Here is a 230686-nt window from a genome sequence, read left to right on the forward strand (position 1 = left end):
TTGTCTCCTAACGGAAGAGCGAATCTCTGGCCAAACACAATAAAAAACAGCAGGAAACCGTAAAGAAAATAAGTTTTTCTTAATCTTTTCGGATCTTCCGGTAACATTGTACATTTCCTTTCCTTGAACCTAACTGTGGGTTATGCATCGATTATTTAACAGTTCATCCCATCTCGATATGCTTCTTGTTTTTGAGTAATATTCATCGATTAACTTGTAACCATTGTTTGTAACCTCATAATTCAATTCGACATTATTCATCAGTTTTAATATATATTCAACAAACTCTTCACTATCATCCGTTACAAATAAGCCCTTATTCTCTCCATAAAATATTCCTTCAGCTCCGATGGTAGTGGCTACAACCGGAATCCCTATCGACATGGCTTCAATGACCTTGGTTTTAATTCCTGTCCCAAATAATAACGGAGCAACAAACACAGCCGCATCTTGAATGGCTTCAAAGATGTTTTTCATTTCTCCGGTTACAATAATGTCTTTCTGTCGTGCCAATTCAGAAATTTCGGGAGCAGGAGATTTTCCTATGATATAAAATTTTGCATTGGGACTATGCATTTTTACTTTAGGCCAGATCTTGTTGTAAAATAAAGAACAGCGGAAATGTTATGAGGAATATCCATTTTTCCGACAAAGACAATTTTATTCTTGTCAATGCTTCGCTTATCCATTCTGTTCTTCGTTTCAAACACCATCGGTATCCCCATACAAACGGGGTGTGTGGTTAGAAGCTGGAACTCCTTTGCCTCTTTTGGAGAAGTAAAAATGAGCTTATCAAATACTTCGGCAACTTCAACTTCATACTTAACTAACAAATAAGATTCAAATTTTAGCAGCAATGATTGAAAATATTTCATGTTGAACAGCGGCCTAATGACCTTAGGCAGTTTATAGGCGAAACTACCCAATAGCGAAGGCGTATACTTGATCCATTGCAGCTGTCTTTTGTAGCGAAGTGATAAGAGATCATCGTAGCTCATAATTGTCTGTGATTCACATTGAACAATATACTCCGCAAGCCGTACCATATCGTAAAATATAAAATCCGGCTTTTCATGTTCAATAATCTTTTTGATTCTATGATGTGTAGATCTGCTGTAATAAACAGCTACTTGAATAGGCCATTTCCTTCTTATAAAGGAATGAATCACGACATTGTATATTTTCTCAAAGAAATGGGGTGGATCTAATTCAATAACCTTGGAAATAAAATCGGGCTTCTCATTTAGATGTTTTTTTTCATCTACAAAAGATAAGTTGACAATGGAGCAATCCGGGTATATTTCCTTAATTTGCTCACAATATTGAGAGAGTATATTTTTCCTCCCGTCTGTTTTAGGAAACGGGAGTCTATTCGTGATAAATAATATTTTATTCATATCATTTTCATCCTTCTGCTAATGCACTAAAATGCATGTTTTGAACCAAACAAAACAAAAATCGTTTTAAGAATGATCTTGATATCAAATAAAATCGAACGCTCCCGAATGTATTTCAAATCAAGCTCCACCATTTCCTTAAACCCGATATTGCTCCTTCCGCTCACTTGCCATAACCCGGTACAACCAGGTGTAACAAGCAATCTTTGTTTATCATAGGTCGTATATTCCTCCACTTCTCTCGGAAGGGGAGGTCTGGGTCCGACAAGACTCATTTCACCTTTCAATACATTCCATAATTGAGGCAGTTCATCGATACTTGTCTTTCTTATAAATTTTCCAACCCATGTAACTCTGGGATCATCCTTCATCTTAAACATGGCACCGCTAACTTCGTTTTGACTTAATAGGTCGGTTAACATCTCTTCCGCGTTATTTACCATAGAACGAAATTTATACATAACAAATTTTTTGCCGTTTTTGCCGATTCGAACCTGCTTAAAAAACACAGGCCCTTTCCAATCATCCAATTTGATCCATATGCTTATCAGAATAAAAAGAGGTAGAAGAAGTATGAGTCCAATCGATGATAAGACGACATCCATTACTCTTTTGACAAAAAGATATAATGCCAGATCCCTGGTAATAGCATCACTTAGTTGTGCCGTCTTATGTTGACTTCTTTCTACAGCCACTTCTAAATCAGAAGAACTCATAAAACCGACTCCTTTTTACCCAACAAAAGTATTTTTCGATTTAGAATCTCTTCGAGGGCATTTAGCAATGGCATTCTTAATTCCTTATTCATTAATGCAAAATCTAAAGTGGTCAAAATAAAACCCAATTTTTCGCCAACATCGTAGCGAATGCCTTCAAAATGATAGGCATATACCTTCTGCATCGTATTCAGCTTCTGAATCGCATCCGTCAGCTGGATTTCTCCGCCTGCGCCAATCTTTTGTTCCGCCAAAATATTAAAGATTTCCGGCGTCAATATGTATCTCCCCATGATCGCAAGGTTCGAGGGAGCCTTCCCCTTCGCCGGCTTCTCTACAAAATTTTTCACTTGATACAATCGCCCTTCGCGTTCCAACGGATCAATAATGCCATAACGGCTGGTTTCCTCTTGGGATACCGGCTGCACTCCAATCACAGAGCTTCCGGTTTGGTTATATTGATCAATCAACTGCTCCAGGCAAGGAGGGGCCGAATGGACAATATCATCGCCCAGCAGTACAGCAAACGGTTCGTCGCCGATAAATTTCCTTGCGCACCATACCGCATGTCCTAAACCCTTGGCCTCTTTTTGACGAATATAATGAATATCTACAATCTTCGAAGAATGCTGCACTTCTTTCAGCAGCTCCAGCTTTCCCTTCTCCAAAAGATTTTGTTCCAATTCAAAGGCGTTATCAAAATGATCCTCAATCGCTCGTTTTCCCTTGCCGGTTACAATGATAATATCTTCAATACCTGATTGAACTGCTTCTTCAACAATGTACTGGATCGTAGGCTTATCCACGATGGGGAGCATTTCCTTTGGCATCGCCTTGGTGGCCGGCAAGAAACGGGTACCCAATCCGGCAGCAGGAATGATAGCTTTTCTTACTTTTTTCATCTCTTTTACCTCCCGAATAATAATCTATTTTTATCTAGTAATTAAGAATACAACCCATGCTGCCAATATAAAATTGCAAGCTATGTCGTTTTACATTAAGAAAACAACATAGCTTGCAGTTTTATGTATACAGGGCATCTAACCCCTCCTCACATCACACCCTCGACGATATACGTCTAAGGCGGCGAACCGCCCACAGCATGACCGAGTGCCTACAGTGATATAGGTGCAGTAGACATTACCTATAGATTCTTCTAAGCCTAGTTACTTTTTATCGTTCGGACCATAGTAGTAATAGTAAGGACTTTCGTTCTTGTTACGATCCTTGTTGTTCAGAACGACGCCTAATATCTTCGCATTCACATGGTTTAACCGGTCTATTGCTTTACGTGCCGTATCCCGCTTGACTTTTCCGCTATTGAGTACGAACACCACCCCATCGCATTTGGTAGACAACACCTGAGCATCCGTTACCGCAAGCGTAGGCGGCGCATCGAACAGAATGATATCGAACATCTCTTTAAGTTCTTCAAGCTGCTGCTCCAACCGTTTGGAATTTAACATTTCCGCCGGATTGGGGGGGACAGGCCCGGAGCAGATCAACGACAGATTATCGATATGGGTGTCAGAGATCGCTTGCTGTAACGTGAACTGTCCTGCCAATAGATTTGACAACCCGATGCGATTTGACTTCATAAAGAAGTGATGCAGTGTCGGTTTGCGGAGATCCGCATCAACAAGGACCACTTTCTTGCCTTCCTGGGCGAATGCAACAGCCAGATTCGTGATGGTGGTTGACTTGCCTTCGGACGGTTCCGGCGATGTAACGATAATACTTCTAATATGGTTATCGATCGTTGAGAACTGGATATTCGTTCGGAGTGTCCGATACGCTTCTGAAATATACGATTTCGGATTTACATCGGTAATAATGTTGTAGTTCCTAGTTGAGGTTGGCATATGATTTTTCACCTACTTGCTGCTGGTTTAATGATTCATCTATCTTGTTGTTTTTGAATTCATCCTTATGAAATTTGTTAATCGTGACCAGTACAGGCAGCTGCAAGTAATTCTGAACATCCGCTTCTGTCTTGATCGTATCGTCCAGATATTCCAACAAAAAGATGAGACCAATAGCCGCCATTAACGAAACCACGAAAGCGATGACCAAGTTAAGTTCCGGTTGAGGCTTTACCGGCACCGGATGTTCAACCTGCTTTGCCGCATTCAGTATCATGACATTATCGACTTTCATGATTTGCGGGATTTGGCTCTTGAACACCTCCGAGACCGCATTGACGATCATCACCGCTTTCGCATGCGAATAATCCTCTGCACTGACTGTGATCACCTGCGTATCATTGACGGAGCTTACCTTGATCTTATTGATCAGCTGCTCCGTGGTCATTTCCAGTTCCGGATAATCGGCTGCTACATAATCCAAAATAGCCGGTGTCTTCATGATTTCCTTGTAAGTGTTCACAAGCATGATATTGGATCGGACAAGATCGGTCGTTAACGTGTCAAACCCGCTGATTTCATTCGATTTATTGACGATCAGCTTGGTGCTGGCCGAATATACGGGCTTCAAATAATAGTAACTGACAATGCCGGTTGTAATGCAGGATACAAGCACAATAACGACTAACATCCAGATCCGTTTTTTGATGATATTAAAATATTCCTTGAGTTCTAATTCCATGTATACTCTCCGCATCCATTAGATTTTTGACTAACCTGTGTGTAATGTTACATTTTGTATCTAAATGTTTACGTCATTATTTCCCTCCTCTTTGAAACTGTTCTTACATAAGAACATACATTACCATCAACACGATACTAAACGTATCTTATAACGCACAGCACACATCAAATTTACGATACTTTCTGTATCATGTCAATTCATATTTTCATTTTTCTGGTACCCTGAATTCCGAAGAGCCATCATGTTAGATGAGGATCGTGATGCATTCTGAACATTGAAGAGAGCATGGGAATACTTGCCGTTGCCCAAATGAAGCTGTGACAAGACTTTATTGACATCCAATTGAATTTTGGTGTGGCTGGATTCTTGATTTCTCACATTGAACTCTCCCTTTGATCATCCGATTTTTGGAATTCTCAACTGGAATTCTCTAGTATTTCTTGAATTTGTATATTATCACTTTATGATACATTATGTATCTTGTCAAACGATTATAATGCCGATTCATGTCGAAATGAAACTCAATACACACAAAAACAGGAGGATTTTCCTAAAGATTCGTTTATATGAGAAAGTGGTCACATAGATTATTTAAAAAGAAGGAACTATACTTGAGAGAAGATCATATTTCATCCTGCCGTCTCTCATGGATCCTCCCGGTATCAGGATAAAATACCGGTGACATGAAAAATGAGACGGCCATCGAATTGTCCATAAGATTTATCGCTTCAGTCCGATTCCAGATGGAAATGTTCTCCGGCCCAGTTAAAATGCGGCTTTGGACGACGAACGCTTTCGGTTTTGTATGCTAAACTCCGGCAGCCGGATCCGTTATCTAATGTATATTCCATTCATATTCCGGACTGCTCATTAAAATTGCTTGTTAGGCCGGCCAAGGAAGTCCCGGACTCTGCTTATACGGCTGAAACATGACATCAACAGATTAATTTATCAGACATCTTCCCTTAGCAAATGATTTTAGGTAGAATGGATTAAGATAATTACTTTTGACACATAATGTAATAATAATGTGTTCAGAACTAAATTCCATATCTTTATTATTGTCAAGTGATTTTCATCATTTTTTCTTGTGAATTCGTGGTATAATATAATGTAGCGTTTTTTATTATTGATAGATCAATACAGTTTTAAACGGGGGTTAGGTTACATGAAGTATGGGGAGCGCATTGCTTCACTCAGAGAAAAACACGCAATGACGCAAGAGGAATTATCTGCAAAACTTGGTATCACTCGCGCTTCTCTATCCCACTATGAAAACAACAGAAGAGCGCCGGACTATGATACGATCACGAAAATTGCCGGCTTCTTCAACGTATCTATTGATTATTTGCTTGGAAGAACCGATGATCCTCATATAGTGCTTGACGATGAAGTCAGAAAATTCGTGGACAGCCTGGAATTATCCGACGACAACATTTTAGAAAAATTCTCACTGACCATTGACGGTAAAAAACTCACCCCGGAAGAGGCCAAAAGATTTATCGCTTTTGTCCGTGCTGAACGTTCCATCAATAATAACTAATCGACATCAATCCATACGATACATTACGTCAAAATATGCTCTTGTACAGAAAAAATGATTTCTTCTGTACAAGAGCTTTTATTTTATCCGCTGAAAAAATAAAAAGGACTGCCCCTAAGTCAAAAATGGCTTAAGGGTAGTCCTGATATGAAGGAATAAGACCGGATCTTACAGATCGAAATACAGGGAGTACTCGTGCGGATGAATGCGAATGGATACGGCTTTCGCTTCTTCGCGCTTCAGAGCAATGTAGTTGTCGATAAATTCTTTCGTGAATACGCCGCCTTCAGTCAGAAACTCGTAATCTGCTTCCAATGCGTTGAGCGCTTCGTCAAGCGTACCCGGAACGCTGCGGATTTCCGCTTTTTCTTCAGCGGACAGATCGTAGATGTTCTTGTCGAGCGGACCGTAGCCAAGTGCACGAGGGTCGATTTTCTTAGCGATACCGTCAAGACCGGCAAGCAGCATAGCAGCGAACGCCAGGTACGGGTTAGCTGTGGAATCCGGAGTACGGAATTCGATACGGCAGCCTTTTGGTGTTACGGCAGCTACAGGAATACGAATAGCCGCAGAACGGTTGCCTTTGGAGAATACCAGGTTTACAGGCGCTTCATAGCCGGGAACCAGACGCTTGAAGGAGTTCGTGCTCGGGTTCGTTATAGCGATCAGAGCCGGAGCATGATACAGGATACCGCCGATGTAATGAAGAGCCGTTTCGCTCAGGTTGGCGTAGCCGCCTTTTTCATAGAACAAAGGAGTATCGCCGTTAAAGATCGATTGGTGAACGTGCATGCCGCTGCCGTTATCGCCAAACAAAGGCTTCGGCATGAAGGTTGCCACTTTGCCGTATTGTCTTGCTGTATTTTGAACGATGTATTTATATTTCAAAAGGTTGTCAGCTGTTTTGGTCAATGTGTCAAAACGGAAGTTGATCTCGCCTTGGCCCGCCGTAGCCACTTCGTGGTGATGGCGCTCGATGCGCAGGCCTGCTTCTTGAAGCAAACGGCACATTTCGCTGCGGAGATCCTGCTGGGTGTCCGTTGGTGCTACTGGAACATAACCGCCTTTGTGCTTCACTTTAAAGCCCAGGTTGCCGCCTTCATCTTTACGGTTGGAGTTCCAATGCGCTTCTTCGGAATCTACAAAATAAGAAGAGGAATTTTGGCCGCTCTCGTAACGAACTTCGTCAAAAATGAAAAACTCGGACTCAGGCGCAAAGTATGCTGCAGTGCCTACGCCGACTTTTTGCAGATACTCTTCCGCTTTTTGAGCGATGCTGCGAGGGTCGCGCTCATAACGTTCGCCGTCCGGTGTAAAGATATTACACATAATCACCAGCGTCGGGTGAGCTGTGAAAGGATCAACGAACGAAGATTCCGAATCCGGCATCATGACCATGTCGGACTCTTCAATTCCTCTGAAGCCAGGGATGGAGGAACCGTCAAAAGCAACGCCGTTCTCAAAAGTCGCTTCATCCACCTCGGTAGCCGGCAAAGAAATATGGTGCGCTCTGCCGCTCAAATCGACAAAACGGAAATCGACCCACTCAATACCTTTTTCTTTAATCGTGTTTAATACGTTTTGAACTGACATAGTCTCGCTTACCTCCTAAATTCCGAACATTATTGGCCGTTTGTTCGTGCATTGTTCAAGTTTTTGATGATCATGTGCTAATTATAAAACCATTCTACAAGAATCGTCAATACTTATGTCAGGTATTTTTTGCGGAAGTGTTAGGTATGCTTACACACAACACATTTTTTTCACATTTCGGCCATAAAAATGGCTTGACTTTCCTGAGCTCCAGGAAAACCAAGCCTTTTCTGCATTCTAAAGCCGTATATTCAAGAGAGCGGAACAAGCTCTTTTTTCGTATCGAAACGTTTGCCGCACAGTGGGGCCAGCTTCTCCAAATCGAGCATCAGCCTTGCGAATTGATCCGGGAACAACGATTGAACCCCGTCTCCCGTCATGGAGTTATCCGGATCCGTATGCATTTCTACGATCAAGCCGTCGGCACCGGCCGCCACAGAAGCCTTGCTCATCGGCTCTACCAGCTCGCGGCGTCCGGTTCCATGACTCGGGTCCGATATCACCGGCAGATGACTAAGCGACTGAAGGGCAGGAATCGCCGCTAAGTCCAGTGTATTGCGCGTGTAGGGCTCGAACGTCCGGATTCCCCGTTCGCACAGCATAACGTTCGGGTTTCCTCCTGCCAGGATATACTCCGCCGCGTTTAAAAATTCGTCATAGGTGGCGCTGAAACCCCGTTTGAGCAGAACCGGCGTTTGAATCGTGCCCAGCTTGCGCAGCAAATCGAAATTTTGCATATTTCGCGTGCCAACCTGCAGGATATCGGCGTATTCCGCACATACGTCCACATACTCCGGCGTCATCACTTCGGTGATCGTCAGCAGGCCGTGCTTTTTCCCCGCTTCTGCCATCATAACCAACCCTTCGACGCCTATGCCCTGGAAGCTGTACGGCCCGGTTCTCGGTTTGAACGCTCCGCCGCGCAGCACCTGCGCTCCGGACGCCTTCACCAAGCGTGCAATCTCATCGATCTGCTCCGGAGATTCCACGGCGCATGGACCGCCCATGACGACCAGCTGATCTCCTCCGATCTCAACATCCTTGATTTTAATCACGGTGTTGTCCGGGTGAAAATCACGGCTTGCCAGCTTGTATGACTTTGATATTTTTACAACCTGTTCGACTCCCGAAAGCTGGCGCAGCTGCTCAGCCAGTACAGGACTGGCTTTACCGATGATCCCGATGACCGTGCGGTCGACCCCTTTGGACACATGCGTCTTCACATCATGCTTCTCAATATGCCGAACAATTTCGTGAATACGTTCTTCCGGCGTTTTATTTGAAATAATCACGATCATGACCAATGCACGCTCCCCATAAATATGTATTTTATACTTAAACGCTTCGACGCTTATACGCTTTTAAGCTTTTAACTGTTAAAGTAAATATACAACGGAGAGCGGCACTCCGTCAATACTTTTCTTATCATGCCGGAACCCATTCGAATTTATCCTTCGGCTTCGGAAGACAACAGCTGCTCTTTACGCCTTCTGCGCTTTTCCTTTCGTTTTCCGTCAACCCATTCGAGCATCCATTTGACCGGATAGAAAACAAGCAGCCCCAGCACGGCGCCGTTAATGATTCCCCCGACCAACAGCTTCATATTTAATCGGAGAAACGTATTGAGCCATTCCGGCAGGATCGACTGCAAATGCATCGTGACGCCGTGAGGCAGCACTAATGCTCCAACCTGTTTGTTAATAAAAGACATGGGGAGATAGATAACCTTGCCGAACACAAAGCCGATCAAAGCTGCCCCCATGCTCGCCCGCAGTGAATACACCAAAGGGAAGATCAGGAAAAAGGCAAGCCCTGCCGTCGGGAGCGTGAACATCTCAACCGCCAAGCCGATGGAAAAGCCGAGTGCCACCATGACAGGACCCCCTTTGGCCCTTGTCAGCAGCAAATATTGATATTTAAACCAGCGACCGATGCCGTAGACATTGAATGTTTTTTTCTTTCTCGCCGTTTTATTCATCTGCTGCCGTCCTTTACCATGACTTAGACCGTCTTTTGCTTGGGCGCCGGAATCAATCTGGCCATATTGACCGTCCGCCGAATTTCCCATGTCTGCGGATCTTTTGGATTATACTGCTCGAGATAAGTAATGACCTCTTTGGTAATCGGCGTCGGAGTGGAAGCACCGGAAGTCACAGCCACACGGCGGACCGGCTCAAGCCATTCGCGCTTCAATTCGCTCACATCGGCGATGCGGTAAGCTTTGACTCCGGCGATCTCCTCCGATACCTGAGCCAGCCTGTTCGAGTTATTGCTGCGCGGGTCGCCGACCACAATAACCAGATCGGCATCCTTGGCCTGCTCAGCTACGGCCTCCTGCCGTACCTGGGTCGCCAGGCAAATTTCGTTATGAATCTCGGCATGAGGAAACTTCTCCAGCAGCCGGTTCATAATATGCCTGATATCCCATTGACTCATCGTCGTTTGGTTGGTGATGATGATTTTGTCCGAATGGATCTGCAGCTTTTCAATTTCTTCAGGCTTTTCGATCAAATGCACACGGTCCGGCGCTACACCGATGGCGCCTTCCGGCTCGGGATGGCCTTTTTTGCCGATATAGATGATCTGATAGCCTTCAGCGCTCTTTTCCCGAATGAGATTATGCGTCTTCGTCACATCAGGACAAGAGGCATCCACCACCGTCAGGCCTTTCTCTCTCGCCCTGCGGCGAACCTCCGGAGAAACTCCGTGGGCGGTAAAAATGACCGTCCCCTTGTCTATTGTTTCAAGAATCTCAAGACGGTTCGGCCCGTCGAGCGTGATGACCCCTTCTTTTTCGAAAAATTCCGTTACGTGCGCATTGTGTACAATCATGCCTAATATATATACAGGCCGCGGCAAATCCAAATTTTTAGCCGTCTGCATGGCGAGCGCCATGGCATCGACGACTCCGTAGCAATAGCCTCGGGGGGAAATTTTGATAACGTCCATCATAGCACCTGCCTGTTTGTCGAATTTTCGATACTTGCTTATGTCCATTATACTTCATTCCCGGACGGGAGGGAATGATCCGATGATGGAGACGTTCCCTCGGCGACGATCGGGAGCCAAATGACAAAGGTCGTTCCTTCGTCCTTACGGGTCTTCACTTCCACCGAACCGCCGTGCTCGTCGATAATCCATTTGGCGATAGACAGCCCCAGGCCCGTCCCCGATTTTTTGCCGCGCGACGGGTCAGCCCGGTAAAACCGCTCGAAAATATGCGGTACTTCTTCCTTGTCCATCCCGATTCCCGTATCTGCTATGCGGATTCCAATCTGGTCTTTATGACGCTGCGCATCCAACCTGACACTGCCTTGCTCCGTATATTTGAAAGCATTTTCCACAAAAATAAACATCAACTGCTGCAAATAATCCGGACTGCCGTAAACGTATACGCCTTCCCCGGCAGACAGATCCCCGACGATAAAATCAGCGGTACGCGGCAGCATTTGTGCTTTACGTGCAACCTCATCCAACAGCGTCTTCATCTCGACATGCGTTTTGCTTATTTGAAACCCGGCATCCGCACGGGCAAGCGACAACAGGTCACCTACGAGCCGTGACATCCGCTCCGCCTCACCCGATATATCCTTCATGGCTTCGATGGAAAGCTCCAGCCGCTGACCATCCTGCTCCCCTATTTGCAGAGCCGTTTGCTTCCACATTTTCTCCAGCAGCTCTACATTGCCGCGGATCGTCGTCAGCGGTGTCCGCAGCTCATGGGAAGCGTCCGATACGAACCGCCGCTGCGCTCTGTAAGCCTCCTCCAGCTCTTCATATGCGCTTTGCAGTCTGGAGAGCATGCCGTTGATCGTTTGGGTGAGCACGCCGATCTCATCGTTGGGTCCGTGATACTCAATCCTTTTCTGGAGGTCGGCTCCTTTTTGGATCTGATTGGTGGCCTCAATAACCCGCTCGATCGGCCGCAGCGCTTTGCGCGCAAGGAACCAGCCGACCGAAGAGGCAAGCACTATACTGAGCAAAGCCGTAACCGTAAGAATCAGACGAAGCGTGGCCAGCAGCTGTTCATAAGGCTCAATGTAGGTCCCTGCCTGCATCATCCCGATGGCCTCTCCCCGCTGGGATATGATCGGCGTGTAGTAGACCAGAAAGTCCAATCCGTCAATTTTTATTTTCTCGAACCGGCAGTCTCCATCCAGAACACAGGAAATTTGCTTTGCCGGAATATCTGGAAAATGAAGGCCGGCCTCCTCTACATTCGGAGAATAATATTTGCTTCCGTTCTGCAGGTTAACAACCTGAAAATACATGTTATTGTAGCGGAGCAAATCGCGTCCTGACCCGGAGTAGCGGAATTCCAAAGTCAATCCCTTTTCCGACAAGGAAAACTGCGGTACAATCCGCGTTCTGACGCTTTCGGCCTGCTGCTGCAGCTGGGATTGAAGGCTGTCGTAATAGATATAATGCAAAAATAAATACAACCCCGTCCCGAGCAGCAGCAGCGTTGCGGATAATATGCCCGTATACCACAGCGTCAGGCGCATACGAACGGACATGTCAGTCCTCTCCTCTCAGCACGTAACCCGCGCCGCGAACGGTCTGGATGATCCGCTTGTGCCCATGCTCCTCCGTTTTTTGCCGCAGAAGGGCGATATACACCTCAAGCACATTCGATTCCCCGCTGTAATCGTATCCCCAGATTTTTTCCATGATCACGTCGCGTGAAAGCACTCTTCTCGGATTTTGCAAAAACAAATGCAGCAGTTCAAACTCTTTGGTCGTCAGCTCAATCCTCTGCCCTCCCCGGAATACTTCACGGGTATCCAAATCCATAAACACGTCCTGATAATGAATTTTGTTGATTTCCGGCTCGGTTTTGGCCGCCGCTTTACGCCGCAGCAGCACACGTACCCTTGCCAGCAGCTCTTCCAGCGCAAACGGTTTGACCAGATAATCGTCCGCCCCCAGATCAAGCCCTTTAACCCGGTCTGCAACCTCGTCCTTTGCGGTGAGCATCAGCACCGGCACGTCCGAGCCGCCCTCCCGTATGCGGCGCACAACCTCCCAGCCGTCCAATTGCGGCATCATGACGTCCAGAATGACCGTGTCCGGATCGTTCTCCAATATTTGCTTCAGACCGTCCATGCCATGATTCGCCGTCAGCACCGTGTACCCCTCAAACGCAAGGCTTCTGCGCAGCATCGATGTGATTTTTTCATCGTCGTCAATGACTAATATTTTCTCTCTCATATCCCCTTCTCACCATCCTCAACGTTTATTGCAAAACAATGACTCGTCGCTTCAAGATGTCCAACCTTCACGTGTGCGCAGCAGAACTCGCCCTCGAAGGCAGGAAAGTTCTTCATCGGTCGCTTTCTTACATCTTAACAAATTGACGGATCTCGAGAAACTCCACCGGGGCAAAAAAAAGCAGAGCATCCGAAATGGTCCGCTCTGCTTGTAATCCCATTATTGCTGCTTCTGTGCGTTCCGGTCGCCGATGGTGACTTCAATGTTTATTTTCTGTCCGTCACGCATCACGCCGATGGTAGCTTTGTCGCCAACCTTTAATTTTTGAATTGCGCTGACCGCCTCCGCCGATGTTTTCACTTTGGCTCCGTTCACTTCCACAATGACGTCATAAGGACGAATGCCTGCTGTAAAAGCGGGGCTTCTCCGCTCAACATCGGAAACGATCGCACCATCGGTATTCGGAAGCTTGAGATCGGCAACCCAGTCCTTCTGTACGTCACCCAGCCTTACCCCGATATAAGGAGCCGGTTCTTTGGGAATTTCCACGTTATTCTTCAGGTTATCCAGTACCGCATTAATCGTGCTCGTCGGGATGGCGAAGCCGATACCCTGCGCCTGGGAACTGACCGCCGTATTGATGCCGACGACTTCACCATTCAGATTCAGCAGCGGGCCGCCGGAGTTGCCGGGGTTGATCGATGCGTCGGTTTGAAGCAAATGCTTGTATTCGCGTGTTCCGTTACTGTCCGGAATGCTGATCGGACGTTCCTTCGCACTGAGCACGCCCACCGTTACCGTATGGTCAAAGCCGTACGGGTTGCCGATCGCCACTACCCAGTCGCCGACGTTCAGGTTATCCGCATTGCCCAGCGGCAGCGTCGGGAAGTCTTTATCGCCTTTAATTTTCAGAGCGGCCAGGTCAAGATCGTAGCTGTTGCCGAGAAGCTCGGCTTTGAACGGCTTTTCATAGCCTTGCACGTAAACCCAAATTTCATCCGCGCCGTCAATGACATGCTCGTTGGTCAGAATATATCCGGACTTTTCAAAAATGAAACCGGTCCCCATGCCTCCGGGCTGCAGCTGATCGCTGTCCGGCTGCCGGCCGCCGTTATCACCAAAAAATTGACGGAAGAACGGATCGTCGAAAAACGGATTGCCGGTGCGGCTCGAGGCTTTAGGTTTCACCTTGGTTTCGATCTTTACCACCGCCGGACTGGCTTGTTGAACGATGCTCGACACACTGTTCGGGCGGCTGATATCCAGAGCGGAAGGCTGTACGCCACCGTTATTGGAGGATGCTGCCGGAATCGAACCGTTCGATCCTCCACTGTTCATCACCCCTTCAGCACCCGTAAACAGGTTCATTTTATCGGAGGCGAACATCAGCGAACCGACCACAACGACCCCCGCCATGAACGAGGCAAAAATAGTGCGGAAGCTGCCGGAGCGTTTCGGCTTTCCGACCTGCCAGTTTCCCATGCCGCCGTTCGTTATATTCGGCTCCTCAGGTGAATGAAAGCTGTAAGTCCGCAAGGGCTTCGGCGGGGTGACCTCCACCGGAGGAGAACCGGCATTCTCTCTTGCCGCCGCACTCTCGCCGGGCTTAAACGGTCCGTAAGAAAAGTAATGAGATGAATGCCGCTCAATATCTGCAGCTTTTTCCTCTTTCATCTCCTGCTTATCGTCAATCTCTTGCTCCTTATGATGAGAGGAACCGTCATTCGCACGACCAAAGAAGTCATATAACGGATTGCCATTTTTATTGTTGTTATCCATAAGACCAAACCTCCATCTTATTCAGGTTTCAATAGGATTGTTTAGCTCTCTGTTCTTGTATTCCATATTGCACCCGCGACATTAAAGAAACCTTAATAAAAAATAAAATGGAGTTAAAATCGAATATTGTCGCAAATCCTCCAAAATAAGGGGCTCATATCCGCGCAATTAAGCGGGTCCGTCACTAGTTCGCCATCAGGCGAACACGCTCGGACAGACGCGGGGGATTCCTCCTCAGTTGCTCCCAAGCACGCACCGCTCCAACTGAAAGCGTATCCGTCCCCAGGCTGCTGAAAGCCAGGCAGGGAAGGACAAATCGCGAGCACACGCTCAGCCTTCCCGGTATACTCGCCGCAACGCTCCCCCGACAGCTTTCGTCGTCCAGGGGACGAAACCCCTGGGGTCCCCCTTAGGTAAGGGGGATTTAGGGGGATGTGTCACCACTCCACCCCTGCTCCACTTCCTTCAGCAGCGACTTCGCCTGCGCAACCCACTTGTCCTCCACCGGGGCATCCTTATCGAGCGGTTCCTGAAACTGATCGATCAAAGCGCCGGATACTCGCACCTGGGCTTCTTCGTCCAGCCCTTCATTATACACATGCTTCAACACAAACGGAGTACCGATTTGAACGACCGCATCCGTGGAGTCCGCATCCCCGTCCAGAACACCGTGAGTGACTTGAAAAGGAATCCGAAGCCAGACCTTGCGGCCTTCATCCAAATAACGATCAAAGCTGCCGTGCTCATAATCCCAATTTCCGCCCAAAACAAACTCATGCTCATGCAAATATTGCCGTACCTGATCAAAATTTTCTTCGCGGTTCAACAATGACGAATCCAGGGGAATCATCCGTATCTCCTCCAACCGTTAGCAGTGTTATGGTCTATTCATAGAATGGACTACATATGGGAAAATTATGCCCATATGTATTTTCTACTCAAAATACCATGCACATGTTTGATTGGGGATCACGATGAACTCCGCATTTACCGTACGAATGAAAAACCTCATTGGACCATTGTCCTTATTGATACGGTCTGCCTGCCGATGTATACATCATTTTTTTCTCAAACAAGACCAATTGTATAAACCATTTTATTTTTTTTCAATACAATAAATTAAGCTGCTTTACATTTTTTAAAGACGGGGGTAATTAACCGTGAATAGTGATAAAAGCAAAATGAATAATATCAGTTTGCTTGGCTCGGGTGCAAGACGAATTGTATATGATCTGGGTAACGGTTACGTTTTAAAAGTTGCTAAATCCAAATATGGGATCAAAAGCAACAAAAGAGAAGTAAATAGGGCTTGCTGAACAAGATTCGTTCCATTTACACCCAACGTAAGTCTCTAAACCCAAGCAGTCTGAAAAAATGCAAAAAGAGAACACGCAGTCGCCGCTCCAGATTCATGACCAGAAACTGAAGGGCGATGACGGTCAAACTGGTTTCGGCGCCACGCGCCCGAATGCGACCTAGGCCCAATTTGCGCTTGCCTTCTCCAAATTTTCCTTCGATCGCATTACGCTGTACAGCGTCCTGGCGCTCTTGCCGACGATCGGCGACTTCACTTTGCTCTTTCGAGGGTCTGCCGAGCTTCGGGCCACTAAGGCGAATCCCTAGCGTTTTGCAATAGTTCAGGTTGTCTCGATTGCGGTAGATTTTATCGGCTAGAATGACGGCGGGATAATACCCGAATCGCTGTTTGTACGCTTCCACCGATGCTTGCAGCGTGGTTGCCTCGTTGAAGCTGTCCCATTGTGCCGTTTCGATCCAAGCGTAACCGTCCACCAGACTGGCGGCGATTTTGGCGCCGAACTCCACGTTCGCTCCAGCTTTGCCTCGAACCATCGGACGTACATGCGGCTGTTCGATACTCACGATGCGATCGGCGACGATATGTGTCTTCTTCTCCATCATTTCGCGCTGCTGACGGTAGAGCTCCGAGATGATCAGAAGCTGGCGATAGTGTCTTTTGCTCAGTTCCGTGAGAGGCGTATACTTCACGAGGGCTTCAATAATCCGCAGATTCCGTCCCACGTAGCCAAGTTGCTTTTTGATCGCTTTGCGGATCACCTTGCCCGATGCCTTGCGTTGCTTGGAAACACTCAGGTACGATTTTCTGGCTTTCTCGCGGTACGTGCGCGGCTTCTCCATCGCTCCGACATGGGGACGGTGCAGTACGTCGATGATGTCTTCCAGGATTTCACGGGCGTGATTCAGCAGCCCCAAGTCAGTCGGATACTTGATGTCCGCAGGCGCGCATGTCGCATCCAGCATGAGGGTGCCCTTGTTCATGACTTCCGCTGTCGGTGCGGCTGTAGATGGCAGGACGTGTAGCTTTTTCGCCATGTTGCGGGGTTTCTTCGCCACAACAGGGGGCTCCTCGGGAATAGAGAAAGCGTCCCCTACCTCCATGGTGAGCTGCGAGCCGCCCGCGTCGTTGTCGTCGTCATCGCGATCTCGCTTGGACGATTTCGGTTTCGCCTCGACCTCTCGCTCTGCTTGCAGCGCGGCTTGGGCGATCCAGTCGTTGACTTCAGCTAGGATTTCCAAGCCGAGCCGTTCCCGAAAATGCGTGAGCAGGGAGTGATGAAACGGCACTTCATCGACATACGCAGTGTAGCCCAAGAAGAACTGCAAATATGGATTTTCCTGGATTTGTAAGGTGGTCTCGCGGTCACTTAAACCAAGGCGCTCCTTGATGATGAGCGAGCCGAGGGCGATACGTGCCGAGTACGCCTTTTGGCCGATGGCTGGGGACTTGAACGAGCTCACATATTTCTCTTCTACTTTGTCCCAAGGGATGATCGCCGCAAGCTGCACCCACCGATTGGTTGGATTTAATTTTCCGCCAAAGGGCAAATAGAAGTTTTCCAACAAGTCTGCCATATCTCGATTCAGCACGAACACTTTCGCTCACTCCATCTGCAAGGTTTTTTACCGATTTTCCGTGTTTTCTTTGCAGATGAATTCGACAAAAGTGCCTCTAAACCCTTGTGAGATAAGGATTTTTTGATTTTTCAGCAAGCCCTAAATACTTATCGTTCATCTCCTTCTCCATTAAGAAAACGCCTTGCCGAAATTATCGATTATGGGAATCATTACCGTTGGTTGATCATGAAAAAGCATACCAGGAAATTCCCGAATTCTTCAAAACATAAACGGAATCTTTACAAACTAAGAATCATGTTTAAGTCCAATGGTATCAGAGCTTATGAGGTTCTCACCCGCCGGGGCAAACCCAATTATGAAAACTTGCGTGTAAACAGAAATGGAAAAATTGTTGTGATTGATTATGGAAATTTTAAATTTCACCGGTAAAATGCCAACCGTTGTTTTTTCCAGAAGCGTTCCCTACACTTTGATCTGTATCCTCATTTCCGCATTGGGATAATCGGCTTCTTTATAAAGCTTAATGACCTTTTCCGAATCATACCCGACCCGTTCGATCGATGTTCTCAGATGGCCTTCATAAAACGGTCCGGCGTCGCATAAAATCCGTAAATTACGCTTCCGTTCACCTCACATTCGATTTGGGTGGGCAGACCTGCCAACAAAAATGGAGTGTCAAACGGGTTGCCCGTTTGCACTCCATTTTATAGAGCATTATCTTTTGGCGCTTTGAGCCGCACCCTCGCTCGGATTATTCTGGGCCGGCCGCTTTACATTATTTTCAACGACTTCTTCGGAAAATTCCGAGTCGTTTTTCTTTCTGTTTTTGTTTTTAGCCATGGTCTCACCTCCCCTACATCCGATATTGTGGATGCACCGGAAGGGTTTTATGATGGAAACTTAATACAGCAGCTCATTTTTTAATTGGTTCCAAAGGGACTGATTTATTTTCCCGCTGCCCTTTTTGACCACAAACACATTCAGCTTCTTTTTGCCCCACTCCTGATAGACCTGATCTTTGGTTTCAAAGTACAAATCGATCCGGTTACCTTTAATCGCGCTGCCCGTATCCGCTACAATTCCGTAGCCATAGCCGGGAATGTAGAGAACCGTACCGATGGGGAATACTTTCGGGTCTGCGGCAATGGTCGAAAAAGATTGTACGTCGCGGGCAACCATCATACCTGAATACGTAACGCCATACTCCGGATGTCCCGGACTCTTTCCGGTGGATTCCTTACCCGCGAAGTAACCTGTTGCGGTCACTTCCACAGCCGTATATTTCGATAAATCCTGCCCCGGATGCGGGAAAAACTTGTAATTACGAGCTTGCTTACCCTGTCCCGATTGGGATGAAACGGGCTTGGTTTTAGGGCTTTCCAAGGTTACAGCCGTTTGGCTAAAACCGGAAACCGGAATCGGAATGTTATTGGCCTGAACGGGTGTAAAGCTTGTGCTGCGTAATGCTGCAGCTTGCCTTTGTTCTTGTCCAAACCATACCAATACGGACAGCATCAGCGTGATGAAACAAATCCATTTGGCATGGCTTGCGGTTTTCGTTAACATATGTGTTGTTAAACCTCCCCTTAATATAGGAGGCTATCCATATCTGAACCAATCTATACATAGGACAATAGATCGCTATACAAAAAAACCCCGAAGGGCCCTCCATACGCCGGATCTATGTATTATCCCTGAACAATACTTTCTTTTACCTGACCATCCTTGAAAACCCGGTACTCATAGATTTTGCCGTCCTTCAGGTACAGGAAAGAATAATGATTCACGGTTTTTTCTTCAGACCAGTCCACAAACAACTGAATGGTAACCGACCCGTTTGTCAAACCATCCATATCGATGGAATCCATTTCCCCCTGGTAATTGTACCCCTGCTTTGTTCCTATATCATAACGCCACATCTTATTGCCTTCCATAGCGTTGGTTACTTCGGTGTAGGTTGAGCCCAGCAGATTTTTCACTTCATCTTGGGACATGTTCATTTTCAGATTCTGCTTAATGTAATCCACATCGATCTTGCGGTCCGTGCTGGCAGCTTTCTTCGGGCTCGGTTGGGAAGCTGCACCCGCGCCAGACGGTTTGGTTTCTGTACCCTTAGCCGGCGGCGTGCCCACAGATGGGCTTGCTTTACCGGTATCGGCGTTTTTGTGCTCGGTACCCGCTTCAGGCTGTTGACTCACCGGAGGAGCCACCGTGCCAGCGTCAGCGTTTTTTGTTCAGTGCCGGCAGAAGGCTGCGTACTAGAGGGGACAGCGGACTCACCTTCCCTGGAGCTTTTCTCCCCGCAGCCGCTTGCGAGTACAATAGCAACCGCGATCATCAATAGAACCATCGATTTTTTCATTCATTTCCTCCTCGTATTTCTGCAAAACATGATGTACTCTTCACAATTATTAACGCGGAAACCATCCGAAAGTTGCATTTTAGATTCGCTAGTTCTTATACAAGCCCGCACTTATGCGCCGGATTGGATACGGTCGGGCGGATGCAGACGAGCGGGACCGTTTTGATTCGGTGGTTTTCATTTAATGAGAAAAATTTTGTTATAATTCAATGAACTATTTTTATCTGAACTAAAAAAACGTTGTCCTCATACAATCATTCAAGAAAATTAACATAGCCTTTGAAATACCCACTCTCCGGAATTACGGAACCAAAGTCCTGTTAGGAACTCGCCTCTCACATTTCTTTAGCGTCATAATAAAAAACCTCCTGACCGATGCTCACGTATGAACATCTGTCAGGAGGACGCTATCTTCAACCCTGAAACGCCGACTTTGGGGTCGTTAACCTTCGCTATCCGGGGTCGTTAATCATTTAAGTATCTATATTAAACCTCGACTTTATCGTCGCATTTCTCGGGAGTCCCCTCTTCATCCTTCATTTTGAAGGAAGAACCGCACCCGCAGGTAGCAACAGCATTCGGGTTGTGAATAGTGAAACCGCCGCCCATGCCTGCGTCCTGGTAATCAATCTCGACGCCGTAGAGGTATTTGGCGCTGTCCGGGTCTACGACTACCTTGAGACCGTTAATATCCAAAACCTTATCGTCCTGCTGCTGGGTATCGTCAAATCCCATGCCATAGGAGAAGCCGCTGCAGCCGCCAGACTTTACGCCGATACGAAGGAACAAATTCGCAGCTTCCTCCGCCGCCAGCATTTCCTTAATTTTATCGCAAGCACTTTCGCTAATGGTAATCATAATCCGTTGCCTCCCTTACATTTAAAATGTGGTCCTGCTTAAAGTATACTCCTTCCGGGCTCTTACCTCAAGGGCGCGTGATTTGCGTTTTATCTACAAAGATGGAGTTTTAGCCGCGGGGCCGAGTTTTATATGATGATAACGCAGCAATAATTCATCCAACTGCTGACTGCACCTCTGCACTTCCGGATGCAGCAAACCGAATTGAACGCCCAAGCTGACCATTCGCCCGCGAACCTCTTCTATTTCACTGGTGATGGCTGATTGTTTATCGGGACAACTCGAAACTAACACGATCGTTACACCGTCCTAAACTAGTTCTACAATGAAAAAGTATATTATATTTGGAAAGAAAAGAAAATAGGCAATGTATACATTATGCATGATTATATTAATTATTTTTATTAACGATCTTTCATAATCGATTTTGATAAACATCCAACGAATGCGTTTTTCACCGAATCATATATTGCCCCGCTTGTTCAGTAGGTTTATAATGAGAAGGATTGATGGTTGATTCCAGTCATCAAGAAGACTTCATATATAAGGTTTTGCCGTACAGTCTTCTTCACTTGTGACAATATTCACGGACGTTAAAAAATCGCGTCCCAGGCTCTCCGGCCGGGGGCGCCTAAACAGTTTACGGAGGTGCAACAATGAGCATCACGACAAATTACGGGCAGCGTATGGCTGAAATCGCCGAAAAAGTGGAGCACGGAGAGCGCCTATCCTTGGAGGAAGGCGTATACTTATACGAATCCGATGATTTGCTCGCCATAGGTCAAATGGCCAATAAGGTCAACCTGCGCAAGAACGGGAAAAAGGTTTATTTCGTCGATAATATGAGTCTTTACTTTACTAACGTATGCGAAGAGCATTGCGCTTTCTGTCATTTCCGCCGCGATGAAGGACAGGAAGGAGCCTATACGTTAACGCCGGAGCAGATGTTTGAATATATCGATCAGCACATTCATCCGGGTCTCCGCGAGTTTCACATCACCGGAGGGCATAACCCGAACGTGCCGTTCCAATACTATGTGGACAGCATCCGCGCGTTGAAAGAGCGTTATCCGAATGTAACCATTAAAGCTCACACCGCTGCAGAAATCGAGTTTTTTTCACGGCTTAGCGGGTTAAGCTATAAAGAAGTGCTGCAGACGCTCATCGATGCGGGATTAGATACGATGCCCGGAGGAGGCGCGGAAATTTTATCCGAGCGGTACCGCAAAAAAATGCACCTGGTCGACAAAGCCTCGACGGAACAGTGGCTCGAAGTTCACCGTACGGCGCATCAGCTCGGAATGAAGACGCATGCCACGATGCTGTTCGGATCGATTGAGACGTACGAGGAGCGTATCCGTCACTTGATATACCTGCGTGAGCTGCAGGATGAAACCGGAGGTTTTATGGTATTCATTCCGAATGCTGTGCAGCCGGCCAGTGTCAATGCAGGTTTGAAAAAACGGGTGTCCGCATACGACAATCTGAAGACGATTGCGATCAGCCGTTTGATGCTGGATAATATCCAGCATGTCAAAGCCTACTTTATCAATCTCGGTACACAGCTTACTCAACTCGCCTTCACTTTCGGGGCATCCGACGCTCACGGAACGATTATCCAGGAACGGATCAGCCATTCGGCCGGTGCGCTTTCGCCTGAAGGCATGACCCGCGATGAGCTGGTATGGCTGATTAAAGGCGCGGGACGCATTCCTGTAGAGCGGGATACTTTTTATAATGAGATCAAGGTTTATAACTAGGTCATAGAAAGGGTTTGCCATTGTATGAAAAAACTTGTGATTTTGGGCGGAGGCTATGGTGGATTAACCGTAGCCAAAGAACTGCTCAGTAAGGAATTGCCGTCGGACACCGTCATGATTCTGGTGGACCGGATGCCTTATCAAGGGCTCAAAACGGAGTATTACGCACTGGCAGCAGGGACGGTATCGGATTGGGACATTCGGGTGCAGTTCCCGGTCGACCCCCGGCTTATTTTAAAATACGGAGAAGTGGTCTCTGTCCTGCCGGAGCAAAAGGAAGTCCGTTTTGCAAACGATGAGACGTTGTCCTACGATTGGCTGGTCATAGCCCTCGGCTGTGTTGATCGTTATCATGGCATTCCGGGTGCCGAAGAATTCTCACATAGTATCCAGACGCTGTCCTCCACCCGGAAAACGTATCAGAACGTTAACGACATAGCGCCTTATGGCCAGGTGACCATCGTCGGCGGCGGCCTCAGCGGTGTTGAAGTCGCTGCGGAGCTTCGTGAAAGCCGTCCCGATATGAACATCCGAATTCTGGATCGAGGTGCCAGCATTTTGTCTCCGTTTCCGGGCAAGCTGCAGAGGTATGTCCGCGACTGGATGCTCGAGCATGACATTGAGCTGCGTTCGCACATCTCTCTCGCCCGTTTGGAAGGCGGCATGCTGTACAACCAGCAGGAAATCATTTACACCGACATGACAATATGGACTGCCGGCATTCAACCGAGCCCGATCGTGCAGAACTTGAATCTGCCCAAAGATGCACAAGGTCGTCTCATCATCAACGAATACCACCAGCTTCCGGATTATAACGATATCTTCGTCGTTGGCGACTGCGCCGCCCTTCCGTTCTCCCCCAGCGGTCAGGCTGCGGAGGCCCAAGGAGAGCAAGTGGCTCATGTCCTTCAAGCGATATGGAAAAACGAAACTCCCCGGGTCGGCAAAATCAAGCTCAAAGGAGTTCTCGGATCGCTGGGAAAAAAAGCGGGGTTTGGCCTTATGGGCAAGCGAACCGTCATGCTTGGAAAGGTGCCCCGCGCTATAAAGTCCGGGGTGCTTTGGATGTCCAAAAGACATTTCGGATAACCGGATTACTCACCCAGGAGATCGAACATGGCTTCGATCTCTTTTATTTTATCTATGATAGCCGCCTCCAGCTCATCGGCCGTTGAAGCGGCGACAATCTCGCCGTTAACCAACGCAAACGGCAAAACGTAGCATTCCCCGCAATTGCCCAGGCAGCCATATTCAATCACATCGTAATCGGCGTTCTGTTCCAGTTTTTTGAACAGCTTGTCTGTGCCGTGATGCATATTATTTGTACAAAATTCAATAATAGGTCTCATAGGAAGGTAACACCGCCTTGCAGCCATTTTCATTTTTCGTTGATTGTAATATAATAAGGTAAGAAGGGAGATGATGCAAATGAGCGAAAGTACTCAACAAAGTACGGTGTACGATGAAGTGCTTGAGGTTCTAGATAAACTGCGTCCGTTTCTTCAGCGCGACGGAGGCGACGTGGAACTTGTTGATGTGGAGGACGGCGTCGTTAAACTGAAGCTCATGGGTGCTTGCGGCAGCTGCCCAAGCTCGACCATTACTCTGAAGGCCGGTATCGAACGCGCCCTCCTGGAGGAAGTGGAAGGCATAGAGGAAGTCGTACAAGTATTCTAACGGCTTGATTCCCATTCAGGCAAGGCACAAAAATGCAAGCATAAAGCCCTGAATCCCGCAGTATGCGGGTTTCAGGGCTTTTTTGCCGTGCCGTTGCCGGTAATCGCGCGAATCGGATCCAAGCCTCCGGAAATGTCCATGATGTTGCCCGTAATGAAATCAGAACGCTCCTCGCACAAAAAACGGATCACGCGGGCGATATCTTCTCCGGTTCCCGGCCTGCCGCGCGGAGATTCGTCATCATGGATGTGCTCAACCTCGCGGATCGTGCGTTCCTTGTTGTCTCCAACGATATCGCCGGGACAAATCATATTAACCGTAATGCCGCTTGCCGCCTCTTCGACAGCCAATGTCTTGGTAAATGAGACCAGACCCACCTTCGCCGCGGCGTATACGGCCCGATGGGGCCAACCGCGCGCTTCCGCCGCATGACCGAAACCAAAATGGATAATGCGGCCCCACTGTTTGCTTCGCATCATAGGGATGACCAAATGATCCAGATGCATGACTCCGAGCAAGTTGCCCTGCATCAAATCGAGTATTTCCTGAGTCTTGTAATCGCGAAACAGCCTTCGTTCGCGAATGAACGGCCCCGCATTATTAATGAGAATGTCAATCGACCCGAAGCGGCGTACGGCCTCGTCCACGAGGCGCTCCCGATCCTCCCCCCGGGCTACGTTGGCTTGAATAGCTTCGCATTTTACGCCCTTTTGGCGGATTCGCCCACAGAGTTCTTCGGCTTCTTGCTTACTGTTCACATAATTGACAATGATATCCAACCCTTGATCGGCCAGCAGGAGTGCGGTCATTTTGCCGAGCCCTTTGGCGCTTCCGGTGATGAGTGCGGTTTTCCGCTGCTGCTCCATGCTCTCGGTTCCTCCCGGCTTCATCTAACTTACCTTGCTATATCAAAGTATAGTGGATGCCGGAATTCGATTCAACTCTTAAGAACGGCGGTGCAGATAACGAAATACCTCCGCTGCCGCACGAAACGTCATTTGGCACCCTTGCTCCAAATCTTGAAGATTTTGCTGTATGTCTTCGGTCCCTATCCTTATCTGTTCGCCATATTTCGCTTCGGCCGCTTTCATCAGGTCATCCAGTAAATCCGCATTTATGGTGTGTATTTCCATGTTCCGCTGGTTGCGCAACCGGTTAAGCGGTTCATTATATTTGATTTTGAGCTCATAAAGCTGCTGTTCCAAATCTGAAAACCGCTTGTCCTTGTGCATATGGCGAAGCACGGTAAAGTAAGAAAAGCGTGATTTGACCCTTTCCGTGTGCAAAGAGAACCTCTCGTTCATGAAATGCCCCAACTTGTCCAAAACCGCAAATACACGGATCAAAGCATTGTTATAATAATATAAGTGCCGATGGTAATCATCAAGCTCCTCGGCGGACATCTGATCGGTGTATTTTTTGCTTACCTTGCGGCCAAACCGAACGGCTGCGAATTGACTTTGCTCCAAATCGTCCAACATACGCAGGAAGCTTTGGCACCAGATAATGTACCGCCGCTCCTGTGACGACTGCCGGGAGGCAGATGTCAATGTGTACATGTATTTACGAATCGCTTGAATGGCTTCCAGCAGCAGGCCTGCGTCTTTGCGCGGCGGCTCGCCGAACATCGCTCTTAGCATAACAAATCTCCGTATATATGTGAATTTGGTCTGGTCAAGTATAACCGGATACGTGCCGATCTATGATTTTCAGGAAAAATATTCTTTCCACCGCCGGTCCACCAGTTCCACGATATCTTCGCGCGGGAACAACTCATCAGGATACCCGGGCTTCATGCGGGCGTCGATGACAAGCGGCAGTCGATAGCCGATGTGATGGCGGTTAACCTGCGTATGAGCATAAATATCTCCCGCCGGGTTAAAGCGCGTAAATACGGTCCAAAGGAATGCGGTTTGATCTTTAACGAAGGAGGTGTCGTCCGCGAGGATGACAAGCGGCCAATCGCCAAGACGGTCTCCCGCTTGTTCCACAAGGCGCTGAGGCAGAAGCGGATCCTCCTCATAAGCCGCTCCCGAAACCACCAGACATCCCCGGCAGTAGACGGCCAGGGAACGGATCCCCGGCAGCTCTCCGCCATCGTATACGGCCGGCAGCTGACGCTGAGGCTCGCCAACGCCAAGCAGCACGGCTTTGCTCCCATGATTCAAGCGGTCACCCGTATAGTCCAGCGTATCATGCGACGTATGGTCGAAGATGAACAGATCGCGAAGCGGATCAAATCTCTCCAGTACCGTCTCCAGCAGCTTGGGAAAGCGCTCCAGCTCTACATGTTGATCCGTAACGATCAAAAACTTCGTCAGCGTCAGCTGGCCTTCGCCCAGGATACGAAACGCGGTGCCCAGCGCCTCGCGGCTGTAGCTGTCGCGGACGATGGCCGCAGCGAGCGGATGAAACCCGGTTTCGGCATAAGTCCACAAATCCTTGACTCCCGGCATGGCCATTGGAAAGGCCGGCGACAGCAAACGCTGTAAAAATTCACCGAGATAGTAATCCTCCTGACGCGGCTTTCCGACAATCGTAGCGGGGTAGATGGCATCTTTACGGTGCCACATATGACTGACCTCAAAAACCGGAAAATCATGCGTGAGCGAGTAGTACCCGTAATGATCGCCGAACGGTCCCTCGGGACGACGCAGATACGGCGCCACGGAACCGCTGATGGCGAATTCGGCTTCCGCGACCAATCGATGGCCGCCATGCGGATTTTGCACCATCGGAAGCTTTTGTCCTACGATGAGCGATGTCAGCAGAAGCTCCGGAAGATGCTCGGGCACCGGAGCAATGGCCGATGCTATCAAGGCCGGCGGCCCCCCCAGAAATACGGTGACCGGAAGCGCCTCGCCGCGCTTTTCCGCCTCATGGTAGTGAAAGCCTCCGCCTTTATGAATTTGCCAGTGCATCCCCGTCGTCTTGGCGTCATACACCTGCATACGGTACATCCCCAGGTTATGATGCCCATTTTCCGGATGCTCCGTGTAAACGAGCGGCAGCGTCACGAACGGGCCGCCATCCTCCTGCCAGCTGGTCAGAACGGGCAGGCCGTCCAAAGGCGAATCGGTTTTGCATTGCTGCAGGATCGGCGCCGAATCCGGAGATACATTTTTGATTCCGATTTTGAGCAGATCCACAATCAACTGGCGCTGCTGCCACAGCGCCTTCGGTGTAGGCGGTACAAGCGTGTCCACCGCGCCGACAATCTGCTTCATCAGCTGCTCCGGCCGCGGGCCGAAAGCCAGATCGACACGCCGGCTCGTACCGAATAAATTCGTTACGACAGGAAAAGACGCTCCCTTCACATTCGTAAAGAGCAGGGCAGGGCCCCCCTCGTCGATAACCCTTCTGTGTATTTCAGCCAGCTCCAAATAGGGATCCACGGGTGCGGAAATCACTTGCAGCTCATTTTCCTTACGAAGCGCTTCCAGAAAGGAACGCAAATTATCAAACCTCATATTCAGTATTTCTCCCTTCTATATAGCGGTAACAGCTCAAAATGAACAGAAGGCTTACGGCAGCCTTGGAGCCGCGTAAGCCTGCACTTCCCTGTCATCGGCCGTCTGCATAGAGATGATGGCCAAATAACACAGGATACCGAATAAACATGAGATCAAAAGCGCATGCAGCAAGCTGGCCACCAAAAACATGTCGTACCCAATGGTAAGCGTGACGAAGCCGCCGCTTAAAATTTGGAAAAATACCAGAACAAGAGACCATAGTGCCGCTTGATAAACACTGCTTCCCGGTTTTGCCTGATTCCGGATCATCAGGAACACGGCGAGAATGGCCAGACCCAGGAGCGCAGCAGCCAACCTGTGAGTAAATACAACTCCGGTTCCCCCTGTCATCTCGGGGATCACCTGGCCGTTACACAGCGGCCAACCGATACAGCCGCCGATCGATTCGGTATGGCGCACGAAAGCGCCCAGATAAACGACGACATAACTATACAGCAGGACTCCCCATATCGAAAGCCTCGCTCCACGCGACAGCCGCGTTCCGTCCCCGCGGATCAACGCCTCGCCGAACTTCGTAAATACCAAATACAGCAGTAAAGTGAAGGCAAAGGACAAGAGCGAAAATCCGAAGTGCAGAGCCATGACCAGAGCGGATTGTGGCCATAAGACCGCAAACGCGCCCAGAATCGCCTGAAGCACCGTAAAAAACATCGCTCCGCCAACAAACCATTTTGCATCTTTGCGCTGGCTGTATAAAAACACCAGAATCGTCGTTGCAAGCAGAATGATTCCAACCACACCTACAACGAAGCGATGGCTGTATTCAATAAGCGACTCGATCGTATAAGCCGGTACGAAGCGTCCGTTACAAAGCGGCCAATCGTCCCCGCAGCCCCGTCCGGATTCTGTCTTGGTCACAAGCGCCCCCATCAACAGAATCAGAAACATGCCGAGCATGCTTGCAAGGGAAAGCCGTTTAAGCCATCGTTGTATATTCATTCGCTCTTCACACCCGCTTCTTCATAAAATCCGACAATAATAGACAAGCCCTAATGCTCCAAATTACATTATAGCGATAAATGGGGATCAAATCCATGTGGAAATGTTACAAAGCAATGAAAGAAGCAAGCCAGCGTCTGATGAAATGAACCGGAGAATAAAAAAACTTCCGGAGAATTCATCTCCGGAAGGATGAAACTTATGATTTCTGCAGTTCGTTCGCAACGTCAACGGCGCGATCCAGAAACTGCTCAATTTCTTCCCGGGTCTTGCGAAGCTTGCTGACAAAACGGATAAGCTCTTTGCCGTCCCGGAATGCGATGAAGCTGGGGATACCTAAAATATTCAGCTCGGAGCAGAGTTCCGGCATCTCATCGCGGTCAATATGAATAAAAGTCAGCCGGTCTTGATAAGCCGCCTCCACTTCAGGCATAAAAGGTTCGATAAAATGGCAGTCCTTGCACCACGTCGCTTTAAATACGGCAATCGTTGGCTTAGAGCCGCCGATAATCTCATTGAATCTTTGTTCAGTTGTAACGTGTTCCATGAAAACACCGCCTTTGAATGGAAGTGATGAATCTGTTTGTTAACATTATATCACTTATAGCACTCGAAGCGGCTCCTGTCAACTTTCAACAAGACTCGTCATTTTCCATAAAAATGTATTTTACATTTATTCCTAAATGTGATATCATAAAAATATCAAATAAGTATTAAATGAATTTCATCTAAGGAGAGCTGTCTTATGAAAGAAAAAAATGCATGGGTGATTAATGGATTCCTGGGACTGCTGCTGATGCTGGCTGTCGATGCGCTCGGTCTGGTACTCTTGATGAATGAGTACATTCTGCTGGGTATTGTACTGCTCGTTGCATCCGTACCGCTGCTTTCTGCGATTACTGTCGTGCAGCCCAATCAGGCCATGGTGGTCACCTTCTTCGGAAGCTATGCCGGAACCATTCGTAAAAGCGGATTGTGGATGACCGTTCCCTTCTCGGTCCGCAAAAAGGTATCTCTGCGAGTTCGCAACTTCAACAGCGCCAAGCTGAAAGTCAACGATATTGAAGGAAATCCGATCGAAATCGCGGCCGTAGTCGTATTTCGTGTGATCGACTCAGCCAAAGCTACGTTCGACGTAGACAACTACGAGCAATTCGTGGAAATTCAAAGTGAAACGGCCCTGCGCCATGTAGCCAATAAATATCCTTATGATACCTTCGATTCAAACGGCTATTCACTGCGCGGCAACTCTGAAGAAGTGGCCGCAGAGCTCAGCCGCGAGCTGCAGGAACGGCTGTCCGTCGCCGGAGTGGAAGTCATGGAAGCCCGCTTGACTCACCTGGCTTACTCAACGGAGATCGCAAGCGCTATGCTCCAGCGGCAGCAGGCCACCGCTATCATTGCCGCCCGCAGCAAGATCGTGGAAGGCGCCGTAGGCATGGTACAGTTGGCCATCGCCCAGCTGCAGCAGGAAGGCGTTATCGAGCTTGACGAAGAACGCAAAGCGGCCATGATCAACAATCTTCTCGTCGCCATTGTATCCGACCGTTCCGCCAATCCGGTCATTAATACGGGGAGCTTGTACTAAGGGATCGCCATGGCCGCGAAAAAAAACTTTCCCCTGCGGCTCGATCCCAAGCTGTATGAAGTGCTGGAACGATGGGCAGCCGATGATTTCCGCAGCGTGAACAGCCATATCGAGTATTTGCTGCGTGAAGCGGCTGTCCGCGCAGGGCGGCTGCCCTCTTCCCGTTCTGCCGTTCGCAAGCCGCAGGAACCCGATCGCATGACGGAGGAGAACTAGTACGATAAAAGAAAAAGAATTCATGCCAAGAAAGCCCCTATCTGTCCCAGGCGGAGTCAGATAGGGGCTCTGTTTTTACAGTTCAAAATTAGCGGACTTGGCGAATAGTAATTTGAATCATGCGCATAGTAACAACAAGGGTTGCCAAATCTTGCATCTACTGCGGCAATACGCTTGCTCCGGCAAAAAAAACGCATCAATGCGCCTGTAAGGCGCATCGACACGGCTTAATCCATTCGTGTTTAGTCACGGGTAATCGAGACCATCTGGCTGTCTTGATCCCAGTTGACTTCAGCTCCCATACTTTCAGAGACAAAGCGTACAGGAATATAGGTGACATTGTCGACCAGCACGGCCGCTTTCTCCAACTGTTTGGCTTGCCCGTTTACCGTTGCTTCCTTGCTATCGATGGTAAGCAGGATTACTGTTCCGTTGAGATGATCCGTCACCTTCACTTGACGGGCCGCGGCGTCCCATTCCACGTCGGCATCCAGTCTTTCCGCAACGAAACGCGCCGGCACCATAACCGTTCCTTGATCGTTAAAAGGCTTGATGCTGAGGAACGGGTCGACTTCTTCATTGATGAACAATTGGATATCTTTTTTCGTTACCTGCAAATCGTTCTTCAAGAGCTTATACAGCTGAGAATTCGGATCCAGGGAGGCAACGATTTTGCTCGGTGTGACCCGTGCTTCGTTGCCGTTCAATTCAATCACACCGCCGGTCGTATGGATTTGATTGATGGCCACCGGTTGGTTGATGTTCCACGTTTCAGCCGTTGAAGTGACTTTAATGCTCTTCAGTCCGCCTTCCAATCCTTGCGGCAGCGTCAGCAACAATTCGGAAGCCGATTTGCGGGTCATCAGATCTTCATCGACATACATATCCATTTTGAACACTTGATTTCCGTTCAGCCACTCCTTGGCCTTGGCTCCCGCCTCGGAGGCAAACAGCGCTTCAACGGATTGATCGTAATCTGCCAGCAGCTGCTCCAGATTCGTTTTGATGAAGGTATGAATGAATTCGACAGCAAGCGTTTTGTTATTTAAATAAGGTGTGATCGCAGCGGCCGTCGGATCATTTGGTTCCGTGCCGATTTCCTGCATCATTTGTTTCACAAAAGGGACATACAGATCATACAGCGTACCGATGAATTCTTTTAAACCCTGCTCATCCGCCAGTACGTTCGTCAAAAATCCTTTGACCAGTCCGACCAGCTCTTTGCCGTAAATCTCGGCATGCACCTTTTGCAGGTTCAGGCTTTCACCGTTCACGGTTTCATTGACTTCCTCAACGGTAATCGTGTTCGGATTCGGAAGGTTACGGGAGAAGAACGTTCCGAATGAAGGCATCGCATCGACAGCCTTCTCCGTCAGCTGCTGAAGCTGTTTTTGCAGCTCGTCGGAAAGAGGGATCGGATCGCCCGCCGGGTTCCAGGTTGAAGCATCATTACGGATCAGCAGCGGCTTCTTGGCGCCTTCGATTTGAATGATGTAATACGTGTTAGTCATCACCATTTCGAAGGGAATGCTCCCGCCGGAATAACCAAACGTTCCTTTCATGGATGCATTGAGAGGATCCTTCGCCTTATATTCGGTGATATCCAGTGTAATTTTGCTGAACAAGTCAAATATTCGCTTGTCCTCAGGGGACAGCACGGCCGATGGATCAGCCGTCAGCTCAACGGTCAGGGATTGTTTGCCCTCTGCCGATTTGACGGCAAAGGTGTTCGCGAGCGCCTTGCTGATATCGACGTTCGCCACCGGTTGACAGCCTGCGAGGATAGCAAGCACACCGATCATCATGAGAATGAGTGCGGAATTCCAGCGTTTCTTTTTCATTTGTGCCTCCTGAATTAAGGATGATTTATATTACAGCCTACAGAGTTATACGAAAATAGGGGATGAATGTTGCACTTTTTTTCAAAAAAAGGTTAGTCATTCTAATAACGGGAGGAAAAACGGAATGAACGGAGGACCCTATCGCTGGAGCGGTTTGGACCTGCTTCATAAAATCGCCGATGTCCCCCAGGAGGCCTGGCAATGGCTAAAAGCCAAAGCCCGCCTGCCCGCGCATGAAAAAAAGCTGCTCATCGCAGCTCACCGGATGGAAGTCGAAACCGCCTCCGTCGAGGCGTTGAGTAAACGTCTGCACCGGAGGCTGGACGTGGGCCCGGCTGGGAGCGCCATCACTCTTGCTCCGCAGGACAGGGAGCTTCTAGAGCGAATTGAACGGGAGCGCGACGTACACAACCGGAACAATGTGACCCGCACCGCCGCTTATTTGAATATGTACCGGGAGCACCCTGAGCTTCATTGGGCTTTGCTCGCTCATATGGTTTCGCGAAACGGCGGCTGGTACATGACCGATCTGCAGGGCGAGCTCATGCCGCTGCTGCTCGACGGGAACCAGCGGCAGGCGGTATTCGCCTTTCTCGAGCGGGCCAATGCGCTCATTTTTAGAGATGCTTACGCCCAGCTGCTTCTCTACCGGGCAAGCTTGCAGTGCCAATCGCCCCTCTTCTATCTGCTCCCTCTTTTAGGGGTCTCTTCCTTCATGCGTCCGGTCTGGGAGCTCTTTTGGGAACGCAAAGATTCCGTTGCGTTAACCATTGGTTTAATCGTTAACGAACAGAATCACATTGAACAACGAGTTGTCCGGAATCCCGTATTCCGCCATTCGGTCATCGAAACGCTGTTTTTCCAGGCCCAGTCGCTGCTGCAGCTCAATCAGATCATTTTCCCTTATCTCCATAACGGCAGGATTCGTATGGCCGGATTAATACTGGAGAATTACAGCAGCCTGCAGGAACGAATTGAAGTTGGAAAAAAGCTGTATGCCATTTTGTTCGGCATACCTGTCGTTTCTAAGGGTGCCAGGGAATTCGCCTTCTCCACGAGTCATTCCGGATCCAGAGCGGATTATTGGCCTCATCTGTTTACCTGGACCCGCAAGCAGCCGCCTGTGCCTCGCGGCCAGCTGAAGGAGCGGCTGAACGGCTGCAAGCTTCGGCCTGGAGCCGTTCAGCTGTATAGTCCGAAGCTCGCCGACAGTTGGAAGGATTGTCCTTTATCTCCGCCGGAGCCTGGCGACTGGTTCCAAAATATGGAGGCCATGTGGCACTTCACATCAATTGAAGCGCCGATCTCCTTTGAGATGACGCAGGAATACTGCTCGGGACTGAACAAGATTGAGCTGGCTGTTCTGGCCGGCGGTCTGCTTGTATCCTCCTCCGAATGATTCCTTTATCCGCGATCACTCTGACGGTCCCGACCCGAGCGCCCAAGAATCGGCCCGGCCAGCTTACGCAGCGGACCCGGCAAATGCTGCAGGTCTTGAACGGTCATCACCCGGGTCAGGAACAACAGAACGGGATATGCGGCGCCGGTTACTCCAACGATCAGTATCGACTGCACCATAGCGTCCCAACGTTCGCTGCCGAACGGGTGAATGTAGCTGCGGCTCACCGTATCCAGTCCGATACCCAACAGCACAATCACCACAGCAACTACAGCCAGACCCGCCCAGCGGCGTAAGCTGAAGACACGGAAACGAACCGTTCTGCGCAGCATCTGCAGGCTGATGAACGTCATGACGATGAAGCAAAGCGCCGTAGCGGCAATAATTCCGTATATGCCGAACAACGGAGCCAGCGTGAAGCTTGCGATCAGCTTCACGGCAATACCTGCGACGACACTGAACACCAGCACCTTCATTCGCCCCATACCCATCAGCACGGCGCCGGAGGTTTGCATAAGGATTTGGAACATCGCGCTTACCGTCAGTGCAATGATGATTGGTGCCGCATATTCTTCAACGACAGGCGATCCGGTTGGATTGCCGAAAATAAAATGGTTGAGCGGGCCTGCTGCGGCACAGATCACCAGCACCATCGGCAGACCCGACAGGATCGAAAGCTGAAGCACCTTTGCCGTCTGTCCCTCCACCTGCTTCATATCGTTTTGCGAGTAGGCCGAAGAGATAATCGGCACAATGGATTGACTGAGCGCAATGGCGAGAATGATCGGAATACCGGCCAACGACTGCGCCCGCCCTACGAGTATTCCTAAAATTTCCTTTGCGGGCAATTCTCCGATTTGATCCCTCAAAAGCAGCGTCACGATCGAAGCGTCAATCGTGTAAATCAGCGTGACCGTCATGGAGAAAATGACAATCGGTACGGATAATCTAAACAGCTGCGCATAGATTTTTTTGAACGTCAACGGTTCGCCCCGGTCTGGACCGGGCGCTTCGGCCCTCTCCTCCAGCCGCTCTTTGCGGTCGCTCCGCTTAAGACGAATGGCGTAGTACAGCATCACGGCGGCAGCTGCGATGCTTCCCATCACGCCGCCGAACGAAGCGCCGGCGACGGCATACTCCAAGCTGTGGCTGAGAAGCAAATACGCCAACAGCACCGACGTGGCTACGCGAAAGATCTGCTCGATAATTTGCGACATCCCGTTAGGCATCATCATCCGCCGGCCCTGGAAATAACCGCGCATAATGGCGATGAGCGGAAACAGCAGCAGAGCCGGCGCGATCGCCTGAATCGGCAGAGCCGCTTCCGGGTTGGCGATGCTTTTAGCATAATAAGGCGCCCCTGCATACAGCAGTACCGTCATCACGATGCCTGCGGCGGCTGCGAACACCAGCGCAGCCTTATAGATTCGGTCGGCCTCCGCGTGCTGACCGAGTGCCGTACGCTCGGATATCATTTTGCTCAGCGCACTCGGAATCCCTGCCGTAGCCACGACCAAGAGGACCGAATACAGATTGAAGGCGATCCCGTATGCCGCCATCCCGATGTCCCCGAGCAGGTAGACCAGCGGGATGCGCTGCACCACGCCAAGAGCCCTGGCCACCAATGCAGCCAGGGTCAGGATCAGCGTTCCTTTGACTAACGAATCTTTAGACAAGACGTTCCCTTCTTCCCCGTTAATACCTTAGTACCCATACGATAAACAGAATGATCATCAGCAGTTGAAACGCTACCTTGATCACCAGGCCTGAGAAAAAGCCTACCACAGCCCCGATACCCGCATGGAAAGCCTGCCGCAGTTGGGTGCCTGCAACCAGTTCGCCGATCAGCGCCCCAAGGAATGGGCCGATTAAGAGGCCTGCTACAGGAATGACGAACGGACCGATCAAAAGTCCGATCGTACTGCCGACAACGGACGCGCGGGAACCCCCGAACTTCTTGACTCCCAGTGCGCTAACCGCATAGTCGGCCACCATCAGAACAGCCACGATCGTGGTCTGTATGAGCCAAAACCAGAGTCCGAACGGCTCAAATCCAATCATCCAGCCATATACGAAGAAAGCCGCGTAGATGGCCAGTGCGCCCGGCAGCACCGGATATACCGCTCCGGCCATCCCGACGGCAAATAAGATAATGATGATGATCCATGCTGCAACCGTCATCGCGCGATCGCCTTCCTTCCGGACTTTAGCCTATGTTAGAGCGTACTGCCTAATCGCTTGGGCGACGCCATTCTCTTCATTCGTTAACGTCACGGTGTCGGCCAATGCTTTGACCTCATCTTGCGCGTTGCCCATCGCGACGCCAAGTCCGACCTCTTGAAGCATCACCGCGTCGTTCAAGCTGTCGCCCATCGCCATCACTTGAGACATATGGATTCCAAGCAGCTCACACACCCGCTTTAATCCGCTGGCTTTGCTGATGCCCTTCGGATTAAGCTCCAGATTCCATGGGTGCGAATTCGTAATCTCCAACTGGTTCCACGAAGCAAGCTCTTGACGGATAACCGCAAGACTATCCTCATTTTCCGTATAAAAACCGAATTTCAGCCACTGCTTCGCATCGATCTCTGATTCGGGCAGCCAACGTTCTTTATTATAGATGTCGCCGACACAGTACGCCCAAAACCACGTATCGTAGTAGGCCGCCAGCTTATACATACGCCGAATAAGGCCGGGGTCGACAACGTGACGCTCCAATAGCTTCCCCGGCGCCTTCCACACCTCGCTCCCGTTTACGGTCACCTGCGGCGATCCAAGTGCGAGCTCCCGCACGTACTCTTCCACATTCTGCACGCCCCGTCCCGTAGCAAACATTACGGTAATTCCGGCGTCCTCCGCCAACCGGATGGCTGCCTTGTTTTCCTCCGATATACGTTTATCATCCGTTAACAGCGTTCCATCCAAATCGAGCGCAATCAGTTTGTAACGACTCATTTGGCTCCATCCCCCCCTTTACAACGCATGTGCCAATGCCGGGCCCGTCATCTCTTCCACATACGTTGTATGCCAAAGCGCGAACATATAAATGGTCCAGATCCGGCGCGCATAGTCCCCTTGACCGTTTTGATGGTTTTTCAGCATCGCCCGTACCGTATCGATACGGATGTAATCTTCAATGCCGCTGCCGGCGATCTGCTCCATAATGACATGACCTTGAGGACCTTTCATCCAATCCCGCATCGGAACCGGGAACCCGAGCTTCGGCCGGTTTAGGATGAAGTCCGGAATGATCCCTTCCATCGCTTTGCGGAATATGTACTTCGTCGTCCCTTCCGCTATACGGTATTTGGCCGGAATACGGCGGGATACTTCATAAAGCTCCACATCGAGAAACGGCACGCGAAGCTCCAATGAATGAGCCATGGTCATTTTGTCCGCCTTCATCAGGATATCCCCGGGCATCCACAGATTCATATCGATATACTGCATCCGGGAAACCGGGTCCAAATGCTTGCTTTTATCGTAAAATACTTTGGCAATCTCCAAAGGATTCCGGTAGCTCCTAAGCATTTCACGGTCCGCCCGCACCACTTCCGCTTTCATGTCCTCGCTGAAAATTTTGGCGTTGCCCAGGAACCGCTCCTCCAGCGGGGTCGTACCGCGAAGCAGGTAGTTCCGTCCGTAAAGGCCCTCCGGCAGCAGTCTGGCCAATGCATGCAGCAGCCGTTTAATCCCTGCCGGCAACCGTTCGACCGGGGCCAGCGACTGCGGCTCGCGATAAATCCGGTAGCCGCCGAACAGCTCGTCCGCTCCTTCCCCGGACAGCACGACGGTGACGTGCTCCCTTGCAAGCTGCGCGACATGATAGAGGGCGATCGCCGACGGATCGGCGACAGGCTCATCCTGATGCCAAACCGCCTTCGGCAGGGTGGCGAAATAGTCCTGTGCCGTAATGATTTTAGCGTAATGCTCCGTGTCGAGCGCCTGTGCGGTTTGTCTGGCGATCACCGTCTCGTTGTTCGCCCCCTCAAAGCCAACGGAGAAGGTACGGATCGGTTCGATCCTGCGCATATGCGCCGCAATCGCCGTCGAATCGATACCGCTGGAGAGGAAGCAGCCGCGCTCCACATCGCTTTGCATATGATGAATAACCGAATCCTTCAAAGCCTCCCGAATCTGCTCAACGCCATCGGCGAGCGTAAGCTCCTCATTCGGTTCCAGCATCGGATCCCAATAGGGGCTAATCTTCATCTCGCCATCAAAGGTCACGGACACGGTATGGCCAGGGGGAAGCTTATAGATCCCCTGAAACATCGTGGTCGGCTCCGGAACGTATTGGAACGTCAAATAGTTCAGCAAACTCTCCGTATGAATGGCCCGTTCCACCCCGTCGGCCGCCAGAATGCTTTTGATTTCCGAACCGAACAGAAATCTCTTGCCGTCGTTATAGTAGTAAAAGGGCTTGATCCCAAAATGGTCCCGCGCACCAAACAGCCTCTTTTTCCGGCGGTCCCAAATGACAAAGCCGAACATCCCGCGCAAATGCTTCACGCAATCTTCCCCGTACTCTTCATACAGGTGGACAATAACCTCCGTATCGCTGTGGGTTTTGAACCGGTGCCCCCTGGATTGCAGCGTATTGCGCAAATATTTATAGTTATAGATCTCGCCGTTAAATACGATCCATACCGTCTCGTCCTCATTGGCCAGCGGCTGGTGTCCTTCACTCAAATCAATGATCGACAAGCGGCGAAAGCCCAATCCGATCCGGTTCTCGGTCCAAAATCCAACATCGTCCGGTCCCCTGTGAACGATAATATCGGTCATGCTTTTCAGCATGGAAGGGGCCGGTTCTCGGTCTTCAAAGTATAAAACGCCGGTAATTCCGCACATATGATTCCAAATCCTCCTCAAAAGCTCGCCCTTTTGGCTATAAATGATCATGCAGAAAGGCGCTTTTCATCATCCGATACAACAGTATACCATATTCGTGGTGTCCGCAGGAAATGAGATGGTTTGGCGGCAAAAAGCATATTCCTCCCCGCACATGGAACCATACAGTCTATGGCCTATGAAAAAAAGCATCCGCGTCTCCGGCGTCGGAGCGATGCAGATGCTTTGTTTATTTACCGGGCGGAAGGAGCTCCGGTCGGAGCCGGGTCCGCATATTTGCGAAGGATGGATACCTCGACCCGGCGGTTTTTGGCGCGTCCTTCTACCGTATCGTTCGTATCCACAGGCCGGTATTCGCCATGCCCTACGGCACTGAAGCGTCCCGGATCAAGGCCGGGATTCTCAAACATAACCTTCATGAAATTAATCGCCCGATCGGAGCTCAGATCCCAGTTGGACCGATACTTCCAGTTATTGATAGGCAGATTATCCGTATGCCCGGAAACCACAATCTCATACCCCGGATACTGCTGCAGCATCTTGGAGATGTTGATTCCCAAGTCACGTGCAGTTGTCTTCACTTCAGCGCTGCCTGAATCGAACAGCGCATTATCGCTGATGGTAATCAAAAGCTGCGAGTGATTCAGCTTCGTATCCAATTGGGTAGAAAGGTTGTTTTCTTTAATATACTGGTCGAGCTGCCGTTTCAGCTTCTCCATATCTTCTTGCTCTTGTCTTATCTGCTCTTGGTGTTCGGTCTGGCTGCCGGATGTCGGGCTCTGGCTCGGAGAACTGGGCATCGGGATGGGAGTTATACCGCTATTCTCAAACATTCCCATACCGCCGCTCAAAGCGATTTGAAAAGCCTGGCTCATTTGTTCATATTTCTTGGCATCCACGCTGCTCATAGAGAACAGCACGATAAAAAGCGCGAGCAGCAAGGTTAAAAGGTCGGCATAAGGGATGAGCCAGGATTCGTCGATATGCTCCTCGTGCTGATGGTTCTTATGCTTTTTCTTCACCGCCGTCCGCCCCTTTCTCCGACAACTTCGCACGTTCTTCAGGCGTCATAAATACGGACAGCTTCTGGCCGATGGCGATCGTAGATACACCCGACTGGATCGATAAAAGGCCTTCCACCATCATCAGCCGGATCTCCACTTCGCGTCGGGATAATCTTTTGAGCTTGTTGGCTATAGGATGCCATAACACATAACCCGTAAAAATACCTAACAGCGTAGCGACGAATGCAGCGGCAATAGCGGCCGACAATTTGGTAATATCGCTCATATCCGCCAATGCGGCGATCAAACCGATAACCGCACCCAATACGCCTAGTGTCGGAGCATATGTACCTGCTTGAGTAAATATCATTGCACCTACACGGTGCCGCTCTTCCATGGCCGAGATATCTTCCATGAGCACATCATGCACAAATTCCTGGTCGTTACCGTCAATGATCATCCTCATCCCGTTTCGTAAGAAGGGATCCTGCATTTCGTCCACTTTAGACTCTAAAGCCAGCAACCCTTCACGGCGTGTGATCGAAGCCAGCTCTTGAAACAACTGCAGCAATTCTTCACGGGATGTCAGCTGCGGTTTAGTGAATACAAGCTTGATTAATTTCGGGAATTTCTTAAGCTCAGACATCGGAAAGGCTATGAATAACGACGCGGCCGTCCCGATAATAATGATCACGAAAGCGGCAGGATTAATCAATGCCCCAACCGGTGCATGCTTCAGCGCCATACCTCCGATAACAGCTACCAGACCAAGAACGATTCCGATTATCGTTGACTTTTCCATTTGCCCACTCCTTACAATATTGAAATACCGCTTATGATGCTCACTAAGAGGAAAGGACGGGCCATCTCATATCTCGCTATTTTTCGACATTTTTATTGCGCACCGTGCCTTACAATCTAGCATTTTCATCTTTTTCTAGTATAAATTAACTATATTTATTAATCAATAACATTTGTAACGTTGTTGTAATGATTTTATGAAACAAGCGTTGTTTTGTGGCAAACGCCCTTTCGCTTCCCAGTAGGAAGTCGGAAGGGCGGCGTACATAAAAAACCGCCCGGCGGTATGCCGCCGGACGGCTTTTCTGCACGCAGTATCGAATTATAAGGCTTCCTCCGACGAAATCCGCTTTTGTTTCAGCTTCGGCCACACGACGCCATGCGTTGGAGAAAGGAGCAGAACGATCACAAACAGGATGCCCGCTACCGTAATCATGCAGCCGGCAATCGACGCATCCAGCAGTACAGAGCCATAGTACCCGATGACCGCACTGAGCGACCCCAGCCCCATACTGTAAAAGATCATCCGGCTGAGCCGTTCCGTCAGCAGATAAGCCGTTGCCGCCGGAACCACCAGGAGCCCCACCACCAGAATGGCGCCTACGCTCTCGAAGGAAGCCACGGTCGTCACCGATACCAGCCCCATGAGCAGATAATGAAAGAGTGCGACCGGAATCCCTGCCGCAGCCGCCATGGCCGGATCGAAAGCACAGATTTTGAACTGCTTATAAAAAAGACCGATCAGCACGCAGCTAAGCGTCAATACGCCACCCAGCACCCACACGGCCCTCGGACCGATATCTACGCCACCCACCGTAAGACGTTCCCAAGGTACGAACATGATCTCGCCGAACAGCACATGATCAAGGTCCAGATGAACCTGCCGGCTGTACATGCTGACCAGCACGACGCCGACGGCGAACAATGCGGTAAATACGACCCCGATGGCGGCATCGGACTGCACGCCGCTCTGGTGAAACCACTGAATGAGATAAACGGTGATAAGTCCGAAAACCGCCGCGCCAAGCATCATGATCAGGGATTCCTTGGTTCCGCTAAAAAGGAAGGCAATCACGATGCCCGGCAGTACAGAGTGACTGATGGCATCTCCGATCATCGCCATTCGGCGCAGAACCAGGAAGCAGCCGAGAACACTGCAGGAGCATGCTACAAGCACCCCGGTGAGAATGATCCAGAAGTCATTCATGCCTGCCCCTCCTTATGCTTGGCTTGCTCCGCTCCATGAAATCCGCTCAGCCTCGGTTGATGACTCAAATCGCCGAGCACGCTCCGCTTCACCGCCAGCCGCTCCAATAATTTAGACAGGATTCCCCGCCGCGGTGCGAACAGTACGGACACGACGAACAGCAGCGTCGCCGCCAACACGCTGAGCGGGCCGGTCGGCAGGTTGTTAGCCGTACTGCTGACCAACGTTCCGACAAAGCCGCTGACCGCCCCGAAGGCGCCTGAAAGGACAACCATCCAGCCGAGCTTATCCGTCCAGTACCGCGCGGATACCGCAGGGGTGATCAGCAGTGCGGACATCAGCACGACACCGACAGCCTGGATGCCAATGACGACGGCTACGACAATCAGGAACATCATAAACTGGTCGAGAAAGGCAACCGGCAATCCGATCCCTTTGGCAAAGCCTTGGTCGAAGCTAAGCAGCTTGAATTCTTTGAACAATAACATACAGATGAAAACCAACGCCAGCGCCGCAAGCCCCATTGTGATGACATCAGACAAAACCATAGAGGCCGCTTTACCGAACATAAAAGTATCCAGCCCGCTTTGATTGCCGTTACCGCTCTGCTGAATCTTGGTCAACAGCACGACGCCGAGACCGAAAAACACGGAAAGTACGATACCCAGCGCCGAATCCTGCTTGATTCGTGTATTACGGGTAACAAAGCCGATGCCGAATGTGGCGATAATCCCTGCCGCCACCGCACCGATCAGGAAGAAGAACATCGATTTGGAGCCGGTCAGCATAAAGGCGATACATACGCCGGGAAGCGCCGCATGCGCGAGAGCGTCACCCATAAGACTCTGCTTCCGGAGATAGGCAAAGCTTCCCAGGACGCCGCTGCTCAAGCCAAGCAGTATGCTTCCCAGCAATATCCATTGCATATTCGGATCACGAAAAAGCTCCAGCACATGTGTCCACATTCCGTTCACCTCGCACTCACAAAGATGGCATCGTCGCTTCGGTTCAGCAGGGTCAGTCTGCCTCCGTACGTCCGCTGCAGGTTTTCTTTTGTAAATAGCTCGTCGGCAGGGCCGATTCCCATCAGCTTGACGTTCAACAGAATGACCCAGTCAAAATATTCTTTGACCGTCGATAAATCATGATGCACGACAAGCACCGTTTTCCCCTGCTTCTTCAGTTCGTTGAGCAGGGTAATGATCGCTTTCTCCGTCGCTGCATCCACACCGACGAACGGTTCATCCATAAAATACAGCCGTGCGTCCTGAGCCAATGCCCTGGCAAGAAAAATGCGCTGCTGCTGTCCTCCGGACAGCTGGCTGATTTGCCGGCCGGCAAAATCGGCCATACCTACCTTCTCCAGGCACTCCAAAGCAATTTGCCTTTCTTTCGACCCGGGCCGTTTAAACCAGCCCAGGTGCCCGTAGCGCCCCATCATCACGACATCCAGCGCACTGGTCGGAAAGTCCCAATCCACCGACTCCCTCTGCGGCACATATCCGACAAGTTTTCTCTGCTCCCGATACGGTTTTCCATATATGGAAACGTCCCCTGTCAAACGGGGGATGAGCCCAAGAGCCGCTTTGATGAGCGTCGATTTGCCGGCGCCGTTAGGTCCGACAATACCGATCAGCTTGCCTTCAGGAATGTCGAAGGTAATGTTCTGCAGCACAGGTTTTTTCTGATAGGCGACCGTCAACCCTTTGATGGATAAAGGCCGATGCTGCTCTTGCATACCGCTCACTCCCTTGTATAAATCTTCCATCGAAAATGTTTTATTTTAACGCTTTTACGATCGTATCTACATTATGTCGCACCATCCCGAGGTATGTTCCTTCCGGGGTGCCTTCCTCGCCCATGGCGTCAGAGAACAATTCACCTCCGATCCGGATGTCGTGTCCCTGTCTCTTGGCTCCTTCGATAACCGCCTCAATCGATTTCTTGGGCACACTGGATTCCACAAAAATGGCTTTGATCTTATTGGCGACAAGATAATCCCTCAGCTCGCTGACATCCTTGGAGCCATATTCCGATGCCGTATTCATTCCCTGCAGCCCTCTAACCTGAATGCCATAGGCTTTGCCGAAATATCCGAAGGCGTCGTGAGCCGTCACCAGCACACGCTGCTGCTCGGGAATGTTCGCTATCTGCGTCTTTACGTATTGATCCAACTCTTCCAGCTGTCTGATGTAAGCCTCCGCATTATTCTTGTAACTGTCGGCATGCGCGGCATCCAGCTTCACAAGCTCATCGCGGATCGTCTCCGTTGCACTGATCCAATGCCTGACGTTAAACCATACATGCGGATCGTGCTCCATTCCCTGATCATCGGAAGCAAGCAATTCGGATTCCGCAATGTTTTTCGTAACCGGGACCGTCGGCTTGGATTTGGCCATTTGTTCAAAAATATCAATCATTTTCCCTTCCAGATGCAATCCGTTATAAAAAATAAGTTCAGCCTGCTCCAATTTCCGGAGGTCGCCTTGGGAAGCTTTGTATAAGTGCGGGTCTACACCGGGCTGCATCAGGGCCTGCGCTTCTACGTGCTCTCCGCCTACCTGCTTCACCAGATCATGAATCATGCCGGTTGTAGAGACCACCTGAATTTTTCCGCCCGCCGCAGCATTGCCCCCAGTTTCCTTCGGGGCTCCGCAAGCGGCCAAGGCTATAGCCAATCCCAAGAAAAGCAATGTCATAATGAATCTTTTGAATGATGACATCGATATTTTCATTTTCATTATGCTCTCTCCAATCTTTCTTATCCTATTTCGCATTTATCCATTATAGTGCCCAATTGTTACCTTAGTTCTTAAATGTTGGGTTGGACAATGTTTTTTGCCTATCGGACTATATTTTTATTATACACAAATAAGTTTGCCTTGTGCAACATTTTCTCAAAAAAAGAAATCTCCCATAAAAGGGAGATGCCGAAATGGTTTTATTGCTGCGCATTTGCAGTCCCTGTAGGTCCCTTAGGCACGCCGTCAAGACCATATTTTTGATCGTAAGCGTCGAATATTTTGCGCGCGATCGGTGCGGCGCCGTAAGCACCATAACCGCCTTCGGGCACGACAACGGCGACCGCAAGCTTCGGTTTATCCAAGGGAGCGAAAGCAATAAATACGGCGTTATCGACTTCCTTGCCCCCGACGACCTGTGTGGACGTACCGGTTTTTCTTGCAAACTTGTAAGGGAAATCCGAAAAGCCTTGTACGCCGACGTTCTCCATCCCTTTGATTACCGCATCCCAATACGCCTTCGGGAATTCGCTTTGATCCAGCACGACCTTTTCATTGAATTCTTTTACCAGCTGCCCTTCGTAGGTTTCAATCCGGTCTACAAGCAGCGGCTGCAGCCGCTGTCCGCGCGTAGCCAGCGTCGTTGCATACTGTGCCAGCTGAAGCGTCGTGTATTTTTCATTTTGGCCCCAGGAGGCAAAAACCATACGCTGCTGCGGGCTTTCTCTTGTGTTTGTTTTATACTCGCTTAAGCCCTCGTATTCCTTGGGCAATCCGCTTCCCGTCAATACCCCAAGACCGAACTTAGCCAGATATTGGTCCCAGATTTCGATCGCTTTGTTACCGTTTCTCATATACAAAGCGTTGCCGATCATCGCAGACATGAACGTGTTGGACGAATATTGAATGGCTTGCGTAGCGTTGATCAGTCCCCAGGCTTTACCGTCGGAGTTACGCAGTCTTGCGCTGTTGTCTCTCCCGTAGGTGAATACACCGGTATCGGGGTACTTGGTGCTTGTCGTGAATAGCCCTTCGTTTAACCCGATCAGAACCGATAGCGGTTTAATAACCGATCCCATATAAACGATGGAGGTTGGATGCTTATCCCGCTCTTCCTTGGTCGGATAATCCGGATAGGCCGTTGTAATCGTTCCGTTATTCACGTACGGTTGTATCCGGTCATACTCGCTTTGCGGAATGCCTCCTGCCCATACGCTCGGATCATAATCGGGCATGCTGGCCATGGCGACGACTTTTCCCGTTTCAACCTCCATGGCGACGGCATATCCGGCAACCGCATTTCTCCCTTTGGCGATATAAGGGTTAGCGCGGGCTTCCGGACTCTTCAAATATTTGATATGGTCCATAATCGCCTGCTCTGTCGTCAGCTGAACGCTGCGGTCGATAGACAGGAAAAGATTGTTGCCCTTGACAGGCTTGGTGATCTCTACGGGTCCGATAATTTTGTGCTGGGCGTTAACCGGATAAGATTTCATCCCGTTCTGTCCCCGCAGCTGCTCCTGATACATGAGTTCAATGCCGTCATAACCGACGTATTCCGTATCCATGTATCCTTCCGTCTTCGTTTTGTCCTTATAGAAGCTTAATCCGTATTTCGCTTCCCTTGCTCTGGAGAAGGGACGCATATAACCAACCAGCTGCACGGCAATGGTCTCCTGGTCGTAAAGCCGGATGCTTTCCTCCATGATTTCGATCCACTTCAGCTCATCCCGGTGCTCGAGAATGTAGGCCATTTCGTCCGGCGTCAGTCCGGATTTGATGCGCCGCGGAACCGAAAAGTAGCTTGGAGCCGTCACTTTGTTCTTGTTCAGGTCATACCCCACATCCATCTCAATGATGATATTTTCCGCTGTCATCTTCGGTGCGTCGGGGCTCCCGAATTTGGCGAAAATATCGGCCAGCTTATGGGCAAGTGCAATGACTTCGTCCTGCGGCTGGTCCTGCTCAATGCGAAAATAGAGCGATTGCGTAGAAGTGGTGTAAGCGATCGGCGCTCCCATCCGGTCATAGATATTGCCGCGGATTGGCGGGATCGGCGTATTCGCTTTGTTGATCTTCGCTTTTTCCGCCTGCAGCTCCTTGCCTTCAACGAATTGAAGCATCGCCAGCCTGACGATCAGTACGGAAAACAGGAAAAAAGTAAAGAAAAAGAACAGATTGATGCGAAATGTAAAATTGCGGCGTTTGCTGATTTCCTGTTTTTGCGGGTCATCCATCCCGATGGGCTTTTTCATTTCCTTTGGTGCTCCTTTGCTTTGCTCCATTGCTTCTTTGCTGTATAGTGCTTTGCAGCTTGCGAACCTAAAGCAGCTCGCGGAGAGAATATATTCCGTCACCGGTATGATAGTCGTATCGCTTAATTTTGACGGCATCGATGCCTGCCTGCGCAGGGGCCCAAATATCATTCAAATCGTGATCGCCTACATAAAGAACGTCCTCTGCAGCAAGGCCCGAACGTTCCAGAGAAAGGCGGAATATCGCCGGGTCCGGCTTCTCCAGGCCGACCTCCGTAGACACGATGACCGGATCGAAATAGTGCAATATGCCTTTATGCTCCAAAATGGAACGCAGTGTCGGGGCGAAATTCGATATAATGCCGAGCCGCAGGCCCCGATTCTTCAAAGCCACCATACATTCCTTCACATCTTCGAACAACGCGTAGTGCTCAGGCGAAGTGAACAGGTCATAAAGCTCGTGGCAGCAAGCATGGATCTGCTCTTCCGTCCAGCGCTCTTCTTCTACTCCCAAATGCTGCAATATGTAACGGTACAGCTTCATCCAGAAAGCACGATCGGACTCAGGCGTACAAACCTCGAACGGATCTATCTGTTTTCCGTAATAAAACAGACGAAATGCCTCGGTAAAAAGTTCACCGATTCGTTCTTCCCCGCGATGAAACGAACGGCTTGCCAAAAACTGCTGCATAATCACTCTGGCAGCCGGGATCGTCAATAACGTATCGCCCACATCGAAAAAAACGGCCTTATACTGATCCAATGTTTTTTGCGGCAGCATTTTGACGCCCTCCTGTTTAGTTTGAGCCTTCCGTTACAAGTGTACCACAAACTTCTCTTATGAAAAAAGCCGAAGAAATCGTCCGATCGGCGATCCTCCGGCTTGATATGGATACTTAACTATCCTTGATATGCGTTTCGTGAAAATTCGGAGGGTTGAACCAATTTCCTCCGCTGGCCACCCACGTAGAGTCGAGCGGCACCCATTCCTTCTTCTCCGACAAGAATACCTCGTTCCAGGCGTGCGGCCCATAGCCGCCGCGGCCGTCATAGCCGAGTCCCGTAACCACCTTCACGTCGAGCCCCACGGACCTGGCCATAACGGCGTACAGTCTGGAGAAATCGATGCAGACCCCTCTTCTGGTGCTAAACGTATCTGCGGGCGTCTGCTCCTTCCATATCCGCCGCTCCTCATACAAACGTACCTTATCCCAGTCATATTTGATACGCGTTCCTACCCAACGGTACAAAAGTTTGGCCTTTTCTTCATCCGTTTTGGCATTTGCCGTTACATGCCTGGCAGCCTCCGCAATGTCATTCGGAACAGCCGCATCCACCAACTCATATTTTCGCTGCAGGATGTTGGTGAATTCCTCCTCAACCGCCCGTGTAAATACAGGAAGCCGGCTGGAGAAGAAATCGCCTGTAACCGGCTGAATCACTTCCTTGGCGCCCTTCTGATATAATAACGAATCTTGAATATACCCGGAAATCGGAGTTTGCGGAAACAGTGTCGTAACGATAAAGAATGCGGCAATCATCAGAAGACTGCGCCCCAACCCGGTTACTGCTCCGATGATGCTGCCGATCAAACTGTTGAACAGCGTGGGAGCGGTGCGCGCATCTCCTTCGGGGCCCAACCGCCGCCGCTCCGACATCCACAGGTTTGCCAGCGGGTCGATGATCAGGCAGACCAGCTGTTTGGCGATGCCGTAGCCTAATACGAACAGCACGCTAAACCTGAGCAAGGAAAAGTCTCTTACTCCGGTAATCACGGTGTAATAAATCTGCTCCCAAAATCCCAGCTCCCGTTGAGGAATCTGCAGCCCGAGCCCGACAAGCCAAGCCTGAAACCTGGGCGACAGCCAAGAGGCCAATTGCCAAGCCGCATACAGGCTTATCAGGATAACGACCCCTTCAGTCACCATCACCGCCAAATGTCTGGCGGACGAGGAAGCGCCGCGGTAAAGCCCCTGAATGACCGAAACGATAAAAGTGGCCGCAATGAGTACTGTGATCAGATTAATTGCCGTAAGCTGTTCCAGACCGTTCAAACGCACTCCCTCCTTCCGACCTGAGGCTTAAACTCCGGTATTAAAGTCCTGCGTTTTTCTTTGCCTGTTCAATGAGCCCCTTGGTGAGATCATCCAGTTTTAACGTAAAGGTCTGGTTCATAAAGGTCACTTGGACGCTATTCTCGCCAAGCTTGCCGTCCAGCCTCACGCTCTTGGTTGCGACCGTATAAGAACCGTCCGGGTTTTGTGTGTATTTTGCGTCCTTGGCTTCCTCCGTTATGACTTTCATCGCCTGGGCCTTGGCTTCCTCCGCGACCTTGGCGCCCATCGTCGAACCAAGCTCCAGCAGCTGATCTTTATAGCTTGCCCCGTAGAAGAACAAGCCGGCCAGCAGCGCCAGCACAATTACCCATTTTACAACCGTCTTCACCACGGCTACAACAATAAAAAGTACTATCAGCGCCCCTAAGATGACAAACCAGCGCTCCGCCAAAAATGTCGAAATAAAATCCATCCCGTTGTCCCCCTTCATTCCTTGCGTCTCTTTTAGCCATCATAATGTCGGACTATTTCCTCATCATACACCAACGGTCTCTTTTTCTTCATCTCTTTTTTTACGCAGTTGGGCGAGCTTGCGTTCCATCTCGTCTCACAACCGGCCGGAGGTTCCAAAATACTTGTACTATCCGTTTTACCCCGAACGTAAACGTATAGAGTGACAGGCTGAGGGACAGCCACTTCTAATCGATGCGAGGTGATTTTAATGAAAACCGCCGTATGGCTCTATCTGTTCATGTTCGTTGCTTTTTTCGATCTGCATGCGCAGTATCCGATCCTCTCCCCGTTCGCCATCTCCCTCGGTGCAGCACCGTCCTTCATAGGCTTGATCTTGGGCGTCTACTCCATCACACACTTGCCGGGAAACTTGATTGCCGGTTATGGCGTCGATCGTTACGGCAGCAAGGGTTTTATTGTATTCAGCCTGATTGTAGCAGGAATCGTACTGTTGATTCAATCGCGTGTGACCGACCCGTGGGAGCTCTTGATCATCCGTTCCATCAGCGGCTTCGTACTGGCTTTTCTATCCCCTGCCTGTTTGTCTCTTCTTGCCAAAATCGCCAAGGACCGGGTGCAGCAAGGCAAGCTGATGGCAGGCAACGGCATGGTTCATACGTTTGCTTCCGTACTCAGTCCGGCCGCAGGAGCCTATCTTGTCGCAAAATTCGGATTTGCCCAGTCCTTTACGTTTCTGGGTTGGGGTCTCATTATCACCGGAATTTTGGCATGGATCGGCGTGAATGAAAAACAGTACAAACAAACGGCAGCCAAGCTGTTTCCTCAAGGCAGAGACCATCTTGAAGGCCCGCTTCCGGAAATGGCCCAGGGAGGAGCCGGCACGATTCCATGGTTGTTTTACGCTGTGCCTTTAGCCATTTCCTGCTCCCAGGGAATCCTGTTTTTCGAGCTTCCTCTCATGAAAGAGACGCAAGGGTCCATTCTAACCTCGGGCGTATTTTTCTCTCTGGTCAGTCTGGGCGCGCTGGTGACGCTGAGCATGCTGTTTTTGAGCCGGATATCTCCCGTACTTCGTACATCGCTGGGCAGCCTGGCTCTTGCGCTCATTTTTTTCGGCATGTCGGTTCATTGGCCGCTGCCCATGCATGCCTCGCTGTTCCTGATCGGAATGGCAAAAGGCGTCATATTCCCTGCGATCGCTTCCGTGCTTGCTGCGGTCACCAGTTCCAACCGTTACGGACGCGTCTTTTCGCTGCTGTCGATTTCCTACTCCATCGGCGCTTTTATCGGCCCTCTGGCAGCAGGCTACATTCGCACGTACATGTCGCCTTATTTTATCGCCTTCCTCTGTTTGATGCTGGCGCTTTCCGTCCTTCCCTTTCGTGCGTTCGCCTCTCCGCTCAAAGTTTAATACTAGCAGCTTGCAGCATTTCCGCCTCTTAGGAGACCGTATTCATACGTGCATTCCAATAAAGGACCGTCCGTCAAGCGGATGGTCTTTATTACTATAACGGTAAAATGAATCGGGCGACCGTCTTTGACACCGCTCGGCAAAATCCGCGATAGGCATTGTTTTTTGCAGCATCCTGTTTCAAAAGGCAATTCCATTATCGGGCCTGCGGATCACATCCGCCTATTTTTCGCTACTGCAGTCCCGAATTGATGGTTCATTAGTCCGTATTTCAAAAAACAGCGCAACTTTGTATGCGTTTCCAACGTTAAAGGGAGAGCTAAATGGTTCCATGGGGACCGGTCCAGTCCGATCCGGGTAAAAACATAGGAATGACGGACCTGACCGCCCCCTAGTTTTGGCCAAACGGACATAAACTCAGATGTCTGTTTCGAACCCTTTGTAATGGGATTTTAGGAAAACAAGGAGGTGAATTGCACCGCGGGATGAAACCTGCTCACTGCAATACCCGTTCATCACTATTTGCAAAATCAGTAAGGGAGTGATAACCGCATGAAGCCTGCTGTTCTTCAAAAAGCAGCCCAAGTAACCGCGACGATGCTGATCATCTCTATCCTGATGCCAGTGCTTGCTTTTGCGGCTTCAGGATTCCAGGTTGGTACGTATCGCAACGGTTCGGTATCCGGTTCGGTATATACCGACGTGTATGAACCGGGTGTTACCCCTACCGTATACGCGTATGATCCGAGCGGAAAACAGATTGGTGTCACCACCGCTACATACAGCGTATATGACGACGTGTACGGCAGATATCACTACAACTTCAATCTGTCTAACCTTGGTAATTTTAATTACATTAATCTTTACGGTCCTGTAGGCTTTACGGTCAATGAGTCCGTATATCAAACCGTTTACCGTGATACGAGCGACGATGATTCCGGATCAAGCCCTGGCGGTGGCGGCGGTGGGGGAGGCGGCGAAAGCACAAGCCCTTCCGGGAACATCAGCGTTCCAGCTGACGGTTCCGTTCATGCCGACCAATTGAAAAACTCGTTCGATAAGTATGACACGGTGACGTTGACATTGAACGGGACCTTTGTGCTGGTTCCGGCAAAAGCACTGACAAGCTTTACAGCGAACCCCAAGAAGCTGCTGATCGTTAAAAATGACAACGGCTCGTACAACATTCCGTTGAATGTGCTGAAGCTGGAGGACCTTGCAGGCAAGGTTTCCGTTGCCGTAAACGATTTGAACATCAAGATAAGCATTGCCCGGGCCGAACAAGCGCTGATCGACCGCGTAGCCTCTGCGGCGAATGCGATTGGCGGCAAACTGGTAAGCCCTGTGGTGGACTTCAACATCGTAGGTCAGGGCAGCAACAACCAAACGGCGGCGCTTGACTTGGGCAACCATTATTTAAGCCGGATTCTTCCATTGAATAAAACGGTTGATCCATCCAAAACGACCGGTGTGCTGTTCAACACGTCGGCGAACCGGCTGAGCTTCGTTCCAGCTCTATTCTCAGGCAATCAAGCTGTTCTGAAGCGCAACGGCAGCAGTATTTACGCGGCCATCGAAATGAACAAATCCTTTAACGATATTTCCGGTCACTGGGCGCAAGGCTACATCCAGTTGCTGGCGAACAAGCTGGTGGTTGACGGCGTAACCAATACGACCTTTGAACCGGAGCGCAGCATTACCCGTGCAGAATTCGCGGCGCTCGTTGTCCGGTCCTTGGGTCTTGAAGCTACCGGCAGCGGCAGCAGCCCGTTTAGCGACGTGGCTTCCGGCGCTTGGTATTCCGGCGTCGTAAAAGCCGCGGCAGCCGCCAAGCTGATTGACGGCTACGAAGACGGCACGTTCCGTCCGAACGCTACAATCAATCGTGAAGAGCTGGCGGCGATGGTTGTTCGCGCTCTGGCCTATGCTGGCGCGAAGCCGGCCGTTTCCGAGCAGAGACAGGCTCAACTGCTCGAGAAATTCGTCGACTCCCATACGATCGTATGGGCAAAAAATGAATTGGCGACAGCCATTGAAGCAGGCATCGTCGACGGTATGACGGAGAATACGCTGGGCGCCCGTGAACAGGCTACCCGCGCACAATCCGCTACCATGCTGAAACGTTTGCTCGAAAGAGCCAACTTCATCAACAAATAAATTACACAAATAACCACTCTCCAAAAACAAAGACCTGGCTGCTGGCGGCCAGGTCTTTGTCTTAACCCGAATCTGGAATATTTTTCCGATATCAAAAGACCTGATATCAAGTCAGGCCTTTTCTGCACGCTATAAAAACGGTTGCTTGTCTCCTTCTACTTTTCCCGGGAAATAACGACACGGGTTTGGACAGGGAGCCAAAAACAGATATACTACAATTACAGAGCACCTCATCACCTTGAAACGGAGGGATTCGATGTCTATCGCCATTATCGTGGAGGGAAAAAACGACAAAAACAGACTTAAGCGTCTGTTGACGGACGACATTCTTATTGTTTGCACGTTCGGTTCGCTCAACACAGAGCGGCTGGAATCTCTAAAAAAGAAAATTGGCGACCGATACGTTTATTTGTTCACCGATAACGATTCCTCCGGCAAAAAAATTCGAGCCATTCTAAGGGATGTGTTTCCCGATGCGGAGCAAATTTACACAAAACGCGGCTATGCCGGCGTGGAAGGGACGCCTGACGAATATTTAATTCAGCAATTGGAAAAGGCCGGGCTCGATGAGTATATCGTGTATCCGCCCACAATCCCTGGCTCTGAAAAGTTTTAAACCAAATCTTCCGCCTCATCATGTCATAAAGCTAATTAGTTTCCCCTGAAAAAGTCAGGGTGTTTTGAGCATAATTAAAAGGAATTCAGCACCTCAAAATGGAAATTGTTATTGTCGAGATAACAAAGTTCCACACCCCGAGGGAAGAATTCCTTTGCTATAGGAGTTCAACAGAAGCCCTCGGGAATCCTTCCAAGAGGTGAAGAAAATGTTGAAACTTCGAGACGAGCAATTGACCATCTGGGATGCCATTCTCCCGGAATCTGTTAGAAAGTTGCCGGTCGAGCTTGCAATCATAGATCAATTACTGGACGACGACCGTTTTCTTCAACCGTTTACTGAGTTGCACCCGAAAGGCAAGAAAAGCGGCCGTCCTACGCTTGCAATTGAAAAGTACATCCGTCTTATGGTCCTGAAGCATAAATACAATTTGGGCTACGAGTCACTCGTGAAGGAAGTCGGTGACAGCATCACATGGCGAATGTTCTGCCGGTTTGCCATCGACGAACCGATGCCCGACCCGTCTACGCTCATCTATGCCCGCAAACGCTACGGCGACAAGATCGTCGAAGACATCAATGCCGCACTCGTAAAGCAGTGTGAGGAAAAAGCCGTTCTGAAAACCCGCAAATTGCGCACGGATACGACGGTTGTGGAATCCGATATCCATCACCCGACAGACGCTACGCTGTTGCAAGATGGCGTAAAAGTCATCACTCGAACGATTCAGAAAATCCGGAAAGTCGCCTCCCACACTGTTCAAGGCTTTGAAGATCGTACGGCAGAAATCAAGGAAAAGATTCTGTCCATCGCGAAAGTTCTACGTCGCCGCACCCGTGAATCTTGGGAAGAAGTTGACCGGATCACTGGGAGCGTAATCGAAGTAGCCGAGAACGTTGTGAACAAGGCGCAAACCGTTATCGAGAAACTGCAAGACAAGGGCAAAGCTGCTCTTCGACAAAGTAAAACCAAACTGACCGAGGCGGTCACGCTAACCGGCAAGTTGTTGGAACAAGCCAAACAGGTCGTTTCCGGCAATCGAATCATCGCAGATCGGATCGTCAGTTTCTTTGACCCGGAAGCAAGACCGATTAAGAAAGGTAAGCTGGCCAAAGGAACTGAGTTCGGCTACAAGGTGCGAATCGACGAGACGGAAAGCGGCTTTGTGACCGGCTACGCTGTCTACGAGGGGAACCCCTCGGATGATGAACTGCTCGTTCCCGCTGTACAGGCGCATATCAAGCAATTCGGCAAAGCGCCGCAAGCTGTAGCGACCGACCGCGGTTTCTCAAGCAAGAAGAACGAAACGGCCATTACCGAACTTGGTGTGAAGCGAGCTAGCTTGCCGCGAAAGGGCAAAAAAGGCATTGCCCGATCCGAGTACGAAAACGAATTATGGTTCAAAGACTTGCAGCGTTACCGTGCAGCTGGAGAAGCGAAGATTAGTCTTCTCAAGCGGAAGTACGGTTTGAACCGCAGCAGGTATCGGGGCTTTGTCGGCTCAAAATGCTGGGTCGGCTTCGGGATTCTGACCCACAACCTGCAAAGAGCGGCAAAAATGCTCCAAAACTAACATGGAAACCGATCATTAGGGAAAGTTCCCCCTCACAACCCAGCCAGCAACCCGAAACTATTTTTGAAAATCGACTTTTTCAGGAGCAACTAATTAAATAAATAACGGAAGTTACCGTGAAAACACTAAAGACCGTCGATGAAAAGACCACTTGTGAAGTAAACTCAGGCTCGTTGTCGTATTCAACGGCGATCGGCACACTGCTTAGCGAAGACGGCACTGCACACGAAAGGACCAGCGCCTGAGCCATCACTCCCTCGATCCCCATCGCCATAACGATTCCAAAGCCTACGGCGGGTCCGATCAGCAGCCGGAGCACATTGGCCAGCATGACGTCCGAGAAATTAAGCTTCCACTTCATGCTGCCAAGTTGAACACCCAATGTTATCAAAGCCGTGGCAATAAAAGCATTTGAGATATAATTGATCGGTGCATAGATCGGTCCCGGTACGGGAATATCCAATCCTTTCATTAAAAACGCCAAGGGAATGATATAAATGACCGGAAGCGTCATAATCGTTCGAAGCGTTTTTCTCATATCGTTGCGCTTCGAAGCATTAACGGAGTAAATTCCATATGTATTCGGCAGCAAGCTTTGCATCATCATGATGATAATTTGAATCGACAGCGTAAAAGGGTCCCCTACAAACACAAGTTGATTGAGCGGAACCCCGTAGTTTGCGCTATTGTAGAAAATAACGGTATTGCGCATGGCCGGGATCATGCCCCCTTGGTAGCGGCGGAGGCGGATCACGATCTCGGCCAGGATAAACATCAATGAAAAAAACAGAAAGAAAAAGAGCAGCGTTTGCCCTAGTATGACTAAAGATATCGATGATTCGTAAAGCATTTTAAAAATAATGGCCGGTGAAAACAAATAAAAATTCAGCTTGGAGAGCGTCTTGATATCCAGCTTGAATGCGCGGTAAAAAACAACGCCGACCGCGATCATCACCGTTAATGGAACGACGTTGTTCAATAAAATATACCAAAAATAACTCATGCAGGCGCTGACCCCCGATGCCCTTCCATAAATGGCTTACTTATCTTTGCTGATTTGGATCAGGTCGTCAGCCACTTTTTCTATATCCAGATTCTCATCATGACCGCTGTAGTAGGTACGGAGGTCGCCTTTACCGTCCACCAGCAAAAATAAGTTGCCGTGCGTATAGGTCTCGCCCCCCGGATCCTTAACGACCATCACGCCATAATCGCTGGCCAGCTTGATTACCTCATCCTGGTTGCCGCGCAAAAAATACCAGCCCCGGTAATCCGCGTGGTACCGCTGCGAGAATTCTTTTAAGCGCTCAGGCGTATCTCTGTCCGGATCGAATGTAATCGACATAAGAACCGTTTTGTCCGGAAAAGCGCCCTTCTTGATCAGAACGTCCTGAATCTTGGAAAGCGTATAAGTTGTCGGAATACATACATCCGGACAGGTGGAGAAATAAAAATAAATGAGCTTCGCTTTTCCAGCCGTATCCGCCAGCGAGACCTGCTTCCCATCCAGATTTTCCAGCGTAAATTCCGGCGCTTTTTTGAGTACGCCTATTTCTTGCTCCGGCCCTTTGAGCAGCATATAGGCAAAGGTAGCGATCAGGCCGATCAATAATACCACAACGATGATTTTAAAGCCGTTTTTTTGCATGATACCCACCCTTTCTTCTATAAAAAATAAATCCCAGGCCCCAGGTGCCATGGGATTATAACTTCAACCCAGTACGTATATGACGATTACGGTAGAGGGGTCGTGCTGATCACCATTGCAATAAACAACAGGATCAAATAATTAATGGAGAAAATAAACGTTTTTTTCGCCCACTGCACTTCGTCTTCGGCCTTAAATCCATTCAGGCTTATAAAAGCCCAATACAGCCCCAAAACAGTTGCAGCGTAGAAATAAAGCGACCCGACATAACCGAAAAGATAGAGCAGCAGAGAAAACGGAACGAGCAGGACGATGTAGCGAATCATCGCCATCTTGGTAATATACGTCCCTTTCACCACCGGAAGCAAAGGAAATCCGGCAGCGCGATACTCTTCCATCCGACGGATGCCGAGCGCCCAGAAGTGCGGCGGCTGCCATAGGAACAAAATGCCGAACAAAACAATAGCTCCGGCATCGAGCTGCGGGTTGACGGCGCAATAGCCGATGACCGGAGGAACCGCTCCGGAGAAGCTGCCGACAACCGTACTCCATACCGAGGTCCGTTTAAACCAGGCCGTATAAATCCACACGTAGACGAACAGTCCGATGAGACCAAGCAGCGCCGCGATCGGATTAGCCAAAAACCAAAGCACAGACAGTCCGATAATTCCCAAAGTGATGCCGTACCACAGTACCGTTTGAGGAGAAATCCTTCCGGCAGCCAAAGCCCTCTTCTGCGTCCGTTCCATTTTGGTGTCCATATCGCGATCCAGATAGTTATTGAGCACACAACCGGAAGCCATCACGAGCGCGGTTCCAAGCAGTGTGAATATCAGTTTCATCCAATCGACATGCCAGCCTGATGCGACCCAAAAGCCGCCAAAGGCCGTAATGGAGTTGGAAAACAATATACCCGGCTTGGCCAGTTGAACAAAATCCTTCCAGCTTGCAGATTCGCTCGCCGGTGATTCAACCGCAGCAGCCGCCTCCGTACCCAGCTCCAAGGTTACCTGTTCCTTCACTTGATTAAACCTCCTCGTGCGAAGAGTCTTTAGTGAGTCCTTGATTCTTCACGCATAAACATCCCCTTAATAATAACAACCTGCAGACCAATTGACAACAAACAGACCCAGGTGTTCAAAATATTGTCGAAACCGGCGAAGGGTAGAATATTTTAGTACCGGGAGGAAAAAATCAAAAAGGGGTATGGCTAACAAAGGAAGATAAAATGAGAAAAGGAGACGGCATTTGCACCATCTCCAGGAGTAAAAGTACTATAAACAAGCTACGCCCTATCACTTGGGAGCGAACAGCGGATTTCGGTTGAAAACTTCTGAGCGCAGGAAGGTCCACGCTTCCTTAAGCAGCGCTTCGATTTCGTAGACGCGAACCCCAAGCACGCTGACCGCTAAGCCGAATTTGTAGGTCAAGCTTATGCCGTAGTATAGCCCGGGGCGCAAGGAATCTTGCTGTGCCAACCGTTCGCGCAATGCTTCTGCCACGTTTGCGTTGACCCTTTCCGAGAATAAATACAGCGTTCCCGTATGAGTGTGAGAATCCCAGCGCGCGATTTGCCGCGGTACTTGCAGCTGAGGCTCCACACGCTGCTTCGTGCTGAAAATTAACTCGTTTCCATACCGGACCGTCAATCGGCTCTGATACCGCTCATAATGAAACACTTCTCCGCGATGCGTCCGGCCCGGGCAAACGATATCACTAAGGAATAAAGACGCTCCCTCTTCCATCTGAACCGTCATGTCGCTCGCAAACGATGCATCCTTGTACAGCATCAAGGGCTCAGGCATGTACTCCACGTAAGCCCCGCGGTGAAGAGACAGGCTCTGGCTCTGTGCACTCGGGTTCAGTCGGGCGCCGCCGTCCTTCTTCGAAGGATGCACCTTCGTATAAGACTGATTCGTCACGAAAACATTCGTGTTCTCGCCGAATCGCCAAACCAGCTCATACCGGTCCCCCGCCATTACGCCGGGAGACGCATCCATGAGGTATACACCAAGCTGCCCTTCGAACGGGAAGGTTTTGGCAATTTTTAACGGATAAGCATGGGTATGGCGTTGAAGCTGCGTGCTTCCGCCTTTCGCCGTAAATTCGGCGTTAACGGAACCGGTCACCTCAGGCATGGCTGTATTGATGCTCGACCCAATGGACGATGTCGTCCAGCCCTTGGCCGTCGAACAGATTGGAGAACACGAACGGCTTGTCGCCGCGCATCCGGATCGTATCCTCCTCCATCACCTTTAATGAGGCGCCTACGTGAGGGGCCAAGTCAATCTTGTTAATGATCAGCATATCCGAGCGGATGATGCCGGGTCCGCCTTTGCGCGGAATTTTCTCTCCCTGCGCCACGTCGATAATATAGATGAAGCGATCCACCAGTTCGGGGCTGAAGGCCGCCGCCAGATTATCCCCTCCGCTTTCGATGAAAATGATATCGAGACGGGAAAACCGGCGTTCCAGTTCTTCAATCGCTTCAAAATTCATCGATGCATCCTCGCGAATCGCCGTATGCGGGCATCCGCCCGTTTCCACGCCGATAATACGTTCGGGCGGCAGCGCCTCGGAACGAATCAGGATGTCTGCATCTTCCTTCGTATAAATATCGTTGGTGATGACCGCAATGCTGTATCGTTCGTTCAGCTTTCTGGCCAGACGCTCTACAAGCGCCGTTTTGCCGGAGCCGACGGGACCTCCGATTCCGATCCGCAGCGGACGCTCCAAGGACCTTTTCTCCGGCGTTTCCCAATGATGGTGATGATGCACTCCTCCCTGACACATAGCAAAGCCCTCCTTCAAATAATACGTAATGGATATATCGAATATCATGGCATTAAGACATGAACAACCGCGAATACAAGCTCTCGTGACGCATCATGGCAATATCCGCATAAGGAACGCTTCCGAAGCCGTCCTCTATCGGGTCCAGCGTCTCACACTGCCGCCAAGCCGCCTGAATGGACGGAACCAACGCTGCGAGCAGCCGCTGACCGTCCGTTTGACCGATGGACATCAGCCGCAGTCCGCTGTTGATGCAAGTCATCACGGAAGCGTATAAATACCCTTCAGCCGCCATGGTCAGAGGAATCCCAAGCCGCAGGCTGATCCAACCGTGAATGAGCGGATGGGTACCGATGCACTTCCCCGACGTGACAGCTTCATTCAGCGGCTCCCACCCAAGCTGCGGATACATAGCACGGACGAGCTGATACAGCCTGCGCCCCATTTTGGCTGCGCCGTCCCTCGTCTCCATCGCTGCCCGCTGGACATGCTGCGTCTTGTCAACGAGCCAAAGCTCCTCCCAGCGCTGCTCAGGGGCAAGCGTGTAGACGGCCTTGACGGCTAACGCATCAACCGGCGCCCAGCTGTGAAACAGCATGCTCTCAATGTACTCCTGCAGCTGGTGCAGTCCTGCGATTCTGCCCTCCTGCACCATCGTCTCCAAACCGAACGAATGGGAGAACCCCCCGATCGGCAACGCCGAGTCCAATAGCTGCGTATAGGCAAGCCATGATAATGTCTGGCTGTTCTCCATGCCGCGGCTGCCTCCTTGCTCATAAGCCTACATGATTAAAATAAAAAGTAACGCTGTGCCATCGGCAGCTCGCTGACGGGTTCACAGCTAATGACTTTCCCGTCGACCTTCACTTCATAAGTCTCGGGATTGACGTCGATCAAAGGGGTTTCACCGTTGTGAATCATATCCCTTTTGGTAATGCTGCGGCAGCCGCGCACCGGCTCAATCCGCTTTTGAAGACCGAGCTGATGATGCACTCCCGCGTCGTAAGCCGCTTGGGAAACGAACGTCACGCAGCGATTCAGCGCCCGGCCGTAAGCACCGAACATCGGCCTTCCGAAAACGGGCTGCGGCGTAGGTATCGAAGCGTTCGGGTCACCCATTTGCGCGTAAGCGATCATCCCGCCTTTCAGCACCATATCCGGCTTTACGCCGAAGAATGCCGGGCTCCACACCACCAGGTCCGCCAGCTTCCCGGGTTCCACCGAACCGACCAAATGCGAGATGCCGTGCGTAATCGCCGGGTTGATCGTATACTTGGCCACATAACGCTTGATGCGGAAATTATCGTTGTCCTTGGGCGAAGCATCCTGCTCGCCCGGCGCGGCCAAATATCCGCGTTGCTTCTTCATTTTGTCCGCCGTCTGCCACGTCCGGGTGATAACCTCGCCCACCCTGCCCATAGCTTGAGAATCCGAGCTAATGATGCTGAACACGCCAAGATCGTGAAGAATGTCTTCGGCAGCGATCGTCTCCGGCCGGATTCTGGAATCGGCGAAGGCGACGTCCTCGGGAATACGGCTGTCCAGATGGTGGCATACCATCAGCATGTCGAGATGTTCTTCCACGGTGTTCACCGTATAGGGACGTGTCGGGTTAGTGGATGAAGGCAGCACGTTCAATTCGGAAGCGATGCGGATGATATCCGGCGCATGGCCCCCGCCCGCGCCTTCCGTATGGTACGTATGAATGGTACGTCCGCCGATCGCCTTGATCGTATCTTCCACAAATCCGGATTCGTTGAGCGTATCCGTATGAATCGCCACCTGAATATCGTAGCGGTCGGCTACGTTCAGGCAGGCGTCGATCGCAGCAGGGGTCGTTCCCCAATCTTCATGTAGTTTGAGTCCGATAGCTCCCGCCTCCACCTGCTCGATCAAGGGCCCGGGAAACGAGGCATTGCCTTTGCCGGTGAAGCCAAGGTTCATCGGGAACGCCTCCGCCGCCTCAAGCATCCGGTGCATGTGCCATGCGCCGGGCGTGCACGTTGTGGCGCTCGTCCCCGCCGCAGGCCCGGTGCCTCCTCCGATCATGGTCGTTATTCCTGACGCCAGCGCCGTCTCGATCTGCTGCGGGCAGATATAATGGATATGCGTGTCGATGCCGCCGGCCGTGATAATCTTGCCTTCGCCCGCTATCACTTCTGTCGAAGCCCCGACAATCATGTTCGGATGCACACCATCCATCAGATCCGGATTACCCGCTTTGCCTATGCCGACAATGATACCGTCTTTGATCCCGATATCGGCTTTCACAATCCCGCTGTGATCAATAATCACCGCATTCGTAATGAGGGTATCGAGCACACCTTGATTGCGCGTATGCCGGCTCGATTGCCCCATACCGTCGCGAATCACCTTTCCCCCGCCGAATTTGCATTCCTCGCCATAGACGGTGAAATCGCGTTCAATTTCCGCCCACAGATCCGTATCCGCCAGCCTGACGGCATCCCCGACGGTGGGTCCGAACATAAGGGCGTACGATTTTCGATCCATCTCAGCCACCTAGAGGCCCTCCTCCCACTCGGTCAGATTTATGCGAATCGGTTCCGGAAGATGACCCCGCCGCACTTTCCCTTTGGATAATCCGTTCAAACCGTAGGAAAGCTTCTCACCCCCCAGTTCGACGAGCTTGACGGGCTTTTCCTCTCCCGGCTCGAACCGGACGGCCGTGCCCGCGGGGATATCCAACCGCATGCCGAACGCTTGCTGCCGATCAAATCGAAGTGCGCGGTTCACTTCAAAAAAATGGTAATGCGATCCTACTTGAACAGGCCGATCTCCGGTATTGATGACGATGAGGTCCGATTTTTCTTTCCCCGCGTTCAACTCGATCGATCCGGCTTTTACCCGATATTCTCCAGGTACCATAGCCATTCCCCTCTCTTCGAGATCATTAATGATATTGAAATACGGCTAATATGAATGTCATGGATCAAGCGCCCGTTAGCGCCGGATCGGCTGATGAACTGTGACCAGCTTCGTCCCGTCCGGAAACGTCGCCTCCACCTGCACTTCATGAATCATCTCCGGAACGCCTTCCATGACTTGCCCGGCTTTCAAAATCGTGGTGCCAAACTGCATGAGTTGGGCCACCGTCATGCCATCCCGGGCGCCCTCCATAATTTCCGAGGTAATCAGCGCCACGCTTTCGGGGTAGTTCAGCTTGACGCCGCGGGCAAGCCGCCTGCGGGCCACGTCGGCCGCCACGGTAATGAGCAGCTTTTCCTTCTCCCTTTCCGTCAGGTACATGTTACACCTCCTAAAAACACGAATATTACCGTCTCAATAGGTTTATTATATTCGCGATTTGTGCGAGTGTAAATATTTTATGTAAATTTTTATTACATAAATCCAGAATGAAAATATGTATTTTACCTTTTTTTTACTTGAATTGAAATATAAAATCTTACATTATCGGCTTATTCACAGCAAAAATTTTAATAACCTCAAAATTATGTTATTTATATTGACACTCAAATGACATTTGAATATGATTAGGCATGTAGCTCACAAAATCCAAAATTTGGGGGAGTGAATCAAATGAAACCAATTCAGAAAAGTTTATCAGTTCTCATGACCGTCAGTCTCTCGCTCGCTGTATTGTTAGCTGGCTGCGCCTCGGGGTCCGCTCCGGCGACAGCCCCGGACTCCGGAACCGCACCCGGAACCAGCTCGGAAGCCCCTAAGGATAGCGGCGACAACACCGTTCCCGTAGGCGTGCTTCACTCCTTGACAGGTACCATGTCCATCAGTGAAGTATCCGTTCGCGACTCTACAATCATGGCGATCGAGGAAATTAATCAGGCGGGCGGCGTGCTGGGCAAGCAGCTCAAACCCATCGTGGAAGATGGAGCATCCGACTGGCCGACATTCGCCGAGAAAACGAAGAAATTGCTGCAGAAGGATAAAGCCGTCGTCATCTTCGGCGGTTGGACATCGGCCAGCCGCAAGGCGGTTCTTCCCGTTGTGGAGCAAAATAAAGGACTTTTCTTCTATCCGGTTCAATATGAGGGCCTGGAGGCATCCCCTAATATTTTCTACACCGGAGCGACGACGAACCAACAAATTGTACCGGCGGTTACGTGGCTGCTGCAGAACAAAGGCAAGAAGTTCTTCCTGCTCGGCTCCGACTATGTCTTTCCGAGAACGGCTAACAAAATCATCAAGGAACAGCTGAAGGCGGAGGGCGGCACGCTGATCGCAGAAGAATACACGCCACTCGGACATACCGATTACAATACGATCATCAGCAAAATCAAGAAGGATAAGCCGGACGTTGTATTCAACACATTGAACGGCGACAGCAACGTGGCCTTCTTCAAACAGCTGAAAGACGCGGGCATTACCGCCCAGGACCTAACCACGTTGTCTGTCAGCGTGGCCGAAGAAGAAATCCGCGGCATCGGAGCCTCCGTGCTCGAGGGCCATTACGCGGCGTGGAATTATTTTCAAACCACGAATACCCCCGAGAATACCAAATTCGTGGAAGCATACAAAGCCAAATACGGCAATGACCGCGTAACGGGCGACCCAATCGAGGCAGGCTATTTCGGCGTCTATCTTTGGGCCGAAGCCGTGAAGAAAGCCGGGTCCTTCCAGGCGGATAAAGTCAGGGAAGCGGCCAAAGGACTTGAGTTCAACGCTCCGGGCGGTAAAGTAAAGATCGACGGCGACAATCAGCATGTCTACAAAACGGTGCGCATCGGTCAAATCCAGGCGGACGGACAGTTCAAAGAGGTGTGGAACTCCGGGCAACCGGTCAAGCCGGATCCGTTCCTTACCACCTACCCATGGGGAGCGGAAGTGACGAAGAAATAAAAACCTCCAACGGTAATCATTCTAAAATGAACGTCCCTATTTCATATTTCTCCGAATCCAAATTCCGCTTTTCTGTTGTTTTAACGATATCGGGGACTGCCTGAAGGCAGTCCTCTGTTTTCCGACATACACTCCTTGTCAAGGAAAGGGAGGTTATTCCATGAGCTTGCTCCTGCTTCAATTGTTCAACGGCATTTCGCTCAGCTCCATTTTGCTTTTGATCGCACTCGGGCTTGCCATCACCTTCGGCTTGATGAACATCATCAACATGGCTCACGGCGAATTCATCATGATCGGCGCCTATATGGCCTATATGATTCAGCAGCTGTTCCAAAAAGCGCTGCCGCCTTCGGCTTTCGGCTATTATTTCGTGCTTTCGCTGTTTGTGGCTTTTGCCGTTGCGGCGGCCATCGGCTGGCTGCTCGAGAAAGCGCTGATCCGCTACCTGTACGGCCGTCCGCTCGACAGCCTGCTGGCGACATGGGGCGTCAGCCTTGTGCTGCAGCAGTTGGCCCGGACTATCTTCGGCGCCCCGAACGTTGCCGTGAAAGCCCCGGAGTGGCTCGAAGGCGGCCTTGCGCTCACCGCCGAATTGACCCTTCCTTATAAACGATTGTTTATTATCGGCCTCGTCATCGTTTGCATGACGGCAATATACCTTTACTTGTACCATACCCGGGGCGGCCGCAGCATGCAGGCCGTCATGCAGAACCGAAGCATGGCCTCCTGCCTCGGCATTTCAACCCAGCGGATCGACGGCCTCGGATTCGCCCTTGGCTCCGGCATGGCCGGTATCGCCGGCTGTGCACTGACCCTGCTCGGGCCGATCGGTCCTTCGATTGGGACCTATTACATCGTCGACGCTTTTATGGTCGTTGTTCTCGGGGGCATCGGCAAGCTGATCGGCACGGTGGCAGGAGCGCTCGGCATCGGAGTCCTGAGCACGGCATTCGAGTATACCACCAGCGCCACCCTCGGGAAGGTCATTGTGTTCACGCTGATTATTGCGTTCCTGCAGTGGAAGCCGTCCGGACTCGCCACCATGAAATCACGGGCGCTTGATTAATGCTGCGGCCCATAGGCCGCCCCCGCAACAAACCAAGCAAAGGAGTGCTGGACCATGACTTTGTTGTCCATCAGCAATACGAAAATAAAAATTGCCCTCAGTCTCGTCTTACTTGCCGTCATGCTGCTTTCGCCTATGTTTTTATCGGAATTCCGGCTCGGGCTGCTGGGTAAATTTCTCGCCTTCGCCATTCTGGCCATGGGGCTTGACCTGATCTGGGGCTATACGGGCATTCTCAGCCTGGGACACGGCGTATATTTCGGACTCGGCGCCTATGGCATGGCGATGCATCTGAAGCTCGCCGCCTCCCAGGGCGGGCTGCCGGATTTTATGTCGTGGAGCGGCGTTGAAACACTTCCGTGGTTTTGGGTGCCGTTTCAATCCGCAGGCGCGGCGGTAGCGCTGGCTTTGATCGTGCCGATGGCGGTCGCCTTCGTGCTCGGTTACCTCACGTTCCGCAATCGGATCCGCGGTGCTTTTTTCTCCATTTTGTCCCAAGCGCTTGTGATCATCACCGTCACTCTATTCGTCGGTCAACAGGGATGGATCGGCGGAACGAACGGGTTGACCGGCTTCGATACCTTCTTGGGGCTGAAGCTCGGCGAGTCTTCCACGAAGCTTGCGCTCTACTATGTCACGGTAGTCGTTCTGGGCCTCACGCTGCTGCTCTGCCTGTGGCTCGCCGGGAGCCGCCTCGGCAAAATATTGGTTGCCGTGCGCGATGCCGAGAACCGCGTCCGCTTCATCGGCTACAATCCCGTAGCCTATAAAGTGTTCATATACTGCGTCTCCGCAGGGCTGGCCGGGCTGGCAGGGATGCTGTTCATCCTGCAGGAAGGCATCATCTCTCCGGCACAGATGGGCATCGTTCCCTCCATCGAAATGGTCCTCTGGGTAGCGGTCGGCGGCCGTGCCACCATCTACGGAGCCGTCATCGGAGCTATCGCCGCCAATGCCGCCAAAACGACGTTCAGCGAAGCTTATCCGGAATGGTGGCCGATTATAATGGGGGCCATGTTTATCGTCGTTACCCTTTTCCTGCCCAAAGGTATTGTCGGAACCCTCAAGGATTTGTTTGAAAAATGGGGCCGGAGCAGACAGGCACTCGCGCCAACAGCAGCCGTTCCCGCTCCCGGACCGCTGGGCTACACCGAACTCGAAAAACCGCAATAAGGAGGTAATGGCGATGCCGTATAACGAAACTTCACCCAGAATAAACGCACGGACTCCGATTATCCGCGTGGAGGAGCTGGAGGTCAGCTTTGACGGATTCAAAGCCATTCGCGGACTGAACTTTTCTCTTGAAGCCGGTGAGCTCCGGTTTTTGATAGGCCCTAATGGCGCCGGCAAAACGACGCTTCTCGACGTGCTCTGCGGCAAGGTTAAACCGTCCAAAGGCAAGGTGCTGTTCAAAGGACAAACCGATTTGTCCAAATACCAGGAGCACCAAATCGCTCAGCTGGGCATCGGCAGGAAGTTTCAAGCTCCTTCGATCTTCGGGACGCTGACAGTGGAGGAAAATATGCTGTTGTCCATGCGCCAGAAGCGCGGTCTGCTCAGTACGCTGCTCGCGAAGACGACAAAGGAGCAGCGCTCCAGGCTTCAGCAGGATCTGGAGATGATCGGTCTGGCGGGCAAGGCTAAAGATAAGGCAGGCTCGCTCTCTCACGGTGAAAAGCAGTGGCTCGAGATTGGCATGCTGCTCATTCAGGAGCCGGAGCTGCTGCTTCTCGACGAGCCGGCGGCCGGCATGACCGACAGCGAGACGGAAAAAACCGGCGAGCTGCTGCACCGCATCAACAGCCGTCAAACCGTGGTCGTGGTGGAGCACGACATGGAATTCGTGCGCCGATTCGCCAAAACGGTGACCGTCATGCATGAAGGTACCGTACTTCGCGAAGGATCGATGCAGGATATTCAGGAAGACGATAAAGTGGCCGAAGTTTATCTGGGAAAGCGGGGCGAACGGCATGATTGAAGCTGACGGGAAATTGGAGCTGACAGGCCTTGAAGCCGGGTATGGCGAAAGCATGATCCTGCGGGATGTGTCGCTGAAAGTAGAGCCCGGCCAGGTCGTGTGTCTTATGGGACGCAACGGCGTAGGCAAAACGACACTGATGAAAACGATCATGGGCCTAATCAAGCCGAAGAAGGGAACGATCCGCTACGCCGGACACGATTATACGTCCCGATCGCCGGATCGCCGTGCGCGGGCGGGAATCGGTTATGTTCCGCAGGGCCGGGACATCTTCCCGCAGCTCACCGTAGAGCAAAATCTCCTGCTGGGACTGGAGGCCGCGAGCGCCAAGGTACGTAAAGCGGGCATTCCGGAATCGGTATATGAGAAATTCCCTGTGCTGAAGGAAATGCTGTACCGCAAAGGCGGGGACCTGAGCGGCGGTCAGCAGCAGCAGTTGTCCATCGCCCGCGCGCTCGTTTCCGAGCCGAAGCTTCTCCTGCTTGACGAACCGATGGAAGGCATCCAGCCGTCCATCGTGCTGGATATCGAATGCGTAATCGAATCGATTAAGGACGACAAGCAGATGGCTGTACTGCTGGTCGAACAAAGCCTGACATTCGCAACAAGCATCGCCGACTATTGCTATGTGCTGGATAAGGGCACCATCGTCGCCGAGGGAAGCTCCGATACGCTTAGTGAGGAGCAGGTGCGCAGGCACCTGGCCGTATGAACCGCGGGAAGATTTGACCCGCGGGTCTTTTTTATCCCTTGCTCATTGTTGGCGCCATCATCTGCCGGCGGCTTATGTCTCAATCAAGCGGGAGGGGTAACGGACTGATGGTCCGCTGCTCCTCCTTGCTTTTTGGATTTATCAAAACAATCCTTATCATGTGTCACCAAACTACAGCCTACTCCATACAATGGATTGTGCATGAGCCTAAGCCCGCGAAGCAAGAAGTAATCCCACTCCGATATGGCTGTTCTGCAACGAAAATCAGCCGGACGCCCGTTACCTTTATTCCTTCCCGTTAGGCCAGTTCCAGGTAATGAAGTCCGCCCGCCACTGACGGGCCTGTTTCGGGAACGATTGCTTCTTCCCCTTTCGGGGCTGGTGTCTGTCTATGATTTAGCATGAATCCAGCAGCAAAGCTGCGAGCATCTGAAGGAGGTTTTATTCAACTATGTACAGCAATCCTAATAAAACAGGTGTAAGTCCCTATGGCGGTTACGGCATTCCGAACTACGGTCCCGCTCCTGCGGCGGTACAGCCTAACGTCCAGCCATTGCTGCAGGCGAACGTTCCGGCGGCCACACTTGGCGTTCAGCAATGGAGTCAGCCCAACGTTCAAGCCGGGGGACTGATTTCTCCGTTGGGCGCGCCGTCCGCCGCACCTATAGGAGCACCGGGGTCTATGGGGCAGCTCCCGCTCGAGCAATCTTTCATCGAGAATATATTGCGCCTGAATCTTGGCAAAATCGGTACGTTCTACATGACTTACGAGAACAACTCTCAATGGAACGCCAAAATCTTCAAGGGCAGAATTGAAGCGGCCGGCCGTGACCACATCATTATCAGCGATCCACAGACGGGAACGCGCTATCTGCTTCTGATGGTCAACCTCGATTATGTTACCTTCGACGAGGAGCTTCAGTATACTTATCCGTACACGGCACCTGCACCTTCGGCCCGATAAACCGGAGCCAGGGGATTGTCCCATAAGTCGTTATGACTGCGGGGCGGTCCCCTGGCTGTTTGGTTTGGGCATAAGAAAAAACCGTTCTTCTTATAATATAGCTCCAATGGAGACTTCTTCACACAAGTACTAACCGGCGTTGGCCCGGGTCTTCGTTTCCTGTCCCGATGATTCAGGCAGCTTCTTTTTTTTAAAAACTAAATCTATATCCCTATCAAAACAATGAGCCGATTCATATCCTACACTATCAAATAAAGGAGGCATAAATATGAAAAATCGAAAATTAGGCAAAGGGGCAATCCAACTAAGCTCCATAAGCGGCAAGAGAAAGAAAATCAAAAAGCGTAGAAATACAAGCGATGCTCACGGTACTCGAGTAATTCGAAAAACCAAAGGGGCTCATAATTACAAAAAAAGTAAGCGAAAGTCGCATGGCATTCATAACTCCCAAGGCTCCCAAGGTATACAGGACGTCGAATACGGTTATCAGGGTACTCCAGGCTATCAAGACTCCAATCGTACCCGGGGTGCCCACGGCACGCAGGGGGTTCAAGGAGGAAGGAGCACACGCGACTTTCACGGCTCCCAAGGTCCGCAAAGCAACCAGGACGTTTATTACGGCTATCAGGGCATTCCAGGATACCAAGGCACGCGAAACAATCAGGATGGATATTACGGTTACCCGGCCAATCCGGGCTCCCAAGGTCCACAGAACACTCAGGACGTCTATTACGGCTACCAAGGCACTCCTGGCTACCAGGGCGCTCCTGGCTATCAAGACTCCCGCCGTACCCAAGGCACTTCAGGCACCCACCGTACCCGAGGTGCCCGGGGTACCCGCAGCACTCAAGGCGTTCAGCGTAACAAAGGCTAGACATTATAAGGTTGTGGAGTCGGCGCAGAGGGCGCTTTCTCATCAGAGGCTGCCATTAGGCTGAATTTCAGCACAGCAGCCGGCGTTGAGGCGTGAACCGGGGATCGTGCGACCAGTACAGCTGTGCACGAAAGTGCAGATCCGGATAAGAGCCTGGCCATTGGCCAGGTTTTTCATAACTTATAAACAGGAGAAGTTACCGCTGGAGCTGCCTGTTCGGCATATCGTTATTCAGACCATATGCTTAACGTCAATTCCTTAAACCGGGATGCTACCGTCTCCGCAGGGGAGAACATCAGCCCGGCTGGATCGCCACCGAAAAAATAACATGGGGGACAGGCATAAGGGAATGAATATTATGCACAACAATGTGAATACCGTGATGGATGAAGATGTTATCGATACCCCTGTCATCCAGCAAAATCTTCGCAGAATCACAACGGATCTAACGGATAATTAACGGCTCCATCAAATCGTTATCCATAACCACATGTTGGCCGTGCTCGGACACATTATCCTTCCCCTTCATGCTTCCGGGGATATGAAAAAAACTGTACCGGCCCCAAACCGCCGGTACAGTTCAATATGGGATTTACGATATAGTCCAGTAAAAAAAATGCCTACTCCAGATTGGCATGTCGGCCAAACATGGTTCCGGAGTCCAATCCCTTCTTCTCCATCAGCTTCAATATGACGGCATCGCAAAATAATAACAGCGTCTGCTCGAATAAAGCTCCCATCGGCTGGATGGTGATGTAGCCCCCGTCCGACCGGTCTTTGGGCGAACCCGGCAATTTCACGATGATATCCGATAAAGTCCCGATGGTCGAATCCGGGGAAATCGTGATCGTCGCGACGGTTCCCTCCAGGCTTTTGGCTTTCTGAGCCATAGGCACCAAGCTTTTCGTCTCTCCCGAACCGGAACCGATGATGAACAGGTCCCCTTTTTCCAGGTTGGGAGTTACGGTTTCGCCAACGACATAAGCTTCAAAGCCCATTTGCATCAGCCGCATCGCGAAGGACTTCATCATCAGTCCGGACCGGCCTGCTCCAGCCACGAAAATTTTCCTGGATTCAAGGATTCCTTTCGACAGCTTTTCCGCTTGTTCATCGGCGATAAGGTTTACCGAACGCTCCAACTCTTGAATGATCTTGGCAAAATACTGCGTCGTTTGCATAATGCTTATGCACCTTGCTTGATCAATTTTTGCATTTCGGCTGCTGCCGCCTTTTTATCTTCTTGTCCGGTAATCCCGCCGCCTACAATAACCAGATCCGGCTGCGCTTTGATCACTTCCGGCAATGTGCTCAGCTTGATGCCGCCTGCAATCGCCGTTTTGGCGTTTTTGACCACACGCTTGATTTTCTTCAGGTCTTCAAAGGAGTTTTGTCCGACGGCCTGAAGATCGTACCCTGTGTGTACGCAAATGTAGTCTACGCCCATAGCGTCGAGTTCTTTGGCGCGTCCTTCGATGTCTTTAATGCCGATCATGTCGACCAGGATTTGTTTCTTTTGTTTTCTCGCCTCTTCTACAGCACCCTTGATGCTCATATCTTCAGCTGCCGCCAGTACCGTAATGATGTCTGCGCCCGCCTCGGAAGCTTTCATCACTTCATATCCGGCTGCATCCATAATTTTCAGGTCGGCCAATACCGTCAAGGAAGGGAAGGCTTCCTTGATTTCTTTTACCGCTCTTAATCCTTCATTGATCACAACCGGCGTACCGATTTCTACAATATCGATATGCTCCTGCACTTCGGCTACCAGCTGCTTTGCTCCAGGAATATCTACCAGGTCCAATGCTAATTGTAATTTCATTTTTCTTCTCTCCTCTAACCATTTTGTTTTTTAATTTTCATGGCAGCTATAATATATTATTTTGCCCTTAGTTCGCTGCATTAACCTGCTTAATGAATTCCTTCATCAGCTGCGGAAGATCGTTCCAGGCATGACCGGAAACCAGATTGCGGTCAACGTGGAAACGCGTCTCGATATATTTTGCACCCGCTGCTTCCACTTCCGGACGGCAAGCGAAGTAGGCTGTCATTTCGCGGCCTTTAATCTCATCGGCGATAACGGATAACGCCTGGCTGGCATGGCACAGAATCATAATCGGTTTATCCTGCTTGAAGAAGTGGCTTGCGATCCGGGCAAAATCTTTATGAAGGCGAATATGCTCGGGAGCTCGTCCGCCCGGAATGATCAAGGCATCGAATTCTTCCGGATTAATGTTCTCGAATGAAGCGTGAGCCTCAATATTGTATCCTTTTTTCTCGGTAAAGGTTTGCCAGTCTTCAAAATCGTGAACTACCGTAGCCAGTACTTTTTTATCTGTAGGGGAAGCGATGACCACCTCGTATCCCTCTTCCAAACAGCGATAATAAGGATAGTATACTTCTAATGCTTCTACAGCATCTCCAGTTAAAATCAATACTTTTTTGGACATTTGTTTCACTCTCCTTTATCATAATAACTACAATGTACATTTTATATCGCGGGAAGAGATTAAAGAAGAATGCACTTTTTTGTGCGCTGGTTACAAAAAAGTTACTATTAAAAGATTAGGAGAATACGATGTCGGATCTAAGAAAAGAAATTTTAGATAAAATCAATAACGGCGATTTCAATTGCGAAAAAGAATTAACTTTGGCGATTATCAGCGGAAAGTGGAAAATCACCATCCTCTGGCATTTGGGAAGAGAGGGCGCTCACCGCTTCAGCGAGCTTCAAAGACTTTTCCCAAAAATTACGCATAAAATGCTGACGAGCCAGCTGAAGGAATTGATCGATGACGGAATTGTCCATCGCGAGGTGTTTCCTGAAGTGCCTCCAAGAGTAGAATACTCGATGACCGAGCTTGGGATGACGCTGATGCCGATTATTGAAATGATGTATGAATGGGGCAAAAAGAGAATCAAGGATATCCAAAATTCAGAGCATATCATCAGGTCTTCCGGCTCATCCAACTGAAAAAAGTTGACCGGCCCCCAAGGGTCCGGTCAACTTTTTCTCAGATTGGCATCCATGATCCATTCATTTATGCCTGTACAGGGACTTTGCTTTTTTCCACGGCGTGCCCGCCAAACTCATTTCTTAAAGCAGCCACCACTTTGCCTGTAAAGGTATCTTGATCCAAGGAGCGGTAGCGCATCAATAAAGACATGGCAATGACCGGCGTGGCTGTCTGAAGATCCAGGGCTTCCTCCACCGTCCACTTCCCTTCTCCGGAGGAATGCATCACACCCTTAATCTCATCCAGCCTGGCATCCTTCGAAAATGCGCGTTCGGTCAATTCCATTAGCCATGACCGGATCACGGACCCGTGATTCCATACTCTGGCCACCTGCTCATAATCAAAGTCGAACCCGCTTTTCTCAAGGACTTCGAAGCCTTCTCCGATGGCCGCCATCATTCCGTATTCAATCCCGTTATGGACCATTTTCAGATAATGGCCGCTGCCGGCTTTGCCAGCATACAGGTACCCGTTTTCCACTGCAGTATCACGGAAGACCGGCTCCACCACGCGCCATGCTTCAGGGTCGCCACCAACCATATAGCATGCCCCATGACGGGCTCCTTCCATTCCTCCGGAAGTCCCGGCATCCATAAAATAGATTCCGGCTTGCTTCAGCTGATTGTATCGGCGGATGGATTCCTTATAGTGTGAATTTCCCGCCTCGATGACAATATCGCCTTTGGTCAAAAACGGTGTAAGCTCATCCAGTACGGAGTCCACCACGGCATGAGGAACCATGATCCAGATGATCCTTGGCAGCTGTAATGAATGAACGAGCTGCTCCAGGCTTTCCGCACCTTGAGCACCATATGCTTGAAGCTTTTTTACGGCATCTGTATTCAAATCGAACGCCACGACTTCATGTTTGCGGTCGATCAGATTTTGACCCAAATTGAATCCCATTTTACCTAAACCGACTAATCCGATTTTCATGCGATTCCTACCTCCTGTCTTAGCTTTCCCTATTCGCGTAATTATATTGCAGCCAGCTTATACAACTCCCGGGCTTCCGGTGTTTCGTCATGCCACCAGTGAAATCCCTGCTCTTCCAATAGAGCATCAGCCATGGCCGGACCAAACGAACCGGCAGGATAAACATGAAGCGGCAGGAGATTTTCTTCGAAGGCCTCGACAAGGGGCTGAACCCATTTCCATGCCAATTCGACCTCTTCCCAGTGGGCGAAAAACGTCGCATCGCCTTTCAAAGCATCGAATAAAAGCAGTTCATACGCTTCCGGCATCTGATCGGACGGCACCGAGAAATCCAAGGTGACCGGCTCCATCCGTCCGTTTTTCAATGGATTCCTGCCGTTGAGCTGCAGCGTAATTTTTTCATCCGGATTGATTTGAATTGTCAACAGGTTAGGCATCCGGTCTGCATCCGCGTTCTGTTCCTTTAATCTGTCTTTGAACTCAAGGACGATCCGTGTAGACTTTTCCTTCATGCGTTTTCCCGTCCGAATATAAATGGGGACGTCCTTCCAGAAAAATTCGTCAATCCATAACCGGGCGGCGACAAATGTATCGGTCATCGAGGCGGCATCCACTCCGGGTTCATCCCGATAGGCAGGGACGGCTTGACCGTGAATTTCCCCCGCTCCATACTGACCGCGCACTACGTGCCGGGCCGCCTCCGTTTTGCATATCGGCCGGAGAGACTTCAACAGGCTGCTCTTTTGCTTACGGACATTTTGTTCCGTGACGGGAGTCGGCAGATGCATAGCCGTCATCATCAGCAGCTGCAGCATGTGATTTTGAAACATATCCCGGATCGCTCCGGCGCCTTCATAGTAACCGGCCCTCTCCTCTACACCCACCGTTTCGCTGGCGGTAATCTGAATATTGGCAATGTATTGATTGCTCCAAAGCGCCTTCAGAACAGGATTCGCCGGAATTAGGGTTTCCAGGTTCTGAACCATTGGCTTGCCGAGGTAATGATCGATGCGATAAATTTCGTCTTCCTCAAAAGCCTGATTCAGCTTGGCGTTCAGCTTCCGGGCCGACGGCAAATCATGTCCGAACGGTTTCTCGATAATAAGACGTTTCCAGCCTCTGCCGCTCCCCAAGCCGCTCTCCTTGATATTCAAGGCGATCACGTCAAAAAATTCGGGCGCAACCGACAGATAGAACATCCGGTTCTCCGGAATGTTGAGCTCCTTTTCTCTTTCTTCAATCCGCTTAAGCAGTTTCCGGTATCCCTCCGGTTTCGTCACATCCATATCCAAATAACGGAAGTTCCGGAGAAATGGCTCTACCTGGGAGCGGTCTTCAGGCTTACGCCTTGAAAAAGTGTGCAGCGATTGTTCGACATAGGCCTGAAATTCCTCATCCGACAACGGCTTGCGTCCCAGGTTAATGACCGAAAAAGCTTGCGGCAGCTTTTGCTCCAGAAACAGGTTGTACAGCGCCGGGAATAATTTTCTTTTGGCCAAATCACCGGTCGAACCAAACAACACAAAGGTCATGGCATCCATGGATTTCACCTTCTTTTTTCTGATTTTCGTGTAAAAAACAGCTTTCCGGGCCATTTCTTGTTTCGGAAAAATAAGTCCTCACTATAGTAAGCGAGGACTAAGATCATGTTTCAGCCTTGCGTATGGAGTCTGTAACCCATCCGCTTGAACAGAAGCCGGCGATTAAGCCTGTTTGATCAATGCTTGCATTTCGGCTGCTGCCGCTTTTTTATCTTCTTGTCCGGTAATCCCGCCGCCTACAATAACCAGATCCGGCTGCGCTTTGATCACTTCCGGCAATGTGCTCAGCTTGATGCCGCCTGCAATCGCCGTTTTGGCGTTTTTGACCACACGCTTGATTTTCTTCAGGTCTTCAAAGGAGTTTTGTCCGACGGCCTGAAGATCGTACCCAGTGTGTACGCAAATGTAGTCTACGCCCATAGCGTCGAGTTCTTTGGCGCGTCCTTCGATGTCTTTAATGCCGATCATGTCGACCAGGATTTGTTTCTTTTGCTTTCTCGCCTCTTCTACAGCGCCTTTGATGCTCATATCTTCAGCTGCCGCAAGCACCGTAATGATGTCTGCGCCCGCCTCGGATGCTTTCATCACTTCATATCCGGCTGCATCCATAATTTTCAGGTCGGCCAATACCGTCAAGGAAGGGAAGGCTTCCTTGATTTCTTTTACCGCTCTTAATCCTTCATTGATCACAACCGGCGTACCGATTTCTACAATATCGATATGCTCCTGCACTTCGGCTACCAGCTGCTTTGCTCCAGGAATATCTACCAGGTCCAATGCTAATTGTAACTTCATTTCTGCTTCTCTCCTTATGTCTATATAATTTTTGGTTTGTAAGCCAAAACAAGATAAGATGGCGAATCTGTTCATTTGCAGCCCCGGCCAGGAACCATAATGCCTTGTCTTTATTGAAGACAGCTTTATTGTAGGTCCGTTCTTTCAAAAAAGGAAGTACGCACTTTTAAGTAGTGAAGTAACAAATAGGATACTTTTGGCCTATAACAGCAGTTCTCCATGCCTTGGCAAAATCTGCGGGGCTTTATTACCGCAGAGCCTTGGCCCGTCATTTCGGCTTGTACCCGCTTGACATATGAGTCTTCAATACTTATGATACAACTATCATTGTTACCGATCAGTAACATCCTAAATGGTGGCCTCATTGAACCGTTTCGGATATTTGGAAAGCCCAGCGGCGCAGGAGACATGTTGAATGACAAACCTCAATGCAAAAAAGCCGAAACCGGCCTTCTCAAAAAGAAAACGAGTGCCGAGCGCTCAAGCCCAGGAATATATCCTTCAGGCCGCCGGTGAGCTGTTCTACAAAGAAGGCATCCGTGCGGTAAGTGTGGATTCTGTTGTGGAACAGGCAGGCATGAATAAAATGACCCTTTATCGTCAATTTTCCTCCAAAAATGAACTGATTCTGGCCTATTTGGACAGGCAAAGCAAGCAGTTTTGGGAGGAATGGGAAGCAAGCCTTGCGAAGCATCCTCATCAGCCAAGACGTCAAATCATTCAATTGTTTACGGATTTGGCCGATAAATCATCCGTTATCGGTTATCGCGGGTGCTGTTTCAGCCATATCGCCACAGAATTTCCCGATCCTGAGCATCCCGCCCGCCAATTGGTTTTTGCTCACAAAAAGGCAGTTATTCAGAAGCTCGTGGAGTTAACAAAAGCGATGAATGCACCCGATCCGGAGATTTTAGCCCATTCACTGGCCCTTTGGATCGAGGGTGCTTACGCGGCCAGCCAAACCTTCGGGGCCGACAGCGACACCATCCGGATGCTTCCCGTCATCGTAGAGAAGCTGCTGGATGAAGCCGCACCACATTAACGATGAAAGAAGATGAGAACATATGACTGGTGTAAACAACCAACTGGAGTTAGCGACATTTGCAGGCGGCTGCTTCTGGTGTATGGTCAAGCCGTTTGACGAACAGCCGGGCATTGTCAAGATCGTGTCGGGCTATACAGGCGGTCATGTAGAGTACCCGACCTATGAGGAAGTATGTTCGAATACGACGGGGCACTATGAGGCTGTCCAAATTACATTCGATCCAACGCTCTTTCCCTACGAACGGTTACTGGAGCTGTTCTGGCAGCAGATCGATCCCACAGATGTATCGGCATAAACATGCACATATTGTTGATGTACAAAATAATATTAAAAAAGCAAGGAAATCTATTGATCTATCAATGAATTTTGAGAGATTGATAGATTTTTTTCTTTTAAATGATTGTACATATTGTTCTCTTGGATTAAGATGGAATTATTATAGATCATATTGTTGGGTGTGAGCGAATTTATGTACACAAATGTAGTGCCTATTGAAGAGACCCAAAGATTTAAGTTTGCGGTGGACACTGTTTGGATAGATTGGTTTACGAAAAAAAATGGCGAACAAGTTAAAAAGCAAATGGCGATCATCTGCCTTCGTGATGTGGAAAAAAACGCGGATATTGTACACCCTATAACCGACTACATATTATCTCAATATAAATCGAAATCGTATAACACTCAGAGGAAGCATGCCAAGAATGTCACCATGTTTCTTAACCATATTCTCTTGAATAAAAGAACCTTTCATATCAAATCGTTAATGGATTTAAAACTTTCACACGGGACACGATTCTTAAATTATTTAACGGAGGAAGGCAGACAACTTGGAACAGTGAAGGATGCTGAACGTACTCTTACCAATTTCTATGTTTGGCTTGCTAAGAACAATATCACTCCCCATATATTATTGTCTAACTTTCCCAAGAAACCGACTTATCACGGAACTTTCTATTATGAGTCCCCGTTTGATGCTATCTATCCATCTCGTTCAGCGTCGAATGTAGAGCATGTTTTTCCGCTTGCTTACATTCCCCTGTTATTTGAAATAGCTATCTGTGTTACACCCAGAATTGTTTTGGGCCTATATTTCCAACTATTCGGAGGATTAAGGGTCGGCGAAGTTGTTAATTTAAAAAGAGCGAGTTTGCAAAGAAAGTTGGCAACCGGCGATCTTCTGATTAAGATTGAAACCAATTCATTCAGAACGAACATCAAGGATTCATCGGGATCAAACTATGTTAAAAAGCCACGACCGCAAAGAATTTATCAAATTAAGGATTGGCTCGATCAATTACTCCAGGATCACTTGGAGATGTATAAACCTAACGATGGTTCCGGCGCGCTATTTGTAAACAAAAATGGGAGTGCGATGACCGGTAGAAGCTATAGACAGTATTTCGATAAGTTAAAAAGAACTTTCATCCAATATTTAAGACAGTATGGTGGGTCTGAGGATAAAATCCTCGCGAATCATTTAAGCACTACAAGCTGGTCAACGCATATTGGTCGAGGCACATTTACCAATATGCTCGCTGAACATGCGGAAAGTCCATTAGATGTGGCCTTTCCAAGAGGGGATAAAAGCTTGGAATCCTCGTTGGCATACATGTCTAAGACTGAAAGAATGAGGAAAAAATCGAGGCTAAGTTGGCTTATATGCATGAATATTATGTCCCCCGGTTGATTGAACGGAACAAAAATAATACCAATAAACAATAGGAGTTCTGGTATGAGCGTTGATACTTCGAAATATTTACCTTTCATGGAATTTTGTAAACAAATTCCGATTTCATATTCTAGAGCTCGCAAGTGGTTAAAAAACGGGGTTATCACGGATAACGATTATATTTTTGTAAGCCATAGATGTTACATCAAAATTGATTCTATCCCTAAGATAAGGGAACGATCAGGTTATAAGGATGTAGATTTAACCGGATACATTAGCCTACCAGAAACGGTAAAGATTTTTAAGAGAGTTAGGCCAGAAACAAACCACCACAATGTCAGTTATTGGATCAGTGCAAACAAGTTAACGAAAGTCCTGAAGTGGGGGAATAAAATTTACTTGGAGGAAGAAGAAGTCATAACATTTTCAAAAGAATTAACTTATATAGGCGATCCTCGCTATATTACTGGTGTAGAAATTGTTAATGAATACCCCTTTTCTGATAAGGGGCTTAAAAGCCTATGTGATCCATTCTTCCCGGGAGCCAAGGTGTTAACCGGTGGGGGCTCTCGAATTTTAATACCACGCGAAGAATGGGAAGCTTTTATAAGTACCCATGATATTGTGAAATGCGGGAAGTCATGGATTAGACCAAAGCATACCCTGACTGTTCTTGAGCTGACCAAAAGATTGAAGAAAACGAGAAAAGTAGTGAAGAAACTTCTCGAAAACAATGAATTTCCTAATATGATTGTATACAAAAAATATGGAACATTCATACCGATACAGGACGTAGAAGCATACGAGAAGCGACAAGAACGACCTGCTTATACCAAAGATATAGCTATTCGAGAATTTACCAAGGCGATAATTGCTTCTTCATCTCAACACCTTAAGGAAACGGTCAGATTATTTCTAGATTTTGGCCACAAGAAAATTATTGCATGTAAAAGCAGTAGCCCGGAACGAATAAAGGATTTGGCAGAAAACTCATTACCAAAAACTTTTGTAACTTTAATTCTGCAGTCCCGAAGGGAAATTTACGAACTATCTAGTGAGGAGCTACAAACAATCTTAAATTCCAGCAATGCTCCGATGCGTTCAAATGACTTCTTTGTACAGTTTCTGAGGTACTGTTATGCCAATAAAGATATTAAGCCGGAAAAAGACCTTTACATTGTCCCAAATAAACCGAAATCTGATGATGGGAAAGAGATCTACTCTCCAGAGATATACCATGAATTTTATGTGTATGTTCAGGACATCCAAAATCATTTACCAAGGGCCATCAATAGTGCGTATTATGCCAACATGTGGCTTTATACCATCATGCATCTTTCCGACGTATGGAGAGCTTCTGACATCGTTAACCATTTACCCTCATTGGAATTGGATGGTCTTGGTATTGGTGATTTTGCTTGGTTTGAAAAAAACAGGCTGACTATTCGCCAATGCCAGATACTTGTACACCAAGTACATTTGAAAACAAAATCCAAAGTGACTGGAAAAACAGGTGCCTTACTTTCATTCTTCGTCCCTCCGGATTTATTGGAATGTATGGCAACATCAATGGTTTTATCTGAATTACATAGAAGGATGTCCAAGAATAAAAATAATAGTCATATTCTGTTATCAACTTTCAAAGAAGGTCGAACAATTAGTACGGTTCCAAAGAAATTTCACTTACGTTTTTTTGAAGAAAGACCTCATTTAAAGGTATTCAGAAGCTTGATGATGAATCGATCCACCATGACATATCTTTTTTACGGAATCACGGAGGAGAATAATAAGGACTCGGATCTGGCACTTGAGCTCATCCAGCATGTACGATCCCATACAGACCAGAATACAAGCGCAATTTATGTCAAAGCAACGAATAAAGATGGTACTATAAATAGGGTATCCTATAATCTGTGCAGGCGGGGACATTTTGGATGGCTCTACAATTATATGATTATGGCCGCTGCACAGTCATTCGATGGCAGACAGACATTAGAAGATCGGACACAAGCCATTGAACTGTTAAGAAAGGACATATCGCTATGGCAAACAGAAAGATGGGCCGAATTTTTTAATACCGTTCGTCACAGAAGAAAAACGATTATGCAGATGCTTTATCGCCTTTCAAGGGAAGACCTTATTAAGATTATCGTTCAAGTATATATGGGGAAAATGCCATCTAAATCAGATTGCGGTCAATGTCTTGCGCACCCTAAATGCTCATACCCGAGAAGATCAACTTGCTTTGGCTGCGAATGGTTTATACCTCAGTATTTTATATTAATAGAAGCAAACAATGAAATAGAACGGCTTATTAAATCAATTAAAGAATGCGAGTACAGCGCTTTAATTGATCGGGATACGGGATATATCCTGCATCTTCTTGATATCATTGAGCAAGCCATAGAATATTTAGGTGATGAATTTGTTATGCAATTTTTGAATTTACCAGCGCTGGAAACGCAACTTGAAGAGATTGCCCATCTTATTTCTTCCGAGAAAATATAATGGTGGTATTTATGCAAATACGAAGAACTGTCAATACTTTGGGAAATCATAGATTAGATGTTGTTGAGGATATTCAATTCCATGACTATAAGAGGAAAGATTATGAAGAAGCTTTTTATAATTTGAAAGAGGCAGGATATCTTGTCGCTGATTCCTTTGATGATATTTGTGGAAAATGACATCGGAAAGTGCTGACCGTTATTTTTCAATGAAGTTTGGTCTTGAAGTATATCGAGAACTTAATCTGGCTCTAAAAGGATTTATATTGATTCGCCGAATAAGCGGAAAATCACCAAGAACATGCAAAAGAGAATGTAATCTGCTGAAAGCTATAATCCTCAAGACTCAGAACTTTACAGATTTGAATGAACTCGAGAAATTTTTACATTCAACCTCAAAACCGAACGCTTGGTACATGGCCTGTACACTTCAAAATTTTATAAATTTCCACCCAATTAAAGATGCTGAAAAGATTATTGAAATATGCAATCTTATCACGAGGGCCCATCACGATAACAGGGACTTGCCCGATTTTGAAGAAGTGCTCCAGTTTGACGATATAATCAATGACTTCTTTGAACAAGCATGGAATCAGGAACACTTCCCCTTTTTGCCAATATTATTATGGTGGCGAATCACGAATGTGATCCCGATGAGACCAAACGAGTTTTTTCAGATTAAATTTGGCTGCCTTCAGGAGGCCGAGCATTCTCTTTGGTTAACCGTCCCTAGAATTAAGAACAAAAGTACCGATATAAACGAAGTTATTGAGTGGGAATCGATACAAATCGATCACAATATTTTTGAAAGTATTCGATCGTATAAACAGGTTCTGTTAAACTTGCTTGGATATGAGCCCGTTTATTTGTTTCCGTTGGAATATTATCAAAAATATCGAAAAAGACAGGTAAATATGGACGCAAAAAGATTCAATGATGTCCGTTTTTCTTACTTGCTCAAGGAATTTTATAGGGATGTCGTTGAGAGTAAGTTTGAATATCGGCCGGCAAGAGAAATCAAACCTGGTGACACGAAGCATTTTGCTATTATTAATATGGTGCTTCAAGGTTTTAATATGCTATCTGTCGCAAGAATGGCCCATCATGAGCAAATTGAATCTCAAGAGAACTATTTTTATCACGCTGCTCATTTTGCAGACTCTTTTGTTTATCATCTTGCCCGAAAAAGAATGGAAAATAAGATTGCAGAAAAGATGCCAGAAGGATTTCTGGGAAAAAGGAGAACAGCAGTAGATAAAGGAAAAATTTATACTTTGGAAGAACTGGGTGGTAAAAAGAAGATTCCGTATGGCTTTTGTGGAGATGAGTCAAACGATTTCCCAATACATTGTGTTCCGGATTGCAGGGATTGTGAACACTATATATTTAAACCGGCAGTAAACGAAATAAATACGGCAATTTCTTGGCTAGAGAGTCAAAGCTCGATTCTTGATGCAGAAATAAAGACAACGTTACGTTGCATGAAAGAAATAAACCATTCATTAATACAGATTCAAGAAGAGGTTCACAGGATAAAATATGAGGAATCGTATCAATCTTTCTCGAAAAATTTATTGGATTTAATGGATCGAAAAGCGATGGTGGATTCAAGGATAATGGAGTTGGATTGGAATGACGAAGAAGATACAACGGACAAATAATCAAGGCGATAGCCGAAAACGCGGCAGGAAGTCGGATTACAGCGACATGGAACTAAAAAAAATGGCCGTTCAAATAAAAAATGATTTAAAGGGTGCAAAGCTAACGTATAAAGATTTGGAAAGAAGGACCGGAATTGGAAGAAACACATGGAGTCGCAGAATACCGGATACCATAGATGAGTTGAATCGACCCATTCTTCGATCATCTGAAAACAGCGAAATAGATGCTATTTATTTTCCAAACATTTACCAACTATTTCAAGTGCATGGGAAAGATTATAACAAGATTATTTATGAGCTAGAACATTTTCAAGATACTTTTTATCAAATGTATAAAGAAAAGGAGGATTATAAGCAAAAGCTTGAAAAACTAAGCCAATATGAGACAAAATTGAAGGAGCAGGAAGAACAGATTCGCATCCTGAAAATCCAGAAAGAACACTATGAAAAGCAGTACAAGAATATACTTGTTACGAGCGCCTTTCCTCATTTGCGTGAGGAAAACGGGATTAAAAATAACCTTTTGGATTTTAACGCTCATATTGAGAAGCATTCAAATCTGGATGATTTGAAATCACTATTTATTACCAATGATAAGAATACAATTCCGGAAGCTAATGCAACAAATGAACATTTTGAACGGCTCAAGAAAAGAAATAAACGGCTGTTTAATAAGAAGGAAAAATAAGGAGGAAATTTCTGTGACAGAGAGCAAATTGGAGAAAGCTACGTTCGCGGGCGGATGTTTTTGGTGTATGGTTCAACCTTTTGAAGAGTTGCCCGGAATCGTGAAGATCGTTTCAGGCTACACCGGTGGCCACAAGGAAAATCCGACCTATGAAGAGGTTTGTTCGGAAACTACGGGGCATACCGAAGCTGTGCAAATTACATTTGATCCCGAATTATTCCCATATGAGAAGTTATTGCAAATCTATTGGCAACAAATTGATCCTACCGATTCAGGCGGGCAATTTTTTGACCGTGGCTCATCGTACAGAACTGCAATCTTTTATCATACAGATGAACAGAAAAGGCTGGCGGAGGCTTCAAAAAAAGCACTTGAGGAAAGTGGGCGGTTTAATAAACCAATCGTTACCGAAATTGTACCTGCTGCAAGGTTTTATCCCGCGGAGGATTATCACCAGGATTACCATAAGAAGAATTCCTACCGGTACAAAATGTATCGTCAAGGTTCGGGAAGGGATACATTTCTAAAGGAACATTGGAGGCTTCATAAAAATGAACAACAATTAAGAAATAGCCTCTCTCCTGTTCAATTTGAAGTGACTCAAAACAATGCAACAGAGCCACCTTTTCGAAACGAATATTGGAATCATAAGGAGGAAGGCATTTATGTCGATATTGTATCTGGTGAGCCGTTATTCAGTTCTTTAGATAAATTCGATTCGGGTTGCGGCTGGCCGAGTTTTACAAAACCATTACGTCACTCCAATATTACAGAACATCTTGATACCAGCCATGGTATGATTCGTACCGAGGTGCGAAGCAGAAACGGAGATTCCCATCTGGGGCATGTCTTCGAAGACGGTCCTAGGGACAAAGGCGGATTACGTTATTGCATCAATTCAGCGGCACTTCGTTTTATTCCTAAGGAAAAATTGGAAACGGAAGGATACGGAGAATACGCTCACTTGTTTGACATTACGTCTTCAAACGAATAACACAAATGAACTCTATCCGCGGGAGTGTAAATATTTTTGTGTAAGTTATCCTAACGTTAAAATCGTACTTACTATTAACACTACACAGCAGGATAGGGCTATACTGGAAAGAAACCTGAGTGGTTGTTCAGTATGCCCTGAATCCGTGACAAACTTAAGTCCACTCCGCCAGAGAGGGCAGTATATGGAAAAAAGTAATCGGAAATCCCCCCATCAGCTAAAGATTCGTGATGAAAACAAATCTACAAATGACAGAATCCATCAAGCAAGGCATGCTCAATAAGCCTTGCTGTTTACGGTAAGGCCGGAACAGGGAAGAGCAGTTTGGGTTGGTCTGGATGGCGAAAAATGGATTCAGGCAAACGCTTGGTACACTCGTCGTACGGTCTGAAACCAGGGACTGTATCGCCCAAAATTGAAAATCGTTTGACGAGCGTGTCGGCTGACTCTAGCCGCGATGTACACGATGTTTTGAATCACGGTGCGGATGCGGCGACGTTGTACGCCTCCCCGAATCGGAGCATCGTCTTGGCGCAAGCTTTCCTGCCCCATGATGCGGAGCAGGTTGTAAGCGAACACCCCCGCGTGCAAAACCAGATCGTTGGTATCGAATTTGCCGGCGGGCAGTCGCTCCAAATCCAGATCCGTCTTCAGCTCACTATGAAATTGTTCGCTCGTGCCGTGATCGCGATACAACTCGATGACACGCCACGGCGAGCAGGTAAGAGAAGTCCAATAGACGTTCACTTCAATTTCCGGGAACAGGAGCATCTGACCTTCACGGTCGATCGTCCGTACGATCACTTGAAACACTTGACGAAGGGCTTGATCGAAGCCTTTTTCGGGAAAGGCGATCACGCCCATGTATTCCGTCTTGCCGGGGCGCTGCTCACAGGCCATGCCCTTGTCTTCGGCGATCCGTAGCCAACTTTCCTTGGATGTATTGCGCAGATTGACCTTGATGATATAATCGACCTCTGGCTCAGCATGACACACCTGCAGATTTTCCAGACTGTCGTGAGCGGAATCCATCCGCACGAGAAGGCGCTCTTTCGTGATGCGCCGGGCATACTGGATGCTTTCGCGCAGAAAATCAGCGCCATCCTTCTGACTGTGCGTGCTGCCTTCCCGAAGCTGCACATTCACGCTATACCCCTCCTGTCCGAGGTAGGCGAAAATGGGGGCGTAGCCGAACGTGCCTTTGTAGGTCAACGAAACACCCTCTTTTTTCGTACCGGAGTTATCGAACGGAGAGACATCGATATCCAGCGGAATCACCGTATGCTCGCCTGCTGTCCCCCCTGTGTCAGAATAGTTGTCGTACCCCTCAATTGAAAGTATAGTGAGGATAACAAGGACGAGGTGGGAGACAATGAACCAAGTGAATCAGGAATTGAAGCAGAGAGTCGTGCAACGAATGATGCCACCGAATAATGAATCGGTCAGCCAGTTAGCCAAAGAGTACGGGATATCTGAAACAGCGCTGTATAAGTGGAAGAAAGCGGCGAAGGCCCAAGGAACGATCATGCCGACAGGTGCACAATCTACAGAGCGATGGAGCACTCGAGATAAGTTTGCCATCGTGGTAGAAACAGCAGCATTAAGTGAGATTGAGTTGGCGGAATACTGTCGTGCCAAAGGGCTGTACGTCGAGCAAGTGGAAGCCTGGCGCGATGCTTGTATGAACGCCAATGGCGGGATCGCCGAGCAAGCGAGCAAGCTGCAAAAGGATCTCCGAACGAAAGAACAAGAAGTAAAGGCCCTAAGCCGCGAGCTTCAACGAAAGGAAGCGGCATTGGCCGAAACCGCAGCCTTACTGGTGTTGCGAAAAAAGGCCCAGGCGATCTGGGGGGACCAAGGGGACGAATGATCAGTGCCCCGGATCGTCAGCTAGCTGTATCACTGATTGAAGAAGCTGTTCAGGCCGGTGCAAGGGAACACCTCGCCTGTAAGGAGCTTGGACTGACCCAGAGAACCCTGCAGCGTTGGCGTCAGCATAAGATTAGCGAAGATAGGCGTCCTTATGCCAAGCGTCCTGAGCCCGTCCATAAGCTCAGCGAGGAAGAAGAACAACAGATTCTGGACGTCATCCATCAGCCTGAGTTTAAGAGCCTCCCCCCGAGTCAAATCGTTCCCGCCCTTGCCGATCAGGGAACCTATATTGCTTCGGAGTCTAGTTTTTATCGTGTGATGCACAAACACAAACAACAGCAACATCGTGGAAGAAGCAAGAAAAGAACCACCAAGCCGCTGACAAGCCACTGTGCTACTGGAGCTAACCAAGTCTGGATGTGGGATATTACGTGGATGCCAGGGCCCGTTAAAGGTCTGTTCTTCTACCTCTACCTGGTGCTAGATTTATATAGTCGCAAAATTGTCGGTTGGGAGATTTGGGAAGAAGAATCGGCCGAGCATGCGAGTCAGTTAATACGCAGAACGGTGCTTAGCGAGCAGTGTGTCATTCGCCAGCAGCCCCTTGTGCTGCACTCGGACAATGGCAGTCCGATGAAGGGGGCAACCTTATTGGAAACGCTATATAGCTTAGGCATCACGCCTTCCAGAAGTCGGCCCCGAGTCAGCAATGACAATCCCTATGCGGAGTCCATCTTCCGGACGTGCAAATACCGTCCAGAATACCCGGAGCAAGGGTTTAAAGACCGCACCGAGGCCCGTGAATGGGTGCTGCGTTTTGTACGATGGTACAACCACGAGCATCGCCACAGCGGGCTCAATTTCCTCACGCCCAGCCAGAGGCATAAAGGACAAGAGGAACAAGTATTTGAGAAGCGACGGCAGGTTTATGAAGCTGCGAAAGCCCTGCATCCAGGTCGCTGGTCAGGGGATACACGGGATTGGAGTCTAAAAGAAGAAGTATGGCTTAATCCGGAAAAAGCGACGCTTATTCAAGCTGTGCAGAAGACGCAATGATAGCTAACTTAATTTTATTAAATCGCGACAACTATCTTGACAAATACCGTGTCAGTCCGGTTACAGGTGCTTTTACGTTTCGAATCAGATCGGCGGATTCTTGAAGCAGGATCTCGTTCCAGTTGGCATTCATCGTTTGAGCTGCGGCATCCAGACGCTGACGGAGCGTCGGGCTTGACGGCACCTTGCGGACACCGAGGCAGGTTTGGAATACGGGATCTTTTCGGAAAGGTTCGATGTGGTCGAAGTCGCTTTTGCCTTGGCAAAGCAAGCCAAGATAGCTGGTCATGACATCGCCATGACTGTGAATCGGGTTCTCCATTCCTTTCACGGTGGAGCGATTGAGACGCTGCGGCAATCGGGTATGGGAAAGCAAGGCGCCGACGGTGGCCAGGCCAGCATGCGTAGTCAACAGAATTTCCTTAGATTGGGTGAATTGGATTCTCATATGTAGCACCTCGCAGGTGAAAGTGGATCATTCATGGTTCCTTTAAAATTCACCATCGGAGATGCGATTTCCTTTCTTTTTCTTCTTTTTCACAGAAGAACTATCACGGATTCAGGGGTTAAATGAATTTTCTTATTTTATCCAGCTTTAACACTTAAGGACTATACTTTGGATAGGTAAAAAGAAGGACAGGAGTAATGACAATGAATCTGGATCATTTGCGCGTGTTTTATATCGCAGCAACCAAACGGAATTTTTCAGAAACTGCAAAAATACTTCATCTTTCCCAGCCCTCGGTCAGTTTGCAAATCCAGCAGCTGGAGGAAGCCTTGAAAGTCAAGTTATTTGAAAGGACGACAAGAACAATCAAATTGACCGATTATGGAAAAGTTCTGCTGAGATACGCGGAGAGAATCTTTCAACTCGTTCATGACGCGGAAAAGGAACTGACAGTACTTTCAAATTCCATTCATGGCGATTTATTTATAGGGGCCAGCACAACGATCGGAGAACATATTCTTCCGTATGTGCTGGGAATATTTAAGCTCGACTATCCCAAGGTTAACCTGCGGATGAAAATCGGCAATTCCCTCCATATCGTGGAGCAATTATTGAAGCAGGAGATTCATATCGGTTTCGTGGAAGCTCCGGTATCTAACCCGGAAATTGAAAGTTACCCTTTTCTTGAGGACGAGCTGGTTGTCATCAGTTCCACACAAAATCAGCACCCCCTGCTCGCTAGTAAAGGGGTGCTGACACCTCATGATTTATTTTCGCTGCCTCTCATCCTAAGAGAGCCTGGTTCCGGAACACGCCAGGTCATTAACGAAAGCCTGAGGAAGATCGATTTGAATCCTGAAGAATTAAATGTGGTTTTGGAATTGGGCAACACCGAATCGGTGAAAGCCGCGGTCGAATCGGGAATAGGTTTCTCCATTTTGTCGAGATTCGCAATTCGTAAAGAACTGCAATTGAAGACATTGCAAATTCTTAAGATCAAGGGAATCCATTTGCGTCGAAATTTTTGTTAACGCCGAATGTAAAATTAAGAATATAGCCGGAATAAAATTTTAGAATAGTCTCGAATCTCTCGATATAATAGGGTGCGCAACTTTGTGTCGAGGGAGAGGCTTAGTAGTGAATTTTGAGAGAAAGGAAGAAATGTTCTGGGTGATTCAAGACTTAAAGAAGAAGGGATGGAGCATTACCGCTATCGCCGACGAGTTGCAGATCAGTTGGCCTACAGCGAAAAAGTATACGAAGGAAATCCCTAAGAAACAAACCCGGCCGGCTCGGGGAAGCAAGCTCGATCCATATAAGGCGTATATCAGGCAGCGAATCGAGGAAGGCACGACCAATTGCGAGGTTCTGTTCGATGAGCTGCGAGCCAAGGGCTATACCGGCGGAAAAACGATTCTCAAAGATTATGTGCAAGGGTTTCGGAGTGCACCGAGAAAACAGGGGGTTCCGCGCTATGAAACAGCGCCGGGAGAACAGGCGCAAGTGGATTGGATGGATTGCGGCATTCAAAATTTCGAAGGGAAACGCCGACGGATTTATGGATTTATCATGACGATGGGTTATTCACGAAAACGGTATGTATGTTTCACGGATACCATGAAGATGGACAGTTTCCTGCGCTGCATGAGACAAGCCTTCGAGTACTTTGGAGGCATACCAAAAAAAGTGCTCTTTGACAACATGAAAACCGTGGTCCAGAAACGATTGCTCAAAGAAGTCGTCCTGACAAGCGTCTTCGCGGATTTTGCACACTACTATGGGTTCCAGGTGGATGTATGCAAACCGGGGAAACCACGAACCAAAGGCAAAGTTGAAAATTCGGTCAAATATGTTCGCCAAAACTTCTTGCAACGCAAGCATGAACCGGCGCTGGAAGCTTGGAACCAAGATGCGCTGCAGTGGCTGGAGACGGTAGCAAACGCCAAACCCAATGCCACAACCGGTGTGCCGCCGGAGGAACGTTTTCAGGACGAAATCAAGGCCTTGTCGCCTATCAGCGGTATCGCCCCCTATGTGGTGGCGAAATGGGAAAAGCGGCTGGTGTGGGACGGCTACATATCGGTTAAATCCAAGAAATATACGGTTCCAAGTCATTTGGGTCTAAAAGAAGTTCGTATTCGTTGGATCGATTCCGATCATTTCGAAGTGTGGGATCACGAACAAAAAATCACGACATACCGGATCAACGAAGAGACGGGTAAAACGACCATTTATCGACCGGAGCATCTGCCGAAATTAAAAGGAGCTCTTGAAGAAGGGGACTATGGTTTGGCGACCTCCCCACACGTTCAGAAAGCTCCTGAGGTAGAAACTCGCTCCCTTGATTATTACGAGTTAATCGGAGAGGAGGAATTTCTGGTATGCAAGCCTTGATCGAACTCCAGCAGCGTTGCGCTCAGTTGGGCTGGAAATCCATTGCCCATCGGCTCGACGCCTTGCTTGAAGAGGCTTCTGCCAACAGTATATCATATGCTGAATTTTTAGGCAGCCTCTTGCATGTGGAAGAAAACCACAAACAAGAAGCATCATGGAACCGAAGAGTCCGAAATGCTCGTTTTCCTTTCGTAAAGACGTTAACCGAATTCGACTTTGCCGCGCAAACCAGTGTGGATGAACGCCGGATTCGCGATTTAATCGCTCGCTCGTTTTATAGGGAGGGCCATAATCTGATGTTTCTGGGACCTCCGGGGGTAGGAAAGTCGCACCTTAGCGTGGCCATCGCGCTAGAGGCTATCCATCAGGGACAGACCGCGTTATTTGTGCGTGCGGATGAATTCATGGAAGCTGCAAGAGAAGCAGCCGAATGCAGGCAAGTTCCGAAATTCCTCCGGAGTTATGCAAGGCCTACGATACTGATCCTGGACGAAGTTGGCTATGCCCCTTTTGATGCGACGAGTGCCCAGATCCTGTTCCAAGTTATATCTAAGCGCTACGAACGTGGGTCGATCATCATCACATCCAACAAGTCATACAGCGAATGGGGCGAGATGCTGGGTAGTCCCGTGCTGGCGACGGCTATACTGGACCGCCTCTTACACCACAGCTCGGTCTTTAATATGCGCGGGGATTCCTATCGTTTGAAAGAAAAGATACGCGCCGGCGTACTGCCATCTTCAACAAAAGCTCCACGACGTTCGGGAGGTGGCGAAGGATGAAGAGAAAGCGTCCGATGATCGCCATTACGATCTACATTGCGGAGAAGGTATAGAGCTTTATATTGGAAATACGCCTATCCCTGGCCGACTGGAGATGGATCGGGATTGGTACGTCATCCTGCATGATGTACGCTTTAATCTACGTTCGTCGGAAAAGTATATGGTGAGTTCTAAATTCCGGATTTCAGGCTCTCCTCCGGCTGACCTCCCGGCCGCGCGCCGCCGAGTAAGGGACAAGGGGGCTAGCCCCCTTGTCCCTTACTCCATATTGACTAAATCCTAAAAAAATAACCCGGCTAAAAATTAAATTTTTATTCCGGCCTTGACATTTTTATTTGGTCCTCGATAAAACGATGTCGCAATCCCTTGCCGCATACACCTTTATGGAATATGTGCGTGTAAAATTCGGCGGAATGTAATATTAATAAAATAGAGCATTTTATTAAAGGAACTTATAAAAAAGCTGTATAATTTAAACAATGAACTTTCGCGGAGCCAAAAAAGGCCGGATGATCACACGTCCAACCTTTTGCGCAATTATATAATCCTAGGGTCGAGTTTTATTTGATTTATTGCTCCGGAAGGAATTTTCCCTTGCAGTGCAGTCAGCAATTGAGTGGCGCTGGAGACAGCCAATCTTTCCCTTGCTTCAATGGTGCCAGTGCCAATGTGAGGGGTAAATACCGTCTTCTGTCCTTGTCTTAAAAGTGCTTCGGCAATATACGACGGACGGTTCTTGATAATCGTATCTTCAAACTCAAAAACATCTGCAGCGTATCCCCGCAAACGGCCCTGCTCTAAAGCTTCCGCTACGGCTTGCTCATTCACGATCGATCCCCGGCTGATATTGATTAAAAAGCTATCCTTCTTCATCAATTCGAGCTCTTCCCGGTCAATCAGATGATGGTTTTCCGGCCGGAGATCGACAGCCACTACCACATAATCATTTTCGCTGAGCAGTGCGGGCAATTCGATATACCTCGCTCCCGGATGATCTTCCATTTCCGGAAATCTGCGAACATCATAATAGGATATCTCAACGCCAAAGCCTTTGGCGCGCTTTGCGATCGCCCGGCCGATGGCACCAAATCCGATGATCCCCAACTTGGAATGATGAAAGTCGCGGCCTAGACAATGAACCGCATGCCAACCTTTAAATTCCCTGTTGCGCACATGACGGTCGCCGGCTAAAATATTGCGGGAAACCGATAGGAGCAATCCGATCGCCAAATCCGCCGTAGATTCCGTCAGCGCATCGGGATTAATCGTCACCAGTATATTGTGCCTGGTACAAGCTTCCACATCAATATTATCGAACCCTTTACCGAAACTGCTGATCACCCGCACGTTCGGGCAGCTTTGCAGAATTTCCTCATCAATGGTGTCGCATACGAAAGCGAGCACCGCATCAGCCTTCTTGGCTCTAGCGATAAAGGTTTCTTTGGATAAAGGCTCTATCCCGTCGTAATAATCGACTTCACAATACTCTTTAATCATATCAACACCGATTTGCGGCATCCAGTGTGAAATAAACACCCTTGGTCTGCTCATCTGTTTGTACCATTCTCCCCAAACAATAATTTTCTGCGAATCATATTCCCGAACGCGTCGACCAACTGCACCATCACAAACACAACCGCAAGAATCGCAAGAACATCTTGGTACTGCATGATCCGCAGAGAAGCGATTAATTGAAAGCCGATTCCGCCCGCGCCGATCATGCCGACGACCGTCGAGGCGCGGAAATTGTATTCCCACCGGTACAAAGTAAAGTCAATGCAATGGCTTACTATCTGAGGGATTACGCTGAAGACGATGACATGAAAACGCGATCCACCCGAAGACTCAACCGCCTCGATCAAGCCGGTGTCCACTTTTTCGATCGCTTCCGCATAAAACTTCCCGAGCATCCCGGCCGAATGGATTCCCAGCGCGAGAATTCCCGGAAGAATTCCGAAGCCGACGGAAGCCACAAAGATAATCGCCATGATAAGTTCAGGAATCGTCCGCAACGCGTTAAATATGCCTTTGGCCATATAGCGAACCGAGGGATGGAGCGATGTTTTTTCCGCCGCCAAAAAGCTGAGAGGAAACGATAAGAAAACGGCAAGAATCGTAGCCATAACACTCATTACAAGAGTTTCCACGATCGCTTTCCCCAATGTGGGCACAACGGCGAAATTGGGCGGAAACATTTCTCCGACAGTCGATATGAAATTGCTTAGCGTTCTGCTGTTAGCAAGCGAGTCCCAACTGACATTCAAGGTGTAAAACAAGGAGCCTAGGATTAACACCGCTCCGATCAGGATAATGAAAAACCATCCGTTCATCAAGACTGATCCGCTGTGCGATTTGATAGAAGCAGCCGACGCTTTGATTACACTCATTGTACCTTCTCCAGATCGATGCCAAGCAATTTTACCATATCGCGAATGACATCAAAATCTTTATCAGTAATCGGCACGAAACCTTCGGTTTTTAACGGCTTGAGGACATCTTTGTCCTTCAAATCGTACAGCGCCTTTTTAATCGATTCTTTCAATTGCGGATCGAGTTCACTGTTCATGGCCCATGGATAATTTGGATACGGCTTGGATACTTCGATGACCTTCACCTTGTTTTTATCAATAGTGCCTTTTTCCACGAGGGAATCAAAGATCGGTTTGCTGAGCCCGCCGGCCTCGGCATTGCCGTTTTGCACAGCTTTCGCTACAGCGTCGTGTGCTCCGACAAACTGTTGTTTGTAGTCTTTTTCCGCTTCCAAACCGGCATTTTTAATCATTTCCTTCGGGATCATATGGCTTGAGGTGGAGGCAGCATCTCCGAAAGCGACAGTTTTCCCTTTGATGTCGCTTAATTGGGCGATACCCGTATTCGCTCCTGCGATGACTACCGCGTTATAAGTGGGCGCCCCTTTATCGAGCTTGGCGGCGAACGGCTCGACATTTTCCATCTTTTGCTTGAGCAGTACATAAGATAGAGGCCCGAAATAAGCAACCTCGATATGCCCTTTGCGCATCGCTTCGATCATCGAAGAATAGTCGGTCGTTACGACGAGTTCGATTTCTTTATTTAAAGTTTTCGCCAAATAATTCCTTAATCCTTCATTGTTTTTGATTACCGTGGAAGGTGATTCGTCGGGCAGAAGAGCTATCCTCAATTTTGCTGGGTTCGGATCAATCCCCGATTTTGCCGCTCCTGCCGCAGACTTCTCCCCGCCGCAACCGGACAACAGAGAAATCAATAATGTCGTGATGATTGCCAATACTCCTGTTTTTTTCATGTCCGCTTCCCTCCATTATACTTGAACTAGTTCTCTTTTCAGTAACGATCGATTAGGCTTCCGTATTTCGTTTTGCACAAACTTTTCCCCATATATCCGGGCTAAGTCTTGCTCCCGCATTACCTGGGGGTTGCCGTCAAAAAGCACTTTTCCGCTGTGAATGCCGATGATCCGATGGCCATACTCTACTGCGTATTCGAGTTGATGCAGGTTACAAATGACCAGCGTTCCTTTGCTTTCGTTGATGTTCCGCAAAATATCGAGGATTTCCCGGCTGATGACCGGATCCAAGTTGGAGACCGGCTCATCCGCGAGAATCACATCGGGTTTCTGCACCAGCACCCTGGCGATACCCACTCTTTGTTTTTGCCCCCCGCTCAATTTCTCAACACGCGTGTAAATTTTGTCCTTTAAACCCACCAGTTCAATCGCTTCTTCCGCGATCTTTTTTTCTTCCTTGGTGAAAAAAATGTTCCAAAACGATTTGGTTCCCAGCAGGCCGATCAGCACATTCTGCATCACGGTCAAATTCCCGATGACGTTGAAATTCTGAAAAATAAAACCTACTTTTTGACGGATCTTGTGAAGGTTTTTTTTGCACACCTCGATGTCATGGACCCTAACCTTTCCGCTGGTAGGCGCCATCAAGCCATTCAGGCATCTCATCAAGGTTGATTTCCCCGCGCCGCTGGAACCCAGAATGACAACAAACTCACCCTGGGAAACTTGAAAACTGATATGATCCAGCACCAGGTGGTCAAATTTCTTCGTGACATTTTCCACTTCCAATACCATGTTGTCACCTCCCCTTGTTTCTTATATTCACATACATATATCAATGGAGTATTAAATTGTGTTAATTCATGATTAAATAATAATTGGAATTTGCAATGCGATTAATTAAATTTGTTAATAAATCAAACAAAAAAGGAACCCATTGAAGGGGCTGTTGACAAATTGCTTTTTGAGTGAACCGTGTAGAATTTATTCTACACGGCTGCCGTCGAGGCAGCCTTTATGTGCGCCCGGCATGGGCGTTATCTATAGGGTTCAAGTCCCGAATGGCGAAGGCAGTAGTAGCCATTAGCTTAAGGCAAGGGTCTCTACCGCGAGGTAGAATCTGAAGGAAGCCGGTGGCAAATCTCCGGCCCGAGGAATACGAAAATTCCCTTTCCCGTTTGGTATAATACATCTCGTAAATGGATTTTAATTTTTGTGGAGCCTGATGCCATGCCGCGCTACCGGCGAATGCACCAGGTTTTTTCTTTAGCGTCTCCAAATAATGATTCAGATCAAGCCGCCACTCATGGCTGCCGATCAGTCGCAGATGCTCCGCCACCTGAGTTTCCCGGTAAAAACAAAGGATACGGGTAGAATACACCTTGATCATGACCGACTCGCCCACCAAATGATCCGGTACCGAGTAACGGTTCTGATCCGCCACGATCGTCGCATACTTGTCCACCCGTCCGTAGAGTACGCGAGCGGCATCAAACGCGGGCAGGGCAGGGAGAAGGGAAGGGCGTTCCTGTTCCAGTCGCTCGCTTGCCGTCTGACCATCCAGTTCGGTTTGCGGTTTTTGGTTGCGTCGGGTGCACACCTCCTGCAGATACTGATTCGCTTCCTCCAAGGAGTCGAATTCGTCCCGAAAGGCGAATGCTTTCCGGCGCACGACCTCCACACTGCGCTCCACGTGCCCCTTTTCGTTTCCGCTGCGAATATTGCAAAACCGGAATTGAAAGCCATAATACAGCGACAATTGTAGCAACCCTTGAGTCGGCTCTTTCTCAGTCCCAACAAACTGCTTGACCGCCACCTTCATGTTATCATAGACCATCGTCCGATATACGCCGCCAATATGCTGCAAGAATAAGGCATGGGCTTCCTGGAAGCATTCTGTCGTTTGTTTGGTGAACAAGTACGCAAAGCGGTAGTTTCCATAAGCGGACGTAAAGACCGCCATCTGAAACGTTTGCAGCTTGCCCTTGATTTTAAGTTTCACTTCACCCCAATCGAATTCACAGATCTCCCCAGCCTCATATATGGCCTTGATGAACGCTTCCTTCGGTTTACGTTCCATTCCGCGGATCGTCCGAAGCACCGTGCTGTAACTGATTTCTATCCCTTCGGCTTCCAGCGCCTCAAAGATGTCCATCGCCTTCTTTTGTTGCTTTCGTTGTCCTTGGTTTCGCTTCACTTCATTTTCATCCAGATGTGCTTGGATCTTTTCTGCAATTTCATCGGTCAGTTTCCGTTTCGGTCGAATCCCTGTGTTGTACTTCGGGGCGGTGGTCAGAGCATCAATCATGGCTTGAATATCTACCGCGTCATTCCCCTCTGTGAGTAACTGCCTTCTCCTTTCTTCATATTGGTGAATGTACTTTCCAACCGTTTCACGGTGAACTCCGGTCAATCTCGCAATCTCCCGGCGCGACCTCCCTTCATGGATGTACATCATTAAAATCTTCTGCATCATGCTCATTGTCATCATTCTCCCCCGGCCCCCACTTGTCGAATTGTTCTCCAAGTAGGTTTATCGGCTGTGGCCGGTTTTTCAATGATTACGGTGGCCTATTTTTAAGTTATCATATACAAAATGTAAATTTTAATCACATTAGGAAGTAAGCCGGGTTTACTTCTTTTCTTTATACCTGATTTCAATAATATATCTAGAATTTTACTTTTCAGTTCTTTGTTTTTATATTTGCTACCAAAAACATTTCGCAGCCATCGGAGCAACTCATAAAAGTGCTTTAAGTTATCATCATCATTGGGATTACATGGAATTCCACCATTTAAACTTCCAGAAACAGCGCCATTTTGCATATCTACTCGAATGTTTAGGTTAAATTCTTTCATTGATTAGGTTAGTCCTTTCATCCTTTTAATATTCTTCAGGGAGCAAGATGGTAACCACGAGACCTTCTTTCGAGTTTGGCCCGTAATCGTCAACGATAAGCCATACATCCTCATAAATGCCGGGATAAAGAAAAGCAGATTCGGTCGCGATCAATTCTCCATTACCGTTTGTAATATCGAAACTATCTCCTTCGGCTGCATGTGCTACTGTGAAATAGTCATAAGAGTCTGCCACAAAACGGTCGAGAGCGATTCTAAAGAGCATGTCTGTTGTCACTTCTGGCAGTTCCATTGCTGCGACGCCTCTTGTTTGAAGTAATCCTGAATCCGTGACAAACTTAAGTCCACTCCGCCAGAGAGGGCAGTATATGGAAAAAAGTAATCGGAAATCCCCCCATCAGCTAAAGATTCGTGATGAAAACAAATCTACAAATGACAGAATCCATCAAGCAAGGCATGCTCAATAAGCCTTGCTGTTTACGGTAAGGCCGGAACAGGGAAGAGCAGTTTGGGTTGGTCTGGATGGCGAAAAATGGATTCAGGCAAACGCTTGGTACACTCGTCGTACGGTCTGAAACCAGGGACTGTATCGCCCAAAATTGAAAATCGTTTGACGAGCGTGTCGGCTGACTCTAGCCGCGATGTACACGATGTTTTGAATCACGGTGCGGATGCGGCGACGTTGTACGCCTCCCCGAATCGGAGCATCGTCTTGGCGCAAGCTTTCCTGCCCCATGATGCGGAGCAGGTTGTAAGCGAACACCCCCGCGTGCAAAACCAGATCGTTGGTATCGAATTTGCCGGCGGGCAGTCGCTCCAAATCCAGATCCGTCTTCAGCTCACTATGAAATTGTTCGCTCGTGCCGTGATCGCGATACAACTCGATGACACGCCACGGCGAGCAGGTAAGAGAAGTCCAATAGACGTTCACTTCAATTTCCGGGAACAGGAGCATCTGACCTTCACGGTCGATCGTCCGTACGATCACTTGAAACACTTGACGAAGGGCTTGATCGAAGCCTTTTTCGGGAAAGGCGATCACGCCCATGTATTCCGTCTTGCCGGGGCGCTGCTCACAGGCCATGCCCTTGTCTTCGGCGATCCGTAGCCAACTTTCCTTGGATGTATTGCGCAGATTGACCTTGATGATATAATCGACCTCTGGCTCAGCATGACACACCTGCAGATTTTCCAGACTGTCGTGAGCGGAATCCATCCGCACGAGAAGGCGCTCTTTCGTGATGCGCCGGGCATACTGGATGCTTTCGCGCAGAAAATCAGCGCCATCCTTCTGACTGTGCGTGCTGCCTTCCCGAAGCTGCACATTCACGCTATACCCCTCCTGTCCGAGGTAGGCGAAAATGGGGGCGTAGCCGAACGTGCCTTTGTAGGTCAACGAAACACCCTCTTTTTTCGTACCGGAGTTATCGAACGGAGAGACATCGATATCCAGCGGAATCACCGTATGCTCGCCTGCTGTCAGTCCGGTTACAGGTGCTTTTACGTTTCGAATCAGATCGGCGGATTCTTGAAGCAGGATCTCGTTCCAGTTGGCATTCATCGTTTGAGCTGCGGCATCCAGACGCTGACGGAGCGTCGGGCTTGACGGCACCTTGCGGACACCGAGGCAGGTTTGGAATACGGGATCTTTTCGGAAAGGTTCGATGTGGTCGAAGTCGCTTTTGCCTTGGCAAAGCAAGCCAAGATAGCTGGTCATGACATCGCCATGACTGTGAATCGGGTTCTCCATTCCTTTCACGGTGGAGCGATTGAGACGCTGCGGCAATCGGGTATGGGAAAGCAAGGCGCCGACGGTGGCCAGGCCAGCATGCGTAGTCAACAGAATTTCCTTAGATTGGGTGAATTGGATTCTCATATGTAGCACCTCGCAGGTGAAAGTGGATCATTCATGGTTCCTTTAAAATTCACCATCGGAGATGCGATTTCCTTTCTTTTTCTTCTTTTTCACAGAAGAACTATCACGGATTCAGGTATGCGTCAAACAGTCCCCACCTTCAACCGGCCGAAGCCGCGTGAGACAATGAAGGCAACCGAACGCCCAAGGAGGTTGCCTCATGACGAAAAAAGAACAGCTACGGCAGCAGTGGCATGCGCGTATCGCCGAGTACCGGGCCAGCGGCCTGACCTTGAAAGCCTGGTGCGCGGCCCACGACTGCACGGTCGATCAAATGAAATACTGGCTCTACAAATCCAGGAAATGCGCGCCTTCCATCTCGACCGTCTCCTCCACGCCAACCCCGGCGACACACTTTGTTCCGCTGGCCGTGGTCGACGAGGGAAAGCGCGCGCCGCTCGTCCTTCGCGTCGGTCCGGCCCAGATCGAACTTCACGCCGGCTTCGACCCCCGGTTGCTTCGCGAAGTCGTGCATGCGCTGGCGGAGGCGGTGTCATGCTGACGCTTCCGAATCCCGAGAACGTCTATTTGGCCTGCGGATCTACGGATTTGCGCAAGTCCATCGACTCTTTGGCCGCTCTCGTGCAGGAGGGCTTCGGCCTGGATCCGTTCGCGCCCAGCCTCTTTGTGTTCTGCAACCGCCAGCGCGACAAGCTCAAGATTCTGCTCTGGGATCACAACGGTTTCTGGCTGCTATATCGGCGGTTGGAGCGCGGAACGTTTCAGTGGCCGACCGGCTGCGAAGGAACGGTCACCGTCTCCAGTCGCGAATTGCGCTGGCTGCTGGACGGGCTGACGCTTACGCAGCGTATGGCGCATCCGCCGGTGCGGGTCCAAGCTGTCATGTAGCAGGATTTGTTTTCGATTTTTCGTCTTATTTCCCGGCAGGAACGGCCTACGGGATGTCGAAGTTGGAGGGTATGGAAAATCGAGCGAAAACCCCTGCCACAACCGAAGACCTGTTGCGGCAAAACGCCAGGCTGGAACAACAAGTCGCGGAACTGTCCGCCAGGCTGCGCTGGTACGAGGAACAGTTCCGGCTGGCGCAGCACCGGCGTTTCGCCTCCTCCAGCGAACAAACGCATCCGGATCAACTGACGCTGTTCAACGAAGCCGAAGCGGAGGCCGATCCGAAGGCACCCGAGCCGACGGTCGAAACGGTGACCGTTCAGCGGCGGAAGAAAGCCAAAGGCGAACGGGAAGCGAAACTGGCGAACCTGCCGGTCGAAACGATCCACTACACGCTGGACGAAACGGAAGGCGTCTGCCCGGATTGCGCCGGGCCGCTGCATGCGATGAGCACGGAAGTGCGGCGGGAACTGAAGATCATTCCGGCGCAGGTGAGCGTCGTCGAGCATGTACGCCACGTGTACAGTTGCCGCTGTTGCGAGCAAACGGGCGTGCGCACCCCAGTCGTGACCGCACCCATGCCGGCCCCGGCGTTGCCGGGCAGTCTGGCGTCGCCCTCCATGCTGGCGCACGTGATCCATCAGAAATACGTGAACAGCTTGCCGCTCTACCGGCAGGAAGAACAGTTCCGGCAATGGGGCATCGACCTGTCGCGGCAGACGATGGCCAATTGGCTGATCGCCGCCAGTGAGCGGTGGCTCGTTCCCTTGTACGATCTCTTCCATGCCAAGCTTCTGGCGCAAGATCATGTCCATGCGGATGAAACGACGCTGCAGGTCCTGCGGGAGCCGGGCCGATCCGCGCAAGCGAAATCGTACCTGTGGCTGTATCGCACCGGGCGCGGAGCCGAGCTCGACGTGGTGCTGTACGACTACCGGACTGGACGCGGCAGTGAACATCCGGAGGCCTTTCTGGCCGGATTCACGGGGTACTTGCAGACGGACGGCTACAGCGGATATGCCAGGCTCAAGGGGGTTACGCAGTTGGGCTGCTGGGCGCATGCGCGGCGCAAATTTCACGAAGCCGTGCAGGCGGCGCCGCCGGCGCAACGCGCCCAAACCGCCGCGGCGGAAGGGTTGGCCTTGTGCAATGCGCTGTTTGAAGTCGAACGCCGCTGGAAGGAGGCGACGGCGGAGGAGCGCCATGCAGCCCGCCTGGAGGAAAGCCAGCCGATTCTGGATCGGATGGCGGCTTGGCTTGAGGGCCAACGCGCGCGCGTGTTGCCCAAAGGGCTGCTCGGAACGGCGATCACCTACTGCACGAACCAGTGGCCGAAGCTCACCGCCTTTTTGCAGGACGGCCGGCTGGAGATCGACAACAACCGCAGCGAACGGGCGATCAAGCCGACGGTGATCGGCCGAAAAAACTTCTTGTTCAGCAACACGCCGCGCGGAGCGAAGGCCAGTGCGGTGTTGTACAGCATCGTCGAAACGGCGAAAGCGAACCGGCTGAAACCGGAGGCTTATTTGCAGTACCTGTTCGAGCAACTGCCGCAGTTGTCGAACCCGCGAGACGCTGCCGCTCTGGAGAAGTTGGCTCCGTGGTCCCCCGCATTGCCGATCACCTGTCGCCTGTTCTGACGTTGTGCCTCGAACCGCTCTGACTGCTCAGTCAGGGCTCTTTGGCGTTCCGTCCGGTTCGGTGCTCTCGCGCACACGTTTCGTTCCTATTCTCGCAGGCTGGAGACGCTTTGACCAGGTGTGCTGGATTTGACGCTTACGTTGTTCAGTTCTGTCTGTTTGGATAAAGGGAGCAAATAGCTCCCTATTTCTCATACTCATAAGAACCCAAGCGTTAATTTCTGGAGGTTTGGGACAGCGCCCCCAAGATTATGCCGACAGTTCGGCTTTCAATCGATTCATTAAGAAAGTGGCTAGCTGCACAGCAGCCCCTTTAATTGGTTTAAAAATTAAGGCTCAATCTCAAAATCAGTGCTTGACAATTAGCCGAACATCCGATGTCGGTTGCATTCGATCAGAATGCCAGCCTTATAGCGACTGCGATTTCGTGTAAAGTAGTGGCGGCGCTGAAAGGCTTTGATGCGATTGTGGCGGCCTTCTACAGTCGCATTTGTCCAGCGGCATTGATGGTAGTTAACGATCTCCTCTTTCCAGTTGCGCATGGTCTTCAGGGTGCTTTGGACGGCGGGGTGATCAATCCGATCGCCCTGCTCACACCAACGCTCAAATCCCAATTGGGCAATGGCAAGATTCGGCGAGCAGTTGTACCACGTCGTAAATGCTTCTTTCCATTCCCACACGCCGCGCAGTAGAGGGGAGTAATGGAGCAGCGTTTCCAAACGTTCGCGGCTTTTTTCATCAAGCGACTCCGCTGGCGGATTGAGCAACCGATGGTTCGCTTTCAGATAAGCCTTCGCCCGTGGCGACAGGGTGTTCTGCACGGTTTTCCGAACCGCCTGCACGCTTTCGATGACGTAACCGTGAACATGAAAACGATCGGCAATGCGAATCGCTTTTGGAAAACACTCGCGAATCCACGTGTGATACGCCTGAGCTAAATCCATGACCACCGCCTTCGGGTTCAACAGCAGGAAGCCAGGATGCTCTTGCGAATACGCCCGCAGTTCCTCCAGCTTTCGACCGGGCAGCAAGTCCAGCATCGTCTCGCCTTTGAGGTTGTGAATGCCGGTGTTATACGTATGGCCTTTCTTGATGGCAAAGTCGTCGATCCCCAGAACCAATCCGGACGTTTCTTGCGCTTCTTCCCAGACACGTTCGTAGATCCGCTCGCACTCCACTGGCACCGCCTCGTTATGCATGCGCTGTACGGTACTGGCCGGTGTTTGCTGCATCCGGGCGCTATGCGCGGCCGTGGACCCCAGCGCTTGTTCGACCGTCTGGGAGCGAAAGAGTCGGCTGTAGCGCTGCTTGGGACCGACAAATTCGTACGCCCACACAAATCCGGCTTCACAGCGCGTACAATACATCCGAATCGACGGCACGTGCAGGTAGGTTTGCTTTTCGAATACGGAAAGATGCCGGACGATCCGCGGTTCATTTCTTCCCTTGCGGACGACATGTTCAATGGACTTACAGCATGGACAGCATTGCTTGGCGTCCACGGGTAGAGCTTCTATGTGAAGTTCATCGGCATCGATGGACAGAATTTGTTTAATTTTCAGCTCTGGTAAGTCGAGCATTTCATTGATATACTGAGTTTGCATCTGTTTATTCCTCTTTGTTGTTGGGTAGGACTTACAACAATACAGGATTAGCAGATGTTTTTCCATATTTAGCCTTCGATCAATTCGTCAAGCACTGATTTCGGTTTTGAACCAAAATTAATTTATTCATTTTAGCTTAACATCATTATTGTCTTAGGAAATGTTAATTTCTGATACTTTTCCGCCCATTTTGTCAATCAATAATCCGTGAACTTGAACATCAGATGGCATCAACGGATGTTGACGAATCATTTTGACACTTTTCTGTATACCTTCAGTTGAAGTTTTGCTGCCCTCTAGCCATTCACTTAACTTGATGCCAGGAAAGTCTGGCGTGCAATGTTCAAAAAGATAATTGATTGTTCGTAATTTCTCTTTTAATTCTTCGTTTCCATATATTTTTTTAAGTAATTCTTGTCTTTCCGCTTTATTGACCGAGTCATCTTTTTTCCCGAATACAAAAATTTCCTTAACTTTTTCTTCATAAACGGCAATCATTATAGCTCGCATTACATCGCTGAAATGTTGTGAAATAACTGGCCCATCTATTTGCAGGATCAACATGTTATTCGGATGGATATTGACCGCCTGTTGTAATAAGTGTTCCATATTATCTTCCATTCCAATCACAAATAATGCTTTTTTGTTTTCAACTGAATTCATAGGATTACCCCCCCTTAGTTTTGGGCATTTATACCAATGAACAAACGAATTTAGAACAGAAACAACCGAACAACGAACCTGATTCGTACATAGCCGTCAGTATTATTTATAATAATTTGTTTGTTAAATCATCTGAGAGCCGAAAGACCATGATTCGTTCTCCAGTTCTTGTGCTAATGTCGGTATGAAAATTCACGACTTCAAGACCGGTAATATTAAAAATAATCTCTTTAAGATCCTCGATACCTGATTCCACCAAACTTGTTCGGGTGTTTTTTATAGATAAAATCCCTTCTTTATCTTTACAAAGGGTGTATTCTGCCGGGGTCAGTATCCCGCGCAAAGTAACAATAATCATATCCCGTAGAATATCGGATTTAACCGTTAGAGAACCGCGTCCAAGATACTCTTTTTCCCAATGAGTTAAAGCTCTGCTTACTTCAGCTTCAATCATACCTTTTGATTTATCCATATCGTTTTCTCCCCAATAATTTTTGGTACATAACGGCAATCACATGTTTAATGACCAACTTTTCCAGTATCCTTTTGGATCCAGGTTTGCAAGCCGTACCCATCCGTTTTGAACCTTTTGGCGGAACATATGATCATGATCCAGCAATCGCTCCACATACTCCTGGGGTGCTTCAATGAGAATCAGCAAACGCAGAGAAGCATGATAGAACTCATGATCCGATTTCATCACAGACTGCCAGGGAAGTCCAGTTAACAAGTCGCTCGCATTTCCTTGCATGACGCCGATTCCGGCAGTAACGGTTTGAGTTGCCTTATTTCCGCTTCCATAATAATGCGGCGCTACGGTAGACGAATAATACTGAAGGTTTATCCATTGAGCCACCGTCGCTGGCCCAGTAATAATGTTCGCAAGCAACGTACCATCATGATCCTTCTGCCAGTCATAACTGTGTAGAAAAACTCTTCCGTCCAAATTGCACTCCTTAGTAAGCCGGCGACTTCCAATGATAAATGCAGCGTTTCGTGCGAGTCCCCATTCAGGGCGCATTTCACTCCAATCTTCCGCAAAACGTTGCATCTCGGTCGTCGCCTTTTCTAAACGAGGTGCGAGATTGGGTAATTTCGATAATTGCTCTTTATTTACACGTTCCGTAACCTTTGGCAATGCGGCACAAATTCGGTCAAATGCATTTTGGGCCGCATTTGAGAGTTTGGGAACATATACCCAACGTAATTCATTAATGGTCGTGATATGCTCGGCAGCCACGAATACTGTCTCTTCCGGAATTACAATCCCTTTGTGTGCCAAGGTATTCCTTACGTTTGGAAGGTTACACAAGCTGGCTAGAACTCGTGCGTTAAATCGGCCCGATGCCCCTCCACAAGCACCACAGTCTAACGAGGAAGCATATGGATTGTTGGTGCTGTGACTACCATGACCGCAAATCACTACTAATGGAGCAAAGTGATCGGTTAGCCCCATCATTTTCAGCGCTTGCTGGACGTAATGCACCTTCTCTTCTTCAGAAAAACCAACCGGGAGTTCCGTTTCAGATTGCACATAATCCAACGATAGCTCCGTAGAAGGTTTACGCAACCATGTTTGTCGAATCTGTTGGAATACGCGACCTGCTTCCCGCGGGAAAAGGCTGCGCCCCAACATCTGAAGGCTAAGCCAGGGACCGCTTATCTCCGGCAACAATAAGCTTGTAAGCAGGTTTTGTTTCATCATTTGAAACGTATGGTTAAGTGAGTTTACCGACTGCAGACGTTGTAGATATCGATTGGATTCAAATTCGGAAGCAAGCTCCTTTACTTTGCACTGCGGTTCGAGAATAACCGGTAAGGAGAAATGGCTATGTTTGCTCCCAAGTTCAACCGTCTCAATAGGCAATCCGAAAAAACCGGCAACTCCATACGTTGCAAAAGGACCTTCTTTTTCAAGTGCGCGCCGAAAAGGCTCTGAACGCGTATCAATACAAAAAGCAAATTGTGCCATTACAGACTTTACATCGTTTGATACACATGGTCTTGATGAGATCTTTACTTTCAATTGATCTTCGTATGTTTGTTCCCACGCTTCCAGCCAAATCCGTCTTCGGAGTATATCATCAAAACGATACGCAAGGGTCAAACGCGCTTTTTGCTCCGAAGAAGACAACATTGACCATTCTTCAATGGAAGTATCCCCCCAGTGAACCCACGCCGCGATCAACGGAATCAGCCGTAATACATCTTCCGATTTTGGCTTGATTAAAGGCAGATAAGGTGTTATAAATGCCCGTTCCATAGTAATGCGAACGGCCAAATATTCCAATAAAAGTGACTTTTCTTCGATTGATTGCTGAGAACGCCATAGCATCATTCCCGCCCATCCAGGCAAAGAAAGCAAATGTGCCTCAAGATACTTCTGTATGTGTGGTTGGGAAATTTCAAGCGCCGACAGAGCCTCCAATAAAGCCTCGTGTGCCTCTTGCGGACATTTACTTAATTGCTTGCGTTGCGATGGAAGAAGTGCCGGATCGTACTGAACAAGGCGGCGCCAGGTGCGAAAGAACCCTTCCTTGCGACTGGGCATGGACCAGGCTGCCTGAGACTCGTCTAGGTACAATTTACACCATTTAATTACGTGGTGATCCAGATAACTGGCCACATTGACGCCTTGTTGCCGTTCCACACGAAAACTCAAGGTTTGTATCGGTTGTTCCTCAAAAAACTGCAATGTCAGATGGCTCAGTTTCTTCGCCAAGACCGTTAATTCCGGTGCTTCTAGAACGTTGGCAGGTAGATTATCCAACCGAAGCGCGGCGCGACAGAATTTCTCAACGACGTCTCTTGGCAAATCAAGAGATTGTGAATCAAGCCAATGTCGGAAATTTGTTTCAAGATATTCCGGATCAATTTCCCCTCGATTCTTCGCGTCCTTCAGAATAGAAACATTAGGATATATATCTACATCGCAAACGGCTTTGAACCAACGTGCGACCTGTTCGAATGGTTGCTCTTCCATCCCCGCCCAGGGATGACGGGCTGCAAATACTGAGATCGGTCCCAAGGGTGCGATGACTCGACTTGCGGACTTAACCAAATCGTGAATAGCGGGTTTAGAATCGGGAATCAGACCTTGATCAAATTGATCCGTTATTGCGGCTACCTCTTCCAATTCTGATTGTTCGAGTAATGTTAATGATTCGGTCATTTCTTATTCCCTCCTTTAGACATACTCAAAACAAGAAACTTTGGATGGCTTTCGACCGAATTGGGATGAGGTTCACTCAATCGTACGAGCCATAGATACAACGCAGCAAAAGAGGTGGAAGAATGATGGCGAGTTGACCAAAAACAACAGCATTGCCGGTTAGTAAAATAAATAGAACCAAGATGAGCAATGTTGCAGACGGAAGTACTACTTCCGAAACGGTGCCATGCAATAGATCTTTGAAAGCTGCATGGATGATGTTAAAAACGATTGTCACTCCAGCTATTAGAAAAAAGCCAACAAATCGCCCAATATGTCCGTGCCCCGAAGTTACAAGCTGTGTCCATGCAATTGACACGGACCATCCCAGAAGTAGTGCGCTAATGAAGTCATGACCCGTTCCATTGTCATTTATCCAATAACAGAACCCCACTGCCAGACCTAAAAGACCCCCTGCCGTATTCCATATAAGTGGCGAATGGCGGGTTGTAGGATTAGTTCTCTTATTGTGATGAACAACTGAACCTGCCTGCAAAAAAAGGGTGGATTTAAACAGGCCATGTAACACTGCATGAATGATAGCTGCCAAATAAGCACCTAATGCACATTGAATCAGCATGAAGCCCATCTGGGCAATCGTAGAACCGACTAACTGACGTTTATAGTCAACCTGGACCAAAATCATTCCTGTTCCTAGCAAAACGGAGAAACCCGAAAGAACGATCAAAAAGATTTGGGCTAAATCGCCGCTAAATAGCGGTGCGAATCGAGTCAGTAGTATTCCACCGGCATTCACTATACCCGCATGCATCACTGCGGAGACAGGCGTTGGAGCAACGACTGAGTCCAGTAACCAGCGTTGAAAAGGATACTGCGCGGCAGGAATCGCCACTGCGAACACCAGCAGCAAATTTATACCGGTTTTCTCCCACGAGCCAAGGTTCATTAGACTGTCTTTGGCAAGTACAAATGATAGCTGCCAGTGTCCAGTTGCTTTTGCGAGCCAGATGATGGCCAACAACATCATTAGCCAACTAAGCGTCAACAATTGCCTGGAACGCGCGATCGCAGTTTTAGCTGCTTGCCACTCTTTATTTAAACTTATGAGCCATGTGATTCCTAACAGAGTGAATCCCCAGAAAACCATAAGCCAACGAAGATCATCGCTTAACCAGGCGACTGAGGCAGAACCTGTAGTGAAGGTGAAGAGCGCAAAATATTTTCTGTAATTACGGTCACCAAGCAAATAACGAATGGAATAACGCTGTATTACAAAACCAATGATGAGGACAAATAATGCTGTCAACCAAGCCAGGGGATCAAGGTGCCAGGGGCCATAAATCTTATTCGTTTTGAAAGCAACAAGATTCAACAGCGACATTAAGGGTGATAATCCATATATGCCAACATGGAAACGAACAAATTTTAAGGGAACGCGCGGATGCAGCATAAAAAGCGCGCTAAATAATGAAAGCGAAAGGGTTACAAAAAAGGTTATCGTTAATGAATTAGAATTCAGCAAAGTTAACATCTGACTTCCTCCAATGATCCAGGAAACTGTTTATTCCATCACACACATTTGAATTTTTTCAACAAAAAAACCGACAAATCCAGAATTTAATGGCCGCTTTTAACGCCATTAAATTCCGAAAATTGTCGGTTTACTATCAACTAACCAATATTGGTTTTTTGAAAAGTCTACCTTGTTTTTTTCAAACAAAATAATACCACTTGATTAATGTTCTGTCAAGAACGCGCGATGACTCAGTTAAAATGTCACTAAATAGGTATCGGTTCACGCACGACGAAATGTTACCGAAGGGATGTGTTTTGAAACTGAGTATAAAAACGTGACGTGAAGTGATCCGTTCCTTGGCTGATCAATACAAGAGAGCGAAAACGCGTAATGAGAAGTCAGCAATTCTAGACAACGCCGTGAATGTGCTTGGATGTCATCGCAAGGATGCCATACGCGTTCTTGCAAACTTGAAACGTAAACGGCCATTGGCCTACCAGGAAGCAATGCCTGTCATACAACGCGTATGGGAAGCGCTGGATTATCCCTGTGCCGAGCGGCTGCATCCTGTTCTGCTTGAGACGGCTCAGATCCTTTGCGCTTCGTCAAGGTCACCTGTTTCTGAACGACACTATCGTATCGCAATTGCAGGGGATTAGTCGTGCCACACTGGCACGAAGGTAATACGCGTTCCGGTCACCCAAGGCCAAACCGACTGTGAGCAAACGGAAGCCTCTTGCCGAACTTCGCGCGCAGGTCCTCATGATCGCCTATGATTGGTATAAGACGCGTCCGGGCGCGTTGAAAATCGATATGGTCGAGCACAACGGCGGAACGTTGCACGGGCACTTCGCCTAACCTTAACAGTGACAGATGTCGTCTCCGGCTACACCCGCAGACGCGCGCTGTTGGGCAAATCCCAACTCACAGTGCTTCGCAAGCTTAAGAAAATCATCGCGGAGTGGCCCCTGCAACCTTGGGTGATCTCGGTGATAACGGCCAAGAGTTTTTAAACGCTCATTTGAAAACCTTTTGCGCTTCTAACAACATCCGGTTCACCCGTAGCCGACCTTATCGTAAAAATGACAATGCTCACGTGGAGCAGAAAAACGGATTCCTTGTCCGCCAATTGTGACCGGTACAATCATATTAATGAAGGAACAGAGATTCCTCGGAAATGTACATAATTAATTATTATGCTACGAATTATGTACATATTTTATTTATGTACAGTTAATAATGAATAATAAAACCTAGGAAATTAAATTAAATGGATAATATAAAATACTTATGTACATTCATTTTATGGAGATATCCCTATGACGGCGGCCAGTTCGCCGACCGCGGCGATTCCTACCGGACGGCTATCTTTTATCATAATGAAGAGCAAAAGCAATTGGCCGAGCAATCCAAGCAGCAGCTTGCGGCAAGCGGCCGTTTTCAAAAACCGATCGTAACACAGATTTTGCCGGCCAAACCGTTCTATCCCGCAGAAGACTATCATCAGGACTATTACAAGACGAATCCGGTTCGCTATAAAGCTTATTTTGCAGCTTCCGGCCGGGAGAAATTTATAAGAGAACAGTGGAAAGACCGCAAGAAGGACGAGGAACTGAAACAGCGCCTCACGCCGCTCCAATATGAGGTGACGCAGAACAACGGTACGGAACCCCCGTTCCGCAATGAGTTTTGGAACCATAAAGAAGAGGGACTTTACGTCGATATCGTATCGGGCGAACCTTTATTCAGCTCGCTGGACAAATTCGATTCGGCCTGCGGCTGGCCCTCCTTCACCAAGCCTATAGAAAAAAGCCGTGTAACGGAGCATATCGATGTCTCCCACAACATGATTCGTGTGGAAATTCGCAGCCAGGAGGCGGATTCTCATCTCGGTCATGTGTTCGAAGACGGGCCTGAACCAACCGGCTTGCGCTACTGTATCAACTCCGCGGCCCTTCGTTTTATACCGGTGGAACGTTTGGAAGAAGAAGGGTATGGCCAATACAAGCATTTGTTTAAAAAATAAAGAAGAAGGCTGGGATTCACGGATGTGAACCAGCCTTCTTCCTATTTTCATCGGTTAGGATCGAATCTTCCATAATATTATTTAACCAGCAATCATCAGGAAAAGGGAAGACTGACCAGACCGTAATGAAGCGTTGACACGACCAAACGGTTCCCTACCTCTATGGCGTCCGTAACGGCGCCGCGAATACCGATCGAATACAGCACCGGATTCTCCTGATGGAGCACCATCTTATACAAGCCGCTGCTCGAGCAAGCCAAGATATGCGGTCCCACCTGCACCCATCGATAAAAAAATTTATCATCAAAGCGAATCGTTGAAAATCCGCCCCTCCTGTTGCCCAAAACGAGCTCTCCCTTGGCTGTCACACCAAGCAATCGGCCCTGGCAAACCGACAAAGACGTCACCGGGGAATCCAAGTGAAACTCGTGCCATTGCCCGGTCAAATAATCATAAAAGGCCATCCCTTTGGCATACCCGACAAACAAGAATTGTGGAGAAGACAGCAAATCATATACCGCCCTATTGGGAAAAGCGGACAAATCCCAATGATCGTCGGCCTGCTGTGTTAATCCGATCGCCGTACCCGCAAGGATGGAGCTTCCCTCCAACACCCGATAGCAGGGCATCGTCAGCCCGGTTGGATGCCATGCCCCGCTGCTCCAGGCAAACAACCCCCGATCGGTGGCCGCATAGAGTTTTCCATTCAGCGCTTGCAGGCGGTAGGTCACCGTTCGTTCCGGCAAGCCCGAATTCATAGCCTCCCATTCTCCGTCCGCCGATTGAGCATATGTGCCTTGGCCGAACGTAGCGGCCACAATCCGGTTCTCATCCAGGCGGGCCAAGCAAGAAATGCGCAGAGCAGGGAGGGAGATCTTACTGCCTCCTTCTACCTTCATTGGATAATGGACGGCATCATATAACAATCCCATCGATGTCCCTCCTCTGAAGAGTAATCCGGGTTCAAATGCGTCTTCTCCATTCCGCTGCGAACCCATTCCATGTAATCGACTGCTCCTGCTACGTCCTTTTCGCGAGGATAATAAACCCTCCGCTTACCCGACAGCAATCCGATCCACTCGATTTTGGCCGGAAGATTCCCGAACCCGTTGCAGCTGAACAGCGTCATCATTTGAACGTAGCCGTTCCACAGAGCAGGGTCCTCATTGACCACTATTTTTTGGATATGCAGACCCTCTTTTGTCCATTGGGCAACCTGAAAAATCATCGACAATTCAAGCTGCAGCTCCTGAATGACAGCCGTGAAGCTTTCAAACAGTAACAGCGGCTCCGTATCTTTTGGCTGTGCGGCAAAATATTTCAACAGTTGGTCTGTTACCGCGGCAAGCACCGTCACATAATGAACCTTGGATTGGAATAATCCGGGATTGATTTTCCAACGCTCATAAATGCGCTGCAGGACCGCAGCCGTACTGCGTTGTTTCGGCGGGATGGCGTGGCAGTCGTTCAGAATATGGTTGACCGCATATTGGGCCATCTGCCGCCAGTTTGGGGACGTCGGCTGCTTACCCAGTACATAAATATCGCGATACTCATCCGGGGAGCGCAGCCAGGCCTCGATTTCATAGTCTTTCAACCGGGTTAATACCCCGCCGGGGAGTTTCGCTTGGGATTGCAGCATACCGATTCCCCTCCCTTCATCGCACAGCCAAAGCAAACCGCCGGCCAAATTCTTTGCACTGCTCTTTTTCATCCGCGGACGGGGACAGCTCGATCTTCAGTCCGTCCAGCACAACCTCCGCTCCCCGTTCACGCAGCTTCTCAACTAAAATATCTACCGCTGCACCGACCTGCGCATAGCTTGAGTCGCAGGAGCCGAACACGGCCGCTTTCTTCCCGCTCAGAGAATACTCATCCATCTCCTCATAAAAATCAAGGAATTCGTCCGGGAGCTCGCCGTCCCCCCATGTATATGCACCCAAGATAATGCCGTCGTACGCTTCCAGCTCGTTCGTGTTGGTATCCAGGACAGACTTGACGACAAGCTCCTCCCCCGCCTCACGAATCCCTTCAGCAATCGCGTCCGCCATATCTTCCGTATTCCCCGTCATGCTTGCAAAAACCATAAGAATGTTTGCCATATTGCTATCGTCCTCCTCAGTATTATGCAGTGAGCGTCTGTCAGACCGCTGCGGGCCTGTTATGTAATGAAACGAACTTCATGGTGATAATGATTCTCAATATCACTATGAATAAATGATAATGGTTATCGTTATCATTTGTCAACAAAAAATAGACCCTCCACGGGTCTTTTGAATAACGATTGCGGATAATAATCCACTCCGCATCGATCATCGATATATGAGAGCCAACGGAAGGACTTCCCGAAATTAGTGCTGTTCTTGTGTTCTTTGCCATCCATTCATGGTCGATAAAAAAACGACTTCCCATAATAGCCTATCCACCGCGCAGGCACTTAAAGGAAGTCTCCAGTGGTCCGGTAGACTTTTGTTTTCTTGAAATCATTGGATTTCTCCGGTTTTCGCGGAGTTTCTTTGGCGGAAACGGCTTGATCCGCTTCGAAGCGTTTACGCTCCGTTCGTTCAATCTGAACGATTCTTCCATCGTGTACGACAATTTGCACCGTCCCATACTCTAATCCGTTAATGCTTTGAATGATACGATGTGTCCAAAGCTCATCTACGTCCAGCGGCTTAGCCATGGTTACCAACCTCCGTCTTATTTATATTACCGGCTCCTGTGTTTTGAGTTGGGAAGAACTGTTGACTCTGTGACAGTTCTTCCTCCATGGGCGGTTTAAATGTGTACCGGCATAGGATCAATCTTGAGGCCGTTCTCCAGCGTGACGTTGCTCTCTTCATTAAACAGATAAATACGGTGAATCAAAACCTGTACCTGATCTCCAGGATGGAGTGTCGGCAGCTCCAAGGAACGATAGCCGAACAGCTTTTCGCCATGCACTTCGACTTCCACCTGCCAATTCGTACCCCTGAAATATACATTCCTTACTACGCCGTCTTCCGCAGCGAAAGGAAAAGCCATTTCTTTCGGCAGTCCAATCTCGATAAATTCGGGACGAATGATCGCTTGCGCTTCCTGCAGCGCTTGAGTTTCAAATCCTTTAAATTTCGATATATCGCTCAGCTGGTTTGATTCGCCTATGAAGCTGGCGACGAATGGTGTGCGAGGCTGCTTATAGATTTCAATCGGAGTGCCCTGCTGCTCCAGACGGCCTTGGTTAATGATCAGCATCTGATCGGCTACCTCGACCGCTTCTTCCTGGTCATGGGTTACGAAGATGGTCGTAATTCCGACGCGGTTGATCATCTCTTTTAACCAGGTACGCAGTTCTTTGCGCACTTTAGCGTCGATGGCGGCAAACGGTTCATCAAGGAGCAGCAGCTGCGGCTCGGGGGCTATCGCTCTGGCAAAGGCTACTCTCTGGCGCTGGCCTCCGGACAACTGGTGGGGAAGCCTTTTTTCCATCCCTTTCAAGCCGGTTAGCTCAATCAGCTCATTCACCCGTGCCTTAATCTGTGCCTTCGTCCGCTTCTGTACGGTTAATCCGAACGCAATATTGTCGAACACGTTCATATGCCGGAACAGCGCATAGTTTTGAAATACAAAACCAATCCCCCGTTCCTGCGGCGGCAGGGAATTCACTTTCTTTCCAAGAAACAGGATGTCTCCCTCATCCGGCTCCTCCAGTCCGGCCAGCATGCGAAGAATCGTTGTTTTCCCTCCGCCGCTGGGACCCAGCAAGCCAATCAGCTTTCCCTTTTCAATCTCGAAGCTGACATCTTTGGTGGCTACAAAACTGCCAAAGCTTTTCGTCAAGTGTTTGGCCACGATATGCATGCGGATTACTTCCCTTCTATACCCGGCTGGTGTTGATATTTCCATTCGATTATACTTTTCAAAATAAGCGTCACCAGAGCCAGCAGTACTAACAGCGATGCCATGGCAAAAGCCCCTGCAAAATTGTATTCGTTATACAAAATTTGAATATGCAGCGGCATGGTATTCGTCGATCCCCTGATGTGACCGGAAACGACCGATACCGCGCCAAATTCTCCCATCGCCCTGGCGTTACATAGAATGATTCCGTACAGCAAACCCCATTTGATATTCGGCAGGGTGATTTTCCAGAAGATTCTCCAGCCTTTGGCACCGAGCGTGACAGCCGCCTCTTCCTCTTGTGTGCCTTGGGACTGCATAAGAGGAATAAGTTCCCTGGCTACGAACGGGAAGGTAACGAATACGGTAGCCAAGACGATTCCCGGCAGCGCAAAGACGATTTTGATATCGTGCTCTTCAAGCCAAGGGCCGAACCATCCGTTAGAGCCGTACAGCAGGATGTAGATCAAGCCCGCAATCACAGGGGATACGGCAAAAGGAAGATCAATTAATGTGATTAGGACGTTCTTGCCTTTAAATTTAAATTTCGTAATGGCCCAGGCGGCCGCAATTCCGAATACGAGGTTAGCCGGCACTGCAATGGCCGCCACGGTAAGGGTCAAGCGGATAGCGGAAGCGGCGTCCGGATCAACCAAAGCCGCAGAGTAGACTTCCCATCCCTTGCGAAAAGCCTCCACAAATACGCTGATTAACGGCAATATTAATAGAAATCCAAGAAACATCGTTGCGACAGCAATCAGTATCCATCTGACCAGCGGGGATTCCGTGATATGCCGGGGTCTGGAGCCGGCTGTCGGATTTGACTTTACGGTGGTGGTTACATAGCCAGCCATAGCTTACTCCTCCTCTTCCCTTATGCCGTCGTCGTATGCCGATTCGTTCGCCACTGCAAGTAATTGATGACAAGAAGCATCAAAAAGGAGATGACCAGCATGACCAAGGCAATCGCTGTCGCACCTGCGTAATCGTACTGCTCCAGCTTCGTCATGATAAGAAGAGGGGCAATTTCCGTTTTCATCGGCATGTTGCCGGAGATGAACACTACCGAACCATACTCTCCCACTGCTCTTGCGAACGCCAGCGTAAATCCGGTTAATAACGGCGGCAGCAATTCGGGAAAAATGACCTTGCGAAACGTCCGCCATCGTTTGGCTCCCAAGCTGACAGCCGCTTCTTCCACTTCCTTTTCCAACTCTTCAATGACCGGTTGAACCGTCCTTACAACGAACGGAATGCCGATAAAGGTAAGAGCCAGCATTATACCTAATGGAGTGAATGCAATTTTGATTCCCATCGGTTCCAGCAGGCTTCCAACCCAGCCGTTTTGTGAATAGATCGTCGTCAGCGCTATACCAGCCACTGCCGTTGGCAGAGCAAACGGCAGATCAACCAGAGCGTCTAAAAATCGCCTGCCTGGAAACGTATAGCGGACAAGAACCCATGCCACAATAAATCCAAACACCGTGTTAATGAATGCGGCCCCAAGCGCTGTTCCAAAGCTGATTTTATAAGAGGCGACTACTCGCGGATCGGTAACCGTCTGCCAAAATTGCTCCCAGCCCATTCCGGATGTGTTGATAAATATGGCCGACAATGGAAAAAGTACGATCAAGCTTAGATACGTTACAGTAAAACCCATGGATAGACCAAATCCCGGGATAATACTGCGTTTTTTCAAACTCTTTGCCATGGGTCTTTCTCTCCTCATGCCGAACCTTGACCGGACAACTTCCAGTGGAAATTGTCCGTCAGGATTCACCTATTTCATTACGGTTTGTAAATCTGGTCAAACAAACCACCATCGGCAAAATGTGTTTTTTGAGCTTTTTGCCAGCCCCCGAAGAGCGGGTCATCAATCGTAATCAGGTTGATTTTCGGGAATTGGTTTTCATATTGTTTGGCTACGGACTCCAAACGTGGACGATAATAGTTTTTGGCCGCGATATTTTGCCCTTCTTCCGAATACAAATACTCCAAGTAAGCTTGTGCCACTTCACGTGTGCCTTTCTTATCGACGACTTTATCCACTACAGCTACCGGCGGTTCAGCCAGAATGCTCATGGATGGAACTACAATTTCGAATTTATCCTCACCGAACTCGTTAATGGAAAGGAAGGCTTCGTTCTCCCAGGCAAGCAGTACGTCGCCGATTCCGCGCTGAACAAAGGTTGTTGTGGAATCCCGTGCGCCGGAGTCCAGCACCGGAACGTTCTTATACAGCTTCTCTATGAATTCTTTCGCTTTGGCTTCGTCATTATTGTTTTTATAGTAGGCATATCCATAAGCGGCCAAATGGTTCCAGCGCGCGCCTCCTGACGTTTTCGGATTCGGCGTGATGACCTGCACGCCGGGCTTAATCAGATCGTCCCAGTCCTTAATTCCTTTAGGGTTACCCTTTTTCACAAGAAATACAATGGTGGAAGTGTAGGGTGAACTGTTGTTTTCCAGCTTGCTCTGCCAGCCTTCTTGGATGAGTCCTTTTTGTTGAATCGCATCAATATCATAAGCCAGCGCCAAGGTTACGACATCGGCTTCCAAACCGTCGATGACCGACCGGCCTTGTTTGCCGGAGCCGCCATGCGATTGTTTAAAGGTAACCGTTTGATTGGTTGTATCCTTCCAATGCTTGGCGAAGGCTTTGTTATATTCCTGATACAGCTCGCGCGTAGGATCGTAAGATACGTTCAGCAGCTCGACCGGAGGTTTGGCAGAAGCCTCGGGTTTGTTTTCTCCGCCTGCCGGGGCCGTACCGCCGCTTGCCCCGTTATTGGTAGAGCCGGTGCTTCCGCATGCCGTAAGTCCTACTAAGGATAAGGCTAATACGCTAATCATGGAAAATTTGCCGAAAGACCGGATCACACCATTTTTTCTCGAATTACTCATAAGGAAACCCCTCCTGTTTTATAAGTATTGCTTATACTGAGATGATCATTGAAAAATCCGGAAGCTTATGCCAAAATGGATAGAAGTGCTTTACCGTTCCGGTTTTTAACTTATAATTCCGATAAACTTACTCAATTATAGGAAGTATATTAGCACCCGTGTAAATGGGTGTCAATCCTTTTTTTCAACGAAAGGAGCCCGATTTTTTAATCCTATCGTATGAATTTGATTTAAAAAACGCGATAAAATCCGTCTTTTTTCCAAAAAAATATCAAGTGGACAAAACCGGAAGGATCTTTTGCATGACAGATTTTCCAGGCCCGTGATTGCAAGCGTCTGTGCATTAGCCTATTCGCAAATTATTTCTTCCTATTTATAATTCAGGATGTATCGATCAGGCGAAAAAACGTTCGTCTTTAGTATTCAACTTTTTTCAACAATGGAAAAAACTATTGGTAAAAATGATGATTCTTTTATTTTTTTTCCCTTTATTGCAACTTTAAATCAATTGTAAAAACAAAAAAAGACCACGCAATCCTCTGCAAAAGAAGGATAACGGGTCGTCGGTGTTGACTTATTCGTTGAATTGCCATACTGCGTTGATTCTAACTGCCGTTCAGAAACGCCCGATCATCAATCGTGGACATCCTTCAGCAGCTTCCAAACCGGATCTGTCAGTAAAGTTTTATCCGCACTCAAATACTGCCCGGCAAACGCGCGAACCGGGTCGCCGGCATAAAACCGCTCATACAGCTCGTGCCTGGCGCCAAGCGGACTGCCAATCAAATCCCACGCCAGTTTGAACAACTGCACTTTCTTCTCCGCGCCCACTGTAGCGCCTTCAAAATACAAATCCAGCAGGTGGGCAATAGGCCCTTGAAATTCAGCAAGCGAGGATGGCGTCTGTACGAATCCCCCGCCGCCGATTTGCTGCAAAATATCGATGACCCGGGGGTAAAACCTCGTGCCAAGACTTCTTGCCGTATCCAGATACGTGGACTTCGGCACCAGAATTCCCGCTTCATCGGGCTGGGCCTGTATTTCCGAGGCAATTAACAGCGCCTTGATCGTATCGATCTGGGTCAAAAGCTCTCCCAGTTTCTCCTGAATGTGCAAAAACCCGTTCACGCCAATGGTTTCCGCCATCGCAAAGGCGACGCCCGTCACAAATTCCAGTTTGGCCGCAAACCTGACGACCGTTTGATGGAACGCAAGCGCATTGGCCGTCTTATTCGTACGCAGCTCCCAGACCGCCTCGGCATCTCCATACAGAAGAACCCTCTCCCAAGGAACGAGCACATCGTCAAACAGCAGGACGGCGTCCATTTCGTCATACCTGGAGCTGAGGATATGTTCCTTTTCCCTTGGATCCGCGAACGATTCGCGGCATACGATATGCAGACCGGCAGAATCCGCCGGCACGATCAAAGCATGAGCGTGCTTGCCGTAATCATTCATCAGCCGGTGAAAGGAGAAGATCAGAAAATCATGGGTATAGGGCGCTCCGGTCGCAATCATTTTTGCACCGCGCAGGACGATGCCTTCGCTCGTTTCCTTCACCACATGCAGGTAGCGCTCGGCAATTTTTTTGTCATTCAGCCCTTTGGATCGGTCGATTTACGGATCGAGCAGCGACGTGGTCAAAAACAGATCGCGGTCCCGCGCCGTTTGATAGTATGCAGAGATTTTGTCCGCAAACCGGTTGTCGAGCCGCGACAATCGCTCCCGGCTCCCGTACCATCCGGTGACCATGGAACGGGCATAATCGGAGAGTCGGCTCATGACGCCATGCGTTTCCCGGGCCCAGTAATAGAAGGCCCTGCTGCGTGAGGATAAGTCCTGCAGCGTATAAGGCACAAGAAACGAGCTGTGCGCATATTTTCCCGTCTCATTCACCGGAAAACCGATTTCATTGCGTGTACGAGGGTCATCCAATAAATCGAATAACCCGCTGATGATCTTTAATGTTCCGTTAAAGGCCGGATGCTCGTGCAGCTTATCAACCTTTTTTCCTTCCAGCCATACGTTCCGGTTGTCTTGTAAACTGTCTATAAACCTTTTTCCCCGTGAAAGCATTGATGACGGTTCTCCTTTTTTTCTACAAGTAAGTGCCTAATACATCGCAAAATGCAGTTAAATAGTGACGATCTGTGGAATCGAACCGTCCAAAACGCGGACTGTCAATATCAAGTACCCCAATGATTTGCCCGCCGCTCAGCAAAGGAACGACAATTTCCGAATTCGAAGCGCTGTCACAAGCGATGTGCCCCGGAAATTGATGAACGTCATCGACGACAACGGTCTCCTCAAGGCTTACTGCGGTTCCGCAAACGCCCTTGCCGACGGGAATGCGAACGCATGCGGGCAATCCCTGAAAAGGGCCGAGCACCAATTCGCCGTCTTCCAGCAAATAAAAGCCGACCCAATTGATATCGTCCAGAAACTGGCGGAGCAGAGCCGCCGCATTAGCCAGATTGGCAATACGGTTAGGCTCTCCTTCCACAAGCTCTTTCAGCTGGCGCAGCAGCAAGGCATAGCTTTCCTCTCGCGTATCCGGATAAGTCACTTTCGTAAACATGAAACCACCTCGTCATCCCGGTCAAGATTGGCTAATTCGCAATGCCTGCTCCAGATCATACAGAATATCGTCAATGGCTTCCGTCCCAACGGACAGCCGGATGAGTCCCGGCGTAACCCCGGTTGCCAGCTGTTCCGCTTCATTAAGCTGCTGATGCGTCGTGCTGGCCGGATGAATAATTAACGACTTGGAATCTCCCACATTGGCTAAATGGGAGAACAGCTGCACCGCATGAATCAGCTTTTTGCCGGCCTCAACCCCGCCTTTAATGCCAAAGCTCAAGATGGCCCCTTGACCTTTAGGCAAATATTTTTGCGCCAGTGCATAGGAAGCGTGGCTCTCGAGTCCGGGATAGGTTACCCACTCGACGGATTCGTGGTTTTCAAGGAATCGGGCGACGGCAAGGGCGTTCTGGCTGTGCCGCTCCAGACGGAGATGCAGCGTTTCCGTGCCCTGCAGCAGCAGGAACGAGTTGAACGGAGACAGTGCGGCGCCAAGATCCCGCAGCAATTGGACGCGCGCTTTAATAATATAAGCTAGCGGACCGGCCGCTTCCGTATACACGAGACCGTTGTAGCTCGAATCCGGCTCCGTCAGTCCCGGGAACTTGCCGCTGGCTGCCCAATCGAATCGGCCGGAATCCACGATGACCCCTCCGATGGAGTTGCCGTGGCCCCCGATAAATTTGGTTGCCGAATGCACAACAATGTCCGCGCCGAAATCGATGGGGCGCAGCAAATAAGGGCTTGGGAAGGTATTATCCACAATCAGCGGTATGCCGTGCTCATGCGCAATGGCCGCAACCGCTTCGATATCCAGCACATCCCCCTTGGGATTGCCGATCGTTTCCGCGAAGATAGCCTTTGTTTTATCGGTAATCGCGCTTCGGAAATTCTCCGTATTGCTCGGGTCGACGAATTTCACCTGAATGCCCAGCTTAGGCAATGTCGTCGAGAACAAATTATACGTTCCGCCGTACAAGCTTGACGCCGAAACGATCTCATCTCCGGCAGAAGCGATATTCAAAATCGAATACGTGATGGCGGCCTGACCGGATGCGACGCCCAGCGCTCCGGCCCCGCCTTCCAGCAGAGCAATCCGCTGTTCGAACACATCGGTGGTGGGATTGGTCACGCGCGTATAAATATTGCCCGTCTCCTGCAAGCCGAACAGGCTTGCCGCATGATCCGTATCTTTAAAAACGTAAGATGTGGTCTGGTAAATGGGTACCGCACGCGACAGTGTAGCAGGGTCAACCTGCTGTCCCCCATGAACGGCTAACGTTTCCGGCTGAAGCTGTCTTTCTTCTGACATACATATAACCTCCTCAAAATGGTGTGGGATATCCCTGTTCCGTCATCATATTTTATATTCATGATAAATGCCGTTCAGAAACCAGCTGCCCGTGTGGTGAAGCTTGAGGCGGGCCGGATCATGAAGCGTGTGGATGCGTACATTTCTCCAATGCCGGTCCAGATTGTACTTTTGATCCATCGATGCGGATCCGGCAACTTCAAACAAAGCGTTCGTCACCTCAATGGCAACTTCCGTTGCAAAATATTTGGCGGAGTCCACCGCCAACGTGGCCCGGCCCGCACTTTCGGCGTTCAGCTCCTGCTCCGCCTCATCGATCAATCGGGCGGCTTTCTCCAGGAGAGCCTCCGCCGCATGCAGACGTATGCCAAGCTCTCCGAACCTGCGGATTTGATCGGGATCATCCGAGGCTCGCTCCAGTCCGCTCTTCAGCGGGGGCCGGGTCTTTTCCCTGACGAACCAGGCGGCGTCCGCCAGCGCCGCCTGCGCGATGCCGACGTCGATGGCGGCATGCATGATTTGCCCGAATGCCGCGAAAATTTGTGGCGGCTCGAAAATTTTCCAATGCGGCAAAATATGAGCTTGGGGCACCTCCACATCGCGAAGAATGACGCTTCCGCTTGCCGTCGTGCGCTGGCCGACTCCGCTCCAGTCATCAATTACGGTGACGCCTTCTGCATGACGGGGGACCATGGCCGTAATCCGTTTATTCGATTCGTCCAATGCGGAGACGGGTATCCAGTGGGAGTACAGCGCGCCTGTGGCATAATACTTCGTTCCGGATAAACGGTATCCTCCTTTTCCATCGCTTTTTAACCTGGTCGACATTTCGTTATAGCTCTTCAAGCCCCGCTCGGCAAGCGCGTTTCCAAACTGCGCCCCCTTTAACACTTCGCTGAAGAAAAACGCCTTCTGCTCCTCTGTTCCGACCAGCTCCACTGTCTTTACGAAAAAATGATGGTTTTGCGGAATTTGTCCTAAAGATCCGTCCGCTGCGGAAATGATTTTGAATATCTCGGTCAGCGTGAAGACGGATATACCGGGACCACCGTACGCTTTAGGCACCATTAGCCCCAGTAGCCCGCTTGCGGCAAGCTGCTTCAACTGCTCAAAGGGCAGCTGCCTGTAGCGGTCACGGTCGGATTCGCCGTCCTTGATCCATGCCGCATACGATTTGGCGGCTTCGAGGGCCTCCTTGTCACCGGAGAGAATATGAGCCGGTGGCCGGTCGGTGAAGAAGCTGCGGGGAACATCGGCCAGCGCATAAGGCGATACCGGCTCCATACCGGGCAGTTCAATCTGTCCCGACTCGATGAGTAAACGCGCTGCATGAAACCGCTGCGCGTCCAACGCATCCTTCACCCCCGCATTCCGGGCGAGAAACCGGCGCGAAAACAAAAATTGTTTATACCGCTCCAGCGCTTCCAGCTTCTCGGTTGTAGGCTCCAAATCGAGCTGTGCGTGCAGGTTCGCGGAATACGCAACTTCTACGGCTGTCTCCGGTATACCCATTTCTCTGGCGATCAACCGGTTGGCCTCGGCCCTGTGCCCGATAGCCCACTGAGAAGCCGCAATGGCATGAGCCAATACCCGGTCCGCGGCCGCCTGCTGTTCGGCGGACAAACCGGCAGGTATCGTCAAGACCTGCACCTTGGCCGCAGAGAGGAATCCTTCCCATTGATCCGCACCTCGATGAAACCCTTCTAAAGGTCGTGCCCCAAGCCAATTCTGAAGCGCGAATCCCGAAATGCCGCTTACCAGGACGGCATCCGCCTCCCCGCGGAGCAGCGCCTCCATGACGCGCCGTGTGACGGCACCCCGGTCTGCAGCCTTTCCCGTATCCGTTCCCAGATCCTTTAAGGACACATCGTTCCGGGCTATTCCGGCACCGTACAGGGCAGATTCCAGATCATGCATCGCGGCCGCCCTCCACAGCTCATCGAAGGTTTCCTGCGCATAAGGAACTCCGATCACGGCCCCTCGAAGATCTTCAAGCTTGCGCCGTTTGGAATCGGGAAAAACCAGAATATAATCACGCCGGTCTTGTATGGAAATACCCGCGATGGTACGGTCGTCTTCCTGCAAAATGGAGCCGATCGCCGAGAATGCATTTTCGTATCGAATGGAGAATGCTTCCTCCGAATGATCCCCAACCGTGAGCTCACCGCGTTCAGGCGCGTAGGTTAACAGGATGCCCCGGCGTCTAAAATCGACCTGGAGCTCCCCGATCTGCCACGCCAGTCCCAGCGCGCCGGGTATCGGATCATTCAATTTCGCCTGCGTATGAAGTTGAATGGACATTTGGCATACGGCCCCCTTAAGTCAAAGACGTTGTTGTTGTCCGGCGGTATACGGAACCCGGATGCCCTTCCGGGAGCTGAACCGTCCCTTTTCCAAACAACCGCTCACGAAGAGTCGTTTCTTCATAGTTTTCCCTGAACAGCTTGCGTTTTTGAAGCTCGGGGACGACCAACTCCACAAAATCCTGCAGCGTGCCGGGAGAAAGGAACTGGGATACGTTGAAGCCGTCGATGCCGGCCTCCTCCACCCAATACTGCAAACGATCAGCTACCTCCTCGGCCGTACCGACAACGAACAAGCCCCGGCCGCCTATCGTGCCAAGAGTTTTCACCACTTCGCGGACCTTCAATTTCTTCGGACTGTGCTTCGTGAACTGGGCGGCCGAAGTCTGTCCGTGATCGGTCTCCACATACTCCAGATCGTCCTCCGGATCATATGCGGACAAATCGTAGCCGCTTCCCCCTCCGTAATGGGCAAGCACGCCCTCTACACTGTATAATCGGGCGTATTCCTCATATTTCCGCTGCGCTTCTTCCTTCGTCCGGCCGACAATCGTCGCAACCCCGGCAAACAGCTTGATATGTTCAGGATTGCGGCCGAACGCGCGGGCCTGCCGACGGATATCCTCGCCATACTGCCGCAGCCTGTCGACCGTCCCTCCTCCCAGGAACACCGCTTCCGCATGCTTTGCGGCGAAGGCCCGGCCACGGGCCGAGGTGCCGGCCTGATAGATGACCGGCGTTCGCTGAAGGGACGGCTGGCTTAAATGGGGGCCCGGAACCTTGAAATATTTTCCCTCATGATGAATGAAGTGAACTTTATCAGGATCCGTGTAGATCTGCTTTTGCACATCCCGGATCACGGCATCGTCCTCCCAACTGCCTTCCCACAGCTTATAACTCACATCCATATACTCTTCTGCGATTTCGTACCGCTCGTCATGACGCACCATATGCTCCAGCCCAAAATTTCTGGCGGCACTGGGCAAGTACGAGGTGACCACATTCCACGCGATTCGTCCCTTGGTCAAGTGATCCAGCGTAGACATTCGCCGTGCATGACCAAACGGATGCTCATAGGTGGTAGAGGAAGTAACGGCAAAGCCCAAATGCTTGGTCACGAGCGCCATGGGCGGGACGACGAAGAACGGATCGTTGCAAGGAATTTGCACGGATTCGCGCAGCGCCGTTTCGTCTCCCTGCTTATATACGTCGTAAACGCCGACCACATCCGCAAGAAACAATGCATCAAACTTGCCCCGTTCAAGCAGCTGAGCCAGCTCCGTCCAATAAGTTATATCCGTGTACCGGTGCCGGGTGTTATCCGGATGACGCCATAAGCCGTGTGCCAGATGACCGACGCAGTTCATTTCGAAGGCGTTCAAATGCATTTTTTTGGGCATCGTACACACTCTCCTTACAGCCGTTTATCCAATTTGCGTACAATCAGGTTACCCGTAAATTGAAAGATTTGCACAAACAGCACCATAATGATGATCGTGACGAACATGACGTCGGTCTGATAACGATAATATCCGTAGCGGATGGCAAAATCGCCGATACCGCCCCCGCCCACCAGACCGGCCACAGTGGAATAGGACAGAAAGCTGACCGTTACAATCGTAATCGAATTGGCAATGCCCGAACGGGCCTCCGTATACAGGACCTTCCAGACGATCTGGAACTTATTGGCCCCCATCGACTCGGCGGCCTCCACCACTCCGCGGTTGACTTCAAGCAGGATTTGTTCAATAAACCGCGCAAAATAAGGAACCGCATTGATGATCATCGGCACGGTAGCCGCCGTCGTGCCAAGCGCGGTGCCGACGATCAGTCTTGTAAACGGGATGATGGCGATCATCAGAATAAGGAATGGAAAGGAACGGATTAGATTGACAATGCCGTTTAAGATCACATAAAACCGCGGAGCCTTCAAAAACGATCCCGGTCGGGTAAGAAACAGCACCGTGCCAAGCGGCGTACCGATAGCAACCGCAATCGGAATGGTCAAAACAAGCATATAGAACGTTTCTCCGATCGCCTTCAGAAGCTCCGGCCAAGCATAAATAACGTTATCAAGCATAGGCCGCTTCCCTCGTTTCCAAGGAAATTTCATTCTTGAACAAGTACTGGGCGATCGGAGATTTGGGAGCGATGTTGCTTTCGCGCAGATTAAACTTCTCGACCACCCGTCCATGTTCCATGACGGCTACTTTGTTGCATATGGCTTTGACCACGTTCATTTCATGAGTCACGATGACGATGGTAATGCCAAGCTTCTCATTAATTTCCTTGAGTGACGCCAGAATACTTCCCGTCGTTTGCGGATCGACGGAAGAGGTCGGTTCGTCACACAACAAAATTTTCGGTTTATTGGCCAGCGCCCGGGCAATAGCGACCCGCTGCTTCTGCCCCCGCTTAATTTGGCCGGATAGGTCTTGGCCTTATCCAACAAACCCACCATCTCCAGGCATTCCTCAATGCGCTGTTTGCGCTGCTCCGTTGGCACCTTGGCGATTTCCAGCGGGAACGAAACGTTGTCGTACACATTCAGATTGTTCAGCAAATTGAAATGCTGAAAGATCATGCCGATGGAAAGGCGTCTCTTGCGCAGTTCCCGGAGAGATAGCTGGGTTAAATCTTCCCCATTCACCAGTACAGAGCCCTCATCGGGTCTTTCCAGCAAGTTGATCATTCGAAGCAGCGTAGATTTTCCTGCCCCGCTGAATCCGATCAGACCATAAATATCTCTTTCCTCCACCTTCAAGGATACGGAGGAAACCGCTTGAAGCGGACCTGTGGGAGTCGTGAACGTCTTGCCGACATTTTGAAAATGGATCATGGTTACCTCTCCTTTCGCGTGATCGGGTTAAGCTTATTTATTCAAATCGTCAAGAAATAGAATCGCGTCCCCGTATTTCGATGTATAGTAATCTTTAACCGCCTTGCTTTGGAAGGCTTTCTGCAATGCCTTGACCTTCGGTGAGCCAATCAGGTCGTTACGAACCGCTACAATCGATTTGTAAGGCAATCCTTCTCCGGTTTCGACCGCCAAGGAATCCTTTTTGGGATTCAGACCGATCTGAACCGCCGTACCGGCAAACAAGAATCCTACATCCACATCATCCAGCGTACGCTGCAGCATCAGCTGATCCACTTCCTTGAACTTAAAGTTATGCGGATTGTCGGTGATGTCCTTCAGGCTTGCATGGATGACTTCCACGCCATCCCTCAGCTTCAACAGACCCAGGTCGCGCAGCATGAACAACGCGCGTCCGTTATTGGCCAGGTCGACCGGTATGCCGATGGTTGCACCGTCAGGCACTTCATCAAACGACTTGTATTTTTTCGAGTACAGCCCTGAAGGAGTGAATATGGTGTAGAACGCACGTGAAATATTTTTTAATCCATGATCGGCAACAAACTGATTAAAGTAAGCCTCGTGCTGGAAAAAGTTTGTGTCGGCCTGACCGTCATTCACCATTTTGTTCGGTTGAATAATATCGTTGACCACCACATGCTCAAGGATATAGCCGTCTTTGGCCAATTCTTCCTTTAGAATTGCGGCGATTTCCCCACTAAACCCGCTATCGCTCATAATATGCTTAATGACTTTGTCCTCGGATTTCCCGGCTCCCGCTTCGGTTTGCGAACCTGTTGTCGATGATGCAGGCCCGGCCGTATTCCCGCAGGCGGCAGTCAGGGAAAGCAATAGGGATATCATGATCAATGTAATGACCCTTTTCACGACATATGACACTCCTTATCCTGTTTTTTGCGTATGCATTCGTATGAAAAAGAAAAGACATCCCGTTCCTTATGTACTTTAAGGATGGATGTCTCCAGTGAACTGGTCGGCATTGAATATGGGGGTGGGATAAGCATCTTTATTGCGGTATTGCGCAGCAGGATGATGATCAGGGAGCCGTTTGTTTCCCTGTCCGAACAATTTTTCGCGCAGTGTCCCTTCTTCGTAATCCAGCTTGTAAATGCCACGTCTCTGCAGCTCGGGTACGACCAAATCAATGAATTCACGCAAGCTTCCCGGTGTGATGAGATGGGCTAGATTAAATCCGTCGATGCCGGTTAGCTCCATCTTCTCCTGCATATGGTCAGCAACCTCCTGAGGTGTTCCGGCGAACACCCAGCCTTGACCGCCCAGTGTACCGATCCTGTCCATGACTTCTTTGACCGTCAGCTTTTTGGGAGCAAAAGTCGTGAATTGGGCCGCTCTTGTCTGTCCATGATTCGTATTTTTGTATTCCAGATACGAGTCCGGATCGTACGCAGACAAATCATAACCGCTAGATCCGGCGAATTGCGCCAGAGCCGCCTCCCGACTCCACAGTGATGCATACTGTTCGAACTTTAGTTGTGCCTCTTCCTTCGTTTCGGCTACAATGACATTCAATCCCGTGAACATTTTGATGCTTTGCGGATCCCGGCCCAGCTTCTCGGCCTGATTGCGTATGTCCTCCACATAAAACCTCAAAGCCTCCGGCGTCTGTCCGCCGACAAATACGCATTCCGCGTGCTTTGCCGCAAAAGCTCTTCCCCGCTCCGAGCTGCCGGCCTGGTAAATCACAGGCGTGCGCTGCGGCGACGGTTCGCTTAGATGGGGCCCGGGTACTTTAAAATAGGTCCCTGCATGATGAATTTTACGGACTTTGTTCGGGTCCGTATATATATTGCGGTCGACATCACGCACTACCGCATCCTCGTCCCAGCTTCCTTCCCACAGCTTGTAGACAACTTGCAGAAATTCGTCCGCCAGCTCATAGCGTTCATCGTGTTTAATCATTTCATCCAGGCCGTAATTTTTGGCTGCATTAGGCAAATAAGAGGTGACAATATTCCATGCCAACCGGCCTTGGGTCAAATGATCGAGCGTCGAGAACCTTCTGGCATGGGCATACGGGTGTTCGTAGGTGGTCGTTACCGTGACCGCAAAGGAAAGGTGCTTGGTGACCAAAGCCATTGCCGGCACAATTAAAGCGGGATCGTTCAAAGGAACCTGCACCCCGTCGCGAATGGCCGGAGCACCGCTTTGCCGATATACATCGTAGATGCCTGCAACATCAGCCAGGAATAAAGCGTCGAATTTCCCCCTTTCCAGCAGTTGGGCGATGTCCACCCAATATTCCAGATCCTTGTAACGATGCCTTTGATTATCGGGATGCTTCCACAGGCCGTGAGAATTGTGCATGGCACAGTTCATATCGAATGCATTCATTAAAATATGTTTCCCCATCCTCACGCCTCCTTCAATAATCTGGTATTATATGTTATATTTGTATTGTCCTGGGGTTTATATTAATACCTTATTTCCGATGTGTCAAGTAGGAATTTTATTTGCAAATAACTCCGTTTACTCTTATCGCTTATCCAAATATCTGGCTAAACGACTGCCGCTAATCTGAATCACACAAACTAAAACGATCATTACAAAAACGGTAGCGAGCATAATATCCGGTTGATAACGGTAATAACCATTGCGAACGGCAAAATCCCCGAGTCCACCCGCGCCAACAACACCGGCTATGGTAGAATAAGATATTAAAAGAATAATAATATTAGATAAGCTAACCACGATTCCTGATCTTGCTTCAACAAACATCACTTTCCATACAATTTGAAATATATTGGCTCCCATTGAAATAGAAGCTTCGATGACCCCCTTGTTTACTTCCACCAATGATTGTTCTATTAATCTGGCGAAGTATGGAATAATAGCGATCGAAAGCGGTACAGCAGCAGGGACCGTCCCGACGGATGTACCTACTAACAGCCGAGTAAACGGAATCACGGCTACAATTAAAATTAATAAAGGAAATGCGTTAACTAAATTAACGAATGAATTGAGAAGATTGAATAGATAGGATTGCTCCAGCAATTGCCCTTTTCTTGTTAAAAACAGAATGGTTCCTAAGGGAATTCCAAATATGATACCGGACGCTACCGAAATTCCTACCATGATTGCCGTTTCCTTGGCGGCTTCCATAATATCAGGGAGTTGTTGTATGATGTTGTCAAGCATTTAATTTCATCCTTTTGCCCTTATTCAAAATTAATTTAGCAATTTCAGACTTTGGATCATATTGCTGATCGGATAAAGTAAATTCCTCCAAAATGCTCCCTTTTTCCATTACGGCTACTTTATTGCAAATTTTTCTCACTACATCCATCTCATGCGTAACGATCACCATGGTTATATTTAGCTCCTGATTAATTTTCTTCAGAAAAGCCAGAATGCTTTCCGTTGTCTGGGGATCTAAAGCGGATGTAGGCTCATCGCACAATAAAATTTTGGGATTCGTTGCCAAGGCCCTCGCAATGGCAACTCTTTGTTTCTGACCTCCGCTTAAGCTGGATGGATATTGATCTGCTTTATCCTCCAATTGAACAATGGAAAGGCATTCTTCGATTATATTTTTACGTTTAACTCCTGGTATTCCGGCAATTTCTAATGGGAAAGATACGTTGTCATAAACGGTTTTATTATGAATCAGGTTGAAATGTTGAAATATCATGGAAATCGATTGCCTTGTATGCCGCAATTCTTTCTTTTTTAAAGTCATGATATTTTTTCCTTCGATGAGAACCTCTCCTTCATCGGGTTTTTCAAGAAGGTTAATGGTACGGAGCAGAGTCGACTTTCCCGCCCCGCTGAAACCGATAATCCCATAGATATCCCCTTTTTCTACATTCAACGATACGGATTTAATCGCTTCAAAGGTTACGCCCTTTTTAACTTTATATATTTTCTTTATGTTTTTTAATTGTATCATTTCATGACCGACCTCCTTTATTCAAATACAGGAATAATATCCCCCTCAAATGTTGTCTCAATAAATTTTTTAACATCCGGTGAATGCAGGACGGTTTTTAATTTTTCAATTTTTTCGTCATTTTGGTTATCGGCTCTGGTAGTAATAACGCCAATAAATTCAGATGTCGAATCTTCCGCCAGTAGCGCATCTTTTAAATGAAGCCCCACAGCGGTTTGATAACCGCCTAATATAAACGCCAGATCTACATCATCCAGAGATTTGGCCGACATCCCTTGATCCAGTTCCACAATTTTGAAATTTCTCTTGTTTTCAATGATATCTTTTTTGGTAGCCGATAATCCTACCCCTTCTTTTAATTTGATGAATCCATGTTGTGCCAGGAAATCAAGCGCTCTTCCGTTATTGGAAGGGTCTTGCGGTATACTGATTGTTGCCCCGTCGGGAATATCGTTTATGTTTTTATAACGGTTAGAATAAAGTCCGGAAGGCCAAGCCAACACAATAAATTGCTGCAACCAATTGAGTCCCGTGTTGTTTGTTGTAGGATTCCATGTAAGGAATATGCTGAAAAGCGTTGGCATCCACACTTTTATCATTCACGAGTTCATTCGGCTGAATAATGTCATTTACAAATTGGATTTTTAAATCGATACCTTGCTCTTTCAACTTGGGTTGTATATATTCGAGTATTTCCGGAAAACCATTAAACGAAGGATTCGTTGCTATCACTAATGTATTCCCTTTTTCTTCACCAGCATTAGTGGCTGCCTGCCCGCAGCCGCTTACCAGAACCATCAAGCTAATGATTAAACTAAAAAACGAAATTCTTTTCATGTTCTCCTCCAAAAACTTCTGTTATTTTTTGTAAATCTTTTTTTCGGGATGGTGCATCTTTTAGTTCCATAGATCATCCGTAATTCCTACAAGTTTTTTCCCGATCATTTCACGCGCGATATGATTAGACGGCCCCATGGCGATACCTGCGCGGGCATCCCGGTATAACCTCTCCAGCGTTCCTTCGCGGTAGCCGAATCCTCCGCTTACATCAAGTCCAATTTGGGCAATCTCGTTTGCTGCATCGGAAGCCAATACTTTAAATTCAAGCAAACTGCTTTTCAGTTCTTCCGGAGCGTATTTTTCTCCGCTTTCCAGCCATTCATCCAGTTGTAAAGCCAAATCTTTCTGCCAGGCCTGCAGGCCGGCCGTTAAAATTTTCGCTTTTGCCAATTGACTGCGAATAATTTGATAATCACTTAATGCCTTATTCACGTCTTGATGGACTTTCCGCTTGGCGTAAGCGAGTGTTTCGTCCAAAATCCCGATAACCGTTTTGAACAATTTCCTTTCCCTCGCCTTCTTCGCCTAAACGATCCTTTTCATCTACATAAACATCCCGAAGACGAAGCGAAGAGCTGTGATTTCCACGCACTCCCATTGCGGACCATTCTCCGGGTTCTATCCCTTCTTGATGGCCATCCACGATAAAATAGGTGATGTCATCCGGCGATTTGGCATTTGGCGTTTTCGTCTGGAATACATAAAAATCCGCAAATCCGCTGCTCGTAGTAAAAGACTTTTGTGAATTAATAATATAACCGTTATCCTTTCTTGCGGCTTCACTCAGGTTGTACCAGTAATGGCCTCCGGTCGCTCCTTCGCTGGTCGAAGTCGTTCCGAACTTTCCGCTGCGGACAGGTTTCAACCAACGTTCCCACTGCTCCTCATTTCCGTGGGCGTATATCGTACGGGCTGCCTCAACATGCATGGTGTAGATTAATGCGGTGGAGGGGCATGCCTTCGCAATTTCCTGTACAGCAATCCCAAAGGCCGAATAGTTTAATCCCCATCCCCCCAATTTTTCCGGCAGTAAAATGCCGTTAAATCCCTCCTTCGCAAGAGCGGCAATATTTTCACTTGGAAATTCTTTATTTCTATCAATACGATCTGCATTGGGGCGGATCACTTGTTCCACAATTTTACGAATGTTTTCACGTACTTCATCGAGTATCAACGCGGCATTGTTTTTATTTTCAGAAATAATTCCCGACATAAGGCTGCAAGCCTCCTTTTATAAAATTTCTCTGGCAAACCGTACCTGCTCCGTACTTTTGGCGTTAAGCGTCCTCAGATTGTCCCTCAATGTTCCGTTTTCAACATATTCCGTCCTTGCCAACCCGTGTTTTTGTAAAATCGGCACCACCAGCTCCACAAACTCTTCCAACGAACCGGGCATATAGGCCGGGCTTAAGAGAAAGCCGTCCCCTTCCACTTCGTTCATTGTCTCTTCCATCCAATCGGCTACTTGCTCCGGCGATCCAACCAACTGGGGAGTCATGACGCCTCGGCCGTGTAACATCCCTGCCTCACGAATGGTTGCATTTGCAGAGCTGCTGTGTTTATAAGCGTCAATCATTCCCTGAATCCCCGGCACTTTTAAATCGGCAATGAATTCGTCAAGACCGTGTTTGGATAAATCGTAGCCCAAGTGTCCGGACAAGATCGTTACCCCCGCTTCGGCCGGAACGAGAGCATTGTGGAGTGCGGCTTTGGCACGGGCGATGTCCTCCGTCTCTCCAACAAACACTTGCAATCCAAAACAAACCCTGACATCATCCGGGTCGCGCCCAACTTTCACTGCCTCTTCTTTTAAACGATGATAATAAACCTTCATGGCTTCGCGATCGGGCTGAAGGGTAAAAATAAGCTCAGCGTGCTTGGTCCCGCGTGTCGATTGACCCGCCTGAAGGATGACGGGGCGCCCTTGCGGGGAACGATCAATATTCAGCGGGCCTTTGCACCTAAACCATTTCCCTTCGTGGTGAATCGGATGCACTTTTTCCGGATCGGCAAAGATGTTATTTTCTGCATCCATCACGATCGCATCCGGCTCCCAGCTTTCCCATAACTTGTAACATACCTCCATATACTCATCCACCCGATCATAGCGCTGATCGTGGGATAAATGGTATTGTTCGACATTCAACCCAAGGTTTTCGGATGCATTCTTATGAAAAGCGGTGACGACATTCCAGCCGACACGTCCGCGTGACAGGTGATCCAGCGTGGCCAGTTTTCGCGCAAGAATGTATGGCGGATAACCCGCCACCGAGAACGTCATGGTCAGGCCAATATGTTGGGTGACCGCACCCATAAATGACATCAAGACCGACGGTTCATAGCACGGCACTTGCGAAGCGTAGCGCACGGCACTTTTGTAGCTGTTCTCATACTCGGAATAAATGCCTTCCGTATCGGCAAAAAATACGGCATCGAATTTGCCTCTTTCGGCGATGCGGGCAATCTCCTGCCAAATCTCCGGACGATTCCATTGAAAAGCATTCGTCATCGTCATATTCCGCGGATGTTTCCACGTTGCGCTGCTGTGATGAGTGACAGGCGGCATCATATACTGGAGCAAGTGCATTTTCTTTTTCATGAGTTATTTCCCTTCTAGAATTGTAAGGAAAAACGATTTCGATATTGGCGTCCCGGGTGGTGGTCCGGTAATTGGTCATAGCCGAATAAGTTTTTCCGGAAAGTACCTTCCTCATAATCTTTACGGACAAGACCCCGCGATTGTAAGACCGGAATCACATGATCCACAAAGTCTTCAAATGTACCGGGCGTTACCGCATAAGCGATATTAAAGCCGTCAACTCCCGTTTCATCTATCCATTGTTCCATGATGTCAGCAATTCTTTCCGGTGTGCCTACGCCTACCAGGCCCATTCCCCCGACCCCTACGAAGTCGGCAACCTCTCCTATGGTCCATTGCTTGTTTGGGTCGATTTTCGTAAATGTTTCAATCGCAGAATGAATCGCATCATTTTTTACATATTGAATTTTGTCATCCGGGGCGTATCCGGCAAAGTCTACACCGGTCCACCCTCCGAATAACGCCAGGCTGCCTTCATAACTGACATAGCTTTGATACTCACGGAACTTCGCTTCCGCTTCTTCTTGTGTACGTCCAACAATGGGGGTAAATAAGGAAAGAATCTTGATTTCCTCCGGATTGCGGCCGGCCTTTTTGGTCTCTTCACGCAATGCCTGCACAAATGTTTTGCCGATTTGTTCGGTTGGAACGCTAATAAACACAAGTTCGGCATGTTTAGCTGCAAATTGGCGGCCTCTTTTGGAAGCACCCGCTTGAAAAATGACCGGTGTCCTTTGTGGTGAAGGTTCGCATAAGTGTGCTCCGGGCACCTTATAATATTTTCCTTCATGTCGAATATCGTGTACTTTCCCGGGATCGGTATAAAGCTTTTGTTCTTTATCCAATACGACAGCATCGTCCTCCCAGCTGCCTTCCCAAAGTTTATAAACAACCTCCATATATTCATCAGCAATTTCATAGCGTTCATCATGGTTGATTTGTTGATCCAGCCCAATATTAACCGCAGCACTGTTCAAATAAGAAGTAACGATATTCCAGCCGATACGCCCTTTGGTCAGATGATCCAGCGTAGACATACGCCTTGCAAAAATGTAAGGATGCTCATAGCTTGTGGAGGCCGTAAGTCCAAAACCTAAATGTTTTGTCACTTGGGCCATGATAGGCACGACAAAGGCCGGATCATTAACGGGAACCTGTGCGCCCTGGCGTACCGCCGGGTCACGCGACCCCCGGTAAACATCATAGGTGCCTAACACATCGGCAAGAAAGATGGCGTCAAATCGTCCCCTTTCCAAAACCTTGGCTAAATGGGTCCAATATTCCGCATCTTTATAGGTTGATGATTTGTCCTTCGGATGTGACCATAGACCCGGAGATTGATGTCCTGCGCAATTCATATCAAAAGCGTTCAAATATATTCTTTTTTTTGTCATGTCCATTTCCTCCCGGCTATTTTCATTCTATGGATCTGCAGTTTGACCATATTTATCAGGAATAAGCGCTCGGGATTGGATATTCCCCGGTTAACAGCCATTTCCCGATATTTTTTCGCTTATATTCAATCGGGTTATGAAGAGAATGAAGACGAACATTTCGCCAGAACCGATCGAAGTTATTTTTTCTTGTCGCGGAGCGCGCCCCCATGACTTCAAAAATATTGCTTGTCACATTTAGCGCCACCTTTGTGCCAAAAGCATTGGCCGCACCTGTAAACAGAACCGTTTCCCCCCGTTCCTCCGCAGTCAGCGACCGGTCTTTCGCCCAAGCTTCGTCTACTTTTTCACCGGCTTTTTCTACCAGCTGCACGGCCGCTTGAACATCAATCCAAAAATCGCCATAACGACGTTGAATAAACGGATCATCTATCGCCTGTTTATAATCGGTCAGGTACCAGGGGCGCGATTTGGAAAGGGTATAATTCCTTGCTTCTTCCAATGCCCCTTCCGCACTTCCTACAAAAACATTGGCCAAAATAATTTGTGAAAGGATAGCATCCAAAGTAAAGAAAGCAGTACCTTCGGATTCGGATTTATCTAAAACTTCCTCCTCTTCCACTACTACATTATCAAAGGAAACGGAACCGCTGTCCGTTTGCCTTTGACCAATCCCATCCCAATCGTTATTCACCGTTACACCTTTTCGGGCAGTTGGAATCATCCCTGCATACGCTTTTCCATCCTCGGGATTTTCCCACAAAATTAACAGACGGTCCGAATCCCGGGAGCCGGTACTAAATGTGTTGTAGCCGTTCAGAATAAAACGGTCGCCTTCTTTTTTTCCAATTAAAGTAGGCTCGATGGGATTAAACGAATTTCCCCAAAACCAATTGTTTTTCGCCGATTCCGTATAAAAAAACTCCTTTTGTTTTGCCGTGCCCGCAAAATGCGGTGTGACTAAATGCAAAAAATGATAGCCGTATAAGTGAGCAAGCGAAGCATCGGTTTTTGCCAATTCACGAACGATGCGGAGCACCAGAGACCAGGGCTGCCCTTCGCCGCCGTATTCCGCAGGAATTAAAATGGTTAGCAGTCCGCTTTTTCGCAACGCATCCCGCTGTTCTTTAGCAGTACCACCGGCTAGATCGCGTTCTGGCGCATCTTTTGCAAACTCTTTGGCAAGTAAAGCTGCTTTTTGCAGGAAGACATCCGGTTCTTTGACTACAGTCGTTTTCATGGTTCTCCCTCTTTCTCGTATATTTTATTTTATAGACATCATCAATGGATCATCGCGCAATGGCCTGCATTGCAAAAATTTCTCCATTAAAAAAGAGGATTTCAATTCAAGCCATGCTTTGAATTGAAATCCTCTAGTCGTCTAGTCGGCATTTTTTGAAATTATACTAAATTAATTAATCCTATGTGTCAAGTAGGGATACTTCTTGAAAATGGATGCTGTTCCTAGTAAAATTTGTTCCAAGCCAACGGGCGGTTTCTTGCAGAAACCGACCTTTTGGCGACCGGCCCAAAGTTTTGGACAATGGATTCGAGGAGGGAAACAGGTGGAAAAAGACATGAACAAGCGTTTTTCTTTGGAAGAAAAAACTCGTTTGCTTTGGAATGCTTGGCAGGAAGACAAAACCATAAAGGAGCTGGCTTCAGAGCTCGGCGTCCGTCCGGAACAGATTGCCCGGTGGAAACGCGACATTTGCGATCAATTGAAAAAATCCATGGATAACGCCGGCTGCGAAACCAATGAACAGACCGATGCAGAGAAATTAACCGCCCAGCTTGAATGGCTGAAGAAAGCATTGGCCTCCCACCTGTCCCGTAAGGAAAGAGCGGAACTGATCGACAGGTCTCCGGATGCCCTGCCCCTAAGTACGCAAACCCGGCTGCTCGGATTAAACAGGTCCAGCTTATATTACCGGCCCGTTCCCCGGAAGGAATTGATCAAGAAGAGAGTGGCGGAGGTGCAAAGCCTTTACCCGTATTGGGGTTCCCGGCGGATCGCCAAGGCGCTTCAGCGGGAGGGTTTGAATGCAAACCGCTCAACGATTCAACGGTACATGCAGGAGACGGCCCCTGAAATCTCCGTGACAACCACGGCGCCCGGCCAGGATAAACGCAGTCTGGAATACAGCTTGTACGCCTATTTGAACCAACGCGCCAATCAAAGCTCTGCAAATGAAATCCTGGAAATGGATATCCCTGCGGTCCGCATGCAATATGGCTGGATGGATATTTATGGCGGCTACCACTAATCGATTGTCTAAAATTTTAATACCGTCTTGTAATATTGGAGCAGTTTCATACCATTGACTTTATTCTTTTTTATCGAACCGGATCTTTATGATAAAAAAATAAAATGGAAAAAGCGCCGAACAATGCGGAAAAAATGACGACGACGCCTACCATTTCGGAATCATTTTTATCCTTGTCTGAAACGATATTGACTACATATACTGTCTTTTTGTCATACAGCGATGCTTTACCTCCATCCAGTCCATTCATAAGATTATCGACTGTAATCTTGTCCAGCTTCACAAGCTCTTTCCCTTTGTCCGGTTGAGGCTTGGCGGGTTGAACGCCGCGGTTTGACGGAGCTTTGTCAGTGATCGAGATAGCTTGTGTCTTGTCATCGTATATAGGGTATGGATGTCACCTGAAAAATGCATTACTGATCGAAATGCCGCCTTGGAATCAAGTTAAGCCGGCCTCAAGCTTGACATCTCGAACTAGTTTATGCAATACTCCGTTACAATACAGGAGGCCTAACTATGAACAAAGATCAAATCCGATGGATCTTCTTCGATCTTGGGGAAACGCTGATCGACGAATCAGCACCCATATCCGAAAGTATCCGTCAATTTACCGAGCAAGCCGCTCTTTTGGGCTATACATTTCGCCCCGATCAAGTACAAGCCGCTCTGCAGGAGGCTTACCGGAAGTTCGCCCCATTTCCGATGCGCAGTGTGATGGAGGCATGGGTTCCCTCGGAAGAGCATCGGGCGCAAATCAAGCGGGGCATGACGTACCGGAAAAATATGGAGCGCCCATTTCCGTCGGCCTTGACCCTCCTACAGTCCTTGTCTCGACAGTACCGTATCGGCATCATTGCCAATCAGGGGCCCGGCACGCCTGCAAGACTGGAAACCTACGGCTTCTCTCCTTATATCTCCGTTTGCTGTGCATCGGCCGAGGCGGGCATGGAAAAGCCCGATCCCCGCTTTTTCCTCATGGCTCTGGAACAAGCGCAGTGCCGGCCGAAGCAGGCGGTCATGATCGGCGACCGGATCGATAACGATATCATCCCCGCCAAGCGTCTGGGCATGAGCGCGATCTGGGTCCGGCAGGGAGACGCGCGCTTTCAGCCCATTCCCGCTGGAGCTGAAGCCCCGGACGCCATCTGCGAAACGATTGATGAAATACCGGCTTTGTTTATACCGTAAGTCCGCATACCGAACCGAAGCGACGGTAAGACGGTAGATTCCTAGAATGTTGTACTGCAAACGAATAAGCGTATTCGAAAAAAACTCGAATACGCTTATTCGTTCAAGTGGTGAAAAATGTATCATCGTCCCTCTCATTTTAAAACAGTAATTTATAAATTACATACCCTATAAGCAATATTAAAATTAAAATTCCGGTGCCTTTCCATCCCAAACCGCCAACGAGATCAGCTAAATTTCCAAATTCAGCACGATTTACTCCATCACTAAACGCACCAGCAGGATTTTTTTTCTACGACTGACCAATTAACTAACAAGGATTTCCAAAGCCTCTGTCGAAATAGTTAATAGCTAAATTTGACGGAGGTTTTCGTTGATGCCCTTACCCAAAAATCGCGTTATCCCGGAAAAGAAAATTTACTTTCGTGCGGAGGTTCAACATTGTCCTCATTGCGGGACGAAGCTCAAGCGACATCATACCGCTTGGAAGAAAAACATCATCACGTTGAACGGCGTTATCCAAGTATGGAACATGGCATATCACTGCCCGAATGTCGACTGCGCTTATCCAAAAGCCTACTACAAATCGGTCGAAGCCGATTCGTTGTGCATGAAACATACCTCTTACGGTTTCGATGTGCTGGCGTTGGTCGGCCAGTTGCGATTCAAGCATCATATGACCATTACGGAAATTACCGAGGAGTTAAATTGCCGCGGGGTTGCCACCTCAGAGCGGAACTCTCAAAGACTGTACGAACGATATTTGACCTTGCTCCGTGCCAGTGTAACGGATCACGTGAAGGACGTTCTAAAGCAAGTCGTTCAAGACAATGGTGGCATCATGATCTCCATGGACGGCGTGCAACCGGAGAAAGGGAATGAGACGCTGTATGTCATTCGAGAAGTCTTCAGCGGTACCATTCTGGCCGCTCAAAACCTAAAAAGCGGCTCGGCTGAGGAATTGAAGAAGCTCATCACGCCGATCATCGAGTTAGGCTTTCCAATCATCGGCATCGTGACGGATGGGCAGCAGTCCATCCGCATATCCATGGAGTCGTTGTTGCCGGATGTTCCCTATCAGTACTGCCAGTACCATTACCTCAAGGACATCGCCAAACCAGTTGTCGACTTGGACCGCAAGCTCAAAACCGGGATCAAGAAAAGCCTCCGCGGAATCCGTGAGATCGAAAAGAAAATTGAGAACGACGATTCGGCAGAAGCCGAAGTTGCCAAAGATTACGTCGCAGCTGTTCGTTCGTTGTTGCTCGAAGATGGAAACCCGCCGCTAGATCTGCCGGGGATTCGGATTTACGAGAATGCACAAGCCATTCAGGCTTCCCTCCAAAGATGCCTGGATAAAAAAGGGGACCTCGCTGCTGAAAAACGTCGTCAGAATATTTAATAAACTTAAAGAATTTCAGCAAGCCTACGAAGAGGTCAAGCGTTGGGCGCTGCCGCTCAATCACGTGGCCGATATCCTGAATCCCGACGCGGATAAAAGCAGTGATTCGGTTCGGTTTCATCTACAGCATCTGCTTCAATGGGTCGAACAAGCTTACACCGAAGAGTACGACAAGCCGATGGTTGCCAACTTGATGAGCTATACCAAAGGATTTTGGAAAGGCTTGTTTACTTGCTACGATCATCCCCACGTTCCGCGAACCAACAACGATCACGAGCGGTTTTTTCGCCGTACCAAGACCCGCCACCGGCGTATGACCGGGTTACGAAGCTGGAACGAATACATTCTCCGCAGCGGCGAAATGGTCGTGTTCGTCGACGATGCGCTTCAGCAAAAAGACCTTGTGAAACGGCTCCAAAACGTGAAGTACCAAACCTTCCAAGCGGAACGTCAACGTTGGGCATCTCGTTTGTCGGAAGGAGCTAAACGAAGACGTTTCAGAAGCAATCCAGAAAAATACCTTCAAAACGCTGAAAATAAATATTGTGCGTTAATTGGTCAGTCGTAGTTTTTTTTAATTCTTCTCGTCTTAAACGTTCTCTTGTTTCTTCAGGCGATTCTTTACGAGAGTCCAAATTACCCGCCTCCTGATAATAACCTGCCCTTTTCTTCACTGCGAGCAGCTTGTTTTTCTTTCATTATAGAATATACTTCTACAACTATTCCCAAATACCTTGTTAAGCGATTTGATTTTATACTAATAATGTTTGATTGCCGCATATCTTTTGTCTATACCAAATCAAACGGAGTAGCGTAGTATAAATCATATCTCATAAAGGGGGTTGACAACATATGGCAAAGAATCGCAAAAAAAGAGTTATCGTCGTTAAATTAAAACCAGGTGAAAAAGCTATCGTGGTTTGTAAAGATCATCGTCATCGCGACTAATTAGCAGGTATTGCGGCAGCACCCCGTCCTAAGTCCTAATGCGGGGTGCTTATTAATTTGCGTGTTCATCACCCTCAATCAAACAAGGCATCTATATGCCGTTTATCTGCGACATAAAGATGCCTTGTGTATAAATCCGAATAAGCCGGTCTTGATAAAGATGAACCCTTACAGCTTTTTTTCTTTTTTACAATGATGAGCTGAGGACAGGGCTTTTTTCTCTAAACGACTTCGCGGCCTCCACCATATTTTTGAGCGATGCAATCGTTTCATCCATGCCCCTCGTTTTTAGTCCGCAATCCGGATTGATCCAGAACAATTCAGGATCTAAAACCGACAGGGATCGGTCGATCATATGAACCATTTCTTTCACATCAGGGACTCTTGGACTATGAATATCATATACGCCCAGACCGATGCCATGATCGTACGTGTGCTCTTCAAAGCTGTGCAGCAATTCTCCGTGACTCCGCGAGGTTTCGATGGAAATGACATCGGCATCCAATTCGCGAATCGAGTCGATGATGTCGTGAAACTCGCAATAGCACATATGTGTGTGGATTTGTGTTGTGTTTTTGACGGTCGCTGTGGCCAAGCGGAAAGAGAGCACAGCCCAATCCAGGTAATGCTGCCAGTCCTGTCTTTTGATCGGCAAACCTTCCCGCAAAGCAGGTTCATCGACTTGGATCATTTCAATCCCGGCTTTCTCCAATGCCTCAACTTCCTGACGCAGAGCCAGCGCAATTTGATAAGCCACCTTCTCGCGAGGAATATCATCTCTCACAAACGACCAGTTTAATATCGTGATGGGGCCGGTAAGCATTCCTTTCACCGGCTTGTTCGTCAACGATTGGGCGTACACCGTTTCTTCGACGGTCATCGGCTTGATGAATTCCACATCGCCGTAAATGACAGGCGGCTTGACGCACCGTGAACCGTAGGATTGAACCCAACCGTTTTGCGTAAAGAAAAATCCGCCCAGCTTCTCTCCGAAAAATTCTACCATATCCGTTCTTTCAAACTCTCCATGGACAAGCACATCCAGTCCGATTTCTTCCTGAAGGTTAATCCACAGCCGAATCTGCTCTTGAATAAATGTCTTGTACTGCTCTTCGGTCCACTCGCCGGTTCTCCATTTTTTGCGGGCTTGTCTAACCTCAGAGGTTTGCGGGAAGCTTCCAATCGTTGTGGTTGGCAGGATCGGAAGATTCCATTTGTTTTGCTGAAGAATTCGCCGTTCTGCAAAAGTACCCGCTCTTGCCGATGGCTGTTGATCGATCCGCTCTACCATTTCCTGAATGTGTTCCTTTTTTCTGGAGGAGGATGCATTGATTTCGCGAAGCGCTTGTTGATTTTTTTCAAGTTCGCGTGCGATCGGTTCGGAATCTTTATCTGCCACGGCCTTGGTCAGCAAAACAATCTCATCAAGCTTTTCATTGGCGAAAGCCAAGACTTGCCGAATTTCAGAACCAAGCTTGGTTTCCTGCCCGGTAGTGACAGGAACATGAAGCAGGCTGCAGGAAGGCTGAATGATCATTCTTTCATAAGGAACGTACTGGGACAACGTATTCAGCAATGTCAGCTTGGACTGCAAATCGGCAGCCCAAATGTTGCGCCCGTCGATCAGACCTGCGCCGAGCACCTTATCCTTTGGAAATCCATGCTTGGCCATATGCTGCATGTTCCGGTCGTAACCGTGCACCAGATCCAGTCCGATTCCTTGCACCGGCAGCGAAACCGTCGCTTCATAGTGCTCTACGGCATCAAAATAGGTTTGAAGCATAATATTCAGCCCCGGCGCCGCTTCATGCAGTTGCTTATAAATATGAGTTATCCGATCCATATCTTCAGACAATGAGCTGACTAAAACAGGTTCATCGATTTGCACCCACCTTACGCCTTCTTGCTCCAGTTCCCTCAGGATTTGAGCATACAATGGGAGGAACAATGCAATCAGCTCGTCCCATTGCCCGGACTTATACCCTTTGGATAGTTTTAAAAACGTATACAGCCCGATCAGTACCGGCTTCCCGTCAATGCCCAGCTTTTGCTTTGCTTCCCGATAGGCTTGAAGCGGCTTGTTGATGGTAAGCACCGGGGTAATATCATTCAATTCCGGTACAATGTAGTGATAATTCGTATTGAACCACTTGGTCATTTCGCAAGCAGGAGCCCCTTTGCTGCCTCTGGCCATAGCATAATAGGTGGAAAGGGAAACAACGCCGCCAGGGTAGTTAAACCGTTTGGGTACAATTCCGAACATTGCCGCCGTATCCAGCATATGGTCGTACAAAGAAAAATCATTGACCGGAATAAGGTCGATTCCTTTTTCCTGCTGGAGTTTGAGATGATTCAACCGCAGTTCTTCTATCTTCTTTTCAAATTCAGACTCCTGAATCTTGTTTGCCCACAAGGCTTCCAGCAACTTTTTCCATTCTCTGTTCACTCCAATTCTTGGATACCCCAAGTTACTGCTTTTCAACGAATCCATTCGGTCACCCTCCATTTTCATATTGCTTTTAAATTCCATGCAAAAAAGGCATCTTTCCCTTGGGTTAAAAAGGGTAAAGATGCCCCTCGTTTGTAAAAACGGTGGCTACCATTTTTAACACCTCCCTATCTCCCGTAGGTAAAAACAGTGCTGTCAGAACAGGCAGGTCTCCTGGCTCCAGAATCATGGTCAAAACGCGCCTTCCCAATCCGAAGATCAGTGGCATATCCGCGTTGACTCCTCTGTTACAGTGGCGGGACCGCGTCGGCATTTCACCGAACTTCCCTTTTAAGCTCCGGAACCGTTTGAAACGGACCGGAGCACCTATTCCCACAATATAAAATTGTTGCTCGTAAAATAATACATTACAAATAGTATTTATGCAACAGTCGAGGATGGTTTAGAATGGTAATGCCACAAGAGCACAGCGGCAAAAGCAAATAAAATGACAAGCATGATGAGGATACAGCACAATTCAATGAGCCTCAGCTTCCATAAGCATTTGCGGTTCATCTCCATCTTGCTTGCTCCCTCCCTCATTTATAAATATACGTTTACCTATTCCTGCCATATAAGTTTTAACGAAGGAAGGAGAAAAAAAGTTCCACATGAATCCGCAGCCTTTTTCATACGGTTGAACACGGTAAAATCGATTCGATCAACAAAGAGCTTGTCAGACCGCATCGATTCATGTTATTATACTGTTTGTGTCCGAGACACAACATTGCTAATGTGTGGAGCCGTGGTGTAGAGGCCTAACATGCCTGCCTGTCACGCAGGAGATCGCGGGTTCGAATCCCGTCGGCTCCGCCATGAATTTACATCCCATATCATCTTACATAGCCTAAAGAACACTGAGCAGAACGACATGTCTGCTCTTTTTGTATTCTTCAAGGAGCGTGAGAGTATGACCCGCCGCGGACGTTTCGCACCAACTCCATCCGGACTGCTTCATATCGGCAATGCCTTCACCGCCCTCGCCGCATGGCTGCAAATGCGCCAAGCCGGAGGAGAATTTGTGTTGCGCATCGAAGACATCGATAAAGCCCGCTCCCGTCCCGCCTACGCCGAGCAGCTTCAGGACGACCTGCTTTGGCTGGGCATCGATTGGGATGAAGGCCCGCGCGTCGGCGGTCCCTGCGCGCCTTATGAGCAAAGCCGGCGTGAATCCCTTTACGAGGAGGCGCTTGAGCAGCTGCAGCAAGCCGGACGGCTGTACCCGTGCTATTGCAGCCGCAGCGAGCTGGCGGCGATCGGCAGCGCGCCTCATGGGCTGGCATCCGAAGGCGCCACCTATCCCGGTTTATGCCGTTCGCTTTCGCCCGCGGAGCGGCAGGCAAGAGCCGCGAAGAAAACGCCTGCCCTGCGGTTCATCATGCCGCCGCACGAGCTGCGGTTCTACGATGCGGTAGCCGGGCCGCAAACCTGCGCGGGCGAAGCGCTCAGCGACTTTGTCGTCAAGCGCGCCGACGGCATGTTCAGCTACCAGCTCGCCGTGACGGTCGACGATGCCGCCATGGGCATCACCGACGTGCTGCGCGGGGCCGATCTGCTTGACTCGACGCCAAGGCAGCTGGCACTCTACGAAGCGCTGGGACTCCGGGCACCGGATTTTGCCCATGTTCCCCTGCTGGTCGATGCAAGCGGCCGGCGTCTGTCCAAGCGCGACAGCGCGCTTACGCTTGCTGCACTGCGAAGTGCGCAGGTTCCGCCCGAACGCCTGCTGGGAGCCTTGGCCCATCTGGCCGGTTGGATCGATCGCCCGGAACCTTTAACCGCCCGGGAGCTTATACCGGTCTTCGGACCTGTCCGGACGGCAAGCGGCCGATTAACCGTCAGTGAGCAGCTTCGGCACTGGCTCACAGCGGGCTAAGCCTGCTTGTGAGCTGTCCTTGGCATGACTTATTCGGACATCTTGTGATGCCCGGTGTGCACATGCGGTTCCTCCGGGGCTTTGGGCTGATCCTTATAAGACGAACCCATGATCACTAGAGAAAACAAAGCGATGGTAACACAAACGGTAAGAATGGATCCGGTTTTCATCTTTTCCCTATTGGGTTCAGTTCCTTGTAAAATTCCCGCTTCCTGCTTCATGGTCCGATGGAGAAGGAGCACAGCGATGACAAAAAGCAGCGTTAAGAAAAAGCTCATGGGAAGCAAGAAGTCGGGAGACAGCATAGAGCCAAGCATCGCCCCCATCATCCCGCTCATGACTCCGGCCATGAGCCCGTCCAGGACGGCCATCGCATGGAATGGCATTCCCAGCATCACCCCGCCGCCCACCCCAACGATCATGGCAAGCATACAGTTGATGGAAAAGCTCTGATCGGCTCCAAGTACGGTACCTGTAATGAGTCCTGTCATCGAGCCAATGAGCATGGCAGCCATCATGCCGGTCGTGCAGGACAGCTTTTGCCGGATACTTAACACGGTCAGGTAGGTTACTGCTGTCAGAGCAATGAGAATGGAAAATACAAGTACTTGAATGATGATATTCATACGGCATCCCTCTTTCCTGTCCTGATGGGATTGTGGTCAATCGTGAATCGGACAGCTCCTGAACCCAAGCTGTCCGATTTATTCCGTTCAGCCGTGATGATGTCCGCAGGAGCAAGCGTCATGGGAATGCGGCAGCTTCCAGAGCGGATTGTTGCAATACTTGGGATCAGCACCAACCATGCTCATGAACAAATGATGATAGTTCTCGCAGATTTTCAGCTCCGCAAGCACCCAATCCTCCGGATCGTTGGCGTAATGCTTCCAGTAATCGCCGGCCACGTTAATTCCCGGTACGGCCGGAATCCAGGATTCGGTCAGCAGCAGGTCCGGATCGCCGTATTTAGCGGCAATGTTGCGAATGTCCGGATCATCCAGCGCCATCAGGCGTCCGTCCTGAATGATGGTTTCGGTTCCTCCTCCGACCATTTCGCACGTCATTGTCGCAAAGTAGAGATGCAGATGCCAGTGTCCGACAGGCAGCCCCATTTTGGCCGCTTCACGTTCCGTCGAGCTTGAAATAATCGTTCCAAAGCCCATATGAATAACGCCGCTGCGCATGCGTTCATAGAGGCAGTTCAGCCAGCCCTGGAGAAACCCTCTTCTCGGACGGTGAATATGAGGGTTCGTACCTATGGACGCTTCCCACCAACGAAGAAGTCCTTTGTCCGGAAAACCGGGGTACTGAAGATGACGGGTTTCATCCTGCAGCTTGCGAAGCTTGTCTCCGAATTCCCCGCCTTCATGGATGTCGGTAATCCTGCCGTCCTCCACTTTCAATTGGACCCAAGGAACCGGACCGATATGGTTGCTCGTGCCCGCAATGACACCGCTTGCATCTTCCTTCGGAAGATACATCCATGGTCTGCCCAGAACATGCCCCGGGAGATACGTTTTCCCGAAATTCTTGTTTTGCGACCAGAACCTGTCGACCAGATCGGGATTGAAAAACTCGCGTTTGCTGTCATAATAGGCGTCATGATTGGTATAGCTCAAATCGGTGCCTTCCGGATCCGTAATACGGATTCTCCTGGCGTTTCGGATCCTGTCCCATGTCCATTTGTCGATGGCATCGATAATTTCATAGGCAATCGTATGCGCCGGAGTCGCGGTGAGCTCAGGCGTAATGAATGGCATCCGCTGGATTTTGATGTTCGCGTCGCACAAGACGGGACCGCCATAACCCCAGAGGAGCTTGTCATACTTGCCTTCCTTCTCGATCTGCTCCCATTCGTCCATCCATTCGGCCAGCTCCTTCGTCCGGGCCAAATAGTACTCTACTTCGTTATGTCCCTTCCATGTTGGAATCGGACCTTTGTCCGCCATTACAACTTCATACTTGGTGTTATATTTTTCGAGTATCCGTTTGCAAGCTTCAATAACCATAGGATCATGCCAGTTATCCGCACGCAGCAACACGCGTTCGCCCGGCTGCAAATCCCATGCGGCATGAAGTCCCTGACTGTATGGACGTTTAGCCACCTCATCCAGATAAGGAAGTAAATCATCCACGCTTTTTACCTCTACAAACGGCGGGCAGCGCGGAGGATATTTTTCAATAAGGGGTGGAGTTGTAAAATTCGGTTTTCCTTGCAGCATGACATTCGCTCCTCTATTCGTTTTTGGTTGAATTAATCCATTCGATGCTTCAATAAACGCGTCTCCAGCAGCTTGACCGAGCTGGTGATGGCCATACCCATCATAACAATCACGATAATCCCCACAAATACGCGATCGATATTAAAGTTAGCCGAGGACTGCGCTACAAAATAACCGATCCCGCCTGTCGAGACAAACATTTCGGCGGCGATGACTCCAACAAGCGATTGACCGATACCGACTCTGAGACCGGAAACAATTTGCGGCAGCGAGCCGGGAAGAGCAACCGTAATAAAGGTCTGAATGGCGGAAGCGCCGAAGCACCCGGCCACCCGGGTCAGGTTCGGATCCAGATTCCGCACGCCGGTCATGGTATTCAGAATGATCGGAAATACCCCTGCGATAAACACAACGAGAACCTTGCTGGAAAAGCCTACTCCCACCCAAAGCGTGATCAAGGGCAGCAGCACAATACGCGGTGTACCCAGCATCGCCGTCAAAAAGGGATCGAGCGCTTTACCCAGAGGCCGGTACCATCCCATAAGCAGTCCGACGAATATGCCTAGAACAGCCGCCAGCCCAAATCCGACAAAGAAGTTGCCCAGCGTAAAAAGCAGATTATCGAGCAAAACTCCGCTTTGCGTCAATTGATAGCCGACTTTTATGATTCGAATCGGCGAGCTTAGGAAAATCGGGTTGATCACACCGCTACGGTACAGCATTTCCCAAACAGCAAGAACAACGACGACCGTCATGGCCCCGATATGATTCAACAGGAATCCGTCTGAACGTTTGCGCTTCCCGGGTCCGACCTTGCGGTTGTCTTGAGCCTCGGATCGTGTATTCCTGTCCGGCGGTTTCATAGAGCCATAGGATTCGGAAGCGCTTTCCCTTATCTTTATGCTGTTCAATGGGTTTTCCTCCTTTGGTTACAAAGTGATGATCTTCATCCGCTGCTTTTCCCTTTCCTTTTCCGATACGATAAGTCCCCAAATGTGCTTTTCGTATTCCAAAAATTCAGGACTTCTTTTGATCTCTAAAGGACGAGGGCGAGGAAGATGAATATCTACCGTCTCGCAAACGGTTCCCGGTCTTGCGGTCATCACAACGACGCGGTCCGACAAATACACGGCTTCGCCAATATCATGCGTCACAAAGATGATCGTTTGTTTCGTCTCTTTCCAAATCCGAAGCAGCTCCAGCTGCATAAATTCGCGGGTTTGCGCGTCCAAGGCACCCAAAGGCTCATCTAACAGCATCAGGCTGGGTTCTATGGCAAGCGCTCTGGCTACGTTGACCCTCTGCTGCATGCCTCCCGACAGCTGGTTCGGATAATGATGTTCAAACGCTTCCAGGCCTACCAGCTTCAACAGTTCCCTTCCCTTGGCCATGCGTTCGTTTTTGGGTACACCGGCTAACTCGAGGCCGTAAACCACATTTTCCAAAGAGGTACGCCATGGAAACAGCGATGCCTGCTGAAAAACGACGCCGCGATCCCGTCCGGTTCCCTTGATGGGCTGACCGTTCAAATAGATCTTTCCGTCACTGACATGCTGTATGCCGGCAATGGCGCCAAGCATTGTTGATTTCCCGCAGCCGCTGGGCCCGACAATGCATACAAACTCGCCTTCATTCACGGTCATGTTGAAGCCGGATACGGCCGTAATTTCTTCTCCATTCTTAAGCGGATAGGTAATGGATACATTATCCGTATGCAGCTTGGCTAATGCGGTCATGTGCACTCCTCCTTGCCTGTTTTCCGGGAAAACAGCTATTTCTTATACAGGCTGTCGATCCAGCCGGACTCATCCAATGCTTTGACCAGGCTGTTATCGACGATATCCGACGGCTTCATCGTTCTGACAGCCTCGCTATCCGAGTTGTCTAAAAAGAACTGCACGGACTTATCCGATACATAAGGCTTTTTGGGAAGCGTGCCCACATTGACATCATAGGTTTTCTGCGCTAAAGCCGGATCGTCAATTCCGGTCCATTTGCTAATCGATTTAATGGCGGCCTCTTTATGGTTAACAATGTAAGCATTGGCTTCAATCAACGAAGCTACAACCGCATTCGCCAGCTCAGGATTTTTGTCATAATAGTCCTTTAACATCACCACACCTGAATTGAGCACTTCTTTATCTTTAAAGTCGTACAATTGGGGATAGCCCATCTCATCCATTTTGAATGACGTCGGAGGCGCCGCTACATAAAACGCTCCTTCGCCTTTCAAGAAAGCCGCTGTACGGTCACCCTCGCCGCCCATATTCAGCAGCTTGACGTCCGTTTTTGGTGTCAATCCGTTTTCCTTGATAAAAAATTTCGCCAAGTGGTCATATAGCGAACCCTCTGCCGCCGTAATCATGGTTTTGCCTTTCAGGTCTTTGGCAATATTGGCTTTTTCGGCTGACTTTTGGCCATAGATATAAAGTACGGTCCGATCGGAAACGGCAGACAGGATCACGGAATCCACTCCGGCTGCCTTGGCTTTTCCTACCGGATCGACCCCGGTTAATCCTACTTGAATCGCTCCGCTGTTCAAGGTTTCCTGAACCTTTGGAGTTCCCGCGATATAAATCAGGTCCGCTTTTACCCCATATTTTTCAAAAATTCCAGTGTCCTTGGCGATCCACAAGGGAAGCATGGACGCGCCTTGCGTCGGATATCCGATTTTGATGCTTACCGGTTTATCAAGAGACTTCGGAGCATTCGAAGGTTGAGCATTGGCGGAGGGGTTTTCGGAAGGTTCGGCTTTGCTGCCGTTCTGGGAAGAATCTGCAGTCGAACCGCAACCTGACAAAATCATACCAAGGCTTAACAATATAAGCAGAATCCATTGGTTTGTTCTCATTTTCTCACCTCATCGAAAAATTAAAGGGCTTACATTTTTCTTGGTTTACATTGTGCTTGCTTATTCCACCAACCCCATCCCCTGAAAGGCGAACATTTAGTAACCGCTTTCAAAATAATGAGTACATCCGAAATTTTTGCTTGCCCTCCTTCCCTTAAACTTATAAATTAAAGATAACAAATAAAAAATTATAAGAAAAATATCCATTTCGTTAAGGATTTATATGCAATAGATATAAACATGCAGGAAACCGCGTATCAACAACGACTTAAAGCAAAAGGGCGTGCCGCTATGGATATTCGACAACTCCGATACTTCCTTGCCATTGTCGAGGAAGGCAAGATCTCGCAAGCCGCAAGACGCTTACACATCGCGCAACCGCCGCTGAGCCAGCAGCTGAAACTGCTGGAAACCGAAATGGGTGTCACGCTGCTGGAGAGAAATACGCGCAGGCTCACGACCACCGAGGCTGGAAAATTACTGTACGACCGGGCAAAAATAATACTCGAACTTGTAAACGGTACCATGGAAGAAATCAAGGAATTGAGCGAGGGAGTGCGGGGAACGTTAGCCATCGGCACGATTGCTTCTCTGGGCGCCAAGCTTTTACCGGAACGAATTCATGATTTTCAAAAGCGGTATCCGGAGGTGCGCTTCCAGGTATGGGAGGGGGACCCCAATCGGGTGATGGAATTGCTCGAGAATCGGATTATTGAGCTCGGCATCGTCAGACTGCCCGTCGATAACGGAATGTTCAATATGATCAACCTGCCTGCGGAGCCTCTCGTTGCAGCCATGAGCCGCCATTGGAACATTGGGGATAATCAACCGTACGTAAAGCTGTCCGATCTGGAAAACAAGCCGCTGATGCTGCTCCGAAGACAGCAGGGCACCTCGATGTATCATCATCGGATGTACATCATGGATCTGGTGGAAGACGCCTGCCGGGAAGCCGGATTCGAACCCAAAATCATCTGTGAAAGCAACGACATCATGACGCTGCTAACCTGGGCCAATCATGATGTAGGCATTACCATCGTCCCCCAATCCGCTATGAACCTCATTCCGAATGCAGGGCTTCAATTCAAAGAGATCATAGAACCTTCCATTATGTCAAGGCCTTCCGCCATCATCTGGTTGAAGGGACGGTACCTTTCGACCACATCGAAAAAATTTCTGGAATATTTTCCATTGGACAAGCCCTGCCTGGAACAGTAGCCGTGCAGTATAAAGGGCAGCCTGCCGTTGAAAAACACGGCAGCCGCCCACCTGCGGATCTTCTTCTCTTCTGGGCGACGATGAACCAAAAAGGTCGAGTAAGAGAGCAAGTATAGCCCTCTACTCGATCTTTTCAGTTTGGTAACGAAAAGTTAAGAAAACAGGGCCGTCCCTGCGTAGTTAAAAACTACTTATGGGACAGCCCCAATGATGCAAATGACTGTTCATCATAACAGCAGCAGATCGGCCTGCTCTTTCTTCAACTGCAGGGCCGATTTCATCGCTTCTTTACGCACCAGTTCACGTACGGCTTGAGTATTCTCGGCAAAGAATGAGTCGCATCTGCTCAAGCTGTACAATGCTTTTTTGGCAGCCTCGCAGGCCATCTTTTCACTTTGCAATAAATAATAACAAATGCTGTAGCAGTCATTTTCGTGTTTCTTTAAAAATGATATGCGATCCTTTATTTCCATAAACAGATCATCCCTAACATATCTTACTTACTTCATTATTTTAAGGGGTTTTCATTTGCTGGATAGTACTATTTTCTTCTAGTACCCATAATGAAGTATACAGAAGCAATATAAATAAAAGGTAAACAAAAGCTAAACGATTTCTTAACTTTAAGCCGCCGCTCTTTTGCAATTTACAGCCTTAGCGTTTCGTTTAGAGGGTAACTATAACCAATACATATCACTGGGGTTGATCTTATGAAAAAAGCGGCTCTGGATGACGCCGAATGAATCACAGGCCGAATCTTGCATTCGGATGAGGATTTTGATAGACAAAGTCACCTCATTCGTGTTATAGTTCAATAAATTCATGTTACATAATGCAATGCGACGACCGCCAACGGGCAAGTAGCATGGATTGACGCAAACGAATTGCATACATACTGAATCAGGTGCCTTTGCGACAGCAAAGGGTAACAGGGAATCGGGTGCAAATCCCGAGCGGTCCCGCCACTGTATTCGGGGAGTTTCTCCCAGCATGTCACTCGATCATCCATCGGGGAAGACGGGAGAACACGACGATCCGAGAGCCAGGAGACCTACCTGATTTATGCACCCCAAGGCCTTCGAGGAAAGGAGTGGTGTACGAACGATAAAAGCGACGATCACGCCAGGCTGATCTTGTCGTCTATTGATGCGTACCCCTAACCAATCCTGCAGGATTGGTTTTTTTGAGTTTTACAACGATTTGCCAGGGAGGAAATGTACAATGATTTCTAAAAAAGCAATAAGCACACTGTTGTTGGTCTCCGGATTTACCCTGTACCTGACTGTCAGCGATCCTCAGTCCGCCTATGCCATGCATATTATGGAAGGCTTTCTTCCCTACGGATGGGCGATCTTCTGGTGGGCCGTGTTTATTCCGTTCTTCATTCTCGGGCTGCGGTCCTTGATGAGAATTACGAGAGAAACACCGGAGCTAAAAATTATGCTGGGAGTAGCCGGTGCTTTCATCCTCGTTCTGTCGGCGCTGAAAATTCCTTCCGTGACGGGAAGCAGCTCGCATCCGACGGGAACAGGTCTCGGCGCTGTCATGTTCGGACCGCTGCCCATGAGCGTGCTGGGCTCCATCGTCCTGCTGTTTCAAGCTCTGCTGCTTGCCCATGGCGGGTTGACCACTCTTGGAGCCAACGCCTTCTCTATGGCTGTTGCCGGCCCCATGATCGGTTATGCCGCTTACCGGTGGATGATCAAATCGACGGGAAAACAAACGCTGTCGATCTTTACGGCGGCGGCGCTGGCCAACCTGTCTACGTATGTCGTCACTTCCATTCAACTGGCATTGGCGTTCCCGGCAGAGAGCGGCGGCATTTTGGCTTCATTCGTAAAATTCGGGGGCATTTTTGCGATCACTCAAATCCCTTTGGCCATCAGCGAAGGACTTCTTACGGTACTGATCTGGAACTGGCTGAAAGCCAACAGTTCGGAAGAATTATCGATTTTACAGCGTAAAATGAAAGGAGCATAACTCTCATGTCCCATCGGAAAACGAACCTTCTCATCCTGATTGCCGTCGTCTTGTTGGCTGTTCTTCCGCTCCTGTTCGTCAACGGCGAATTCGGCGGAGCAGACGGTGTCGCTGAAGAAATGATCACCGAGATTCATCCTGCTTATGAACCCTGGTTTGCTCCGCTGATGGAGCCTCCGGCAGAGACCGAAAGCATGCTGTTTGCGCTGCAGGCCGCCATTGGCGCCGGTTTTATCGGCTTTGCCTTCGGATGGTTCAAGGGTAGAGCCTCCAAATCCAAAACCACATGATCAAGCTGATCGATACATTTTCTTACACCAACAGGCTGCGCTCCGTTTCCCCGATGTGGAAAAGCGGATTCGCAGCCGTTCTGATGGTGCTGTCTTATTTGTCCCATCCTGTGACCCAGATGATGATCGTCGGCTGGCTGTTCGTCTGGATAACCTTGTACGCCCGGATTCCCGTCAAAGCGTACAGCCTGCTGATCGGAGCCTCCTGCCTGTTTTATGCGGCCAGTCTGCCGGCTATTGTCATCGAGTTTACATCCGCCGGCCCGGTTTCGCCCGATGGAATGATCCTCTTTACGTTTGCGCGGTGGACGTCTTATGTTACAGAAGCGGGCATTTACGAAGCGGGCAGCTTGCTGGCCCGGATCATCGCATGCTTATCCTGCCTGGCCTTTGTCATGCTGACGACGCCTATGTCCGAGCTGTTTCAGGTGATGAAAAAATGGCGTGTACCTTCTCTGGTGCTGGAATTGATGATAATCATGTACCGCTTTCTCTTCGTACTTTCGGATACGGCACAACAGATGTATACGGCTCAGAGAGCCCGCGGCGGCCAGACCGGCTTCTACCGCAGGCTGAACGATACGGCAGTCCTGATCGTCCGGTTGTTCGGCAAGTCGATGCATCGGTACCAAGGGCTTTCGCAGGGCTTGGTAACCAGAGGCTTTGCCGACAGCATTCAAATGGCGCCGGTTCAAGCCGCTCCCCTGCCCTTTCGTTATATATGGGAAAGCCGTATCGGAGTGATTTTATTACTGCTAATCGAGCTGTGGCTTCGCTGGGGGGAAATGCTGTGAAATCCATTATGGAGGCTTACGATGTACGCTACAGCTACCCGGGAACTCAAGCCGAAGCGCTTCAGGGCTTGACCATGAGCCTGCCCGAAGGCAAGAAAACTGCCATTTGCGGCCATAACGGGTCGGGCAAATCGACCTTGTTCCTGCATGCGGTCGGCATTCACCGCCCGGCTTCCGGAAGGATGCACTGGAAAGGCGCTCCCATGTCCTATCGTGCGGATGATCTCAAAAAGCTGCGGCAGCAAGTCGGACTGGTGTTCCAGGACCCGGAACAGCAGTTGATTTTGAGTACGCCGTATGAAGATATTTCCTACGGTCTTCGCAATGCCGGGGTACCCGAGCATGAGATGATCCGGCGCATCCAACATATTCTTGGTACCATGGGTCTGGAGCATTTGGCTAATACACCTATTCATCACTTAAGCCTCGGTCAAAAAAAGCGTGTCGCCCTGGCCGGCGTGATGGTCCTCAAGCCCGAGCTGCTGCTGCTGGACGAACCGACCGCTTACCTGGACCGCTCATCCGAGCAGCGGCTGGTGGAGGAATTGGACCGCATTCATGCCCAAGGCACCACTGTCGTGATGGCCACGCACGATATGAATTTGGCCTATGCATGGGCGGACTGGGTCCTGGTGATGGACAAAGGGAAGTGTTTGCTGGAAGGCACGCCTTTCGAGGTGTTTGAACAGGAAGACTTGATCCTGTCGCTCGGTCTGGAACCGCCTTTGTTGCTGCAGGTTTGGTCCAGTTTACCCGAACACGTGCGTGAGGAAAGTATTCCTCCCCGCAGCATGGCTGAGCTGAAGGAGCTTATGAAACAATTGTAAGCATGGGAAAGAGCCGGTTCCCTTGCTTCAGATAGGCTTTGCTGAACGGTACCTGAATCCCCGGATGATCTTTGATGTGTTCGGTGACCAGACCGCGGGCTCCTATCCAATCGCTTTCCATTGGTTCTTCCGACAATACCGGAATGTCCCCTCGTTTGGCGGCTTGTTCCAATATTGCTTTTATTGGGGCTAAGCCGCTGCCCCCGCCATGCAAACTATTTGTCAACGCTTTTATTAGGATTTTTTATAATTAATTGCAGAGGATTGTCCAGAAATGTGGTAAAGTAAGATGATCGAAGTATATCAGAGTGATGTTTAAATGAGGAAATGTTCTGGTTACGATATCTTCGCATTCTTCAAATTCATGTTGGATATCCATAGCCTTTGGTCTTTCAGAATGATGGTCTCCGCGGCTTTCCGTTTTCCTGTCTTTTGGATACTCAATACTGAGCAAACCGAAAGTTATCCATATGCTCCTCACAACGGCCACCCCCTTATTTTTGTTAACCCCTTTGAGGATTTATACGAAATTATACCAAATGACTTTCTAAAAATAGCTTATCTGTGATTTTTCTCATATGATCAAAGCCGAATTTCATTTATGATCGATGTATAAATCAAAAAGGCGGTGGATGCTATGTTATGTTCCAAAATTCTTGTCGCTTATGACGGTTCCGATCAAGCGGAGAAGGCACTGCTTAAAGCCGTTGAATTGGCTAAACTTAATGAGCAAATCGAGATCCTAGTGCTGCATGTCGTCTCTCCTTCCGCTCCTTATACGGGCTATGAGTATATTCCATCTCCGGATATCATTGAGCTGGTCATGAAGCAGGGCAGTAAAACCTTGCAGCAAGCTGAAAAGGTCTTAGCAGGGATCCCCAACAAATGGAACAAAGCTTTACATAAGGGCTATCCCGCCGAGACCATTCTCGATTACGCCAAAACATCCGGCTGCGATTTGATCGTCATAGGAAGCAGAGGGCTCAGCGGGCTGAAGGAATTATTTCTGGGCAGTGTCAGCCACAATGTCGTTCAGCATTCCCCGGTTCCCGTTTTAGTAGTAAAATAAACCATCGTCTAATCTGATACAAAAAGAGCCAAACCTTGGTAAAATGAAAGTGCGAGCAACCATATTTATTAAAGTGGGCGGCGATGAACCAAAAAGGTCGAGTAAGAGAGTACGTATAGCCCCCTACTCGACCTTTTTTTCTGTATGGAAACGAGAAGTTAAGAAAACAGGGCCGTCCCTGCGTAGTTAAAAACTACTTATGGGACGGCCCCATTTACTTTACCCCATGTTATTTACCCTGCCTTGATTTGTTTGCTCCTTAACTGTCCGCAAGCGGCATCAATATCGGTCCCGTGTTCCAGCCGGACGCTGCAGCTCACGCCTTGTTTTTTCAGTGTGTCATAGAACGCCCGTATCGATTCCCGCTCGCTTCTCTGATATTGACTGTGTTCATCCACCGGATTGTAAGGAATTAAATTCACATTCACGAGCTGCCGCCGATGTGCGATCAGGTCGGCCAGCTCCAGCGCATGCTCCGTCCGGTCGTTTACATCCTTGAGCAGAATATACTCCAGCGTAATCCGCCGTTTCGTTCTTTCCAGATAATAATCAATGGACTGCATTAATTTTTCGATCGGAACGGCGCGATTAATTTTCATGATCCGCGTCCGCAGCTCATTGTTTGGCGCATGCAGCGAGATCGCCAGGTTCACCTGCAACTGGGCATCGGTAAATTCGACAATCTTATCGGCAAGACCGCTGGTCGATACGGTAATATGTCTCGGGCCGATCGCCAGTCCCTTGTGATCTTTAATCACGGTCAAGAAATTCACCAGGTTCTTGAAATTGTCAAACGGCTCGCCAATGCCCATCACCACCACGTGGCTCACTCGTTCATCCCGCTTCGCCTGATCCAGATAAAGCTGCACCTTCATGATCTGTTCCACAATTTCGCCGCCGGAGAGATCGCGGCTTTTGGCCAATAGCCCGCTTGCACAAAAGCTGCATCCGATATTGCAGCCTACTTGGGTGGTGACGCAAACCGACAAACCGAATTTATGTCTCATCAATACCGTTTCAATCAGGTTGCCGTCGCTTAGCTTGAACAAAAACTTGACCGTTCCATCCGCTGATTCCTGCCTGGTATGTTCGGTTAAGGTTTGGATGACAAAATGATCCGCTAATAGTTGAATACACTCTTTATTGACATCTGTCATTTCTGAGAAGTCCGTTACCCGCTTCCTGTACAGCCAATCCCAGACCTGTGCCGCGCGAGACTTTTTGTGGCCGTGCTCCATAAGCCATGCCGTCAGTTGATCCAATGTCAAACCATATATGGATGCTTTATTCATTGCCTGCCCTCTTTTCAAAACGATAATTCAGCTCTCTTCTGCTTCAGCGGCCGAATGGCTTATAGCCTGTTTATTATTGTCCCAAATCTTTTTCATGAAAACAAGAGAGCCGGGCAGCAAATTTCTCCTTAACTGAATTGGCTTATATGACCGGGCCGTCGGAAGCTCAAGCCCGGCCGCTCAAATACCATTACGATGCGATTAAGATTGTACCTCTTTCAGCAGCGCCATGATTCCCTCAAACTGGGGCAACTCGCCGGGGATGATCTTCTTTAGCCGCCCCTCCCCGTCGATCAGAAAGGTAGCCGGCAATCCGACGACCCCGTAACGACCGGCAGCTTCACCGCCCGGATCCAGCAGGATAGGGAACTTTAACCCGTGCTTCGACACGAATTCGGCGGCGCTTCCTCTGGACTCGCCTACATTGACGGCAATCACCTCGACGCCGGAAAGTCCGCTGAGATATGCGGTATTCATTCTTGGCATTTCACTTACACAGGGTTCGCACCACGAACCCCAGAAATTCAGCAGGACGCCCTTGCCCCGGTAATCGGACAAGCTCACTGCGCTTCCGTCCAGAGCGGTGGCCGTGAAATCAGGAGCCATTTTTCCTATCCGTAATGACGAGGAGGATTCAGAGCGGTTCTGAAGCAGCGCATATACCAGGGCCAGTACAATAAGGACAATGACGGAAAAGCTGACCCATTTTCTCCACGCTGTTATCATGGGGCCCTCCTGCTTATTCATCGGGATTCCTGTTCGAATGGACATACAGGCTCGAAAATGCCGCTTGCAGGCTGGAGGAACCCGCCGCTCTCCCGAACGAAACGGTCTTTTCTTCCTTTACGATGTGTCCATTTTTCAAAAATACGACGGAATCAGCCGCCAGCTCCGCTACCTGCAGCTGATGTGTGGAAAATACCACGGTATGTCCCTCCTGCTTGGCGAACCTCACCAGCTCAACGAACGAATCCATCCAGTAAGGGTCAAGACCGTTTGTAGGCTCATCCATAATCAGCAAAGGCGGCTTGGCGAGCAGGGCTTGCGCGAACAGTAACCGCTGACGCATTCCCTTAGAGAACGAGGAGACGGATTTGCGTCTCACCTCGATTAATCCCACGAGCTCAAGAACTTCCCTGACCCTGGACATCGGCACTTTGCGAAGCGACGCCCAGAAGGCTAAAGTTTCTTCGGCCGACAGCCCTTGACCGAATAAATAATCATCCGGCATATAACCGATTTGTTCCGCATATTTCAGGCGGTTGTGCCGCCATTGAAGACCGTTAACCTCAATCGTGCCGCGGGTCGGCTGAAGAATTCCCGTAATCATTCGCAGCAGGGTGCTTTTCCCTGCGCCATTGCCTCCGCACAGCGCGAGCACCTGCCCCTGGCGAAGCGACATATCGATCGAATGGATAATCGTTTGGCCTCCGATATCCTTACCAATCCCCTTCAGCTTCAATACGTCCTCACCCACGCGAGCGCCCCCTCTCCCAAATCAGGTTTGCCAGGCTTACAGATACGATAACCCAAGCTGTACATATCAGAATGAACACCCATGTGCCTGAAGGCTTCCCGATCCAGCTCACCCATTGGTAATACTCGGGTCCCAGCGCCGCGCCTCCCCCGAGCTTAACGATAACGAACAGCCTCACGATTTCCGCCGGATTTACCAACGTCAGCGCCGTCAAAGCTGGCTTAATCCACAGATAAGGCAGCAATCCGAGTGCTGCGACCAGCAAGGTGGGCCAGCCTATGACGGCAAAGAACCAGATCGCCACGCCGATCGTTAGCGCCTGCCACCGGTTTTTGGCCACGGTACCTATACATATCGCAGCCGCTAAGAATAAGACCACTAGCCCAAAAGAGAAGGCCAAAAAAAGCCCGAAGGTGACAGCGTCCAGACCGTTTCCGAGCAGCGCGCCTATAATGCCCGTCACTCCGTACCCGAAAGCTACGATGGTCATCAGAACAGAGGTTAATCCGACATATTTACCCCACAGGAACGAAAACGTCGTGAGAGGATACGTGGACAAGAGCTGCCAGCTTCCTTCTTCTTTTTCCGCCGTTAGAGAGAATGAGCCGAGCAGCAGCGTCATGAGCGGCAGCAAATACAAAATCAGATTCAGCATGGAAGCCGTGGAGCTGGAATAGCCCTGCATGAAATTTTGCGTATTAATCAGAAGCAGAGATAAGCTGAAAAGAGTAAAAAGGGCCATAAAGGAGTAGGCCCAAGGGTTACGGAATCCAAGCTTTACTTCTCTCAAGGCGATATGAAGTACGTTCATTTGCCATGCATTCCTTTATCTCCGCCGCTCATGCCTCCGTTTGTCTCGGAATGGGCATTTTTGTTATGGTCTCCTCCCATATCCATCATTCCCTTGTTTCGCTCCCAGGAATGTGCGGCCAAATCGGCAGCGGACATCAGCTTGCCCTTTTTTTGACTGTCAATAAATTGCTGTGCTTCGGCTTTATCTTTAAATGAATAAATGCCATAGGCCATTGGCGACTTAAAGGAAGGATCGTACACATACGTGGCCTCTTCATATTTAATCCATTCTTTGTTATTGTAATCCCTGACAAATTGAGCACCGATCTCAGCATCGGCGTTTTGCTTCTTCCATTCGTTCATGCAGCCCAAATCATCGAATTTATAGGTTTTCCCTTCTTTGGAGATCAATTGCACGGCGAAGGCATCGTCTTTCACCTGCATATTGCAAATCGTGCATTTATCCGTCGCTTCATTAATCGGCTGCGCCTGGTACTTAGGTTGTCCGCAGCCGGACAGAACAGCTACAAGCAAGAGTACAAAGATCAGAAATCCCGTTTTTTTCATCCTCTTCTAACCCCCAAATAATAAATAGTGAACACTGCCGCAAATAAAAGCATGATCCCCAGCGCAAGCGTATCGGACGAACCCGGGTAGGAAGAACGGGCAGCCTCGGTACGAAAATCCGGCTTGAGGTATGGTGCCTTGTCTTTCGTCCATTCTTCTTTGCCCGCCGTATTGAGGCTTTCCAGAAAAAGAAGACCCGGCGACTGGAAAAATAGCTGAAAGGCAGGCGTTGCCGATGTTAATCTTTGAAAAAACGGATTGATCGCATAAGCAAGATCGCTGTATCCGTCTCCGTTCGTATCGAGACCGCGGAACGCCTCCCAATAGTTTCCTTCAAAGGTGTTGTTCTTGCTCCCGTTCGCTTCCGCTTCAATCACATTGCCGATAAAACGGTTGGCCGTGAAACGATTCCCTTCCGACTCCAGAAATTGCACGCCAACGAAGTTTTGCAAAACGTCATTGTTCTGAAATTCATTGCGGTTCGATTTCTCCACATAAAGACCGACCCGGTTGCCCTCAACCCTATTGTTGAATATGCGGGACGTGTGAACATCGTAGAAAAGCAGCCCCTGCGAGTTGACGTTCTCACTTTGCTTCACGAAAGTGTTATCCCGAACTACGGCGTCCTTCACTCCCATGATCATGGCGCCCGTAACGTTGAAAGCTCCTTGGTTGCCGCTGATCTCCGTGCCGTCGATGTACATGCTGTGAATGCCGTATCTGGAGTGTTCGAAGCGGTTGCCGTTTATATAATTGCGGTGACTGTTTTCCATATAAATGCCGTCATTCATGCTGCTGATGACGTTCCCGACGATTCGGTTGTCATGGGAGTTGAGCAGATCGATGCCGTTTCGCCGATCCGACAGCTTGCCGCCGTCCGGCCGGTCACGGCCTGTCCAACGAATGCCGGAATCGAGAATCTCATGACGACCGCTGTCCCGGATGACGATTCCGTAGGACGCGGTTTGAATATCCAGACTTTCGAGGGTAGCGCCATTTGCTGTAATAAGCACGGCGGCCGTATCCTCCCTGCCATGGTGTACAATCCGCAGCCCTTGCAAAACAACGCCCTCAGCCTGTATCCTGATGGTCGGCACCGATGCATCGCTTCTCAGCTGAACATCGCCATCAGCGATAATCCGTATCGGTTTATTCAACGTTACGGAACCGTTATAAATGCCTGCCGGCAGCTTAACCGTCCCGCCGCTTGGTGTCTCATCAATCCGCTGCTGCAAAGACCGTTCCTCCGTAAGGGCGGAGCTATACGCCGAATCGGTTCGAAAAAAAACGATACTAAGAACAGTGAAGATGGTCATCCCCAAGACAATCCCCTGCTTTAAGATCTTGGAGGGCATCATGACACGATTAGCTCCTTCTTCATCGTCATATGACACTCCCCTTGCTGCAGATGATTGTAAATGTTGTATGAACCAGCCCTTTCGAACGTTATCTCCATCTCTTCCATAACGTCCGACATCATTTTCCCCATCTTGCTTCCCCCTTCCTTGCGGATTTCCAACTTTATTGTATTCCTTTCTATTTTTTAAAGCATGACTCAACCGGGCTATTCACATGAAACATTGTGTGAACAAACACAAGTCTATGAAAAAAATAGCGATACCTAAGAACTCGGTATCGCTAATCCATCAGTGAGCTTCCGCACTATACTTTTTTGCTTTGGCCGACAAGCCTTTGATATCCCTGAACCCAACGTATTTCTTGCTGTCCTCGTCCCAGATTCGGAAACGAAGGGACCGCAAGCTGGTTCGTAAAGTGATCGTCTGTACATCTTGTAATCTGTGGTTTGAATGATGAGCCCGCTCCAAATAGTAGTTAGGCACCCTTGGGCTCAGGTGATGAATGTGATGAAAACCGATATTCCCGGTTATCCAGTGCAGGACTCTGGGAAGCTTGTAGAACGAACTGCCTTGTAAGGCTGCTTTTACATAATCCCAATTTTCATCGGTTTCATAATAGGCTTCCTCAAACTGGTGCTGTACATAGAAGAGCCAGATTCCGGCTATTCCTGATACAAGAAAAATCGGGCCTTGAACAAGGAGAAACTGCTGCCAACCAATAGTCCAGCAGAGCAAGCCTGCAAGTCCGGCAATGCTGATGTTCGTGATATACGTATTGATCCGTTCCTTCATCCCGGCGCGTTTGCGGTTAAAACGATAATCAATGAGGAAAATGTAGATCGGGCCGAGCCCAAACATGAAGAGAGGATTCCGGTACAAACGATAGACTAGGCGTTTTAGCCATGACGCGGACAAATACTCCGCCACCGTTAGCGTCCAAATATCTCCCGTTCCACGCTTACTCAAGTTGCCGCTGGTCGCATGATGGACCGTGTGAGTGTGTCTCCATTGGTAATAGGGGCAGCAGGTAAGGATACCGGTTATTGTTCCTACCATTTCATTAGCCATCCGGTTTTTGAAAAAGGATTTATGGCAGCAATCGTGAAAAATGATGAAAATCCGGACCAGAAATCCGCCGGCAACCACAGCCGCCGCAAGCGTAAGCCAATAAGAAATGGAAAGACTCCAATAAGCAAGGTACCAAAGCAGAAAAAACGGCCCCAGCGTATTGATGATCTGCCATACACTGTAATTCGTATGCGGTCTTTCGTAAGGTGCAATATCTTCCCGCCAACTTTGTCCCTCGTGTTGTGAGCTTGAAATAATGATCCCTCTCTCTTCATCTCAAAATGTCTATTTGTGATAGGGTTGAATTTCATTTCTTCAGGAGAATAATACAACCCCCAAACTACATAATACGCTAGATTTCGTATAAAGTTTCAACTTTTTTCTAATGCGGGCTTAAAAATATTGATTGGTGATTATTGGAAGAGATATAATTTTTATAAGAATCATTTGTTTTCTGCATCATTGGACAGGAGGGGATCTCCGTGGAGCTCCGGCAATTGCAATATTTTCTTACTGTAGCCGAAGAGCTGAATTTCAGCCGCGCGGCGGAACGTCTTCAAATCACGCAGCCACCTTTGAGCTTACAAATTCAACATTTGGAGAGGGAATTAGGCGTTCTGCTATTTTACCGAAATAATCGGCATGTGGAATTAACTGATGCCGGGAAAGTCTTTGCAGACGAGGTTCGCAAAATGCTGGACTACCTGCGGCGTGCCATAGAAAATACGAAACGTACCCATCACGGTGAAATCGGCAAGCTAACGGTCGGCTTTGTCGGTTCTGCCACTTACGACATTCTCCCCATGGTTCTGCGGGAGTTCCGCAGTCTGTACCCGGATGTCCAAGTGCATCTTCTTGAACTGCCGACACCTAAGCAAATCGAAGCGCTGCGAGAAGATGAAATCGATGTAGGGGTGTTAAGACCGCCCGTTCATGACGAAAACATACGTACCGAAATCGTTTCGTCCGTCCCCTGTGTGTTGGCCGTGCCAAAGCAGCATCCGCTGGTGAATAAAAAGGACATTTCACTTACCGATCTCGCCCCCTACCCCTTTGTCATGTTATCCAGAAAAACGTGGGCAGGTCTTTATGATGAAATTCTGGGTTTATGCAGCCCTACCATTCAGCAGGAAGCCTTCGAGTTTCAAACCGTGATCGGTTTAGTCGCAGCGGGTATGGGGATCGCCGTAGTTCCCCAATCGGCCATGAATTTGCATACTCAGGACGTGGAATACATTGATCTCAACAATCAATTTCCTGCAGCTTCCATGGGTGTGTCGTGGCGACGGAACGATCAATCCCCTTTGGTGAAAGCATTTATCAAGATCGCGATGGAAACGGGTTGAATTCTTTATTTTTGAATTTGAATATTTGCTGCCAGATATCTTCTGCTTTGGGCGGCATAGTGCTCGGCAGACGATCGCAATGACTTCCACTCCTGCTCCGTTAATTCCCGTACAACTTTACCCGGATTACCCATCACTAAGGTTCTTGGAGGGATGACTTTACCTTGCGTAATCAGGGTGTTTGCAGCGATCAAGACTTGTTCGCCGATCACCGCATGGTTCATAATCGTTGAACCCATGCCAATCAATGCGCCATCTTTAATCGTACATCCGTGCAGGATGACGTTGTGGCCAACAGTGACTTCATTACCCACGTTAAGGGGAACATTGGCGTCTACATGGAGAATGCTCCCGTCCTGAATATTGGACCTTTCTCCAATGACAATGGGGGCGTTGTCTCCCCTGATCACCGCATTAAACCATACGCTGGACTCTTTACCTATCTTGATATTCCCGATCAACTGCGCTCCAGGGGCAATATACACGGTTGAATCCAACTCGGGATGATGATTCTCCAACGGAAAAATCATAGGGTCCTCTCCCTCCTTATTTTAAAATTTGACTTCCTAAGCAGATTGATAAACGGCTTCAACCAAGTCAATACGATCAATGGAGGAAAACCCTTTTTACCGGGTTTCCCTCCGAGCCGTTTGGATAATTTTTTCCACCAAGGCTTTCGCATCATTGGCTTCAATGGTTGTTAATTGAATCCGGCAAAAGGGCTTCTCTCTGCATTGTAAACAACGTCTGAAGCAATCGACGACTACAACGCTCACCTCATCCCGGTAATCCCGTTGAAGCATGTCTATGGCTTCGCCGCTCCCTGCCGATTTGATGTTCCGTTCACAAAACTTGGCCACCCTCATGCCCGCTGCTCCTGTCTGTTCCTGTTATAGAGGATTCACGGGAGGGGTTTCTCTTCCTCTTGATCGTAAAAGGTAAATTGGATATCCAGGGTGCGAAGGTAGGTTTGAAGACCGGCGTCCTGGATCGGGATGATATAGGCGGGCTCCCCGGATTCATTGTGATGGGAATGCCATAATCCCGGAGGCGTCACGAAAGCCTTTCCTGTTTCCCAATCCACACGAACGGGATCGATGATCTTGGCGGTAACGGGGTCAATCTTATCGCCGACCAGCGTATACGTCCCCGGGGCGGCATAGGCTACGAAATCGAGAGCCACCGACTTGTGACTGTGCGGAGCCTGATTGGCTCCCACGGGAACGATGCCAAACATGGCCCAAAGCACATGCGTAATCGTTAAAGTCTGGTCAAATTTCCGGTTGTTTAACAAAATGGAAATCCGGTTCTTTTCATGCGCGTCCGGTGCATCAGTCACTTCTTTCAATTTCGCATTGGCTTCTTCCGCCGTAAAGAGGACCGGCGTGAATCGCGGTTCCGTCGCTTTAGCCCCAAGATAATCGAGAAGCGGGGTATCGAGAATGTAATAGATCGTCGTATCTTCCGTCGCGGTATGCCGGCTGTTCGATCCGGAAGGAAGCGTCATGAAATCGCCTTTCTTCCAGCTGATCGTCTTCCCGTTTAACTCCGTTCTGCCGGCACCCGAAATCACATAGTATAATTCACTGGTTGCGTTGGGGTGTGTCGTGATGGAATCTCCAGCATTGATTCGAATGAAATGGGCGAGAAGCGACGGACTCGTTGCCGGATATTCCGTTCTCAATTCGCTGGAAAGATCCAGCTTAACGATACGGGTTGCGCCTGAATTATACAAGTCGGGAGGGAATTCTTTGACGGGTATCGGACTGATGACACCGCTTCCAATCGGGTCCGCCGCGGTACTATATTCATAGAACCGGGCATCCCCCGTCCAATTTTCATTCAAGGTACCGATGGATAAATTTCCTGGCTGTGCAGTTTTAGACATATACAAAACCTCCTGCCATTTTTTGATAATCCTATCGTACCTTTATTCAGAAAAATTGTACAATATATAATTTGTATCATGATGATATGCTTGCTGTATAACTACTCAGCCGGAAGTCAGACGTTGTCCTTCAACCCCCTACCCTTTCCCTCGGAAAATGAAAGTCAAAATCGCAGCCTTGATCCGCTTGAAGAACATGCCGTCGATACAACCACTTATAGCCCGTATCTGTAAATTGCGGCGGACTCCAGCTTTCTTTTCTCCTGGTCAGCTCTTCTTCTGAAACAAGCAGCTCGAGAGATCCTCTTTCCGCGTCCAGCTCGATCCAATCTCCATCCTTCACCAGCCCGATAGGCCCGCCTACCACCGCTTCCGGTGCAATGTGGAGAACCACCGTGCCAAATGCCGTACCGCTCATTCTGCAATCCGACAGCCTCAGCATGTCTCTGACGCCTTGTTTGAGCAATTTCTGAGGGATAGGTAGCATCCCCGCCTCCGGCATACCCGGCGCCCCTACAGGACCGGCATGTTGAAGCACAAGGATGCTATCCGGAGTCACCTCTAAATCCGGATCATGGATGCGCTGTTCCATATCCTCGATGGATGTAAAGACGACAGCCTGACCCTTATGCTTCAGCAGCTTCTTGTCGATCACAGCCTTCGGCTTGATGATCGCTCCGTCGGGAGCCAGATTCCCCCGCAGCACGGCAATTCCGCCGTTAGGATGTAATGGCGCCTTCAAAGACTTGATAATATGACTATAGTGAGGCTTCGACTGTACATCCTTCAGATTGTCCTTAAGCGTTTTTCCGGTAACCGTCAATTCATCCAGATGCAAAAGAGGAGACAATTCTTTCAGGACTGCCGGAACCCCGCCGGCATAATAAAAATCCTGCATTTGATACTCGCCTGCCGGTCTTAAATTGGCGATAAACGGCGTGGTTTGACTCAACGCTTCAAAACGGTCCAATGTAAGTCCGATCCCCAGCCTTCTGGCGATCGCGATCAAATGAATAACGGCATTGGAAGATCCCCCGACAGCCATCAGGGTACGAATGGCATTATCGAAAGCTTTTTCCGTCATGATATCCGATGGCCGGATATGCTCTTGGACGAGCCGGACAATCGCCTTACCGGTTTCCTTGGCAAGTCTCATCCGCTCATGGACGGTGGCCGGGGCCGCCGCTCCACCCGGCAGCATCATTCCGAGCGCCTCGGAACAAGCCGCCATGGTGCTCGCCGATCCCATCACCATACAGTGTCCCGCTGTCGGAGCAAGCTGTGCATTGATTTCATTGATCTCTTCTTCACTGACGGTTCCGGCTTTATACTCCTGCCAAAAGAACCGGCAATCCGAGCAGGCGCCAAGCGTTTTTCCATTATACTCTCCATTGTTCATCGGACCGCCGGTAAACATAATGGCGGGCTTATTGGCACTGGCGGCTCCCATCAGCTGGGCGGGAGTCATTTTATCGCATCCGCCGATCAGCACTACTCCGTCAATAGGCTGAGCCGTGATCATCTCCTCGGTATCCATGGCCGCCAAGTTCCGATAAAGCATGGTCGTCGGACTCGTAAACATTTCTCCTATCGAAATCGTAGGGAACTCAAGCGGAATCCCCCCGGCCATAATGACACCTTGCTTTATTGCATCCACCATAGGCTGGATGTGACTGTGACACCGGTTAATCTCACTAAAGGTATTGCAAATGCCAATGACCGGTTTGTCAAAATCCTGTTCGTCATAACCCAGATGCCGCTGAAACGCCATTCGTATGAAATGACTGAAGCCGGAATCGCCATAAGATGTATTCGTTTTCACAAATGAATCCCTCCTCATGCAAACGAAAGTTTTATGATACGCGCCATGCCTTTATATCCTGAAAAGCCGGCCAGCAATATAAACTGGTCGGCTTCTATATCATTATTCATGGACTGATTATTTTATTATTCAACAAGCTTCACCCGCAGCCCATGTTCCCCAAGCACTTCAAGCATGGCGGCCTTCGCTTCTTCCTCATCCGGACCGTGGACATGAAGCTCATGTTCTCCGGAATCCGTAAGGGTGGTATACAATCCGAGAAGGCTTTTGGCATCGACAAATTTATTATTATACTTTAATACAATAGAAGATTTGAATTGATTTGCGGCTTGGACTATCCTAACAATAGTTTCTGTATGAGTCGCCATTACCGTTACCTCCCCAATAAAATGAAATTGATCAATCTTTCAAGACCTACCCTTCCACTCCCGTGCCTGTGTTCCGCTGAACAAATTGAAGAAGCTCACGATCCGGTCCGTAGAAGAAAATGGTCTTTCCCCCGTCTGGAGCAGGTTGAGGTTGTTCGCTGTTGAATTGAATGCCTTTTTGGCGGTAATAGTTCATCGCTTCTTCCATATTGTCCACCGTAAAAGCCAAATGATTGACGATTCCCTTAACGGAGTAATCCCCCTGCGGCTCGCGATCCTGAATCAGCTCGATCTCAAAGCCCGGCTGATTTTCGTGATATAGGAAAGCCATTTCCCGTACAGGGTTTTGTCCTTTGAGCCGCAGCTTATATCCGAACATATCCCTGTAATACGCGATGGACCTTTCCAGATCGGTAACGATAATCGCTACATGCTCCGCTTTTTTTATCATGTTCTTTTTTCTCCTTATCCAGGGTTTTGTGAATTGCTGCTCCAATGCTTTAAGACAGTTTAATCGTACAATCGCCGAGCGTTTGTTCTCCCCATAATAGAGCCAGCCGGTCGCCGTCGGAAACAGGCCCTACTCCCTCCGGGGTCCCGGTAAAAATAATATCCCCTTCACCAAGTCCAAAATGAAGCGCAGAATAATCGACGAGCGTCTGCAGATCAAAAATCATATTTTGAATATTGCCGACCTGAACCTGCTCCCCATTCTTCAAGAGAGCAAAATTGGTAGTTTTACACCCTTCTACACCCGGGAAAGCAATAAATTTAGTCAGCACCGCAGAATTGGGAAAGCCTTTAGCCAAGAGCCAAGGATAGCTTTTTTTCTTCAGCTCGTTTTGGACATCGCGCAAAGTAAAGTCGATGCCGACAGCCATGCCGTCCACAATATCGTCTACTTTGATGCCTTTTTCATAGGGTCTGCCTATCCGAATGACCAACTCGACTTCAAAATGAATGGATCCGCGATCCCCCGGCAGGATGACCTCCTGTCCCTTCGCTTCTACGAGTGCGTGCGTAGGTTTGGAAAACAGAAAAGGGGCTGTGGGGACTTCATTTTGTAATTCCTTTGCATGTAAAGCGTAATTGCGTCCGACACAATAAATGTTTCGAATCGAGTTCATATCGATTACACCTCTTCATCCTTTATAACTTCATTTATGATGGCGGCATCAATACATTCATACCAATGCTTTGAAACAGATGAAAGCAATTGGAAACGATAGTTCAACATTATCACAGGGTTCATTCGTTGTAAACGCTTGATTTTCCTTGAAAAACCAAACACAAAAATCCCCTTCAGGCAACCGAATCGCATCGTTATGGCCGATGTCCTTCTTGGATACCTCAAGGGGAATGAATCTACAGCGGATAGGAGCGGTTTATTTCACGAAACGGACGCGCGCTGTCAGCGGCTGGAATTCCTTATCTCCCGGTTCCGCCGTTTTCTTGCCGAAAGGCAGTTGTGCAATAAGATTCCATTGCTGCGGAATAGTCCATGTTTGTTTGACATCCCCGTCAATCAAGGGATTATAGTGCTGCAGACTGGCGCCGAGGCCTTCCGCATCCAGGGCGGTCCAGATCACGAATTGAAGCATACCTGATGACTGGTGAGACCAGAGAGGAAAGTTGTCTTTATAGGTTGGAAACTGATTTTGCAGCGAATCGATGACGGTCTGGTCCTCGAAGAAAAGGACGGTTCCATATCCGTTGCGGAACCCGTTGATCCGCTGCTCGGTTGCCGAGAAGTCTCCGGTCACGATTTTGCGCAGCGCTTCCTTCGTGATGTCCCAAAGCCTGTTATGATGGTCACCGAACAATACGACAACGCGGGCACTTTGGCTGTTGAACGCGGAGGGCGTATGTTTTACCGCTTCATTCACGATTTCCTGAATACGTACATCGGGTACGGGAGACGCTTTGCTAATGCCATAAATGCTCCGGCGATGTTGGACTGCCGTTAAAAATTCGTTCGCCTTGACTTCAAGGGCCATCGGTAAATTCCTCCTTGGTAGTTATCCTTCATAATCTGACCAAGCGCAGGCTTTACTATTCATCAAGATTTGGCAGTTCATCGTCACGCCGCAATGCTATTCCACCCCGTTAACCAAAGGAACGGAAGGCTTATTCAGGGCTTGTAAATCCAATCCTGAAGATCAAAATCCTTCTTGATAATCCCATTATCGAACAAATATTTTTTGGTGCCTTCAAGCAGCTTCAAGCCATCCTCGGGCAAATCCTCCACAGGCCATTCGCCAATGTCAAAGGAGGCTTTCACAACGTCGACCGGATAACCGGACGATTCGGCATAAAGCTGGTAAAACTCTTCGGCGTTCGACTGAACTTCTTTCGCCGCCCTTTGGCGAATCCCGTTCCACACTTTGACGAATTCAGGGTTTCTCGAAAGATAGTCCTCGCTGACAACACTGACGCTGGAACCGCGAAGATCCGGATGGTTCTTCGCTTCATCAATCGCTTTGTAGCCTTTGCTGATGACCAGCGGACCAAAGCCTGTCGGATAAGCATAGGCTTCAATATCGCCGCGGGCCAACGCCGCTTCGGCGTCCGCCGGAAGCAAATGAACGACCTTGATATCTTTATCCAGCCCTTTCTCAAGAAGCAGGCCTCTGACATAACGGCTCATATATGAACCGTCGGCGGTAGCGATTTTCTTGCCTTTCAGATCTTCCACGATTTGAGGGCCATCCTTCTTGGCTACAAGCCAGGCATTCATGCCGGATTGACTAATATTAATCAGCTTGGTCTTCAGCCCGACGGAACGGGCATTAATCGCAGGCGTATCCCCATAAATGCCTACATCCAGTGCTCCAGAAGCAAGGGCTTCGTTCAGGTTCGGTCCGTTCGGAAACGATTTAATGGTAATCTCGGTCACACCGTGTTTTTTTAATTCCGATTCCAGATATCCTTTTTTCTGCGCCCAGCCTTCCACCCCGGTAATGGTTCCCTTGTTATTTGGAGAAATATAACCGATACGCAGCGTCGGTTCGAGCGAGGTCCCGGATTCCTTCGTTGAAGCTTGACCGGAGGTTCCGCCTGCCTCGGGCGCTTCCGGCGCTTTGGTGCCGGAAGTTCCGCATCCAACAAGGGCAAAAGCAAATACGGCAGTAAGAAGCAATGTAAAAGTCCATTGTTTACGGAATGGTTTCATTTTCATTTCGATAACCCCTTGTCTGTCTCTTTCTAATGGCTGTGCATACGTTTGAATAAAATATAAGATTCGTCTTCAGAAGCGGTGGATTTGGCTCCTTTATTCCAGCCCACGTCTTTACGATAGCTGCCCAGCAAACCGCCATGGATCAGCTCCGATTCATTCAAATCGGCGTCCCGTTCCGCGAACGGCGCTACGTATAAAGCATCCGCGGGGCAGTACAATTCGCACATAAAGCAGCTTTGGCAATCGGATTTCCGTGCGATGACAGGGACGCCGTCCGGTTCGGTTGCCGGATCGAATACGTTCGTCGGGCAAACGGTTACGCACTGGTTGCAGTTGACGCAGCGGTCTTTATTCAGGATTTCGATCACTAGATCGCAGCCTCCTTTTTAGGGTATTCCGAATATTCGGATAATGGTTTGACCCACAGTTGGTCCAGGCCTCCACTGATCAAACGATAATGCTGATTGGGGTCAGAACCCGGATAATCCTCCCGCCGGTGCATTCCGCGCGTCTCGCGGCGAACGCTCGCGCTGGCAAACATCCAGCGGGCTGTTGCTGTCATCGCTGCCGCTTCCCTGATCCGGACGATATCGCCGCCGTCTGTTTGGACCCCGCGTTTCAATTCGTTCCAGACATGGTTGAGGCGCTGAAGTCCCTTCTCCAGGCCAGCTCCCGTTCTAAACCAATTACGGTCGTATGGAAACACTTCGTTCTGGACAGCCTGAATAATCTCTTTGGTATCCGCAGCTCCTTTTTGTCCCGTTGTAACGGTCACAACTCCTGTCCGTTCGGATACTCTTTGCGCATTGCGCCTGGAAGCGTGAATCCCCTGCTTCAGCGCATAGCGAGCCGCCCCCTCGCCCGACCAATATCCTGAAGACATAGCCCAAGCTGCATTATGGCTTCCGCCGCCGGTAAACCCTCCGCATATCAATTCACGCGTTGCCGCATCCCCGGCTGCATACAGTCCCGGCACTTTGGTCGCACAGGTTTCATCAACAACGTGAATCCCGCCCGTTCCGCGCACCGTTCCTTCGAATCTTAGCGAGACAGGAAACTTCTGTGTGAACGGATCAATGCCAAGCCGGTCGAAGGAGAGAAAAAAGTTCGGCTGGGCCTTGCGCATCGTCCGCTTAAGCTCGTCATCCGCTTTATCCAGCCGCGCATAAACCGGCTGCGTGAGCAGTGTTCGCGCAATGACCGAACGGCCGCGCTGTGAACCTGCGCCTTCGATGACCCGGCCGTCTTCATAATAAAAGGTAGCCCAGGTATAGAAGGCTGACTTGGTCACCGGGGAGAACGCAGGGCACAAAGAGTAGGCCGTCGAGAACTCCATTCCTGAAAAATCGGCGCCTGCTTCACCAGCCATGAGGTACCCGTCCCCCGTCAGTACATTCGTACCCAGCGCCTTGCTCAGAAAAGCACAGCCGCCTGTAGCGATGATCACTGCCGCGGCGTCGACACGCCACGACTGCTTCGTCTGAATATGGGTTCCTACGGCTCCGGCAACGCCATGCTCATCGGCAAGAAGCTCTAACGCCGGGCTGTGATCGAGGATTCGCACCCCTGCCTTCTTCACCTGTTTTCTCATCAGCTTCATATATTCCGGCCCTTGAAGGGCTATTGCGCTGGGAAACTCCCTTGTCATCGGTAGGAAACGGGTATCCCCAATCCGCAACTTGATTCATATTGATATACGTACGATCAAGCACCCGCTTCATCCAGCCTCGGTCGGCCAAATAGCCCCCCAGGGCTTCCCGGCTTTTCATCGCAGTCTCCTGCTCCTGAGGCGTCGGGTTCACATACCACACGCCTGTACCGGACGGGGCCGTAGCTCCGCTCGTCCCGCAGTACCCTTTGTCAACCAGTATGACCTTGGCTCCTTCTTTCGCTGCCGCAACCGCCGCCCATGTGCCGGCCGGTCCTCCGCCGATCACCAAAACATCCGCACTAAGATGGACATCATATCCGCTCATTGTAATCCCGCCTTTATTGTAATAAGATTTTTTATGTGAATAAAAAAGCCCGCAGTGAACTTCCAGCTCCCCTGGTTCTTTCAATAACAGCCGGTCTAACATCCGTTATTCCAAATGAGCGAACCTGCCGCTATCCGGCGGAGCAGGCGGATCTTGGCCTCCATGACCACGCTCTGGCGATCGGCACAACACGGCCCATTTCTTTCATGACCATCGCTTCTTCCTCCTGTTCTACGCTTTATTCGCGAAGTTATGGTGCCACTGAAGCAGCCGCCGTTCGAGAAACTTGGTGACAAGATCAGAGCATTTGCCCAGCAGTGCATATAAGATGACACACAAGACGACGACATCCATCCGCATGAACTCGCGGGCATGGGAGGCCATGTAGCCAATGCCGGAATCGGCGGCTATCGTCTCTGCAACAATCAGCGTGATCCACATGATGCCTAGAGAAAACCGCACGCCAAGCAAAATATGGGAGAGAGCCCCCGGCAGGATGACATGGGTGAACAAGGAGACTCCTTTTAAGCCGTAAACGCGTCCCATTTCGATTAACCCCGGATCTACGGAACGAATACCGTGAAAGGTGTTCAGGTAGATCGGAAAGGCGACGCCTAGGGATACAAGAAACAGCTTTGACGTTTCACCAATTCCAAACCAAAGAATGACCAAAGGAATAAGAGCCAAATGCGGAATGGTGCGGAGCATCTGGACGGTTGTATCGATAAACCGTTCCGCCACCGGAAACAGCCCGTTCAACAAACCGATAAGGAAAGCAATACTTCCGCCGATGATAAATCCCAGAAAAGCCCTCTGGGTGCTGGAACTTACATATTCCAGCAGCGTTCCGTCCAGCACGACCTCGATCAGCGCCTCCACTACCTCAAGCGGAGTCGGAAGGATGCGCTGTGAAAGAAATCCTGTGACGCCGAGCACTTGCCACACGGCCAATATAAGAACCGGCAGTACCCAGGGCTGCCAGACGGTTGTGAACTTGCGTTCTGTCATATTCCATCCTCTCCTGGTTTAAAATCGTGTTGATAAAAACAAAGCGACTTCCTACCTTTTTAGTAACAACCTAAAAAGGTGGAAGTCGCCTCTGCGTCGGGTGGACTTACTGATGTTGTCATTATAATAAACAATTCTTATTGACTAACTCGGATTAATATGTTGACATTAATATATCACCCCGCTCACAGACAGTCAATATTTTTTTAACAGCAGCGGAATCCATCCGCTTCAATGCGGTACCGAAACCCTTTTAACACCATACCGCCGCCCTGCAGCCCGCCTTTATTTTCGATTCAGCAGATGGCTTGTTTCAGAATTCGTCAAAAAGTAGTAATATAGAACTTGGCAAGCATGACTTAGGAATGGATGAACAGGTTCAGACTAAGGAAAAGAGACTAGATTTTTTGGAGGGTAGTTCGTGAACAAGACGAATGATTTAATGACTGATGCCATGGAAATGCTGGCGGCAACCAGCCGGACCTTTTACATACCGATCAGCGGTTTGGTTCCCGGTTTAAAGGAAGCGGTAGCCTCTGCTTATTTATGTATGCGGGCGATTGATGAGATCGAAGACCATCCGGAGATGGCCCCTGATGTGAAAATCAAGCTGCTGCTCGGGATAAGCAAACACCTGCATGAGCCTACCGAGCTGGAGTCTCTTTTCTCTCCATATCGTCATACTTTAGATGATGTTACTCTGCGTATTAGCGATTGGGTAAGTCTGTGCCCGCCTTCTATTGCGCCGCGCGTCCTGCAAGGTACGGCGACCATGTCGGAGCAAATGGCCGAGTGGGTGGGCAGAGATTGGAATATACGAACGGAAGAGGATTTGGATTACTACACATACTGCGTGGCCGGAGCGGTTGGGGAACTTCTTTCCGACCTGTGGATGTGGTATGACGGTACCGAAACGGATCGCGCCAAATCAGTAGCCTTCGGCCGCGGCCTTCAGGCTGTAAATATTCTTCGCAACCGTATTGAGGATTCCACCAGAGGCGTGAACTTTTTCCCCGATCATTGGGGCATGGATGAAATGTTCGTCTATACCAAGCGCAATCTGAAACTGGCCGATGAGTATATCGCAGATATTCAGCCCGGTCCGATTCTCAATTTTTGCAGTATTCCGCTGGCACTAGCCCATGCTACCGTCCAGGCTCTGAGCGCCGGTGAAAGCAAGCTGAACCGGGCCGCAGTATTGGAAATCGTAAGCAGGCTGACCGGAGGAGCAAAAGCCTAGAGACTCATTCATATCGGAGAACGGAAGAGCGCGGGCCCGATGCCCGCACCCGCCATATGATGCTCCGGATGATATTTCCCGGTCAATATTCCCCTTAGGAAATTAACAGATAGAAAGCCATAAGATGGGATGCGGAATCCGAGCTGACACGCGGGTCGTCGGATTCCTGAATTTCACCGGCAACGCTGCGTTCCGAATGTCGAACCGCACAGCCGCGGCCCATCTTTGGGAAACCGCCACCTGTCTCACTTTTTCCTCTTATAATAAACGAGCAAGCTATGCCGTAAGGCCCACACAGAACCTCCGGACAAGTTCCCCCGGGACGTCCGCCACCGACGGATTGCCGCCGCTAATTATTCAACCGCTGTACAAAAACTTGAACAATGACCTCTCCAGCTGTACACCTGCGTAAACACCAATAACTCCCATAAATTGTTGAAGATGATGGCTTCACGATCATTTCCGCCCCTTGTCTCTTTAAATCTTTTTTATTTCAAGTTAACAATGTTATACATCTCCGTTAACAGCCTTCTGACAAATGCTATTTATAATATATAAAAAAAGTGTAGGAGAGAGTCAGATGAAAAAAGGATTCTTGATCATGAGTTTGGCGGCATTACTGATCTCCGGCGGCTGCGGCACAAGCGGACAGCCTTCCTCTACGCAAGGAGCGCAAGCCACTCCGCAAACAGAGCCGGTTCCGGAAGCAACCAACCCGGTTTCCGGAAAGCTGTCGTTCTATACTTCCCAGCCGGAAGGCGATGTGACCAAGCTGATTGCCGAATTCAACAAGAAATACCCTGATGTTCAAGTCACAAGCTTCCGGTCCGGAACGGAAGAAGTGACCGCCAAAATTGCGGCGGAAAACCAAGCCGGAAAAGTGCAGGCGGACGTACTTTTGCTGGCTGATTCCGTAACCTTCGAAGGCTTAAAGAAGCAGGATCTGCTGTTATCCTACAAATCGCCGGAATTATCTAAAATTCCAAAGGATTTTACAGATCCGGATGGAATGTATTCCGGCACGAAGGTCATGGCCACCGTGCTTGCGATCAATACACAAAAGGCAGCAACCCCGCCGTCCTCTTGGAAAGCGCTGGCTGCCGCCGAGACCAGGGATGCCGACATCATGCCAAGTCCGCTCTATTCCGGCGCCGCCGCATATAATGTGGGCGTCTTTACCCGCACCGAAGGATTCGGATGGGATTATTTCAAAGGCTTGAAAGCAAACAACATTGCCGTTGTCAAAGGGAATGGAGCCGTTCTGAACGCCGTAGCGAGCGGTGAAAAATCGTACGGCATGGTCGTTGATTATCTTGTAGCCCGCGAGAAGGCCAAGGGTGCTCCCGTCGATTTGATCTACCCCGCGGAAGGTGTACCTGTGATTACCGAACCGATCGGAATTATGAAACAAACGGCAAACGAAAAGGCGGCTAAAGCTTTCGTCGATTTTGTTCTGTCCGAGGAAGGCCAAAAATTAGCCTCCGATATCGGATACACGCCGATTCGCGAAGGCATTCCGGCGCCGCAAGGATTAAAGAGCATCTCCGAACTTAAAGTCATCTCCTCGGATATTTCCCAATTGACCAACGACCGCGACTCGGATAAAAAACAGTTTACAGAATTGTTCGGACAATAAGAAGCGGAGATTATCCATCATGATCGATTCGAAAAACGTTCAGCTGGCAAGGGAGGAAATCGGGGAACCCTCCCCCTCCTCTCTTCCTTCCTTTCGCTTACTAAACGAGCGGCTGTTCTGCTGGCCATTCTTTCTCTTCTCGTGTTCTTTATCGTGCCTATAGCAAAATTAATAGGGTTAAGCGCGCAGAGCAGCACCGGTTTTTCGCTGGAACATTATGCGGATATTTTACGGCAGGAACGGTTATGGAAGACGTTGAAGGATACGTTTATTATCGTAGCAGGTTCCTCTTCGGTATCTATTCTGTTAGGCGTCCTAGCCGCGTGGGTGATGGCTTACACCGACCTAAGACATAAAAAAGCGCTGCATATGGCAATGATGCTTTCCTTTATACTTCCTTCCTACGTGTTGACGTTATCCTGGTCTTCCTTCATGGGCACCCAGGGGATCGCCGCACATGTACTGCAATGGTTTAACCCCAATGCCAAGCCATGGAGCATGTACAGCTACGGCGGAATTATTTTCGTCATGGGCATTCATCATTTCCCCCTGGTTTATCTTTTGACCGTTGACGTGCTGAAGAAAATTCCCCGTGATTTGGAATGGGCGACAAGGGCCGGCGGGGCGGGAAAGCTGAAGACATTTTGTCTGATCACGCTTCCCTTGGCCTTACCCGGATTGACGGCGGGAGGACTGCTTGTATTCTTATCCTCCTTGGACAATTTCGGAATCCCGGCTTTTCTCGGCATTCCGAAAAACATATCCGTATTAAGCACGCTGATTTATGAGGAAATCGTCGGCTTTGGCCCCTCCGCCTTTGCAAGAGGAGCGGTATTATCCGTTATGCTGGGAATGATCGCCGTCATTGTCACCCTTCTGCAATGGCTTGCCGTCAGAAAAATCAAAACGGCGGATACCGTTATGATCGATAACCATCCGCGCTACTCGCTTGGAAAGCACCGGACATGGATAACTGCCGCCGTTTGGGCTTTTCTCGCCATGATAACGGTTGTCCCATTGGTTTCCATGGTCGCCACTTCCTTGAAAAAAGCATACGGGCTTCCTTTTCATCCGGCCAATTTGACGCTCTCCAACTACAGATACATTCTGTTTGAAAATCCAAAAGTATGGCAATCGATTCAAAACAGCCTGATGCTTTCCGTAACAACACTGGCCGTCTGCCTGGTGCTCGGTTCTCTGCTTGCTTATGCCCGGGTGCGCAAGCCTTCATGGATAACCAAATCGGCAGAGTTGGCGGTCGCCGTACCTTACACACTGCCCGGAATTGTATTTGGTTTAGCCATGATTTTTGCCTGGATGGAGCCGATTCCCGGATGGAATCCCGGCATTTACGGCTCGATCCGCATTTTGTTTATCGCTTATGTGTGCCGTTTTCTCATTTTGCAGGTGAGGGCGGGGATCGCTTCCTTTATGCAAATCGATGTTTCGATGGAAGAAGCGGCCCGCATTTTTGGCGCCGGTTTCTGGAGAAAATGGACTTCCATCCTGCTGCCGCTTCTGCTTCCGGGACTGCTTAGCGGCGCGTTTCTTGTCTTTTTGACGGCTTTTACCGAGCTTACCGTGTCTGCATTGTTATGGTCGACAGGCTCTCAAACCATCGGGGTGACCATATTCAACTTTGAGCAGGCCGGCGATACGCTGTACTCAACCGCCCTATCCAGCTTGATTGTCATCATGATCATTGTGGGAATGGCGGTTCTGCACACGCTGAACAAGCGTCAATCCAAAAAAGGAGTTCAGCAGCCATGAGCATTCAATTCATCGAAGTCAGCAAAGCGTTCGGCAGCTTTCAGGCCCTGAAATCTTTAAATTTAACGATAGACAAAGGCGAATTCCTCGCGATTCTGGGCCCTTCCGGCTGCGGGAAGACGACACTCCTGCGGCTGCTCGCAGGCTTTGAACAGCCTTCGACCGGAGAAATCTACATGAATCAGACACTCGTGGCAAAGCCGGGCTACAGCCTGCCACCGGAAAAAAGAAGAATCGGGATGGTATTTCAGGCCTTTGCCCTGTGGCCGCACATGAACGTGGCGGAGCACGTCCGTTTTCCCATCCGTCATCACAAGGAGACGCCATCCCATATCCGGAAAAATGAGCAGCACCGGATCGCCAGCGTCCTGCAAATGGTCGGCTTGCCGGAGCACGGTTCACGTATGCCGCATGAGCTGTCCGGAGGCCAAAAGCAGCGGGTCGCTATCGCAAGAGCCATTGCCGCAGAACCCTCGATTTTGTTGATGGACGAACCGCTCAGCAGTCTGGATGCGATGCTTCGCATGGATATGCGCCGTGAAATCCAGTCCGTCCACAGACAAACCGGAACGGCTGTCGTGTATGTAACGCACGACCAAGGCGAGGCCTTGGCGATGGCGGACCGGATTGTCGTCATGAAGGACGGGAATATCGAACAAGTCGGGACGCCGCAAGATATTTATCTGCGGCCGCAAACGGAATTTGTCGCCAAATTCGTATCCAAAGCCAATCTCATCCGAGGCCGGTGGCATAACGATACGTTCGTACCGGCAGGCTCCGACGGTACCGTGCAATGGAGCGGCAGCCGTGTGGCAAGCTATTTTAAATCGCGCGGTCTATATCCGGCAAGACCGGATCAATTGCTGCCGGGCCCGCCCAATCAGACAGGTATTCAGGGCAAGGTGATGAACGTGCAGTTTCAGGGCAGGGAATTTATTTATCATATTCGTTGCGAGGACGGACAATGGGAAATTTGCTCTCCGCTTCACTTTCAGTTGAACGACAAGGTGTCCATTCAATTAGCGGCCGGCGAACAGCATTTGAAATATAACCATATCGGGGTGTTTGCGTGACGAAAAGGCGAAGTTAATTTGTTCGCTGCAGGATGGGATGCCGTTAGTTCGTCCGGGCGATTCAAAAAATACGTTCTGGTCTTCGCGAGAGGAAGGGGCGACTTGTGCCGGCGAAGAACTCGGCGCTTCGGCATACCCTTGCGGCTTCACCGCTGCTCTTTGCCGGAAGCTCTCTTGCGAGATCTTCGGCTGTCTGTGCTCTTCGCGCGAACGCATCGGTTTCCTCTCTCCTTTCCCGCGACCACCCAAGTCTACAGCGTCAGCCCTTGGCGGCTTTGGATTTTGCCTTGGTGTGGAGGCTCATCCGACTAACACTGCCTCAAATTGGGCTCGTGTACCTTGGCCCGTGCTTTTGCCTCCGGCATCCTTCAGATTCCGCCTCGCGGCGGACGCCCTTGCCCTTGGCTAACGGTAGGCGCTCGCCAGCCCCCGTTCGGGACTCTCACCCTAAAGATGACGCCCATGCCATGCTGGGCGTACACAGCAATAAACCGGAGGCCGATGTCCTCCGGTTTATCATCATGGCGCACTATTTTCGACGACTTCCAAGTAAAAGCCATCCACCTCTTGTTCCGCTTCTCTTAGAAGATCAAGCAATTGATCCGCGTATTCACCCAGATGACGTCTGCTGGCTTCTGGATCTATCCATCGGATCGTCAAGGGGAGCCGTACCCATCCCGTCAGGCAATCCCACAAAGCGTCCAGATTGCTGCCATAGGTGTCGGGCAGCTGCAGTTCTTTTTTTAGAAAGTCGTGTAATTGCTGCCGTTCCTTTATGTGACTTCCTTCTAACTGTACCGTATGCACATGCGTCCTCCCCTTGTTATTTTATCCGGGTAAACGTTCGATAATGATCTGTAGTCTTATAGATGAGCCCATCGTTGGAAAAGACGATCCGGTCGCTGCCGCGGGCTCCCTTTTTATAATTGATATCGGCCTCATACCATATTCTCCCGTTCTTCTTGGGAAGCAAGCCTTCGCGGTTTTGAAATACATCGCCGCCTATGCTTTTGCCGGGCGCGACTTCCGCCAGATTGCCCTTTTGCGGATCCCATCCTAATTTTCTGGCTTCATTCTTGGTAATAAAATTATCCGGAAGCTTACCGTGCTTCGAGATGTATTCCGCAACCTCATCGAAACCGGTTAGTGCTGCAGTTTGCCCCGCCTGATCTTCACGGTCAACTGCAGGTGCACAGCCGCTCAAACCTATGAATAATGAAACGATGAGCACTGTGCAAAGCCATTTCCATAACTTCATCACTTTCCTGCTTTCCCCCAAACTGATTTGATCTTCATTAATAATGTGGCATATTTTGATCATAAAAACAATTTGTGTTTCAAAGATGTCACATCATCATTAAGGATCGCAAAGTCAAAAATAATATTTGACAAAATTGTGAACAGGCGTAGAATGGAAATAAAGTCCAGCGGTAATATGTCAAGTCCCTGATTCGTGGAAATTGGAAATTATTTTGGCCCAAAACGCGATGACTCAGGGAAAAAGGCAACACCAAACTAAACCCAGTCGAAAATCGAGTTAATTACCAGATTTTAACTGGGAATCCGTGAAGGACTTTGGCAAAGGAGGCGTTAATCCTTCGCAGTTGTCACCTTCCTTCCAGGCGTGTAGAGTTGGCCGTTGCGTAGCAGCACATCGACCAGACGCACAAGTTTTCTTGCCGTTAAGACGAGGGCGCGTTTGTGTTGATGCTTAGGCACTTCAACGTACTTCTTCCGGTAATACTCGCCGAATTCCGGTTCGCGGTTTTTCACCGAGTTGGCAGCTTCAACAAGGTAATAACGAAGGAATCGGTTGCCGGAACGAATGCGTTTGGTATCTTCGGCCTCAAAGCCCCCGGACTGATGTTTACGCCATGTCAGGCCTGCATATTTAGCTACGGCGGCCTGATCGCTAAAGCGTTCGATGTCGCCGATCTCCGCCAGAATGCCGGCGGCGTACACCCGGTCGATGCCCGGAATGGAGCGCAGGCACTGAGCGCCGGGGATGCCAGCCAGAATGCGTTCGATCGCCTTGTCCAGCTCTTTCAGTTGGCTCTGAATACTCCGGATGGCCTGTATGGAAGTGCCGAGAACCAGATCAATGGAATCCTCTACGACCTTTGAAAGGCGGTAGGACGCTCGTGCAGCCTTCTGGATGCAGCGGGCGACATGCTCCGGGTCAGGGAAACGGTTCTTTCCCTTCTCCTTGAGATAGTCGGCCAAGTCGGCGACTTCCATGTCGGCAATCTCATCGAGGCTGAACTTTTCCGAGAGCATCTCCATGATGGCGTGGCCGAAAACGGAGCTGTCGACTTCGGAACGAAACGCATTGCATTTGTAGAACAGATTCTGCAGGAAGTACTGCTTCTCGCGTGTCAGGTTGTGAACCAGATGGTACCGCATGCGCGTCAGGCGCTGAAGCGCGATGTACTGCTCCTGCATGACGATGGTCGTCGTGAGACGGCCGAAGCGCAGGCGTTCGGCGATGATCCAGGCATCGATCCGATCGGTCTTGTCCATATCCGCGTAGGCTTCCCGGAACTTGTTGATAAGCTTCGGGTTGATCGTGAACACCTTGGTTTTCCGCTCTTGAAGCGAGGCATCCTCATGCAGGTACATAGCCGGATGCCAGCTATAGACCGAGGTTGCTTCAAGGCCGATATGGATTTCGGAAGCCGGCAGCTTGTCCGCAGCAGCCACGATGCGGTCGCGCAGATGCGAGGCACCGTGCAGATTGTTTTCTACCTTGAGCGTTTCAAGCGTATCGCCTTCCGGATTCATGAAACACGCTTCCAGTTCTTCTGAACTGACGTCAATACCGACAAATAATTTCAAGGGTGATCCCTCCCTTCTGGATTCGGGATTTAGGGAATTGGACTCTTCGGGATGCCCCCAGCGCGCTCGCCGATCAGTCACCCTCGCATATGAGAACTTCCTTCGGTCCATGAGCTGCCTCGAAGCTGCTATCTTCGAGCATGGGTTGCCGAAGGGGACAGCCAGCGGGTAAGAAGTTCAAACGAGTGCTGGGGAAACAGACTTTAGATGTAGTCGAACTACAGGAGTGAGACGAATTTCCCCAAATGACCCTAAGCTCATTGTCTGGGAACATCACGAAAAGTCCAAGACCCTAATTGTATTTTTTAAAGTTGTCAAAGAGCGGTTTTCTCTCTGGACCCCGACTTCCGCTCCTTGCCCTTCGGGCTGCGGTGCGGGTCGGCTACGTCCACCATAGTTTCACTGCAGATTAACTGGAAATTCTTCAAAAAGAAGATTCTAAACATACTATACGAGGAGTGAAGATCATGAACGAACCTCAACCGAAAGCGATGAAATTCACCAACACCGTTTCGGCCGCATCCGCCATTTTAGGGTTTATCGTTATTATTATGAGCTTCTTTGTAAGCGGTATCCAAACGGAATATCTTTTATTCAGCGGCATAGGCGTTATCGTCTCGTCTGTATTCGTGTATCTTTTCGGCTTAGTCCTGGGTCTGATGGAGAATGCGGCCCACGAAAGCAGCCGAAGCCTTTCCACCTCGAAAAAAAGGGCTACCCCAAGTCATTAAGACGGGGCGCCCTCTTTTCTTGTTAATGGATATGGTCTCCAAACGACATGACCCATATGGTCCCGAGTACAATGATAATGGCCATGAAAATACCATAAAAAATATTAATGAGCTGCGATTTTCGATCCTCACCCTCATTGACATGCATGAACATGAATAATTGAAGTCCGGCTTGGATTACCGCCAAAGTGCCGATAATCCACATAATGGTATGAAACGGCAAGGATGTTTTTAAGGCCACGCCGGCTGCGGCAAAGGTGAGCACCAAGGATAATATAAATCCAAAGACATGCCCCAAGGGAAAGCCTTTCGCTTTGTTATCCATTTAAGCCACCATCCCTTTTAAATACACGAATGTAAAGATAAAGATCCAGACGACATCCAGAAAATGCCAGTACAAGCCGATAATAAATGTTTTTCGAGCCGTTACCGGAGTCAAGCCTCTTTGCAGAAGCTGAATAATGATCATGATCCCCCAGCCGATCCCCAAGGTCACGTGCGCACCGTGAGTTCCGAGCAGAACGAAAAAGCTGGACAGGAAGGCGCTCGTTTGCATGGTGGCGCCCAAATGAACGTAGTGGATGAATTCGTTCACTTCCATATAGAGAAACCCGATCCCCAGCAGGAAAGTAACTGCCAGCCAACCGATCAAGCCTTTGAGATGATTTCGGCGCATTTCGAAGATAGCTAAACCGCAGGTAAAGCTGCTGGTCAACAGCAATAGGGTTTGAATCATGACTTCTTTGATCATAATAATGTCCTGATGGGTCGGACCCCCTGCATACCGTTCGTAAAGCACGCCGTACACACCGAAAAGCGTCGAGAACAAGACGATCTCAGCCCCGAGGAAAATCCAGAATCCGAGAACATTCATCCGGTTTTGTGCGGTTTGATATTCCAAAGGCTGCGTTGTGTTGACATTAGCCGACATACCGGTTCACCTCTCCTTCCCTGTTTCTCCAAGCCTGCTCCGTCATTTCAATTTCTTCCTTATGCACGTGATAACCGTCGTCGTAGTCGAAAGAGCGGACGATCATTCCGACAATAATGCCTACAGCCGCAACTGCCGCCGCCATGTGCCATTCGAATACCAGAAAGAATCCGGTAATGCCGAACACCACGCACATGATAAACGGAAGTCCCGTATTGCTGGGCATATGAATCTCTTCAATTTCCTCTTTTTTAAGTGTCAGGCCTACGTTGTTCTTTTTCATATGCCAGAAGGCATCCTGTGTCGTTACTTCCGGAAGCTTGGTGAAATTATAATGCTGAACCGGCGAAGCGGTAGCCCACTCCAGTGTTCTCGCATCCCACGGGTCACTGGATACGTTGCGGTCCGCATAGCGAATACTCCAGTAAATGTTATAACAGAAGACGGCAAAACCTATCGCCAGGATCACGGAGCCGATCGCCGACACCAGGAACAGCGGAGCGAAGCCCGATTCCGCCGAGTAAGTGTAAGCCCGTCTTACCGCACCGTCCAAACCAAGGAAGAACATCGGAAAGAACGTAATATTGAAGCCGATGACAAACAGCCAGAAGTGCCATTTGCCGATTTTTTCATTCAGCATGTGACCGAACATTTTGGGCCACCAGTAGTATAGGCCGGCAAATACGGCAAATACTACACCTGGAATCAGAACGTAATGGAAATGCGCGACCAGAAAAAGCGTATTATGATACTGATAGTCGGCCGCACCCATGCCCAGCATCACGCCCGTGACCCCGCCGATCACAAAGCAGGGTATAAAAGCCAGCGCCCACAGCATCGCGGTCGTCATTTTGATGCGGCCTTTGCGCATCGTAAACAACCAGTTAAACATTTTGACGCCTGTCGGAACGGCAATCAGCATCGTCGTAATCGAGAAGAACGAGTTGACCAACGCTCCCGCGCCCATGGTGTAAAAGTGGTGCACCCACACGACCATACTGAGAATGGCAATCCCCAGAATGGAAAATACCATCGATTTATAGCCATAAAGCGTTTTGCGGGAGAAGGTCGCAATGACTTCGGAGAAGATTCCGAACGCCGGGAGTATGACAATATATACTTCCGGGTGAGCCCAAAGCCAGAACAGGTTCGCCCACAGCATATCCAGACCGCCGCCGGATAAGGTAAAGAAATGGGTGCCGTACAACCGGTCGAACGTCATCAGGGCAAGCGCCACCGTAAAGATCGGGAAGGCAGCCACAATGATTACGGATGTGATTAATGTCGTCCAGGTGAACATCGGCATTTTCATTAAAGTCATGCCTTTGGTTCTCATTTTGAGAATGGTGACGATAAAATTGATCCCTGTCATCAGCGTGCCGATCCCTGCGATCTGCAGAGCAATGGCATAATAGTTGTTGCCTATGCCGGGACTGAATTCTTTACCCGCAAGGGGGAAGTAGGAAGTCCATCCCGCATCGGGAGATCCGCCGATTACAAACGAGATGTTAAACAGCATCGCACCGCTGAAGAACAGCCAGAAGCTCCAGGCGTTCAATTGCGGGAAAGCCACATCCCTCGCTCCGATTTGCAGAGGAATAATGACGTTCATCAATCCGATCAGGAACGGCATCGCCATGAATAGAATCATAATCACACCGTGCGTCGTAAAAATTTCGTTGTAATGCTGAGCGTTCAAAAACTGCAATTCCGGCCTGGACGTTTGCGCCTTCATTAACAAGCCGTCCATGCCTCCGCGGAAAAACATCAGAACAGCGGAGATGATATACATAATTCCGATCCGTTTATGGTCGACGGTGGTCAGCCATTCCTTCCACAGCCATCTCCACCTTTTGAGATAAGTCAGTGTTGCGACAATCCCGATTATGGTCAAAAGAATGGCAATCTGAGAACCTAGAATTAACGGATCCCCCGTTATAAAAAACTCATCCCATTTAATGCCCATGATGCCCACCTCCGTCGGTGATACTCTGTTCTTTCTGCTCTACAGGACTGGTTTCTTTGTTCCCGGGATTACCTTTGTTCCCGGTGTTATCTATGTTCCCTGCGTTCCCTTTGCCTTTGTTCTGATAATTATCTTCTTCCTCAAACACTTTGCCCTGATAACCGTGATACCTGTACAGCTCAGGATGGGTGTACGTCAAGGAATCGGGCTCCGCATGGTTAACCCATTCCAGATGCGTATTGGAAAAAGTCAATCGTCCCAAATGAGTCGGTCTCAACAGCTCTTCATATTTTTCTTCCGTCAGCTTCGGAGCGGTATTGGCGACATCCTTTACCCATTGGTCAAAATCCTCTTGGGTTTGAGCCAACACCTCAAATTCCATATCCGCATATCCCCGGCCGTTGAAGTTGGTGTTCCGGCCTAAATACGAACCGGGATGATCCGCGACAAGATACAATTGCGTCTGCATTTTGCCCATCGTATATTTTTGTCCGCCTAAAGCCGGAACCCAGAAAGACTGCATGGTGCTGGCCGACGTTAATTTAAACAAAATAGGCGTATCCTCCGGTATATTGACATAGTTGACGGTCTCGATCCCCTGCTCCGGATAGCTGAAGATCCATTTCCAATCCGCCGAGGTGACATGAATCGTAATCGGCTTTTTTTCCTCATAGCCCTTGGGGACTTCCTCCAAATCATACAGCGTTGTTACCGTAGGGATCGTCAAGGCGACAACGATGAGGATCGGAATCGCGGTCCAAATGACCTCAAGCAGCGTACTGCCGTGCTCCTCCGGCGGCTCATAATCTTTATTTTCAGGCCTCTCGCGATATTTCCACACAATATAACCGAACAGCCCGAACACGACGACAACGACAAGCAGCATCCAAATCAATGACCAGTTAATCAGCTCCATAATGCTTCTGGCCACAGGTCCCTGGGGTTGAAAAACAACCAGATTCGGTTCGCAGCCGCTTAGCAGCACAACCAAAATGATTGCCAGTGGAGAAAATAGTAGCTTGCGGTAATTCATGGTGGCTCATCTCCTTTCAGAAACAGAGATTGCGAAAAATTTCACAATCTGTTCAAAATCTTTGTGATTCATTTCACTTGATAACTAGATCATAGCACGGCCTTTTCAAGGAAAGTGTTACAGATCGGTTAAAACTGTGACAAATCCGGGAATTTACTTGTTTCATAAAAATTCTGAAGGGAGCCAAACCGCTCGAGAAAACGCCGTGTTCATTCGGATCGCCAAAACGGCAAAAAGACATCCTCTCAGGGATGCCTTTATTCTCAAATAGCCATATCAATCTACAGGTGTATATAACCCGGATCGTTCCTTCATCCATTCGAACAAGTGAGAAACAATGACTTTCAATACGGCATAGCCGGGAACGGCCAAGATCACGCCAAGCACTCCGAATAAGTTGCCTGCCGTTAAAATAACAAAAATGATCGTAATCGGATGAATCTGCAGCGTTTTGCCCATAATTTGCGGAGAGATGAATTTGCCTTCAATTAACTGAACAATGGTCCAGATCACGATCATTTTCAGCAGCATGACCGGTGAAGTCACCGTGGCCACGATCAGAGCCGGTGTGATGGCAATCGCCGGACCCAAATAAGGTACGATACTCGTACAGGCCGCTACGATCGCCAGGACAAGGGAATATTCCAAACCGATAATGCGGTAGCCCACGTATAATAAGAAGCCGATGCAGCAGCTGACGATGATCTGTCCCCGGATATAAGAACTGATCTGATTATTCATCTCGATCATCACCCGGTGCGTTTCATCGCGAAGCGCTGTAGGTATGAAGCCCAAAATATATTGTGGGAGCTTTCGTCCGTCCTTCAGCAGATAAAACAATATAAACGGTACGATAATGACAGCGAGAATGGTTTCCGTTACAGCCCCCACAAAGCTTCCGATACTCGCTCCCGCACGATTCACAATTGCGGAAACTCTGGATGACAGGCTGTTCATCCAGTCGGTTGAGCTCGTACCCAGCGTTTGCTGAAGCTGATTGAAAATCGGACTGCCTATGAGCTGCCTGAACCTGGTTTCGAACTCTTTGCTGTATCTGGGGATGTTATCCATCAGCCCGAGTACTTGTTCGCGGATAAGCGGTACAACCGTCACCAGGAGCAGGGTAATCCCACAAATAATGACCAGATACAGAAGGAAGATCGCATAAACCCGTTTGATCCTCTTTCTCTCCATCCAATTGACAATAGGATTGAGTAAATAAAAGGCGATTCCTGTGAGGAGAAGCGGAAGCAGCACGGTCTTGACCAGCACAACGAGAGGCGCGAATACGTAAGGGATTTTGTTTAGTACCAAAATGTTTAAGCCGATCAAAAGCAAGATCATTAAAAACAAGACGAATTTATTATTTAGAAAGAAACGTCTAAACGTATTCGTCCTATGACGCGGATCCCCCATGCGGTTTAATCCTCCTGACTATTCGGCAATGGTTAACTGCGGCATTCACTTTCTACATAGAATAACTTTTATTTGAGGAAAGAACAAGCAACAATTCACAAGAGCCGGAAAGCAGCATGAAATGTGCATAACTTCCATTGTGGATATGTTAGTATGTTTCAAAAAAACGAACCACAGCCTCTATAGATCAGATGTTAATTTTGTGGATAAGCCTGTGGATAATGCAGCTTAAAACCCGTTATTTCTCCATAAAACAAACAGACCGCCCCAAAAGGGACGGCCTCGACAGCTATCATTTTAGACCAATGGGTTTATATGCTCACGACCGGGCCTGATCCGATGATTCCATCGGCTGCCGGATCAATCATGCGGTTTGGTTGGGCATCTGGGCATCGCCTGATTACCCCGACTTCCTCTCGGTTTTCCATTTCCATTTATCGAGGGTCATCGCGGAACCCGACATGGAAGGAACCATATGAAAGCGAACGGCCAGCATAGTCCCGAACACAATCAAAATCATGCCCGTCGCGACAAAAATCCAATGAATATTAACGAACATCCCCATGCCGCCTCCAAGCAGCGGTCCGATCATCGATCCCAATTGATTCGCGCTCTGGGTAAAACCGAACGACCTTCCACGAAAGTCCGGGTCCGTACTGCGAACAGCAAGAGTATTGACCGAAGGCACCACCGCAGCGATAAATAAGCCGAACAGGAACTGAATAACCGTAAAAAGCCATAACTGCTGGACGAAATATTGCAGGCAGACGACCCCGCCTCCGATAATCAAGCCCAGATGCAGCACCGTCCGGTAGCCGTATTTCTCTCCAACCTTCCCCCAATACGGTGAAGCGATAATACCTGCAATCCCAATAAGAGAAAAAATAATGCCGGAGGTCAGTACGGTGCCTTGCAAGTTGCCTTGAAGATCGGCAATATGAAGCGCCAGCATAGGCTGGATCATATTGATGCATAACTGAAAAACGACAAGCACGGACAACAATTGAAGAAATGTGCGGTTGCGCACAGCCATTCTGAAGCTGTCGGCCAGTTTGACACTTTCACCGGGAGCCGCTTTGCCTGTTTCCTTTATCCAGATGAGCACCGCTACCGTTGCGAGGAAGATGATGGAGGCGGAAACGACAAATGACATCCGCATTCCAAACCAGTTGGCAAGCAGCCCGCCGAACAAGGGACCGATAATCCCTCCCGTCATCGTTCCCGCCTGCATCAAACCAAGAGAGAAGCCCATCTTGTTCTCCGGAACGCTTGAAGCTACGATAGCCATGGAAGCCGGGACGAACCCTCCCACAAAACCGTGTAATAAACGGGCTCCCATAAGCTCCCATGGATTGGTTACGAGCGCGAACAGCGCATAAACGATTGCAAGAGAGAAGCCTGCCCGTATGACCATTCGCCGTTTCCCGTATTTATCCGCCATGGAGCCCCAGAACGGAGCCATGACCGCACCTACCAGGAACGATGATGAATAGATCACACCGGCCCACAAATGAACATTGCCCTGCTCCACACCCAAATCAAACAGAAACAAAGGCAGGAACGGCACCGCCATCGTATAGCTGGAACTGCAAAAAAGCACTCCTATCCACAAAATGATTAACGTTCGTTTCCATGATTCCAACATACTTCACTTCCGATTTTATAAATTGATGGACTATAATGCAAAACCCAAACCAACAGATCCAGCGATGGTTTTTGGAACTGGATCAGTATATTCCCCTCTATATTTCTATATCTTTTCAAAAGAAATTGCGTTTCTATAGTTTATGCTAACTCGAACTGTAAAAAGAAGCCATGGATATCCTTACTATGAATCATGGACAATATTACTTTTTTAGGTAAATGCAAAAAAACCGAAAGAGACCACCTTTATCCAGGTGTTTCATCTTTCGGCTCATCAGAAATTCGTTGATGTATTTTTTTCAACCCCTTCGGAAAGTATAAAAACAGCACTTGAGGAATACGCCGCTTTTCGGGCATACTGCTAAAATAAGGTCAGGCCTGGTGAACGCTCCGTCAAATTACGCTCCAGCCTCACTCATTTTTGCCAAATGGTTTATAAGAAAAAACAAATTTGATTGGACAGAAATAATATCTCCGTCATTCTCTATATATAGTTTGAGGGGCGAGAATGTCGGAAAGGCAAGAGGGGCTTGTATGAGTTGATCGACATAAGGGGCAGACGAACTTTTCATTTCGACCTTCCCCTTTTTGATCATGGTATCGTTCCCTTTCATTGACTTCATTCGTTAAGGAGGAGATTTGAATGGCTGATGTATTGTTTCGTGTAGATTTAAACAAACCGATGGAGGAGCAGGAGACTCCCGGGCATAACCGCTGGCATCCCGATATCCCGGCCACCGTGTCAGTCAATCCGGGAACGGAATTTCGCATGGAGTGCAAAGACTGGACGGATGGTCAAATTCAGAACAACGACGATCCGTCTGATATTCGGGATGTGAATTTGCATCGCGTACACGTGTTAAGCGGACCGGTCTGGGTCAACGGTGCGGAGCCGGGAGATTTGCTTGTTGTGGACATTCTGGATATAGGTACCTTTGCGGAGTCGCAATGGGGATTTAACGGCATTTTTGCCAAGCAAAACGGCGGCGGGTTTCTGACGGATCATTACCCTGATGCGGCGAAATCGATATGGGATTTCCACGGGATTTACGCTACCTCCCGCCATATACCGGGCGTTAAGTTTGCCGGAATTTTACATCCCGGATTAATCGGAACCGCCCCTTCCCATGCCTTGCTGGATAAATGGAACAAACGGGAAAAGGAGCTTGTTGCTAAGAATCCTGACCGAGTGCCCGGATTAGCTAACCTGCCTTCACCGGATAGCGCTGTACTCGGCTCGCTGAAGGGGGAGAAATTCAACCGGATTGCCCGGGAAGCGGCGCGTACGGTTCCGCCTCGGGAGCATGGCGGCAACTGTGACATTAAAAATCTGTCCAAGGGCACGCGAATTTATTTCCCCGTCTTCGTTGACGGTGCCAAGCTTTCATTAGGCGATCTTCATTTTTCACAAGGGGATGGTGAGATCTCCTTCTGCGGCGGCATCGAAATGGCCGGTTGGGTGGATCTCCATGTCGATCTCATCAAAGGAGGGATGGCCAAATACAATATCATCGAAAATCCCGTATTTAAGCCTGGGCCGGTTGATCCTCATTACTCGGAGTTTCTCGTATTCGAGGGCATTTCCGTCCATGAGACAACGGGGGAGCAGCATTACCTTGACGCCCACATCGCGTACCGCCGAGCGTGCTTGAACGCTATCGACTATCTGAAAACGACAATGGGCTTAACCGGCGAACAAGCTTACATGCTGCTCAGTACGGCCCCGGTTGAAGGCCGGATCAGCGGTATCGTCGATGTTCCGAATGCCTGCTGCACCCTTTGGATACCGACCTCCATCTTTGACAGGGATATTCTCCCCAGTTAGTAAGGTTGTAGGAGGAAAGCAAAACCAATCGTGAATGCGCGGGGCACCATCCGATGGGTAGCCCCTTTGCTCCACCGATGAACAGGCTCAAGAGGAGATGACGATATGCCGCAATATGAGTTTGTATGTCAAAACTGTGGACCGTTCGTACAGTGGATGAGCATGAGCAGCGTCAAGGAAAGTATTCCTTGTGTCACCTGCGACAATCCAGCCAATCGGATGTATACGCCGCCCGGTGTTATTCTGACGCCTTATGCGCTGCGCCGCCGTGTGGAACAAAGTGCAGTACCGAAGGTGGTCAGGCGGGAACAGGACGCTCATCACCATGGACACAGCCACAACCATTCCCCGCATCGCCAAGGAGGCCATCATCACACAGCAAACCGTCCCTGGATGGCGGGACATTAACGTGCTGTAAAGCTGAAAATCAGCGCAGCAGAGAGCGAAAAAGTAAAATCGTCGGCTGATAAGTTGAATTTCAGCGTAACAGCCAGCAGCAAAGTAAAATGGCCACTTGTAAGGTTGATTTTCAGCGCAGTGGCCAGTGTGCGGCTCGAACCGAGGGTCGTGATCTGTAAGCGGCTTAGCGGCTGGAACCCATGCCCATCCCTCCCAATGCAGTTTAGATAAGGGCCGGCAGCCGGGTTTTTCTTAAAAGACGAGCATAAAAAAGCTTAAGCACTTCTTGGATGAGGAGCTTAAGCTTTTTTCATTTGGAGTTTAATCAAAATATGGAATTGCCGTTTAAAAAGTTTACAAATCCGATCGGATAGTGATAGTGTAAAATATTACATTACAGGAGGGAATGACAGATGAGTATGAAAAAGAACAACGTAGGCCTGACACTTAAAAAAGAGGAAATTGAAGAGATTCATATGCCCAGCAATACGGGACTTCCGTTTATCATGTGCGTGGTGTTCGGCATTACCGGATTCTTTCTGGTATTCGAATGGCACATGGCGGCGGCAGTTGCGGCTGTAGGCATACTCGCTCCGATTTGCAGAGGAATAATGACGTTCATCAATCCGATCAGGAACGGCATCGCCATGAATAGAATCATAATCACACCGTGCGTCGTAAAAATTTCGTTGTAATGCTGAGCGTTCAAAAACTGCAATTCCGGCCTGGACGTTTGCGCTTTCATTAACAAGCCGTCCATGCCTCCGCGGAAAAACATCAGAACAGCGGAGATGATATACATAATTCCGATCCGTTTATGGTCGACGGTGGTCAGCCATTCCTTCCACAGCCATCTCCACCTTTTGAGATAAGTCAGTGTTGCGACAATCCCGATTATGGTCAAAAGAATGGCAATCTGAGAACCTAGAATTAACGGATCCCCCGTTATAAAAAACTCATCCCATTTAATGCCCATGATGCCCACCTCCGTCGGTGTTACTCTGTTCTTTCTGCTCTACAGGACTGGTTTCTTTGTTCCCGGGATTACCTTTGTTCCCGGTGTTATCTATGTTCCCTGCGTTCCCTTTGCCTTTGTTCTGATAATTATCTTCTTCCTCAAACACTTTGCCCTGATAACCGTGATACCTGTACAGCTCAGGATGGGTGTACGTCAAGGAATCGGGCTCCGCATGGTTAACCCATTCCAGATGCGTATTGGAAAAAGTCAATCGTCCCAAATGAGTCGGTCTCAACAGCTTCCAAACGTTACTTCGTTTTGGACGGGGTCGATCCCCGGATGATTAATTTACCCGGAAGTTCAATGGTTTCCGCGGGGGATTGATCGCCCATAATCCGCTTAAGCACACGCTCCATGGCATTGACACCGATTTCATAGGTAGGCTGTGCAATGGTTGTAATTCCGGGAGGAATGACCGGAGCCCAGTCCAGATCGTCAAAACAGGCTACTGCAATATCCTCAGGGATCCGGAGCCCCTTCTGCTGCAGGACGTTCAGTATTTTCAGCTGCATGACACCGTTTACCGCAAACAATAATCGGAATTGGCCCTGGGAGCTTGACAGATAGGCCTCAAGCTTTTGCTCCAATTGTCCATTCTCCCGGAAATCAACGACATAAACATCCGTGATGCTGGGATGGTTCGCTTGTGCAAGAAACTGGTGAAAGGTGTTGGAGCGTTCGTTGCGTGAACTCACCTTCTCAACCGGCTGTGTAAAGAACGCTATTCTTTCATATCCTTGCTGCAGGAAAAAACGCATGGCTTCCGTGGTGGCTTGAACATTATTCGTAACGACCGTATCAAAGCCGAGCTCCGGCATTTTACGGTCAACCAGTACGACCGGCGTTTGTTCCTCAGCCAGTTCGTGCAAGTACTCATTATTGTGGCCGGTTGAATTGATGATCAATCCGTCAATCCGATGGGCTTGAAGCATCATGATGTATTCCTTTTCCTTCACCGGGTCATTATCTGTATTGCACACCATCAGGCTGTATCCATGCTTCGTGCAAACATCCTCCACGCCGCGTAATATCGAAGTCGAAAAAGGGTTGGTGATATCGGCGACAATCATCCCGATGGAGAAGCTGCGATCCCGTTTTAGCCCGCGCGCCATCCGGTTTGGTCTGTATTTCAGATCGGCAATCGTTTGTTCAATTCTTTTGCGGGTTTGTTCCGATATCGAATCGAATTGCCCGCTTAAATATCGCGATATGGTCGTCTTGGATACGCCCGCCTCACGTGCCACATCACCGATTGTCGACCGGTGGGATTGTTGTTTAAACGGTTTAGAAAGGCTCTTCACTGAGTTCACCAACTTTACGATAGCCATGATGTAACCGGTTTACGGAACCGGTTACATTTCCTATCTTATTTTCTTTCCGTTTATTTGTCAACCCATATTTTTGACTCCCGTTGCTATAATAGAATAAGCCCCCTATGTTAAGGGAGCTTTTGTTGGGTACCGAGTTTGTGATGCATTTTGTATCAGCGGCAAACTGTTTTTAGAAATTAGATGATAAAGCCTCTGGAAACAATGACCAGGAGAATGAAAAGAACAAGAATCACTCCAATACCAATACCAAAACCTCCGCAACTAAAACCACCACCAACAAAACTCATTGATCAGCACCTCCTTGCTCTAATATCACTACATCAACAAGTTATGAACGGATAACAAAATATGATTGGACATATGAACTATTTTTTTAAAACAAGAACAAGTCCGCCCTAAAAGTTCATATAGTGGATTAACCCGAATGCCTGCCTTTGACCTTTGATCAGCATAGGCACACTACTTTTGGAGGATGTGTTCAAATGAAAGCTGTTATAGCCATCATCGGAGAAGGCCGGTTGGCTGCCCTCGTGATCGACGAATTGTCGGAGCACTGCAAAATCGTTCATCAGACCGATTTGAACAGAGGGGTGCCAAGAGCAGCTGAACTCGTTCTGGTGATCCGGGATGACCGGCATACCTTCGATGATCACCAGTCGGAAGAGATCCTGCAGCAGGCCGGGATACCTTGCCTCTACGGTTCCGTTTCGTTGGATGAGGGGGTAGTCGGACCGTTTGTTTATCCGGGCAGACCGGGGTGCTCCGTGTGTGCGCAGACCCGTCGTTATATGGCGGGAAGCGGCGAATCCAACGCAATGACAAATTTATTCAATAGGCCGCCGCTGTCCGGGGAGATCCCCCGCAAAACAAGAAGTTCCCCTGCAGGATTGCTTCATACGGCCCGCCTGTTTGTTTTAGAAACGATGAGAATACTGCAGAGAAGCCAAGCTTATACAAAAGAACATATGTATATCATTAACCTTGAGACGCTAAAGAGCTCGCGGCATTTCTTTCTGCCTGACCCGTTGTGCCCCGTATGCGGCCGGTTGCCTGACGATTCATCCGCTGGAGCCCGAATTTCACTGCAGCCCCGACCCAAGATAAGAGACGGAAGTTATCGCTGCCATCCGATAGAGGTGCTGAAAGATGTTCTGGACAAAGACTATCTGGACTCCAGAACAGGGCTATTGAATGCAAAAATGCATGATCTCATCTCGCCCTTTGCTTCTGTAACTGTGAATTTACCGACGTTCACTACGAGAGACGAGGTCGCTGGGGGACGGAGCCACTCTTATGCGAAAAGTGAATGGACCGCCATTCTGGAGGGGTTGGAGCGCCGGTGCGGATTGGCCCCCCACGGTAAACAAACCGTAATCTGCGACAGCTTTAACCGTCTTGCCGATCAAGCCGTCGATCCCGCCAAGGTGGGCTTATACACCCGGGAACAATACGCTCGGCCCGATTTCCCTTTCGAGCCTTTTGACCCTGACAGCTCGATGAATTGGGTATGGGGTTATTCGTTTTTGCACGAGCGGCCCATTCTTGTTCCGGAGTCTCTAGCCTATTATAGCCCGATCTACGGCGGCAGTTTTGTGCAAGAAGGGTCCAACGGATGCGCTTTAGGGGGAAGCATAGAGGAAGCCATTTTCTACGGAATGCTGGAAGTGGTTGAACGGGACTCGTTCCTGATGACCTGGTATGCCAGGCTGGCTGTCCCCCGCCTTGACCTCTATTCCGCGAATGACCAAGAACTGCAGATGATGATCCAAAGGATACAGGCTGTCGCAGGATATGATATTCACTTATTTAACATCACGATGGAGAATGGAATTCCAAGCATTTGGGCATTGGCGAAAACCGGGGATCCGGAGAAGATGAATATCATCTGTGCGGCCAGTGCTCATATAGATCCGATACGGGCGGCAAAAAGTGCGGTTCACGAATTGGCCGGCCTGATGTGCATTCTTCAGAAAACATTTAATGCACGTCGGGAGGAATGCTTGAACATGTTCCTTGATTCCTATCGAGTGCAGCAAATGGAGGACCATGTCATGCTGTACAGTTTGCCTCAGGCGGAAGAACGGCTGCACTTCTTGTTAGATACCCATCGTCCGCTGCGTACATTTGATGAGGAATTTAAGCGAAAGGACAGTCCCCCGGATCTGACCGATGATCTAAAGGGCTTGATTCACGTGTTTCGCCGGCTGAACCTCGATGTGATTGTAGTAGACCAGTCATCCCCGGAAACCGTGCGAAACGGACTGTACTGCGTCAAAGTGCTGATTCCGGGCATGCTGCCGATGACGTTCGGACATCACCTTACCCGCTTGTCAGGGCTGGAAAGAGTGCTTAGGGTGCCTATGGAACTCGGGTATGCGAAGCAACCGCTAACGCCTGAACAGCTTAATCCGTATCCGCATCCTTTTGTATAAGTCGCTGCCTGAACGAGCTGTCCTTCTTACAAACCGATAGCGTCGTCTTACTAACTTCGATAGGCTGAATGTATTCACGCCATCATTCCTTTATAAGCTTTAAATCCCCTATCTTGCCTTCGGCATCGGCTTTTGCTCCTTGTACTGCAGCTCGTACAGCCGATAATAGTAGCCGCGCTGGGCAAGCAGCTGGTAATGATTGCCAATCTCGCGGACCTTGCCCTTATGCATGACAATAATCTGATCGGCGTGCTGGATCGTGGACAACCGGTGGGCAACGATCAGCGTGGTTCGGCCGGCCGAGATATTGTGCAGCGCATCCTGGACGACCAGCTCCGTCTCCGTATCGATATTGGAGGTGGCCTCGTCAAGAATAAGGATCTGCGGACGGAACGCAATGGCGCGGGCGAAAGACAGCAGCTGGCGCTGACCGAGCGACAGGTTGATTCCGCGCTCTCCCAGCATGGTCTTGTAGCCTGACGGAAGAGCACGGATGTAATCGTCCATATGCACCATGCGGGCCGCCTCGACCACCTGCTCATCGGTAATGTCTTCCTGGTTCAAGCGAATGTTCGAAGCAATATCGCCCGTAAACAGAAAAACATCCTGCTGCACGATGCTGATCGCCCTCCGCAGATCGTCCAAGGGAAGCTCTCGGATATCGATGCCGTCCAGCTTGATGCTGCCCTTCTGTATATCATAAAACCGGTTGATCAGCTGGATGATCGAGCTCTTGCCCGCTCCGGTAGCGCCAACGAACGCGACGGTCTGTCCCGGTTCAATCGTAAAGCTGACATCCTTCAGCACCCATTCGCCTTCATTATAAGCGAACCAAACATGCTCGAACGCGATTTCACCGCGAATCTTCTGCGGAAGCTTCTTCGGCTGTGCGCTATCCACAATCGCGGGTTTCTCATCCAGCATATCGAAAATCCGCTCCGCCCCGACCATCGCCGTCTGAATTTGGTTATATTTTTCCGCGAGGCTCATGAGCGGCTGGAAAAACTGCCTTACGTAATGGGTAAACGCATATACAATCCCGAAGGTAATCTCTCCGTCGATCACGCTCGCACCGCCATACCACAGCAGCAGCGCAATGGCCAGGTTGCCGAGCAAGCCGATGGCCGGCTGGAAAATCGAGTTGATTACCGTTCCTCGCATCCCCGCTTGGTAATGCTCCGTATTATGCTGGTTGAACTGCTGCCCCTGCCGTTCTTCACGAATGAACAGCTGCGTGATCCGAATGCCGGACAAATTTTCGGCCAGAAACGAGTTCAACCGGGACAAGAGGGCCCTCGTCCGCCGCTGTGCATCCCTGATCACGGAACGATACCAGAAGGTCAGCACGGCGAGAAACGGCAGCACCGTGAAGGACAGCAGCGCCAATTCCACGCTGAGCTGCAGCATAACAATGACAATTCCGATAAGCACGATGACGTCCTTGATCAGATTGACGACCACCTGGGAGTATAATTGGTTGAGCGACTCGGTGTCCTGCGTCACACGCACCACCAGCCGGCCTACCGGGTTCCGGTCAAAATAAGACATCGACATCCGGCTTAAATGATGAAATAGCTGCTCCCGGATATTAAAAATAATCGTTTGGCCGATATACTGCAGCAGGTTGCTTTGAAGATAACTCAGCAGCGCGGCACCAACGACCGCAGTAAGGAATACGGCCCCCAAAAGAAAGAAGCCGGTATAATCCTGGCTGCGGAACGTTTCCATTGCCGTTGAATCCAACGGCTCGGCGCTCAGGGTCGCGCCTGCCGCCCGAATCGCAGGCCTGCCGCCCTCCTCCGTTATCGCGGCCTGCTCCTGCCCTTCCCGGAGCCAGCCGGCAACCAGCCAATCCTTGCCCTCGATGCGGACGATTTGAGCTTTCTCCGTACCTGGAGGCATAGCAGCCGCGGCGGCTTCCGCTTCTTCAGGCTCCAGACGCACATAGGCTTTTCCGTTCCATTCCGTCACGCTGCCGTATGCTTCGAAGAGCTCCGACCGGGAAGCTTCTGCCGACAGCATCGGTTTATGTAACCCGTTGATGTGTCCGTCAATGGCCACTTTAAGGAGATAAGGCCGCGCAAGGTCGGCGACCACAATTAAAAAAGACAGGAAAATACAAAACAGCACCATTCGCCAATACGGCTTGGCATAAGAGAGCAGCCGGACCAGCAGTTGTCTGTCTTTAAATGTTTTGACGTCTTTCTCTACATGAATATTCATGCACCCGTACCTCCCTGAAGCAAAACAGAGGAGCCTTGCCGCCGGGTCTTCACGTCCTGGCGTTCGGCTTCCTGATCTAGGAGCTGTTTATGATACATATCCGCATAGATGCCGTTTAAGGCTAAGAGCTGCTCATGATTGCCTTGCTCGACGATCCGGCCCTCATCCATGACGATAATCCGGTCAGCGTGCTGCACCGAGGAGATCCGGTGACCGATAATAATGGTTGTCCGTTGGTTCATAACGGATTTCAGCCCTTCGAGAATCCGATCCTCCGTAATCGTATCTACAGCAGACAGGCTGTCGTCGAAGATGAGCACCGACGGCTTCTTGATGACCGCCCTGGCGATGCTGACGCGCTGCCGCTGTCCGCCGGACAGCGAAATTCCCCGCTCCCCGAGAGGCGTATCGAACTGATGGGGAAACTCAACGATATTATCATACACCTGTGCGATTTTGGCCGCTTCCGCCACCTGCTCGTCACTGTACGGCTTGGGGTCAAAACCGATATTGTCGCGGATCGTAGAAGAGAACAGGAACTGGTCCTGCGGGACGATGCCAATCTGGCCGCGAAGCGTTTTCAGCGGTATTTCATGGATGTCATGACCGTCGATAAACACCGTGCCCCTGGGCGGATTGTAGAGCCTTACGAGCAGATGCACGAGCGTGCTCTTGCCGCTGCCTACCCTTCCGACGATCGCAAGACTGGAGCCTTTGGGTATCGTCAAGGATATATCCCTCAACGCGGGACGTTTGGCTTCCGGATAGGCGAAGGTCAGATTACGGATCTCAATGTCCCCGTGAATCCGGTCAATCTCCGGTTTGGCGATGACATCATCCACAATATCCGGCTGAGTATTGAAGATTTCGAGCAGCCGAAGCTCGGACGCTTTGCCGCGCTGCAGCAAATTGACCACCTTGCCCAGGTTCTCGATAGGTCCCATGAGCAGCGACAGGTAGGTATTGAAAGCTACGAATTCACCTAGCGTGATGACATCTTTGAGCACCATGATGCCTCCGACGACGACGGAGACCAGAAAGCTGAAGCCTACAATGCCGGCGCTAAGCGCCCCGAACAGCGAATTCGAACGGACGAACCTCCGGTTCATATTGACCGCATGCTGATTGTCTTGGGCAAAAAGCTTTCTCACCGCCTGCTCCTGTACAAATGCCTTAATCACCCGAATACCGGCCGTAAATTCCTGTACACGGCTGGTTAAATCGGAGATGGCCGCCTGCATGTCGGCCGATTGCTGCATGATTTGTTTATTGAAACGGTACGCAAGCAAGCTGAGCAGCGGCAATGGGAGCATCGTAAGCAAAGTCAGCCACGGATTAACGAAACTCACCATGGCTGTAACCGATACGACGATCAGGAAGAGGGCCTCCATGACGTTATAGTACCCCTGCATCGTCACCTCTCGAATGACACCCACATCACTGATGGCGTGGGACATCAGGTCCCCGATCCGGCGATTGTTGAAATATTGGGCCGACAGCTTTTCCCAATGCGCAAACAACTCTCCGCGCACACGCATCTCCAGCTGACGGGATAAACGAAACATGTAAATGCGGGACGCCGAACGGAAGAATGCGATACCTAGACCTGCTGAAGCCATCCATACCGCAAAGTTGACGGCCTGCCCGTAAGTTAGTCCCCCGATTTGCAGGCTATCGGTAAAACGGCCGAGCAGCCATGGAATAATCAGTTGAAGCATGGATGATATGGACAATAATGCAAACCCTATGACATAAGGCCAACGATTGGCCTTAATGTGATCCCAAAAAATATTTTTCCTCTCCATCGGTATCCTCCGGCGGTATGATCATATCTATAGTAAGGTTACCGTGATCGTGATAAAGAAACCATGGATTTCTTTACTACAAACAATGGACTATTCTACTTTTTTAAAATGCCATATATGCAGTTTGGCTCTTCCTCCTTTAATCCAATGATCAAGAGGCTTCCAGAGATTCGAATCATCCTCTGCAGCTTCAGCGCCGGCTCTCGCCTGCTTCATCGAATGGTACTCCTCCTCGCTGAGCCCGTTCCAAATCTCCACAAACAGGTTCGGCTGGTCGGTCCCTTCATACAGCTCCAACTGCTGATGCTGCCGCCTGATTCCATCCGACCACTCAAGATATTTGTTCCTGCAAGCCTCTTCAATCCGGTATTCAACAAAAACGATGTACATTTTTTCACCTGCTTTGCTTTATTTTGTTGAAGAAAATGATACACTAATATTGGTCGGCTGCAATAAACTAATGAAAAAAAGTGTTTGGAGGTTAGACATGGACACCGGAACCCATCTAGTGGTTGGACTTGGACTGGCAGGCCTCGCCTATGTCGACCCCGTCGTTGCCGCCAACCCGTCCGTTGCCACGGCAGTATTAATCGGAACGGTGGCAGGCTCGCAAGCCCCCGATTTAGACACGCTTCTGCGGTTCAAAGGGAATGCCGTGTATATCAAGAATCATCGGGGGTTGTCACACTCGATTCCTGCGCTTTTTATATGGACAGCGCTCATTTCCGGCTTGCTGTGGCTTTTTTTTGACGGCTTGCCCATGGCTCATGTCACGATGTGGGTATTCATCGCCGTTGCCTTTCACGTATTTACGGATTTGTTCAATACCTACGGTACGCAGGCGCTGAGGCCGTTCTCGGACCGCTGGGTGTCATGGAATATTATCCATATTTTCGATCCCGTTATTTTCCTGTCCCACATACTGGCGATATTTTTATGGGCTCTCCAGCTAGCAAGGCCGGAGGTTCTCTTTCCGTTATTGTATGTATTTATTGCCGTCTATTATATATGGAGGTCCTGGGTTCACCACGACCTGGAATCACGGCTTTACAAAAAAGATGCGTCTTACAAGCCCGGCGACCGTTACACGCTGATTCCGACGGTTCATCTGCACCATTGGCAAATCATTAAGCAGGGATCGGATGGCTGGTTCACCCTAGGCGAGTACAAAAATGGTATCATTAAATGGATTGACCGGGTAACCTGTGATAACCATCCCGCCGTCGATGCCTCCAAAAGTCATCCGAATATTGCGTCGTTCCTGTATTTTACCTCTTTCGCCTGCGCGGAAGTCAAAGAGCATCCGTGGGGGTATGAGGTCCGTTGGATGGATGTGAGATACCGGCACCGCAAGCAGTATCCTTTTGTTGCCGTTCTGATGATGGATACCAAGTTCAGGACGCTGGATTCCTATGTCGGCTGGGTCAGCGAATCCCGGCTGGAGAAAAAACTGCGTGTGGACTTGTATTAGGCGTAGGCGTAATATGGAGATGGTGATTCAGATGCTTAATGCGGGGCTTTGGAGGGATTTCCAGCGGAATCGTCGAATTCTTTTTTGATCCACGATAAAAAAGCTCAAGGATTTCTCCTTGAGCTTATATTGATGAAGCTTCTCACTATTAGCGAGCTTGGCCGCCAGCAATGGCTTGCTCGGCGATTTGCACCAGGCGGCGAGTGATGTGGCCACCGATTGCGCCGGTGTCGCGAGTTGCCATATAACCGTAGTAACCGTCTTGAGGAATTTGGATGCCTAATTCTTGGGCTACCTCATACTTTAATTGATCCAATGCCTGAGAAGCTTGTGGCACTACCAAAGCGTTGCTGCTGCGGGATTGTCCTGCGCCCATGTTCAGCACTCCTTTCAATTGAATGATTTCTTTGATGTAATTTTGCAAGCTTGCAAGCTTATTATGTGTTACAGCTTTAGAACTATACGCATCTTTTGAAAAAAACTTTTTAAGTTTCAAATGTTGTTGCGAAAGGCAGGTGTTATGCGTTATGAGTAAAGGGCTCGCATTGTTTTTTGCAATCGTCGGGACGGCCCTGCTGGCGGCCATCAGCTACTTTATGTCGGCGGGAAGACCCTGGATGGCGGTTCTTTTTGCGTTCATTTCATTAGCGTTTATCGGCTCGGGATTTGTAGTAAAAGCAAAGCAGAGAAAATCAAAAGAATAGGAGCCTGCCGGCGGACAAAAACCGTCGTCCGGACAGACTCCTTTATCCAAAAAACTACAGCACCACAAATCCCATTTTTTCTTTGACCTGACGAAGTACCCGGTTTGCTTGCACTTCGGCCTTCTCCTTGCCTTGACGCAAGACCTCATACAGCTCGCCGGATCCTCTGATTTCGGCGTACCGCCGCTGAATCGGCTCAAGCACCGCGACAACGGCTTCGGCTAAATCTTTTTTGAACGGCCCGTAGCCTTGTCCCTCGTACTGCGCTTCGATTTCACTGATCGATTTGCCAGCGCACTGCGAATAAATGCTGATCAGGTTGCTTACTTCCGGCTTGTTTTGCGGGTCGAATTTTACCTCGCGCCCTGAGTCGGTGACGGCACGGCTGATTTTTTTGCGGATCACATCAGGAGCGTCCAGCATGGCGATATAGCTGCCTGCATTCGGATTGCTCTTGCTCATCTTCCTGGAAGCATCGTCAAGTGACATAATGCGCGCTCCCACCTCCGGAATGTAAGGCTTGGGTATGGTGAACGTCTCCCCATAGCGGCCGTTAAATCGTTGGGCCAGATCACGGGTTAGCTCCAAGTGCTGCTTTTGATCGTCACCTACCGGCACCAGATCCGCGTTGTACAGCAAAATATCGGCGGCCATCAGCGACGGATACGTGAACAAGCCCGCGCCCACGGATTCCTTGCCCGCAGATTTGTCTTTGAACTGCGTCATGCGCTCCAGTTCGCCCATATACGTGAGCGTCGTCATCAGCCATCCGAGCTCGGCATGAGCGGTCACCGTCGACTGAAGAAATACCGTCGCCTGCTTAGGATCGATCCCTGCCGCCAAATAAAGCGCCGCGACCGCCTCCGTCTGCTCCTTGAGCGCGGCCGGGTCCTGCGGTACCGTTACGGCATGCAAATCCACCACCATAAAATAACATTCGTGCGAATGCTGAAGCTTGACATAGTTTTGAAGCGCGCCGATATAATTCCCCAGCGTCAGCTGGCCGCTCGGCTGCATCCCTGAAAGTACTCTTAGTTTGGACATGTTTCGTTTGCCTCCCTTTCATTATGCGACCTCATTCCATTGACAATACAAAAAGGCCTTCCGCCGCAAGGGACGAAAGACCGTGGTGCCACCCTAATTCGCTCGACCAGCCATCCGGTATAATAACGCAGGCATAGGACGAGCCTTGATCTCCTGTAACGGGGAGAAGCCGGAACGGCATACAGGTGTACCGGATGCATAGCCATGACTGCCCCGACAGGGGTTCTCCAGCGCACGTTCAACCGTCAGCTCAAGGATCCATTCGTACGGCCGCCGCCCGCCGGTTCACACCTCCCACCGGCTCTCTGGAGGGCTTGACTCCGTCTACTTGTTCCCGTCATCGCTTATTAGAGGTCATTGTACCTAACCGCCATTCCTCTGTCAACCGTAACTCCCAAATTCTTGTCCTATATACGTCTTCTCCGGCATACGATATAATAATTATTACGAAATACAAGGAGACATGACCCGTGCAAACGATTATCACCCGATGGATAACCAACATCCTTGCTGTTCTGTGCATCATGATGCTGTTTCTTATTTATACCCAAAAACAACCCCCCGATCTGTCTTTCATTACAGCCGACAGCATACAAAATTTCAAAACGCTCTTCATCAGCATCATACTCGAGGCGCTGCCTTTCGTTCTCCTTGGGGTCTTCGTCGCGGCCCTGCTTCAGATGTTCGTCTCGGAGCAAACGATCCGCCGCTTGACTCCGAAAAACCCGGTGCTTGGCGTCATCTTCGCCTGCGTAATGGGCATCATCTTCCCGCTGTGCGAATGCGGCATGATCCCGGTCATCCGCCGTCTGGTCCTTAAGGGGATGCCGGTTTACATAGCCGTTGTGTTCATTCTGGCGGGTCCGATCATTAATCCCGTCGTGTACGCTTCGACCTTCATGGCGTTTCGCAGCCGGCCGGAAATCGCTTATTCGCGGATGGCGCTGGCTTTTATTGTGGCCGCGACCATCGGACTGATCATTTACCGTTTTGTCAAGAGCAATCCCATGCGCGGATTCTCCAGCGCTCCGACAGCTCGCGATCACAAGCATGACCATTCCCATGAACACATACATACTCATGAGGACAGTCATCATCACAGTCACGGCCATGAGCACCACCACGCGCACGGGCATGGCCAAAGCCAGACCGGCCGCATGTTTGCCATTCTGGGGCATGCATCCGACGAGTTCTTCGACATGGGCAAATATCTGATTTTCGGCGCGTTTCTCACGGCCGTTATCCAAACCTTTATGTCCAGGGAAAGCCTTGTCACGATCGGAGAAGGAGCCGTCAGCTCCCATCTTTTTATGATGGCGCTTGGTTATGTCCTGTCGCTTTGTTCGACCTCCGACGCTTTTGTGGCCTCGTCCTTTACAACGACCTTTCAGGCCGGATCCCTTCTTACGTTCCTTGTCTTTGGACCGATGCTCGACGTGAAAGGAACGCTTATGCTGTTGTCCGCCTTCAGAGCCAAATTCGTGGCTCTGCTCTCGATATTAATCGTTATTGTCGTACTCGCCGCTTCGCTTTTATTTGAGCGTATCTTTTTCCTATAGCTGCCAATACAGAAACAAGGGGTGTGCGCTGTGAATTCTCGTGTGCTTAGCCTGCATCATCTGGTAAAAGCGGTCATTTTATTAGGTTTCGCCGTCTATATTGCCTATCTCGTCAAAACAGACCTGATCCTGCTGTACATCGCGCCGCGCATGGTCGGCTATGTCAAATGGTCCGCGATCGCATTTTACGCCGTTGCCGCTTATCAATTGTATCGGGGAATAAAAGCCTTTCGCGGGCCGGCGGCGGCCTCCTGCGATTGCGGCCACGACCACCTTCCGTCCCGCTCGCTCTTCAAAAACGCGATCATTTACGGACTGTTTGCTTTCCCTCTGCTGATCGGGTTTCTCCTCCCTGATACAACGCTTGGCAGCAGCCTGGCCGCCAAGAAGGGGATGAACCTGAGCAGCTCGAGCTCCGTCAAAAAGGACGGTCTTGCCTTGGGCAGCGCCTCCGGAGCCGACAGCAGCGAAGCGGATTCCGGTGAGACGAAGACAGAAGACCCCGGCCCCGGCGATTCCGGTACGGTTTCCGGAACTGCAGCGTCGGAAAACGAGATGTTCCCGTCCGACAAATTTACGGAGCAGTATGCCAACTATGCGAAAAAGCTGTATCAGGAAGAGCTGATCCAGGTCAGGGAAGAATTTTTCATTGAAACGTTGACGTCCGTGGATCTGTATCTCGACCGGTTTATCGGCAAGAAGCTGGAAATGACCGGATTTGTCTACCGTCAGGAAGAAATGAAAAACAACCAATTCGTAGTCGGGCGCTTCTCTATTCAATGCTGTTCGGCCGATGCCGCCCCGTTCGGGGTGCTGGCGGAATACGACCGGGCGGCTGCGCTTGCCGACGACAGTTGGGTTACGGTAACAGGGACGATCGGCAAAACCACATTCAACGACATCGAGATTATGGTATTGAAGGTGGAGAAGGTAGCCAAAGCGGAGCCGTCGAAAAATCCTTACGTGTATCCGAACTTCGATTTTGGGGCTTAAGCCCGGAAAATCACTCTGACATAGCACCCAAGTAAAAAAGGGCTCCCCAACCCCCCCGATTCATGGGGTGGTTGGGGAGCCTCGCTTTTTACGCTTGAGGAATATTATGATGCCGATCCATTCCGGGCCAGCGGCTCCAACCGCTGAAGAAGGCTTTTTACGGTTTCCACGGTATCTTTGTAATACGGCCGGTAGCCGTCCAAATCTTTCGTAAAGCGGAGAAACTCCAAACCGATGGCACGAACCTGGCTTACATATTCCGCTTTATCCACCACATAGCCGGCCAGCTTGCGAGGGGGCATATCCTGCCGCTCCTCCACCTCCGTCAGTTCCAATTCATTCTCAGGAAGATGACGGACAATGAAGGAATACGCCCGGCACTCCGGATCGCCGCAGCCGCAGACGAAAAAAGGCACCTGATGCCAGCGCTCCGCATCCGTCCAGCGATTGGGCTCAACGTCCTCATGCATACTTAACAGCAGGGCCGGCAGGCCCACATCCACACAAAGCGGCTCCTCGATCAATATTTCCCCATCGATTTCCATCCGCACATCCGCCTGAATGATCTGTAAATCGGCGTCAAACGACCAGCCGCTGTAAACCAAATGAAAACTCATCTATTCCATCAACCCCCATATGGTGACATTTACCAATTTTTCTTTTGGGTATTATTTTTACCTTGGAACATACTACCTAATGAACGGAGGTGAGATCGATGGGCGCAGGACAATCCCGCAGCAGCAACACTTTAGTAGTTCCTCAAGCTTCTCAGGCTTTGGACCAATTGAAGTATGAAGTTGCTCAAGAGTTGGGCATTCAAATTCCTCAAGACGGGTACTATGGCTTCATGGCAACTCGTGACACCGGAGCAATTGGGGGCCACATCACACGTCGTCTGGTTCAAATTGCCGAGCAGCAGCTTGCAGGCAAATTCACAAGATAATGACTACCCGAATACTTATCAATGGCGGCTCCAGGACGGGGTCGTCTTTTTTCGCTTCATTCTATTATAACGGAAATCTGAATATAAAGAACAGGCCTCCGGGAACGCCGGAAGCCTGTTCTTTATAACGAATAATGGGTTAAAAAAAATATAAAGTCCTGAATCTTAGTCCTACCGCTTCGAGCCGTTATACAAGCTTGCCATATTATAATTCGATTCGAAGATGACGCTTGTACACAACAAATTTTGGCGCATAGCAAACTCAAATTGAATTTCCCCATGCGTCCAGCACTTTAGCTTTAACGATTCTAACGCGGTTTGGCGAAAAGAATGCTGGTGGGTTTCCGACAGTCCGCGTTCGTTTTTCTTCAGTTCCGTCCCCTTCGTTTCCAAAGGAAAATGGCGAATTCCGAATTTACCGATCATGTTATTCCGAATTTGGACGAATACTGTCCCAGAGGTGAGCTGCGCGAGTTCCTCCTTCAACTCGCGGAAAACCAAGTCCAGCTGTCGGGCCAAAGGCAGCTGCTCCAACATCACATTCCTCCTTTCTTTTGAATTAATGGTATATTATGTATTTCTGAGACTGTAGACCTATTATAGGATATTTTAACTATTTATTCAACAGAATTTTACAAAAATTTGATAAAAAATACAGGTACCTCAGTTCCTGTCATAAATCGTCAATCGATATCGCAGATATCGCTATTCAGCTCGATAATGTTTCGGTCCGGATCCAATATGAAGATTTGCGGAAACCCGGCTCTGGGATGCGGCCTGGCGTCGTATTCGATGCCACAGGATTCCAGCCAGGCCAGCGCTTCCTTATAGCTCTTCACCCTCAAAGCCAAATGACCGTCCCGCGTATCGATCCCGCTCTTCCTGATCGTTTCTCCCGGATGAACAATCAAATGCAGCTGCTGACCGCCGCTGCCGACGGCAAACCATGCTCCGGCAAAATCAAACGGAGGACGCTCCAGCTCCTCGAGCCCCAGCACCTCTTTATAGAATGCTTTGGCCCGCTCCAAATCCGTGACGCACAGGCTGACGTGATGTATCGAGTGAATGGACAGCATGTTTTTGCTTTGCCCCCTTTTTTCTTACCGGATATCACTACTATATTTAAAATCTTATTTAATGACAACACTTCTTTCTTCCGAGTCCGGCCATAATAAATGGGACAGTCCACCTAAAGGTAAACTGCCCCATTTATCCAACACTTTACATTTCTACATCACTGGCTAGTATGGTTCTTCTTTTCTTTAAAGCGCTTACTATAGAGATAATCATAATTACAAGCGCAATACCAAATAAAGTACCTGCGATCGGACGTAAAAAGATTTCAAGCATATTTCCGTTAAAAATTCTTAGCGATTGCAATAAAGAAGTTTCCATCAGCCTACCCAAAACAAATGTTAAGATAATGGGTGCCATGGGGACGTCCAATTTTTTCAGCAAATAACCAACGATTCCAAAAACGAACATGACGCCCACACCCCAAAGACTGTTGGTAACAGTATACGACCCCAAAATGGAAATCGCCAAAATAATGGGATACAGCAATTTCTCAGGCACCATCGCGATTTTTGCCCAAAATCCTGCCATGGGTAAATTCATGATCAGCAACAATAGGTTGCCAATAAACATACTCGCAATAATAGCCCAAACAAAATCCGGTTTTTCATGGAATAAAGCCGGCCCCGGTGTAAGTCCATGCATAATAAAGGCCCCTAGTATAATTGCGATCGTTGGAGAACTAGGAATACCCAAGGTGAATAATGGAATAAGGGCTGCGCCACTATAAGAATTATTCGCTGTTTCAGGACCCGCTACCCCTTCAATAGCGCCATTGCCAAACCGGGAAGGGTCTTTGGCAACCTTCTTCTCAACAGAATACGACAGAATGGCTGGAATAACCGAATTGGTTCCTGGAATCAAACCGATCAAAAATCCGATTCCCGTTCCCCTGCTGATTGATTTTAGCGTAGGACTCCATTCACCTTTTCGTGGCAAAATACCTTTAACTTTATATGGTTTTTGGTTTTGGGAAAGCCTCTCCATGCCGAATAAGATTTCGGAAAGCCCAAACAATCCCATCGCAACACATACAAGATCTAAGCCATTAAGAAGATAGGGTTCACCAAAGGTAAACCGATCCGATCCGGAAACCGGATCGATTCCGATTAAGGATAGACTCAATCCGATAAAAGCCGCAATGACTCCCTTGATTAAAGATTTTCCCATTAAACCTACGACGGTAACTAATCCCAATACCATAAGAGCGAAAAATTCCGGCGGACCGAACCTTAGGGCAAATTGTGCCAATGGAGGCCCTATAAAAACAAGCCCTAAAATAGAAATGGTCCCCCCGATAAATGAACCAATGCCTGCCACACCCAAAGCCACGCCTGCTCTCCCTTGTTTGGCCAGGGGATATCCATCAAGACATGTAATGACTGAAGCAGCTTCACCCGGTGTATTGATTAAGACAGAGGTTACTGTACCTCCATACATAGAACCATAATAAATACCGGATAGCATGATAATGGCCGGTACGGGATCCATGCCAAAGGTTAGAGGAATCAGCAAAGCGGTTGCCGTTGTAGGGCCAAGTCCGGGCAGTACGCCCACTAGCATTCCCACGGTAACTCCTACAAAACAATAGATCAGGTTCCACCAGGTAAGCGCCGCCCCAAAACCGTTCATTAATTGCACAAATGAGTCCATTGCGCTCCTCCCTTACCAACCAAAAATATTAACAGGTAATGGAACTTCCATCAATGTAACAAACACTACAAACAATACAACGGAGGTGGTCAAGGAAATGCCCAAAGCTAAATTCCATTTGTATTGGCGGACTAGCACCAAAAATAATAAAACGGTACAGCCGATAACAAAGCCGGTTGTATTCACAATTAGCATAAATATAAGAATCGAAACCGGCACAGACAAAACATTCTTCAAATCTTTCCCCTTCGGGAAAATATCTTTAAACAAGATGACTTCCTTTCGTAAAGAAAGCCAAATATATCCTAAAGCTAGAATGATGAGTACTCCATTTAGCCATATTGGAAAGAACCCCGGTCCCGGCCCATACGCTGTGTAATAACGAAGGGACAGAGATTCCACAAACAATACTCCTGCATAAATCAAAAGGACAAGTCCTCCCCAAACGCCTGCATTTTGCGCTTTCACATCATCACATCCTCTTGAAAAATACTCCCTGATGCTGTCTGCTTAGAGATTATAAACATAACAGGCGCCTGGGAGACCCGGATATTTACTTAATGCCTCTTCGTCCAGCTCGAGTCCAAGCCCCGGCCGATCATTAGGTTCAATATAACCATCTTTGACAATCAGCGGTGACTTGATCATTTCATCTCGAAAAGGATTCACGAGCGCTAAATCAGCTTCATAAATCAAAGCGTTGGGAATAGCGCACAGCAAATGGATATTCGCTGCCGTACTTAACATACTTTGGCTTGTATGAGGAGCCATCGGCAAATGCCACGCTGCCGCCATGTCCGAGATCTTCTTCACTTCTGTAATTCCACCGGCTTTTGTACAGTCAGCTTGCACGATATCGATGGTCCCGGCTTGTAACAGTTCTCGGAATTGATATTTGGTGTAGTGATTTTCTCCTGCAGCAATAGGAATTCGGGTACTCTTTCTTAATTCATGGTACGCTTGGATATTATCAGGTGTAAATGGTTCCTCAAGCCAATAAACATGATTCTCCTCACAAAACTTTACAACCTCTGGCACATCCAATATGTGATATCGCGTAGCAGCATCAACGGCTATATCCAGTTGGGGACCAAATGTTTTGCGTATATGAGAAACACGTTCCGCATCTTTCTTCGGATTTTGGCCCACACGCAGCTTAATCGCGGTATACCCCTGTTCAACATATTTTTGCACTTCTTTTTCCAGGGATTCAAGAGGTTGATAGCCTAAACTGAGTCCGCCTGCATAAGCTCTGATCTTACGCCGTTCACCGCCTAACAGACGATAAACAGGCTGCTGCAGCATTTTTCCTTTGATGTCCCAAAGCGCTATGTCGATACCGCTCATCGCGATGGCCACGGCCGTACCAGCTCCATGAGTAGCTACTTGATGACGATAAATTTTTTCCCAGATTCCCTCTGTGTTAAAAGGCGATTCTCCTATCAAAATAGGGGCTAAACTGCTTCGAATGAGTTCCGCAATTGATGTAGGGCTTAGAGCATGATGAGCCTCGCCGTATCCGATTGTTCCATCACTGCAGGTGATTTTCACGAGGACCAAATCCCTCTTCACCATATTGCCTACCCCGAATCGAAGAGCTATATCATCAAACCTACAAGAAAAAACCATGGCCGTCACTTGTTCGATAACATTGTTTTTGGTCGATGACATTATAAAGGACTCCTTTTATTATTTATGATTTTGGATCACCCTTACTCTCATGTCTCTACAACGCCCTATGGTTTGAATATTTTGGAAAAGGCTTCCGACAATGCTTTTATAAGCGTATCTACTTCTTTATCCAGTTCACTACCCGTTTTCTTTGGGGTGATAAATCCCCCTTCGTGAGCGAACTTCTGGTATGCGTCAGATTGTATGGCTTTATTAAATAATTCCGTTAAACGTTCGCGTATTGCAGGATCCATACCAGCAGGTCCGACGATAAAGCTAATTTGTTTCACGGCACCGGAAGTAAATAAATCGTATCCGCTCTCTTTAAAGGTTGGCACATCAGGCAAACTGTCAATTCGTTTTTCAGCATTAATTGCAATCGCTTTCAGATTACCGTCTTTAATTTGTGACATGCTTTCACTCGGTTTGAGTACAGCTACATCCACATGCCCACCCAAGAGTTGTGTAATAACCAATGCTCCTCCGTCAAAAGGAACATGCTGGAACTGTACATTGGTACTACTGCCTAACATTGCTGCAACAGCGTGGTTTACGTTGTTTGTCCCCGGTGTCGCTACCTTGACTTGATTTGGCTTCGTCTTCATATACTCAACCAATTCTTTCATATTGTTCCAAGGGGCGTCCGCTTTGGAGACCAATACAAGAGGATCTTCCGATATTAAAGCAATATTCGTTAATTTGTCCGATTTCAAAGAAGCTTGTCCAAGAGCAATAACGCTCAAAGTGGAGCTCGTATGCACACCTAAGGTGTATCCGTCAGGCTTGGAAGTCGCTACCTCTGTAATCCCGACAACGCCGTTCCCGCCGGGAGCGTTTTTAACAACCACGCTAATATCCAGTTCATCCTTGAAGATCGCTTGAAGCTTCCGGGCCATTAAATCATTGCCGCCCCCGGCGTTCCAAGGTACAACGATGGTAATGTCCTTTTGAGGGAATTTGTTTCCCTCCTGACTGTTTTTCCCCTTGTCATTTGGAACTGCAGCAGTTTGACCGCCTGTACTCTGAGAATTTTGGCCACAGGCTACCAGCACTAACATACAAATGATACAGAGCGCAGATAATAAATTCCGTTGATTAAACCGCATTGACAAACTCCTCCTTATGGTTTCATATTTATGATCTGATGATATTGGTCAAAGTGCCTAACCCTTCCACGGTAACGGCTACAACATCTCCAGGCTGCACAAATGCCGGTGGGTCGAATTGCAATGCTGTCCCTGCCGGTGTACCCGTAGCAATGACGTCTCCAGGCTCGAGAGTAAGAAATGAAGAGAAATATTCGATGATTTCCGGTATTTTAAATATAAGCCGCGACGTATTGGAGTTTTGCCTGACGATGCCGTTAACTTCCGTCTTTATGGCGAGCGCGCCAGGATCGGCAATCTCTTCTTTAGTAACCAAGAAGGGGCCCATAGGACAAAACGTATCAAGATTTTTACCCCGCATAAGCTGAACGTCTTCTTTGATATAATCGTTTGCTGTAAAGTCGTTGACGATCAGGTATCCGGCAACATGATCCCAAGCATCGGCGGAAGCAACATGTTTTCCGGTCTTACCGATAACAACACCCAGTTCTCCTTCATAAGTAACCTTTCTCTCCAGAGGAACATGTACCGCATCATTCGGACCGACAACGGTGCTATGTGCCTTCATAAATACTTTAAGCGCTGTTGGGGTGTCGAGTTTTCCTCGTACACAAAAATCTTGATAGTTCAAAGCGACTCCAAGGATTTTCCCAGGGCGCGGAATAGGAGCAGTAAGCTTTATGTCGTTTAAAGATCGATACCACGGCCCCGCATGTTTCCCGGCAGCGTCTATAACCCTTTGAACCTTCTCCAACCCTTCCGGATCTTCAAGAATATGAATAATGCTTTCAAATGAAAGGGGGATTCCCAAATCGTTTGAGGCCATCCTTATATCGATTACACTGGAGTTATCCTTAAGCACGCCAATATGATGCTTGTTGTCTCTAGTACCAAACGTAACCAACTTCATGTTGAAACCTCCATCATTAAAATACCGGCCCCAAGAAGTAAGGTTCTAAAGGATCTGTATAGCGGATAGTCTCACCCTTGGTGAGTTCTCCGGAGGCGATGCTTTGTATTTTTTGAAATAATGCTTCTCCTGACGCTTCAATCGTCGATTCACCTGTGATAATGGCGCCCGACGAAAAATCAATACTACGCCATGCTTTACTTGCCGTACGAGGGTTACCTGTGATCATCATGAGCGGAGCCACAACCCCCGTATTCGTAGCCAGCATAGGCGGATCATACGATGGAAGATCTTCACCTCCTAGCTGATAAATAGTAAGCTGGCAGCCTGCTGCGGCGAGGCTCATAGGCAGCGAGAAGGAAGACATCCAGCCATCCATAAAATGCAGACCCTTTTTAGTCGAACGTGCCGCATATTCCAGCACCTCCTGGATAGGCATCGTTCCCGTTTTTTGTATGGCTCCCAATGACTTTTCCTCGATTGTGCTAAGACCGGCTTCAATGTTTGACGGCAAAGGGTTAATCGTACGGATATCTTCCCCGGTAGATCTTGCCGCTTCCTCCACCTCATTTACCATTTCAAGCAGTCGTTTGGCATCACGCTCGTTTACACAGCGTTCAGCAACATCGAGTTCCGCGCCAATGATTTCCACCGTTTCTGAAAATATAGCCGTGCCGCCGGAGGCAATGAGAAGATCCGCAGCTTTACCAAAAGAGGGGTTACCGCTTATTCCGCTTGTCGCATCCGATAATCCGCACTTCACACCGATCGCGAGTTTTCCGATGGGGACAGCCTCCCGTTTAACCATCGAAGCTCCATGGACAAAACGGCGAGCCAAGTCAATTCCATCCTCGACAAGACGTTCAAGACCTCCTGATTTTTCAACCGTCAGCACTTCAACCGGTTTACCGCTTTTGGCGATTTCGTGAGCAATGGTATACGGCTCCAATTCTGCGTAACCGAAGTTTTTCCTTGCTCCGAGTACAATGGTCGCGAAAACGTTTGCATTTTTTGCTAATCCAATGTAAAGTCTGCTGAGTCTTTCGCGATCTTTTTTGTGTCGGCCATTTTCTCCACCCGTCATGATGGTCTTCGTGCCGGCAACATACTGTGTTATCCGGGTTGCCGCAATATTAACAAGACGGCTGGATGGGATAACAAGGACGTAGTTGCGAATCCCTGCCTCGTCCCCCGGACGAACAAATCCTAGAAACTCCATTACCGCTCACCTCCGGCAGCTTGTAAATCTCCGCGTCCGCGAAGTCCTTCAATATTATGCACCCCAACAAGACCACCTATCTTAATAGGGGCTGTTGATCGTCCGATCGGTCGGCCGTATTTTGTAATAATGTCACCTTTATTTATTTCCTGCAGTGCGATTTTATGACCAAATGGGATATCTTCTATGGTTGTAATGGTGAAAAACGGCTGATTTGACGGAGGCTGAACGGTTATAGTTAGGCTCCCTTGGCAATCAATTACGGCAACGGCAACATTATCTTTTTCATGCAGTTGTAACGCTTGAAACACGTTATGCCCCTCCTTCATCTGGCTTTAATGGATTTATGCCTAGTTCCTGGGCAACTTGATTCATTTTTTCAAGAATGGACGGACTCATCGGAATGCCTTTGACTTTTCGTTCCTCCGCGATCTCGCTTGAGTTTTCCCCGGGAAGATATATCCTTTGGTATCCTTCGGCAAGCTCTGAACCAAGGACCATTCCAATCAATTGCTCCATCTTTGCATTCACTTGTTCTATTCCGAAAGGTGAGATATCGATGGCGAACATAAAAGCCCCGACACCAGACGGATTTAGTATTTTATCATACATGCTGTGAAGGTTGGTTCCTATGTTCGCTCCGGTAAGAACGCCTGAAAAAATCTCGGCAAATAGTGCGAGTCCATAACCTTTTGGTCCGCCGACTGGAAGTTGAGAGCCTTCCAAAGCTTCCTTTGGACTTGTCGTTGGCTTGCCGTTTTTATCAAGTGCCCATCCTTCCGGTATACTTTCACCCCGTTCAGCAGCAAGCAATATTTTCCCTTTGGCCACAACCGATGTTGCCATATCGATAACGATAACCTTACCATCTGGGGTCGGAGCGCTAAAACAGATCGGATTCGTGCCTAAAATTGGCTCGCTTCCGCCCCATGGGGGCATATTAGGCGGTGAATTGGTCGTTACAAAACCGACTAGTCCCGCACGTGCCAACATTTTTGCATAATACGAGCATGTTCCAATATGGTTAGTATTTTTGATCCCGGCTGCACCGACAAAATGCGTTTTGGCATGGGAAATCACCTCATTTACCGCCATAAAAGCAGCTGGCTGACCCCACCCATTATTACCGTTAATCAATGAAACCGCACCTTTTCTCCATTCAAGCGCCGGTTTTCCGGAAGCATCCAACACACCCTCCCGAGCAATTCGGATGTATGGAGGAATTCTTAACGCGCCATGAGTTTCAAGGCCATGAAGATCGGCATCAATAAGCGCATCGGAGGTAATTTCGGCATCTTCTGACGAGGTTCCTACAGCCCTAAGAAGACTAGCGTAAAAATTTCTTAAGACTTGAGCCTTAATGATCATAAGCGGCCTCCTACGCAATCCGGTAGCGGTTAATGATGTCTTCATTGATTGTAAAACCAAGCCCAGGTCCTTCAGGGACGCTGACATACCCTTTATCATGTACTACAGGTTCATTGACCAGGTGATCTCTAAACGGATTTTCAGTTTGCTCATATTCCATCCACATGGGCACAGGACGCCACGTATGAGGAGCTGGAGGCAAGGCGGCCATAACATGCAGAGCTGCATGCAGACCTACGGCCGAACCCCATACATGCGGGATCACGCTAATACCGAATGCCTCTGCAATATGAGCTATTTTCTTGGTCTCTGTTATGCCTCCAGCACAACAAACGTCAGGCTGAATAATATCCATGGCGCGTTTTTCGATTATTTCTTTAAACGCATAACGAGTAAATGCATTTTCCCCACCAGCCAACGGAATACAAAGCTTGCTTCGAAGATCGCTATAGGCATTTAAATCGTGTGGAGAAACAGGCTCTTCAAACCACGCAAGACCCATTTGTTCGAATTCCTTACCAAGAAGAAGAGCGTTCGTGAGATTATAGCCATGATTGGCATCGACCATGAGTTCAATTTCTTCACTAAGTGCCTTTCGTACCCGTTCGACACGTTTGATCTCTTCCTTTGGAGGAAGGGCAATCTTCATTTTGATGCCGGTAAAACCTTGTTCTTGATAAGCCAGTGCTTCTTCAATCGACGGGGTTGTAAAGTCTCCCTCCTCCGACATAAAGTATAATCCCGTGGCATAGGCCCGGAAGCTTTTGCGGTGAGCTCCACCCAAAAGCTCATATACCGGACGCTTCAGCGCTTTACCCATAATGTCCCAGAGCGCAATATCAATTGCGCTGATTCCTGCAACACCGAAGCCTTGCGGATCGTAATCCTCTACCCGTTGATACATTTTTTCCCATAAAATATCCGTATCAAACGGGTTGCCCCCCACGACGGTCGGTGCTAGCAACGTATCGACAACTGATTTTGTTATCTCGGCGGGACCATAGGCTTCACCCCAACCTTCAATGCCCTCGTCCGTCGTGACTTTCACCAGCATGGCGTTTTTGGTCTTATACCACCAGCCCCTTGCCGAAGTAAAAGGCTTGTCCATTTTGGTCCTCAGAATATAAGTCGATACTTCTGTAATTTTCATTTCCATACCTCTTTCCATTAGTGTAGTCACTTTTACTGGTGGAAATAGCCACCCATCTTAAGTTCACGCGTGATAAAAGCACCCTGTGGTTGCTTACCACCCCCTTCAGTTACTAAACAATAAAAATTCAATTTGTTGAAATTTAAATATGTAAGAAATTAGAAAAATAAAGCGGTTTCATTTTCTCGTATTGGTTTGGCCATCATTCATCCTGAGTAAAAGGTTTAATGAAGATTAAACCTTTTACTCATTATTCTCTTGTTGGACCAATCGGATGATTTTATGATAGACATCTCTTGTATGATCCCTCATTAATTTCTCTACTAAGTCTGCGTTTTTATCGTTGAGTGCGTCGACAATTTCTTTGTGCTCCCGGATGGAATTTTCAATATCCTGCAGACTGCTGAAAAAGGCCGGATATCGTGTAGAGAAATCCCATAATTCACTGATCATCGTAAATAGACGCTGATTATTGGCATGTTGGTATATACAATCGTGAAAGGCGCGATTAAACTCCCCATACCCTTGTAAATCCTGATTGTGTAAAAAGTTCTTTGAATCTTCTATCATTTGATACAGTGTTTTAATATGTGAATTGGAAAGATGATCCACTGCCAATCGTGATGCCAAGCTTTCCAGATTGATTCTGATTTCAAAAATTTGGCGTATATCGTCTTCCGACATACTGCTTACTGTCGCACCTGAATGTGGGGTTATGGACACATACCCTTCATGTGCAAGTGTTTGGATCGCTTCTCTTACAGGGATCTCGCTCACGTCAAATTGTTTGGCCAAATTAGAAATAATTAATCTTGTGCCGGGACGAAGGACTCCTTTGATGATTTTATCCTGTAAACTTAAATAAACTTTTTCCCTCTTGGTTCTGTATGTTTGGGCCATTGTGCTCTCCTCATAGCTTTTTTACAAATATAAAAATCATATATAATTTTAAAAATAATATATTATTTATGAGAATAATATATCACACACTTGTCCATACAACAATATATTTTTTTGTAAAATCATATATTTTTTTAACAGCGGTATAACGACTCCCCTCCATCAACCCCTTCATTGACGATGGATAACATAACGCCAAAGAAGCAGAACCCTCAACCTGCTGGTTCTGCTTCTTTGTGTACATAGATAACCCTTGGAAATTCCCCCTACTCAGTCAACCGCAGAAATTCCTGCACATCGGCGACGGAGAGGTCCATGGCCTGCTGCCAGAAGTCCGGCTTCCGCAGATCAACGCCAAGGTGCTTATGCGCCAATTCTTCAACGGTCATGCGGCCGGTATCGCGGAGAAGTGCTACATATTGGTCCTCAAAAGCGGCTCCGCGGCGGAGCGCTTCCGCATACAGGCCGGTGCTGAACATATAACCGAACGTGTATGGGAAATTGTAGAAAGGCACTTCCGTAATATAAAAATGCAGTTTTGACGCCCAGAAGTGCGGGTGGTATTGGTCCAGCGCATCACGGAATGCCGTTTTTTGCGCCGAAAGCATCAGCTCGTTCAGGCGGTCCGTGCCGACAAGCCCTTTGCGCCGTTCTTCATAGAACGCGGTTTCGAACAGAAAACGCGCATGAATGTTCATATAAAATGCGACGGAACGCTGAATCTTGTCTTCGAGCAGGGTCAGCCGCGCTTCTTCCGTCTCTGCCGCTTTTACCGCCGCATCGGACACGACCATCTCTGCGAACGTAGACGCCGTCTCCGCCACGTTCATGGCGTATTCCTGGGCCAACGCGGGCAAATCGTTCATCACATGCTGATGATAACCGTGACCCAGCTCATGGGCCAGCGTCGACACGTTCGATGCCGTACCCGCATAAGTCATAAAAATGCGCGTCTCCTTATGGATCGGGAACGAGGTGCAAAATCCGCCGGGCCGTTTGCCTGGACGGTCCTCCGCTTCAATCCACCCGTTCTCGAATGCCTTGACGGCAAAATCGGCCATTTTCGGACTAAAGCGGTGGAACTGCTCCACAATCAGCTGTGCGCCCTCATCATAGCTATAATGGATGCTTCCCTGCCCGACCGGTGCGTCGACATCGTGCCAGCTCAGCTTCCGAACGCCGAACAGCTTCGCTTTCCGTTCCAGATAGCGGACAAAAACGTCTTTGCCGCCTTCTATAACCCCCCACATCGCATCCAGCGTTTCTTTCGACATCCGGTTAATGGCGAGAGGCTCTTTAAGAATCGAGTCCCAGCCGCGGCGCTCGTACAGCTTGATGCGGAAGCCTCCCAGATGGTTGAGCGCATCGGCGCAGTAATCGGCATGCTCCGCCCATCTTTCCTCCCAGCTATGGAAAAGCCTCTCCCTGACGGCGCGGTCCGGGCTGTGCATCTTATTGGCGGCTTGGCCTGCAGACAGCTCGACGACGGCGCCGTTCTCCTCGAACGGTACACGGAACTTGCTGACGGTCGTATTGTACAGCTCCCCCCAGCCATGATATCCGTCGACGGCCAATTCGTTAACCAATGCTTCCTGCTCCGGCGGAAGCTTTTCTGCCGCCAATGCCCTACGCTCCTCAAGAGGATAGGCAATACCCTGAAGCTCCGGGTGCTGCAGCAGCGCTTTCCACTCCACGCTCCCGATTCGGGTCAACAGGTCGTCGAACCGTGTACTGGCGGAAGCATAGGCAGCACCGATAGTTCTGACCTGTCCCGCCAGAATAACCGCCTGCTTGTCGTTCTGATTTTCCGCAGCCAAACAAGCTGTGAATGAATCCGCCTCGCGGATTTTAAGCAGAGCCTTTTGCAGCAGCCCGGCTACTGACGGCAGCGATGCTGCCAAATTCGACGCCTGGCCGGACGCCAGCCTGCCGAGCTCCTGCTCCAAGGCGGCAATATCCGCACGAAGCCCTTCCAAAAACTGCACAAAAGCCTGAGAATGGCTTCCTCCCTCAAAAAAACGATTCAAGTCCCATGTTTGTGGCAATGGACTCCGCATAGGGCAACACCTCACCTTTCGTATTTTATGTATTCCTTTCCATTAAACCATAATTCAGGCTCAGGCCCAAATGTGCGAATGCCCTATTTTTCAGTTGAATTGCAGGCCGCGAATATGATTAAATGGAGTCTAAAGATCTTTAGACTGGAGGGTGCCGCTGTATGAGACCACTTCCCATTTCTCCGGAGACTGCCCAGAGACTGGCCAAGGAACTGAACGTTCCGATCGAGCATTTAATGCATATGCCCCAACACATTTTGATGCAAAAGCTGGCTGAGCTGGCCAAGAAAAAACCGGACGAATCCGCAGCAAAGAACGATGCGCCGGAATCCGGCCGTCCGACCTCGGAGTAGCCCATGATTCCATTTGCCCATACCTGGCCTTATGATCGGATCGGACAAGACGTATATGTACAAAGCTGCCCCTTCTGCCAGGCCCCCAACGTGCTGCTGAAACTCAAAGCGAAAGACCTGGCGGAACTTCGGGAAGGGGTAAAAAAACTGCTCGTCTTCCCGTGCTGCCGAAACAAATTGACTCTGGTTGATGCCGACCAGGACTACCTGCTGGCGGACCGCCCGCTTCGCCGAAACAGCTGAACCGCATTCCCGCTTTTCTTGCGAGGGAAAAGAATAAAAAGCTTAAAGCTCCGACAGACCAGGGTCATGCGGGAGCTTTAAGCTTTTTCGGGCCTCTATTTTTCCTGAACTTCTTCGATATCGAACTCCACCTGATCCGCCAGCATGTTCTCACGGGTAACCGCCCACTGCTCACGGCAGGCATGAATCATCGCCGCATCCATAATACTCTTGTCGTTAATGACGCGGCCAAACCACTTCACAGCCTCCTGATAATTTTTCAAACGCCGGTTTAGTTCCCCCAACAAGTACATCAGCCGGGCGTTATTCATCTCTCCCGTTTCCGTCTCGAATGCGCGGGTATATTCCGCAAGCGCATATTGAAGAAACCGCTTCTCCTGCTCTTCGTCACCCTTCTCGCGATACAGCCAAACGATGTGGTGCAGCAGCCCTGCGGTTACTCTTCCCTGTTCACCCACCGTTTGAGCGCAAAGAAGGGCAAGCTTGAAGCTGTATAAAGCTTCACTCCATGTTCGAACGCCGCCGTAATCCTTGTAGCTCCATTGTGCGGCCACCTTCTCTTGGAACGCCTTTTTTTGGGCGGGCGACAACCGGTCCTTCGAGTTCTCCGTGCTGGCGAAGCCGCATTGGGGACAGATCCGGACCACGTAAAAATTCGGATTGATGTCTTTATAGCGTACGCCAAAATCCGTATCCGTGCCGGCTGCCTTCTTAAAGCTCGGCCGGACGCGAGAAGTATGAAAATGCGTTTCACAATGGGGACAAGCCACTTTCACTTGAAATAACGGTTCGACCATGGATAAATACCCTTCCTTCAATTACTTGAGCTGTTGATAAAATGAAAAGCGGGCCCCTTCAGCCTCTCCAGCACGGCCATCTGCAGATCCGGTTCCCATCCGGTTTCCTGAAGCGCTTTTTTCATGCAGCCGAGCCAGGCTTCAGCCCGCTCGGGCGTAATGGGAAAGGCCATGTGCCTTGCCCGCATCATCGGATGTCCATATTGTTCGGAAAACAACGGAGGTCCTCCGAAAAACTGCGTCAAAAACATATATTGCTTCTCCATCACCGGAGCAATATCTTCCGGAAACAAAGGGGCAAGCAGCGGATGCTCCTGAACCTTCGGATAGAACGCCTCCACCAGCTTCCGGATCCCATCCGCCCCTCCCATCGCTTCATAGAACTCGGACATCAGCGAACGCCTCCCCGTAATCAATAAACTGCGCAATCCTGCAAGGACGCGAACCGTAATCCATGTAGCAAAAAAAGATGCTAATGCATAAGCCTTAGCATCGGATACTGGCCAAAACCCTATACATATGGACATGGGTACATGCTATACATCCTCTTCACCGGAAGACATCAGCGATTCCCTTATGACGAAAACAAAAGCGCATACGAGAATTCCAGCAATTACACCCGACATAAGGATCACTCCTATTCTCATATAGGTACTATTGTACCATAGGATGCCGTACAATTCAGCACCTTATATCCGCTTTCTTGAACATTTCCGAAAATTCAGTATAACGGGCGGGCATGTCTCCACACACCCCTTCATATATCAGAATGACAAGCTTTTTACAGAACAGGAGGTGGGGACCGATGCGTACCAAAGGCTCTTTGATGATCGCGGCGGCGCTTCTCGCCGCTATGCTTGCCTGCTTGATGCTGGCTTTTCCGGCCGAATCCTTTCATGCGTCGCTAAGGGGCATAGCCATTTGGTGGGATGTGCTGTTCCCGGCGCTGTTTCCTTTCTTCGTCATTTCCGAAATCATGCTCGGTGTAGGCATGGTTCATTTTTTCGGCACCCTTTTGGATCCGTTGATGCAGCCTCTGTTCCGCGTGCCGGGCATCGGCGGCTTTGTGATGGCGATGGGCTTTGCCTCCGGTTATCCGATCGGAGCACGACTGACCTCCCAGCTGTGGGAACAGCGGCTTGTCAACCGGGAGGAAGGTGAACGGCTCGTAGCCTTCACGACGTCGTCCGATCCGATTTTCCTGATCGGTGCCGTATCGGTCGGCTTCTTTCACAATGCGGCGCTGGCAACCGTACTTGCCGCCGCGCATTACGGCTCCGCCATTCTGATCGGCCTGCTGATGCGGTTTCACGGCAAGCCTTCATCGGGTAATCCAAGTCAGTCGAGCGCTTTAAGTGCGGGATATTCCGTTCAGAAGTCCCGGACCGGTATTTTGCGCCGTGCCTTTGAGGCCATGCATCACGCCCGGCTCATGGACGGACGCTCTTTGGGAGTCATGCTGCAGCAGGCGATCTACTCCGGGTTAAAGCTTATGTTTGTCGTCGGCGGTCTGGTCGTTTTTTTCTCCGTCGTCATGGAGGTGATGACTTCATCTCATGTAATGGTCTTCTTTTATGCCGCGATCGACTCCGTGCTTCAATTATTCGGCATGCCCCCGACCCTTTCCCAGGCTGTCGTCAATGGATTTTTCGAGGTGACCCTGGGCGCCAAATCGGCCGGGGCCGCAGAAAACATCCCGTTGATGTTCCAAACCGCCATCGCCGCATGGGTTTTATCTTGGGCAGGTCTTTCCGTTCACGCACAAATTGTCAGTATCCTGCATCATACCGACCTTCGCTACATACCTTTTATCGTTGCCCGGTTTATCCACGGCCTGATGGCCGCCGTGCTTGTAATTGTGCTTTGGAAGCCGCTGGGGCCGGACCGCGCGAACCTGACCGCCTTTATCCCCTTACCTGATGTTACGCGTCCCTTGACTACGCTGCTGCAGCACACGCTGCCTGCCGCGGCTCTGACGTTCACCTCGGTACTGGGCCTTCTGCTTCTGCTGTCTTTTGGTTGCTTCATAGGAAAACGATTCATAAAGAGAATGTAATCATTAGAAACCGGAGGAACACCGAAGCCCGGGCTGCTTGATCTGTTGAATTTGTGAAAATTTTGGTTAGAGGTGAAACCATGCATACCAAGTTTCATTCGAAAAGCATTGAACTGCCTCCCGCCATCAACCGATTGTCGGAGTTGGCCTGCAACGTATGGTTCAGTTGGAATGACAGCGCCAAGTCGCTGTTCTCTGCGATTGATCCGGAGCTGTGGGAGCATTCCGGACACAATCCTGTCCGCTTGCTGATGGAGGTCCAAAGGCCCGTGCTCGATGCGCTCGCGCATAATGGTGAATTTCTGAACAAGTACGGGACGGTGATGGAACAATACGACCATTATTTCCGTACCCCCACATGGTTCGAGCAGCGCTGCCCCGAATATGCGCAAAAGACCATCGCTTATTTTTCGGCCGAATTCGGCTTCTGCGAATCCCTGCCGATTTATTCGGGCGGTCTTGGTATACTGGCGGGCGATCACTGCAAATCGGCCAGCGATCTCGGCGTTCCTCTTGTGGGCATCGGACTCTTATATAAAAAGGGCTATTTCCGTCAAAAATTCGATGCCCAGGGCAGACAGCTTGCCGAGAGCGCCGCCTGCCATGTCAGCCGGCTGCCTATCGTTCCGGCCTTGGCGCCGGTTCAGTCCAATCCCCCTGCCGAACGGACGCCGGAGGAACTCTATGTGTCCTTGCCTATGGCGGACCGCACCGTGCGGCTGAAAGTATGGCAGGTTCAGGTGGGCCGGGTGCCTGTCTTTTTGCTTGATGCGGATTTGGAGGACAACAGCTCCTGGGACCGGGAGCTGACCTCGCAATTATACGGCGGCAACCAGGATGTCCGCATCGCGCAGGAGATTCTGCTTGGCGTAGGCGGCGTGAAGGCGCTGAGAGCTCTGGGCATAGCTGCGGGTACGTATCACATTAACGAAGGCCATGCCGCCTTTTTGTCTTTTGAGCGGTTGAAAGAGCAGCTGGATAACGGGCTGCCGTTCCACGTTGCGCTCGAGGTTGTTCGCGCAAGCACCATTTTTACGACCCATACCCCGGTTCCAGCCGGGCATGACGCTTTCCCCTTACCGATGTTCGAATATTACTTCAGCCGTTTGTTTGCGGAATACCCGCACGCCAAGGCGGCTTTGACGGAGCTCGGATGGGATGTTCACAAGCAATTGTTCAACATGACCTATCTGGCCATGAACACGGCGGCTCTCCGCAATGGCGTCAGCAAGCTGCACGGCCATGTCTCGCGCGATATGTTCCGCGCGTTTCACGGGAACATTGATGTGCATGAAGTGCCGATCGGGCATATTACGAACGGCGTTCACCTCCAGACTTGGCTCGCTCCCGAGCTTAAGGAGCTGTACAGCCGGTTTCTCCCGGAAACATGGATTTCCCGACACACGGACAAGGAGGTATGGAAATCGATCGATTCCATTCCGGAGGAGTCCTTATGGTCGGTCCATCTGACACTGAAAAAACGTTTGTTTGCACACGTACACGCCAACCTCCGCGAGCAGCTGCGCCGAAACGGAATGCCGTCCGAGAAAATAGAGGCGGTTCAAACCTTCTTGTCTCCGGAGGCTCTTACGATCGGGTTCGCAAGACGCTTTGCCACTTACAAACGGGCCACACTGATCTTTACGGATCTGGACCGGCTGAATCGGCTTGTCAATCATCCGGACCGGCCCGTACAGTTCCTGTTTGCGGGAAAAGCGCATCCGGCCGATCACTCCGGCCAAGAGATGATTCGTGAAATTTACAGGGTATCCCGGATGGAATCGTTCCGCGGCAAAATCATTCTTCTCGAAAATTATGATATGAGCTTGGCGCAAAGCCTGATCCAGGGCGTAGACGTCTGGCTCAATAATCCGCGCCGGCCGTACGAAGCGAGCGGCACCAGCGGCCAGAAGGCGGCAATGAACGGGGTCATCAACTTCAGTGTGCCGGATGGCTGGTGGGAGGAAGGGTATGACGGCACGAACGGATGGAGCATCGAAAACCATGATCACGCCGACCCGTGGACTCAAGACCGGGAGAACACGGAATCGATCTATCGGCTGCTGGAGCAGGAGATCGTGCCGCTCTATTATCAGCATGGTCCCCTGCCCGCTCAATGGGTCGCCCGGATGAAGCGCTCCATTCGTACTCTGGCCCCTGTGTACAACACGGACCGCATGGTGATGGATTACGTGAATGAAACCTATATTCCCTCACTGCAGAGAACGCAGCTTTTTGCGGACAATGATTATGCCGAAGCGACCAAGGTGGCCGATTACAAGAAGTTCATTCATCAATCTTGGCACCATGTCCGTGTCCTCGAGGTGAATGATACGCCTCCGCGGACCTTGAACTCTCCCTCGGGGACAACCTCGACGGCTCCGCTCAAAGAAGTTACGGCCACGGTCCGATTCGGCCCCATCTGGTACCAGGATACCGCTATCGAGCTCATCCACTACGAAGAAAGACCCGACGGCTGGCACCAGGTCGTCGTACCTATGGAGCCTGCGCGGCAGCTTGGCGACGGCGCCGTGGTCTACCGCGCCATGATTCCTTCACATTTGAAGCACGGTCCGCATTTCAGCATCCGCGTGCTTCCGGTCAGCGCCAATTTCGCCCGCCGTTTCGAGGTGCCGTTCGTGACTAAGTTTTAAGGTCCAAAGGGCCTTGCTGCAGATGTCCGGTTGAACGCCTGCGCAGGGCCCTTGCTCATTTGAACCATCCCTTCACTTTAAACCACCAAAACATTCCGAGTCCGATCGAGAACATGATGAATAATACGGCGAAATATCCGAAGCTCCACTCCAGCTCAGGCATATAGCGAAAGTTCATCCCGTAAATGCCGGCAATAAACGTTAGCGGCATGAAAATGGTGGTGATGACGGTCAGCGTTTTCATAATGGTGTTCATCCGATAAGAGTTGATGGAAATAAAGCTGTCCCTGATGTCCGAAGTCAAATCGCGGTTCGCCTCCACCATATCCGACAGCTTCAACAGATGGTCGTGAATATCTTGAAAATAAGCGGCATGCTGCTTCACGCCTTCGATTTTTTCCGAATAAATAATCCGGTACAGCAAATCGCGCATCGGAAAAATCGTCTTCCTCAGCTTTAGCAGGTCCGATCGGATTTCAAACACCCTGTCCATTACTTTTTCAGACCAAACGCCCCGAGAGCTGTCTTCCAGTTCATTCAGGCTGTCCTCCAGATGATATACGCTTGGAAAATATTGGTCTACAATTTTGTCTATCAGCAGATGGGAAGCGTACACCGGCCCATTCTCCAAATATTTAGGGTCCGACAGCAGCTTGCCGCGGAAATCCTCCAGCTCGGATTGAGGCTTGGAATGGTACGTAACGATATAGTTTCTGCCCAGAAACAGGTCTACCTCGTCTGAATCCAACGTCACGGGATTAATCGTATGCAGAACAAAAAAATGATGATCCTCATAGTGATCAAGCTTGGGTCTTTGCAGAAACTGCATACAATCCTCTATCGCAAGCGGATGAAAGTGGAAAAATGTATCCAATAACGCAGCTTCTTCGCTTGTAGGACAATCAAAATCAACCCAATACCAGCGGATTTCAGGGCTGTGCAATCTTTCCAGCTCCAAATCCTGCTCGATCGCAGATTGGTGAGTGACGGCAAACGTATGAATCATCGGATCAGCTCCTCTCAAGGCATCCTTTCCATATCATAACATAATCGCAGAGGACTCATACCGTAGCCGCCTGCGGTCTTGGCATTGTTTTCTTTTCCATTATTGATTATGATGTAGTTACACAGATACAAAAGGGGTGTCGAAAACCATTTCCGGTAGGTGTCGCATATGCATTGGAACCAAGCATTGGCATGCGGGACGGTCGTTATCCCTGCAAGCTGCCGCCTCATCATTGTCGGCGAAACCAAGGAGGGCCTGCCCTTTTGCTATGAGGACAGCTTCACACTCTCGAAAGCGGACGGCGAGCAAATGACCGTCACTCTGGAAACGATGGCGATCCACCCTTTGGAGAAGCTGCATCATGTGTATTTCATCGAATTTTCATTTTTTAAGCGGGGGATTCTGTATTATGCCCTCGTTGACCTGCTCCATTTGGAAACGAAACGATGCCTTTGTACATTGACGCTTACAGCTCCGCCGCAGCTTCTTAAAGCAGAGCAGCGCCAATATAAGCGAATCGTGCCTCAGGTGCGTACACCGTTAACCTGTCGGATTATAGGCGTGCGGGGGCAGAGAACGCATCAGGGAAATGCATTTTTTACCGGGCAAATCCTGGATCTGTCCGCGGGCGGCGTGTCATTCATGACCTCGACCCGTCTATTTTCTCCATTGGAATTGGAGTTATCTTTTGTGCTGCCCGGACTTGCCCAGAAACTCACGCTCCATGCCGAAGTTATTCGTATCGCTCCTTTCGGCAGCGACGCATACCGGGTTGCGGTCAGGTTTAACCAAATGCCGGAAAGCACGGCGATATGGATTGAAGAGTATTGCAGCGCTTCGGACGGCTGAGCATAACGAAGCGTACAGATATAGGAGGACAACCGTTTGAAATACAATGTGGTTCATCGCGGCGATGAAATATCCATCCAATTGATGCATTCGTTCCATGAACTGATTCAACAGTTCGGTCTCGTTCACGAAGAGACGGCCCCCGACATTGTTCTGTCCATCGGAGGAGACGGAACGCTGCTGCAAGCCTTTCACCGCTATAAGGATCAGCTGGATCACATTTCCTTTGTCGGCATTCATACCGGGCGGCTCGGTTTCTTCGCCGATTGGAAGCCGGATGAAGTGGAACTGCTCGCGCAGCTGATGGGCGAAAGCAGCAGGCAGAATGATCTGAGGGTAGTCAAATATCCGCTTGTGGAGATCCAAATCACGACGCCGCACGGGATTGAAACCGAACTGGCACTGAATGAATTCACGCTGAAGGGCGTCGATGCCACGCTCGTCGCACAGCTTCACATCAACGACGAGTTGCTCGAGACGTTCCGCGGCGACGGCATTTGTATTTCGACGCCCTCCGGAAGCACAGCTTACAACAAGAGCCTGGGCGGAGCCATCGTCCATCCGTCTCTGGATGCCAT

At 49.3% G+C, this 230686-nt stretch carries 224 protein-coding genes, 1 tRNA gene, 9 pseudogenes, 2 riboswitches and 1 other annotated feature (2 of these 237 only partly in view); of the genes and pseudogenes, 68 read left to right on the forward strand and 166 right to left on the reverse strand.

Annotation, left to right across the window (positions count from 1 at the left end; all coding sequences use genetic code 11):
- The 7 genes from EXW96_RS09870 to EXW96_RS09895 form a co-directional block, all read right to left on the reverse strand.
- A protein-coding gene (locus tag EXW96_RS09870; protein ID WP_174350481.1) for a hypothetical protein crosses the window boundary here: on the reverse strand, positions 1 to 107 show its 5' portion. The gene continues 913 nt to the left of window position 1, outside the view; only the first 107 of its 1020 coding nucleotides appear in the window; the start codon lies at positions 105 to 107; its stop codon lies off the left edge, out of view.
- A 22-nt stretch (positions 108 to 129) separates the two neighbouring features.
- Positions 130 to 576, reverse strand: coding sequence for a glycosyltransferase family 4 protein (locus tag EXW96_RS27430; protein WP_254611333.1), 447 nt, complete (start codon positions 574 to 576; stop codon positions 130 to 132).
- A gap of 2 nt (positions 577 to 578) precedes the next feature.
- On the reverse strand, positions 579 to 1397 hold the full coding sequence (locus EXW96_RS27435; protein ID WP_254611334.1) for a hypothetical protein: 819 nt from the start codon (positions 1395 to 1397) through the stop codon (positions 579 to 581).
- Between the two features lie 26 nt (positions 1398 to 1423).
- Entirely contained in the window at positions 1424 to 2113 is a 690-nt protein-coding gene (locus EXW96_RS09880) for a sugar transferase (protein WP_174350482.1), read from the reverse strand.
- On the reverse strand, positions 2110 to 3015 hold the full coding sequence (galU, locus tag EXW96_RS09885; RefSeq protein WP_062406767.1) for a UTP--glucose-1-phosphate uridylyltransferase GalU: 906 nt from the start codon (positions 3013 to 3015) through the stop codon (positions 2110 to 2112). The genes EXW96_RS09880 and galU overlap by 4 nt, the downstream gene beginning before the upstream one ends.
- A 264-nt stretch (positions 3016 to 3279) precedes the next feature.
- A complete protein-coding gene (locus EXW96_RS09890) occupies positions 3280 to 3975 on the reverse strand; it encodes a CpsD/CapB family tyrosine-protein kinase (protein WP_174350483.1) in 696 nt (231 codons plus the stop codon).
- Positions 3959 to 4717 (reverse strand): YveK family protein, encoded by a 759-nt coding sequence (locus EXW96_RS09895; protein WP_174350484.1) that lies wholly within the window; start codon positions 4715 to 4717, stop codon positions 3959 to 3961. The genes EXW96_RS09890 and EXW96_RS09895 overlap by 17 nt, the downstream gene beginning before the upstream one ends.
- A gap of 1171 nt (positions 4718 to 5888) precedes the next feature.
- On the opposite strand from EXW96_RS09895, the gene EXW96_RS09900 reads away from it, so the two are divergent.
- Positions 5889 to 6263, forward strand: a complete 375-nt coding sequence (locus tag EXW96_RS09900) for a helix-turn-helix domain-containing protein (RefSeq protein WP_062406761.1) — start codon at positions 5889 to 5891, stop codon at positions 6261 to 6263.
- Between the two features lie 168 nt (positions 6264 to 6431).
- Here EXW96_RS09900 and glnA read toward each other — a convergent pair whose 3' ends face one another.
- The 15 genes from glnA to EXW96_RS26940 all read right to left on the reverse strand — a co-directional run bounded on the left by glnA (position 6432) and on the right by EXW96_RS26940 (position 21255).
- Positions 6432 to 7856: a type I glutamate--ammonia ligase gene (gene glnA, locus EXW96_RS09905; RefSeq protein WP_062406759.1), complete on the reverse strand. Its 1425-nt coding sequence runs from the start codon at positions 7854 to 7856 to the stop codon at positions 6432 to 6434.
- Positions 7857 to 8107: 251 nt separating this feature from the next.
- Positions 8108 to 9154: a 3-deoxy-7-phosphoheptulonate synthase gene (gene aroF, locus EXW96_RS09910; RefSeq protein WP_062406757.1), complete on the reverse strand. Its 1047-nt coding sequence runs from the start codon at positions 9152 to 9154 to the stop codon at positions 8108 to 8110.
- Positions 9155 to 9303: 149 nt separating this feature from the next.
- Positions 9304 to 9924, reverse strand: a complete 621-nt coding sequence (locus EXW96_RS09915) for a DUF2062 domain-containing protein (RefSeq protein WP_309225060.1) — start codon at positions 9922 to 9924, stop codon at positions 9304 to 9306.
- Entirely contained in the window at positions 9858 to 10805 is a 948-nt protein-coding gene (locus EXW96_RS09920; protein ID WP_062410817.1) for a 4-hydroxy-3-methylbut-2-enyl diphosphate reductase, read from the reverse strand. The genes EXW96_RS09915 and EXW96_RS09920 overlap by 67 nt, the downstream gene beginning before the upstream one ends.
- 47 nt (positions 10806 to 10852) lie before the next feature.
- A complete protein-coding gene (locus tag EXW96_RS09925; RefSeq protein ID WP_174350485.1) occupies positions 10853 to 12373 on the reverse strand; it encodes an ATP-binding protein in 1521 nt (506 codons plus the stop codon).
- Between the two features lies 1 nt (position 12374).
- Positions 12375 to 13067: a response regulator transcription factor gene (locus EXW96_RS09930; RefSeq protein WP_174350486.1), complete on the reverse strand. Its 693-nt coding sequence runs from the start codon at positions 13065 to 13067 to the stop codon at positions 12375 to 12377.
- Between the two features lie 219 nt (positions 13068 to 13286).
- On the reverse strand, positions 13287 to 14846 hold the full coding sequence (locus tag EXW96_RS09935; protein ID WP_174350487.1) for a S1C family serine protease: 1560 nt from the start codon (positions 14844 to 14846) through the stop codon (positions 13287 to 13289).
- A gap of 424 nt (positions 14847 to 15270) precedes the next feature.
- Entirely contained in the window at positions 15271 to 15696 is a 426-nt protein-coding gene (locus EXW96_RS09940; protein ID WP_062406748.1) for a YugN-like family protein, read from the reverse strand.
- Positions 15697 to 16178: 482 nt separating this feature from the next.
- A complete protein-coding gene (locus tag EXW96_RS09945; protein ID WP_375256423.1) occupies positions 16179 to 17759 on the reverse strand; it encodes an IS5 family transposase in 1581 nt (526 codons plus the stop codon).
- Between the two features lie 696 nt (positions 17760 to 18455).
- Positions 18456 to 18581, reverse strand: coding sequence for a hypothetical protein (locus tag EXW96_RS28050; RefSeq protein WP_256380582.1), 126 nt, complete (start codon positions 18579 to 18581; stop codon positions 18456 to 18458).
- A 60-nt stretch (positions 18582 to 18641) separates the two neighbouring features.
- Entirely contained in the window at positions 18642 to 19307 is a 666-nt protein-coding gene (locus EXW96_RS09950; protein ID WP_174350488.1) for a 3D domain-containing protein, read from the reverse strand.
- A gap of 122 nt (positions 19308 to 19429) precedes the next feature.
- Positions 19430 to 19939 carry a hypothetical protein gene (locus EXW96_RS09955; RefSeq protein WP_174350489.1) on the reverse strand — a complete coding sequence of 170 codons (510 nt, stop codon included), beginning with the start codon at positions 19937 to 19939 and terminating at the stop codon, positions 19430 to 19432.
- Complete coding sequence (locus EXW96_RS09960; RefSeq protein ID WP_174350490.1) at positions 19936 to 20103, reverse strand: hypothetical protein; 168 nt, start codon at positions 20101 to 20103, stop codon at positions 19936 to 19938. The genes EXW96_RS09955 and EXW96_RS09960 overlap by 4 nt, the downstream gene beginning before the upstream one ends.
- A gap of 486 nt (positions 20104 to 20589) precedes the next feature.
- Positions 20590 to 20961: an iron-sulfur cluster insertion protein ErpA gene (erpA, locus tag EXW96_RS09965; RefSeq protein WP_054817078.1), complete on the reverse strand. Its 372-nt coding sequence runs from the start codon at positions 20959 to 20961 to the stop codon at positions 20590 to 20592.
- A gap of 93 nt (positions 20962 to 21054) precedes the next feature.
- Positions 21055 to 21255 carry an aspartyl-phosphate phosphatase Spo0E family protein gene (locus EXW96_RS26940; RefSeq protein WP_254611335.1) on the reverse strand — a complete coding sequence of 67 codons (201 nt, stop codon included), beginning with the start codon at positions 21253 to 21255 and terminating at the stop codon, positions 21055 to 21057.
- Positions 21256 to 21617: 362 nt separating this feature from the next.
- Between EXW96_RS26940 and mqnE the strand changes: the two genes are divergently transcribed.
- Both mqnE and EXW96_RS09980 read left to right on the forward strand, forming a co-directional pair.
- The gene (mqnE, locus tag EXW96_RS09975; protein ID WP_174350491.1) at positions 21618 to 22721 is read left to right on the forward strand and encodes an aminofutalosine synthase MqnE; all 1104 of its coding nucleotides are present in this window, start codon (positions 21618 to 21620) and stop codon (positions 22719 to 22721) included.
- Positions 22722 to 22745: 24 nt separating this feature from the next.
- Positions 22746 to 23810, forward strand: coding sequence for an NAD(P)/FAD-dependent oxidoreductase (locus tag EXW96_RS09980; protein ID WP_174350492.1), 1065 nt, complete (start codon positions 22746 to 22748; stop codon positions 23808 to 23810).
- Between the two features lie 5 nt (positions 23811 to 23815).
- On the opposite strand, the gene EXW96_RS09985 is transcribed toward EXW96_RS09980, so the two are convergent.
- Complete coding sequence (locus EXW96_RS09985; protein ID WP_174350493.1) at positions 23816 to 24070, reverse strand: YuzB family protein; 255 nt, start codon at positions 24068 to 24070, stop codon at positions 23816 to 23818.
- A 79-nt stretch (positions 24071 to 24149) separates the two neighbouring features.
- On the opposite strand from EXW96_RS09985, the gene EXW96_RS09990 reads away from it, so the two are divergent.
- Positions 24150 to 24398 carry a NifU family protein gene (locus EXW96_RS09990; protein ID WP_062406733.1) on the forward strand — a complete coding sequence of 83 codons (249 nt, stop codon included), beginning with the start codon at positions 24150 to 24152 and terminating at the stop codon, positions 24396 to 24398.
- A gap of 71 nt (positions 24399 to 24469) precedes the next feature.
- On the opposite strand, the gene EXW96_RS09995 is transcribed toward EXW96_RS09990, so the two are convergent.
- The 5 genes from EXW96_RS09995 to EXW96_RS10015 form a co-directional block, all read right to left on the reverse strand.
- Positions 24470 to 25264 (reverse strand): SDR family oxidoreductase, encoded by a 795-nt coding sequence (locus EXW96_RS09995; RefSeq protein WP_074727314.1) that lies wholly within the window; start codon positions 25262 to 25264, stop codon positions 24470 to 24472.
- Between the two features lie 78 nt (positions 25265 to 25342).
- Positions 25343 to 26038, reverse strand: a complete 696-nt coding sequence (locus EXW96_RS10000) for a Cthe_2314 family HEPN domain-containing protein (RefSeq protein ID WP_174350494.1) — start codon at positions 26036 to 26038, stop codon at positions 25343 to 25345.
- Positions 26039 to 26107: 69 nt separating this feature from the next.
- Entirely contained in the window at positions 26108 to 27868 is a 1761-nt protein-coding gene (locus EXW96_RS10005) for a menaquinone biosynthesis decarboxylase (RefSeq protein WP_174350495.1), read from the reverse strand.
- Between the two features lie 54 nt (positions 27869 to 27922).
- Complete coding sequence (locus EXW96_RS10010; RefSeq protein WP_054817075.1) at positions 27923 to 28870, reverse strand: COX15/CtaA family protein; 948 nt, start codon at positions 28868 to 28870, stop codon at positions 27923 to 27925.
- A gap of 199 nt (positions 28871 to 29069) precedes the next feature.
- Positions 29070 to 29417 carry a thioredoxin family protein gene (locus EXW96_RS10015; RefSeq protein ID WP_054817074.1) on the reverse strand — a complete coding sequence of 116 codons (348 nt, stop codon included), beginning with the start codon at positions 29415 to 29417 and terminating at the stop codon, positions 29070 to 29072.
- A gap of 198 nt (positions 29418 to 29615) precedes the next feature.
- On the opposite strand from EXW96_RS10015, the gene EXW96_RS10020 reads away from it, so the two are divergent.
- Both EXW96_RS10020 and EXW96_RS10025 read left to right on the forward strand, forming a co-directional pair.
- Positions 29616 to 30458, forward strand: coding sequence for an SPFH domain-containing protein (locus tag EXW96_RS10020; RefSeq protein ID WP_174350496.1), 843 nt, complete (start codon positions 29616 to 29618; stop codon positions 30456 to 30458).
- A 9-nt stretch (positions 30459 to 30467) separates the two neighbouring features.
- Positions 30468 to 30674 carry a type II toxin-antitoxin system antitoxin gene (locus EXW96_RS10025; protein ID WP_054817073.1) on the forward strand — a complete coding sequence of 69 codons (207 nt, stop codon included), beginning with the start codon at positions 30468 to 30470 and terminating at the stop codon, positions 30672 to 30674.
- Positions 30675 to 30916: 242 nt separating this feature from the next.
- Here the strand turns inward: EXW96_RS10025 and EXW96_RS10030 are convergent, their stop codons facing one another.
- A complete protein-coding gene (locus EXW96_RS10030) occupies positions 30917 to 32515 on the reverse strand; it encodes a copper amine oxidase N-terminal domain-containing protein (RefSeq protein WP_174350497.1) in 1599 nt (532 codons plus the stop codon).
- A gap of 124 nt (positions 32516 to 32639) precedes the next feature.
- Between EXW96_RS10030 and EXW96_RS10035 the strand changes: the two genes are divergently transcribed.
- Complete coding sequence (locus tag EXW96_RS10035) at positions 32640 to 33914, forward strand: DUF2515 family protein (RefSeq protein WP_174350498.1); 1275 nt, start codon at positions 32640 to 32642, stop codon at positions 33912 to 33914.
- 5 nt (positions 33915 to 33919) lie between these two features.
- Here EXW96_RS10035 and EXW96_RS10040 read toward each other — a convergent pair whose 3' ends face one another.
- The 14 genes from EXW96_RS10040 to EXW96_RS10105 form a co-directional block, all read right to left on the reverse strand.
- Positions 33920 to 35590: a putative polysaccharide biosynthesis protein gene (locus EXW96_RS10040; RefSeq protein ID WP_174350499.1), complete on the reverse strand. Its 1671-nt coding sequence runs from the start codon at positions 35588 to 35590 to the stop codon at positions 33920 to 33922.
- A 19-nt stretch (positions 35591 to 35609) separates the two neighbouring features.
- Complete coding sequence (locus EXW96_RS10045) at positions 35610 to 36095, reverse strand: DUF456 domain-containing protein (RefSeq protein WP_174350500.1); 486 nt, start codon at positions 36093 to 36095, stop codon at positions 35610 to 35612.
- A gap of 30 nt (positions 36096 to 36125) precedes the next feature.
- Positions 36126 to 36869 (reverse strand): Cof-type HAD-IIB family hydrolase, encoded by a 744-nt coding sequence (locus EXW96_RS10050; RefSeq protein WP_054817071.1) that lies wholly within the window; start codon positions 36867 to 36869, stop codon positions 36126 to 36128.
- Positions 36870 to 36887: 18 nt separating this feature from the next.
- Positions 36888 to 38768 (reverse strand): asparagine synthase (glutamine-hydrolyzing), encoded by a 1881-nt coding sequence (gene asnB, locus EXW96_RS10055; RefSeq protein ID WP_174350501.1) that lies wholly within the window; start codon positions 38766 to 38768, stop codon positions 36888 to 36890.
- A 233-nt stretch (positions 38769 to 39001) separates the two neighbouring features.
- Entirely contained in the window at positions 39002 to 39790 is a 789-nt protein-coding gene (gene motB / locus EXW96_RS10060; protein ID WP_174350502.1) for a flagellar motor protein MotB, read from the reverse strand.
- Positions 39774 to 40574 (reverse strand): flagellar motor stator protein MotA, encoded by an 801-nt coding sequence (gene motA / locus EXW96_RS10065; protein WP_174350503.1) that lies wholly within the window; start codon positions 40572 to 40574, stop codon positions 39774 to 39776. The genes motB and motA overlap by 17 nt, the downstream gene beginning before the upstream one ends.
- A 321-nt stretch (positions 40575 to 40895) precedes the next feature.
- Positions 40896 to 41780, reverse strand: coding sequence for a metal ABC transporter permease (locus EXW96_RS10070; protein WP_174350504.1), 885 nt, complete (start codon positions 41778 to 41780; stop codon positions 40896 to 40898).
- Entirely contained in the window at positions 41777 to 42745 is a 969-nt protein-coding gene (locus EXW96_RS10075) for a metal ABC transporter permease (protein WP_174350505.1), read from the reverse strand. Before EXW96_RS10075 ends, EXW96_RS10070 begins: the two co-directional genes overlap by 4 nt.
- 5 nt (positions 42746 to 42750) lie before the next feature.
- The gene (locus tag EXW96_RS10080) at positions 42751 to 43518 is read right to left on the reverse strand and encodes a metal ABC transporter ATP-binding protein (protein ID WP_074727321.1); all 768 of its coding nucleotides are present in this window, start codon (positions 43516 to 43518) and stop codon (positions 42751 to 42753) included.
- A gap of 40 nt (positions 43519 to 43558) precedes the next feature.
- Positions 43559 to 44521, reverse strand: a complete 963-nt coding sequence (locus EXW96_RS10085; protein WP_174350506.1) for a metal ABC transporter solute-binding protein, Zn/Mn family — start codon at positions 44519 to 44521, stop codon at positions 43559 to 43561.
- A gap of 200 nt (positions 44522 to 44721) precedes the next feature.
- The gene (locus tag EXW96_RS10090; protein WP_062406712.1) at positions 44722 to 46776 is read right to left on the reverse strand and encodes a peptidoglycan D,D-transpeptidase FtsI family protein; all 2055 of its coding nucleotides are present in this window, start codon (positions 46774 to 46776) and stop codon (positions 44722 to 44724) included.
- Positions 46777 to 46843: 67 nt separating this feature from the next.
- A complete protein-coding gene (locus EXW96_RS10095) occupies positions 46844 to 47557 on the reverse strand; it encodes an HAD-IA family hydrolase (protein ID WP_174350507.1) in 714 nt (237 codons plus the stop codon).
- A gap of 115 nt (positions 47558 to 47672) precedes the next feature.
- Complete coding sequence (locus EXW96_RS10100; RefSeq protein WP_174350508.1) at positions 47673 to 48830, reverse strand: transglutaminase domain-containing protein; 1158 nt, start codon at positions 48828 to 48830, stop codon at positions 47673 to 47675.
- Between the two features lie 40 nt (positions 48831 to 48870).
- Positions 48871 to 49305 carry a hypothetical protein gene (locus EXW96_RS10105; RefSeq protein ID WP_054817167.1) on the reverse strand — a complete coding sequence of 145 codons (435 nt, stop codon included), beginning with the start codon at positions 49303 to 49305 and terminating at the stop codon, positions 48871 to 48873.
- Between the two features lie 249 nt (positions 49306 to 49554).
- Between EXW96_RS10105 and EXW96_RS10110 the strand changes: the two genes are divergently transcribed.
- The 4 genes from EXW96_RS10110 (at position 49555) to EXW96_RS10125 (ending at position 55064) form a co-directional block, all read left to right on the forward strand.
- Complete coding sequence (locus tag EXW96_RS10110) at positions 49555 to 50718, forward strand: MFS transporter (RefSeq protein WP_062406699.1); 1164 nt, start codon at positions 49555 to 49557, stop codon at positions 50716 to 50718.
- A gap of 552 nt (positions 50719 to 51270) precedes the next feature.
- On the forward strand, positions 51271 to 52875 hold the full coding sequence (locus tag EXW96_RS10115; protein ID WP_174350509.1) for an S-layer homology domain-containing protein: 1605 nt from the start codon (positions 51271 to 51273) through the stop codon (positions 52873 to 52875).
- Between the two features lie 256 nt (positions 52876 to 53131).
- Positions 53132 to 53491 (forward strand): toprim domain-containing protein, encoded by a 360-nt coding sequence (locus tag EXW96_RS10120; protein WP_137669843.1) that lies wholly within the window; start codon positions 53132 to 53134, stop codon positions 53489 to 53491.
- Positions 53492 to 53699: 208 nt separating this feature from the next.
- The gene (locus EXW96_RS10125) at positions 53700 to 55064 is read left to right on the forward strand and encodes an ISNCY family transposase (protein WP_074730239.1); all 1365 of its coding nucleotides are present in this window, start codon (positions 53700 to 53702) and stop codon (positions 55062 to 55064) included.
- A gap of 79 nt (positions 55065 to 55143) precedes the next feature.
- Here EXW96_RS10125 and EXW96_RS10130 read toward each other — a convergent pair whose 3' ends face one another.
- The 9 genes from EXW96_RS10130 to EXW96_RS10170 form a co-directional block, all read right to left on the reverse strand.
- Complete coding sequence (locus tag EXW96_RS10130) at positions 55144 to 56067, reverse strand: AEC family transporter (RefSeq protein WP_174350510.1); 924 nt, start codon at positions 56065 to 56067, stop codon at positions 55144 to 55146.
- A gap of 36 nt (positions 56068 to 56103) precedes the next feature.
- Entirely contained in the window at positions 56104 to 56712 is a 609-nt protein-coding gene (locus EXW96_RS10135) for an SCO family protein (RefSeq protein WP_062410815.1), read from the reverse strand.
- An 86-nt stretch (positions 56713 to 56798) separates the two neighbouring features.
- Positions 56799 to 57734 (reverse strand): heme o synthase, encoded by a 936-nt coding sequence (gene cyoE / locus EXW96_RS10140; RefSeq protein ID WP_074727325.1) that lies wholly within the window; start codon positions 57732 to 57734, stop codon positions 56799 to 56801.
- A gap of 273 nt (positions 57735 to 58007) precedes the next feature.
- Positions 58008 to 58850, reverse strand: a complete 843-nt coding sequence (locus EXW96_RS10145; protein WP_074727326.1) for an urease accessory protein UreD — start codon at positions 58848 to 58850, stop codon at positions 58008 to 58010.
- Positions 58843 to 59505 carry an urease accessory protein UreG gene (gene ureG / locus EXW96_RS10150; RefSeq protein WP_074727327.1) on the reverse strand — a complete coding sequence of 221 codons (663 nt, stop codon included), beginning with the start codon at positions 59503 to 59505 and terminating at the stop codon, positions 58843 to 58845. Before ureG ends, EXW96_RS10145 begins: the two co-directional genes overlap by 8 nt.
- Positions 59506 to 59557: 52 nt before the next feature.
- The gene (locus tag EXW96_RS10155) at positions 59558 to 60259 is read right to left on the reverse strand and encodes an urease accessory protein UreF (protein ID WP_074727328.1); all 702 of its coding nucleotides are present in this window, start codon (positions 60257 to 60259) and stop codon (positions 59558 to 59560) included.
- 35 nt (positions 60260 to 60294) lie between these two features.
- Positions 60295 to 62016: an urease subunit alpha gene (ureC, locus tag EXW96_RS10160; RefSeq protein WP_217437329.1), complete on the reverse strand. Its 1722-nt coding sequence runs from the start codon at positions 62014 to 62016 to the stop codon at positions 60295 to 60297.
- Positions 62017 to 62025: 9 nt separating this feature from the next.
- Entirely contained in the window at positions 62026 to 62391 is a 366-nt protein-coding gene (locus tag EXW96_RS10165) for an urease subunit beta (protein WP_054817063.1), read from the reverse strand.
- Positions 62392 to 62466: 75 nt separating this feature from the next.
- Complete coding sequence (locus tag EXW96_RS10170; RefSeq protein WP_062406683.1) at positions 62467 to 62772, reverse strand: urease subunit gamma; 306 nt, start codon at positions 62770 to 62772, stop codon at positions 62467 to 62469.
- Positions 62773 to 63063: 291 nt separating this feature from the next.
- Here EXW96_RS10170 and urtA point away from each other — a divergent pair, with 291 nt between their 5' ends.
- The 7 genes from urtA (at position 63064) to EXW96_RS10205 (ending at position 69935) form a co-directional block, all read left to right on the forward strand.
- Positions 63064 to 64341: an urea ABC transporter substrate-binding protein gene (gene urtA, locus EXW96_RS10175; protein WP_174350511.1), complete on the forward strand. Its 1278-nt coding sequence runs from the start codon at positions 63064 to 63066 to the stop codon at positions 64339 to 64341.
- Between the two features lie 160 nt (positions 64342 to 64501).
- Complete coding sequence (urtB, locus tag EXW96_RS10180; RefSeq protein WP_062406679.1) at positions 64502 to 65407, forward strand: urea ABC transporter permease subunit UrtB; 906 nt, start codon at positions 64502 to 64504, stop codon at positions 65405 to 65407.
- A gap of 54 nt (positions 65408 to 65461) precedes the next feature.
- Entirely contained in the window at positions 65462 to 66580 is a 1119-nt protein-coding gene (gene urtC / locus EXW96_RS10185; RefSeq protein ID WP_062406677.1) for an urea ABC transporter permease subunit UrtC, read from the forward strand.
- A gap of 7 nt (positions 66581 to 66587) precedes the next feature.
- Positions 66588 to 67385: an urea ABC transporter ATP-binding protein UrtD gene (urtD, locus tag EXW96_RS10190; protein WP_062406675.1), complete on the forward strand. Its 798-nt coding sequence runs from the start codon at positions 66588 to 66590 to the stop codon at positions 67383 to 67385.
- Positions 67378 to 68097 (forward strand): urea ABC transporter ATP-binding subunit UrtE, encoded by a 720-nt coding sequence (gene urtE, locus EXW96_RS10195; RefSeq protein ID WP_074727331.1) that lies wholly within the window; start codon positions 67378 to 67380, stop codon positions 68095 to 68097. The genes urtD and urtE overlap by 8 nt, the downstream gene beginning before the upstream one ends.
- A 451-nt stretch (positions 68098 to 68548) precedes the next feature.
- Positions 68549 to 69061, forward strand: coding sequence for a spore coat protein GerQ (gene gerQ / locus EXW96_RS10200; RefSeq protein WP_074727332.1), 513 nt, complete (start codon positions 68549 to 68551; stop codon positions 69059 to 69061).
- A 268-nt stretch (positions 69062 to 69329) separates the two neighbouring features.
- A complete protein-coding gene (locus tag EXW96_RS10205) occupies positions 69330 to 69935 on the forward strand; it encodes a hypothetical protein (RefSeq protein ID WP_139170775.1) in 606 nt (201 codons plus the stop codon).
- A gap of 620 nt (positions 69936 to 70555) precedes the next feature.
- Here EXW96_RS10205 and hxlB read toward each other — a convergent pair.
- The 3 genes from hxlB to EXW96_RS10220 all read right to left on the reverse strand — a co-directional run bounded on the left by hxlB (position 70556) and on the right by EXW96_RS10220 (position 72382).
- The gene (gene hxlB, locus EXW96_RS10210; RefSeq protein WP_054817166.1) at positions 70556 to 71113 is read right to left on the reverse strand and encodes a 6-phospho-3-hexuloisomerase; all 558 of its coding nucleotides are present in this window, start codon (positions 71111 to 71113) and stop codon (positions 70556 to 70558) included.
- A gap of 5 nt (positions 71114 to 71118) precedes the next feature.
- Positions 71119 to 71754, reverse strand: coding sequence for a 3-hexulose-6-phosphate synthase (gene hxlA / locus EXW96_RS10215; RefSeq protein WP_062406667.1), 636 nt, complete (start codon positions 71752 to 71754; stop codon positions 71119 to 71121).
- A 67-nt stretch (positions 71755 to 71821) separates the two neighbouring features.
- Positions 71822 to 72382: a DJ-1/PfpI family protein gene (locus tag EXW96_RS10220; protein WP_062406664.1), complete on the reverse strand. Its 561-nt coding sequence runs from the start codon at positions 72380 to 72382 to the stop codon at positions 71822 to 71824.
- 128 nt (positions 72383 to 72510) lie between these two features.
- Here EXW96_RS10220 and EXW96_RS10225 point away from each other — a divergent pair, with 128 nt between their 5' ends.
- Positions 72511 to 72906 (forward strand): winged helix-turn-helix transcriptional regulator, encoded by a 396-nt coding sequence (locus EXW96_RS10225; RefSeq protein ID WP_054820334.1) that lies wholly within the window; start codon positions 72511 to 72513, stop codon positions 72904 to 72906.
- 67 nt (positions 72907 to 72973) lie between these two features.
- Here EXW96_RS10225 and gnd read toward each other — a convergent pair whose 3' ends face one another.
- From gnd to hxlA (EXW96_RS10240), 3 genes are all read right to left on the reverse strand, one after another.
- Positions 72974 to 73885: a phosphogluconate dehydrogenase (NAD(+)-dependent, decarboxylating) gene (gene gnd, locus EXW96_RS10230; protein WP_074727334.1), complete on the reverse strand. Its 912-nt coding sequence runs from the start codon at positions 73883 to 73885 to the stop codon at positions 72974 to 72976.
- Between the two features lie 41 nt (positions 73886 to 73926).
- Positions 73927 to 75426, reverse strand: a complete 1500-nt coding sequence (gene zwf, locus EXW96_RS10235; protein ID WP_174350512.1) for a glucose-6-phosphate dehydrogenase — start codon at positions 75424 to 75426, stop codon at positions 73927 to 73929.
- A 162-nt stretch (positions 75427 to 75588) separates the two neighbouring features.
- On the reverse strand, positions 75589 to 76221 hold the full coding sequence (gene hxlA, locus EXW96_RS10240; protein WP_062406658.1) for a 3-hexulose-6-phosphate synthase: 633 nt from the start codon (positions 76219 to 76221) through the stop codon (positions 75589 to 75591).
- 415 nt (positions 76222 to 76636) lie between these two features.
- On the opposite strand from hxlA (EXW96_RS10240), the gene EXW96_RS10245 reads away from it, so the two are divergent.
- The 8 genes and pseudogenes from EXW96_RS10245 (at position 76637) to msrA (EXW96_RS10280) (ending at position 84785) form a co-directional block, all read left to right on the forward strand.
- Complete coding sequence (locus EXW96_RS10245) at positions 76637 to 77263, forward strand: TetR/AcrR family transcriptional regulator (protein ID WP_174350513.1); 627 nt, start codon at positions 76637 to 76639, stop codon at positions 77261 to 77263.
- 22 nt (positions 77264 to 77285) lie between these two features.
- Positions 77286 to 77549: pseudogene (gene msrA, locus EXW96_RS10250) on the forward strand (peptide-methionine (S)-S-oxide reductase MsrA); the annotation flags it as partial.
- Between the two features lie 186 nt (positions 77550 to 77735).
- Positions 77736 to 78953 carry a hypothetical protein gene (locus EXW96_RS10255; protein WP_254611336.1) on the forward strand — a complete coding sequence of 406 codons (1218 nt, stop codon included), beginning with the start codon at positions 77736 to 77738 and terminating at the stop codon, positions 78951 to 78953.
- 45 nt (positions 78954 to 78998) lie between these two features.
- The gene (locus EXW96_RS10260; RefSeq protein ID WP_074730198.1) at positions 78999 to 81443 is read left to right on the forward strand and encodes a hypothetical protein; all 2445 of its coding nucleotides are present in this window, start codon (positions 78999 to 79001) and stop codon (positions 81441 to 81443) included.
- An 11-nt stretch (positions 81444 to 81454) separates the two neighbouring features.
- Positions 81455 to 81622, forward strand: a complete 168-nt coding sequence (locus tag EXW96_RS10265) for a hypothetical protein (RefSeq protein ID WP_174350514.1) — start codon at positions 81455 to 81457, stop codon at positions 81620 to 81622.
- The gene (locus tag EXW96_RS10270; protein ID WP_174350515.1) at positions 81619 to 83103 is read left to right on the forward strand and encodes a hypothetical protein; all 1485 of its coding nucleotides are present in this window, start codon (positions 81619 to 81621) and stop codon (positions 83101 to 83103) included. The genes EXW96_RS10265 and EXW96_RS10270 overlap by 4 nt, the downstream gene beginning before the upstream one ends.
- Positions 83075 to 83791, forward strand: coding sequence for a hypothetical protein (locus tag EXW96_RS10275; RefSeq protein ID WP_074730199.1), 717 nt, complete (start codon positions 83075 to 83077; stop codon positions 83789 to 83791). The genes EXW96_RS10270 and EXW96_RS10275 overlap by 29 nt, the downstream gene beginning before the upstream one ends.
- A gap of 7 nt (positions 83792 to 83798) precedes the next feature.
- Entirely contained in the window at positions 83799 to 84785 is a 987-nt protein-coding gene (gene msrA, locus EXW96_RS10280; protein WP_302848203.1) for a peptide-methionine (S)-S-oxide reductase MsrA, read from the forward strand.
- Between the two features lie 354 nt (positions 84786 to 85139).
- Here the strand turns inward: msrA (EXW96_RS10280) and EXW96_RS10285 are convergent, their stop codons facing one another.
- Complete coding sequence (locus EXW96_RS10285) at positions 85140 to 86063, reverse strand: IS1380 family transposase (RefSeq protein ID WP_309225063.1); 924 nt, start codon at positions 86061 to 86063, stop codon at positions 85140 to 85142.
- A gap of 94 nt (positions 86064 to 86157) precedes the next feature.
- On the opposite strand from EXW96_RS10285, the gene EXW96_RS10290 reads away from it, so the two are divergent.
- Positions 86158 to 87713, forward strand: a protein-coding gene (locus EXW96_RS10290; protein WP_254611337.1) for an IS3 family transposase whose coding sequence is annotated in 2 segments (ribosomal slippage) — positions 86158 to 86623 and positions 86623 to 87713 — 1557 coding nt in all. Because the reading frame shifts where the segments join, the coding sequence is not laid out codon by codon here.
- Positions 87714 to 87744: 31 nt separating this feature from the next.
- Here the strand turns inward: EXW96_RS10290 and EXW96_RS10295 are convergent.
- Positions 87745 to 88161 (reverse strand): hypothetical protein, encoded by a 417-nt coding sequence (locus tag EXW96_RS10295; protein ID WP_375256447.1) that lies wholly within the window; start codon positions 88159 to 88161, stop codon positions 87745 to 87747.
- Between the two features lie 203 nt (positions 88162 to 88364).
- Here EXW96_RS10295 and EXW96_RS10300 point away from each other — a divergent pair, with 203 nt between their 5' ends.
- From EXW96_RS10300 to EXW96_RS10315, 4 genes are all read left to right on the forward strand, one after another.
- On the forward strand, positions 88365 to 89192 hold the full coding sequence (locus EXW96_RS10300; protein WP_174350516.1) for a selenium metabolism-associated LysR family transcriptional regulator: 828 nt from the start codon (positions 88365 to 88367) through the stop codon (positions 89190 to 89192).
- A gap of 106 nt (positions 89193 to 89298) precedes the next feature.
- The gene (gene istA / locus EXW96_RS10305; RefSeq protein ID WP_155615815.1) at positions 89299 to 90555 is read left to right on the forward strand and encodes an IS21 family transposase; all 1257 of its coding nucleotides are present in this window, start codon (positions 89299 to 89301) and stop codon (positions 90553 to 90555) included.
- Positions 90543 to 91337, forward strand: coding sequence for an IS21-like element helper ATPase IstB (gene istB, locus EXW96_RS10310; RefSeq protein WP_196427002.1), 795 nt, complete (start codon positions 90543 to 90545; stop codon positions 91335 to 91337). The genes istA (EXW96_RS10305) and istB overlap by 13 nt, the downstream gene beginning before the upstream one ends.
- Entirely contained in the window at positions 91324 to 91620 is a 297-nt protein-coding gene (locus EXW96_RS10315) for a DUF5348 domain-containing protein (RefSeq protein WP_174349717.1), read from the forward strand. The genes istB and EXW96_RS10315 overlap by 14 nt, the downstream gene beginning before the upstream one ends.
- Positions 91621 to 91874: 254 nt before the next feature.
- On the opposite strand, the gene EXW96_RS10320 is transcribed toward EXW96_RS10315, so the two are convergent.
- From EXW96_RS10320 to EXW96_RS10355, 8 genes and pseudogenes are all read right to left on the reverse strand, one after another.
- On the reverse strand, positions 91875 to 92888 hold the full coding sequence (locus tag EXW96_RS10320) for an NAD(P)-dependent oxidoreductase (protein ID WP_027093489.1): 1014 nt from the start codon (positions 92886 to 92888) through the stop codon (positions 91875 to 91877).
- Positions 92885 to 93724 carry a phosphonate ABC transporter, permease protein PhnE gene (phnE, locus tag EXW96_RS10325; RefSeq protein WP_083351434.1) on the reverse strand — a complete coding sequence of 280 codons (840 nt, stop codon included), beginning with the start codon at positions 93722 to 93724 and terminating at the stop codon, positions 92885 to 92887. Before phnE ends, EXW96_RS10320 begins: the two co-directional genes overlap by 4 nt.
- On the reverse strand, positions 93721 to 94620 hold the full coding sequence (gene phnD / locus EXW96_RS10330) for a phosphate/phosphite/phosphonate ABC transporter substrate-binding protein (RefSeq protein ID WP_027093487.1): 900 nt from the start codon (positions 94618 to 94620) through the stop codon (positions 93721 to 93723). The genes phnE and phnD overlap by 4 nt, the downstream gene beginning before the upstream one ends.
- Before the next feature lie 15 nt (positions 94621 to 94635).
- Entirely contained in the window at positions 94636 to 95415 is a 780-nt protein-coding gene (phnC, locus tag EXW96_RS10335; protein WP_051318361.1) for a phosphonate ABC transporter ATP-binding protein, read from the reverse strand.
- 367 nt (positions 95416 to 95782) lie between these two features.
- Positions 95783 to 97111, reverse strand: a pseudogene (gene istA / locus EXW96_RS10340) (IS21 family transposase); the annotation flags it as partial.
- 86 nt (positions 97112 to 97197) lie between these two features.
- Positions 97198 to 97479 (reverse strand): hypothetical protein, encoded by a 282-nt coding sequence (locus EXW96_RS10345; protein WP_074730196.1) that lies wholly within the window; start codon positions 97477 to 97479, stop codon positions 97198 to 97200.
- Positions 97480 to 97504: 25 nt separating this feature from the next.
- Positions 97505 to 97771, reverse strand: a complete 267-nt coding sequence (locus tag EXW96_RS10350; RefSeq protein WP_027093486.1) for a hypothetical protein — start codon at positions 97769 to 97771, stop codon at positions 97505 to 97507.
- A 246-nt stretch (positions 97772 to 98017) separates the two neighbouring features.
- Complete coding sequence (locus EXW96_RS10355; protein ID WP_027093557.1) at positions 98018 to 99355, reverse strand: IS1380 family transposase; 1338 nt, start codon at positions 99353 to 99355, stop codon at positions 98018 to 98020.
- A 199-nt stretch (positions 99356 to 99554) separates the two neighbouring features.
- On the opposite strand from EXW96_RS10355, the gene tnpA reads away from it, so the two are divergent.
- From tnpA to tnpC, 3 genes are all read left to right on the forward strand, one after another.
- On the forward strand, positions 99555 to 99896 hold the full coding sequence (gene tnpA, locus EXW96_RS10360; protein WP_074730039.1) for an IS66 family insertion sequence element accessory protein TnpA: 342 nt from the start codon (positions 99555 to 99557) through the stop codon (positions 99894 to 99896).
- Positions 99890 to 100243 carry an IS66 family insertion sequence element accessory protein TnpB gene (tnpB, locus tag EXW96_RS10365; protein ID WP_074730038.1) on the forward strand — a complete coding sequence of 118 codons (354 nt, stop codon included), beginning with the start codon at positions 99890 to 99892 and terminating at the stop codon, positions 100241 to 100243. Before tnpA ends, tnpB begins: the two co-directional genes overlap by 7 nt.
- Positions 100244 to 100314: 71 nt before the next feature.
- Positions 100315 to 101883, forward strand: a complete 1569-nt coding sequence (gene tnpC, locus EXW96_RS10370) for an IS66 family transposase (RefSeq protein ID WP_074730040.1) — start codon at positions 100315 to 100317, stop codon at positions 101881 to 101883.
- 362 nt (positions 101884 to 102245) lie between these two features.
- Here the strand turns inward: tnpC and EXW96_RS10375 are convergent, their stop codons facing one another.
- The 5 genes and pseudogenes from EXW96_RS10375 to EXW96_RS10395 all read right to left on the reverse strand — a co-directional run bounded on the left by EXW96_RS10375 (position 102246) and on the right by EXW96_RS10395 (position 108853).
- Positions 102246 to 103487, reverse strand: a complete 1242-nt coding sequence (locus EXW96_RS10375) for an ISL3 family transposase (protein ID WP_174349589.1) — start codon at positions 103485 to 103487, stop codon at positions 102246 to 102248.
- A gap of 153 nt (positions 103488 to 103640) precedes the next feature.
- Positions 103641 to 104150 (reverse strand): carbonic anhydrase, encoded by a 510-nt coding sequence (locus EXW96_RS10380; RefSeq protein WP_074730037.1) that lies wholly within the window; start codon positions 104148 to 104150, stop codon positions 103641 to 103643.
- A 106-nt stretch (positions 104151 to 104256) separates the two neighbouring features.
- Positions 104257 to 104622, reverse strand: coding sequence for a Na-translocating system protein MpsC family protein (locus EXW96_RS10385; RefSeq protein WP_027094041.1), 366 nt, complete (start codon positions 104620 to 104622; stop codon positions 104257 to 104259).
- 39 nt (positions 104623 to 104661) lie between these two features.
- Positions 104662 to 107322, reverse strand: a complete 2661-nt coding sequence (locus EXW96_RS10390) for a DUF2309 domain-containing protein (protein ID WP_074730036.1) — start codon at positions 107320 to 107322, stop codon at positions 104662 to 104664.
- Positions 107319 to 108853 (reverse strand): annotated as a pseudogene (locus tag EXW96_RS10395) (NADH dehydrogenase subunit 5). The gene EXW96_RS10390 and the pseudogene EXW96_RS10395 overlap by 4 nt, the downstream one beginning before the upstream one ends.
- A 1255-nt stretch (positions 108854 to 110108) precedes the next feature.
- Between EXW96_RS10395 and msrB the strand changes: the two are divergent.
- Entirely contained in the window at positions 110109 to 110864 is a 756-nt protein-coding gene (gene msrB / locus EXW96_RS10405; RefSeq protein ID WP_083351407.1) for a peptide-methionine (R)-S-oxide reductase MsrB, read from the forward strand.
- A gap of 95 nt (positions 110865 to 110959) precedes the next feature.
- Here msrB and EXW96_RS10410 read toward each other — a convergent pair whose 3' ends face one another.
- The 26 genes and pseudogenes from EXW96_RS10410 to EXW96_RS10530 form a co-directional block, all read right to left on the reverse strand.
- Positions 110960 to 111796 (reverse strand): hypothetical protein, encoded by an 837-nt coding sequence (locus EXW96_RS10410; protein ID WP_062406653.1) that lies wholly within the window; start codon positions 111794 to 111796, stop codon positions 110960 to 110962.
- Positions 111760 to 112506, reverse strand: coding sequence for a hypothetical protein (locus EXW96_RS10415; RefSeq protein ID WP_074730034.1), 747 nt, complete (start codon positions 112504 to 112506; stop codon positions 111760 to 111762). Before EXW96_RS10415 ends, EXW96_RS10410 begins: the two co-directional genes overlap by 37 nt.
- A gap of 16 nt (positions 112507 to 112522) precedes the next feature.
- Complete coding sequence (locus tag EXW96_RS10420; RefSeq protein WP_054819945.1) at positions 112523 to 112966, reverse strand: flavodoxin; 444 nt, start codon at positions 112964 to 112966, stop codon at positions 112523 to 112525.
- A 335-nt stretch (positions 112967 to 113301) separates the two neighbouring features.
- On the reverse strand, positions 113302 to 113547 hold the full coding sequence (locus EXW96_RS10425; protein WP_074730033.1) for a YezD family protein: 246 nt from the start codon (positions 113545 to 113547) through the stop codon (positions 113302 to 113304).
- A 95-nt stretch (positions 113548 to 113642) separates the two neighbouring features.
- Positions 113643 to 114704 carry a sulfate/molybdate ABC transporter ATP-binding protein gene (locus EXW96_RS10430; RefSeq protein WP_074730032.1) on the reverse strand — a complete coding sequence of 354 codons (1062 nt, stop codon included), beginning with the start codon at positions 114702 to 114704 and terminating at the stop codon, positions 113643 to 113645.
- Between the two features lie 5 nt (positions 114705 to 114709).
- Positions 114710 to 115597, reverse strand: coding sequence for a sulfate ABC transporter permease subunit CysW (gene cysW / locus EXW96_RS10435; RefSeq protein ID WP_062406647.1), 888 nt, complete (start codon positions 115595 to 115597; stop codon positions 114710 to 114712).
- A 20-nt stretch (positions 115598 to 115617) separates the two neighbouring features.
- Positions 115618 to 116454 carry a sulfate ABC transporter permease subunit CysT gene (cysT, locus tag EXW96_RS10440; protein WP_062406645.1) on the reverse strand — a complete coding sequence of 279 codons (837 nt, stop codon included), beginning with the start codon at positions 116452 to 116454 and terminating at the stop codon, positions 115618 to 115620.
- 77 nt (positions 116455 to 116531) lie between these two features.
- The gene (locus EXW96_RS10445) at positions 116532 to 117647 is read right to left on the reverse strand and encodes a sulfate ABC transporter substrate-binding protein (RefSeq protein WP_074730031.1); all 1116 of its coding nucleotides are present in this window, start codon (positions 117645 to 117647) and stop codon (positions 116532 to 116534) included.
- Positions 117648 to 118280: 633 nt separating this feature from the next.
- Positions 118281 to 119723 (reverse strand): annotated as a pseudogene (locus EXW96_RS10450) (4-hydroxyphenylacetate 3-hydroxylase family protein).
- Between the two features lie 22 nt (positions 119724 to 119745).
- Positions 119746 to 120225 (reverse strand): GAF domain-containing protein, encoded by a 480-nt coding sequence (locus tag EXW96_RS10455; protein WP_074730030.1) that lies wholly within the window; start codon positions 120223 to 120225, stop codon positions 119746 to 119748.
- Positions 120226 to 120246: 21 nt separating this feature from the next.
- On the reverse strand, positions 120247 to 121539 hold the full coding sequence (locus EXW96_RS10460; RefSeq protein ID WP_074730029.1) for a homocysteine synthase: 1293 nt from the start codon (positions 121537 to 121539) through the stop codon (positions 120247 to 120249).
- A gap of 45 nt (positions 121540 to 121584) precedes the next feature.
- Entirely contained in the window at positions 121585 to 123840 is a 2256-nt protein-coding gene (locus tag EXW96_RS26945; protein WP_217437321.1) for an SfnB family sulfur acquisition oxidoreductase, read from the reverse strand.
- A 16-nt stretch (positions 123841 to 123856) separates the two neighbouring features.
- On the reverse strand, positions 123857 to 125242 hold the full coding sequence (locus EXW96_RS10470) for an LLM class flavin-dependent oxidoreductase (protein WP_074730028.1): 1386 nt from the start codon (positions 125240 to 125242) through the stop codon (positions 123857 to 123859).
- 14 nt (positions 125243 to 125256) lie between these two features.
- Positions 125257 to 125922: a methionine ABC transporter permease gene (locus tag EXW96_RS10475; protein WP_074730027.1), complete on the reverse strand. Its 666-nt coding sequence runs from the start codon at positions 125920 to 125922 to the stop codon at positions 125257 to 125259.
- Positions 125915 to 126681, reverse strand: a pseudogene (locus EXW96_RS10480) (methionine ABC transporter ATP-binding protein). The gene EXW96_RS10475 and the pseudogene EXW96_RS10480 overlap by 8 nt, the downstream one beginning before the upstream one ends.
- Positions 126682 to 126714: 33 nt before the next feature.
- Positions 126715 to 127587, reverse strand: a complete 873-nt coding sequence (locus EXW96_RS10485; RefSeq protein WP_074730026.1) for a MetQ/NlpA family ABC transporter substrate-binding protein — start codon at positions 127585 to 127587, stop codon at positions 126715 to 126717.
- Positions 127588 to 127665: 78 nt separating this feature from the next.
- Entirely contained in the window at positions 127666 to 129090 is a 1425-nt protein-coding gene (locus EXW96_RS10490) for an LLM class flavin-dependent oxidoreductase (protein WP_074730025.1), read from the reverse strand.
- A gap of 123 nt (positions 129091 to 129213) precedes the next feature.
- Complete coding sequence (locus EXW96_RS10495) at positions 129214 to 129876, reverse strand: methionine ABC transporter permease (RefSeq protein WP_054820117.1); 663 nt, start codon at positions 129874 to 129876, stop codon at positions 129214 to 129216.
- Entirely contained in the window at positions 129869 to 130627 is a 759-nt protein-coding gene (locus tag EXW96_RS10500) for a methionine ABC transporter ATP-binding protein (RefSeq protein ID WP_062406626.1), read from the reverse strand. Before EXW96_RS10500 ends, EXW96_RS10495 begins: the two co-directional genes overlap by 8 nt.
- 17 nt (positions 130628 to 130644) lie before the next feature.
- Positions 130645 to 131145, reverse strand: a complete 501-nt coding sequence (locus tag EXW96_RS10505; protein ID WP_174350517.1) for a MetQ/NlpA family ABC transporter substrate-binding protein — start codon at positions 131143 to 131145, stop codon at positions 130645 to 130647.
- Positions 131099 to 131464: a MetQ/NlpA family ABC transporter substrate-binding protein gene (locus EXW96_RS10510; RefSeq protein WP_083351432.1), complete on the reverse strand. Its 366-nt coding sequence runs from the start codon at positions 131462 to 131464 to the stop codon at positions 131099 to 131101. The genes EXW96_RS10505 and EXW96_RS10510 overlap by 47 nt, the downstream gene beginning before the upstream one ends.
- A 60-nt stretch (positions 131465 to 131524) precedes the next feature.
- The gene (locus EXW96_RS28285; protein ID WP_309225064.1) at positions 131525 to 131899 is read right to left on the reverse strand and encodes an acyl-CoA dehydrogenase family protein; all 375 of its coding nucleotides are present in this window, start codon (positions 131897 to 131899) and stop codon (positions 131525 to 131527) included.
- Entirely contained in the window at positions 131892 to 132680 is a 789-nt protein-coding gene (locus EXW96_RS10515; protein WP_309225065.1) for an acyl-CoA dehydrogenase family protein, read from the reverse strand. The genes EXW96_RS28285 and EXW96_RS10515 overlap by 8 nt, the downstream gene beginning before the upstream one ends.
- A gap of 18 nt (positions 132681 to 132698) precedes the next feature.
- On the reverse strand, positions 132699 to 134066 hold the full coding sequence (locus tag EXW96_RS10520; RefSeq protein ID WP_074730194.1) for an LLM class flavin-dependent oxidoreductase: 1368 nt from the start codon (positions 134064 to 134066) through the stop codon (positions 132699 to 132701).
- A gap of 14 nt (positions 134067 to 134080) precedes the next feature.
- Positions 134081 to 135460 (reverse strand): LLM class flavin-dependent oxidoreductase, encoded by a 1380-nt coding sequence (locus tag EXW96_RS10525; protein WP_062406621.1) that lies wholly within the window; start codon positions 135458 to 135460, stop codon positions 134081 to 134083.
- Positions 135461 to 135515: 55 nt separating this feature from the next.
- Complete coding sequence (locus EXW96_RS10530; RefSeq protein ID WP_074730193.1) at positions 135516 to 136700, reverse strand: acyl-CoA dehydrogenase family protein; 1185 nt, start codon at positions 136698 to 136700, stop codon at positions 135516 to 135518.
- Between the two features lie 325 nt (positions 136701 to 137025).
- Here EXW96_RS10530 and EXW96_RS10535 point away from each other — a divergent pair, with 325 nt between their 5' ends.
- Positions 137026 to 137727 (forward strand): transposase, encoded by a 702-nt coding sequence (locus tag EXW96_RS10535; protein WP_074730192.1) that lies wholly within the window; start codon positions 137026 to 137028, stop codon positions 137725 to 137727.
- A gap of 70 nt (positions 137728 to 137797) precedes the next feature.
- On the opposite strand, the gene EXW96_RS10540 is transcribed toward EXW96_RS10535, so the two are convergent.
- On the reverse strand, positions 137798 to 138010 hold the full coding sequence (locus EXW96_RS10540; protein WP_074730191.1) for a hypothetical protein: 213 nt from the start codon (positions 138008 to 138010) through the stop codon (positions 137798 to 137800).
- Positions 138011 to 138243: 233 nt separating this feature from the next.
- Between EXW96_RS10540 and EXW96_RS10545 the strand changes: the two genes are divergently transcribed.
- Complete coding sequence (locus EXW96_RS10545) at positions 138244 to 138915, forward strand: HAD family hydrolase (protein ID WP_054820126.1); 672 nt, start codon at positions 138244 to 138246, stop codon at positions 138913 to 138915.
- Positions 138916 to 139054: 139 nt separating this feature from the next.
- Here the strand turns inward: EXW96_RS10545 and EXW96_RS27440 are convergent.
- Positions 139055 to 139207 (reverse strand): annotated as a pseudogene (locus EXW96_RS27440) (DUF6366 family protein); the annotation flags it as partial.
- 84 nt (positions 139208 to 139291) lie between these two features.
- Between EXW96_RS27440 and EXW96_RS10550 the strand changes: the two are divergent.
- On the forward strand, positions 139292 to 140317 hold the full coding sequence (locus EXW96_RS10550; protein WP_083351442.1) for a transposase: 1026 nt from the start codon (positions 139292 to 139294) through the stop codon (positions 140315 to 140317).
- Entirely contained in the window at positions 140232 to 140885 is a 654-nt protein-coding gene (locus EXW96_RS10555; protein WP_074730235.1) for an IS66 family transposase, read from the forward strand. Before EXW96_RS10550 ends, EXW96_RS10555 begins: the two co-directional genes overlap by 86 nt.
- Here the strand turns inward: EXW96_RS10555 and EXW96_RS28515 are convergent.
- Positions 140815 to 140991, reverse strand: a complete 177-nt coding sequence (locus EXW96_RS28515) for a DUF6366 family protein (RefSeq protein ID WP_375256448.1) — start codon at positions 140989 to 140991, stop codon at positions 140815 to 140817. The two genes, EXW96_RS10555 and EXW96_RS28515, sit on opposite strands and share 71 nt — an antisense overlap.
- Positions 140992 to 141452: 461 nt before the next feature.
- Complete coding sequence (gene metE / locus EXW96_RS10560; RefSeq protein WP_174350518.1) at positions 141453 to 143756, reverse strand: 5-methyltetrahydropteroyltriglutamate--homocysteine S-methyltransferase; 2304 nt, start codon at positions 143754 to 143756, stop codon at positions 141453 to 141455.
- 144 nt (positions 143757 to 143900) lie between these two features.
- Positions 143901 to 144099: riboswitch (cobalamin riboswitch) on the reverse strand.
- Between the two features lie 393 nt (positions 144100 to 144492).
- On the opposite strand from metE, the gene EXW96_RS10565 reads away from it, so the two are divergent.
- Together EXW96_RS10565 and gluQRS are read left to right on the forward strand one after the other, a co-directional pair.
- A tRNA-Asp gene (locus EXW96_RS10565) sits at positions 144493 to 144569 on the forward strand.
- A 94-nt stretch (positions 144570 to 144663) separates the two neighbouring features.
- Positions 144664 to 145629, forward strand: a complete 966-nt coding sequence (gluQRS, locus tag EXW96_RS10570) for a tRNA glutamyl-Q(34) synthetase GluQRS (protein WP_174350519.1) — start codon at positions 144664 to 144666, stop codon at positions 145627 to 145629.
- 29 nt (positions 145630 to 145658) lie between these two features.
- On the opposite strand, the gene EXW96_RS10575 is transcribed toward gluQRS, so the two are convergent.
- The 5 genes from EXW96_RS10575 to EXW96_RS10595 all read right to left on the reverse strand — a co-directional run bounded on the left by EXW96_RS10575 (position 145659) and on the right by EXW96_RS10595 (position 150702).
- Complete coding sequence (locus EXW96_RS10575; protein ID WP_174350520.1) at positions 145659 to 146255, reverse strand: hypothetical protein; 597 nt, start codon at positions 146253 to 146255, stop codon at positions 145659 to 145661.
- Between the two features lie 87 nt (positions 146256 to 146342).
- Positions 146343 to 147851, reverse strand: a complete 1509-nt coding sequence (locus EXW96_RS10580) for a hypothetical protein (protein ID WP_074730109.1) — start codon at positions 147849 to 147851, stop codon at positions 146343 to 146345.
- Positions 147852 to 147883: 32 nt separating this feature from the next.
- On the reverse strand, positions 147884 to 148762 hold the full coding sequence (locus EXW96_RS10585; RefSeq protein ID WP_054819782.1) for an ABC transporter permease: 879 nt from the start codon (positions 148760 to 148762) through the stop codon (positions 147884 to 147886).
- An 18-nt stretch (positions 148763 to 148780) separates the two neighbouring features.
- On the reverse strand, positions 148781 to 149587 hold the full coding sequence (locus EXW96_RS10590; RefSeq protein ID WP_074730110.1) for an ABC transporter ATP-binding protein: 807 nt from the start codon (positions 149585 to 149587) through the stop codon (positions 148781 to 148783).
- A gap of 35 nt (positions 149588 to 149622) precedes the next feature.
- On the reverse strand, positions 149623 to 150702 hold the full coding sequence (locus EXW96_RS10595; protein WP_074730111.1) for an ABC transporter substrate-binding protein: 1080 nt from the start codon (positions 150700 to 150702) through the stop codon (positions 149623 to 149625).
- A 291-nt stretch (positions 150703 to 150993) separates the two neighbouring features.
- Between EXW96_RS10595 and EXW96_RS10600 the strand changes: the two genes are divergently transcribed.
- Entirely contained in the window at positions 150994 to 151920 is a 927-nt protein-coding gene (locus EXW96_RS10600; protein ID WP_054819785.1) for a LysR family transcriptional regulator, read from the forward strand.
- Between the two features lie 227 nt (positions 151921 to 152147).
- On the opposite strand, the gene EXW96_RS10605 is transcribed toward EXW96_RS10600, so the two are convergent.
- A complete protein-coding gene (locus tag EXW96_RS10605) occupies positions 152148 to 152393 on the reverse strand; it encodes a hypothetical protein (RefSeq protein WP_074730112.1) in 246 nt (81 codons plus the stop codon).
- Between the two features lie 412 nt (positions 152394 to 152805).
- Positions 152806 to 152993, forward strand: a riboswitch (cobalamin riboswitch).
- Positions 152994 to 153141: 148 nt separating this feature from the next.
- Between EXW96_RS10605 and EXW96_RS10610 the strand changes: the two genes are divergently transcribed.
- Genes EXW96_RS10610 through EXW96_RS10625 form a run of 4 tightly spaced genes read left to right on the forward strand, consistent with a single transcriptional unit; the run spans position 153142 to position 155811 of the window.
- Complete coding sequence (locus EXW96_RS10610) at positions 153142 to 153900, forward strand: energy-coupling factor ABC transporter permease (protein ID WP_074730113.1); 759 nt, start codon at positions 153142 to 153144, stop codon at positions 153898 to 153900.
- A gap of 5 nt (positions 153901 to 153905) precedes the next feature.
- Positions 153906 to 154190: an energy-coupling factor ABC transporter substrate-binding protein gene (locus EXW96_RS10615; RefSeq protein WP_074730114.1), complete on the forward strand. Its 285-nt coding sequence runs from the start codon at positions 153906 to 153908 to the stop codon at positions 154188 to 154190.
- On the forward strand, positions 154187 to 154984 hold the full coding sequence (cbiQ, locus tag EXW96_RS10620; protein WP_074730115.1) for a cobalt ECF transporter T component CbiQ: 798 nt from the start codon (positions 154187 to 154189) through the stop codon (positions 154982 to 154984). Before EXW96_RS10615 ends, cbiQ begins: the two co-directional genes overlap by 4 nt.
- Positions 154981 to 155811: an energy-coupling factor ABC transporter ATP-binding protein gene (locus EXW96_RS10625; protein ID WP_139170874.1), complete on the forward strand. Its 831-nt coding sequence runs from the start codon at positions 154981 to 154983 to the stop codon at positions 155809 to 155811. The genes cbiQ and EXW96_RS10625 overlap by 4 nt, the downstream gene beginning before the upstream one ends.
- Here the strand turns inward: EXW96_RS10625 and EXW96_RS26950 are convergent.
- Entirely contained in the window at positions 155795 to 155947 is a 153-nt protein-coding gene (locus tag EXW96_RS26950) for a hypothetical protein (RefSeq protein WP_217437322.1), read from the reverse strand. The two genes, EXW96_RS10625 and EXW96_RS26950, sit on opposite strands and share 17 nt — an antisense overlap.
- Before the next feature lie 501 nt (positions 155948 to 156448).
- On the opposite strand from EXW96_RS26950, the gene EXW96_RS10635 reads away from it, so the two are divergent.
- A complete protein-coding gene (locus EXW96_RS10635; RefSeq protein WP_054819794.1) occupies positions 156449 to 156880 on the forward strand; it encodes a universal stress protein in 432 nt (143 codons plus the stop codon).
- A gap of 233 nt (positions 156881 to 157113) precedes the next feature.
- Here the strand turns inward: EXW96_RS10635 and rlmN are convergent, their stop codons facing one another.
- The 8 genes from rlmN to desA all read right to left on the reverse strand — a co-directional run bounded on the left by rlmN (position 157114) and on the right by desA (position 163689).
- Complete coding sequence (gene rlmN, locus EXW96_RS10640) at positions 157114 to 158172, reverse strand: dual-specificity RNA methyltransferase RlmN (protein ID WP_054819280.1); 1059 nt, start codon at positions 158170 to 158172, stop codon at positions 157114 to 157116.
- A 201-nt stretch (positions 158173 to 158373) separates the two neighbouring features.
- The gene (locus EXW96_RS10645) at positions 158374 to 158898 is read right to left on the reverse strand and encodes a redoxin domain-containing protein (RefSeq protein WP_174350521.1); all 525 of its coding nucleotides are present in this window, start codon (positions 158896 to 158898) and stop codon (positions 158374 to 158376) included.
- Between the two features lie 13 nt (positions 158899 to 158911).
- Positions 158912 to 159649 (reverse strand): ABC transporter ATP-binding protein, encoded by a 738-nt coding sequence (locus tag EXW96_RS10650; protein WP_174350522.1) that lies wholly within the window; start codon positions 159647 to 159649, stop codon positions 158912 to 158914.
- Positions 159642 to 160460, reverse strand: coding sequence for an ABC transporter permease (locus EXW96_RS10655; protein ID WP_174350523.1), 819 nt, complete (start codon positions 160458 to 160460; stop codon positions 159642 to 159644). The genes EXW96_RS10650 and EXW96_RS10655 overlap by 8 nt, the downstream gene beginning before the upstream one ends.
- Positions 160457 to 161008, reverse strand: a complete 552-nt coding sequence (locus tag EXW96_RS10660) for a nitrous oxide reductase accessory protein NosL (RefSeq protein WP_174350524.1) — start codon at positions 161006 to 161008, stop codon at positions 160457 to 160459. The genes EXW96_RS10655 and EXW96_RS10660 overlap by 4 nt, the downstream gene beginning before the upstream one ends.
- The gene (locus tag EXW96_RS10665; protein ID WP_174350525.1) at positions 161005 to 162366 is read right to left on the reverse strand and encodes a right-handed parallel beta-helix repeat-containing protein; all 1362 of its coding nucleotides are present in this window, start codon (positions 162364 to 162366) and stop codon (positions 161005 to 161007) included. Before EXW96_RS10665 ends, EXW96_RS10660 begins: the two co-directional genes overlap by 4 nt.
- Positions 162363 to 162497: a hypothetical protein gene (locus EXW96_RS28055; RefSeq protein ID WP_256380581.1), complete on the reverse strand. Its 135-nt coding sequence runs from the start codon at positions 162495 to 162497 to the stop codon at positions 162363 to 162365. Before EXW96_RS28055 ends, EXW96_RS10665 begins: the two co-directional genes overlap by 4 nt.
- A 157-nt stretch (positions 162498 to 162654) precedes the next feature.
- Entirely contained in the window at positions 162655 to 163689 is a 1035-nt protein-coding gene (desA, locus tag EXW96_RS10670) for a Delta(5) desaturase DesA (protein ID WP_062406549.1), read from the reverse strand.
- Between the two features lie 227 nt (positions 163690 to 163916).
- Between desA and EXW96_RS10675 the strand changes: the two genes are divergently transcribed.
- The gene (locus EXW96_RS10675; protein ID WP_074727952.1) at positions 163917 to 164780 is read left to right on the forward strand and encodes a LysR family transcriptional regulator; all 864 of its coding nucleotides are present in this window, start codon (positions 163917 to 163919) and stop codon (positions 164778 to 164780) included.
- Between the two features lie 5 nt (positions 164781 to 164785).
- Here the strand turns inward: EXW96_RS10675 and EXW96_RS10680 are convergent, their stop codons facing one another.
- From EXW96_RS10680 to EXW96_RS10735, 12 genes and pseudogenes are all read right to left on the reverse strand, one after another.
- A complete protein-coding gene (locus EXW96_RS10680; protein ID WP_054819277.1) occupies positions 164786 to 165310 on the reverse strand; it encodes a gamma carbonic anhydrase family protein in 525 nt (174 codons plus the stop codon).
- Between the two features lie 96 nt (positions 165311 to 165406).
- The gene (locus EXW96_RS10685; protein WP_174350526.1) at positions 165407 to 165646 is read right to left on the reverse strand and encodes a DUF1450 domain-containing protein; all 240 of its coding nucleotides are present in this window, start codon (positions 165644 to 165646) and stop codon (positions 165407 to 165409) included.
- 35 nt (positions 165647 to 165681) lie between these two features.
- Entirely contained in the window at positions 165682 to 166668 is a 987-nt protein-coding gene (locus EXW96_RS10690) for a cupin domain-containing protein (RefSeq protein ID WP_174350527.1), read from the reverse strand.
- A gap of 130 nt (positions 166669 to 166798) precedes the next feature.
- A complete protein-coding gene (locus EXW96_RS10695) occupies positions 166799 to 168490 on the reverse strand; it encodes a dihydroxy-acid dehydratase (protein WP_309225068.1) in 1692 nt (563 codons plus the stop codon).
- 125 nt (positions 168491 to 168615) lie between these two features.
- Entirely contained in the window at positions 168616 to 168858 is a 243-nt protein-coding gene (locus tag EXW96_RS10700) for an HPr family phosphocarrier protein (protein WP_054819275.1), read from the reverse strand.
- Between the two features lie 46 nt (positions 168859 to 168904).
- The gene (locus EXW96_RS10705) at positions 168905 to 169309 is read right to left on the reverse strand and encodes a VOC family protein (protein ID WP_062406535.1); all 405 of its coding nucleotides are present in this window, start codon (positions 169307 to 169309) and stop codon (positions 168905 to 168907) included.
- 49 nt (positions 169310 to 169358) lie between these two features.
- A complete protein-coding gene (locus EXW96_RS10710; protein WP_174350529.1) occupies positions 169359 to 169985 on the reverse strand; it encodes a fumarylacetoacetate hydrolase family protein in 627 nt (208 codons plus the stop codon).
- 258 nt (positions 169986 to 170243) lie between these two features.
- A complete protein-coding gene (locus tag EXW96_RS10715; RefSeq protein WP_054819273.1) occupies positions 170244 to 170855 on the reverse strand; it encodes a nitroreductase family protein in 612 nt (203 codons plus the stop codon).
- Between the two features lie 134 nt (positions 170856 to 170989).
- Positions 170990 to 172036 carry an ABC transporter substrate-binding protein gene (locus EXW96_RS10720; RefSeq protein ID WP_174350530.1) on the reverse strand — a complete coding sequence of 349 codons (1047 nt, stop codon included), beginning with the start codon at positions 172034 to 172036 and terminating at the stop codon, positions 170990 to 170992.
- Between the two features lie 26 nt (positions 172037 to 172062).
- The gene (locus tag EXW96_RS10725; RefSeq protein ID WP_174350531.1) at positions 172063 to 172404 is read right to left on the reverse strand and encodes a 4Fe-4S dicluster domain-containing protein; all 342 of its coding nucleotides are present in this window, start codon (positions 172402 to 172404) and stop codon (positions 172063 to 172065) included.
- Positions 172404 to 174012: pseudogene (locus EXW96_RS10730) on the reverse strand (FAD-dependent oxidoreductase). Before EXW96_RS10730 ends, EXW96_RS10725 begins: the two are co-directional and overlap by 1 nt.
- A gap of 231 nt (positions 174013 to 174243) precedes the next feature.
- Complete coding sequence (locus tag EXW96_RS10735) at positions 174244 to 175020, reverse strand: ABC transporter permease subunit (RefSeq protein WP_174350532.1); 777 nt, start codon at positions 175018 to 175020, stop codon at positions 174244 to 174246.
- A gap of 454 nt (positions 175021 to 175474) precedes the next feature.
- Between EXW96_RS10735 and EXW96_RS10740 the strand changes: the two genes are divergently transcribed.
- The 4 genes from EXW96_RS10740 to EXW96_RS10755 all read left to right on the forward strand — a co-directional run bounded on the left by EXW96_RS10740 (position 175475) and on the right by EXW96_RS10755 (position 180739).
- Entirely contained in the window at positions 175475 to 176260 is a 786-nt protein-coding gene (locus EXW96_RS10740) for a squalene/phytoene synthase family protein (RefSeq protein WP_062410810.1), read from the forward strand.
- 580 nt (positions 176261 to 176840) lie between these two features.
- Complete coding sequence (locus EXW96_RS10745) at positions 176841 to 177896, forward strand: ABC transporter substrate-binding protein (protein ID WP_174350533.1); 1056 nt, start codon at positions 176841 to 176843, stop codon at positions 177894 to 177896.
- A gap of 153 nt (positions 177897 to 178049) precedes the next feature.
- Positions 178050 to 179666 carry an ABC transporter permease gene (locus tag EXW96_RS10750; protein WP_309225069.1) on the forward strand — a complete coding sequence of 539 codons (1617 nt, stop codon included), beginning with the start codon at positions 178050 to 178052 and terminating at the stop codon, positions 179664 to 179666.
- Positions 179663 to 180739 carry an ABC transporter ATP-binding protein gene (locus EXW96_RS10755; protein WP_174350534.1) on the forward strand — a complete coding sequence of 359 codons (1077 nt, stop codon included), beginning with the start codon at positions 179663 to 179665 and terminating at the stop codon, positions 180737 to 180739. The genes EXW96_RS10750 and EXW96_RS10755 overlap by 4 nt, the downstream gene beginning before the upstream one ends.
- Here the strand turns inward: EXW96_RS10755 and EXW96_RS27445 are convergent.
- From EXW96_RS27445 to EXW96_RS10775, 4 genes are all read right to left on the reverse strand, one after another.
- Entirely contained in the window at positions 180686 to 180955 is a 270-nt protein-coding gene (locus tag EXW96_RS27445; RefSeq protein ID WP_074727969.1) for a hypothetical protein, read from the reverse strand. The genes EXW96_RS10755 and EXW96_RS27445 overlap by 54 nt on opposite strands.
- A gap of 303 nt (positions 180956 to 181258) precedes the next feature.
- The gene (locus EXW96_RS10765; RefSeq protein WP_062406510.1) at positions 181259 to 181546 is read right to left on the reverse strand and encodes a barstar family protein; all 288 of its coding nucleotides are present in this window, start codon (positions 181544 to 181546) and stop codon (positions 181259 to 181261) included.
- Between the two features lie 16 nt (positions 181547 to 181562).
- Entirely contained in the window at positions 181563 to 181997 is a 435-nt protein-coding gene (locus tag EXW96_RS10770; protein ID WP_074728115.1) for a ribonuclease domain-containing protein, read from the reverse strand.
- 332 nt (positions 181998 to 182329) lie between these two features.
- Complete coding sequence (locus EXW96_RS10775; RefSeq protein WP_074730232.1) at positions 182330 to 183574, reverse strand: IS110 family RNA-guided transposase; 1245 nt, start codon at positions 183572 to 183574, stop codon at positions 182330 to 182332.
- Positions 183575 to 184041: 467 nt separating this feature from the next.
- Between EXW96_RS10775 and EXW96_RS10780 the strand changes: the two genes are divergently transcribed.
- The gene (locus EXW96_RS10780; RefSeq protein WP_137670675.1) at positions 184042 to 184305 is read left to right on the forward strand and encodes a thioredoxin domain-containing protein; all 264 of its coding nucleotides are present in this window, start codon (positions 184042 to 184044) and stop codon (positions 184303 to 184305) included.
- A gap of 22 nt (positions 184306 to 184327) precedes the next feature.
- Here the strand turns inward: EXW96_RS10780 and qoxD are convergent, their stop codons facing one another.
- The 6 genes from qoxD to EXW96_RS10810 all read right to left on the reverse strand — a co-directional run bounded on the left by qoxD (position 184328) and on the right by EXW96_RS10810 (position 191296).
- Positions 184328 to 184630: a cytochrome aa3 quinol oxidase subunit IV gene (qoxD, locus tag EXW96_RS10785; protein WP_054819267.1), complete on the reverse strand. Its 303-nt coding sequence runs from the start codon at positions 184628 to 184630 to the stop codon at positions 184328 to 184330.
- Positions 184631 to 185236, reverse strand: coding sequence for a cytochrome aa3 quinol oxidase subunit III (qoxC, locus tag EXW96_RS10790; RefSeq protein WP_054819266.1), 606 nt, complete (start codon positions 185234 to 185236; stop codon positions 184631 to 184633).
- Positions 185226 to 187202, reverse strand: coding sequence for a cytochrome aa3 quinol oxidase subunit I (qoxB, locus tag EXW96_RS10795; protein WP_137670674.1), 1977 nt, complete (start codon positions 187200 to 187202; stop codon positions 185226 to 185228). Before qoxB ends, qoxC begins: the two co-directional genes overlap by 11 nt.
- Positions 187192 to 188235: a cytochrome aa3 quinol oxidase subunit II gene (gene qoxA / locus EXW96_RS10800; protein WP_174350535.1), complete on the reverse strand. Its 1044-nt coding sequence runs from the start codon at positions 188233 to 188235 to the stop codon at positions 187192 to 187194. Before qoxA ends, qoxB begins: the two co-directional genes overlap by 11 nt.
- A 276-nt stretch (positions 188236 to 188511) precedes the next feature.
- On the reverse strand, positions 188512 to 189651 hold the full coding sequence (locus EXW96_RS10805) for an AI-2E family transporter (RefSeq protein WP_174350536.1): 1140 nt from the start codon (positions 189649 to 189651) through the stop codon (positions 188512 to 188514).
- A 400-nt stretch (positions 189652 to 190051) separates the two neighbouring features.
- Complete coding sequence (locus tag EXW96_RS10810) at positions 190052 to 191296, reverse strand: MFS transporter (protein WP_137670673.1); 1245 nt, start codon at positions 191294 to 191296, stop codon at positions 190052 to 190054.
- A 642-nt stretch (positions 191297 to 191938) separates the two neighbouring features.
- Here EXW96_RS10810 and fmdA point away from each other — a divergent pair.
- Positions 191939 to 193120, forward strand: coding sequence for a formamidase (fmdA, locus tag EXW96_RS10815; protein ID WP_062406489.1), 1182 nt, complete (start codon positions 191939 to 191941; stop codon positions 193118 to 193120).
- Positions 193121 to 193225: 105 nt separating this feature from the next.
- Positions 193226 to 193528 carry an FmdB family zinc ribbon protein gene (locus EXW96_RS10820; protein ID WP_174350537.1) on the forward strand — a complete coding sequence of 101 codons (303 nt, stop codon included), beginning with the start codon at positions 193226 to 193228 and terminating at the stop codon, positions 193526 to 193528.
- Positions 193529 to 194108: 580 nt separating this feature from the next.
- Here the strand turns inward: EXW96_RS10820 and EXW96_RS10825 are convergent.
- The 4 genes and pseudogenes from EXW96_RS10825 to EXW96_RS10840 form a co-directional block, all read right to left on the reverse strand.
- Positions 194109 to 194489, reverse strand: a pseudogene (locus tag EXW96_RS10825) (cbb3-type cytochrome c oxidase subunit I); the annotation flags it as partial.
- A pseudogene (locus EXW96_RS27450) lies at positions 194485 to 194775 on the reverse strand (cytochrome aa3 quinol oxidase subunit II); the annotation flags it as partial. The pseudogenes EXW96_RS10825 and EXW96_RS27450, both read right to left, overlap by 5 nt.
- 10 nt (positions 194776 to 194785) lie before the next feature.
- On the reverse strand, positions 194786 to 195865 hold the full coding sequence (locus EXW96_RS10835; protein ID WP_174350538.1) for a LacI family DNA-binding transcriptional regulator: 1080 nt from the start codon (positions 195863 to 195865) through the stop codon (positions 194786 to 194788).
- A 179-nt stretch (positions 195866 to 196044) separates the two neighbouring features.
- On the reverse strand, positions 196045 to 196155 hold the full coding sequence (locus EXW96_RS10840) for a sporulation protein YjcZ (protein WP_082660603.1): 111 nt from the start codon (positions 196153 to 196155) through the stop codon (positions 196045 to 196047).
- Between the two features lie 195 nt (positions 196156 to 196350).
- Between EXW96_RS10840 and EXW96_RS10845 the strand changes: the two genes are divergently transcribed.
- Positions 196351 to 198300, forward strand: a complete 1950-nt coding sequence (locus EXW96_RS10845) for a TOMM precursor leader peptide-binding protein (RefSeq protein ID WP_174350539.1) — start codon at positions 196351 to 196353, stop codon at positions 198298 to 198300.
- Positions 198301 to 198408: 108 nt separating this feature from the next.
- On the opposite strand, the gene EXW96_RS10850 is transcribed toward EXW96_RS10845, so the two are convergent.
- From EXW96_RS10850 to EXW96_RS10860, 3 genes are all read right to left on the reverse strand, one after another.
- The gene (locus EXW96_RS10850; protein WP_174350540.1) at positions 198409 to 200523 is read right to left on the reverse strand and encodes an ABC transporter ATP-binding protein; all 2115 of its coding nucleotides are present in this window, start codon (positions 200521 to 200523) and stop codon (positions 198409 to 198411) included.
- Positions 200520 to 202328, reverse strand: a complete 1809-nt coding sequence (locus EXW96_RS10855) for an ABC transporter ATP-binding protein (RefSeq protein ID WP_062406448.1) — start codon at positions 202326 to 202328, stop codon at positions 200520 to 200522. Before EXW96_RS10855 ends, EXW96_RS10850 begins: the two co-directional genes overlap by 4 nt.
- 90 nt (positions 202329 to 202418) lie before the next feature.
- Positions 202419 to 202718 carry a hypothetical protein gene (locus tag EXW96_RS10860; RefSeq protein WP_074727994.1) on the reverse strand — a complete coding sequence of 100 codons (300 nt, stop codon included), beginning with the start codon at positions 202716 to 202718 and terminating at the stop codon, positions 202419 to 202421.
- A gap of 97 nt (positions 202719 to 202815) precedes the next feature.
- On the opposite strand from EXW96_RS10860, the gene EXW96_RS10865 reads away from it, so the two are divergent.
- Positions 202816 to 203799, forward strand: a complete 984-nt coding sequence (locus EXW96_RS10865; RefSeq protein WP_062406445.1) for a metal-dependent hydrolase — start codon at positions 202816 to 202818, stop codon at positions 203797 to 203799.
- A 148-nt stretch (positions 203800 to 203947) separates the two neighbouring features.
- Here EXW96_RS10865 and EXW96_RS10870 read toward each other — a convergent pair whose 3' ends face one another.
- On the reverse strand, positions 203948 to 204175 hold the full coding sequence (locus EXW96_RS10870; protein ID WP_054817650.1) for an alpha/beta-type small acid-soluble spore protein: 228 nt from the start codon (positions 204173 to 204175) through the stop codon (positions 203948 to 203950).
- 151 nt (positions 204176 to 204326) lie between these two features.
- Here EXW96_RS10870 and EXW96_RS10875 point away from each other — a divergent pair, with 151 nt between their 5' ends.
- Complete coding sequence (locus EXW96_RS10875) at positions 204327 to 204503, forward strand: DUF5325 family protein (protein WP_171005951.1); 177 nt, start codon at positions 204327 to 204329, stop codon at positions 204501 to 204503.
- A gap of 54 nt (positions 204504 to 204557) precedes the next feature.
- On the opposite strand, the gene trpS is transcribed toward EXW96_RS10875, so the two are convergent.
- The gene (gene trpS, locus EXW96_RS10880) at positions 204558 to 205547 is read right to left on the reverse strand and encodes a tryptophan--tRNA ligase (protein WP_074727996.1); all 990 of its coding nucleotides are present in this window, start codon (positions 205545 to 205547) and stop codon (positions 204558 to 204560) included.
- Between the two features lie 65 nt (positions 205548 to 205612).
- Positions 205613 to 205897 (reverse strand) — a binding site (T-box leader).
- Between the two features lie 174 nt (positions 205898 to 206071).
- Here trpS and EXW96_RS10885 point away from each other — a divergent pair.
- Together EXW96_RS10885 and EXW96_RS10890 are read left to right on the forward strand one after the other, a co-directional pair.
- A complete protein-coding gene (locus EXW96_RS10885) occupies positions 206072 to 207106 on the forward strand; it encodes a permease (RefSeq protein WP_074728121.1) in 1035 nt (344 codons plus the stop codon).
- Between the two features lie 30 nt (positions 207107 to 207136).
- Positions 207137 to 208099 (forward strand): TIGR03943 family putative permease subunit, encoded by a 963-nt coding sequence (locus EXW96_RS10890; protein ID WP_174350541.1) that lies wholly within the window; start codon positions 207137 to 207139, stop codon positions 208097 to 208099.
- Positions 208100 to 208203: 104 nt separating this feature from the next.
- Here the strand turns inward: EXW96_RS10890 and EXW96_RS10895 are convergent, their stop codons facing one another.
- Positions 208204 to 208716, reverse strand: coding sequence for a hypothetical protein (locus tag EXW96_RS10895; RefSeq protein ID WP_137670662.1), 513 nt, complete (start codon positions 208714 to 208716; stop codon positions 208204 to 208206).
- Positions 208717 to 208814: 98 nt separating this feature from the next.
- Here EXW96_RS10895 and EXW96_RS10900 point away from each other — a divergent pair, with 98 nt between their 5' ends.
- On the forward strand, positions 208815 to 209042 hold the full coding sequence (locus EXW96_RS10900; protein WP_054817624.1) for an alpha/beta-type small acid-soluble spore protein: 228 nt from the start codon (positions 208815 to 208817) through the stop codon (positions 209040 to 209042).
- Positions 209043 to 209213: 171 nt separating this feature from the next.
- Here EXW96_RS10900 and EXW96_RS10905 read toward each other — a convergent pair whose 3' ends face one another.
- The 13 genes from EXW96_RS10905 to EXW96_RS10965 all read right to left on the reverse strand — a co-directional run bounded on the left by EXW96_RS10905 (position 209214) and on the right by EXW96_RS10965 (position 222150).
- Positions 209214 to 209582 carry a hypothetical protein gene (locus EXW96_RS10905; RefSeq protein ID WP_054817623.1) on the reverse strand — a complete coding sequence of 123 codons (369 nt, stop codon included), beginning with the start codon at positions 209580 to 209582 and terminating at the stop codon, positions 209214 to 209216.
- A gap of 143 nt (positions 209583 to 209725) precedes the next feature.
- Entirely contained in the window at positions 209726 to 210118 is a 393-nt protein-coding gene (locus tag EXW96_RS10910; protein WP_054817649.1) for a VOC family protein, read from the reverse strand.
- A gap of 145 nt (positions 210119 to 210263) precedes the next feature.
- The gene (locus EXW96_RS10915) at positions 210264 to 211769 is read right to left on the reverse strand and encodes a tripartite tricarboxylate transporter permease (protein WP_062406440.1); all 1506 of its coding nucleotides are present in this window, start codon (positions 211767 to 211769) and stop codon (positions 210264 to 210266) included.
- Between the two features lie 12 nt (positions 211770 to 211781).
- Positions 211782 to 212237, reverse strand: coding sequence for a tripartite tricarboxylate transporter TctB family protein (locus EXW96_RS10920; protein ID WP_054817622.1), 456 nt, complete (start codon positions 212235 to 212237; stop codon positions 211782 to 211784).
- A 42-nt stretch (positions 212238 to 212279) separates the two neighbouring features.
- Positions 212280 to 213440, reverse strand: a complete 1161-nt coding sequence (locus EXW96_RS10925) for a mandelate racemase/muconate lactonizing enzyme family protein (protein WP_062406439.1) — start codon at positions 213438 to 213440, stop codon at positions 212280 to 212282.
- Between the two features lie 65 nt (positions 213441 to 213505).
- The gene (locus tag EXW96_RS10930) at positions 213506 to 214546 is read right to left on the reverse strand and encodes a tripartite tricarboxylate transporter substrate binding protein (RefSeq protein ID WP_062406437.1); all 1041 of its coding nucleotides are present in this window, start codon (positions 214544 to 214546) and stop codon (positions 213506 to 213508) included.
- Between the two features lie 28 nt (positions 214547 to 214574).
- Positions 214575 to 215456, reverse strand: a complete 882-nt coding sequence (locus EXW96_RS10935; RefSeq protein WP_174350542.1) for a fumarylacetoacetate hydrolase family protein — start codon at positions 215454 to 215456, stop codon at positions 214575 to 214577.
- 16 nt (positions 215457 to 215472) lie between these two features.
- The gene (locus EXW96_RS10940) at positions 215473 to 216675 is read right to left on the reverse strand and encodes a UxaA family hydrolase (protein ID WP_174350543.1); all 1203 of its coding nucleotides are present in this window, start codon (positions 216673 to 216675) and stop codon (positions 215473 to 215475) included.
- Positions 216675 to 216986, reverse strand: a complete 312-nt coding sequence (locus EXW96_RS10945; protein ID WP_174350544.1) for a UxaA family hydrolase — start codon at positions 216984 to 216986, stop codon at positions 216675 to 216677. Before EXW96_RS10945 ends, EXW96_RS10940 begins: the two co-directional genes overlap by 1 nt.
- Before the next feature lies 1 nt (position 216987).
- On the reverse strand, positions 216988 to 218043 hold the full coding sequence (locus EXW96_RS10950; protein WP_174350545.1) for an Ldh family oxidoreductase: 1056 nt from the start codon (positions 218041 to 218043) through the stop codon (positions 216988 to 216990).
- A 10-nt stretch (positions 218044 to 218053) separates the two neighbouring features.
- Entirely contained in the window at positions 218054 to 219193 is a 1140-nt protein-coding gene (locus tag EXW96_RS10955) for a mandelate racemase/muconate lactonizing enzyme family protein (protein WP_174350546.1), read from the reverse strand.
- A gap of 243 nt (positions 219194 to 219436) precedes the next feature.
- Complete coding sequence (locus tag EXW96_RS10960) at positions 219437 to 220093, reverse strand: GntR family transcriptional regulator (protein ID WP_054817612.1); 657 nt, start codon at positions 220091 to 220093, stop codon at positions 219437 to 219439.
- Between the two features lie 266 nt (positions 220094 to 220359).
- Complete coding sequence (locus EXW96_RS10965; RefSeq protein WP_174350547.1) at positions 220360 to 222150, reverse strand: M3 family oligoendopeptidase; 1791 nt, start codon at positions 222148 to 222150, stop codon at positions 220360 to 220362.
- Between the two features lie 161 nt (positions 222151 to 222311).
- Between EXW96_RS10965 and EXW96_RS10970 the strand changes: the two genes are divergently transcribed.
- Positions 222312 to 222503 carry a YycC family protein gene (locus tag EXW96_RS10970; protein WP_054817611.1) on the forward strand — a complete coding sequence of 64 codons (192 nt, stop codon included), beginning with the start codon at positions 222312 to 222314 and terminating at the stop codon, positions 222501 to 222503.
- Between the two features lie 3 nt (positions 222504 to 222506).
- Positions 222507 to 222746: a hypothetical protein gene (locus EXW96_RS10975; RefSeq protein WP_174350548.1), complete on the forward strand. Its 240-nt coding sequence runs from the start codon at positions 222507 to 222509 to the stop codon at positions 222744 to 222746.
- Between the two features lie 95 nt (positions 222747 to 222841).
- On the opposite strand, the gene EXW96_RS10980 is transcribed toward EXW96_RS10975, so the two are convergent.
- A complete protein-coding gene (locus EXW96_RS10980) occupies positions 222842 to 223543 on the reverse strand; it encodes a DUF2225 domain-containing protein (RefSeq protein WP_174350549.1) in 702 nt (233 codons plus the stop codon).
- 17 nt (positions 223544 to 223560) lie between these two features.
- The gene (locus EXW96_RS10985) at positions 223561 to 223935 is read right to left on the reverse strand and encodes a globin domain-containing protein (protein ID WP_062406423.1); all 375 of its coding nucleotides are present in this window, start codon (positions 223933 to 223935) and stop codon (positions 223561 to 223563) included.
- A 413-nt stretch (positions 223936 to 224348) separates the two neighbouring features.
- Here EXW96_RS10985 and ylbJ point away from each other — a divergent pair, with 413 nt between their 5' ends.
- Both ylbJ and glgP read left to right on the forward strand, forming a co-directional pair.
- Complete coding sequence (gene ylbJ / locus EXW96_RS10990; protein WP_254611339.1) at positions 224349 to 225599, forward strand: sporulation integral membrane protein YlbJ; 1251 nt, start codon at positions 224349 to 224351, stop codon at positions 225597 to 225599.
- An 80-nt stretch (positions 225600 to 225679) separates the two neighbouring features.
- Complete coding sequence (gene glgP / locus EXW96_RS10995; RefSeq protein ID WP_074728006.1) at positions 225680 to 228253, forward strand: alpha-glucan family phosphorylase; 2574 nt, start codon at positions 225680 to 225682, stop codon at positions 228251 to 228253.
- Positions 228254 to 228308: 55 nt separating this feature from the next.
- On the opposite strand, the gene corA is transcribed toward glgP, so the two are convergent.
- The gene (gene corA / locus EXW96_RS11000) at positions 228309 to 229259 is read right to left on the reverse strand and encodes a magnesium/cobalt transporter CorA (RefSeq protein ID WP_062406417.1); all 951 of its coding nucleotides are present in this window, start codon (positions 229257 to 229259) and stop codon (positions 228309 to 228311) included.
- 168 nt (positions 229260 to 229427) lie between these two features.
- On the opposite strand from corA, the gene EXW96_RS11005 reads away from it, so the two are divergent.
- Positions 229428 to 230108 (forward strand): PilZ domain-containing protein, encoded by a 681-nt coding sequence (locus EXW96_RS11005; RefSeq protein WP_054817609.1) that lies wholly within the window; start codon positions 229428 to 229430, stop codon positions 230106 to 230108.
- A 36-nt stretch (positions 230109 to 230144) separates the two neighbouring features.
- Positions 230145 to 230686: the 5' portion of an NAD kinase gene (locus tag EXW96_RS11010; protein WP_054817608.1), read on the forward strand. It continues 271 nt past the right edge of the window; the window shows 542 of its 813 coding nt (coding positions 1-542); its start codon is at positions 230145 to 230147; its stop codon lies beyond the right edge, outside the window.

The sequence above is a fragment of the Paenibacillus sp. JMULE4 genome (genome assembly GCF_013337105.1).
GTDB lineage: Bacteria > Bacillota > Bacilli > Paenibacillales > NBRC-103111 > Paenibacillus_G > Paenibacillus_G naphthalenovorans.

Excerpts from the sequence above, each read along its gene's own strand:
- motA (WP_174350503.1), bottom strand. The coding sequence starts at position 40,574 with ATGGAAAAGTCAACGATAATCGGAATCGTTCTTGGTCTGGTAGCTGTT.
- urtD (WP_062406675.1), top strand. The coding sequence starts at position 66,588 with ATGGCGATGCCGTATAACGAAACTTCACCCAGAATAAACGCACGGACT.
- EXW96_RS10225 (WP_054820334.1), top strand. The coding sequence starts at position 72,511 with ATGTCGGATCTAAGAAAAGAAATTTTAGATAAAATCAATAACGGCGAT.
- EXW96_RS10805 (WP_174350536.1), bottom strand. The coding sequence starts at position 189,651 with ATGGGGGATCCGCGTCATAGGACGAATACGTTTAGACGTTTCTTTCTA.
- EXW96_RS10205 (WP_139170775.1), top strand. The coding sequence starts at position 69,330 with ATGAAAAATCGAAAATTAGGCAAAGGGGCAATCCAACTAAGCTCCATA.
- EXW96_RS09895 (WP_174350484.1), bottom strand. The coding sequence starts at position 4,717 with ATGGAATTAGAACTCAAGGAATATTTTAATATCATCAAAAAACGGATC.
- EXW96_RS10810 (WP_137670673.1), bottom strand. The coding sequence starts at position 191,296 with ATGTTGGAATCATGGAAACGAACGTTAATCATTTTGTGGATAGGAGTG.
- EXW96_RS10740 (WP_062410810.1), top strand. The coding sequence starts at position 175,475 with ATGGAAATGCTGGCGGCAACCAGCCGGACCTTTTACATACCGATCAGC.
- EXW96_RS10035 (WP_174350498.1), top strand. The coding sequence starts at position 32,640 with ATGAACGGAGGACCCTATCGCTGGAGCGGTTTGGACCTGCTTCATAAA.
- EXW96_RS10220 (WP_062406664.1), bottom strand. The coding sequence starts at position 72,382 with ATGTCCAAAAAAGTATTGATTTTAACTGGAGATGCTGTAGAAGCATTA.
- tnpA (WP_074730039.1), top strand. The coding sequence starts at position 99,555 with ATGACGAAAAAAGAACAGCTACGGCAGCAGTGGCATGCGCGTATCGCC.
- EXW96_RS10705 (WP_062406535.1), bottom strand. The coding sequence starts at position 169,309 with ATGATAAAAAAAGCGGAGCATGTAGCGATTATCGTTACCGATCTGGAA.
- EXW96_RS10030 (WP_174350497.1), bottom strand. The coding sequence starts at position 32,515 with ATGAAAAAGAAACGCTGGAATTCCGCACTCATTCTCATGATGATCGGT.
- EXW96_RS10265 (WP_174350514.1), top strand. The coding sequence starts at position 81,455 with ATGCAAATACGAAGAACTGTCAATACTTTGGGAAATCATAGATTAGAT.
- hxlB (WP_054817166.1), bottom strand. The coding sequence starts at position 71,113 with ATGCAAACGACGCAGTATTTTGCCAAGATCATTCAAGAGTTGGAGCGT.
- EXW96_RS10575 (WP_174350520.1), bottom strand. The coding sequence starts at position 146,255 with ATGAATATCATCATTCAAGTACTTGTATTTTCCATTCTCATTGCTCTG.
- EXW96_RS10755 (WP_174350534.1), top strand. The coding sequence starts at position 179,663 with ATGAGCATTCAATTCATCGAAGTCAGCAAAGCGTTCGGCAGCTTTCAG.
- tnpC (WP_074730040.1), top strand. The coding sequence starts at position 100,315 with ATGGAAAATCGAGCGAAAACCCCTGCCACAACCGAAGACCTGTTGCGG.
- EXW96_RS10915 (WP_062406440.1), bottom strand. The coding sequence starts at position 211,769 with ATGGACTCATTTGTGCAATTAATGAACGGTTTTGGGGCGGCGCTTACC.
- urtE (WP_074727331.1), top strand. The coding sequence starts at position 67,378 with ATGATTGAAGCTGACGGGAAATTGGAGCTGACAGGCCTTGAAGCCGGG.
- EXW96_RS09930 (WP_174350486.1), bottom strand. The coding sequence starts at position 13,067 with ATGAGAGAGAAAATATTAGTCATTGACGACGATGAAAAAATCACATCG.
- aroF (WP_062406757.1), bottom strand. The coding sequence starts at position 9,154 with ATGATCGTGATTATTTCAAATAAAACGCCGGAAGAACGTATTCACGAA.
- EXW96_RS10860 (WP_074727994.1), bottom strand. The coding sequence starts at position 202,718 with ATGTACATCGTTTTTGTTGAATACCGGATTGAAGAGGCTTGCAGGAAC.
- istB (WP_196427002.1), top strand. The coding sequence starts at position 90,543 with ATGCAAGCCTTGATCGAACTCCAGCAGCGTTGCGCTCAGTTGGGCTGG.
- EXW96_RS10495 (WP_054820117.1), bottom strand. The coding sequence starts at position 129,876 with ATGCTTGACAACATCATACAACAACTCCCTGATATTATGGAAGCCGCC.
- erpA (WP_054817078.1), bottom strand. The coding sequence starts at position 20,961 with ATGATTACCATTAGCGAAAGTGCTTGCGATAAAATTAAGGAAATGCTG.
- corA (WP_062406417.1), bottom strand. The coding sequence starts at position 229,259 with ATGATTCATACGTTTGCCGTCACTCACCAATCTGCGATCGAGCAGGAT.
- EXW96_RS10685 (WP_174350526.1), bottom strand. The coding sequence starts at position 165,646 with ATGAGGGTGGCCAAGTTTTGTGAACGGAACATCAAATCGGCAGGGAGC.
- EXW96_RS09960 (WP_174350490.1), bottom strand. The coding sequence starts at position 20,103 with ATGAAAAAATCGATGGTTCTATTGATGATCGCGGTTGCTATTGTACTC.
- EXW96_RS10745 (WP_174350533.1), top strand. The coding sequence starts at position 176,841 with ATGAAAAAAGGATTCTTGATCATGAGTTTGGCGGCATTACTGATCTCC.
- EXW96_RS10595 (WP_074730111.1), bottom strand. The coding sequence starts at position 150,702 with ATGAGAACAAACCAATGGATTCTGCTTATATTGTTAAGCCTTGGTATG.
- zwf (WP_174350512.1), bottom strand. The coding sequence starts at position 75,426 with ATGGATGCCATGACCTTTGTGTTGTTTGGTTCGACCGGTGATTTGGCC.
- EXW96_RS10350 (WP_027093486.1), bottom strand. The coding sequence starts at position 97,771 with ATGGAACTGCCAGAAGTGACAACAGACATGCTCTTTAGAATCGCTCTC.
- EXW96_RS28050 (WP_256380582.1), bottom strand. The coding sequence starts at position 18,581 with ATGGCTAAAAACAAAAACAGAAAGAAAAACGACTCGGAATTTTCCGAA.
- EXW96_RS10975 (WP_174350548.1), top strand. The coding sequence starts at position 222,507 with ATGATTCCATTTGCCCATACCTGGCCTTATGATCGGATCGGACAAGAC.
- EXW96_RS10610 (WP_074730113.1), top strand. The coding sequence starts at position 153,142 with ATGATTTCTAAAAAAGCAATAAGCACACTGTTGTTGGTCTCCGGATTT.
- EXW96_RS10420 (WP_054819945.1), bottom strand. The coding sequence starts at position 112,966 with ATGGCAAACATTCTTATGGTTTTTGCAAGCATGACGGGGAATACGGAA.
- EXW96_RS10870 (WP_054817650.1), bottom strand. The coding sequence starts at position 204,175 with ATGGGCGCAGGACAATCCCGCAGCAGCAACGCTTTGGTAGTGCCACAA.
- EXW96_RS10075 (WP_174350505.1), bottom strand. The coding sequence starts at position 42,745 with ATGTGGACACATGTGCTGGAGCTTTTTCGTGATCCGAATATGCAATGG.
- ureG (WP_074727327.1), bottom strand. The coding sequence starts at position 59,505 with ATGTGTCAGGGAGGAGTGCATCATCACCATCATTGGGAAACGCCGGAG.
- EXW96_RS10025 (WP_054817073.1), top strand. The coding sequence starts at position 30,468 with ATGGCCGCGAAAAAAAACTTTCCCCTGCGGCTCGATCCCAAGCTGTAT.
- EXW96_RS10295 (WP_375256447.1), bottom strand. The coding sequence starts at position 88,161 with ATGAGAATCCAATTCACCCAATCTAAGGAAATTCTGTTGACTACGCAT.
- EXW96_RS10005 (WP_174350495.1), bottom strand. The coding sequence starts at position 27,868 with ATGAGGTTTGATAATTTGCGTTCCTTTCTGGAAGCGCTTCGTAAGGAA.
- EXW96_RS10165 (WP_054817063.1), bottom strand. The coding sequence starts at position 62,391 with ATGGTACCTGGAGAATATCGGGTAAAAGCCGGATCGATCGAGTTGAAC.
- EXW96_RS10660 (WP_174350524.1), bottom strand. The coding sequence starts at position 161,008 with ATGAAAAAAACGGGATTTCTGATCTTTGTACTCTTGCTTGTAGCTGTT.
- EXW96_RS10855 (WP_062406448.1), bottom strand. The coding sequence starts at position 202,328 with ATGGAGAGGAAAAATATTTTTTGGGATCACATTAAGGCCAATCGTTGG.
- hxlA (WP_062406658.1), bottom strand. The coding sequence starts at position 76,221 with ATGAAGTTACAATTAGCATTGGACCTGGTAGATATTCCTGGAGCAAAG.
- tnpB (WP_074730038.1), top strand. The coding sequence starts at position 99,890 with ATGCTGACGCTTCCGAATCCCGAGAACGTCTATTTGGCCTGCGGATCT.
- hxlA (WP_062406667.1), bottom strand. The coding sequence starts at position 71,754 with ATGAAATTACAATTAGCATTGGACCTGGTAGATATTCCTGGAGCAAAG.
- EXW96_RS10715 (WP_054819273.1), bottom strand. The coding sequence starts at position 170,855 with ATGGCCCTTGAAGTCAAGGCGAACGAATTTTTAACGGCAGTCCAACAT.
- phnC (WP_051318361.1), bottom strand. The coding sequence starts at position 95,415 with ATGGTATTGGAAGTGGAAAATGTCACGAAGAAATTTGACCACCTGGTG.
- EXW96_RS10960 (WP_054817612.1), bottom strand. The coding sequence starts at position 220,093 with ATGGCCCAAACATACAGAACCAAGAGGGAAAAAGTTTATTTAAGTTTA.
- EXW96_RS10735 (WP_174350532.1), bottom strand. The coding sequence starts at position 175,020 with ATGACAGAACGCAAGTTCACAACCGTCTGGCAGCCCTGGGTACTGCCG.
- ureC (WP_217437329.1), bottom strand. The coding sequence starts at position 62,016 with ATGGATCGAAAATCGTACGCCCTTATGTTCGGACCCACCGTCGGGGAT.
- cbiQ (WP_074730115.1), top strand. The coding sequence starts at position 154,187 with ATGATCAAGCTGATCGATACATTTTCTTACACCAACAGGCTGCGCTCC.
- EXW96_RS10525 (WP_062406621.1), bottom strand. The coding sequence starts at position 135,460 with ATGACAAAAAAAAGAATATATTTGAACGCTTTTGATATGAATTGCGCA.
- EXW96_RS10145 (WP_074727326.1), bottom strand. The coding sequence starts at position 58,850 with ATGCCTGAGGTGACCGGTTCCGTTAACGCCGAATTTACGGCGAAAGGC.
- EXW96_RS11005 (WP_054817609.1), top strand. The coding sequence starts at position 229,428 with ATGCATTGGAACCAAGCATTGGCATGCGGGACGGTCGTTATCCCTGCA.
- metE (WP_174350518.1), bottom strand. The coding sequence starts at position 143,756 with ATGGATTCGTTGAAAAGCAGTAACTTGGGGTATCCAAGAATTGGAGTG.
- EXW96_RS09985 (WP_174350493.1), bottom strand. The coding sequence starts at position 24,070 with ATGAGACCTATTATTGAATTTTGTACAAATAATATGCATCACGGCACA.
- rlmN (WP_054819280.1), bottom strand. The coding sequence starts at position 158,172 with ATGAATAAAGCATCCATATATGGTTTGACATTGGATCAACTGACGGCA.
- EXW96_RS09925 (WP_174350485.1), bottom strand. The coding sequence starts at position 12,373 with ATGTCCGTTCGTATGCGCCTGACGCTGTGGTATACGGGCATATTATCC.
- EXW96_RS10510 (WP_083351432.1), bottom strand. The coding sequence starts at position 131,464 with ATGAAAAGAATTTCGTTTTTTAGTTTAATCATTAGCTTGATGGTTCTG.
- EXW96_RS10300 (WP_174350516.1), top strand. The coding sequence starts at position 88,365 with ATGAATCTGGATCATTTGCGCGTGTTTTATATCGCAGCAACCAAACGG.
- EXW96_RS10425 (WP_074730033.1), bottom strand. The coding sequence starts at position 113,547 with ATGGCTAAGCCGCTGGACGTAGATGAGCTTTGGACACATCGTATCATT.
- EXW96_RS10135 (WP_062410815.1), bottom strand. The coding sequence starts at position 56,712 with ATGCAAAAAAACGGCTTTAAAATCATCGTTGTGGTATTATTGATCGGC.
- EXW96_RS10130 (WP_174350510.1), bottom strand. The coding sequence starts at position 56,067 with ATGAGTTATTTTTGGTATATTTTATTGAACAACGTCGTTCCATTAACG.
- EXW96_RS10260 (WP_074730198.1), top strand. The coding sequence starts at position 78,999 with ATGAGCGTTGATACTTCGAAATATTTACCTTTCATGGAATTTTGTAAA.
- EXW96_RS10500 (WP_062406626.1), bottom strand. The coding sequence starts at position 130,627 with ATGATACAATTAAAAAACATAAAGAAAATATATAAAGTTAAAAAGGGC.
- EXW96_RS10970 (WP_054817611.1), top strand. The coding sequence starts at position 222,312 with ATGAGACCACTTCCCATTTCTCCGGAGACTGCCCAGAGACTGGCCAAG.
- trpS (WP_074727996.1), bottom strand. The coding sequence starts at position 205,547 with ATGTCCAAACTAAGAGTACTTTCAGGGATGCAGCCGAGCGGCCAGCTG.
- EXW96_RS10515 (WP_309225065.1), bottom strand. The coding sequence starts at position 132,680 with ATGTCGGGAATTATTTCTGAAAATAAAAACAATGCCGCGTTGATACTC.
- qoxA (WP_174350535.1), bottom strand. The coding sequence starts at position 188,235 with ATGAATTACCGCAAGCTACTATTTTCTCCACTGGCAATCATTTTGGTT.
- EXW96_RS10935 (WP_174350542.1), bottom strand. The coding sequence starts at position 215,456 with ATGAAGTTGGTTACGTTTGGTACTAGAGACAACAAGCATCATATTGGC.
- EXW96_RS28055 (WP_256380581.1), bottom strand. The coding sequence starts at position 162,497 with ATGGGGAAAATGATGTCGGACGTTATGGAAGAGATGGAGATAACGTTC.
- glgP (WP_074728006.1), top strand. The coding sequence starts at position 225,680 with ATGCATACCAAGTTTCATTCGAAAAGCATTGAACTGCCTCCCGCCATC.
- EXW96_RS10950 (WP_174350545.1), bottom strand. The coding sequence starts at position 218,043 with ATGATCATTAAGGCTCAAGTCTTAAGAAATTTTTACGCTAGTCTTCTT.
- EXW96_RS09915 (WP_309225060.1), bottom strand. The coding sequence starts at position 9,924 with ATGGGAAATTCGGCGGACGGTCAATATGGCCAGATTGATTCCGGCGCC.
- EXW96_RS10580 (WP_074730109.1), bottom strand. The coding sequence starts at position 147,851 with ATGCTGCAAGGAAAACCGAATTTTACAACTCCACCCCTTATTGAAAAA.
- phnD (WP_027093487.1), bottom strand. The coding sequence starts at position 94,620 with ATGAAAAAAACAGGAGTATTGGCAATCATCACGACATTATTGATTTCT.
- fmdA (WP_062406489.1), top strand. The coding sequence starts at position 191,939 with ATGGCTGATGTATTGTTTCGTGTAGATTTAAACAAACCGATGGAGGAG.
- EXW96_RS10095 (WP_174350507.1), bottom strand. The coding sequence starts at position 47,557 with ATGCTGCCGCAAAAAACATTGGATCAGTATAAGGCCGTTTTTTTCGAT.
- EXW96_RS27435 (WP_254611334.1), bottom strand. The coding sequence starts at position 1,397 with ATGAATAAAATATTATTTATCACGAATAGACTCCCGTTTCCTAAAACA.
- EXW96_RS10955 (WP_174350546.1), bottom strand. The coding sequence starts at position 219,193 with ATGAAAATTACAGAAGTATCGACTTATATTCTGAGGACCAAAATGGAC.
- qoxB (WP_137670674.1), bottom strand. The coding sequence starts at position 187,202 with ATGGGCATTAAATGGGATGAGTTTTTTATAACGGGGGATCCGTTAATT.
- EXW96_RS10520 (WP_074730194.1), bottom strand. The coding sequence starts at position 134,066 with ATGAAAAAGAAAATGCACTTGCTCCAGTATATGATGCCGCCTGTCACT.
- EXW96_RS10680 (WP_054819277.1), bottom strand. The coding sequence starts at position 165,310 with ATGATTTTTCCGTTGGAGAATCATCATCCCGAGTTGGATTCAACCGTG.
- glnA (WP_062406759.1), bottom strand. The coding sequence starts at position 7,856 with ATGTCAGTTCAAAACGTATTAAACACGATTAAAGAAAAAGGTATTGAG.
- EXW96_RS26945 (WP_217437321.1), bottom strand. The coding sequence starts at position 123,840 with ATGTCCATTCAACTTCATACGCAGGCGAAATTGAATGATCCGATACCC.
- EXW96_RS10655 (WP_174350523.1), bottom strand. The coding sequence starts at position 160,460 with ATGAACGTACTTCATATCGCCTTGAGAGAAGTAAAGCTTGGATTCCGT.
- EXW96_RS10155 (WP_074727328.1), bottom strand. The coding sequence starts at position 60,259 with ATGGAGAACAGCCAGACATTATCATGGCTTGCCTATACGCAGCTATTG.
- EXW96_RS10700 (WP_054819275.1), bottom strand. The coding sequence starts at position 168,858 with ATGGCGACTCATACAGAAACTATTGTTAGGATAGTCCAAGCCGCAAAT.
- EXW96_RS10550 (WP_083351442.1), top strand. The coding sequence starts at position 139,292 with ATGCCCTTACCCAAAAATCGCGTTATCCCGGAAAAGAAAATTTACTTT.
- ylbJ (WP_254611339.1), top strand. The coding sequence starts at position 224,349 with ATGCGTACCAAAGGCTCTTTGATGATCGCGGCGGCGCTTCTCGCCGCT.
- EXW96_RS10490 (WP_074730025.1), bottom strand. The coding sequence starts at position 129,090 with ATGGGGAAACATATTTTAATGAATGCATTCGATATGAACTGTGCCATG.
- EXW96_RS10270 (WP_174350515.1), top strand. The coding sequence starts at position 81,619 with ATGACATCGGAAAGTGCTGACCGTTATTTTTCAATGAAGTTTGGTCTT.
- EXW96_RS10930 (WP_062406437.1), bottom strand. The coding sequence starts at position 214,546 with ATGCGGTTTAATCAACGGAATTTATTATCTGCGCTCTGTATCATTTGT.
- EXW96_RS10835 (WP_174350538.1), bottom strand. The coding sequence starts at position 195,865 with ATGGCTATCGTAAAGTTGGTGAACTCAGTGAAGAGCCTTTCTAAACCG.
- EXW96_RS10110 (WP_062406699.1), top strand. The coding sequence starts at position 49,555 with ATGAAAACCGCCGTATGGCTCTATCTGTTCATGTTCGTTGCTTTTTTC.
- EXW96_RS09890 (WP_174350483.1), bottom strand. The coding sequence starts at position 3,975 with ATGCCAACCTCAACTAGGAACTACAACATTATTACCGATGTAAATCCG.
- EXW96_RS10050 (WP_054817071.1), bottom strand. The coding sequence starts at position 36,869 with ATGAGTCGTTACAAACTGATTGCGCTCGATTTGGATGGAACGCTGTTA.
- EXW96_RS10850 (WP_174350540.1), bottom strand. The coding sequence starts at position 200,523 with ATGAATATTCATGTAGAGAAAGACGTCAAAACATTTAAAGACAGACAA.
- EXW96_RS10925 (WP_062406439.1), bottom strand. The coding sequence starts at position 213,440 with ATGTCATCGACCAAAAACAATGTTATCGAACAAGTGACGGCCATGGTT.
- EXW96_RS10375 (WP_174349589.1), bottom strand. The coding sequence starts at position 103,487 with ATGCAAACTCAGTATATCAATGAAATGCTCGACTTACCAGAGCTGAAA.
- EXW96_RS10910 (WP_054817649.1), bottom strand. The coding sequence starts at position 210,118 with ATGCTGTCCATTCACTCGATACATCACGTCAGCCTGTGCGTCACGGAT.
- EXW96_RS10115 (WP_174350509.1), top strand. The coding sequence starts at position 51,271 with ATGAAGCCTGCTGTTCTTCAAAAAGCAGCCCAAGTAACCGCGACGATG.
- urtA (WP_174350511.1), top strand. The coding sequence starts at position 63,064 with ATGAAACCAATTCAGAAAAGTTTATCAGTTCTCATGACCGTCAGTCTC.
- EXW96_RS10780 (WP_137670675.1), top strand. The coding sequence starts at position 184,042 with ATGAACGAACCTCAACCGAAAGCGATGAAATTCACCAACACCGTTTCG.
- EXW96_RS10605 (WP_074730112.1), bottom strand. The coding sequence starts at position 152,393 with ATGGAAATAAAGGATCGCATATCATTTTTAAAGAAACACGAAAATGAC.
- urtC (WP_062406677.1), top strand. The coding sequence starts at position 65,462 with ATGACTTTGTTGTCCATCAGCAATACGAAAATAAAAATTGCCCTCAGT.
- EXW96_RS10840 (WP_082660603.1), bottom strand. The coding sequence starts at position 196,155 with ATGAGTTTTGTTGGTGGTGGTTTTAGTTGCGGAGGTTTTGGTATTGGT.
- EXW96_RS10820 (WP_174350537.1), top strand. The coding sequence starts at position 193,226 with ATGCCGCAATATGAGTTTGTATGTCAAAACTGTGGACCGTTCGTACAG.
- EXW96_RS10090 (WP_062406712.1), bottom strand. The coding sequence starts at position 46,776 with ATGAAAAAGCCCATCGGGATGGATGACCCGCAAAAACAGGAAATCAGC.
- EXW96_RS10455 (WP_074730030.1), bottom strand. The coding sequence starts at position 120,225 with ATGTTTACGAAAGTGACTTATCCGGATACGCGAGAGGAAAGCTATGCC.
- EXW96_RS10245 (WP_174350513.1), top strand. The coding sequence starts at position 76,637 with ATGACAAACCTCAATGCAAAAAAGCCGAAACCGGCCTTCTCAAAAAGA.
- EXW96_RS10615 (WP_074730114.1), top strand. The coding sequence starts at position 153,906 with ATGTCCCATCGGAAAACGAACCTTCTCATCCTGATTGCCGTCGTCTTG.
- EXW96_RS10600 (WP_054819785.1), top strand. The coding sequence starts at position 150,994 with ATGGATATTCGACAACTCCGATACTTCCTTGCCATTGTCGAGGAAGGC.
- EXW96_RS10710 (WP_174350529.1), bottom strand. The coding sequence starts at position 169,985 with ATGAACTCGATTCGAAACATTTATTGTGTCGGACGCAATTACGCTTTA.
- EXW96_RS27445 (WP_074727969.1), bottom strand. The coding sequence starts at position 180,955 with ATGCGTTCGCGCGAAGAGCACAGACAGCCGAAGATCTCGCAAGAGAGC.
- EXW96_RS10430 (WP_074730032.1), bottom strand. The coding sequence starts at position 114,704 with ATGCATATCGTGGCCAAACACTTGACGAAAAGCTTTGGCAGTTTTGTA.
- cysW (WP_062406647.1), bottom strand. The coding sequence starts at position 115,597 with ATGGCTGGCTATGTAACCACCACCGTAAAGTCAAATCCGACAGCCGGC.
- EXW96_RS09950 (WP_174350488.1), bottom strand. The coding sequence starts at position 19,307 with ATGTTAACGAAAACCGCAAGCCATGCCAAATGGATTTGTTTCATCACG.
- EXW96_RS10170 (WP_062406683.1), bottom strand. The coding sequence starts at position 62,772 with ATGTACCTGACGGAAAGGGAGAAGGAAAAGCTGCTCATTACCGTGGCG.
- EXW96_RS10900 (WP_054817624.1), top strand. The coding sequence starts at position 208,815 with ATGGGCGCAGGACAATCCCGCAGCAGCAACACTTTAGTAGTTCCTCAA.
- EXW96_RS10590 (WP_074730110.1), bottom strand. The coding sequence starts at position 149,587 with ATGACCGCATTAGCCAAGCTGCATACGGATAATGTATCCATTACCTAT.
- EXW96_RS10255 (WP_254611336.1), top strand. The coding sequence starts at position 77,736 with ATGTACACAAATGTAGTGCCTATTGAAGAGACCCAAAGATTTAAGTTT.
- EXW96_RS10275 (WP_074730199.1), top strand. The coding sequence starts at position 83,075 with ATGACGAAGAAGATACAACGGACAAATAATCAAGGCGATAGCCGAAAA.
- EXW96_RS10390 (WP_074730036.1), bottom strand. The coding sequence starts at position 107,322 with ATGACCGAATCATTAACATTACTCGAACAATCAGAATTGGAAGAGGTA.
- EXW96_RS09920 (WP_062410817.1), bottom strand. The coding sequence starts at position 10,805 with ATGGACGTTATCAAAATTTCCCCCCGAGGCTATTGCTACGGAGTCGTC.
- EXW96_RS09995 (WP_074727314.1), bottom strand. The coding sequence starts at position 25,264 with ATGGAGCAGCAGCGGAAAACCGCACTCATCACCGGAAGCGCCAAAGGG.
- EXW96_RS10385 (WP_027094041.1), bottom strand. The coding sequence starts at position 104,622 with ATGGATAAATCAAAAGGTATGATTGAAGCTGAAGTAAGCAGAGCTTTA.
- EXW96_RS09900 (WP_062406761.1), top strand. The coding sequence starts at position 5,889 with ATGAAGTATGGGGAGCGCATTGCTTCACTCAGAGAAAAACACGCAATG.
- EXW96_RS10845 (WP_174350539.1), top strand. The coding sequence starts at position 196,351 with ATGAAAGCTGTTATAGCCATCATCGGAGAAGGCCGGTTGGCTGCCCTC.
- EXW96_RS10080 (WP_074727321.1), bottom strand. The coding sequence starts at position 43,518 with ATGCAAGAGCAGCATCGGCCTTTATCCATCAAAGGGTTGACGGTCGCC.
- EXW96_RS09990 (WP_062406733.1), top strand. The coding sequence starts at position 24,150 with ATGAGCGAAAGTACTCAACAAAGTACGGTGTACGATGAAGTGCTTGAG.
- EXW96_RS10020 (WP_174350496.1), top strand. The coding sequence starts at position 29,616 with ATGAAAGAAAAAAATGCATGGGTGATTAATGGATTCCTGGGACTGCTG.
- EXW96_RS10415 (WP_074730034.1), bottom strand. The coding sequence starts at position 112,506 with ATGCTGCAATCCCAAGCGAAACTCCCCGGCGGGGTATTAACCCGGTTG.
- cysT (WP_062406645.1), bottom strand. The coding sequence starts at position 116,454 with ATGGCAAAGAGTTTGAAAAAACGCAGTATTATCCCGGGATTTGGTCTA.
- EXW96_RS10085 (WP_174350506.1), bottom strand. The coding sequence starts at position 44,521 with ATGAAAATGAAAATATCGATGTCATCATTCAAAAGATTCATTATGACA.
- EXW96_RS10555 (WP_074730235.1), top strand. The coding sequence starts at position 140,232 with ATGCACAAGCCATTCAGGCTTCCCTCCAAAGATGCCTGGATAAAAAAG.
- EXW96_RS27430 (WP_254611333.1), bottom strand. The coding sequence starts at position 576 with ATGCATAGTCCCAATGCAAAATTTTATATCATAGGAAAATCTCCTGCT.
- EXW96_RS09980 (WP_174350492.1), top strand. The coding sequence starts at position 22,746 with ATGAAAAAACTTGTGATTTTGGGCGGAGGCTATGGTGGATTAACCGTA.
- galU (WP_062406767.1), bottom strand. The coding sequence starts at position 3,015 with ATGAAAAAAGTAAGAAAAGCTATCATTCCTGCTGCCGGATTGGGTACC.
- EXW96_RS10105 (WP_054817167.1), bottom strand. The coding sequence starts at position 49,305 with ATGGATTTTATTTCGACATTTTTGGCGGAGCGCTGGTTTGTCATCTTA.
- EXW96_RS10460 (WP_074730029.1), bottom strand. The coding sequence starts at position 121,539 with ATGTCAGAAGAAAGACAGCTTCAGCCGGAAACGTTAGCCGTTCATGGG.
- EXW96_RS10885 (WP_074728121.1), top strand. The coding sequence starts at position 206,072 with ATGATGCTGTTTCTTATTTATACCCAAAAACAACCCCCCGATCTGTCT.
- phnE (WP_083351434.1), bottom strand. The coding sequence starts at position 93,724 with ATGAGTGTAATCAAAGCGTCGGCTGCTTCTATCAAATCGCACAGCGGA.
- mqnE (WP_174350491.1), top strand. The coding sequence starts at position 21,618 with ATGAGCATCACGACAAATTACGGGCAGCGTATGGCTGAAATCGCCGAA.
- qoxD (WP_054819267.1), bottom strand. The coding sequence starts at position 184,630 with ATGGATAACAAAGCGAAAGGCTTTCCCTTGGGGCATGTCTTTGGATTT.
- EXW96_RS10530 (WP_074730193.1), bottom strand. The coding sequence starts at position 136,700 with ATGAAAACGACTGTAGTCAAAGAACCGGATGTCTTCCTGCAAAAAGCA.
- EXW96_RS10770 (WP_074728115.1), bottom strand. The coding sequence starts at position 181,997 with ATGAAGTTATGGAAATGGCTTTGCACAGTGCTCATCGTTTCATTATTC.
- EXW96_RS10940 (WP_174350543.1), bottom strand. The coding sequence starts at position 216,675 with ATGGAGTTTCTAGGATTTGTTCGTCCGGGGGACGAGGCAGGGATTCGC.
- EXW96_RS10865 (WP_062406445.1), top strand. The coding sequence starts at position 202,816 with ATGGACACCGGAACCCATCTAGTGGTTGGACTTGGACTGGCAGGCCTC.
- EXW96_RS10720 (WP_174350530.1), bottom strand. The coding sequence starts at position 172,036 with ATGAAAATGAAACCATTCCGTAAACAATGGACTTTTACATTGCTTCTT.
- gluQRS (WP_174350519.1), top strand. The coding sequence starts at position 144,664 with ATGACCCGCCGCGGACGTTTCGCACCAACTCCATCCGGACTGCTTCAT.
- urtB (WP_062406679.1), top strand. The coding sequence starts at position 64,502 with ATGAGCTTGCTCCTGCTTCAATTGTTCAACGGCATTTCGCTCAGCTCC.
- EXW96_RS10070 (WP_174350504.1), bottom strand. The coding sequence starts at position 41,780 with ATGAATGACTTCTGGATCATTCTCACCGGGGTGCTTGTAGCATGCTCC.
- EXW96_RS10965 (WP_174350547.1), bottom strand. The coding sequence starts at position 222,150 with ATGCGGAGTCCATTGCCACAAACATGGGACTTGAATCGTTTTTTTGAG.
- EXW96_RS10125 (WP_074730239.1), top strand. The coding sequence starts at position 53,700 with ATGTTGAAACTTCGAGACGAGCAATTGACCATCTGGGATGCCATTCTC.
- asnB (WP_174350501.1), bottom strand. The coding sequence starts at position 38,768 with ATGTGCGGAATTACCGGCGTTTTATACTTTGAAGACCGAGAACCGGCC.
- EXW96_RS10410 (WP_062406653.1), bottom strand. The coding sequence starts at position 111,796 with ATGGGATTGTTATATGATGCCGTCCATTATCCAATGAAGGTAGAAGGA.
- EXW96_RS10355 (WP_027093557.1), bottom strand. The coding sequence starts at position 99,355 with ATGAGAATCCAATTCACCCAATCTAAGGAAATTCTGTTGACTACGCAT.
- gerQ (WP_074727332.1), top strand. The coding sequence starts at position 68,549 with ATGTACAGCAATCCTAATAAAACAGGTGTAAGTCCCTATGGCGGTTAC.
- EXW96_RS10665 (WP_174350525.1), bottom strand. The coding sequence starts at position 162,366 with ATGATGCCCTCCAAGATCTTAAAGCAGGGGATTGTCTTGGGGATGACC.
- EXW96_RS10635 (WP_054819794.1), top strand. The coding sequence starts at position 156,449 with ATGTTATGTTCCAAAATTCTTGTCGCTTATGACGGTTCCGATCAAGCG.
- EXW96_RS10445 (WP_074730031.1), bottom strand. The coding sequence starts at position 117,647 with ATGAGTAATTCGAGAAAAAATGGTGTGATCCGGTCTTTCGGCAAATTT.
- EXW96_RS10120 (WP_137669843.1), top strand. The coding sequence starts at position 53,132 with ATGTCTATCGCCATTATCGTGGAGGGAAAAAACGACAAAAACAGACTT.
- EXW96_RS10690 (WP_174350527.1), bottom strand. The coding sequence starts at position 166,668 with ATGTCTAAAACTGCACAGCCAGGAAATTTATCCATCGGTACCTTGAAT.
- EXW96_RS10010 (WP_054817075.1), bottom strand. The coding sequence starts at position 28,870 with ATGAATATACAACGATGGCTTAAACGGCTTTCCCTTGCAAGCATGCTC.
- EXW96_RS10875 (WP_171005951.1), top strand. The coding sequence starts at position 204,327 with ATGAGTAAAGGGCTCGCATTGTTTTTTGCAATCGTCGGGACGGCCCTG.
- EXW96_RS10895 (WP_137670662.1), bottom strand. The coding sequence starts at position 208,716 with ATGAGTTTTCATTTGGTTTACAGCGGCTGGTCGTTTGACGCCGATTTA.
- EXW96_RS09935 (WP_174350487.1), bottom strand. The coding sequence starts at position 14,846 with ATGGATAACAACAATAAAAATGGCAATCCGTTATATGACTTCTTTGGT.
- EXW96_RS10985 (WP_062406423.1), bottom strand. The coding sequence starts at position 223,935 with ATGTCCGAGTTCTATGAAGCGATGGGAGGGGCGGATGGGATCCGGAAG.
- EXW96_RS10000 (WP_174350494.1), bottom strand. The coding sequence starts at position 26,038 with ATGCTAAGAGCGATGTTCGGCGAGCCGCCGCGCAAAGACGCAGGCCTG.
- EXW96_RS10380 (WP_074730037.1), bottom strand. The coding sequence starts at position 104,150 with ATGAATTCAGTTGAAAACAAAAAAGCATTATTTGTGATTGGAATGGAA.
- gnd (WP_074727334.1), bottom strand. The coding sequence starts at position 73,885 with ATGAAAATCGGATTAGTCGGTTTAGGTAAAATGGGATTCAATTTGGGT.
- EXW96_RS10475 (WP_074730027.1), bottom strand. The coding sequence starts at position 125,922 with ATGCTTGATAACGTTATTTATGCTTGGCCGGAGCTTCTGAAGGCGATC.
- EXW96_RS10645 (WP_174350521.1), bottom strand. The coding sequence starts at position 158,898 with ATGATAACAGCGTGGAGAAAATGGGTCAGCTTTTCCGTCATTGTCCTT.
- EXW96_RS10320 (WP_027093489.1), bottom strand. The coding sequence starts at position 92,888 with ATGAGCAGACCAAGGGTGTTTATTTCACACTGGATGCCGCAAATCGGT.
- EXW96_RS10045 (WP_174350500.1), bottom strand. The coding sequence starts at position 36,095 with ATGACGGTTGCAGCATGGATCATCATCATTATCTTATTTGCCGTCGGG.
- EXW96_RS10015 (WP_054817074.1), bottom strand. The coding sequence starts at position 29,417 with ATGGAACACGTTACAACTGAACAAAGATTCAATGAGATTATCGGCGGC.
- EXW96_RS09940 (WP_062406748.1), bottom strand. The coding sequence starts at position 15,696 with ATGATTCCCCTGGATTCGTCATTGTTGAACCGCGAAGAAAATTTTGAT.
- EXW96_RS10470 (WP_074730028.1), bottom strand. The coding sequence starts at position 125,242 with ATGCCCAAAAAAATGCATTTGAACGCCTTCGAAATGAACTGCGTCGGT.
- EXW96_RS10980 (WP_174350549.1), bottom strand. The coding sequence starts at position 223,543 with ATGGTCGAACCGTTATTTCAAGTGAAAGTGGCTTGTCCCCATTGTGAA.
- EXW96_RS09880 (WP_174350482.1), bottom strand. The coding sequence starts at position 2,113 with ATGAGTTCTTCTGATTTAGAAGTGGCTGTAGAAAGAAGTCAACATAAG.
- qoxC (WP_054819266.1), bottom strand. The coding sequence starts at position 185,236 with ATGTCGGCTAATGTCAACACAACGCAGCCTTTGGAATATCAAACCGCA.
- EXW96_RS10545 (WP_054820126.1), top strand. The coding sequence starts at position 138,244 with ATGAACAAAGATCAAATCCGATGGATCTTCTTCGATCTTGGGGAAACG.
- msrB (WP_083351407.1), top strand. The coding sequence starts at position 110,109 with ATGGATAATATAAAATACTTATGTACATTCATTTTATGGAGATATCCC.
- EXW96_RS10345 (WP_074730196.1), bottom strand. The coding sequence starts at position 97,479 with ATGAAAGAATTTAACCTAAACATTCGAGTAGATATGCAAAATGGCGCT.